Genomic DNA, 213,271 nt, shown 5'->3' on the forward strand with positions numbered 1-213,271 from the left:
ACAGGATTTCACGTGTCCCGCGCTACTCAGGATACCTCTAAGTCCAACGAAGATTTTCGGATACACAGCTGTCATGTTCTATGGCCGGCCTTTCCAGACCGTTCTCCTAATCTTGTCTTCCTATATCGAGGTCCTACAACCCCAGTTTTGCCGAAACAAAGCTGGTTTGGGCTAGTCCCCGTTCGCTCGCCACTACTAAGGGAATCACTTTTGTTTTCTTCTCCTATGGGTACTTAGATGTTTCAGTTCCCCACGTTCGCTCACTGCTCTGCAGTGTGACATATCTTCAATATGCCGGGTTGCCCCATTCGGAAATCTACGGATCAATTTGTATGTGCCAATCCCCGTAGCTTATCGCAGCTTATCACGTCCTTCGTCGCCTCCGAGAGCCAAGGCATCCACCGTCTGCCCTTATCTGTTTTTGCGCCTAACGTACTTCTAACATTGCTATCAGAAAGCACGCAGGTTGTATACTAACTTATTATATATGCTCTACGTTGTTTTCTCGTTTGTTTTTATCAAGTATGTCAATGATCGCTAAGAGGGCCGCTGGTGTTAACCTTGTGACACCTCTGTAAGTCAATCATAAGTAAGTCACCTTACTTATATCGTCTTCGCTAACGTCTGCCTTCCCTCTCCTCAGCTACCCTCGCTCGGGTCAGCCTTCATTCGAGGCGGTTCGTTTCTCGTTTGCGGTTGCAAAGATAGAGCAAAAACTAAATACAAACCAAATCCTACCGCAAAATATTTCTCAATACCGCCCGTTGAGTTGCATTCATTTCCCCATAAACAAGAGAGTTACAAGGGGTGAAAAAAATTTCAGATTCAGGGATGCAGTGGGAGACACATCGGGGAAAGAGCACAGGGAGTCGCTGGGATGAAGGAGTGGTTAAGCGGGATGGACACACGGACTACCCTACTTTCCCTGAATACATATAGGACAGGGGGCTATCAACCTATATTGGTCAGCGGGTGAACCTATATAGGTCGGCGTTTCGGCCTATATAGGTTGCTTTCGTGACCTATATAGCTTCACCCACCGACCAATATAGCTTCGCACCACCCGACTAAAGGTAGCCTTCCCGCTATCCCTCCAAAGAGGGAAAAGCAACCAGTACTGGTCACCATTCCAACCACTACTGGTTACCATAAGTGACCAGTACTACTTCGCGCCGTGACCAGTACTGGTCCGACAGCCGACCAGTACTGGTCGATTTCACCACCCAATAAATGCGCCGTCCGCCTATCACCTGTGCAAGGATAGGCGGGCGGGAAAAGAGCGACACCCCAGCTCGAAGGTCGGGCTGGGGTGTCGTCGTGGAGTAGCGCTTTATAAGCTCGCGCGAGTATGCCTACTTGAGAGCATAGGGATTATCCGTACTCGTAGGCCAGTTGATATTCTGATAGAAGTACGTGGCATCGATCTTGTTGCCAGGAGCACAAAGCTCTAACGTCTGAATCGAGACAGGATAGAGGTAGTGAGCCTGGTAGAAGGTATAGCCATCGAACATATCATTGTTATTAGCCTTCGAGATGATCTGGTAGGGGCGGTGATATGTACTGAGACTTTTGGCAGAGATGTTAGCCTTTGAAGTCCCATCCGAGATAATTCTCGTCTGAGTAGGATCAGGTACCAGCTCTTCCGTCTCTCTACCATCGGGGCCTGTGACCTTCACCGTCTTGGTACCCCAGAAGTAGCTATACTCATGAATCTTCGCCCAGAAGTTCACGCCCTCGATCACATAGTTCTTGACCTGGTCCATAGCGCACCAGCGAACAAGGTCATCGTGACGCATACCTTCACCAGCGAATTCACAGCGGCGCTCACGACGGATGCTATAGAGCGTAGGATCAATGGCCTGACCCTGAGAGAAGGCCCCCCAGTCATAGGAAGCTCTATTAACGTTGGCCTCCACTGACATATCTGTAGCATTGATCGTCGCATCGATCGTCCCAGTGATGCCAGCACGTTGGCGAAGCTGATCCCAATACTTACGAGCATCTGCATCCAGAGTTCTATTGAGCTCATAGGAAGCTTCGATGTAGTTTAGATAAGCTTCAGATGCTCTAAGGATGGGCACACCGGAGACATCGTTCATCTCTGAGCCCTGACGCATCGAGGGGTCATAGTTGTAATACTTACGCTGAGCATACCCTGTGACATCTCTGACCTCAGGCTTGTCGATCATATTCGGACACTCATACTTTTTGACGACCTTCTTAGCATTGTCGTAGCTACGAGCATCAGACTCTGCAAAGAGGAAGAGCTGGAGACGCTCATCACGATCCTTCTTCACATTATCGATCGTCACATCATTATAGGTAGCGGTGTTACGCTTGTAGTAAGGCAGACCATCCTTCATGAGGAAGGACTCTACGAGACCACGCGTCCAGCCAGAGTTCGTGCCTGTGACCAACTGATGGGAGACGAGGTGAAGGATTCTCTTATCCTTGCTGTACTGTCTCCACAGCAGAATCTCAGAGAAGCCATCAAGGCTTCTGGAGGCAAACATCTCATAGTAGGAATTCCAGCCACTAAAGGTAGGAAGGTCTGGATTGGTCTTGTGCGAGTTGGGGGTGAGGGATACTGCGTCAGCAACGACCTTCGCAGAAGCCATAGCCTGCTCGAGGAAGAACTTCACCTCAGCATCCTGATCGAAGACCTTACCCTTATTCCACTCCTTGTCTTTCCCTGGCCAAGTGGCATCACCTGGTACACGTCCAGTGCCTCGGTGGTGCTTCTCGAAGGTCCCTTCGTAGAGGGCCACACGGCTCTTGAGCAGCTGAGCAGCATTCTTCGTCAGACGCTGATTAGCGGGGAAGGCTGGTCTCAGATACTTGATAGCGGAGTCCAGCTCGCTGATGATAAAGCGAGCGACCTCATTACGTGGGCGTCGCTGAGAAGCCTTCTGCAAGGTCTCCAGCTCCGTCGGGAGAGTCTGGGTGATGATGGGGAAGTCACCATAGACCTTGAGTGCCTCGAAGTAAAGCAGCGCACGAATGGCATAGGCCTCCCCGATATAGTGATTGATATCAGTGGGGTCACCAACGATCTTACCGGCGTAGAACTTCGGCAGGACCTGCTCCATGTACCAGTTCACATTACGGATAGAGGCGATCGAGGGCTGACCAGTGCTCTCTACCTTCCACGTAGTATTGCTGAACATCGAACGGTTAGGATTGGTCGTAGCCTGATTATCCGTACCATCATCATAGGTAGCGATCCCTGCGTGATAGCCACCGTTCCCATGTCCTGGGAAGAGGGAAGCATAGTAGTTGATCGGGAAGGTACCAAGCTGCTCAGCAGTCCCATAGTATGAATCTGGGCCTACCTGATCAAGAGGCTCCCTATCAAGAAGATTACAGGAAGAGAGAGCCAGGAGGCCAGAGGATAGGAGGAGCGCCTTCCTCCAATAGCTATGTTGTCTCATAATACTTGTTCTGTTAGATGCCGATTAGATATTGACATTGAGCCCACAGGAGATCACGCGCTGCAGCGGATAGATCTTACCTGGTCCCCAGTCACCACCAGTAGCTTCGGGGTCGAAGATCTTGGGCAGTTTGGTGAAGGTCACGAGGTTGTCAGCCGAGGTGTAGACACGTAGGCGACTGACCCCGATCTTCTTCGTGAGAGAAGCAGGGAGGGTATAGCCCAGCTGGATATTCTTGATACGGAGATACGCCGCATTGACGACATAGCGGGACTGCGTCTGCATATTCTTGCTGCCCTTCTCGAAGAGGGGACGAGGATAGCGAGCATTCAGGTTAGCCCCATTGGGGTCACCCTCAGGTCGGAAGAAGTCCCAGTGCTCCTTGAAGCCTACAGACTGCCACTGCCCATGGCTCGTAGCACCGACAGAATAGGGCGAGTTGTCAAACCAGTCACGACGTCCAACCCCCTGAAGGAAGAAGCTAAAGTCAAGCCCCTGCCACGTAAGGTCAGCATTGAAACCAACCTTAAAGCGAGGAGCATTGTAGCCGAGGCGGCGAAGGTCTCCATGGTCGGACAAGGTGTTAGCCCCACCATTGACGGTATCATCACCATTAAGATCCTTATACATGATGTCCCCGGCCTGCCAGTTATCACCCCATGAAGGACGGTTAGTCTTCAGGTGCTCATTCATCTCATCGTTCGTCTTAGCGATACCAGCCGTAGTATAGCCCCAGATCTCACCCATGCGACGTCCTGCGTACCAAGTGGAGAGGGATCCCGTAGGGTTGTAGTACTGCGTGACCGTCTGGATGTCATCCGAGAGGATAAAGCGCAGCCCGTAGTTCACCTTGCCTACATAGTCACGCCACTTGAGCTCAGCTTCCCAGCCCTTAGAGACGAGGGTCGCATTATTCTCACTAGGTTGACCAGTACCGAGGGTGAAGGGCAGTGGTGAAGGAGGACCAACCATATCGCGAGTCGTACGGTTGAAGTACTCCAGAGTACCCTGCAGTCTGTTGTTCAGAGCCGCAAAGTCCAGACCGACGTTCCAGGACTCAATGCGCTCCCAAGTGAGAGCACTTGATACAATACCAGGGGCATTAGATGTATTCAGGCGTTCGCCACCGATGAGCCAAGCTGAGTTAGCTGTCCCGACAGGCTGAGAGAGGAACCAAGGATAGAGTGCTTGCACCTCGGTATTCCCCAATGTACCCCATGACCCGCGGAGCTTAAGCATTGAGAAGGTCTTCTTGAGAGGGGAGAAGAACTGCTCATTGGCAATATTCCAACCAGCAGAGAAGGAGGGGAAGGTAGCCCAGCGCTTATTGCCAATGAAGCGGGAGGAGCCATTGGAGCGGAGAGAGACCTCAAGGAGGTAACGCTCGTCATAAGCATAGTTCAGACGAGCGAAGCTCCCCATCGTAGCCCAATGGTTATAGCCTGAGTAGAGAGAAGGCTTGTCATTGGTAGCCGTATTGACCGTGGGGACAAGGTTCGAGATAAGATCCTTCTTGCTACCACCAAGATCATGGTAGTTATTGACTTCAAGGTCGAGACCAGCGATGAGCTTGACGTCATGCTTCTCTGCGAAGAGACGGCTATACTCGGCATAGTAGCGCCCGTTGAAGTAATTATTTCGCCAGGTGCTCTCACCGACACTCGTCTGGCCGTCGTCGCCACCCTCACGAGAGGTCAAGCGAGCAAGGCCATCCTTATCATGGCTATAGATAGCCAGGACATCCCAGTGATTGAAGTTGTAGGTAGTATTATAGTTATTCTCAGCACGGAGGAGAAGCCCAGGCAGGGGGCGTGCTTCCAGCGTCAGCTGCTGATTGACACGGTCACGTTGGTTGCGGTCGACACCACCATCTTGCATCTGGATCGTCTCATTACCAGGGATGAGATACCCGTGGACGTCACGCACAGGGTTAGTCGGCCAGCGGCGAGCAATATTATGGAAGAAGAGGCCCGTCATATAGCTTGGGCGGGAGTATTCTTCACGTGACCAGCGGTTGGTATAGGAGACGGTCAGCCATGGAGTGATGTCCGTGCTGAGCTTCGCAGTGAGGTTGTAGCGCTTGAAGGCATCATGTCCGTAGCGAATCAAGCCCTGCTGATCGAGTAGCGCACCACTGACGTAGTAGTTCGTCTTACCACTTCCACCAGATATGGAGAGGTTATGCTCTTGAGAAGGAGCATTCTTACGGTACATTTCCGCGAACCAATCGGTATTTGCCCATGAGTCCGTATAGAGATTCCAAGCTCTATCTCGCTCATTCCAGGAGGTTCCCGAGCGTAGGTCTTCTGAGATCGTACCTTGCTTGTAGGCTACGATACGCTTCATGATCTCATCGGTGAAGACCGTCCCATTCCCAGCGTTTGTACCAGCGGCATTGAAGTACTTAGCGAACTGCTCTGAGTCCATCATCTCAGGGACCTGTGTCGCAGTAGCAAAGCGGACATTGCCCGTATAGGAAACTCGGGCCCGGCCTTCACGACCGTTCTTGGTCTTGATGAGGATTACCCCGAAGGCAGCGCGAGATCCATAGATCGAGCTCGCAGAAGCATCCTTCAGCACCGATATGCTCTCGATATCATTAGCCGACAGAGAGTTCATATCTCCCTCTGAGCCGTCGATCAGGACCAGTGGGCTTGAGTTTGACCCCGTCCCGATCGTACCCGTACCACGGATATTGAGGGCCAGGGAGCTATTGAGGGCTCCCCCAGAGTTCCCCACCGAGAGGTTCAGACCAGGGATCATCCCCTGAAGAGCCTGCCCGACATTTTGCACGGGGCGAGCAGCCAGGGACTTCGAGTCGATAGAGGAGACAGCCCCTGTGAGGTTGACCTTCTTCTGAGTACCGTAGCCGACGACAACGACCTCCTGAGCCACCTGTGCGTCATCTTCGAGGACGACGTCGATGGTCGTACGCCCCGAGACAGGCACCTCCTGCTTCTTCATCCCGATGTAGGAGAAGACCAGGGTAGCATTCCGTGAGACATTCTGGAGCGTATAGTCCCCGGTAGGGGTAGTAGTGGTCCCTGCTGTTGTCCCCTTGACTCGAATAGAGACCCCTGCTAAGGGCTCCTTCTGGGTATCCCTGACGACCCCCTTGATGGTGATCGTCCCCTGTGCCCAGGTGACAAGCGGACTACTTAGGAGCATCGCCAGGATCAGCAGTACGATCCTCGCGGTAAAGTACTTGGAGAAATACTTCATCTTCGTAAGTTAGTGTTAGTGATACGTGTATGGATTGATTTGATTATGCATGATCTTAAGAGGAGCGGGAGAATGGGATCGTCAAGCGGCTCGGTCTTTCACGATCCGCTCCATGATAAGTGAGCTCATTGAGAGGGCTATTCATAGTAATGTAGGATACCGAGACCACATAGCACCTATCGGCCCGATAGGTGGTAGCGGGGAGGGGCGTCACCCCGTCCTCGTTGCGAGGTAGGCGACTCGGTCAAGATCTCTGATACTGATTTAATATAAAGTCTCATGTTCATGATCGGAATAGAAACTCTCTCACTCCTTCGGGGGCAAAGTTATGGATGAAAAGCGAGAAAACAAGCATTTATCAATGCTTACACTTAATAAATTTATTAAGTAATTCAACGCACTGAATACCACCACACTACGAGATCAAGATCTGTAACATATAGACTACCGTATTCCGCCCCAAAGCACTTCAAACTACATTTCCCCACACGTTCCCCTCGGATTGAGTATCTGACCCTACCCCCCAAAAGCTGGGTTAGCTGTATCCATTACCAGGGAGGGGGAAGCAAACCTATATAGGTCAGCGGGTGAACCTATATAGGTCGGTGCTTCGACCTATATAGATTGCATTCGTGACCTATATAGCTTCACCCGCCGACCAATATAGCTTCACACCACCCGAGTAAAGGTAGCCTTCCGCCTATCTCGCTAAAGAGAAAAAAGCAACCAATACTGGTCACCACTCCAACCACTACTGGTTGCTATTAGTGACCAGTACTACTTCGCCGCGTGACCAGTACTGGTCCGACCGCCGACCAGTACTGATCGTTTTCACCACCCCATAAAAGCGCCGTCCGCCTACCCCACAGAGGGGATAGGCGGACGGCGTGTTTGCTACCTTATATATAAGGAGGAGATTAGGAGGCGGAGCGCTCCAGCTCCTTGAGGTTCTCCAGCTTCTTACGCTGCATGAATTCGTAGATACCTTCGAGGTGCTCGGTGACCTTACCACCCCCGAACTCATAGACCTTACTCACGAGGCCGTCAAGGAAGTCACGGTCGTGGGAGACGAGGATGAGCGTGCCATCATAGTTGAGGAGGGCTTGCTTGAGGACTTCCTTCGTCTTCATATCGAGGTGGTTCGTCGGTTCGTCGAGGATCAGCAGGTTGTAGGGCTCGAGGAGGAGCTTGAGGAGTGCCAAGCGCGTACGCTCACCACCGCTGAGGACCTTGACCTTCTTCGTCGAAGCTTCGCCGCCAAACATAAAGGCACCGAGGAGGTCCTTGATCTTCGTGCGAATCTCGCCCTCGGCTACATCGTCGATAGTCTGGAAGACGGTGCGCGTCTCATCCTCGATGGCTGCCTGATTCTGGGCGAAGTAGCCGATCTGCACGTTATGGCCGAGCGTGAGGACACCTTCGTGCTCCAGCTCCTTCATAATGCAGCGCACGAGGGTACTCTTCCCTTCCCCGTTCTTCCCGACGAAGGCAATCTTGTCGCCACGCTCGATCATCAGGTTGACATCCGAGAAGATACGCTTGTCGCCAAAGGTCTTGCCCACACCCTCCATCTGCACGGGATAGTTGCCTGAGCGTGGGGCGGGTGGGAAGCGGAGGCGGATAGCGGAGGTATCGATCTCATCGACCTCGACCAGCTCGAGCTTCTCGAGCATACGCACACGGCTCTGCACCTGGTTGGTCTTGGAGTACGTGCCCTTGAAGCGCTCGATGAAGTCGGTCGTCTCGGCGATGAACTTCTGCTGCTCCTCGTAGGCCTTCATCTGCTGCTCGCGGCGCTCAGCACGCAGACGCTGGTACTCGGAGTAGTTCACCTTATAGTCGTAGAGGCGGCCCATCGTGATCTCGAGGGTACGCGTGGTGATGTGGTCGACGAAGGCGCGGTCGTGGCTGATGACGACGACCGTCTGACCCGTCTCGATGAGGAAGTCTTCGAGCCACTGGATCGACTCGATGTCGAGGTGGTTCGTCGGCTCGTCGAGGAGGAGGACATCGGGCTTCTGCAGGAGGAGCTTCGCCAGCTCGATACGCATACGCCAGCCCCCACTGAACTCGCTCGTCTGGCGCGTGAAGTCGCTTCGCTTGAAGCCAAGACCGAGGAGCGTCAGCTCGATAGCCTTGTCGTAGTTGATCTCTTCAATAGCGTAGTACTTCTCACCCAGTGCAGACACCTCCTCGATGATCGCCATATACTCAGGGCTATCGTAGTCGGTGCGGGTATTGAGGGCCTCGTTGAGCTCCTCCATACGGGCTGCCATCTGGTGGATGTTGCTGAAGGCTTGCTCAGCTTCCTCGAAGACGGTGCGCCCGTCTTCGGTGAGGAGGTGCTGGGGAAGGTAAGCTACCTGCACACCCGAGGGGACGTTGACCTTACCGCGGGTCGCCTCGCGCGTACCGCTGAGGATCTTTAGCAGGGTGCTCTTACCAGCACCATTCTTCCCCATGAGGGCGATGCGGTCCTTGGGGTTGATGACGAAGGAAATATCTGAAAAGAGGGGTGCCCCACCGATCTCGACAGTGAGGGCATCGACTGAAATCATACGCTTTGCTTAGAGAATAGAAGGAGGAAAGGGGATGAGAGAGTAAAAGATCCCCCTATGTCAGGTGTACGGACACCCAGCATAGGGGGACGGGGCGGACAGGCTACTGCCCTATCTGAAGGAGGGTGAAGCCGGCCTCGACGGGGTCGGTATCGAAGACGTTGCGCCCGTCGATGAGTAGCGGAGTCTTCACCGAGCGGTGAAGGACTTCCCAGGCGGGCATGCGAAACGCCTTCCATTCGGTGACGTGGAAGATCGCATCGACATCGAGCGCGGAGTCGTAGACATCACGTGCGTAGCGGACGCGGTCACCGAGATGACGGCGGGCCTCAAGCATGGCGATCGGGTCATAGACGGCGACCTCACAGCCAGCCTCGAGGAGGGAGTTGATGAGGACAAGCGAAGGCGCCTCGCGCATATCGTCCGTCTCAGGCTTGAAGGCCAAGCCCCAGACAGCGACACGACGACCCTTCAGATCACCACCGAAGTAGCGGGAGAACTTCTCGAAGAGCACGTGCTTCTGCGCCTCGTTCACGGCCTCGACAGCTTCGAGGACACGCATAGGACGGCCATATTCCTTCGCCGTGCGGATGAAGGCTTGCACATCCTTGGGGAAGCAAGAGCCACCATAGCCACAGCCCGAGTAGAGGAACTTGCTCCCGATGCGGGCGTCACTACCGATGCCCTGACGCACCATGGAAACATTGGCTCCGACGGCTTCGCAGAGGTTCGCCACCTCATTCATGAAGCTGATGCGCGTAGCGAGCATGGCGTTGGCCGCGTACTTCGTGATCTCTGCCGAAGCGATATCCATGAAGAGGACGCGGAAGTTATTGAGGAGGATGGGCTTGTAGAGGCGCGTCATCAGCTCACGGGCACGGTCGCTATCGACACCGACGACGACACGGTCGGGGCGCATGAAGTCCTCGATAGCGTTGCCCTCCTTAAGGAACTCGGGGTTCGAAGCGACGTCGAAGGGAATGGACACGCCACGCTCACGCTGTGCCGCCTCGATCGTCTCACGGACCTTGAGGTAGGTACCTACGGGCACGGTACTCTTGGTGACGACGAGACAATAGTCCGTCATCGCCTCACCGATAGCACGAGCTACGGAGAGGACGTGGCGCAGGTCGGCCGAGCCATCTTCGTCTGGGGGCGTACCGACAGCACTGAAGATAATCTCGACATGGGGCAGGACTTCGGCGATAGAGGTAGAGAAGTGCAGACGTCCAGCCTCCACTCCACGGCGTACGAGGGCGTCCAGACCCGGCTCATAGATGGGTATCTCCCCATCACGCAGGCGCTGGATCTTCGCCTCATCGACATCTACACAGTAGACTTCTACACCGAGGTCAGCGAAGCAAGCTGCGCTGACCAGTCCGACATAGCCTATCCCTACGATAGCAATGGGCATAATGCTACTCCTTATTATATATGTATCGGTGTTACTTCGCGGGGGCTGCTTCACGCAGCTCACGGGCGATGCGCTCCATCTCTTCGGCAGGAAGCTGGAGCTTCTTCTTCAAGTCGATATCCCCCTCAGCATTGATGGGCACAAGGTGGATGTGCGCATGGTTGACCTCAAGTCCGAGGACGAGGACAGCGACCTTGCGGCACTTCGTCACCGTCTGGATCTGACGGGCGACCTGCTTAGCGAAGACCATCATGCGCCCGAGCAGATCATCCTCGATATCGAAGATGTAGTCGACCTCCTGGCGAGGCACGACGAGCGTGTGACCGGGCTGTACGGGATTGATGTCGAGGAAGGCGTAGAACTCGGCGTCCTCGGCGACTCGATACGAAGGGATCTCCCCCTCAATGATGCGTGTGAAGAGCGTAGCCATGGAGTAAAACGAGATTAGATCGAGATATTGAGGATCTCGAAGTTCAGGAGGCCACCAGGCGTCTGGACCTCGACGACATCACCGACCTTGCGGCCCATAAGGCCCTTGGCAATGGGGGTGTTGACGGAGATCTTCTTCTCCTTAAGGTTCGCCTCGGTGTCAGAGACCAGCGTATAGGTCAGCTCAGCACCCGTCTTGGTATTGCGGATGGTGACCTTGCTCAGGATCTGGATGCTATCGGTAGAGATCTTCGACTCGTCGATGATACGAGCGTTAGCGACCTGTGCCTTGAGCTGAGCGATCTTCCCTTCGAGGAGGCCCTGAGCTTCCTTGGCAGCGTCGTACTCGGCGTTTTCCGAGAGGTCCCCCTTATCACGTGCCTCGGCGATCTGACGAGAGATCTCGGGGCGGTGAACTGATTCGAGTTCGTTGATCTCAGCTATGAGCTTGTCATAGCCGGCTTGTGTCATATAGTTATATGCCATAGTCGTAGTTGGGGAGTCATAGACTCCAGCCTAATTTTTGCGCGGTCTTGACCGCAAGTAAAAACAATAGTGAACCCTACTCCAGCCGATCGCTGTCGTAGGGTTCCTTCGCAAAGGTACGATTATTTATCCAAGGCAGGGTACCAGCTTAATTTATTTGCTTCCCCCACCCTATCAAAACCTTACGCCTCCTGACTACCCGATTCCCAAGCACAGCAGGCGGGAAGGCATCGGCGTCTATCCTGCAGATAGCGGCAGTCGCCACCGCGCCTGTATAGAGTGACTTAGCCGACTATCCGCATACGATCCACCACGGAGCAAGACCACCCTGCAGGTCCCCTTCATCTGAACCTAACAGCGGTCTACGGGCGGACCACTATGAAAACGCCCCACTCGCCCACAGTCGTACATCAGCGAGCTGGCTACTCCTCGTCTTCGGCGAAGGGCAGCCACTGCTGCACCCACATCCCCGGGCGAAGCTCCTCGGGCGGATGCGAGAGGGAGAGCCCCAAGAGGCGAATGGGACGGTCTGCATAATCAAGCGCGCGAAGAAGCTCCAAGCCACGCTGCAGAAGTAGGTCAGGCGAAGAGAAGGCTTCGGAGAAGGAAGCCGAGCGGGAGAGAACGGAGAAGTCGGCGAACTTCACCCGCAGTGTGAGCGTGCGCCCCGAGAACTGACGGCGCTGCAGACGCCCGTCCAGCTCCTCGACCACCTCACGAAGGTGAGCTTCGACAACGAGGGGCTCAGCACTATTCTCCTCGAAGGTGCGCTCACAGCCGAGGCTCTTACGTACCCATTCGTAGATGACGGGGCGCTCATCCACTCCACGAGCGAAGTCATAGAAGACACGCCCCGCCTTACCAAAGTGGCGGGTCAGCTGCTCGAGGCTTCGCTCTCGGAGGTCAGCCCCCGTGCGGATACCCAGGAGATGCATACGCTCTGCCGTAGCACGCCCCACACCCCAGAAGGCTTCGACGGGAAGGTCGGCGATGAAGTCCATCGCTTGCGACGGATGGATCGTGCAGAGCCCGTCGGGCTTGCGCGCGTCGGAAGCAATCTTCGCGAGGAACTTATTATACGACACACCCGCCGAAGCCGTCAGCCCCAGCTCCTCGCGGATGCGGCGACGGATCTCACGGGCTATCTCTACGGCCATAGGCTCCCCGACCTTGTTCTCCGTCACATCGAGGAACGCCTCATCGAGGGAAATCGGCTCGATGATATCGGTGTAGTCGTGGAAGATGCCGTGAATGGCCCGCGATACCTCACGGTAGCGATCGAAGTTCACCGGCACAAAGATGAGCTGCGGGCAGAGCTTACGTGCCTTCGCCCCAGGCATCGCTGAGCGTACACCGAAGTGCCGAGCTTCGTAGCTCGCAGCACAGACCACCCCACGCGACTCCGCTCCACCCACGGCAATAGGCAGCCCCCGAAGCTCGGGATGGTCGTGCTGCTCTACCGAGGCGTAGAAGGCATCCATGTCGATGTGTATGATCTTGCGCATGGCGAAGGAGAGGAATGGGCAGGCGGCTTAGGGAGAAGCTATCACTTCTTGGGGCGCTGAGGCATCGGGCGCGTATAGGCCCAAGCCCAAGCGATGAGAGGGAGCTGAAGTGGCAGACGCACCAAGGCGAAGGTCAGACGGGGATCCGCCGTGGCCTTCATATTGAGGTAGGTCTGGATATTTGCAGGGAAGACCGCGATAAGCAAGAGGACAATACCCCACGCAGCCCACACACGCAGACGAGTCTTCGGGCGAAGGACAAGAGCCACTCCCAGCACGATCTCGATGACCCCACTCAGGGCAACGAGCGCTTCGTGAGCGGGGAGGTAGGGTGGCATCGTGCGCAGGTACATCTCGGCATTCACGAAGTGATTGATCCCAGCAGCGATATAGAGGAGGGCACAGAGGTAGAGCCCGACGAAGTAAAGGCGATAGCGAAGCATCGGAACGTATAGGAGAAAAGGTGATAAAAAGCACTGACCCCCTAGCGCAGGTGCGTTAGGGGGCCAGGCAGACCTGCCCTAAGCGGGCAAGCGTAGTACTTGAGATTATTCCGCTTTTAGCGTCACACGCTTGAAGGCAGTCACCGTGAGGCTCTTGCTCTGAGCCTGGAGGTACTGAGCGATGGTCAACTTGTTGTCCTTGACGAAGAGCTGATCAAGGAGGGTATTTTCCTTGTAGTACTTCTTCAGGGCACCCTGTGCGATGTGGTCGACGAGGTTCTCGGGCTTACCAGCTTCGCGAGCCTTTTCGCGAGCGAGGTTGAGCTCACGCTCCTTGACATCAGCGGGGACGTCTTCTTCGGTGATGCCGACGGGAGCCATAGCAGCGATCTGCATAGCTACGTCGCGAGCGACCTGAGCGTCAGCAGCTTCGTTGAAGGCTACGATCGTAGCGAGCATGTTCCCTGGGTGGATGTAAGAGGTCGTGAAAGCACCCTGGACGAACTCGTATACACCGAGCTCCATCTTTTCACCAGAGACACCGCTGCGCTCGGTGATGTGGTCCTGTACGCTACGGCCGTCAGCCATAGGAGCAGCGAGGATTTCTTCCTTAGAAGCACCCTTCTTAGCCTTAGCTACTTCGAGGATAGAGGAGACGAGCTTGATGAAGTCTTCGTTCTTAGCGACGAAGTCCGTTTCGCACTTGACGCCTACCATGACAGCATAGTCGCCTTCGTGAGCAGCGAGGATGCAGCCTTCTTCGGCTTCGTGGTCGCCACGCTTAGCAGCGATAGCCTGGCCACGCTTACGGATGAGTTCGATAGCCTTCTCGAGGTCGCCAGCAGCTTCTTCGATAGCCTTCTTAACATCGGAGAGACCAGCACCGGTGAGGGCGCGGAGCTTCTTGATGTCTTCCAACAATTTACTCATGATGGTATCTTGTATTGAGTTAGAGTTCTTGTGATTGGCAGATAAGGCCCGAGGACGAGCGGCTTAGACGGCTCATCCTCGGACTTATCTTACTGTATATCGCTCCCGTCAGGGAGTCGACAGGGTCGTCTCAGACGGAGAGCTTAAGCTTCTTCGGAGGTAGCCTCAGCCTTGCGGCGGGTACGGCTACCCTTCTGTACGAGCTTAGCGCCACCTTCGCCTTCGCCCTTTTCCTGGCCCTTACCTTCGGCCTTGCGTTCCTGCAGACCTTCGGAGATAGCGCCACAGATAGCCGAGACGATGACTTCTACGGCAGCCGTAGAGTCGTCGTTAGCAGGGATGACGTAGTCGACATTAGAGGGATCGCTATTGGTGTCCACAATAGCGAAGACGGGGATACCGAGGCGCTTAGCTTCAGCTACTGCGATGTGCTCCTTCATTACGTCTACGACGAAGAGGGCGTTAGGCAGCTTGTTCATATCAGCGATAGAGCCGAGCGTAAGCTCGAGCTTAGCACGCTGACGAGATATCTGGAGCTTCTCGCGCTTGGAGAGGTTATCAAACGTACCATCAGCAGTCATCTTATCGATCTCGGTCATCTTCTTGACGGCCTTGCGGATCGTAGCGAAGTTGGTAAGCATACCACCGGGCCAGCGCTCTGTGACATAAGGCATACCTACAGCCTTAGCTAGCTCAGCGACAGCGCCCTTGAGCTGCTTCTTCGTAGCTACGAAGAGGATCTTCTTGCCAGCCTTTGCCAGGCCCTTGGCGACTTCTGCTGCTTCGTCGACCTTAACAACAGTCTTGTGAAGGTCGATGATGTGGATGTCGTTACGCTCCATGAAGATGTATGGAGCCATAGCTGCATTCCACTTACGGGTGAGGTGACCGAAATGGGCACCTGCTTCTATGAGTTGGTCAAATGAAACTCTTGACATGATTTCGTTTACGTTCTATAAAGTGTAACAGAATTACTTTCAACTGCTTGGTAGGACGGAAGTCTTACTCAGGGAGAAGACTCCCATAGCTCTAAGCAATTTAGATACTAAACGCGAAATAACATCCCTCAGGCCACAAGCCTGAGATGAGGGATATTAACGCTTGCTGAACTGGAAGCGCTTGCGTGCCTTGGGGCGACCTGGCTTCTTACGCTCGACGACACGAGAGTCGCGAGTAAGGAAGCCTTCTGCGCGCAGGGCTGGCTTGTCTTCTTCGTTGATCTTGACGAGAGCACGAGCGATCGCAAGACGAGCTGCTTCGCTCTGTCCCTTGAAGCCCCCACCCTTGAGGTTGATCTTGATGTCATACTTCTCTACGGCATCCAGAGTAGCCAGGGGCTGGCGTACGATGTACTGGAGGATCGAAGAGGGGAAGTATGCAGCGATATCACGCTTGTTGATCGTGATCTTCCCGCTACCTGCTGCTACATATACGCGGGCTACTGCGGCCTTACGACGGCCAATGGCATTGATGAATTCCATACGTCCTGGTATATATTACTTGAGCTTGGAGAGATCGACGAGACGAGGCTGCTGTGCTTCGTGCTTGTGCTCTGCGCCGTCATAGACGTAGAGGTTAGCCAGGATAGCAGCACCGAGACGGTTCTTGGGGAGCATACCCTTGACGACCTTGCGGAAGAGGCGATCAGAACCCTTAGCCTGCAGGAAGCGGGGGCTGAACTGACGCTGCCCACCGGGGTAGCCAGAGAACTTAAGATAGACGCGGTCATCCCACTTCTTACCAGTGAGGACTACCTTGTCGGCGTTGATTACGATCACGTTGTCCCCGCAGTCTACGTGGGGCGTGAAGTTGGGCTTGTACTTACCGCGAAGGAGCTTAGCGATCTTGGAGCATACACGACCCAAGCTCTCTCCTGCTGCGTCCACGACGACCCACTCCTTGGTGACGGTCGCCTTGTTGGCAGAGACGGTCTTGAAACTTAAAGTGTCCATTCCTTCTGTCTTGTTGTTAATGATTCGACGAATAGCGATTCTACTTATAGCGACAGGTCTTCTCGTGGCCTTACCCTATAACTATGGGACACAGGCAAAGCGCACACTACTCTCCCAGTACTGGGCGATAAGACTCTGTCGATCCTCATAGACTCGCTGGGTACTATTTGATAAACAGCGCACAAAGATACAAAAAAACAAGAGACGCCGTGCACCCCTCCCATCACCTCGCTCAAACAGTGTTCGGGCACCTCTGTAGAAGCAGCGGTACAACCCGCACTCCCTCGGAGCACCACCCTCTAACGGGCGGAACAAGCTCATCGAAGAAAGAAGAAGATACCAAAACGTGCAAGCCGTGCAAAGCTGTAGTGGTCGGTGGTATGAACCACTATTGCTCCGTGCATAAAGCAATAGTGGTTTGAGGTACGAACAACTATTGGTTTGGAGTACGAACCAGTAGTGGTTTGCACACGAAGCAATATTACTTCGAAAGCCTCGCACTATGAAAGCTCACCATACTCTATCAATATAAGAGAGACGCACCCTTCTGTAGGCAGGATACCTGAGTGTCTGTAGCTACGCACTCAAATAGGCACAAAGCACAAGAGCCTCGCCCCCCTTCTCGGCATACCCGCCCGAGCTAAAATGGCGACACCCACGGAAACAGAATAGCTCTCCTCCCCGACCGTGCGGAGTAACCTATATAGGTAGAAAAACGAACCAGTACTGGTCACTCTTCCGACCAGTACTGGTTGACAATAGATACCTATACTGCTTCGCGCTGCGACCAGTACTGGTCGGAAGAGTGACCAATACTGGTTCAAATCGCCCCTCCGAGAGCCACCCTCTATCACCCTATAAATAAACCCCATACGCACCGCCGAAAATGGGGCTACTTTCCCCCGAAAAAGAAGCCCCCATCAGCGCTCGCAGGAGTATGGCTCTTTCGAATGAGAGAGAAGTCAGCGATAATAGTGCGTCCAGCAAAATCGAAAATTTCGATTTTACTACCCGACCTTAGTCCGACAGGCTCCACAGCTGTACAAACAACACTAAGCCCCTATCTACTCTGCATAGCAGAAGCACTGAGCAATCGGCTTCATTGAAACACATTCCCTCTTTGATAAGTCTCCTCATCACAATCAGCTGTTGCAAAATATGCAACAACTGACCACGGTGCAAAGACTTCTTCGTAGGGGGAAATTCACACATTCGATAAGAGGCCGGCTTATTCCTTTGGATAAATAGAACCACTCGGTAGAGAAGTAGCCTATAACCATTACCAAGGAGAGGGAACAATGTACTCCTCCCCGAACACCACTATTCCTACAAACACCCCGTCAGTATAGGCACAAAAAAGCCCCGCCCGCAGGAGCAGTGCTCTTGCGGGCGGGGCAGATATGTTATAGGGAGGAGGGCTTAGCCAGCGATGCTGACGTCACCTTCGAGGTCGAGACCAGAGGAGGCAGCGAGTGCCTGTTCGTGTTCGCTCACGGGCATGACCACAAGGCGCTTGTACTCACGCAGACCCGTACCGGCGGGGATGAGGTGACCACAGATGACGTTCTCCTTGAGGCCTTCGAGCGTATCGACCTTACCGTTGATAGCAGCATCGTTGAGGACCTTCGTCGTTTCCTGGAAGGAAGCAGCCGACATGAAGCTCTTCGTCTGCAGAGCAGCGCGGGTGATCCCCTGAAGGATCTGGCGAGCCGTCGCGGGCTTAGCTTCGCGGACCTCTACGGTACGCAGGTCACGGCGCTTCAGCTGGCTATTCTCATCACGCAGCTTGCGGAGCGTGACGATCTGACCTGGGCTGAGGGTCTCGGAGTCGCCAGCGTCGACGACGACGACCTTACCCCAGAGGCGGTCGTTCTCATCCATGACCTCAAGCTTATCGACAACCTGCTGCTCGAGGAAGAGCGTATCCCCTGGATCGAGGATCTCTACCTTGCGCATCATCTGGCGGACGATGACCTCGAAGTGCTTGTCGTTGATCTTCACACCCTGCAGGCGGTAGACGTCCTGGACTTCGTTGACGATGTATTCCTGGACAGCCGTGGGACCCTTGATCTCAAGGATATCGGTAGGCGTGATAGCACCATCAGAGAGAGGCATACCAGCGTAGACCGAGTCACCTTCCTGCACGAGGATCTGCTTAGAGGTAGGTACGAGGTACTTACGCTCAGCGCCGAGCTTGGTGGTGACGATGACCTCACGGTTACCGCGCTTGAGGCTCTTACCGAAGGAGACGACACCATCGACTTCTGCTACGACAGCAGGGTTGGATGGGTTACGTGCTTCGAAGAGCTCCGTGACACGAGGCAGACCACCGGTGATGTCACCAGCCTTGCTCATCGAGCGAGGGATCTTAGCGAGCGTCTCCCCGACGTGGATCTCGGAGTGGTTCTCCTGGACGACGTGGGCACCTACAGGGAGGTTGTAGCTCTTGAGGAGGTTGCCGTTGGCATCCTCGATATGGATACCAGGTACGACGTTACGGTCCTTTGATTCGGTGATGATCATTTCCTTCAGACCCGAAGCTTCGTCAGACTCGACTCGGTAGGTAGAGCCTTCGATGAGGTTATCGAAGACGACCTTACCCGAGACTTCGGAGATGATGAGGGCGTTGAAGGGGTCGAATTCGAAGAGCGTCTGCCCCTTCTTGACCTCTTCACCTTCAGCGAAGAAGAGCTTAGCACCGTAAGGCACCTTGATGGAGCGGAGGACGATCTTCGTATTCTTATCGGAGATCTTCAGCTCGGTCATACGGCTGACGACGATGTTGACGGGCTTGCCACCATCTTCGGAAGCCACTTCGGCGACACGCAGGTCATCGAAGGTGACGATACCATCGTACTTAGCAGCGACACTATTGCGCGTAGCGACGTTCGAAGCTACCCCCCCGACGTGGAAGGTACGGAGTGTCAGCTGTGTACCAGGCTCACCGATAGACTGAGCAGCGATGACCCCGACGACCTCACCCTTCTGGACGAGGATGTTCGTAGCGAGGTTACGGCCGTAGCACTTAGCGCAAACCCCCTTCTTAGATTCACAGGTGAGTACCGAGCGGATCTCGACCTGCTCGATGGGCGATGCCTGGATGCGCTCAGCAGCAGCTTCGCGGATCTCTTCGCCAGCGTGGACGATGACTTCACCCGTAGAAGGATGGATCACATCGTGCACAGAGACACGACCGAGGATGCGCTCATAGAGGGTAGCTACTACTTCGTCGTCGTTGTCTTCCTTCGTGAGCTCAGTAGCCACGAGACCACGGAGCGTACCACAGTCTTCTTCGGTGACGATGACATCCTGCGAGACGTCTACGAGACGACGCGTGAGGTAACCAGCGTCAGCCGTCTTCAGAGCCGTATCGGCAAGACCCTTACGAGCACCGTGGGTAGAGATGAAGTACTCGAGCACGGAGAGACCCTCCTTGAAGTTCGAGAGAATTGGGTTCTCAATGATCTGTCCACCCTCGCTACCGCTCTTCTGAGGCTTAGCCATCAGACCACGGATACCAGAGAGCTGACGGATCTGCTCCTTCGAGCCACGAGCACCAGAGTCCATCATCATGAAGACGGAGTTGAAGCCCTGGTTGTCTTCGCTCAGGTGCTTCATCAGGATACCCGTGAGCTGGCTATTGACGTGCGTCCACGTGTCGATGATCTGATTGTAGCGCTCGTTGTTCGTAATGAACCCGCCGCTATAGTTCATCATGATCTCTTCGACAGCTTCGTAACCCTCAGCGATGAGCTTAGCCTTCTCTTCGGGGATGATGACGTCACCGAGGTTGAAGGAGAGGCCACCCTTGAAGGCCATGTAGTACCCGAGGTTCTTGATATCATCGAGGAACTGTGCCGTGATAGCCACACCGCAGACCTTGATCACGCGGCCGATGATGTCACGCAGGCTCTTCTTACCGAGGACTTCGTTGACGTAGCCCACTTCCTTAGGTACGTACTCGTTGACGAGCAGACGACCCATAGAGGTGTCGACCATATGACGGATGGGTTCGCCATCCTTGACGTCGTCGACGTAGACCTTGATAGGAGCGTGGAGGTCGATCTTACCTTCGTTATAAGCGATGGTAGCTTCCTCGACACCGTAGAAGGTGTAGCCGTCACCCTTAGCACCTGGACGGAGCTTGGTGATGTAGTACAGACCGAGCACCATGTCCTGCGAAGGAACGGTGATAGGCGCACCATTGGCGGGGTTGAGAATATTGTGCGAAGCGAGCATGAGCATCTGCGCTTCGAGAATAGCTTCGTTGCCGAGAGGGAGGTGGACAGCCATCTGGTCACCGTCGAAGTCCGCGTTGAAGGCGGTACAGGACAGCGGATGGAGCTGAATAGCCTTACCCTCGATCATCTTAGGCTGGAAGGCCTGGATACCGAGACGGTGAAGTGTAGGAGCACGGTTCAGGAGGACGGGATGACCCTTCATGACGTGCTCGAGGATATCCCATACGACAGGATCCTTGCGGTCTACAATCTTCTTAGCGCTCTTAACCGTCTTGACGATACCGCGCTCGATGAGCTTGCGGATGACGAAGGGCTTGTAGAGCTCAGCGGCCATGTACTTAGGCAGACCGCACTCGTGCATCTTCAGCTCAGGGCCGACGACGATGACCGAACGGGCAGAGTAGTCGACACGCTTACCGAGGAGGTTCTGGCGGAAGCGACCCTGCTTACCCTTGAGGCTATCGGAGAGGGACTTGAGAGGACGGTTGTTGTCGGAGCGTACAGCGCTTGACTTACGCGAGTTATCGAAGAGAGAGTCGACAGCCTCCTGGAGCATGCGCTTTTCGTTGCGCAGGATGACTTCAGGAGCCTTGATCTCGATCATACGCTTCAGACGATTGTTACGGATGATCACACGACGATAGAGGTCGTTGAGATCAGACGTAGCGAAGCGTCCTCCATCGAGGGGTACGAGCGGACGGAGATCGGGTGGGATGACGGGCAGCACCTTCATAATCATCCACTCGGGGCGGTTGACATTCTTGGAGGCACGGAAGCTCTCTACGACCTGAAGGCGCTTGAGGGCTTCGTTCTTACGCTGCTGTGAGCCGTCGGTGCTGGCACGGTGGCGCAGCTCGTAGGACAGGGCATCGAGGTCGAGGCGAGCGAGCATATCGTAGATCGCCTCAGCACCCGTCTTACAGATGAACTTATCAGGATCGGAGTCTTCGAGCTGTGCATTACCTGGATATTCCTGATCGAGGTAATCAAGGTAGTCGAGGTACTGCTCTTCGGTGAAGACGGGATTGGGATCCTTATCGAGCGACTTAGCGGCGGTCTCCTTCGTCAGGTCATCATTGATGCGAGACTGGAGCACACCACCCTGGATGAGGACGTAGCGCTCGTAGTAGATGATAGACTCGAGCTTCTTGGTAGAGAGACCAAGGAGGTAGCCCATCTTGTTGGGGAGTGAGCGGAAGTACCAGACGTGTGCGATGGGCACCTCAAGCTTGATATGCCCCATACGCTCACGGCGTACCTTCTTCTCCGTGACCTCGACACCGCATCGATCACAGACGATACCGCGATAGCGGATACGCTTGTACTTACCACAGTGGCACTCGAAGTCCTTGACGGGACCGAAGATGCGCTCGCAGAAGAGCCCATCACGCTCGGGCTTGTAGGTACGGTAGTTGACGGTCTCGGGCTTCAGCACTTCACCGCTGGAGTTCTCTAAGATCTCCTCGGGGGAGGCTAGAGAAATCCGGATCTGTGAGAAGTTGCTCTTTATCTTATTGTCTTTCTTGAAAGCCATAATAGAAAGGGAAATAATGCGGATCTTATTCGAGGGAGAAGCTTAGACCTAAGCCCTTAAGCTCGTTGAGCAGTACGTTGAGCGACTCAGGGATACCAGGCGTAGGCATGGGATCACCCTTGACGATCGCTTCGTAGGCCTTAGAGCGCCCGTGGACGTCGTCAGACTTGATGGTGAGGATCTCCTGGAGGATGTGCGAAGCACCGAAGGCTTCGAGAGCCCAGACTTCCATCTCCCCGAAGCGCTGACCACCGTGCTGAGCCTTACCACCGAGTGGCTGCTGCGTGATGAGTGAGTAAGGACCGATGGAACGAGCGTGCATCTTGTCATCGACCATGTGACCGAGCTTGAGGAAGTAGGTCACACCGACCGTAGCGGGCTGGTCGAACTGCTCACCCGTGCCCCCGTCGAAGAGGTAGGTCTTACCATTGCGGGGAAGCCCAGCCTTATCCGTCCAAGCGTGCATATCATCAAGCGAAGCACCGTCGAAGATAGGCGTAGCGAACTTGCAGTCAAGACGACGGCCAGCCCAAGCAAGGACAGCCTCGAAGATCTGACCAAGGTTCATTCGCGAAGGCACACCGAGGGGGTTCAGACAGAGGTCGACAGGCGTACCATCTGCGAGGAAGGGCATATCCTCCTGGCGGACGACCTTAGAGACGATACCCTTGTTACCGTGACGACCTGCCATCTTATCACCGACCTGGATCTTACGCTTCTTAGCGATGTAGACCTTAGCCATCTGGATGATACCGGAGGGCAGTTCATCACCCATAGTCTCGTCGAGCTTCTTACGGCGGAGATCCGACTCGTATTCCTTAGACTTCTTGAGATAGTTGGAGATCACCTCCGTGATGAGCTTATCCGTGTGCTCGTTGCCCGTCCACCCCGAGAAGATGATCTCGTTGTAGTTCAGAGCCTCGAGTTCAGTGCGAGTGAACTTAGCACCCTTGCGAATCTTCTCAACACCGAGGAAGTCCTTCACGCTGTTCTTACAGGTCTTGCCTGAGGTCAGCTTGAAGAGCTTGTCGATGAAGAGCTCACGGAGCTCAGCCTGCTTGCGCTCTGCCTTCTCTTCGAGGGCGAGGACAGCATCCTTCAGCTCGGAGCGATTCTTCTTAGCAGCCTTAGAGTAGAGCTTCGTATCGACGATGACACCACGCAGTGAGGGCGTAGCCTTGAGTGAAGCATCCTTCACGTCACCAGCCTTATCGCCGAAGATAGCACGGAGGAGCTTTTCTTCTGGCGTGGGATCCGACTCACCCTTAGGCGTGATCTTACCGATCAGGATATCACCTGGCTCGACGCGAGCCCCGACACGGATGATACCGTTCTCATCGAGGTTCTTCGTAGCGTCGTCGCTGACGTTGGGGATATCGCTGGTAAGTTCTTCGAGACCGCGCTTCGTCTCACGTACCTCGAGCGTATACTCGTCGACGTGGACAGAGGTGAAGAAGTCTTCGCGGACAAGGCGTTCGTTCAGCACGATAGCATCCTCATAGTTGTAACCCTTCCAAGGCATGTAAGCGACCTGGACGTTACGACCGAGAGCGAGTTCACCGGCCTGGGTAGAGTACCCTTCGGTGAGGACATCACCAGCCTCGACACGCTGCCCCTTGAAGCAGATAGGACGAAGGTCAATCGTGGTGCTCTGGTTCGTCTTGCGGAACTTAGGCAGGCTGTAGGTCGTGATAGGATCTTCGAAGCTTACGAAGAGCTCGTCATCCGTACGGTCGTAGCGGATCTTGATAGAGGTAGCGTCGACGAAGACTACTTCACCAGCGCGCTCTGCTACGATCTGCGTACGAGAGTCACGTACCAGCTGAGCCTCGATGCCCGTACCGACGATAGGAGCTTCGGGACGGAGGAGAGGTACAGCCTGACGCATCATGTTCGATCCCATGAGCGCACGGTTAGCATCGTCGTGCTCCAGGAAGGGGATGAGCGAAGCAGCGATAGAGGCGATCTGCGTAGGCGCAACGTCCATCAGCTGAACTTCAGCGGGCGTCACGACAGGGAAGTCAGCCTCCTTACGTGCCTTAATAGCGTCGCGGAGGAAGTTACCTTCATCATCCAGAGGAGCATTCCCCTGAGCTACGATGAGGTCTTCTTCTTCCTCAGCGGTATAGTACTTCAGAGCTTCATCAGAGAAGTCAACCTTCCCGTTCTCGACGCTACGGTAAGGCGTCGTGATGAAGCCGAGGTCATTGATCTTCGCATAGACACAAAGCGAAGAGATCAGACCGATGTTTGGCCCTTCAGGCGTCTCAATAGGACAGAGACGGCCGTAGTGGGTATAGTGTACGTCACGGACTTCGAAGCCGGCACGCTCACGAGAGAGACCGCCAGGACCGAGAGCCGAGAGACGGCGCTTGTGCGTGATTTCGGCCAGAGGGTTCGTCTGGTCCATAAACTGCGACAGCGCGTTCGTACCGAAGAATGAGTTGACGACCGAGGAGAGCGCCTTAGCGTTGATCAGATCCGTGGGCACGAAGACTTCGTTGTCACGGACGTTCATACGCTCACGGACGGTACGGGCCATACGAGCCAGACCGACACCGAACTGATTGTAGAGCTGCTCACCGACGGTACGTACACGACGATTCGAGAGGTGGTCGATATCGTCGACGACCTCCTTAGAGTTGACAAGCCCGATGAGGTACTTGATGATGGCCACGATATCCTCGTTGGTCAGTACGCGTACCTCGGGATCGATGTCGAGACCGAGCTTCTTATTGATACGATAGCGCCCTACTTCACCGAGGTCATAGCGCTTGTCGGAGAAGAAGAGGTTAGAGAGGACTTCACGAGCGTTGGCCTCATCGGCAGGGTCTGCATTACGCAGCTGACGATAGATATAGTAGAGGGCATCGTGCTCGGAGTTACAGGGGTCCTTCTGCAGGGTGTTGAAGATCAGCGTGAAGTCAAGAGAATCCTCGGTCTTCTCCTTGTGGAGGAGGATCGTCTTATTGCTCGACTCGAGGATCAGGTCGATGTTGTCTTCAGTGATCTCTGCCTCACGCTCTACGAGGACGGTGATACGCTCCATGGAGACGACTTCACCCGTATCCTCATCGCTGAGGTCATCGATATAAGTCTTGGTGACGCGACCAGCAAGGCGGCGACCGATGTGCTTCTCAAGGTTAGCGCGCGTGACCTTCACCTCTTCGGAGAGATCGAAGAGATCGAGGATCTGCTTATCTGACTCAAAGCCAATGGCACGCAACAGGGTCGTCACAGGGAGCTTCTTCTTACGGTCGATGTAGGCATACATGACATTGTTGATGTCCGTAGCGAACTCGATCCAAGAGCCCTTGAAAGGAATGATACGTGCCGAGTAGAGCTGCGAGCCGTTGGTGTGCGTGCTCGTGCCAAAGAACACCCCGGGAGAACGGTGGAGCTGCGAGACGACGACGCGCTCAGCTCCATTGATGACAAACGTACCCGACTCCGTCATGTAAGGGATGTAGCCCAAGAAGACATCCTGCACTACAGTGCTGAAGTCCTCGTGGTCGGGGTCGGTACAAGACAGCTTCAGCTTCGCCTTGAGGGGGACGCTATAGGTCAGACCTCGGCTCAGGCATTCCTCGATAGTGTACTTAGGAGGATCGACATAGTAATCGAGAAATTCGAGAACAAAGTTATTACGCGTATCAGCGATAGGGAAGTTCTCATTGAAGACTCGATATAGGCCCTCAGACTTACGGCTCTCCGTAGCGGTATCGAGCTGGAAGAAGTCGCGGAAGGACTTCAGCTGCACCTCTAAAAAGTCTGGGAAGACGAGAGGGTTCTTTATCGAAGCAAAGTTGATTCTCCCTGATTTTGGATTGGAAGCCATCTATTGATTCTTTGAGTGAAAAGGGGGTTCGGGAATGTTTAGACACGAAATGGTTAAGACCCCCCTCGTCGGGGGATCTTAACCATAATCACCTGATTAGAGGTGCTATAGGTGGGCTTACTTAAGTTCTACTTCAGCACCAGCTTCTTCAAGAGCCTTCTTGAGAGCTTCTGCAGTAGCCTTGTCTACGCCTTCCTTAACAGGAGCGGGAGCAGCGTCTACGATGTCCTTAGCTTCCTTGAGCCCGAGGCCGCAGTGTTCCTTGACAGCCTTTACTACCTGGAGCTTAGCAGCGCCAGCGCTCTTGAGGATAACGTCGAAGGAGCTCTTTTCTTCTTCCTGAGCGCCTTCAGCGGGGCCAGCTACGACAACAGCTGCAGCTGCTGGTTCGATTCCGTACTCGTCCTTAAGGATAGCTGCGAGTTCGCTTACTTCCTTTACCGTCAGGTTTACAAGCTGTTCGGCAATTGCTTTGATATCTGCCATGTCGATTAGTTATTTCGTTGTTGTTGTTTTTGTTTGTGGGATAGTTAGGACTCCTCTTATTCAGCAGCAGCTTCGGTAGCTTCACCTTCGCCCTTGTTTTCAAGAGCAGAGATGACGTTGCGAATGGGAGACTGGAGGAGAGCGACGACGTCTGCGATAAGCTCTTCCTTGCTCTTGATAGCGACAAGTTCAGCGAGCTGGTCAGCGCCGTAGAAGCCCGTCTCAGCATAAGCAGCCTTGAGGCGGAGCTTGGACTCTTCCTTCTTGTCCTTAGCGAAGTCCTTGATGATCTTAGCGGGGGCGTTAGCTACCGTGGTGAACATGATAGCGGTGTTCCCCTTGAGGGCTGAGTAGATTGCAGCGAAGTCTGTTTCGGACTCGGAGAGAGCGCGACGAAGCAGGGTGTTCTTAGCGACTACGAGACGGATACCCCCCTTGTTACAAGCACGACGGAGCTGGGCGGTCTTAGCGGCGTCCAGGCCTTCGATGTTGGTCAGGTAGAAGTGTGGGTACTCGTTGAGGTAGCCCTTGAGCTGCTCTACGACGGTGCCTTTATTTTCCTTTCTCATGATTTCTTCCTCTGTTATTATTCTTCTACTGACTTAGGATCGATCTTGATACTTGGGCTCATCGTGCTGGAGAGGTAGATGCTCTTGACATACGTACCCTTAGCAGCAGATGGCTTGAGGCGGAGGAGCGTCGTGATGATCTCGTTAGCGTTGTCGTAGATCTGATCAGCCGAGAAGGAGACCTTACCGATAGAGGTATGGACGATCCCCGTCTTGTCGACCTTGAAGTCAATCTTACCAGACTTCACTTCCTTGACAGCAGCAGCGATATCGTTGGTTACCGTACCGCTCTTAGGGTTTGGCATGAGTCCACGAGGACCGAGTACACGACCCAGAGCCCCGATCTTACCCATGATAGCAGGCATGGTGATGATGACGTCGATATCAGTCCAGCCACCGCGGATCTTCTCGATGTACTCATCGAGGCCGACATAGTCAGCACCAGCAGCCTGGGCTTCAGCTTCCTTATCAGGAGTACAGAGCGCAAGCACACGTACCTGCTTCCCCGTACCGTGGGGGAGCGTGACGACGCCACGAACCATCTGATTTGCCTTGCGAGGATCGACGCCGAGGCGGACATCCACATCAACAGAAGCATCGAACTTGGTATCGGTGATTTCCTTTACCAGCGCAGAAGCTTCGCGGAGTGAATAGATCTTCCCGGGCTCGATCTTGCTAAAAGCGATCTTTTGCTTTTTCGTAAGTTTACTCATCTTTCTATTGATTAGTTACCGGGAAATTCGCCCTTTACAGTGATACCCATACTGCGGGCCGTACCAGCGACGATCTTCATCGCAGCTTCGACGGTGAAGCAGTTCAGGTCGACAATCTTATCCTGTGCAATCGCGCGGACCTGTTCCCACGTCAGTTCAGCTACCTTATTACGGTTAGGCTGTGCAGAGCCACTCTTGAGCTTTGCTACTTCCTTGAGCTGTACAGCGACGGGAGGGGTCTTGACGATGAAATCAAAAGACTTGTCAGCATAGTAAGTGATCACTACGGGGAGGATCTTACCAGCCTGGTCTTGAGTTCTGGCATTGAATTGCTTGCAAAACTCCATTATATTGATCCCCTTGGCACCAAGAGCAGGTCCCACGGGAGGTGAGGGGTTTGCAGCCCCACCTTTAATTTGCAATTTTAGTTGTCCAGCAACTTCCTTAGCCATTGTCTTGAATCTTAAGTGTTACACACTAGAACGTGAGAAGGAGCACCTGCGTAACCAGCTTACTCCTTGACCACTTGCGAATAATTGAGCTCCAGCGGAGTCTTACGTCCAAACATCTTCACCATCACGCGAAGCTTCTGCTTCTCGGGGGTTACCTCTTCGACGGTAGCCTCGTAGTTAGCGAAAGCACCATCGATGATACGTACCACGTCGCCCACGTAGAGCTCGAGGTCGTACACCCCTTCGGAGTCAGCCATCTGGTCTGCACGACCGAGGATGCGCTCCACTTCGCTTCTCTTGAGCGGCTCTGGTTCTCCACCCTTATTCGCTCCGAGGAAGCCGATGACGTTAGGCATATTGCGCAGGGTGTGGGCTACATCGCCGAGCAATGCGGCCTCCACGAGCACATAGCCTGGGAGGTAAGGACGCTCCTTGATGACCTTCTTACCAGCACGCTGGGTCACGATCTTCTCTGTGGGGATGACCACCTGGGAGACATACTGACCAAGATTAGTATTCTTCATCTCAGCCTCCAGCTGCTCACGCACCTTGGCCTCCTTGCCGCTGACGGCTCGGAGCACATAGAATCTCTTTTCTGCTACTTCAGTCATGATGGGGAAGGGTCTCAGCGAAGCTTAGGCTCCGATACGGCTATACACAAAACCAAGGATGGTCTCGAAAGTCTTGTCCATCCCTAAAACGACCAGAGCGATGATGAGGGAAGCAACCATCACCACCACGGCACTATTGGTGAGCTCTGAACTTGACGGCCAGGACACCTTCTGTGTAAGCTCGACATACGAGGCGCTGAACGCGCCCCCTATCTTCTTAATGAAACTCATTATCGTTTTCTATTTAGCACGGGTTGAGAGACTCGAACTCCCGACACCTGGTTTTGGAGACCAGTGCTCTACCAACTGAGCTAAACCCGTAGAAGAAGGGACAGACGGGACGAGGCGCCTCGTCTGTCCCTTACTTTGAGGACTATCTGATGATTAGTCGAGGATTTCGGTGATCTGACCCGAACCTACCGTACGGCCACCTTCACGGATAGCGAAGCGAAGACCTACGTTGCAAGCTACTGGGTAGATGAGTTCGACGTTGATCTCAACGTTGTCACCAGGCATCACCATTTCTACACCTTCGGGGAGAGTGATCTCACCAGTTACGTCGAGCGTACGGATGTAGAACTGAGGACGATACTTGTTGTGGAATGGCGTGTGGCGACCACCTTCTTCCTTCTTCAGGACGTAGACAGAAGCCTTGAAGCGAGAGTGGGGCTTTACCTGACCAGGCTTAGCGATGACCATACCACGCTTGATTTCGTTCTTGTCGATACCACGGAGGAGGAGACCGACATTGTCACCAGCCTGACCTTCGTCGAGGATCTTGCGGAACATTTCAACACCCGTAACAACGGACTTGAGACCTTCTGCACCGAGACCGATGATCTGAACTTCATCACCCGTGTGGATGACACCCGTTTCGATACGACCCGTAGCTACCGTACCACGACCGGTGATCGAGAATACGTCTTCGACAGGCATAAGGAAGGGCTTATCGATGTCACGAGGAGGCAGGGGGATCCAGGTGTCGACAGCGTCCATGAGTTCCATGATCTTGTCTTCCCAAACAGGCTCACCATTGAGACCACCGAGGGCAGAACCACGGATAACAGGCGTGTTGTCGCCGTCAAATTCGTAGCTGGAGAGAAGCTCGCGCATGTCCATTTCTACGAGTTCGAGCATTTCTTCGTCGTCAACCATGTCACACTTGTTCATGAAGATGACGAGACGAGGAACGTTTACCTGACGAGCCAGAAGTACGTGCTCACGCGTCTGGGGCATAGGACCATCCGTAGCAGCAACTACGATGATAGCACCGTCCATCTGAGCAGCACCCGTGACCATGTTCTTCACATAGTCAGCGTGACCTGGGCAGTCAACGTGAGCGTAGTGACGGTTAGCCGTCTCGTACTCAACGTGTGAGGTGTTGATCGTGATACCACGTTCCTTTTCTTCAGGAGCATTGTCGATGGAGTCGAAAGAACGGAGTTCAGAGAGCCCCTTCTTAGCAAGCACCGTCGTGATTGCTGCGGTAAGGGTCGTCTTACCGTGGTCGACGTGACCGATCGTACCAATGTTTACGTGTGGTTTCGATCTGTTAAATGTTTCTTTAGCCATAACTAAAATTATCTATTCTTAAGAAATACTTCGTTGTATTCTAAGTGCGTATCACTACGTCGACTCCAACGAGAGCCGATGCCGGGACTTGAACCCGGGACCTCTTCCTTACCAAGGAAGTGCTCTACCGCTGAGCTACATTGGCTTGTTATCTACGAGTGCGAAGAAGACGCCTCTTCTCCTCATTCAGCAGGGCTTATGAGATAAGTATCCCCGCTAATTCGGTTGCAAATATACGCACTTTCTTGAATATACCAAAACACGCCCGGCGATGTGATCGATTTTCGCACCCCATCAAGCCACCCTACACAAGTCCCCCTCCTCTATATAATATTCTATATAATATAATGAACGCGCGCGTATAAAAGGAGGAAGAGACGACTCAGCAGGCAGAAAACCCTATCCGCTACCTACCTATAGAGAAGGGCTATCGGCAGGCAGAAAAACGAACCAGTACTGGTCAACGATCGGACCAGTACTACTCACAAAGCGAACCAGTACTAGTCACATAGAGCAACCTATACTGGTCAACTCAGCGACCAGTACTGGTCGCATCACCCCGCACACAAGAGTCACTCTTCTCCCCGTAGCATACGACACTCTGCCGACTGGCTATTAGCGGGGAAATAGCGCCTTTTCCCTAACTTTGCCAGCGACAGTACAGAAAGAAAAATCCCGCATACAATGATAGCTTACCTTCGCGGAGCCTACACGGAGCTTACCCCCACCGCCGTCCTCGTCGAGTGCGCAGGCGTGGGCTACTCCGTGGCCATCTCCTTGACCACCTATACCGCCCTCTCAGGACAGAAGGAGGGCAAGATCCTCATCACCGAGATCATCCGCGAGGATGCTCACCTACTCTACGGCTTCGCCACAGCGGCTGAGCAAGATCTCTTCCGCCACCTGATGACCGTCTCGGGTGTCGGGCCGAATACCGCCCGCATCATCCTCAGCTCTTACCCCCCGCACGAGCTGACGAGCATCATCACTCTCGGGCAGATCGAGCCTCTCAAGGCGATCAAGGGGATTGGCCTAAAGACCGCACAGCGTATCCTCGTTGACCTGCGCGGCAAGCTCCCCGCTCTCGAGGGAGATGCCAGCCCCGCGACGACTATCCCCACGACGACCTCCCGCGGCAAGAAGGTACAGCCACTCGACACCACCACTCCGCAGGAAGCCGTCAGTGCCCTGAAGATGCTGGGCTATCCCGAAGCCTCCGCACAGAAGGTCGTACGCGAGCTCATCGCCTCTGACCCGACCATCAGCGTCGAGGAGCTCATCAAGCAGAGCCTCAAGCTCCTCTAAGGCACGTGTGTACGTGGCGGGTAACAAGGCACATCCGACGCCTGCTGGGAAGCCTCCTTCTCGGCACGGCCATCCCCCTTGTCCTCGCCGCCCAACTCCCCATACTCCCCACCACAGCTGACAGCATCTCCCCGAGAGGGGCGATGTCTGCCCTCGCTGCACCCCTTCTCGAGACGCGCTTCGTCTATGAGCCGAAGAGTGAGCGCTACCTGCTGACGACCTTCCTCGACGGCAAGCCCTTCGGCACTCCCCTCCCCTATACCTTCGCCGAATACCTCCGCTACCAGAGCCTCCGTAGTCAAGGGCTCCACTGGGACAGCCTCAACGCTCCGACGCGCAGTAGCACCCAGCGAATGAGCAAGCCCGTACGCCGTGGGGTCATCGACCGCATCTTCGGCCCTGGCGGCCTGCGTCTCAAGCTCCAGGGACACGCCGACCTCTCGGCTGGGGGGAAGACCGTTCGCTCCGACAACCCCGCCCTACCACAGGGCGCGCGCAAGCAGACCTACTTCGACTTCGAGGAGAAGATCCAGGCTGGTGTGCAGGCTTCGCTCGGGACAAAGTTCCAGACGGGGCTGAACTACAACACCGCCTCCTCCTTTGACTTCGACACGAAGAAGCTCCGCTTAGCCTTCGAGGGTGAGGAGGATGACATCATCAAGCTCATCGAGGTGGGGAGCGTCTCGATGAGCCCTCGCAATAGCCTCATCAGCGGCGGAGGTGCCCTCTTCGGCCTGCACACCAAGCTCCAGATGGGACGTCTCGAGGCCGACCTCCTCCTGAGCCAGCAGCGCACCGAGAGCCGTCGCGCCTCCAGCCGTGGGGGCGAGCAGACCGAGCGCTTCGAGCTCTCCGCCTCGAGCTACGACGCCCTGCGCCACTTCTTCCTCGGGGACTTCTTCCGCACTCGGTACGACGGCGCTCTCAAGAGCCTACCCTACGTACGCTCCTCGATACAGATCACCCGCATCGAGGTATGGGTGACGAACCGCCGTGGGCGCTTCGACGATGCCCGTGACGTCGCAGGCTTCGCTGACCTCGGTGAGCCCCAACGCCTGCACAACAGCTTCATCCAGCTCACCAGCCCCTCAAGCCCCGTCCCCACCAACGGTGCGAATAGCCTCTACTCCACCCTTACCGCTTCCCCCTCTCTTCGCCAGCTCAGCGCCCTCAGCTCGGGACTACCCGCCCTACGCCCCGCCCTCGACTACGAGCGCATCGAGAGCGCACGCCGCCTTGCCCCGAGCGAATACACCCTACACAACACCCTCGGCTACCTCAGCCTCACGACGCCACTTGCCGCCGATGAGGCGCTCGCCGTAGCCTATGAGTTCACCTACGAGGGGAAGGTCTACCGCGTGGGGGAGTTCGCAGCCGACCAATCCGAAGGCACCTCCTCCCTACTCTTCGTCAAGCTCCTCAAGGGCACGGACTTCTCGCCAAAGGCTCCGACGTGGCCGCTGATGATGCGCAATGCCTACCGCCTTGGCGCAGGTATCACCGCTCTGCAGCGTGCGGGCTTCCAGCTCGACGTCGTCTACCGCGATGATGCCACAGGGCGCGCCCTGCCCTACCTGCCTGATGGCCCGCTGAAGGGCAAGCAGCTCCTCAGCGTCCTCGGACTGGATCGCCTTGACGCCCAGCAGGAGGCACGCAGTGACGGGCACTTCGACTTCGTGGAGGGCTATACCATACGCTCCAGCGAAGGGCTGGTCTTCTTCCCCACGACAGAGCCCTTCGGCTCGACACTCACGACGGCTCTCGGCGCAGGGAGCTGGAGTGACCGCTATGCCTTCCCCGAGCTCTACACGATGACCGCCGTCGAGGCCGCCCAGCGCTCGGAGAAGAACAAGTACTATCTGCGGGGTGAATACCGTGCCACCTCAGCGGGGGAGATCTCCCTCGGCACGGTGAACGTCGCCCCTGGCTCGGTGCGTGTGACAGCTGCTGGCGCGCTCCTCACCGAGGGTCCGGACTACACCGTCGACTACACCGCAGGGCGCGTGAAGATCCTCAACCGCCAGCTCATCGACGCCAAGACGCCCATCGAAGTGAGTCTCCAAGGCGGTGATGCCCTCAGCCAGCAGCGCAAGACCCTCATCGGCCTCGACCTCAACTACCGCTTCTCTAAGGACCTCCGCCTCGGCGCCACCCTGATGCACCTCTCGGAGATGCCCCTGACGGCGAAGGCAGCACTCGGGCAAGAGAGTATGCGCAATACGATGTGGGGCGCGAGCCTCTTCTACCAGACGAAGTCACCCCAGCTCACACGCCTACTGAATCACCTTCCCTTCGTCGACCTCACAAAGCCCGCCTCCTTCTCCCTCTCGGCGGAGGTGGCGCAGCTCCTCCCAGGGCACTACAAGAGTAAGTACAGCGACGGCAGCAGCTACCTCGATGACTTCGACGCAGCACATACGGCCATCTACCTGATGAGCCCACAGGCCTGGCGCTTGTCCTCCACACCTGCGACGCTCGTCCCTGCAGGAATAGGCGCGAGTGACTACCTGCGCTACGGAGAGCGTAGAGCACGACTCGCGTGGTTCACCATCGACCCGCTCTTCACCCGTGAGCGCAGTGCCTACACCCCCGCCTATATACGTAGCGACCTCAGCCTCGTGAGCCGACATCTGGTACGCGATATCCCGACGGCAGAGCTTTACCCAAATCGTGAGGTGAATGCCAGCCTACCAAGCTACATCCCCACCTTCTCACTCAGCTTCTACCCCGAAGAGCTCGGCCCGTACAACCTCAATGCCGCAAGCCTCACAGCCGACGGGAAGATCAGTGATGCCCGTGGGAGCTGGGCGGGCATCATGCGCAAGATCGACCAGACGGACTTCGAGGCGGCGAACGTCGAGTACGTGGAGTTCTGGCTCATGGATCCTTATGCCGACGAGGGTACACCTCCTGCTGGGAGCGGTGGCGACCTGTACATCAACCTCGGAGATATCTCGGAGGACATCCTGCATGACGAGCGCCGCTTCTATGAGAGCGGCCTGCCGCTCACTCCTCAGCCAGGGGCTACGGTCTCCACACCTTGGGGGATCGTGCCGACACGTCCGAGTGCAGGCTATGCCTTCGACAATGCGGCGGGGGCACGCGAGAAGCAGGATGTCGGGCTGAATGGCCTGTCGTCCGCCGAAGAGCGCCAGCATCCGAGCTATGCCTCCTTCCTCAGCGCCCTACGCTCCCGCCTCTCCAGCACGACCCTCCAGCGCTGGCAAGACGACCCACAGAGCCCGCTTCACGACCCTGCAGGCGATGACTTCCACCACTACCGCGGGGCAGACTACGACTCCGAGCGCCTGCCGATCCTCGAGCGCTATAAGTACTTCAACGGCACGGAGGGCAATTCGTCGGAGCGTCTTGGGGGTGATGGCTACAGCACCGCCGCTACCGTGAGCCCCGACACCGAGGATGTCAACGGCGACTACAGCATGAATGAGCTCGACCGCTACTATGAGTGGAAGATCTCACTGCGCCCCGAGGATCTCGTCGCGGGCCGTGGGTTCATCACCAGCAGCCGCAGGGTCGAGGCCCAGCTCCGTGATGGGAGGACTTCTCCCGTGACGTGGTATCAATTCAAGGTACCCCTCTCTGCCTTCACCAGCCGTATCGGTGGCATCAGCGATCTGAGGAGTGTGCGCTTCATGCGACTCTACCTCACGGGCTTCGACCACGAGACCCAGCTACGCTTTGCCTCGCTACGCTTGGTGCGAGGTGACTGGCGCACCTATGAGGGGAGCCTTGATGAGGGACAGCCCGCACCCAGTGCCTCCACTCGCTTCTCCGTCACGTCGGTCAACATCGAGGAGCACTCCGACCGCACCCCCGTCAGCTATACACTCCCCCCAGGCGTCTCTCGCTCGCTCGATGCCCAGCGTGGGCAGAGCCTCCAGCAGAATGAGCAAGCCCTCTCCCTGCGCCTCGAGGATCTCCCCGCAGGCGAGAGCCGTGGCGTCTACCGCCGTGTGCAGTACGACCTGCGTCGCTATCGCCGTCTGCAGCTCTTCGCCCATGCCGAGGCGCTCCTCGGTGACCTCACGGGGCTGGAAGATGGGGATATGACGCTCTTCGTGCGCCTCGGCTCGGACTACACTCAGCACTACTACGAGTACAGCCTACCGCTCACGCTCACTCCCGCAGGACGCTACAGCAGCCTCAGCCCCAGTAACCGCCGTCGTGTATGGCCTGAGGAGAATAGCATCGACCTCAGCTTAGAAGACCTCGTCGCCCTCAAGCGGAGCCGTAATGCTTCGCTCTCCGCAGGGCTCGGTGGCGCCTCACTCTACCGCCCCTTCTCACGCCCCGACGCCAAGCACCCCACCCATACGCTCACCGTCCTCGGCAATCCCTCCCTCTCCAGCGTGCAGGCGCTGGTCATCGGCGTGCGCAATAGCGCGGGCCTCACGCGCAGTGTCGAGGTCTGGGTCAATGAGCTTCGTGCCAGCGACTACCACGAGGAAGCAGGCTGGGCAGGACAGCTACACAGCACGCTCCAGCTGGCAGAGCTGGGCGAAGCCAGCCTGAGAGCCCAATACGTCTCGGCAGGCTTCGGCGCTATCGACGCCCCGCTGATGAGCCGCACGCTTGAGAGCCGTCGTGCTATCCAGTTCGCCTCCACGCTTGAGCTCGGCCAGCTCCTCCCTCCCGAGGCGAAGGTGACCCTCCCCATCTACTACACGGTGAGCGACGAAGTGCTGACCCCGCAGTACAATCCGCTTGATGAAGACGTGAAGCTCACCGACGCCCTCAGCGACCTCACCACGGAGCGCGAGCGCAAGGAGCTACGTGCTCGCAGCCTCACGCACCGCCGCAGCCAAGGCCTTGCCCTCTCGAAGGTCGCCGTCGGCATCCGCTCCGAGGAGCCTATGCCCTACGACCCTGCGAACTTCTCCTTCAGCTACGGGCACAACACCACCTCCGAGGAGACCCCCGACATCGAGTATAGCCGTCACCTTGACTGGCACGCCGCCCTGCGCTATGACTATACACCTACCTTCCGCCCACTAAGGCCCTTTGCGAAGGCTTCGGGCTCCAGCCCATGGGCGAACTTCCTCCGTCAGTACACCTTCACTCCGTGGCCCAGCCGTCTCGTCCTCGAGACCTCGATGGTGCGACGCTACGATGAAGAGCAGCTCCGTAGCCTCGGCGATGAGCTGAGCGGCACGCGTCTCCCCGCGACCTTCGCCCAGCAGTTCATCTGGAATCGCCGTCTGCAGCTCAACTGGAATCCCATCCGCTCGCTCCAGCTGGCCTTCAACTCCGGCACCGACGCACGCATCGAAGAGCCCCACGTGCAGGTCAATCGCCAGCTCCAGCCCGATGCGTGGCGCGCGTGGCGTGACTCCGTCGGGCAGAGTATCCGTGAGGGGGGCACACCCGTCCACTACGCTCAGCAGGCAAGTCTCAGCTACCAGCTCCCCACTGCCGACATCGCGCCCCTCTCCTTCATCCGCTCACAGCTCTCTTATAGTAGCGCCTATTCGTGGGACCGTGGGGCGGTACTCCCCGACCCGACCATCCGCCTGGCGCATACCCTCACGGTGCAGGGCGCACTCGAGTCCACTACGCAGCTCCAGCTCCGCCAGCTCTATCAGCATATCCCCGCACTCGCTCGGCTGGAGCGCCGCTTCGGCACGGCTGGTATGACCACCAGCGAAGGACGCGGGAAGAAGGGCAAGGGCGTGAGCGACGGGAACGAGCTCATTGACCGCCTCCTCTACGCCCTCCTCATGGTGAAGGACGTATCGCTGACCTACCGCTCTACACGCAGTACGCTCCTCCCTGGCTTCCTCCCCATCATCCAGGCTATCGGGGGACAAGGCTCTTCGGGCGGTGCGCTCTCCCCTGGTGTGGGCTTTGCCTTCGGGCTTAGTGATGTGGACTTCATCGATCGCCTTGCCGAGCGGGGCGACCTCCTCATCTCTACGGAGCACCTCACCCCAGGGGTCTTCACCCACACCCGCACGGTGGACCTGCGTGCTACGCTCCAGCCCCTACGCCACCTCACCATCACGCTCTCAGGCAATCACACCCGCACCGACCGCACCGAGGTACAATATATGTATGCCGGTAGCCCCCGACTCTACGGCGGGGACTTCACGATGACGACCATCGGCCTCAAGGGCTTCTTCGCACCCCTCCGCTCCGAGGAGGGTTACCTCTCCGAGACCTTCGCCGAGATGCTCCGCCTAAGAGAGCCCATCGCTCGCAGACAGGAGGAGGCAGGTAGCCTCGCCACAGGGCTCACCATCGACCGCAATGCTTCTGCCGTCCTTATCCCCGCCTTCCGTGCAGCCTATATGCACGGCTCGGGAAAGGGGCGCAAGGGGCTGAGTGCCCTGCCCGACCTCCTCGGTATGCTCCCGAACTGGTCGGTAAGCTACACAGGGCTCTCCGAGCTACCCTTCCTCAAGCGCCACTTCCGTAGCGTGACCCTACGCCACACCTACCGCGCCACCTACACCGTCGGGGGCTTCTCGTCACTGGCGGGCTGGCAGGGAAGCGATCCCGACGCCATCGGCCTCCTAAGCGAGACGACAGCGGTCGGAGGAGGAGCGATGAGCAGCGCACGCCTTAGCTACGCCTATGACATCCCGTCGGTAGCACTGCAGGAGAACTTCTTCCCCCTCATCGGGCTTGACCTGACGTGGCTCAATGGTCTCGGGACGAGTGCGCAGTGGCGCCAAAGCCGTGGTGCCGTCCTGCACCTCGGAGCACGTAGCCTCATCGAAGCCCTCTCACGTGAGCTAAGCCTTGGCCTCACCTACAAGATCGACAACCTCACGAGCCTCATCAGCCCCACCACCGCGCGCCGCAAGAAGCGCCGTGCGAGCAAGGAGCCTGCGACGACCTCTGCCCACGGGCTTACCCTCCGAGGCGAATATGCACACCGCCGCACGCTCACCCTCCTGCGTCGTCTCGAAGAGGGCTACACCCAAGCTACCGCAGGGATCATCGACCAACGCCTACGCCTCAGTGCCGAATATGAGCTGAGCCGACAGCTCGGTCTCGAGGCCTACTACGAGTACAGCCGCAATGTACCACTCGTCAGCGCCTACTCCTTCCCCATCTCCACCAGCAGCTACGGCCTCTCACTGCGTATCACGCTCGACAACTAACCGCCCCCCTCACGGCTCGACATACCAAGCCCGCACGAAGCATGCTCCTCGGCATCTTCGTGCGGGCTTTTCGTATCGACGGAGCCCCCTACTCCAGACAAGGCTACACGTACCTCTACGGGGGAGGGATTGCAACCTATATAGGTCGACGAGTCAACCAATATTAGGTTGTTGCCCCGCGTAGGGATAAAAGTTGTGGATGAGTGGCAGATAAGTTTGGGCTACGTACGTGGATCTAATATCTACGTACGTGGATATTTGGATTTACGTGCCTGGTCTTTAAGACTACGTACATAGATAGGGGAAAACCACTACGTGAAGGCGCTTTTTTCTTCACGAGAAGGATACTTTTCCTTCCGCTGAATAAGAGGAATACTCGCGATAAGGCGAAGGGCTTGTGTATCTCTTCGGAGAGGTATATCGTGGAGCTGGGCAGGCGATACCTTAGCACTCTACTATGGAGAGAGTTTGCGCAATCAATGATTGGGGCACTCTATATAGCGGAGAGATTAGCTACTTTTGTGAGCGTAATCACACGCCTCCTTGAGAAAATCATGATCTCTGACACAACTCCGCTCAGCCCCCTGCGTAAGGGGATCGCTGGCGCCCAGTACCTATTCGTTGCCTTCGGAGCCACGGTCCTCGTACCTATCCTCGTCGGGCTCGACCCGTCGACCGCCCTCTTCTCAGCTGGTATCGGCACCCTCCTCTTCCACCTCGTGACCAAGGGCAAGGTACCCATCTTCCTCGGCAGTAGCTTCGCCTTCATCGCACCGATCATCAAAGCCACAGAGCTCTACGGACTCAGCGGCGCACTCTTCGGCTGTATCGGGGTGAGTGCCGTGTACTTCGTGATGTCGCTCCTGATCCGTCTCTTCGGCCTGCGCTTCATCTCCCGCCTCTTCCCTCCGGTCGTCATCGGCCCTATCATCATGCTCATCGGGCTCTCCCTCTCGGACTCCGCCGTGAAGATGGCGGCGACGAACTGGCCTCTGGCGGTCATCTCGCTCGCTACGGCGATTATCGTCACGCTCTACGGTCGAGGGATCACGAAGCTCATCCCCATCTTCCTCGGTATCGTCGTGGGCTATATCGCTGACCTCATCTTCTTCGAGGTCGATCTAAGACCCATCGCCGAGGCCTCTTGGCTCAGCCTACCCAAGATCACGCTCCCCGAGAACTTCTCCTTTGCCCCCATCCTCTTTATGATCCCCGTGGCCATCGCTCCCGTCATCGAGCATATCGGTGACGTGTATGTGGTGAATAATGTCGCGGGGAAGAACTTCGTCAAGGACCCCGGCCTGCACCGCACGATGCTCGGTGATGGTATTGCCTGCCTCTTCGCCTCACTCGTCGGGGGGCCTCCTGTGACGACCTACTCTGAGGTCACGGGCGCTATGTCACTGACGAAGGTCACCGACCCGCTGGTCTTCCGTATCGCAGCCGTCACGGGTGTGCTCTTCTCCCTCATCGGGAAGGTCAGCGCCCTCCTGCGCAGCATCGACCAGGCTATCCTCGGTGGGATCATGCTCCTGCTCTTCGGCACGATCGCTGGCGCAGGGATCTCAAGCCTCCTGCATAGCCGTGTGAACCTCGCCTCGTCGCGCAACGTGGTCATCATCTCCGTCACCCTCACTACGGGTATCGGGGGTGCCGCACTCTCCTTCGGCAACTTCTCCCTCTCGGGTATCGGGCTCTCGGCTGTCATCGCCGTAGTACTGAACCTACTCCTCCCCGAGCGCAAGGAGGATCGCGAGGAGCCTACTACGAAGCACTAACTTAACTCTCACAATAATCCATCTATGCGACAGCTTTATCGTATCGCGCTTGTACTCCTCCTGACTACCCTCGGAGCGCAAGCACAAAACATTCAGCTCCACTACGACTTCGGGCGCCAGCTCTACAGCAAGGACCAGCCCGATCGTCCCAAGCTCACCACGACCGTGGAGCTCTTCCGCCCCGATAGCTGGGGGAATACCTTCTTCTTCGTCGATATGAACTATCAGCGCGAGGGCATCACCTCGGCCTACTGGGAGATCTCTCGTGAGTTCAGCCTCGGCAAGCTCCCTCTGGCCCTGCATATCGAGTACGACGGCGGGCTGAGCAATCAGTTCTCCTACAAGAATGCCTACCTCGCAGGTCTGACCTACGCGTGGAACCAAGCGGACTATCAGGCAGGCTTCACCTTCACGCCGATGTATAAGTATCTGGCACGTCAGGATAGACCCCACTCCTTCCAGCTGACGGGCACATGGTACCTGCACATGGCAGGTGGTAAGCTCTCCTTCCTGGGCTTCGCTGATCTCTGGGGCGACCGTCATCTCGTCACGGGCAAGAACAATATCATCTTCATCACCGAGCCGCAGCTTTGGGTGAACCTGAATAAGTTCGAGGGTATCAACCCCAAGTTCAACCTCAGCATCGGTACCGAATGGGAGATCAGCAGCAACTTCGCTGTACTGGACAAGACCGTCGTGAACCCCACGCTGGCCATCAAGTGGACCTTCTAAGCCCCCGCACACTCTAATGCAAGCACTCTATCGTCTTGTGGGCTTTGACCCCACGAAGTACAAGCTCCGCACAGAGCTTCTGGCAGGCCTGACGACCTTCCTCACGATGAGCTATATCCTCGCGGTCAACCCCGACATCCTCAGCACTGCAGGTATGGACAAGGGCGCCGTCTTCACCGCTACCGCCCTAGCATCGGCCATCGGTACGCTCCTCATCGCCTTCTTAGCTAAGCTGCCCTTCGCCCAGGCTCCCAGCATGGGTATCAATGCCTTCTTCGCCTTCACCCTCGTTATGGGCATGGGCTACAGCTGGCAGGCAGGTCTGGCAGCCGTCTTCGTCGAAGGGATCATCTTCATCCTGCTCACCGCCTTCAACATCCGCGAGCAGATCGTACGCTGTATCCCGAAGAACCTCCGCTTCGCTATCTCGGCAGGCATTGGCTTCTTCATCGCCTTCATTGGGCTAAAGAACGCTGGGGTCATCGTGGCCAACGAAGCGACCTTCGTAGGCCTCGGCCCCTTCACCCCTACGGCTATCCTCGCCGTCATCGGTATCATCCTCAGCGGTGTCCTGATGACACTCCGTGTGCGTGGTGCGCTTTTCTACAGCATCGTCCTCTGCACGATCATCGGTATCCCCCTTGGCGTGACACAGATCCCCGATAGCTTCATCCCCGTCTCCCTACCCCGCTCGCTGGCTCCTACGTTCCTGCAGTTCGACTTCAAGGCACTGCTCAACATGGATATGGCGCTCACGATCTTCGCTCTGGTCTTTATGGATATCTTCAACACCGTGGGTACGCTCATCGGTGCTGCCGCTAAGACTGAGATGATGGACAGTGAAGGCAACGTGAAGAATATCAAGCAAGCGATGATGGCTGACGCTCTGGCCACCTCCTTCGGTGCCGTCTGCGGTACGTCGACCGTGACGACCTTCGTAGAGAGCGGTGCAGGTATCGCCGAGGGCGGCCGCACGGGTATGACTGCACTATCTACGGCTGTGCTCTTCATCCTCGCACTCTTCCTCTCGCCGCTCTTCCTGCTCATCCCCTCCGCAGCGACGACGGGTGCTCTTGTGCTCGTAGGTGTACTGATGCTGAGCTCTATCCAGGATATCGACCTTATGGATATCTCCGAGGCACTGCCCAGCTTCATCACCGTACTGACGATGGTGCTGACCTACAATATCGCCGAAGGGATGGCCCTCGGGCTCATCTCCTACACGCTGGTCAAGCTCCTCAGCGGCCAGTGGCGCCAGGTCTCCATCACCCTCTACATCGTCTCAGCACTCCTTATCCTGCGCTACATCCTCGCTATATAATAGTAGAGCGCACTCCGAGTGCCCACAACGAAGAAGACCCCTCCCTCACGACTGCAACCGTCGTGAGGGAGGGGTCTCCGTATTATCTTCTGCGAGGACACAAGCCCCCTTTTACAAAAGCGTTGTATCTTTGCGTTATTAAATAAATCATTGTTCGTAGAGCCTATACGGCTCCTCCCAAGCATATGCCGCTCGCTGAGATCCACGCTATACGCTACATCCGCGCCTCAATACTTACGCTCCTCCTCTGTCTCGCTCTTGCTCCCCTCGGGATGCAAGCCCAGCGCCTCTTCACTGTCGTCATCGATGCCGGTCACGGGGGGAAGGACTCTGGTACCGTAGGGAATGGTGGCAAGGAGAAGGATATCACCCTCGCAGTAGCCAAGCTAGTCGGGGCGAAGATCCACGCAGCGCACCCCGAGGTCCGTGTACTCTACACGCGTAGCACGGACGTCTTCGTCGGTCTGCAGGCCCGTGCAGACTTTGCCAATAAGAACAAGGCCTCCCTCATGCTCAGCATCCACGTCAACAGCGCACCGTCGAAGGACGTCCACGGTACGGAGACCTATGTACTGGGGATCGCGAAGTTCGCCAACAACCTCAGCGTGGCGATGCGTGAGAACAAGGCGATGCTCCTCGAGAGCAACTATAAGACGACTTACAAGGGCTTTGACCCGACGTCGACGGAGAGCTATATCATGTTTGACCTCATGCAAGATGCCTACTTCAACAAGAGCATCGAGCTGGCAAACAAGATCCAGCGCCAGTACCGCTCCGCTGGACGCTACAGCCGTGGCGTACGTCAGGACATCCTCTGGGTACTGAGCCAGTCGGCTATGCCCAGCATCCTCACCGAGATCGGCTTCCTCTCGAATGCCAACGAAGCTTCCTTCATGCTCAGCGCAGCAGGCCAGCAGTCCCTTGCCTCGGCCATCGCGGCGGGCTTCAGCTCTTACTACCGTAGCTATCGCGGCAAGAGCACGAAGACCCAGGACAGCAAGGAGGCCGATAGCACCGAGACGAAGAAGGAAGAGACCGCTACTGTTAGCGACGAGACCGCTGACGAGCCTACCGCAGACAAGGACAACAGTCCCCGCGCAGAGGTCGAGCGTGCGATGAACAAGAGTCGTGAGCGTAGCAAGGACAAGGAGAAGACCAAGAAGGAGAGTGAAGCGAAGAGCTCCGACTCGGGGATCACGTACCGCGTCCAGTTCCTCTCCAGCCCCGATAAGATCGACACGAAGGATGCGCGCTTCCGCAATCTCCCCACCGCAGTAGAGCGAGTGAAGGTCGGGCGCGCGTACATCTATCTACTCGCACCCACGAGCTCGAAGGCCGAAGCGCAGAAGCAGCTTCGTGCCCTCCCCCGCACTTACCGCGATGCCTACATCGCACGCTACCAAGGCAAGACGCGCCTCTAAGCCCCCCTATCAAAGAGCATATATAGAAATAAGATACATATGAAGATAAAGAAAGAGGTACAGATCGGCCTGCTGGCCATCATCGCCGTTGCCCTCGGCTACATCGGGGTCAACTTCCTCAAGGGTATCGAAGTCTTTAAGAAGACCTCGATCTATTATGCCCACTTCGACAACCTCAGCGGCATCTCTGCAGCAGCTCCTGTCGAAGCCAGTGGCTTCAAGGTGGGCAACGTCCGCTCGGTAGCCTTCGACTATGCCCGTGGCTATGGCGCTACGCTCGAGCTGGCGCTCGATGACGATATGCGCATCCCCGTAGGGAGTCAGCTGAAGATCAAGTCGAATCCTCTTGGGAGTGCCGAGCTCGTGCTCATCATCAATCCCCAGAGCCAGACCTACCTCAGCGAGGGGGATACCATCGCCAGCCAAGATGCAGGCGACGGGCTCCTATCCTCCGTCTCTGAGAAGATCCTCCCTGCTATCGCAGGGATGATGCCCACGATCACCAACACGCTGGAGCGCCTGAATGCCCTGCTCAACGACAAGAGCATCGACAGCATGCTCTACGGGCTGAGTGCCTCTACACAGCAGCTGCACGGTATGATGGCTGGGCTGAACCGCACGAGCCGCAGCCTTGGCCCCGTCCTCGACAATGTCGGGCACATGAGCTCCAACCTTGCGAACTTCTCCGGTCAGCTCTCCTCGATGCGCCTTGACTCCCTGATGCTCAGCCTTCAGGAGACGACGGCTCAGCTTCAGCTGGTATCCCAGCAGCTCCGTGGCAAGGACAATACCGCAGGTCTTCTCCTCAACGACCCCTCGCTCTACAACCGCCTCGACAGCCTCGTAGGCAGTGCAGACCGTCTTATGCGTGACCTGCAGGAGAACCCCAAGCGCTACGTGCACTTCTCCATCTTCTAAGCCCACACGACCGACACGATTACCATGGAGCGTCTACTCATCACCGGAGCCTCTGGCTTCATCGGCAGCCATCTCGTCCGCCAAGCTCTCGAAGCGGGCTACGAGGTATGGGCCGCTGTACGCAAGGACAGTGACAAGACCCGCCTTGAGAAGCAAGGGGTCAAGCTGCTTGAAGTCGACTACTATGATGAGGATCAGCTCTTCACTGCTCTCGACTCGGTCCGTCCCTTAGAGGAAGGCGCTCCCCAGTGGGACTACATCATCCACAATGCGGGCATCACGAAGACCGCCCGCCTCGAGGAGTTCGCAGAGGTCAACGCCGAGCATACGCGCCGACTGCTCCACGCACTCAGCCGTCTCTCGGAGCCCCCCAAGCGCTTCGTCCTGATGAGTAGCCTCAGTAGCTACGGCAATGTAGCTGGCCCCGATGAAGCGCTGCATGCCGAGCTTCCTCAGAAGCCCAACACCCGCTACGGCCGTAGTAAGTGCCTCGCAGAGCACTACACCGAGCAGTCGGGTATCCCCTTCACGATCCTCCTCCCCACAGGCGTCTATGGCCCAGGAGACAAGGATTACCTCATCGCACTACAGAGCATCGCCCGTGGCATCAATGCGATGTCAGGCCTGCGCAAGCAATATCTGACCTTCGTCTATGGCGGGGATGTTGCCCGAGCTGCCCTCTTTGTACTACGCGATGAGCGTGCCCGCGGTCAGCGCTATATCGTAGCCGACGGCGACACCTATACCGACCGAGAGTTCGGTCATCTGGCTCAGCGTCTGCTGGGTCGCAAGCACGTATTCCATATACGTATCCCCCTGCCACTGGTGCGCCTCACCTGCCTCTTCGGCTCGCTCCGAGCAGCTATCACGGGGCAGACGACGCCACTCAATCGGGACAAGTACCCGATCCTCGCACAGCGCAACTGGCGCTGTGATCCCTCACCGCTCTTCGCTCTGGGCTTCACCCCAAGCAAGAACCTTGAGGAAGGGCTTCGCGAGACCATCGCCGACGGGCGCTCCCGCGGTCTCCTCCCATAGTCATCGCCCCCGCATAGCCTGCTCCACTCAAGAGCTGGCAAACATTACTCACTTTTTAATTGTGGGAATGGGGGCTTTTGTGTATCTTTGCGCAGATTTTTACGCATAGTTTAAGAGTCACCCATGCATACCGACCAGTACAAGATCAATCTACGGAGTCTCCCGGAAGGCGATCACGAGTACACCTGGCTCCTCGAGGACGGCTACTTCGAGCGCCTATCGGAGGGTAGCGTACACGGCGGTGAGGTCGATGTCGACCTACGCCTGCGCCGTACGGGAGACGTCTTTAGCTTGGACCTCTACTATGAGGGCTATGTGGTGGTCGACTGTGATCGCTGCCTTGACCCGGTAGATATAGATGTAGAGTCCGAGCGCGAGCTTATAGTCAAGTTCGGCAATGAAGCCCTTGAGGAGAAGGACGAGATCCTCGTCGTCTCTGAGCAAGATGGGGTGCTCGACCTGGAGTGGATCCTCTATGAGGATATCATCCTGAGCCTTCCCCTACAGCGAATGCATCTCGAGGGCGAGTGCAACGAGGAGATGATGTCGGCCTATGCCCGCGTCTCTACCGATGAAGTGCGCGACGAAGCCGAAGGCCCCGCCCCCACCCTCGATGATGAGGGGATCGACGAGCGCTGGGCTGCACTCAAGGCTCTCAAGCGAGATTAGTAATTAAAACAAAATAAGATTTATGGCACATCCTAAAAGAAGACAGTCCAAGACGCGTACCGCTAAGCGCCGTACTCATGATAAGGCAGCTATGCCTACGCTCGCAAAGTGCGCTAACTGCGGTGCATGGCACATCTACCACACGGTATGTGGTGAGTGCGGTTACTACCGCGGTAAGCTTGCCATCGAGCAGGCTTAATAGCCCCACTTAGCCAACACAAAGAAAAGCCCCAAGGTATCCCCTTTGGGGCTTTTTTTGTAACTTCGTGAGCGACAAGCTAAGGCGATTGAAATTAATCTACATCAGTATATCCAACTAACCTATGAGTATCATCAACGCAGCCATCACGGCTGTCGGAGGGTATCTCCCTGAAGATAAGATAACCAATGCCGACCTCGAGAAGATGGTCGATACCAACGACGAGTGGATCATGACCCGTGTCGGGATCCGCGAGCGTCGCATCCTCAAGGACCCCACGAAGGGTGCTTCCTTCCTCGGCATCGAAGCCGTCAAGGATCTCTTCTCCCGCAACAACATTGACCCCGCCACCATCGACGGGATTATCTTGGCTACGAATACGGCTGACTACCACTTCCCCACGACGGCATCTATCGTAGCCTTCGAGACGGGCTGTATCAACGCCTTTACCTTCGACATGCAGGCTGCTTGTCCCAGCTTCATCTATGCTCTCGAAGCTGGAGCTAACTACATCCGCTCAGGCCGCTACAAGCGCATCATCGTGCTTGCCGCTGAGAAGATGACCGCCATCACCGACTACACCGACCGCGCTACGTGCCCGCTCTTCGGCGACGGCGCTGCGTGCGTACTCCTCGAGCCTACTGAGGAGAACGAAGGTGTACTCGACTCTTACTTCCGCACGGATGGTACGGGTCGCACCAACCTCATCATGAAGTCTGGTGGCTCGGCCAGCCCCACCTCCCACGAGACGGTCGATCGCCGTGAGCACTACGTCTATCAGGAGGGTGCTGCGGTCTTCAAGCAGGCTGTCAAGGGTATGTCCTCCAGCTGCCGCACCATCATGGAGCGCAACGGACTCAGCTATGACGACATCGCTTGGGTCGTCCCCCACCAGGCAAACCTCCGTATCATCGACGCTGTAGCGCGTGAGATGCAGGTACCTCTGGATCGCGTGATGGTCAACATTGAGTACCGAGGCAACACCAGCTCGGCTACGATCCCCCTCTGCCTCTGGGAGTTCGAGAAGCAGCTCAAGAAGGGTGACAACCTCATCCTCACGTCCTTCGGCGCAGGCTTCACCTGGGGTGCAGTCTACGTCAAGTGGGCTTACGATCCCAAGAACTAATCTCCCCATACGACAGACCTTGCCTGCCACTCTTCCCTTCGCTGGGAGAGGACGGGCAAGGTCTTTCATTCCTACCCCTCCATACTCCGGACGATGGAAGACAAGCAAGAAGTCACGCACCGCTCAGGCTTCGTCAATATCGTGGGCAACCCCAACGTGGGGAAGTCCACCCTGATGAACCTCCTGGTCGGCGAGCGCGTATCGATCATCACCTCCAAGGCCCAGACGACGCGTCACCGCATTATGGGCATCGTCAATACTCCCGAGCTGCAGATCGTCTACAGTGATACCCCTGGAGTACTGCGCCCGAACTACAAGCTCCAGGAGAGCATGCTCGAGTTCTCCGAGTCGGCTCTCGGTGATGCTGACGTCCTACTCTACGTCACCGACACGGTCGAGACGGCCGATAAGAATGAGTTCTTCCTCGAGCGCGTCCGTGGGGTCAAGTGCCCCGTACTCCTCCTTATTAATAAGGTAGACCTCACGACCCAGGACAAGCTCGTCGAGCTCGTGGAGCGCTGGCACAAGGAGCTTCCTCAGGCGGAGATCATCCCCATCTCTGCGCTCAACAACTTCAATGTCCAGCCCTTGAAGAAGCGCATCGAGAGCCTCATCCCCCCCTCTCCTCCCTACTTCGAGAAGGACGCACTGACCGACCGTCCCGCGCGCTTCTTCGTCACCGAGATCATCCGTGAGAAGGTCCTCCTCTACTATAAGAAGGAGATCCCCTACTCCGTCGAAGTCGTCGTCGAATCCTTCAAGGAAGAGGACGAGCGCATCCACATCCAGGCCCTGATCGTCGTCGAGCGCGACAGCCAGAAGGGCATCATCATCGGCCACCGCGGTGTCGCCATCAAGAAGGTCGGCACGATGGCACGTCGCGACATGGAGCGATTCTTCGAGAAGAAGATCTTCCTCGAGCTCTTTGTCAAGGTAGAGAAGGACTGGCGCAACCGCGACAAGATCCTCCGCGCCTACGGCTACCGCCTCGACTAAGAGCGGTAAGCCTCACCCACCAATCACAGCATCAGATATGAGTCATTTAGTAGCAATAGTAGGGCGCCCCAACGTAGGGAAGTCCACCCTCTTCAACCGCTTGACGCAGACCCGTGGGGCCATCGTCAGCGAAGAGGCAGGTACGACCCGTGACCGCCAGTACGGCAAGGTATCATGGCTCGACCGCGAGTTCTCCATCGTCGACACCGGCGGTTGGGTAGTAGGTAGCGAAGATATCTTCGAAGGCGAGATCAACAAGCAGGTAGAGATCGCTATGGAGGAAGCCGATGTCATCCTCTTCGTCGTCGACGTTGAGAGCGGCATCACCGACCTCGATGATGAGGTCGCTGCCAAGCTCCGCCGCACGAAGAAGCCCGTCCTCCTCGTGGCGAACAAGGCAGACAACTTCGCCCAGCACTACGAGGCAGCTGAGTTCTACAGCTTCGGGCTCGGTGACCCTATGCCTATCTCTGCTGTCAGCGGTAGCGGTACGGGTGACCTCCTCGATGCCATCACGAAGAACCTCCCCGAAGGCGAATACGTCGACGAGACTCTCGATGCTCCACGTATCGCTATCGTCGGCCGACCCAACGCGGGTAAGTCTTCGCTCGTCAATGCCTTCATCGGTGAGGAGCGCAACATCGTCACCAACGTAGCAGGTACCACGCGTGACTCGATCTACACGCACTACACGAAGTTCGGCATGAACTTCTACCTCGTCGATACGGCTGGTATCCGCAAGCGTGGCAAGGTCAACGAAGACCTCGAGTACTACTCGGTCATTCGCTCCATCCGCGCTATTGAGAACTCCGACGTCTGTATCCTTATGCTCGACGCCACCCGCGGTATCGAGAGCCAGGACCTCAACATCTTCTCGCTCATCCAGAAGAATAGCAAGGGGCTCATCGTCTGCGTGAATAAGTGGGACCTCGTTGAGGACAAGAGCAATGCCGTCATCAAGACCTTTGAGAACGCTATCCGCGAGCGTCTGGCTCCCTTCACCGACTTCCCCATCATCTTCATATCGGCCCTGACGAAGCAGCGTATCTTCAAGGTCCTCGAGGAAGTCCAGCAGGTCTACGAGCGTCGCAGCAAGCGCATCCCCACCTCGAAGCTCAACGAAGTCATGCTTCCCATCATCGAAGCCACGCCTCCTCCTGCCACCAAGGGCAAGTACATCAAGATCAAGTACGTCATGCAACTCCCCACCGCGGTGCCCAGCTTCGCCTTCTTCGCGAACCTTCCCCAGTGGGTCAAGGAGCCTTATCGCCGCTTCCTCGAGAATCAGATCCGTGCGCACTGGGACTTCTCCGGTACGCCCATCAACATCTTCATTCGCGAGAAGTAGCCTCCCTTCTCCCCCGCCCAACGAAGCGCCCCAGCCGGTAGTCCAACTACCGGCTGGGGCGCTTACTTTCCCCCTCCTTCCGCACCTCGCTCCGCGAAGCACTATACGAGGGTGATACGAACCACTACTGGTCACCGCTCCGACCACTACTGGTCCGTGAGCGAACCACTACTGGTTCATAGTGCCAACCACTACTGGTTCGCTCACGGACCAGTAGTGGTTCACCTGCCGACCAATATAGGTTCATATCCCCACCCTGTAGAAGCCCGCTCTTCCCTACAAGAAGAGCAGTCCGTCAGAGAGGCAAAAGGCATGGGCAATCCCCATAACTATCCGAGCCTCATCGGGAGGTACTTCGGGCGACTTTTGCCCATGTGAATAAATGCCTTAACTTTGCCTCCGCATGTGGCGACGGAGCCTTAACCAAACTCCCCACCATGTGTACCGACCAGAACCCATAGGCCTCAGCGACCACGAGGAAAGCACATCCCCCACGCCTGCTCCGACCTTACGTTCACCTTATTTACCTCTACATGGCAAGCTATGTCCAGAAGAATTCTACTGCTTTGCCTCTCCCTCTTGTTCCTCTGTGCGCTTGGGGCAGCCCCCGAAGCGCGCGCACAAGTCGGACGGCATCTACTCATCTTGGTGCGTGACGCCAAGACGCAGCACCCTATTCCCTCCGTATCCCTCCACCTCAAGCGAGGGCCTTCGACCAGCACGGATGCCGAAGGGCGCTGCCAGCTCTCACTCCCTACGAGCACAGGAAGCACCATCGTCCTCAGCCTCGCTAAGCCAGGCTATCAGACGATACGTGAGCACAGCTATTCCCTTCCCACCGAAGGCAAGCCCCTCATCATCGACCTCGAGCCGCGCAGTGAGCGCCATCTGGAGGGTGTGACCGTCACGGGTGCGGGGCGAGAAAGTTCACTTACCCAGCAGAGCACGGTCTTACGCACTGCCCACCTGCAGGCGCAGAGTGAGAAGTCCATCGCGCGTCTGCTGGAAGCCCTGCCTGGTGTCAGCTCTATCAAGAGCGGTGCGACGATCTCCAAGCCCATGATCCAGGGGATGCATAGTAGCCGTATCCTCCTCATCAGCAATGGTGTCCGCCTCGAGAGCCAGAGCTGGGGTGCCGACCACGCTCCCGAAGTAGACCACACGGGTGCAGGTCAAGTCGAGGTCATCAAGGGCGCCGAAGCCGTACGCTATGGCGCAGGAGCCCTCGGCGGTGTCGTCCTCATCAACCCCTCCCCCCTCCCCACAGCCGACGAATTCTCCTACCGAGGTCATGCCAACCTCGGCTACACGACCAACGGTCGAGGTGTAGACGCTTCGGGCAGTCTCGAGGGTGGACAGTATGGCTTCGGCCTGCGTATGCAGGGCTCTTATCGCCGGGCAGGCGACTACGGCACCGCAGACTATCTACTGAATAATACGGGGCTGGAGGAATGGAGCGCCTCGCTCTTCACCGGCTACACCAAGGACCGCCTGCGTGCTACGCTCTATGGGAGTCTGTACTCGACAGAGAGCGGGGTCTTCATCGGTTCGCACATCGGCGACCTCTTCGAGCTACAGCAGGTCTTCGCTGCTGGACGCCCCAACCCCATCAACATCACGCCCTTCTCCTACCATATCAAGGCACCTCGTCAACGCGCTCGTCACCTGCTCATCAAGGGCGACGTCACCTACCAGCTCGACGACAATCAGGAGCTGCGCCTCTGGGCAGCCTACCAAGACAACCACCGCCGTGAGTACGAGAATCGCAAGATCGATGTCTGGACACAGACCCCCGTCATGGACCTCATCCTCTCGACCTACACGACCGACCTACGCTACCGCCTACGCTGGGCACGTCCCGACTGGGAGACGCAAGTAGGGCTCTCGCACCTCTTCCAGCGCAATACGAACCAGCCAGGTACGGCAGCGACACCCTTCATCCCGAACTTCGCCACACTCAACCTCGCAGCCTACGTCGTGCAGAAGGCCCGCTTCGATGCCCTCCTTCTCGAGGCTGGTCTGCGCTATGACCACCGCATCACCGATGCAGCTGGCCGTGACTGGCGCCGTCTACGCTATGGCGAGAAGAATACCTACACGAATATGACGGGGAGCCTCGGGGCGCACTACCGCTTCAGCGAAGGCCTTGCTGCCCGTGCCAGCCTCGGCCTGGCTTGGCGCGCTCCCGACGTCAACGAGCTCTACAGCAATGGCCTGCACCACGGTGGCTCATGGAGCCTCGGCGACCGCACCCTCCGCAGCGAGCACGGCTACAAGGCCATCCTCTCCCTCGACTACCGCAAGGATTGGCTGACTATCGAGCCCAGCATCTTCTACCAGCACATCGACAACTATATCTACGACGCTCCGAATAAGAACAAGGGTGAGAACGGGATTCACGTCCACTGGAGCGGTGTCTACCCCATCTTCGCCTTCGAGCAAGACGACTGCCGCTTCTGGGGTGGCGACATCACACTGACGGCACGCCCCACCGAGGAGCTGACCTTCACCGCTAAGGGCGAGTGGATCCGTGGGCGCAATGTCTCCCATGACACTTGGCTTCCCTTTATGCCTGCCGACCGCTATACTCTCGGGGCGCAGTGGACGAGAAGCTGGGGCAGCACAGGCCGCTGGCAGAGTCGCATCAGCGCCGAAGGCATCAGCGTAGCTAAGCAGACGCGCTTCGACCCCGAGCATGAGCTGGTATCCGATATGCCCGCAGGCTACTTCCTCTTAGGCCTGCAGGGTGAGCTTCGCTATACCCTCGATGCACGCCGCTCTCTGCGCTTCTTGCTCTCCTCGGAGAACACGCTCAACGCCCTCTACAAGGAGGCCTCCGACCGCTTCCGCTACTATGCCCATGCGCCTGGACGCAGTGTGACCCTCCGTACTATCCTGTACTTCTAATTCCCCAAGTGACGACCATGACCACCCTCCTTATGACCCTACGCCGTCAGCGTCTCACCTCGATGCTCGCCCTCCTTCTGAGCGTCTTCGCTCTCTTCCTCCCCTCCTGTCAAGTCAAGGCCGTGGAGCCCACGGTCGAGGATATGATCAAGGGACACGAAGAATGGGCACGCGCACTCATCGTCCTGCGCCTCGGGCGTATGCACCCCTCGGGCAACTATGTCGAGGCCTATGACCAGCGACACAATGATATCCTCCCCGTCTACCAGACCATCGACCTGCGCCGCTCCTCGGGGCAGACGGGTAGTATTACCTTCTACGGCGACCGCCAGTCCTTCGACGTCATCAAGGGAAAGGACCTCTACTATACGCTGGAGATGCGCTACTACAACGATAAACGTGAGCTGATGAACTACCAGTTCATCGGCTTCTTCCCTGACGACGAAGAGGGGAGCATGCTGCCTATCCACCAGCACTTCTTCCAGATCATGAATGTCGACCGCATCGGGCGCTTCAGCTACCCGACGCATCTCGACGGCAAGCCCTACGAGGAGTTCACCTACATCCTCGATGATGCGGGCCACAAGCAGCCTGAGACCGCACCGAACTACCGCGAGAGCGACCCCTACAAGCGCTTTCGCCCGAATGACCTCAAGCGTCTCTCGCCCGACGTCTTCCACTTCACCTACCGCGACACCGACCCCATTGAGCTGACCCTCGGAGAGGAGTACACCGATCCCGAGAGCAAGCAGCAGCGTACCGTAGGCTTCCTACGTCAGCGCCGCTCACTTGACCCCACGGCACCGCTCGACAGGACGGGGCTGAAGGGATGGTTCCAGTTCCTGCGCTCCGACATCGCCTTCCAGATGCAGCTGACCCTCGTGCATATCACCGTCGGCAGTAAGTATATCGGGCCTGCACCTGACCATCTCTTGGAGTTCAATGAGCGCCACGACGCTTGGACAGTCACGGACATCAATCTCAAGCTCCCCTTCCGCGTCATCGCCGACGCCGATGGCTCGCCCGACAAGTGCGCTGCCGATATCGCCAGAGAGACGGGCGGCTCAGCCACCGCTATCCGCCAAGCACTCTTCGATGGCGGTATGCAGCTTGACCCTAAGGCGCGCATGTAGCACCGACTATTTATCACCTAATCATCAATACATCAGACTATGCGTACGTATCGTAGCCAGGCAGCAGCCTGGATGCTTGCCCTCGGCCTCTCCGCAGGGCTCGTGGCTTGCGGCTCTAAGGGCGACACGCCCCAGCCTACACCCAAGCCAACACCTACCCCCACACCGACTCCTCAGCCTAAGCCTTCACCCTCGCCACGCACCTTCGAGTGGGCGACCTGTGATGTCCTCATCAAGGAAGGTCACGACCACGGTCACGGCAATATGCACGGCAACAATGTCCGCCGTGGCCTCTTCTACCCACAGGAGCAGCGCTTCACCCTCCGCAATGACGGCAGCGGTAAGGTCACGCTGACGTGGGAAGACAAGCTCAAGGATATGCCCTACTTCCAGGCCCATCAGGGCGGGGCGCTCTTCGGCATGCTCTTCACCTTCAAGGACGCTAAGGGCAACCGCGTGAACGACGTGCTCACCGAGCTCAGCGACCACTACCAGATCTTCTTCACTATCGCAGAGAAGGACGCTACGGGCACTATCCACGAAGTCAAGGATCTGCGTACGGATAAGCCCATCGCGTGGGACCACTACACCAAGGCCAAGCCCAGCATCCCCACCACGACGCTGGAGCAGCGCACCAAGGCCATCTTCGAGTACGTCTACCGTGACACCAAGGATCCCTACTATGAGATGAAGGGCGACGGCGATGCTAAGGACCACCTCCTGCGCATCCCTGGCACGCAGAACCTCAACAAGATCGGGATGAAGGGGCACTTCAAGTTCCTCGACCGCGACTGGGACTGGGATGAAAAGGGTTCACCCAGCCAGCTGGCCTCCTTCTACCTCAAGATCAGCCTCAAGCAAAGCACGGGGCCGAAGTTCTTCAAGCACGATCAGCACGGTCTCATCAGCTCCGAGTCCTACCAGCCTGAGCCCAGCATCCAGTGGACGACCGTCTTCGAAGTCCTCCTGCCTGTACGCGTCATCGCCAACAAGCGTGACCTGCTGAAGTACCCCGCCCGCTACTGGAGCGATATGGCTCGCGCCTTCAAGAAGACTCCCGAGGAGATGAAGGAGAATGACGAGACCTCCGAGCCTGGCAATGACGACAGCTCCTTCCATATGTAATCCATAACCATAATCCTTATAATCAACCCTCAGCAGTATGAAGAATATCAGCAGCACTGCACGCGCTCTCGCCCTTCTCTTCGTGGGAGCCTCCCTCTTCGCCTCTTGTGCCAAGAAGTCCGACGAACCTAAGCCCACTCCTCCCGACAAGAAGGAAGATGTCAAGCCTACCCCCAAGCCCAAGGAAGGTGAGCTCCCCGAAATCACGAAGGTCGTCCTCCGCTTCGGCGAATCGCACCTCCACTCTAAGAAGGGTGTCCACTACATCCCCAACAACGCCAAGCTGAACTTCTCGCTCCTCTCCCAAGAGCAGATTATGACCTTCGTCAAGCAGGGCGATAGCTGGCAGCTCGAGAAGGGAAGCCCTGAGCGCTTCATCGGCACCGAGATGATGCAATATGGCAACGTGACCTCCGCAGCCCCCGACTACGCTCTCTGGGTGCGCTACTATGACGCATCGGGCAAGCTGGTCAATGGCGCCTACGCTGACCCCAAGGTCCGTAGCCAGTATCAGCTCTTCATCTATCCCAGCGATGTCAAGGCATTCGACGGAGATGAGCCTATTGACTTCACGCTCGACAAGACCCCTGAGCTGATGCACTACGAGTACTGCGACAGCGACCCCTGGGATAAGAGCGTACAGAAGAGCCGCAAGCAAGACCCCGAAGACAAGCAGGCTAAGTTCCTCCCCGACACCGAGCCTATCGGTATGAAGGGCTACCTGCAGTTCAAGAAGATCTCGAAGTTCAACCTGCACTTTGTCTTCTACCACGCTCCCAAGGGTAAGCTTGTGGACGACCAGCCCGCCCCCTTCTATGCGCCCAACAAGAACTTCACCAGCGAAGGTGGTAAGAAGCTCTTTGAAGCCAGCGTACCCTTCTTCGTATGTGGCACGCGCGAATTCACCGACGAGCTAAAGTCGGCCTCCGACAAGCCCCTGCCCCTCGACCAGCTCCGTAGCGAGTACCTGAAGATGGCTAACCACCTGATGGAAGCCCTCGACACGAAGGAATGGCTCAAGGTCGCAGCTGACTTCATCAGCCTCTACAACGGTACGGGCGCAGAGTCCGGCGGCGAAGAATACTAAGCCTCCGCTCCCTACGATTCTATATACCGTGAGCCCCACACCTCCCCGACTATCGGGGGCGTGTGGGGCTCACTGCATCTGTGGAGCCTGTTGCCGCAAATCCTGCCCGCTATTTAGAGCGCCAAGGCATCACGCACCCAGCTCCCCGATAGGCCTCTCCGAAGAGACACGCACGCCCTTCGCCTTATCGCGAGTATTCCTCTTGTCCAGCGGAGGGAAAAGCATCGTTCTCGTGAAGAAAAAAGCACCTTCACGTAGTGGTTTTCTTCTGTCTATGTACGTGGTCTTAAAGACCAGGCACGTAAATCCAAATATCCACGTACGTAGATATTAGAGCCACGTACGTAGTCCAAACTTATCTGCCACTCGTCCACAACTTTTATCCCTATGCGGAGCAATAATCTAATAGAGGTCACTTCACAAAGCTATATAGCTTCACACCGAAAGCTATATAGCCTCCTTCGCTATTCTATATAGCTCTATCCACACACCCATATACCTAAGGTACTTCAGCAAGGTGCAGGGCAGGAGATTTTAGTGCGGGAGGCGCAGGCAGACAAAGCGGGAGTTTGTGTATTCGCCAAAGTATTAGTAATTTTGCGCACTGATTAGAGTGTATGTAGCACTCTCCCTGCAATAGAAAGTATAACAACAAAATAGATAAGTAAGACATTATGATCGTAGTTCCAGTAAAAGAGGGCGAAAACATCGAGAAGGCTCTGAGAAGATTCAAGAGAAAGTTTGAGAAGACCGGTGCTGTGCGCGCACTTCGTGCCCGTCAGGCCTTCATCAAGCCCTCTGTAGCTCGACGCAAGAAGATGGAGAAGGCCATCTACGTCAAGCAGCTCCAGCAGGCCGAAGAGCAGTAGTAGAGACTCCGTCTCCCTCCCTTCGCTGACAGTGCTCGCACGAGCGAAGGCGATCATCCCGCCCTCGATTACGAGGCTACTCCATACCCCATCTCGCACCGCTCTTAGCGGGCGTCAAGAGGTATCCCAATGATTTACGCACCGCTGATATCCCACTCTGAGGGTATCAGCGGTGTCGCTTTATCCCCCTATGCTATGGGGCGCACGACCCCACGTATATCCTATATCCCAATAGAGCCACCTCAATGAGCCTTCACGAAACCCTCCAGCATCGTCGCGCCATACGCTACTACGACCCAGAGAAGCCTCTGGACAGCGCCCGCGTCGAGGAATGCCTACACCAGGCAACCCTCGCCCCGACGAGCTCGAATATGCAGCTCTATCGCTGCTACCATATCACCGACCCTGCCGTCATCGCTGCGCTCACCCCAGCTTGTCTCGGGCAGAGCACCATCAGCACGGCAAAGGAAATCGTCGTCTTCGCCATCACCCCCTCCCGCTGGCGTGAGCGTGTGGATTACCTCTTCCCCCGCATCGTGGAGGATATCCACAAGCACCAGCCCGAGGAGAAGTGGGCAAAGTACGAAGCCCTGCAGCGTGAATATATGACCAAGGTGATCCCCTTCCTCTACAGCCGTGGGTGCAAGGTCTGGGGCTGGGCACGCCATCTCGTGATGAACGCCATCGCACTCTTCCGCCCCATAATGCGTCAGGGTACCGAGGGCGATATGAAGACCGTCCTGCATAAGAGCTGTGCCCTCGTCGCGCAGACCTTTATGCTCGCTATGAGCGAAGCGGGCTACGACACCTGCCCCGTCGAGGGCTTCGATACCCTCCGTGTGCGCAAGGCGCTTAGCCTACCCTCCTCCATCGAACCTTCGCTCATCGTCTCCTGCGGTATCCGTGATGAGAAGCGCCCCTTGGGCGACCGCATCCGCGTACCCTTCGAGAGCGTCTACGAGCGTATCGGGAAGTAAGACCGCCCCGCCCATACGTGCGCCCCATCCCTCCCCATAGTGGAGAGATGGGGCGCACGCTGTGTATAAGTAGTGGATAAGGCGGGGAAAACCCACCATCACATACCGATTACCCGTGGGTAAATGCGTATCTTTACACCATATTATATAGCTATAGCCTCCTCTATGACAAGACGATTACGTGCCCTCTTGGGCCTTGGCATCGGCCTTCTTACGACCCTTACGCTGCCCGCACAGCACAAGCAGATCGTTCGCCCTCAGTATCCACGCCTCTCGCAGCGTGTGAATACCCTCATCGGTACCGACTGGGTGGGCAATGTCTATCCTGGTGCCTCGGCACCCTTCGGTATGGTGCAGCTCAGCCCCGACAACGGGCGTGCGGGCTGGGACTATATCGCTGGCTACTTCTACCCCGACAGCACGATCGCAGGCTTCAGCCACACGCACCTGAGTGGCACGGGAGCAGGCGACCTCTATGATATCTCCTTCCTCCCCGTCACCCTTCCCGCGCTGGACGACCGTCTCACGCACAAGCCTGCAGCAGGTAAGACGGGAGAGGAGCAAGCACCTATCGGCATCCACGCACGCTTCTCGCACGCTACCGAGGTGGCGAAGGCCGGCTACTATGCCGTGACACTCGAGCCCTATAAGATCCGTGTCGAGCTGACCGCCACCGACCGCGTGGGGGTACAGCGCTACACCTTTCAGAAGGATGCTGACTCGGTCTGCATCATCCTCAATCTGGACAAGGCAATGAACTGGGACCGCACCGTCAATAGCGACGCACGCGCCATCTCGCCCACACAGATCACGGGCTTCCGCTACTCCGACGGCTGGGCTTGCAATCAGAAAGTCTACTTCACCACGAAGCTCTCTCGCCCTGCTGCCCGCATCGAGCGCACAGCTACCCCATACATCCTCAGTAAGGGGCAGGTAGGTAAGTCCGTCGGCTATGGCGTCATCCTCCGCCTCTACTACAATAAGGTACGCGCTGGCGAAAGCATCACGCTCTGCACCGCGCTCTCTGGTGTAAGCGAAGCGGGCGCGCTGAAGAATCTGCAGGCCGAAGCCCCTCATACCGACTTCAACCGCTACCGCCAGGCTGCTACCCAGCGCTGGGACAAGCGTCTTGCACAGATCCGTCTCTCATCCGACACACCCGATAGCCTGCAGACGACCTTCTACACGGCACTCTATCGCGCGCAGATCTGCCCCACGCTCTATAGCGACGTCGACGGCCGCTACCTCGGTGCCGATCGTGAGATCCATCAGCGTGCAGGTAGCACCTACAGCACCTTCTCACTGTGGGATACCTACCGTGCAGCCCACCCACTCTACTCCATCCTTCAGCCCAACCTCCAGCGTGACTTCGTGCAGTCACTCATCGACTTCGGCGAGCAGAACGAAGGACACCTCCCCGTGTGGAATATGTTTGCCTCCGAGACCGATATGATGATCGGCTACCACTCCGTACCCGTCATCGTCGAGGCCGTCCTACGCGGGATCTACGTCCCCAAGGACAAGGAAAAGCTCCTCCGCCTCCTCCGCACGACGGCCGAGCGCAAGGGCTACCGCGGCCTGGACGACTACCGCAAGATGGGCTACATCGGGAGCGACCGCGAGGACGAGAGCGTCTCGAAGACCCTCGAGTATGCCTACGACGATGATGCTATCGCACGCTATGCCGCCTGGATGGGCGACCACGAAGTGGAGAAGATCTACCGCGAGCGTGCCCGCTCCTACCGCCACCTCTGGGACGAGAAGACGGGCTTCTTCCGCCTCCGCAAGAGCAATGGCGAGCTGGATAGCGTCTTCGATCCCTTCGCCTACACCAAGTCCTTCACCGAGAGCAATGCTTACCACTACCTCTTCAGCGTACAGCACGATATCGATGGACTGACGAAGCTCATGCAGGGTAAGCTCGGTGAGCGCCTCGACGAATTCTTCTCTTCCGAGACCCCCAGCCACATCGAGCTACCTATCTTCTCTACGGGGATGATCGGTCAGTATGCTCACGGCAACGAGCCAGGGCACCACGTCATCTTCCTCTACAACGCGGCCCGTCAGCCTTGGAAGACTACGGACCTCACACACCGCGTACTCAAGCAGCTCTACACCGACAAGCCCGCTGGGCTCTGTGGCAACGAAGACTGCGGTCAGATGTCCGCCTGGTACGTCTTCGCCTCGCTCGGCTTCTATCCCGTCGATCCCTTGAGCGGGCGCTACGAACTCGTCACGCCCCTCTTCCGTGAGAGTACGATCAGCCTGCCCAACGGCCGTACGCTCCGCCTCTCCGCTCCCGAGCTGAGCGAGAAGAAGCGCTACATCAAGCGCGTCACCATCAACGGCCGTGAGCTCCGCAAGTCCTACATCACCTACGACGACGTGATGCAGGGCGGCGAGATCCGCTTTACCCTCACCGATGAGCCGGGTAGCGTCTGGTATGAATAATTCGGATACGAAGCGAAGCCATCTCGGGGCGCTCATCGCTGCCCTCAGCCTCTTCACACGCCTCCCCTTCTGGCGCCTACGGGAGCTTACCACGGCTGACTATGAGGATGCCCTCAGCTGGTGGCCCGTGGCGGGACTCGTGACGGCGACGACCCTCTCGGGGAGCTTCTACCTCTACTCACTGATACTCCCCTCGGTGGGAGCAGCGCTGGCCTTAGCCCTCGGCACGCGCCTACTCCTGACGGGCGCCTTCCACGAAGACGGCCTCGGAGACTTCTTCGACGGCTTCGGCGGCGGAAGGGAGCGCAGTCAGATCCTCGCTATCATGAAGGATAGCCATGTGGGGAGCTATGCCGTCCTCGGGCTCATCCTCTACTACCTCACCTACTGGGCGCTGGGCACGTCACTCCCCGCCGGCTGGCTCCCTGCCGTGCTCTTCGCCTCGGACATCACGGGGAAGGTCACCTCGCTCCTGCAGGTACAGTTCCTCCCCTATGCTCGTCGTGAAGAGGATAGTAAGATCGGGGTCACCTACCGCAAGGCACGCCCCTTGGCGATCTACGCAGCGCTGGCGATCTTCCTCACAGCGCAGTGGTGGGCACTGCGCCCTATCGAGGCCACACCCATCGGTGGGAGCGAACTGACGCACTTCGTACCGCTCTCCATCTTCCTCCCTATCCTCGTCGGTGGCGGACTCATCGCCTACCTGCGTAAGCGTATCGACGGCTACACGGGCGACACCTGCGGAGCGCTATGCGTCCTCTCAGAGCTGGCGACGCTCACGGGCTTCGCCATCCTCTACCGCCTCGGCTTAGGCGTCTAAGCCACGATCCCACCTACTACCATGCGCCTGCACTTCATCCGCCACACCCGCCCCGACATCGCACGCGGTGTCTGCTATGGGCAGAGTGATATCCCGCTGGCGGCATCCTTCGCTGAGGAGGCGGAGGACGTCAGAGCACGGCTCACTGAGCGGCTCGAAGGGCGCACACCTACCCGCATCTATAGCAGTCCCCTCTCCCGCTGTCGGCGCCTCAGTGAGGCGCTGGGCTACGAAGCCCCCATCCTCGACGCACGGCTCTTAGAGCTGAACTTCGGGGAGTGGGAGCTGCAGCGCTTCGACGAGATCACCGACCCACGCCTCCAGCTCTGGTACGACGACTACCTCCACGTGGCACCCACGGGGGGCGAGTCCTTCACAGAGCAGGCAGCACGCGTAGCGGACTTCATCGAAGAGCTACGAGATGAACTCGCACAAAACGAGGACTCCTCCGCATGTGAAGTCTTAGTCTTCACACACGGAGGAGTCCTCCTATCTGCTGGGCTTTGGGCTGGCTGGTATCCTCTCGAGGAGGCCTTCAGCCACCAAAGTCCCTATGGTGCGATCTGTACGCTCGAGCTCTGAGCCTTAGTCTTCGCTGAGGAAGGCACTCACGATCGAGTAGAACTCCCCGTAGCAGCGCTCCAGATCATCGTTGGTCAGCACACGGTCGAAGAGCGGTGCATACGTCAGCTCGTGAGCGGCCTTCGCCACACGCTCCTCGATGACCTCGGGGCTATCCGTTGAGCGCCCGACGAGACGACGACGGAGCTCCTCGATCGAGGGTGGCTCGATGAAGATGCTCAGGGCTTCGTGCCCATATCCCTTCTTGATATTCAGTCCGCCGACGCAGTCGACGTCGAAGATCACACGGTCACCCGCAGCGATACGGCGGTCGACCTCGGAGCGGAGCGTACCGTAGTAGCGTCCAGGGTAGACCTCTTCATGCTCGAGGAAGTCGCCACGCTCGATGCCGGCCTTAAACTCCTCGGGAGAGAAGAAGTAATACTCCACGCCATGCTGCTCCTGCCCACGGGGTGGGCGGCTCGTAGCCGAGACGGAGAAGCCGAGATGCAGCTCGGGATGCTCAGCGAGTAGACGATTGATGAGCGTACTCTTCCCCGTACCCGAGGGGGCGGAGATGATGATTAGCTTTCCCATAGATTACAATAGAAGCGAGAGGCCGGGGACGGGGAATTAATCCTCGTCCTCGTCTTCGTCCTTAGCGGCCTTCTTCTTGCGCTTGTCCTTGGGCTTGCCTTCGTTGCGCAGGGCTTCCTTGACCTTCTCCGTCAGCTCATCGAGGAGCTCGGGGTTGTCGGCGAGCGTCTGCTTAGCGTTCTCCTTACCCTGACCGAGCTTCGTAGCTCCGTAGCTGTACCACGAGCCACTCTTCTTGATGAAGTCTTCGCTCTCAGCGATGTCGATGATCTCACCGAGGCGGGAGATACCCTGACCGTAGAGGATCTCGAAGTTTGCGACGCGGAAGGGAGGTGCTACCTTGTTCTTGACGACCTTCACGCGGGTATTGTTCCCGATGACCTCATCGCCGTCCTTGAGCTGGCCGATACGACGGATGTCCAGACGCACGGAGGCGTAGAACTTCAGGGCGTTACCACCCGTAGTCGTTTCGGAGGGGCCGTAGGAGTTCCCACCGATCTTCTCACGGAGCTGGTTGATGAAGATACAGGCGGTATTGGACTTGCTGATAGCCCCCGTGATCTTACGTAGAGCCTGCGACATGAGGCGGGCCTGCAGACCTACCTTCGTCTCACCCATATCGCCCTCGATCTCCTGCTTAGGCACCAGGGCTGCGACGGAGTCGATGATGACCAGGTCGACGGCACCAGAGCGGATGACCTGCTCGGCGATATCGAGCGCCTGCTCCCCGTTGTCGGGCTGAGAGATATAGAGGCTGTCCATGTCGACACCCAGCGCTTCGGCATAGGAGGGGTCGAAGGCGTGCTCGGCGTCGATGATGATCGCCTTACCGCCCTGCTTCTGCACCTCTGCGATAGCGTGGATAGCCAGCGTCGTCTTACCCGAAGACTCGGGGCCGTAGATCTCGATGATACGACCGCGGGGATAGCCGCCTACGCCGAGAGCGTGGTCGAGGTTGATCGAGCCAGTAGGGATGACATTGACATCGGTCGTGGGGCGGGCAGCCATGTTCATGACCGCACCCTTGCCGTAGGTCTTCTCGATCTTACCGAGGACGGTCTCGAGGGTCTTCAGCTTGGCCTCATCCTGGGCCTGCTTCTCTTTATCCTTAGCGCTCTTGGAGAGCTTTACTTCTTCACTCATGTGGAGGTTGTCTATTTATATGTAGGCTCGGGGAGAGCCCGTGATTAATCTTCGTGGAGGATCTGCTGGGCATGGTCCTTCGTATTGACGGCCTTGCCACGGATGATGCGCTCGATACGGCCATCGGTGCCGATGACGAAGGTCGTGCGCTCAGTACCCATGTACTTGCGGCCGTACATGCTCTTCTCGATCCAAGTGCCGAAGAGCTCATTGAGGCGCACATCGGTGTCGGCGATCAGGCGGAAGGGCAGCTCGTGCTTCGTGCGGAAGCCCACGTGGCTCTTCGCCGAGTCACGGCTCACCCCGATGATCTCGTAGCCAGCGGCGCGGAGCTCGCTGTAGCCGTCACGCAGGCTACATGCCTGCGCCGTGCAACCCGAGGTATTGTCCTTGGGGTAGAAGTAGAGGACGATCTTACGCCCAGGGTAGTCCGAGAGGCGTACCTCCTGCCCTGCTTCGTCCAAGCCCAAGAGGTCGGGGACAAGATCCCCCAATGTCAGTGCCATAAGCAGTGTATCTAATAAAGTATCTAAGTATCGTTTGCGGGAAATGGGAGGCTTCGCAAGGCGAGCAATCTCCCTAATACAAAAATACGCATTTGCCCTGAAAGGGCAGGCATCAGAAGCACATCGCCGGGAGTCACTTTGAGGGGAGAGGCGCCGCAGCCCCCTATGGGGTCGTGATGTAAGCCTAAATGAGCCTGTTGCCGCGAGTCCTGCCTGCTATTTATTGTGCTAAGGCATCGCACCCCCAGCCCCACGATATCCCTCTCCAAAGTGACCGAGCAAACCCTCTGCCTCTGCACGCGTATTCCTCTTATCCAGCAGAAGGGAAAGTGCTATCTCCATGAAGAAAAAAGTACCTTCCCGTAGTGGTATTCTTCTATCTATGCACGTAGTCTTAAAGACCAGGCACGTAAATCCCAATATCCACGTACGTAGATATTAGAGCCACGTACGTAGCCCAAACTTATCTGCCACTCCTCCACAACTTTTATCCATACGCGGAGCAGTAATCCAACCACAAGAATATTAGATTATCTTTGCAACGTTAAATATCTAAAACATATACATGCGTATGAAGAAATTCTCTACTCTCTTGCTGAGCCTCGCCCTGGGAAGCACCCTCGCGGCTCAAACCCCTAAGTTCACTCCCGAGCATGGCGCTCTGCTCGACGGGAAGACCATCGTCAAGGCTAACATCACCAGCCCCATCTTCAAGAACTACAGCTTCGCTGCTGAGCGCATCCTCACGAAGGGTCTCAGCCTCCAGCTCGGCATCGCTACGATGCCCAAGGGTGCCCTGCCCTTCTCCTCGTCGTTCGAGAATCATATCGGTCACGATGTCTCTATGAGCAGCGTAAAGCTCCAGTCCTTCTACGTCACGCCTGAGCTGCGCTGGTACACGGGCGGTGGCTACGGTCACGGCTTCTACCTGATGGCTTACTACCGCTATCAGAACTATAAGCTCTCTGGCTACACGCTCAATATGGACGTACGCGAAGGTGCTTCTTCGACTGACAAGCCCGTTGCTCTTGACCTCACGGGCGACTTCAAGACGAATAGCTTCGGCTTCGGTCTCGGTGCTCAGTGGCTCTTCGGTCGCAATAAGAACATCGTCCTCGACTGGAACATCCTCGGCGTACACGCTGGTAAGGGTAAGCTGACCCTCGCGGGCGACTACTCTGCTACGAACCTCACCGACAAGGAAATCGCAGACCTACAGAAGCAGATCAGCGAGAACGTCAGCGACCTGCCCACCATCAAGCTCGTCGGTGAGGATGTCAACGTAGATAAGGCCTCTAAGAAGGTCTCTATCGACAACGTCTCCACCCCCTGGGCTTGGCTTCGTGCCTCCGTCTCTCTCGGCTTCCGCTTCTAAGCCCCCGAGGAGATAACTCCTATTAAATAGCGATCCCCCGCAGTGACATCCGTGTCGCTGCGGGGGATCGCTTTTATATGGCCTACGAAGGAGCTACTGCTTCTTCTGCTTCGACTTGATCTGTAGGATCCAGCGTGTGAGGAGACTTGCCGAGGCCTCGATATAGGGATCGACCTCTGCCCCGCGAGCGATCTCATCCTTGAGGACGACATCAGGCGTGATGCCCTGCTCAATATCAGCACCGTCGGCATCGTAGGTGCGGGACGAAGAGAAGCGCACCGCCCAGCCATTAGGTAGCTCGGAGGACATCGGCAGGCCACCACCACCGCCCGTCTTCACCCCGACGATCTTGACCTGTGGGAGGCCCTTCATACGGAGCGTGAAGTCATTGGCGGCGCTGTACACCCCTTGGTTGACGAGGACGACGACGGGCTTGAGCCAGATCGTACCCACCTGCAGGGTATCGAGGTAGAAGGGAGTGCGACGGGAGAAAGCATCGTGCGCAGGGCCCGTCTTGTGCGAGATATAGCCGACGAGCTTGCGCTCACGGATGAAGTGCTGCGCCAGCATATCGGAGGTAGTGACTTGACCGCCCCCATTATTGCGCAGGTCGAGGATGAGGCCGTTGCACGCCTTGAGGCGGTTGAGCACGGCATTCACATTGCTACTTGAGATCGCCGAGGAGAACGATGCCACACGGACGTAGCCGATGGGCTCAGCACGGCGCACGCCCTTCGGATAATCCAGCGACTTGTAGGCCAGCCCACCAGCGATATGGTAGTCATCGCCGAGGTAGCTCTCGACAAGCGTCTCGTCATAGGAGCGAGGGCCTTCGCTCCGCCACTGCCAGTAGCGCCCGTAGTCGAAGGTGGAGATCAGATTGACGTGCCCATCACGTAGCTCAGCAAGAAGCTGGCTCATCACGAGGAAGAGCGAGTCGGTCGTCATCGTGGGGCGCAGGTCACGGCGGTGCTTATGGTAGAGGTCACGCCAAGTAGTGCCTTGAGGGAGCTTGAGGTCGAAGTAGCAATAGCCACGGTCGAGGATCTCCCAGAGGCGGTCATAGTTGGCATACGGATCAGCCGTGTACTCGCGCTCGGTGGTACAGCATGCGAGCGAGAGGAGGAGGCCAAGCGCGGCGAGGAGCTTAGTGAGGTGCTTCATATCAGAAGGGCACAAGGGTCGAGTGATCATCGGCAGCACGACGCCCCTCGAGCGGAAGGATCTTCGTCGTCACCCCGATGAGGAGGCTGTGCTGATGGCGGTAGGCGGAGAGGTGATTCAGCTCCGTGCGACGGTAGTCCCAGCGGTAGCCTACAGAGAGCGTGAAGTAGTCGAGCACAGGGACATCTACGCTGGTGAGGACGAAGCCCGTGGGAGCCTTCAGCGGGTGCGTCAGGTAGATACGGCGCGAGGGCTGGCCGAAGTAATAGAGCTCGTAGAGCGTCTCACCAAACTCCTGCGAGAAAGCGAACCCCAAGAGATCGGTATGAGCGTAAGCCTTGAGAAGGAGCGGGAGGCGTGCGGGGCCGAAGCGAAGCGAGTAGAGTGCTGAGGGGCCTACCGAGAGCGCCATATCCAGCGTACCAGGATTGTTCCCATTGCGGGAGCTATACATACCACCAGCAAGACCGACGACACTACCACCGATAGCGAGACGCCCCCAGCTGCCGGCGCTGATGTGGCGCAGACGCCCCCAGTCATAGCGAGCGGTGAGGCTATAGATGGAGCCATTGCCAGCGGGGTTCTTCGTCGAGGCCAGGTCGACATTCAAGAGCGTATGACGCAGCCAGCGTGGGTCGGTCGTGCGGGGCGTGTAGCCGAAGAGGCTTCCTCGTGCGACACGCTGCTCTGGCAGGGAGCGGTAGCCCAGGCGGGTATGCTCCGAGGTGTAGCTGTAGACTTCCCCGCCGTAGTTAAGCGGTGTGAGGTAGGTATGCCCGAGACGCATCCCCCCGATGCCGAAGTACTGGCTGCGGTAGGTGATGTTGCTCTGGCGGGTCTGTGGCTCTGGTATCGTGAAGAGGCTACGCGCCTCTGAGCCTGCCCCGAGGCTATCCGCTGCACTCTGGGCTCTCAGCGGAGCCGAGAGGAGCGCCAGTGCGAGGGCCATGAGGGGCAGAGCAAGGGGCTTATTCATGATGGGAAGGGGGCTTATTCGTTCGAGCTATCCTCGGTCTGTCCCGCGAAGAGGTCGGCTTCTTCTTCCTCAGTCTCCGCCATAGACTCGTCGTGCTCCGACTCGAAGACGGGGGATTCCTTCAGCGGAGGAAGCTCCTCGACTTGGTCGATGAGGTACGGAGCGATACGCTTACCACGGGCGCGGATACTCTTGACGAGAGCAAATTCCTCGACATCGATCTCGGTCGTACGCAGCTCGCCACCCTTCTCCTGACGCCCGATGAGGAGGCGTGGGTAGTAGGTATCGGTCAGGAGCAGCAGCTCGTTCTTGGGATTCTCCCCGAGGATATTCTCACGCTTCTGATCTTCCTCGATGCTGAAGCGCTTGATGTAATGGTACTTCTGATCGGCATCGTAGTAGACGGCCGTCCAGATCTTGCGGGGCTCATTCTTCTCGATACGCAGGAGGTTCTCCTCGATATGGATAGAGTCGCTGAAGTCGGAGGTATAGCATTCGCCCGACTTGAGGACGACGAGGATGCGGTCACGGGCGTGGAAGGAGCCGAGGTACTGGCCCTGCTCGTTGTAGTTCAGGCGCAGGACATCGCGGTCGAACCATACGTCACGACCACCGAGCGTCGAGAAGCCCTTGCTCAGAAGCGATACCGAGTGCACCTCTGCCTTCGTCACTAAGAGCCCGACGGAGCTACGCGACTTGATGGGGATATCGGAGAAGTCCTTCTCGAACTGGAAGAGGCGCTGGCGGGCATTGCGGATCTTGAGCTTGACAGCGACCTTCTCCGCCTCGCCATTGCCGTTAGCAGAGAAGTAGAGCACGCGTGAGCCTTCCTTGCCACGCGTCAGGTCGTAGACGCGGTCACGGATGACCGAGAGCACGTTGAAGCGCTTAGCGTAGACTGAGCCCACCTTGCCATCGCGGTAGATGACGTTGTAGATCGTGCGCTCGTCATTGCGCTGATAGCGGTTGATATAGATGACCTCCTCGTTGCCGTAGAACTTCTTATCCTCGACCTTGCCGACGAAGTACTTGCCGGAGCGGAAGAAGATGATGACCTCGTCGAGGCTCGAGCAGTTGCACACGAACTCAGCGTCCTTCAGAGCTGTACCGAAGAAGCCCTCCTCGCGGTTGATGTAGAGCTTGGCATCGAGCTCGGCCACCTTCGTGACCTCGATGGTGCCGAAGTTCGTGATCTTCGTGCGGCGTGGGAAGGCAGCCCCGTAGCGCTGGATGAGGTGCTGGTACCAGCGGATGGTATAGTCGGTGAGGTGCGCGATGTCGTGACGGAGCTGAGCCATATCCTGCTCGATCTGCAGGAGTGCAGCCTCGTGCTTGGGGAGATTGAAGCGCAGGATACGTGCCATACGTAGCTCCAGCAGGCGGCGCAGGTCATCCGTCGTCACGGGACGGAGGAAGCGATCGGCGAAGGGCTCGATGCGCTTAGCGATATGTGCGAGAGCCGTGGCTTCGTCGGCAGCTTCTTCGAAGGCCTTATCCTTATAGATGCGCTCCTCGATGAAGATACGCTCAAGCGAAGCACCGAGGTACTGCTCTTCCTTCTCCGAGAGGAGGATCTTCAGCTCTTCGCCGAAGAGGAACTTCGTGCGCTCTACGCTGTAGCGCAGGAGCTCGCTGACGGTCGTGAAGAGAGGCTTCTCCTCGTAGATGACGCAGCAGTTGGGCGAGATGCTGACCTCGCAGTCAGTGAAGGCATAGAGGGCGTCGATAGCCTTGTCTGACGACACACCAGCGGCGAGCGTCAGGCGGATATCCGTCGTGGCAGCCGTCATATCGTCGACACGGCGGATGCGGATCTTCCCCTTCTCTACGGCCTTGAGAATGGACTCGATGAGCGTCGTCGTGGTCTTCCCAGCAGGGAGCTCGGAGATGCTCAGCGTCTTGGAGTCGATCTTATCGATCTTCGCACGGGACTTGAGGCTACCGCCACGCTCGCCGTCATTGTAGCGGGAGACATCGATAAGCCCCCCTGTGGGGAAGTCAGGATAGAGCGTGAACTCCTCGCCGCGCAGGTAGGCACAAGCGGCCTCTGCCAGCTCGACGAAGTTGTGCGAAAGGATCTTGGAGGACAGGCCGACAGCGATACCCTCAGCACCCTGCGCCAAGAGCAGTGGGAACTTCACGGGCAGTGCTACGGGCTCATCGGTCGTGCCGTCGTAGGTCTTCTTCCACGGGGTGACGCGGTCGCTGTAGACAGCTTCGTGGGCGAAAGCCGAGAGCTTCGCCTCGATATATCGGCCTGCAGCAGCGGGGTCACCGGTGAGGATATTCCCCCAGTTCCCCTGCGTATCGATGAGGAAGCCCTTCTGTCCGAGCTGGACGAGGGCATCATTGATCGAGGCGTCACCGTGGGGGTGGTACTTCATCGTCTCCCCGACGATGTTAGCTACCTTGATGAGCTTGCCGCTATCCATCCGCTTGAGGTTGTAGAGGATACGGCGCTGCACGGGCTTGAGCCCGTCATCGATATGGGGTACAGCACGCTCAAGGATGACGTAGGAGGCGTAGTCAAGGAACCATGTCTGGTACATCTTCGACAGGTTGCTCAGCTCCGGGCGGTAAGGTAAGCCCTCTGCCGGCTGGTAGGCGGGGGGCTCTTCGTCCTCGATAATCGTCTCGGGCGTCACCTCGGGGATCTTCTCCTCTTCGTCGTCGTGCTCTATATTCATATGCTGTCTATATCAGTATTATACGCTGGCAAAGATACGGAATTACCCGCTTCTTTCCTTGGAAAGCGCCCGCATAGATCCGTCTCCTATCCAGATCTCACCCACCCAGCGAAAAGCCATCGCCCCCGCCTCTTCGTTGGAGAGAGGCGAGGGCGGTGTGCTATGAGAGAGGTGGAGCGGGCTACCAGCTATTAGCTGAGGAGTAGCCGTGCTTGTCCCACTTGACATCGTGCAGGAGCGAGCTCTTCACGCCGATAGAGATGCTGTAGCTGCGGTAGGGACCGAAGGGGATCGCGTTGGCTGTGAGGCTCCAGCAGTGGAGATCACGGCTAATCCCGATGGTCATATTCGCAATGCGCTTGGCGATGAAGTCGTAGCTGGCGTTGACGTTGAAGGACCAATTCTTCGTAGGCTGGATGCTACCCGAGAACATCAAGCTGTGCATCAGCCCGTAGTTGTACTCATCGCGGCGGGGGTCGAAGGTCGTGCGCTGGAGGTTCACCCCATAGCTAAGCGAGAGGCTCCAGGGGATGCTGACCTTGAGGTAACCATCTTCGTCGTACTCGCCTTCGCTGTCGTTAGTGTCGAAGAGGCTCTTATTCTTCTGCCCCTTGGCAGCCATATCTGCCAGCGACGTATCACGCCCATCGGCAGGAGCACCAGCGAGGTTGGGATCTTCGCCCTCAGGCTTGTCCTTATCCTTGGGCTTCTTATCCTTCTTCCCCGAGAAGAACTCACGCAGCTTGCGGAAGGTATCGTTGCTCAGCGTGTAGCTGAAGGAGGTACCCGTACCACGAAGGCTACCGAAGCCCTTACCGTTGAAGATACGGAGCTTATTCACGCGGTACTCGCTGACACGCCCCGTCGCAGCGTCCGTAGTGTGCCCGTACATATAGGGGTCGAAGGCACCACTGAGAGAGAGCTGGAGTGAGGGCGAGAAGCGCAGCGTGATGCTGGCATTGATGTCGGCGAGCTGGAAGGAGTCAGCAGCGAGGTTGTAGCTCGAGCTCAGCGAGAGGTTGTCGATGAGGCTGATCTTCTTCGTGGTCTCGGTGCTGTCGGTCTTCGCACGCACCTTCATCTCGAGGTTGTTGTCGATACCGAAGTTAATCGCTGCGGTCTTCCCACGCCCAGGCATACCGAAGATATGACCATCGCCGAAGCGAGCATATTCCTCCGAGTGGGCGACACCCGCATTGTCGATGTACTGCAGGCGGTCGTAGTAGCCCCACATCTTGTCGCCGAAGTCAGGCGTATAGCTGATACCGACACGTGGCGTGATGCGGTGACGGATCATCTGCACCTTATCGCCGAAGATCTTCCACGGCTGGAAGAAGCCGTAGAGCGTGGTATTCAGGCTCGCCGACGTGGAGAAGTCGTACACGCGGTTGAAGCCATAGATACGGCGGAACTCCGTGCGGTCGGTCGTCGCATTATACTCCTTGACCGACTTATAGGTGTACCAGCGCTCGTTGTAGTTCGCACTCAGCGTGAGGTCGATGTAGTTGAAGAGCTTGTACGACGCCGAGATGGGTATGTTGTGGGAGAAGCCATTGTTCCAGTCCTTGATGATGTTGGCCTGGAAGAGGCGGTTCTCCTTCGTGGAGATGCTATTGCGGAACTGCCCCGAGTAGCTGATGCTGATCTTCTCGTACCAGCGCTCTGCCCCGACACGCTTCTTGCGCTTGAAGGGGTAGATACGATTCATGCTGATAGCGATATTTGGCAGGCTCATCGTGACCATCGAGTCGGCAGAGGTCTGCGTCGCTTCGATGGAGGCGGAGATGCGGAAGGGCGTACCAGGGAAGTTGCGGCTATAGTTGACCGAGGAGTTCTTCGTATTCTGCGCCGCGATGCTGGGGTTGTAGAGCGTGGCGAGCGAGTTGTGGTTGAAGGAGCTCGTCGAGTAGTTCACGCTCGCCGAGAAGGTCTCGTTGGGGTTGGCCTTAGAGTCCTGCGTATGCGTCCAGTTGATGCGGAAGTCACGGCTCTCGGAGAAGTCCCCGACGACGTCACGCTCCCCCGTCTTGGTCGTGAGGTAGCTGAGGTTGACACTCCCTCCGAAGCGGTAGCGCTTGCGGTAGTTCGAGCGGGCATTGACGCCCCATGAGCCGAGGCTATACCAGTCCCCCGTGAGGGCCAGGTCAACGTAGTCGTTGAAGGCGAAGTAATACCCCCCTTCGCGCAGGTAGAAGCCACGCTGCGTCTCTTCCCCGTACTTCGGCATAATGATCCCCGAGGAATAGCTCTTATTGAATGGGAAGAAGCCGAAGGGCAGACCGATAGGCATCGGCACGTCAGCGATGACGAGGTACGAAGGCCCGGCGACGACATTCTTCTGCGGGCGAGCCTTCCCCTTGGTCAGCATGAAGTAGAAGTGCGGATGCTCGTGGTTGTCACAGGTGCTATAGCGCCCGTTCTCCATGTAGAGGCAGTTGTTGCTGACCATCTTCGTGCGCTCGGCCGTGATATAGCCTTCGCCCTGCTGGGTGACAGCGCCCGTGATGAAGCCCTTACTCGTCTTGAAGTTGTAGTTCAGGCTCTTCGCCTCATAGCTCTCCCCGCCATCGCGGAACTTCGGGTAGGCCGTGGCCTTCCCCGTGCTATCGAGGATATAGTGTGCGTAGACGAGGTTGCTGTCAAGGTTGAGACGCATGAAGTTCGCATCCATCCCCTTGTCCTTGTAGTCCACGGTACTGGGCCCGAAGAGGTAGGTCAAGCTCTGCCCGATGAGGACCATCGAGTCCTGTGCCTTGTAGGCGATGATATCATCGAAGCTCTCGCGCTGGCGACGACGGCGCTCACGGCGCTCGGCTTCCTCGGCCGTCAGGCTGAGGGTATCAAGGCGAAGCGAGCTAAGACTGTCGAGGCTATCGGGACGTGTAGCGAGCGTGTCGGCCTTCTTCTGCAGGCTATCAAGACGCACACCACCAGCGCCCTTGAGGCTATCTGATAGGGAAGAGTCGGGGAGGAAGGAGCTGAGCTGCGTGAGCGTGCTCGTCGTGTCGGTAGACGAAGACGCACGCCCCCCTGCCAAGGTCTTCTGCTGTACCTTGGCCTCACGCTTGGGAGCCTTATGTCGCGTACCGCAGGCAGCGAGGATGACGAGGGCTACGACCCCCAACGCTACCTTCTGTCCGAATTCTGTCTGTCTACGCATCTATGAGATAACGCCCGAGTGACATAGGGCCAGTATCTCTGCTCGCCCATTTGCCACGCTCGGTACGCCTGCAAAGATAGCTAAGAATTAGATAAGGGGCCGCCGCACTCGTATCGTCTCTATCCACCCGCGCTCTCACCCCCCGAGAAAGGCCACTCAAGGAGCACCTTCGCGGGGAGTGTAGCACCTCACTCGCGAGGACGAGAGGTAGCAACCGATATTGGTCACTGAGCTGACCCATATAGGTCATCGTCACGACCTATATTGCTTCACGCAGCGACCTATATAGGTCAGCTCAGTGACCAATATAGGTTCGTAGCTCCCCTCCCAAGAGGCTCAAAGTGAAGAGCAAAAAAGAGCCCCTTCCTCCTGCCCGAAAAGGGACAGAGAGAAGGGGCACGAAGAGCGCACCGAGGCGCTCCGTAGGGGGCGAACTACCGGCCGAGGGCGAGAGCTATCTGCTGAGCAGCATTCTCCCCATCGATAGCCGCCGAGACGATACCGCCAGCGAAGCCAGCGCCTTCGCCCGCAGGATAGAGGCCTGCTACGACGGGGTGCGCATAGGTCATGCGGTCACGGGGGATACGCACGGGCGATGAGGTACGTGACTCCACGCCGATGAGCTGAGCTTCGCCCGTGAGAAAGCCCCGCGTCGTGCGGTCGAAGGCACGGAAGCCAGCCGACAGACGGCGTGTGATGAAGTCGGGCATCCACTCGTGCAGGTCGCTCGAGGTAAGCCCCATCGTATAGGACGACGAGGGTAGCGTGGACGAATGGCGGCGTGCGACGAAGTCCGTCATACGCTGAGCTGGTGCACGGAGCGATCGGTTAGCCGCCAGATAGCTCTTGCGCTCAAAGACTTCGCACCACTGCATCAAGGCAAGGGGCGAAGTGGGATCCTCAACCCGAATGCCCGTAGCAGGGATATCCTCGGGGTGAAGCTCTACGACAAGGCCAGAGTTCGCCCAGCGTGAGCCGCGGTTAGCAGGCGACATCCCGTTGACGACAGTCTCCTCTGGTCCCGTAGAGGCAGGAACGACGAAGCCCCCAGGACACATGCAGAAGCTATACACTCCCCTACCCTCGGCCTGTGCCTTGTAGACATATTCGGCAGCCGGGAGGTACTTCCCTCTCCCCTCGGGGCTGTGGTAGCGGATCTCATCGATGAGCGACTGCGGGTGCTCAAGACGCACCCCGACAGCGATAGGCTTGGCCTCGATAAGGATCTCCGCACGATGCAGGTAGCGATAGACGTCGCGTGCCGAGTGCCCCGTAGCCAGCAGCACAGGGCCGTGGAAGGTACGATCCCCCGAGCAGACGACACCACGCACCTCACCACGCTCGAGGATCAGCTCCTCCATACGGCACGCGAAGTGCACCTCACCACCCGAGGCGATGATCTGCTCGCGCATACGACGGATGATGATAGGGAGCTTGTCCGTACCGATATGTGGGTGGGCATCGATGAGGATCTTCGGGTCGGCACCGAAGCGACAGAAGACACGGAGGATCTTCTCCACGCTCCCACGCTTCTTGCTACGCGTATAGAGCTTGCCGTCCGAGAAGGCACCCGCACCGCCTTCGCCAAAGCTATAGTTCGACTCGGGATCGACGATGCCCGACTTCTCCAGCTGGACGAGGTCACGACGGCGCTGCATGACATCCTGCCCACGCTCTACGACGATGGGGCGCACGCCCAGCTCGATGAGCCTGAGCGCAGCGAAGAGCCCGCAAGGTCCAGCACCGACGACGACCGCTGAGGGTGCCGACGAGACATCGGGATAGACGAGGTCGGAGAAGTCATCCACGGCAGGCTGCTCGCCATCGAGATAGACTTCGACAGAGAGGTTGACGAGGATACGGCGCTGACGAGCATCGATATTGCGACGGCGCACCACGACCGAGGTGATGGACTCCAGAGGCAGGGCGAGCTCACGCGCCACGACCTCGCGCAGCGTAGCATCTGACGATGCCTGATAGGGACTCAGCGTAAGAGAGAGGGTGGTCACAGGAAGACGGGATAAAGAGAGGTACGGCAAAAAAGAAACCTCTAAGGGTGCGCCCCCATAGCACAGGTGGCGATGGGGACCTACCCTTAGAGGTGGTAGTGATGCGCCCTTGGATTAGGCAGCCTTCTGACGGCGCTTGTAGAGGTAGTAGCCGACACCACCGACGACGAGGACGCCGAGGATGATGAGGCCGATCGTCGTGCTATAGCGCTGGATGGTCTCGGCGAAGAGCTCGGGCGGTACGGTCTTACCGATGAAGTAGCCGAGGAGTGCCAGGACGACGTTCCATGCTCCCGCACCGATCGTGGTGTAGAGGAGGAAGCGACTGAGAGGCATACCTGCCAGCCCCGCAGGGATGGAGATAAGCTGACGGATCCCTGGGACAAGACGCCCGATGAGCGTGGAGCTGATGCCGTTCTTCACGAAGTAAGCTTCGGCCTTCTCGATCTTCTCCTGACTCAGCAGGCAGAGGCGACCGATACGAGAGTTGGCGAACTTATACACGATCGGGCGGCCGAGATAGCGCGCCAGATAGTAGTTGATCAGCGCACCTATATCCGAGCCGAGCGTGGCGAAGAGCACGACGAGGAAGATATTCATCTCGCCCGTAGCGGCCTTGTAGGCAGCAGGGGGTACGACGACCTCTGAAGGGAAGGGAATGAATGACGATTCGATCGCCATGAGCACCGTCACCCAGAAGTAGTTCAGGTGATGGAGGATATCTTGGATGAAGCCTAAGGACTCGATCATATCTGTGGGAGGGGACTACTTATTGACCTTCTTCCACGTATCCTTGAGCGATACCGTGCGGTTGAAGACGAGGTGATCAGGGCGACTATCGGGGTCTACGCAGAAGTAACCGACACGTTGGAACTGATAGTACTCGCCACACTTAGCCTGAGCGAGGAAGGGCTCGACACGTGCTTCGCGCACGATGGTGAGGGACTCGGGATTGAGGAGCTCGGCGAGTTCCTTATCCTTAGCAGCCTCAGAGGGGTTCTCATCGAGGAAGAGACGGTCGTAGAGACGCACTTCGGCAGGGACGCTATCCGTGGCAGATACCCAGTGGATCGTACCCTTGACCTTGCGGTTGCTCTCGGGGCGACCGCTGAGCGTCTCGGGGTCGTACTCAGCGTAGACCTCGATGACCTTGCCGTTCTCATCCTTCTTACAGCCCGTGCAGCGCACGATATAGGCGCTCTTGAGACGCACCTCCTGACCAGGGGTCATGCGGAAGTACTTCTTCGGAGCATCCTCCATGAAGTCCTCGCGCTCGATGAAGAGCTCACGCGAGAAGCGGATCGTATGGCTGTCGGAGTTGGGATCTTCGGGGTTGTTGAGGAAGCTCATATCCTCCGTCTGCCCCTCGGGGTAGTTCGTGATAATGAGGCGCACGGGGTCGAGGACGGCCGAGCCACGCAGAGCATGGCGGTTCAGATCCTCACGGACAGCGTGCTCGAGAAGAGCCATATCGATGATACCATCGTACTTCGTGTAGCCGATCTTATCGATGAAGCTACGGATGGACTCGGGCGTATAGCCACGACGACGTAGCCCACAGATCGTAGGCATACGAGGGTCATCCCAGCCTGCTACGTGGCCCTCCTGCACGAGCTGGAGGAGCTTACGCTTGCTCATCATCGTGTAGGTGAGGTTCAGACGGTTGAACTCAATCTGTCGTGGACGGTAGCCCTCGGGGTGATTGGGCTCGACCTTCTTCAGAAGGTCTACGAAGTAATCGTATAGCGGACGGTGCACCTCGAACTCCAGCGTACAGATCGAGTGCGTCACCCCTTCGAAGAAGTCGCTCTGCCCATGGGCAAAGTCATACATAGGGTAGACGCCCCACTTCGTACCCGTACGGTGGTGAGACACCTTGATGATGCGGTAGATGATGGGGTCGCGGAAGTGCATGTTCGACGAAGCCATATCGATCTTCGCACGCAGGATCATCGCGCCTTCGGGGAACTCCCCAGCGTTCATGCGGCGGAAGAGATCGAGGCTCTCCTCGATGGGACGATCGCGATAGGGGCTGGCGACACCAGGGGTGGTAGGTGTACCCTTCTGCGCTGCGATCTCTTCGGCAGTCTGCTCATCGACATAGGCGTGGCCTGCGCGGATCAGCTCTTCGGCGAACTGGTACAGACGCTCGAAGTAGTCCGAAGCATAGTAGATATTGCCCCAGTGGAAGCCGAGCCAATCGATATCCTCACGGATAGCATCGACGTACTCGACGTCTTCCTTCGTGGGATTCGTATCGTCGAAGCGGAGGTTACACACCCCGCCGTACTTCTGTGCGATGCCGAAGTCCATGCAGATGGCCTTGGCGTGCCCGATGTGGAGATAGCCGTTGGGCTCTGGTGGGAAGCGCGTCTGGATGCGTCCATCATTCTTCCCGGCACGAAGGTCGCCCTCGACGATCTGCTCGACGAAGTTCAGGCTCTTCTTCTCTTCCCCACTCTCTGCTGGGGCTACGCTGTTAGGCATATCTGACATAATGCTGTGTATACTTATAAGAGTATCCGTATCTATTATCCTTTATTATAGGGCACAAAGATACCTAAATATCACGGGAGCGCTATTTAGCGCTGACGGCGTGCGCTGAGGAGGCTGTTGGTGACGACGCTGAGGCTACTGAGCATCATCAGCCCACCGGCGAGCATCGGATTGAGCAGGTAGCCCGTGAAGGGATAGAGCACACCAGCCGCCACGGGGATGGCGATGAGGTTGTAGATGCACGCCCAGAAGAGGTTCTGATGAATGGTCCTGAGGGTCGTGCGTGCCAGATGGAAGAAGCGCTCCAAGGCCTGGAGGTCGGAGCTACGAAGCGTCACCATCGCAGTCTCCATCGCCAGATCACTCCCACTGCCCATCGCTATCGAGAGGTCGGCACGAGCCAAGGCCGCAGCATCATTGATGCCGTCGCCGACCATCGCCACACGACGCCCTTCCTTCTGCAGACCTTCGACGAAGGCCGCTTTCTCCTCGGGGCGCACGCTATCTACGACACGGCTTACCCCGACAGCTTCGCCGACAGCACGGGCAGCACTCGGCCCGTCACCCGTGAGCATGATGACCTCCAGCCCACGAGCGCGCAGTGATGCGATAGCTTCGGCCGAGGTGGCACGTATCGTATCGGCGATAAGAATGACGGCCAGCACCTCCCCACTACGGGCAAAGAGGCTACACGTAGCACCCGAGCGCTCACCGTCCTCCAAGGCCTTCAAGGCTTCGGCACTGAGTGCCCCCGAGACCTCTTCCACGAAGGCACGCTGACCGACACGATAGGTCACCCCATCGACGACACCTTCCAGCCCACGCCCCGCCTCTTCGCGGAAGCTCGTGGGCTCGGCTACTCCCTGCGTAGATACACCAAGGGAGCGAACGATCGCCCCAGCCAAGGGGTGTGATGAGCGCTCTTCGAGGGCGGCCAAGATGGTGGCGTAGGAGGCATTCTCTTCGGCGAAGCACCAGCGAATGGCCTTCACTTCGGGACGCCCCTCTGTGATCGTCCCCGTCTTATCCAAGACCAAGGTATCGACATGGCCTGCAGCCTCCAGCGCCTCGGCATTGCGCACCAAGAGCCCTTCTTCGGCGCCACGGCCGATACCCACCATGATAGCGGTAGGGGTAGCCAGCCCCAGAGCACAGGGACAAGCGATGATAAGCACCGTGACGGCGGCGACAAAGCCGTGCTCCCAGCCGTCTACAGGACTAAGGAAGCCCCATACGACGAAGGTCAAGACGGCGATGAGGACGATCACAGGCACGAAGACTCGAGCCATTCGATCCACGACCTGCTGAATCGGTGCGCGTGACGACTGTGCCTCCTCCACAAGACGGATGATGCGGGAGAGTACCGTCGCACGACCTACCTCACGGGCACGGTAGACGAGCGTCCCCGAGCCATTGAGCGTACCGGCATAGACTTCGGAGCCAGCGACCTTCGCCACGGGAATGGGTTCACCACTGATGAGCTGCTCGTCAGCATAGGATTCACCCGAGATGACCTCGCCATCGACGGCGAAGAGTTCGTGCGGCAGGGCGCGTAGCTCCATACCGGGCTCTACCTCACTGACAGGCAGCGTGATGACTTCGCCCGAGGGGAGGAGCTGCTGCACGGTCTTCGGCTGACCGCCCATGAGGCGACGCAGAGCCGACGACGTGCGACGCTGTGCTCGTGCCTCGAGCACCTTGCCCAGGAGCACGAAGGCGATCGTCGTTGAGGCGGCTTCGAAATAAAGGTGGTGCAGGTGGTGCGCTTCTGGCGCGATGAAGAGGTATTCGCCCAGATGATAGAGGCTGTAGAGGAAGGCTACCGAGGTCGAGAGCATCACCAGCAGATCCATGCCCGCCGCCCCAGCACGTAGCTGACGCCAGCCACGCACGAAGAAGCCCGAGCCTGCCCAGATGAGGGTCACGGCAGTGAGGACAGCGGAGATGAGCGACTTCGGGAGCGTCATCGGTGGCCACATCATCAGCACCATCACGATGAGCGAGAGGACGACTGCCACCAGCGTTTTGCGCTGTAGGGCTCGCTCTTCCCGCTGACGAAGTGCCTCCAGCTCGCCCACCTCGGGCTCATCGATACGCAGATCATAGCCCATGGCAGCCACAGCTGCACGGAGCATCTCGGGGGTACACTGCGTCTCATCATAGACGACGAAGGCCGTGGCGGAGGCGAGGTTGACGGTGGCAGACTGCACGCCAGGCGTACTCTCCAGGGCCTTCGTCGAATGAGCGGCGCAGGCTGCGCAGTTAAGTCCCAGGAGGGGGAAAGATCTCTTGACCATATGGAATGAATATAACTATTAGTACGGGCAAGGGGTACGCCTGCCGTCTGCAGATGTACCCCTCACCGATGATCGATGCGGTATGGATAAAACAACTCGTACCGCCTATTCGTTCGGTCAAGCCGAAGCTGGCAGCCTTGTTTTGCTATGCTTTGGGCGCGTCGATGCGGAGCGTGTAGCCAGCGGCCTCTACCGCAGCACGCAGGGCCTCGGGCGTGCAGTGCTCAGCATCATAGGTGACACTTGCCTCGCCAGCCTCCAGCAAGACAGTGACGGAGCTAACGCCCGCCACAGTCTGGAGGGCTTCGGTAGCACGCGCTACGCAGTGCCCGCAGCTCAGCCCCTCGATAGGATAGACGGCAGTCGTCAGAGCGGCAGTCGGAGTGGGCTTCGCTTCGCCTACACGGGCTACGACCTGCTGGAGGTAAGTGGCTTGTGCAGGGTGCTCGGCGACGGTACGCCCGCCAGGGGCTTCATTGACGTACTTCCCTGGGATGGGCACCTTGGTCTTCGCCCCCATGCGATACCATTCATACTCCACATCCACGTGACCGAGGTCAATGGCCTGCAGACCTGCTTCAGAGAGGTCATAGGCGAGGACGGTCGCTGTCTGCCCAAGCGCGATGAGGACGAGGCGTCCCTCTCCATGCTCCTTCGCCAGACGAAGGATCTCGGGATAGCTACCCCAAGCATCCGTCGCAGGACAGAGGACACGCTTCACGCTACGTGCGCCATCGAAGAGGTCATTGCCGACACCGAGGCGCGACTTCTCACCCTCGACGAAGAGCAGGTCACGATCCTTCCAGATCGCCTTCATACGCTCGATGTACGCAGGATAGTCGCGGATATCGTAGCGCCCCATGTAGAAGCGGGTGAAGTTCGTATCATAGAAGTCGTGTTCGTGAGCGAGCTTCTCCAGTGCAGGAAGGCGCATCAGAGCCTCACGCTCGAAGAAGATGCGGTTGTACCCGCGGTGGGGGGAGGAGTCCTTGAAGGCGTAGGGCACGCAGTTCAGATGGCGCTCCGACGAGGGCACCTGCCACACCTCATAGAGGCGCTTACCGAGGGAGGCATCGTAGTGCTGGAAGGTATCCACCTCTTCGGCCGACGAAGGGCGCTCGAGTTCGTCGAGGTAGCGCTGCATGATCTGCAGCTCCCCATCGCCAAAGCGGCTCACCGAAGCACCCGTACGGAGGATCTCATCGAGGGTCTCCCACGAATCATGCACACGCAGGGCACGACGGCGATCGGCCGTAGCTCGATACTGCTGGCTATACTTACGCCCCTTCAGAAGCATCCAAAGCTGGACGCGCAGGGAGTCTTTGATCTGCTGCCAAGTCATATATTTCTTGTGGAAAGCTTATTGGTCTATAGGACAAAGATAGCGATATCTAAGGGGAAGCCCACGGAGGCGTGAGGACAGCTCCCTACGATTTACAAGAACGGACCTATATTGGTCGGCGGGTAAACCTATATAGGTCACGATGCGAAGCTATATTGGTCAAGACGACGGCCTATATAGCTTTGGACTGATTCCTATATAGCTTTGTAAAGTGACCTTATATTAGGTCGTTGCTCCGCGTAGGGGGAAAAGTTGTGGACGAGTGGAAGATAAGTTTGGACTACATACGTGGATCTAATATCTATGTACGTGGATCTTTGGATTTGCGTGCCTGGTCTTTAAGACTACGTACATAGACAGAGGAAAACCACTACGTGAAGGCGCTTTTTCTTCACGAGAATGATGCTTTTCCCTTCGCTGGATAAGAAGAATACTCGCAATAAGGCGAAGGGCTTGTGTGTCTCTTCGGAGAGGTATATCGGGGAGCTGGGCGTGCGATGCCTTAGCACTTTAATAGAGGGCAGGACTCGCGGCAACAGTCTCCTATAGGTTCACCCGCCGACCAATATAGGCTCATATCACCCTCTCATAAGAGGGCAAATCTTCCCCTTCAAGGATGGGCTATAAACGCATTCGGCTCCTCCACCTCTGATTGGGTGAAGGAGCCGAATGACTCGTATGGGGAGGAGGGACGTAGCCCTAAGGACTATTCCTCTTCGTTGGTGCGGGGCACGGAGGGCGTAGCGGGCTTCGTTGCGGACTCCTGGGCTTCACGCTGACGGGCAACAGCCTCTTCGTAGCTCATAGGACGAGCAGGACGCTCGGCAGGCTGGACTGCGGGGCGCTCGGGCTGAGCCACAGGGCGCTGCTCCTGCACGACGGGAGCAGAAGTAGTCGCTGGTGCAGGCGTGGGCTTTGGAGCTGAAGCAGGGGTAGCTGCAGGGGCTTCGGCAGGACGAGCTACGGGCGTCGCCTCCTGCTGAGGGCGCTGCTGGCGCTCCTGCTGACGGGGACGGCGGTCCTCACGCTGCTGACCTTCGGCGGGCTGCTGCTGGCTACGCTCGGGGCGATCATTGCGTTCTGTACGCTCTGCACGGGGCTGTCGCTCAGCGGGTGCTTCGGCAGGCGTCGTAGCTGCAGGCGCTACCTCAGAGGCAGACTGCTGAGTAGCTTCGCTATTGCGCTCGGGACGCTCCTGACGCTCGGGACGCTGACGGCGGTTGTTGCCGTTGTTATTGCCTCCGTTGCCGTTATTGTTATGGCCACCATTACCATTGTTGTTACCGCCGTTGTTGCCATTGCCACGACCTTCGCGAGCAGGGCGCTCGGACTGGTCGTTGTTACGCTCTTGGCGATTCTGCTCACGGCGTTCGCCGCGTTCCTGGCGGTCATTACGTTCTTGACGCTCACCACGCTCTTGACGCTGCTCACCGCGGTCATTGCGTTCGCCACGCTCCTGACGGGGCTGACGACCACCACCCTGCTGACCTTGGTTGGGCTGCTTCTCCTGAGGCTGAGCAGGAGCTGCGGGCTGGGAAGAAGCTTCCTTGCCCTCCTTATTGTCGCGGTTCTTCTTGCGCTTGCTGCGAGACTTCTCACGCTGGAGGGTCTCATCATCGGGGCGCTGACGAAGTGAGCCACTGCGCTCACGACGGATGGACTGGAGGCTCAGGTTGAGGGCCTTCACCGAGATCTGGATCTCCCAGATGCAGATGCAGAGCGAGAGCGCCAGAAGGACCATACCGACGCCGAAGACGACGCCACCAGCGACGTTCCACTCCAGGTAGTAGAGGAACATAGCCACGAGCGAGACCAGCAGGCTCGACGCACCGAGCACCTGCATCCAGCGGATGAGGTCGAGACGGCGGTAGAGGTTCTCGATCTGCTTGAGGGAGGTAGGCTCACCTTCGGGGTTATTCTCGTAGCGCTCCTTGAGGCTGCGCACCGTGGAGGCATAGGAGAGGAAGCGATTGGTATAAGCCAGGAGGATGAGAGAGATCGCCGAGAAAAGGAGCGGCGGTGTAGAGAGATTGAACTCAGTAGTCATAGGATATGATGTGAGTGATGGGGATGTAAAAGGGAGGGATTGGGGGGGATTAGAAACGCGGAGGAAGGAGGGCCGCAAGACGACGATGGAGGATCGAAGCTAAGAGATGCTTAGCCACGGTGAAGTCCACCTCGTGACCCACTTCGCCAGCGATAGAGGCGACCTTGCCTTCCTTGAAGCCACAGGGATTGATGAGCTGGAAGGGAGCGAGGTCGGTGTTGACATTGAGGGCGAAGCCGTGCATCGTGACGTAGCGGCTGCTCTTCACACCGATAGCACAGATCTTACGCTCGCGCTGGGGATCGCCGACATCGAGCCACACGCCCGTAGCGCCGCCCTTCAGCCCCGACTCGATCTTGAAGAAGGCGAGAAGCTCGATGACCGACTGCTCCAGCAGCTCGATATAAGCCTTCAGCCCGAGACCGAAGCGCTCCAGATCGAGGATGGGATAGCCGGTGATCTGCCCAGGGCCGTGGTAGGTGACATCCCCCCCGCGCTCGACGGAGAAGAAGTCGTAGCCATTCTCACGGAGGAAGTCCTCGCTCATCAGCATATTCGTCGCATCGGCATGGAGGCCCATGGTGAAGACGGGATTGTGCTCACAGAAGAGGAGGAAGGACTCCGTGGGGCGGTGCTCGTGCTTAGCCTTCAGCTGGGCTTCGAAGAGCTCCTTCTGCAGTGCCCACGCATCGGCATAGGCGATACGGCCCATATCGCGATAGCTATAGGGCTCTACATACGCTGGGAGAGGAAGGATACGGGGTCCCGCTTCGTCGACCACGATATACTCTTGGTCGTAAGCTGGCTGCAGATCTTCGGGGAGCATAGCCTCCAGCTGGACATGCGAAGGGGCATGGTGCGAGAGGTGCGTGAGAAGGGTCAGCTTGGGACGCACGGCAAGCTCTGGTAGCAGACGCTCGACATCCTCCACCGACTGGTGGCTGGGGTGCGGACGCTGATAGCGCAGGGCATTGATGATGAGGAGCTGTGAGCCGCTGACCTTAGCCCATTCGCTGGGCTCGATGGTCTTCATATCGGTGATGTAGCTCACCTCGCCGATACGATAGCCTACGATAGGTAGCGAGCCATGCGCCAGAGAGATGGGCGTGACACGCTCACCGAAGAGCTTGAAGGAGGCATCACTTCCCTCCTCTATCGGGCAGAGGGTGAAACGAGGCGTCCCTGGGTAGGGATGGTCACTGAAGACGTAGTGCATACGAGCACGCACCGAGTCGAGGACGCGCTGCTGCCCGTAGATGGGGATATCCTGACGCCACGCGATGGTACGCACATCGTCCAGACCGAACGTGTGGTCGTAGTGCTCGTGAGTCAAGAGGATAGCATCGACACGATCGATACCGAGACGTGTGGCTTGGTAGTGGAAGTCAGGGCCACAATCAATGAGGATACGCTTCCCACCCTCGGTGATGATGAGGGCAGAGGTGCGCAGACGACGGTCACGAGCATCCGAGCTATGGCACACAGGGCAGCCACAGCCTACCTCGGGGATACCAGTGCTGGTGCCCGTACCGAGAAGAATTACCTTCATGTAAGTAGGAGGGAGAGCTACCACGGCAAAGAGATACCGTCTCTATCGAGTGAGAGAGGGTGCGTGGTAGAGCGAGTAGTTAGGTGAATAAGCAGCGAGGTGAAGGGTGGCTATCTAAGAGATGTACCTCACCTCAGGGGTGATCTGTAGACCAAAGCGCTCTGCGACCTGCTCCTGCACATACTCAGCCAAGCGAGCGATATCCTGCCCCGTAGCTTCGCCATCAGCATTGACGAGGACGAGTGCCTGACGCTCATAGACGGCGGCATGTCCGAGACGATAGCCCTTGAGACCACAGCGGTCGATGAGCCAGCCTGCGGGGACCTTCACCTGTCCGCCGGGGAGATCGTAGTGCGGTGCTTCGGGATAAGCCTCACGAAGACGCTCAAAAGCCTCAGCCGAGATGATGGGGTTCATAAAGAAGCTACCAGCGTTGCCCAAGACCTTCGGATCGGGGAGCTTCTCTTGGCGGATGCGGATGACCTCATCACGTACATCGCGGGCAGTAGGCGTCGCCGTGCGAGCCTCCACGCGCTGACGGAGGTCAGCATAGTCGAGCTTCAGATGGGGGTGCTTGGAGAGGCGTAGGAGGACGTGCGTGACGATGTAGTCAGCCGCCTCGGGCTCCTTAAAGAAGCTATGGCGATAGCTGTAGTTGCACTCCTCGACAGCGAAGTGACGCACCTCGCCCGTACGACGATGCACCGTGTGCACCTCGCGGATGACCTCGCAGATCTCAGCGCCATAGGCTCCGATATTCTGCACAGCGGCAGCACCGACTTCGCCTGGGATAAGGGAGAGGTTCTCGACGCCGTAGAGCTCAGCTTCGGCCATCTGGGCTACGAAGTCATCCCACTTGACGCCTGAGCCGACGAGGAGGTCGACCGTATCGGCCGTCTCAGCGAGACGCTCAATGCTTTGGATCACCGAGTGTAGTACGATCCCATGAAAATTGGTGAGGAAGAGCAGGTTGCTTCCCTCACCAATAGTGATACAGCGACACTCTTGGAAGTACTCGTCACGGCTCAATAGCTGGAGATCCTCGATGCTGGCGAAGGGGATGAACCAGTCAGCCTGGGCATCGATACCGAAGGTATTGTGCTCACGTAGCGAGTAGCTCTGTAGTATCTCCATATAGATATAGGTAGCCCCGCCCCAGGGATTGGGGCGGGGGCTATAAAGTCTGATTAGTTATCGTTTTCCAGGAGCCATGCATCCTTGAAGTCAGGAGCAAAGCGAGCCTTGATAGCGTCACGGCTTGCAGCAGCTTCTTCGCGCGTATCGAAGCTGGCTACGATGACACGCAGCATACCTACGTCGTTGGTAGCGAGGACGGCACTGTAGCCAGCCTGGACCATACGATCCTTGAGGTTGCGAGCATTCGTAGGATTCTGGAAGCTACCTACGACTACGCTATAGCGCTTCAGACGGGTAGCATCTTCGCCCTGGTAAGTAGTGACACGCTCCTTGCGTACGGTCACGGGGACAGCAGGAGTAGCTGCAGGGGCTTCATACTGTACGGCTGGCGTGGTGCTCTGAGTAGCGACCTCACGCTGCTTAGCCTGCTCGTAGGCCTTACGATAAGCGCTCTTCTTCGCACCGCAGGAGCTCAGCGAAGCAACTGCCACAAGTGCCAGAGAGGCCAAGATGATCTTCTTCATAATTCTCATTCTATGATTATGGACGTGATACAATGTATTGTAGACCAATGGCTACAAAGATAACAAATTGTCAGGACTGGGTAGCGGGGCGACGCAGCACATAGTGGCGCACCAGCCCCCATACGTAGAGGTAGTCTTCACGGGCAAAGAGGTAGACCAAGAGGAGATAGGTCAGCCCTAATACTGTACTCCCAATAGATAAACGCCAAAAGTCGGCAAGTGATGATAATGCATAGGTATCTAATCCCCAAAGAAGGCCTCCGGCAGCCGCACTCATCAGCGCGAAGGGGAAGAGCTCGCCCAGCTGCTGACCGAGGGGATAGTCAATGAATCGCCCCGAGTAATGGCTATTGATGAAGAGGAAGATCACCTGTGTAATCGCCGTACTCCATAGTAGCCCGAAGATACCGAACTGCAAGCCGATGAAGGCTGCAGCGACCCCGATGATACGCCGGATAATCTCCAGACGGAGGTGCAGATCACTGCGGCCCTTGGCCTCAAGGAGATTGATATTATAGGAGTTGATGGGGAAGAGGATCCCGCAGATACAGAGGATCTGGAAGTAAGGTGCAGCCGCCATCCACTTATCCCCGTAGAGGAAGTGATAGAGGGGATTAGCCAGCACGACCAGCGCCATCATCAGCGGGCAAGAGAGCTGGAATAGGAGGCGCATCACACGACGATAGCCCGCACGAAGGCGCTCCTTATCATTCTGGAAGCGCACGAAGACGGGGAAAGTCACCTTGTTGATGGGGTCAGCGATGACCGAGACAGGGACGATATATAGGGCGTTAGCATTGCCATAGAGCCCGAGGGTCGACAGCGAGAAGTAGCGCCCGATGAGGATCGTCATCAGGTTGTTGTACAGCGTGGTGATCATCCCAGCGCCGACCATACGCGAGCCGTAACCAAAGTGAAGCTTGAGCTTCTCCATGCTGAAGATCAGCTTAGGCCGCCAAGGGGACGAGCACCAGTAGCCGATGAGGCGCACGATCGAGTTGGCAAGTCCCATACCTACCAGTGCCCAGTAGCCATAGCCGAAGTAAGCCATCACGATACCCGTCAGCCCAGACAGCACGCCCGTAGCGAGCTGAATAAGCATGTCCTTGCGGAACTCCATCTGCCTCCAGACCAAGATCGCCTGGATACTGCACAGCGAGTTGATGACCACGCTCAGCGAGATCACACGCAGGACGGAGACCAGTATAGGATTGCGGAAGTAGTCCGCGATCCATGGTGCTGCGATGAAGAGGATGAGGTAGAGCAGGCCACTCATCCCGATGTTGTAGTAGAAGATCGTCGAGAGGTCAGCATCATCGACACGCTCCGAGCGCGTCAGTGAGCTCCCGAAGCCGATGTCAGCGAGCTGGGAGGAGATAGCGAGGAAGATCCCCAGTACGGCGAGCGTACCGAAGTCCTCCGGCACGAGAAGGCGAGCCAGAGCGAGGTTCACCACGAAGGTGGTCACACGCCCGACGATCTGCTGGATTGTTGACCAGCCGAAGCCTGAGACAGACTTCGCCTTGAGCTCTGCGACATCGTCCGTGAGTTGGCCTATAGCCTCCGGATCGGGAGTAGGTATATTCTCTTCCATCTATATGATAGGATACTATTCTTTGGAATGGGTGGAGTCGGGGTCTTCGGAGAGGAGGGTCACTCCGTAGAGTTGCTCCAGACGGGAGCGGAGCTCGGCGGCACACCCCTGGCGCTGCTCAAGCTCAAGGAAGCAGGACTCTCTGAAGTCCTGCACGAGGACGCGAGCCTCGGCCTCCTTGACGATGCGCATCACGGGTCCCATCAGCTCATAGCTGAAGGTCAGGCGAATGCGGTCTGTAAGGATGCACTCACGGCGGGGTGCATCGGTAAGAGCTGCAAGGGCTGCTTCGCGATACGCTTCGATGAGGCCACTCGTACCAAGCTTCACGCCACCGAAGTAGCGCACGACGAGGACGATGACCTCCGTCAGCCCCAGCGAGACGAGGATACCATGAATGGGCTTGCCAGCCGTCCCCGAGGGCTCTCCATCATCATTCGCACGATAAGGTTCGCCCGTAGGACCCAAACGATAAGCCCAGCACACGTGGCGGGCATCGTAGTAGCGGGTACGCACTTCGCGCACACGCTCCAGTGCCTCCTCCTCGGTCGTCACGGGATAGGCGTAGGCGAGGAACTTACTTCTCTTCTCAGAGAACTCTCCTTCGCTGGGCTCGGCGAGCGTCCAATAGCTGTCGCTGATCTCTGTCGTCGGGCTCACTTAGGCAAAGAGGTGGGAGGCGTAGATATCGAGGGCCTTGCGCGTAGCATCGAGGCGCTCGGAGAGCTCAGGGCTCGCAGCTACCAAGGGTAGGCGCAGGCTATTGCTGTCGATGAGACGCATGAGATAGAGCAGGGCCTTGATCCCGACGGGATTGCCCTCCTGGAAGAGCTGGGTATTGATGGCGCGCATCTCCGTCTGGATCATGTCGGCCTCATTGATATGCCCCTCCATCGCAAGGTGCGTCAGGTGGGAGAAGAGACGGGGATAGGCATTCCCTACTACGGAAATCACGCCTACAGCACCATTCTGGATGAAGGGCACGGTGAGCGCATCATCGCCCGAGAGGACGACGAAGTCCTCGGGCAGCTCGCACGCGGTGATCTGTGCCGCCTGCTGGGGATAGCCCGAAGCCTCCTTGATCCCGATGATATTATCGAAGTCTCGCGCCAAGCGCACGGCGGTATCGGGCGCCATATTCACCCCGACACGCCCCGGCACGTTGTAGAGCACCAGCGGAAGCGGGCTCGCCTCGGCCAGGTGGGCGAAGTGGCGATACATCCCCTCCTGCGAAGGCTTGTTGTAGTAGGGCACGACAGAGAGGACACCCGAGAGACCGCGGGGATCAAGCTCACGAAGGCGCTCTGCCGTCTCGCGGGTATTGTTACCCCCAAGGCCTATCATCAGCGGGCAGCGTCCTGCGACCTGCTCGATGATGTGGTCGGTGACTCGCTGGCGCTCCTCGCGCGTGAGGCAGGGCGACTCGCCCGTCGTCCCGTGGATGACGATGAAGTCCGTAGCCCCATCACGGAGCAGATGTTCGAGGAGGCGCTCCAGGCTCTTATAGTCGACCTCTTGCGATTCGGTGAAGGGTGTGACCAGCGCCACACCCATCCCACGGAAGGGATGCTTACTCATAGCTTATCATTCTATGATCAATACGTTGGGAGGGGAATCCCCTCACACAAAGTTAAGTATTTTACCTATCTACTCATAAGCATCAGTCCCCACACCCTAAGGAAGGGTGCGGGGACTGAGATCTTATACCTTATATATAAGGGGTATTATTTGAGAGGGCTTACAGACCCTACTAGGACTAATAACCCTTGTTACCCTGGTATGTCGTAGAGTAAGTACGCAGGGGCTGATAGGTGAGGTTACGGAAGACACCACGCTTGTCGTCAGGAGGCGTCAGCGTCGTATTACGCCAGAGAGCGAGGATACCACCGTTGTAGCCATTGTAGCCGTAGAAGCGGTTGACGCGAGAGAGGCTGGTGACGTTGTTGAAGACGTTGTTACCGTAGTCTACGACAGCCTGGCGATTGTTACCGAGGTTCATCACAGCTTTTTCCCACTCACCATCGATTGCCCCCCAGTGGAGGAGCTGGATACCTTGGTTCGTAGCGTGACTAACCACAGTGGCATAGGGCTGCAGGACCAGAGACTCCGAGATATTGTTCATCGTCTTGGCATTGAGCAGAACACGAGTGACGAGGTCACGCGTAGCCTCAGCGTTGGCGAAGAAACTACCCCCCTCCTGGATGTAGGTAAAGGGACGGGCTGCACCACGAGTCACGAGCAGAGGCGTCGTCATCACATTGCCATAGAAGTACTTCCCGAGGTAGATAGACTCCATGACGAGAGGACCTACGTAGATGTTACCATCACCGCCCTTGTTAGCGCGGGTAAGGTAGCGCATGACCGTCTGGTACTTGCTACGGGGCTGAGCACCGGTAGTAGCATTGCGAGGAGCGATATAGAGCTGACGATAAGCCTGGCCAATCTTACCCTCTTGTCTAGGCTGATCCTTCTGGACATAGTCAGCACCGATGAATTCCGCGTTCGTGAAGTCTGACGTATCGTCATTCGTAGCCTTATAGGGAAGTACTTCCTTATAGATGTGGGCGCGATAGTCGACACCCGAAGTACCCTTATCAAACGCATCACTGAAGTCCTTGAAGCGATGGCTACTTGCATCTTCGCTGAACTCAATAGGATTGAGGAGGCTGGTCAGGTTGAGCCAAGCCTTATCCATCACGAACATCTTACCCTCAGGGGTCGTCACATTGCCATTGAGCACTTCTGCTGCCTCGGCAGAGGATGCCAGAGGTACAGTGGTCATACCATTGTATACAGTGGGGTTATTCGTAGGACCATTGATATCATAGTGCTTCCACGTGCCATCCTTATAGAGATACCCCTTATCGAGATAGCCGAGAGCCTGACGAGGCTGCGTGTAGAATTCGCAGTTCAGCGTGTAAGCCTTACCATCGGCAGGAGCAAAGTTAGCACCACCGATAGGTGCGACGCTATAGTTAGGACGAGCGATGACCTGACCACCAGCCTGAGCATTCTGAGCGTAGATATGGATCAGACCCGTAGCAGCATTAAGAAGCAGACCATTGTCATCGAGTCTATTAGCCGATGCTGGAGCTACGGGGAGAGCATCCCCCTTATACCCCCAGAAGACCACAGCCTTATCAGAGCGAGCACCACCACGAGCGACAGTGAAACCAGCCGAAGCAAAGTCCTTATAGAAGTAGGTATAAGCCTTAGCCCTATTACCCGTAGCCGTGCTGTACTCACTGGTGTACTTGGTAGCCTCCGTCGTCAGCTCCGTAGCAGCGTTCTTCGAGCCCTTGAGCTTGAGGAGAGCAGGCTTCGACTCGTTGTTGGGACCGAAGTAGTTGTTCGTAACCGCGGTGATACCATCGAAGGTAACATCCTGGTCCATGTTGTTACGGAAGGTCACCAGGAGGAGCGAGCCCTGAGGCTTCAGCTGGCTGGTGCTAACACCGACGGGAAGAAGCTTACCGCTATTGATCTTCACCTGAATGGGCGAAGAAGCGTAGAGAATAGGGAGGTTGACAGGAGTAGCAGTAGCCGAAGTAAGGCTGATTTCCTCCATCACAGGATCCACCGTGAAGCTTTCCGTCGTAGCGTCATAGCCCGTACCACCGGTGTAGACCGTGACCGTACCATTAGCGGAAGCCAGAGCAGTAGCTAAAGCTGAGGGCAAAGCAACATCCGTATTGTGGCGGTAGCGACCGAGGGGAGCTTCGTAGGTCATCGTAGAGGCTACGTTAGCGACCAGAGAGCCACACTCGATATGCAGGACGACGTCGATCGTGGGATTAGCCTCGATGAACTTAGCGCGCAGAGCAGAGAGGACCTTCTGCTTCGTAGCCGTCACATTGAGATCATCGTCGAGCTCGGCATTAGCACCATCCTTCACAGTGACAGGGCTCTGGGGGCTATTGAATGCACGGGCGCTCTTAGCGGTCTGAGGATCGACGAATTCACTTACCTCAGCATCGAGCTGGAGAGGTACATTGACGCGGGGGCCATTATCGACTGCCTCCGTATTGATTTTTCCCGACTGGGGTTCGTCCTTGGCGCAAGAGCCGAGAAGGAAGAGACCACAGAGAAGAGAAGTAACAGTGAGTAGATTAAACTTCATTTGGTCTGGGTTAAGAGGGTTTTAATTCAAAAATACAATGAAGAGAGGCGCCTTACTAGAGAGCTTCGCCTTCTTCGAAGTCACCAAAGTCTGCATCACCAGAGAACTGGACACAGATATCCATAGGAGCTGCAGAGAGCTTGAAAGGATCAGCCACAGGGGCTTCGTAGGGGAGTTTGTTTACGTTCATATGATCTAATTTAGTTGAGCTAAAATTTGGTGTCCGGAGCCTCCTCGTCTGCGCTCGGCAAGCCTATAGAGTAGACCACTTGCCAGGAGGGCAGAGACTTTATACAGCATACATGGCCGAGGAAGCATCCTGAAATTCGATACAAAGATAGTAAAAAATCCTAAATCATAATACCTACACAAATAAATTCGTTGTAGGCGCCCTACAGAGCTATTTCCCCACGTGAAGAGGATTCAAACGCCTAATAACCAGCACCAACCAGCCCACTGAGAGGGCATCGCAATGACTCTTGCCACTCCGCGACTCACGCCACGGAGCCTATGTACAATTTCACACAGACAAATCCCCCTTATTAGCTACCCGATTCACCCCTTTATGGAGAGGAAAAGTAACCTATATTGGTTCGCGCCGTGACCTATATTGGTCACCGAGGCAACCTATATTGGTCCATTCTGCGACCTATATTGGTCCACGTGGCGACCAATATAGCTCCGACCAGCGACCAATATAGATCGCAATACCGTCCTCCAAAGATCCTCCTATCGCCCTCACGGAGAGCTCGATGCGAAGGGCACAAAAAAACAGGCAAATAGTACGCACATCGGGAACCCCGTCGAGGCGAGCTTAGCCCCCAGCATAGCGCAAGGGAATCCAGCGTAGAATCGTTATATTTGTAACAACGAGGGGAAGCTGACGCCCAGCCTCCCCGACTATCAAGCAAATACCTATGGAACGGATCATCCCCCATGTCACCAACGAGACGGCTCGCCTCCGAGCTGTCGTCCTCGGGCTCCCCGACAGTCTGGGCCCCATCCCCACCCTCCAAGAGACCTATGATGCCAAGAGCTATGAAGCCGTAAGCCGAGGGATCTTCCCCAGCGAAGCTGATGTGCGTCACGAGATGCAGTGCGTCCTCGACGTCCTCAATCGCTACGGTGTCCGCACGCTGCGCCCCGACCCACTCACCGACTACAATCAGGTCTTCGCCCGTGACGTAGCCTTCACCATCGACGACACCCTCTTCATCTCCAATCTCATACCCGACCGCGAGCGGGAGACGGAAGCCTTCGCCAGCTCGATCTTCCCCCTCATCGATCCCGCACATATCGAGTCCCTCCCCGAGGCCGTCCACACCGAGGGTGGCGACGTGCTCCTCTATGACGATATCCTCTTCGTCGGGGCGTACTTCGGCGACGACTACTCCAGCTTCAAGACCGCCCGGACGAACCGCTACGCTATCGACTTCTTCCGCGAGCGCTTCCCTCACAAGCGTGTCGTACCCATCGAGCTACGTAAGCACGACCGCGAGCCCGCTAAGTCCGTCCTCCACCTCGACTGCGCCTTCCAGCCCGTGAGCCGTGGCCGCGCACTCATCTATCGTGAGGGCTTCCTCCATGAGCGCGATGTCGCCCTCGTTGAGGAGATCTTCGGCCGTGACAACCTCTTCGGCGTCACCCCCGAAGAAGCCTACTACATGAGCACGAACGTCGTCTCCCTCTCACCCGACGCCCTCATCAGCGACCGCCACTTCACCCGCCTCAATGCCCACCTGCGTGAGGCGTGGGGTATGACCGTCGAAGAGGTGCCCTATCAGGAGATCTCGAAGATGGGTGGCCTCCTGCGCTGCTCGACGATGCCGCTCATCCGCGACTAAGCATCCGTAGCACCGACGCTACCCCACCCCTACATACAGACAAAACGACCGCCGCCCCGGCACTCCTCCGTCAAGAGGAGCACCGGGGCGGCGGCGCTTTTAGCTTAGAGCTATGCGGGTGGACTTAGTTCTTCTTGTACTTAGACCAGTCGACATTACGCATATCACCCGAGGCTGCGATCTCCTGATGGAACGCAAAGCAAGCATCGAGACACTGAGGCGTCTGACCCTTCACACCGAGGTTGAGGTAGTCACGCAGCAGCTGCTTGTAGTCGGGGTGTACGCACTTCTCGATGATCTCCTCAGCACGCTGGCGGGGGCTCTTACTACGGAGGTCAGCGATACCGTACTCGGTGATGATGATCTTCACAGAGTGCTCGCTGTGGTCGAGGTGCGAGACCATAGGCACGAAGGCAGAGATCTTGCCGTCCTTAGCGGTAGAAGGCGTGGTGAAGATCGAGAGATAGCCATTGCGAGCGAAGTCGCCTGAGCCACCGAGACCATTCATCATACGCGTACCGTTGACGTGCGTCGAGTTGATGTTACCGAAGATATCAGCTTCGAGAGCGGTATTGATGGTGATGACACCGAGACGGCGGACGATCTCAGGATTGTTAGAGTATTCCTGAGGACGCAGCAGGAGCTTGTCCTTGAAGAAGTCGAGGTTGCCGTAGATCTCCTGGATGACGGGGCGTGTCACAGAGAGCGAGCAGCCGCTGGCGAACTTCACGCGACCCTTCTTCATCAGCTCGATGACAGCATCCTGGATGACTTCGGTGTAGACCTCGAAGGCAGGGATCTGCTTGTTGTCACAGAGAGCGCCGAGGACAGCGTTAGCCACGTTACCTACACCACTCTGCAGGGGGAGGAATTCCTTAGGCAGACGGCCAGCCTCCATCTCAGAGACGAGGAACTTAGCCACGTTGTCACCGATAGCCTTCGTGACATCATCGAGGGGAGCAAAGGCGCCCTCGTCGTTGGGCTCGCTCGTACGGACGACACCGACGATCTTAGCAGGGTCGACCTTCACGAAGGGCTGGCCCACGCGATCGCTGGGGCTATATACGGGCATATCACGGCGATGAGGAGGATCGAGAGGCTCAGCGATGTCATGGATACCACGGATTTCCTTGGGGTGCTTGTCGTTCAGCTCGACGATGATCTTGTCCGCCAGGCGGCAGATCGTGGGGAGGATACCGACACCAGAGGTGGGGACAATCTCACCGTCTTCGGTGACGTCAGCAGCTTCGACGATAGCGACGTCGATCTTACCGAGGAAGCCATAGCGGAGCTCCTGAGCGAGCATCGATAGGTGCATATCGAAGTAGGGGTGCTCACCGGCGTTGATGCCGTTGCGCATATCCTTGTTCGACTGGTAGGGCGTGCGGAACTTAACTGCACCTGCGCGAGCCAGTGCGCCGTCGAGACGGTCGCCCGTGCTGGCACCAGTGAACATACCTACCTTGAATGGGCGGCCTGCAGCGTGCTCTTCTTCGGCACGCTTAGCGATAGCTCCAGGTACGACCTTGGGGCAACCTGCGGGGGTAAAGCCGCTGAAACCAATGTTGTCGCCGTCCTTTACGAGTGCGGCTGCTTCGTCAGCTGTGATGAACTTCAAAGCCATGATTCTTCGATTATAGTGTGTTATTTAGTGACTTATCTAAAGCGAAGCGACGGGCACACGAGCGGGCGCGGCCGCGGGCTTCCTGCCCGAGGTCCCTCCGTAGTGACCCATCCTAAGGGCAAATTTAGGAATTAATTAGCTATTTCTCGTGCCCCAAGTGCTTCCTGTATAGGTCGGGTCTCAGGCGCTTCGTACGCTCGAGGGCGCACTCCATCTTCCACGCTTCGATACGGGCGGCGTGCCCACTGAGGAGCACATCGGGTACCTTCCATCCCTTGTAGTCGGCGGGGCGGGTGTAGATAGGTGGCGCGAGGAGGTCGTCCTGGAAGGTATCAGAGAGCGCACTCTCTGCGTCACCGATGACGCCAGGCAGTAGGCGTACCACGGCATCCACCATGATAGCAGCTGGTAGCTCACCGCCCGTGAGGACGTAGTCCCCGACGGAGATCTCACGCGTGATGAGGTGCTCACGGATGCGCTGGTCGATCCCCTTGTAGTGGCCGCAGAGGATGATGAGGTTCTCCTGCAGGCTCATCTGGTTCGCAATGCCCTGATCGAAGGTCTCCCCATCGGGCGAAGTATAGATCACCTCATCGTAGTGGCGCTGGCTCTTGAGGTCGGCGATAGCGCGGTCGATCGGCTCGATCTGCAGGATCATCCCTGCCTCACCCCCGAAGGGATAGTCATCGACACGGCGCCACTTATTCGTAGCGTAGTCACGGATATTGTGGACATGAAGCTCGAGGAAGCCCTGCTGCTGGGCACGGCCGACGATGGAGTGCTGGAGCGGGCTCTCGAGGAGCTCGGGCACGACGGTGAGGATATCTATTCGCACGTAGAGATATACTTATTTGATCGGGTTAGGCGGAGGGAAGGGGGATTAGTTCTTAGGCGCGGGATCAGCGAAGTACGTGTAGCTGATATTCGCCGTGTAGGTGGTCTTCATCTTAGCGACCCCCTTCTCGACGGTGACCTCCATCTTCGTGGGGAAGCCCTCGGTATTGGTCTGGGTGTACTTCACCTCGTAGTAGTAGCGGTCGATGAGCTTGAGCAGGGGGAGCTTGTGCTCCTTGTCGGCATCATACTCAGCCTGCGTACGGGGGCCGTGGGTCTCGCGAAGCTCGCGGACGATGTCGCCCGTATCGCCATAGGTGTAGGTCGAGACGGTAGCGCCATTGGGCTTCTTGAGATCCTGCTTATCTACGCCCACCGAGGTGTCAAAGGTGTGGATCTCTTCGAAGAGCTTACGTCCGTAGTAGTCTACACGCATACGCGCCTGCTCGTGGTAGAGCGCACCCGTACCGCCGACAGCCTTAGGGTCGGTGACGAGGGTGAAGGTGCGGGACTCGATGATGGGGTCCATGTAGGTGTAGTTCGTGCGCAGGACGGTCTCCTTGGGATTAGCCCCTCCAGCAGAATAGTCGTAGACGGTGCGGACGACACGGCTCAGGCGCGAGCCCTCGAGCTCATGCGTCACGTCGGCGACGAGACGCCCTTGGGAGTCATATTCCTTGTAGTTGCTGACGTAGCTGGCCTGCGGGGAGAAGGGGCGGTAGGTGTACTTCGTCTCGGTGCGCTCCTTCGTGCCAGTGGCGGTGAGCTTCTCGACGACCTCGCTGACGCGGTAGCCCTGCTCGTCGTAGGTATTCGTCGTCGTCTCGATGGGCTGCAGACTGCCCCCCGAAGCGGGGATGCCATAGACGACCTTCGTCAGAAGGCCACCCGTACGGCGGTAGACCTCTTCGGTGCGCTCCTCTTCGGTGCCTGCTGCAGAGAGGCGGGTGATGACGCGCTTCTCTACCTTACCCGTGAGGGTGGAGAGGGGCTTGATTGATGGGAATTCGGGGGTGTTCTTTCCCTTACCAAGGCAACTGGGCAGCATCAGAAGAGCTGCTGCCGACAGGGCGGTAAGGCGGCTGATGATTCTATTCATATCGGTCACATCATTAGATGGGGGTGCGGTGCTCTCGGGAGAGAGGCTGCGCCCCTACATATATAATAGGTACTACAAAGCTAAGACAAAATGCACATATCGTGCTGTCACGCCCTCTGTGCGCAAAGCTCCCGAGTCACGGCTACTCGATGCAGGCAAAAGCGCCGCCTCACGATATGCGGGGAGACTTCGCGATAGCGAGCGAGGGGATAGCGAGCAGGCTTCGCTATCCCCTCGGCTCTATTTAGATGGAGTGTAAGGGCGGTATTCGTATTGAAGGGGTCGCGGGTGGAGAGCGTAGCACGTAGGTTGCCCATGCGCTTGCTCACCGAAGCATCGACTCACCACTGCCGCTGGATACGATAGGGCTCATAGAGCACTCCACTATAATAGGTCACACCGAGGTCGATCGTCCAATATGAGGGAGCACATTGCTGACACGCATACTCCTTAACGCATTGAGTATGGCAAGTATGGTAACACCTACATCGGCAAACACGGCAGCCCACATGTTGACAACGCCCAACGCTCCCAACAGCAACATCAGGAGTTTGATGCCGATGGCGAATACGATATTCTGTTTCACTATGCTTAACGTCTTGCGCGCTATCATCATCCCTTCGACGATATTCATGGGATTATCATTCATCAATACGATGTCGGCCGCTTCAATAGCGGCGTCACTACCGACAGCCCCCATGGCAATGCCTATGTCAGCAAGTTTGATGACCGGAGCATCGTTGATGCCGTCGCCGACAAAAGCGATGGGAGACCGAGCATGTTCTTTGCGCAGTGCCTCGACAAACCTCACCTTGTCTATCGGCAGCAGTTCGGCATGGAACTCATCTATGCTCACTTTTCCGGCAATATCTTTAGCCACATCACTGCGGTCGCCCGTAAGCATGATTGTTTTTCCAACTCCGGAGGCTTTCAGCCTGGCGATGGTCTCGGCGGATTGCGGCTTTAGGTTATCGGAAACGACGATATGTCCCATATAAACGCTGTCTACGGCAACATGGACAATGGTACCTATCTTTTTGCTTGACTGGGGAGACACACCAGCACGCGACATAAGTTTTTCGTTTCCGGCATAAACCTTACGATTGTCGATGATTGCCATGACACCTTCGCCTGCAATGTTCTCATAACCGGTCACTCTTGTTTTGTCCAATGGCAAATTGCAGGCATCCCGTATCGATGCCGACAAGGGATGGTCAGAAAAACTTTCCGCCAATGCAGCCAATTCTATAAGCTCATGCTCCGACATCATTTGGGAATATACGGCAGTGACCGAGAAATTGCCTTCTGTCAGAGTCCCAGTCTTGTCGAACACGACTGTTTTTATATGCGCCATCATTTCCAGATAGTTGGAGCTTTTTACGAGAATGCCCTTTCTTGATGCTCCACCTATTCCGCCAAAGAACGTCAGCGGGACAGACACGACCAGTGCGCAGGGGCAGGAAATCACCAGGAAAATCAGAGAGCGGTTTAACCAGACAAGCCATTCGCCGCCCACAATCAGCGGCGGAACCAAGGCGAGCAATGCAGCCACAGCCACGACAGCAGGTGTATAATAGCGTGCGAAACGGGTTATGAACTTTTCACTCTTCGCCTTGCCTGTATCCGCATTTTCTACCAAATCGAGGATTTTCGCAACAGTCGATTCTCCAAATGTCGCCGACGTACGGATATGCAGAACACCTGTGAGATTCAGGCTTCCGCTGATAACGGTATCGCCTTCGGAAACCTCACGCGGAAGGCTTTCACCTGTCAACGCCGCCGTGTCGAGAGTCGTACTTCCGGAGATTATCTTTCCGTCCAATGGTATTTTCTCTCCCGGTTTCACTACGATGATACTACCGACCGGGACATCCGATGGAGACACCCGTGTTAGACTTCCCTCTTTCTCAATATTAGCATAATCCGGACGGATATCCATCAATGCCGCAATCGAAGCCCGGCTTCGTTCCACCGCTATATCGGAGAAAAGTTCCCCAATCTGATAGAACATCATCACTGCCACTGCTTCGGGGTATTCTCCGATGACAAATGCTCCGACGGTCGCAATAGTCATAAGGAAACTCTCGCCCAAAAACTGCCCTTTGCACAAATTACGCAAGGCGGCATAAACGATGTCCGCACCGATTATGACATAGGCGATGGCACATAATCCGATGTGAATCTCTTCCGGAATAGCCGGAATATATGTCGCCATTAGCAAAACGATGCTCGTAATGATGCGTATCACTTTGATTTTTTGTTCTTTTTCCATAACCAATCATTTAATCCGCTGCAAAAGTACGGAATAAAAACTGCTACCAAGTTGCAAAGTCAGTCGTGTCGCTTATTTCAGCAATCAGGGCAAAGACCTTCTAATAATAATCGGCACTATACAACTCAATTCCTTTCGGATAATGCACCATCGGAATATAGGTATGGTCGAGACAGTATGTTTTATGGCAACTCTAACAGTAGAAATGATAATGTATTTTCCACTACGAAGCGCAACACTTTGGTTGCAAATTCAGGTAGAAAACCTCGTGTGGAGTGTGGGCAGCGTGTGGATTTAGTTGATAGAGAGGACGCGTCCTCCCGCGTGAAGAGCTTACGCTATGTAAAGGAACGGATAATCTACCATATACAATAAGACCCTCGCAAGAGTCTGTGCGACAGCCCTCTACAAGGTCAGTTTTTCGACCAGTACTGGTCGGTAAAGTGACCAGTACTACTTCACGTCGCGACCAGTACTGCTTACCAGGGATGACCAGTACTGGTCCGATCGCTGACCAGTACTGGTCGCATTTGCCCCCCTGCGGCACACAGCGAAGAGATAGCCCCTAAGAAGGCGCCTTTAATTCGGAGCAATCCCCCTTACTACAACGACTAATCCCCCCAAGCCGAGAGGGCTCAGTCTCCCCCCCTCACGGAGGAGGGAGAAATGCCCCACCGTACCTCTTCGAGAGGGCATCTCGTGGGCGAGCCACCGCACCCTAATAAGCGAACCACTATTGGTCTGTGCTCGGACGACTATTGGTATGGGGGTCAAACCACTATTGGTTTCGGGTGCAAACCACTATTAGTTTGCATACGAAACCAATAGTGCTTCGAGAGCAAACAACTACTGCTTCACCTCTACCCGCCCTATTGCTTCACCCTCGAGAGCAACCTATATTGGTCGACGGGCTGACCTATATAGGTTCGCGTCGTGACCAATATAGGTACATACCATCGACCTATATAGGTCAGCCCGCCGACCAATATAGGTTCACACCACCCCCTCACGGAGGAAGGGCAAACGGCCTTATACGACACGGCAGTTTGCCCTCCGCAAGAGACACAAAGAGACCACCTGCAGAGGGCACGACAGACAGCGCTTCGACACCCACCGAAGTGGGCTGAAAGGGGCTTCTTTTCTATAATATTTTAGGATGTCAAGCTATATAGGTTAGTTCCGTAGAACTCCTTACCTTTGATGTGCAAGTACAGCTCACAAACTACATTAAAGCAACCAACATGAAGACAACTCCATTCACCGAGATCCACAAGGCCTTAGGTGCCAAGATGCATGAGTTCGCAGGCTATGATATGCCCATCGAGTATCCTACGGGGATCATCGAGGAGCACATGACCGTCGTCAAGGGTGTCGGCGTATTCGACGTCTCACACATGGGGGAATTCTGGGTCAAGGGCCCCAATGCCCTCCAGTTCATCCAAGATATCACCACCAACGACGCCTCTAAGCTCAAGGTCGGAGACATCCAGTACACCTGCTTCCCCAACGAACAGGGGGGTATCGTCGACGACCTCCTCGTCTACCACTACGAAGATGAGAAGTACCTCCTCGTCGTCAATGCCGCTAATATCGAGAAGGACTGGGCTTGGTGTCAGTCGCACAACGCCGCTGGCGCTATCCTCGAGAACAGCTGCGACAACGTCGGTCAGCTCGCCATCCAGGGCCCTCTGGCACAGCAGGTCCTGCAGCGCCTGACGGATGTAGACCTCTCTACCATCCCCTACTACACCTTCAAGGTCGGCACCTTCGCGGGCTGCCCTGAGGTCATCCTCTCCAACACGGGCTACACCGGTGCTGGTGGCTTCGAGATCTACTTCTATCCCCAGTATGGTGAGAAGATCTGGAACGCTATCTTCGAAGCAGGTAAGCCCGAAGGCATCCGCCCCATCGGCCTCGGCGCTCGCGACACGCTCCGTCTCGAAGTCGGCTTCTGCCTCTACGGCAACGATATCTGCGACACCACCTCTCCCCTCGAAGCTGGTCTCGGCTGGATCACGAAGCTCATCCCCGAGAAGAACTTCCCCAGCAAGGCATTCTTCGAGCAGCAGAAGGCCGAGGGTATCAAGCGCAAGCTCGTCGCCTTCAAGCTCTCTGACAAGGGCGTACCCCGCTCACACTATGAGATCGCTGACGCAGACGGCAACATCATCGGCGAAGTAACCTCCGGCACCATGTCCCCCACCCTCAAGACGGGTATCGGTATGGGCTATGTGAAGAAGGAATTCTCCGCTATCGGCACGCCTATCTACATCGTAGTACGTGGCCGTAAGCTCGCTGCCGAAGTCGTCAAGCCCCCCATGCGCCTCGTCGACTAAGCTTGCCCTTCTCTTAGCCTGCACGGGATGCGGGCTACACGAAAAAGCCCCAGACGGCTCATCGCACCTCCGAGCGAGGTGGGAGAGCCGTCTGGGGCTTGTCTTTTGTCTGTAGGGGCTATCCCTTAGTGCTTGGGCTTCTCGCTCCGCCCGTCGGCATTCTTCTGCACGAAGTAGAGGATGCCGAGGAGGTTGATGACGCCGAGGCCTGCTGCCATACCGACGATCATACGCTGTGCCTCATTAAGGAAGAAGAGCGAGACGACCGCTGCGACGATGACGAGGATGATAAGCCCGATGATAATCTTCTTGATCAGCTGCATAGTGTGTCTATTAATTGTTGCACGGGCAAAGCTACGACAATTCTCCCGCACTGCCGCCCTTGCCCCGCGATAAAAAGGCTTCGCCCCCCGCTCACCCAAAGAGGCGAGCGGAGGGCGAAGTATCGAGAATTAAAAGAAGCGTCTACGATTAGTAGCGGCTGGCTACGACGTCCCAGTCGACGATCGCCCAGAGATCCTTGACGTGGTCAGCACGACGATTCTGGTAGCTCAGGTAGTAAGCGTGCTCCCATACGTCGACACCGAAGAGGGGACGGAGGCCCTGGACGACAGGGTTGCTACCGTTAGGCTCCTTCGTGATGACGAGTTCGCCGTCAGCCTTAGCAGCGAGCCAAGCCCAGCCCGAGCCGAAGAGCGTGGTGCAAGCCGTGAGGAATTCCTGCTGGAAAGCCTCGAAGCTACCCCACTTAGCTACGATAGCGTCGAGGAGCTTACCCGTAGGCTGGCCACCCTTGTTGGGGCCGAACTGCGTGAAGTAGAGGTTGTGATTCAGGAGCTGACCTGCGTTGTTGAAGATAGCGCCTTCACTCTTGCGAACGAGTTCTTCAAGAGGGAGCTCAGCATATTCCGTGCCTTCGATGAGGCTGTTCAGCGTATTGACATAGCCAGCGAGGTGCTTACCGTGATGGAAAGAGAGGGTCTCAGCGCTGATAGCAGGCTCGAGGGCATTGGGAGCGTAAGGGAGTTGGATGAGTTCGTACTTCATCTGTGCAATTGTTTATTGGGTGTGATTAAATCGGACAAATGAGGGAGGGCATTCGCCCTGTCCTATACTGAACTAACCCAATTAAGTCCATTATTGTTTGCTCCGGGCCAGCGCACTATTGTAGTAGCGGGGGTCGCCCGTCACCTCTTTGCCCACCCAGGGCGGTAGGTCGAAGGTCTCATCCTCGCTCTTCAGCTCCAGCTCCGCCAGACAGAATCCCTCGAGATGACCTGCGAAGAGGTCGACCTCCCACGTATGCCCGTGGTAGGGGACGAGGTAGCGCGTCTTCTTCAGACGGTGCCCTCCGCACAGCTCGAGAAGTGCCTCGGCATCCGCCAGAGGTATCTCATATTCGTACTCATCACGCACCAGCCCCTTGGCATCGGAGGGCGTCTTCAGCGTGAGGAAGCCCTGATCGCCACGGCGACGCACGCGCACCGTGGGGCATGTCGAGTGGAGGTAGCCCTGATCAATATGCAGAGCATCGGTAGCCTCGGCGAGGAAAGCCAGCGAGGTCACGAGGAACTTACGTTCGATCTCTTTCATAGCCGCCTCTTAGCCGATAGTCACTTGCGTAGCGCCGTAGCCGTACTCCTGGAAGGACGCATCCTGGAAGCGGCACGTGGGGTACTTGCGTCGTAGCTCACGCTCGATAGAGGCTCTGAGGACACCATCCCCCTTCCCATGGATGAAGACGATCTTACGGCCCCGCTCCCGTATATGCTCCTGCATCGTGCGGTGGAAGTAGTCACGCTGATAGTCATGGATATCTGCGCTCGACATACCTGCCGTCGTCTCGAGGATCTCCGAAGCATGGAGGTCGACGACGAGGGGCTCATCACGGCGAGGGGCAGAGGGCGCAGCCTTTTGAGCAGGCTTCTTGTCCTCCTTCTTCGTCTGCAGGGCAGAGACCAAAGCAGATGCGTCCACCTCGGGCTGGGCCTGCTCCGCGCCACGCTCTACGATGGTGAGCATCAGCGCGTCGTCGGTGAAGTAGTCGTTGGGACGGAAGGAATGGAGCTTGAAGAACTTCGTCACGTCGAGCTTGAGGCGCACCGAGAGCGGGTTCTGTAGCTTCGTGATCCCCCCATCGTGGAAGGGAAGTAGCTGTACGGCGAGCTGCTCAAGGTCATTGAGATCAGCCGGGGCGAACTCCTCTAAGAAGGCATCGCCGTGAGGCTCGATCGTACCCGTAGAGCGCACCTTATAGCCCGTACCGACGGCACTCAGATAGACGTAGTAGAGGGTGAAGCCGCTGTAGTTGACGAGGTAGGCTTCGTAGTTCGTCAGCCCGAGCTTAGCGCGATCTTGCGGGAGGAAAGCCAGCTGTACGGTCAGCTCATCCTCACCAGCACGTAGGGGACGAGCAGGGCGAGGTGCAGGAGCTGCGGGACGACGCACCTCGCTGGGAGCGGGAGCAGCAGGCTCCGTACGCCCCTGACGGAGCTTCTCCTGAATGATCTTCGGAGGGCGAATCTCAGGGATGAAGGTGTCGCCCGCTTCGACGACGACGCAGTCCTTGAGCGGAGTGGGGATCTCGAAGCCATCGGCATCTTCGACCCAAGCCGTATCAGCGGTGATGCGAGCCACACGCCCGCCCCCGACCGTATTGAGGAAGCGCACTTGGCTCCCTACCTGTACATTGTTAGGGTTATGCATAGTGGAGAGGAATAGTAGAAATGACAGAGCGCCTTAGCCTACCCGGCGAAAGAGCTCAAAGAACCCCAGCGCATAGAGATACTGGCTGAGGAGCAGGACGAGAAGGATAGAGCGCAGGACAAGTGCCATACGCTGCGGGAGCATACCCATCCCTCGCGCGATGAGGAAGGCGATGGGTAGCAGGGTGAGCTGGAGGAGTGCAGCCGATTCGCCAGCCACGAAGGGCACAGCGAGAAGGAGGACGAGAGGATAGAGCTGCATCGTCGAGAAGAGGTCACGGTGCCGCACACTCTCCCGATAGTAGCGACGACGATAGAGCAGGTAGCCGACGAAGAAGGTGACAAGCACTACGGCGTACGAGGCGAGCGGCACGGCCTCAAAGCTCTTCAGCTCCTGGGGCATCGAGAGCGGGAAGGCTCTCAGCGCAAAAGCCCCATAGGCCTGCAGCGCCCCATTCCCCATCAAGAGGAGGACGGGCACAAAGAGCCACAGCGGGAGGATCACCCCGATGAGGAGCGCAATGATGGGTCGCCAAGCGATGGAGCGCAGATGGTATTGGCCCCAGATAATGACGGGGACCAGTAGGAGGTAGACGGGAGAGACCAGCGAGAGGACACCCACGAGAAGCCCAATGAAGAGGCTGACGCGTGGCTGGTGCGTATCCTGATACGTGCCGAAGCTCAGGAGCAGGATGAGGAGCTGGAAGATAAGTGCCCCCGCCGAGAGGATGCCCATAGAGGGCGTCGTCGTGAAGAGCGCCACCATGAAGAGCACCAGCAGTGGACGCTCCACACGCTCGATGAGCAGGAAGTATTCCCCGATATAGATAGCGAAGGCAGAGAAGCCCGCCAGTACCAAGAGCCCAGCCAGACGATAGGTCCATGCCGTCGCCACGGGAAGTAGCGGCGCGAGGACACCCGCCCCTTCGCTTACCTCACCCGTAGCAGGTGGGAGGAGGTACACAAGGAGGAAGGTGAGGAGCCATAGGGTGAACTCCAGCCAATTGGTACGCTGTCGCGAAGAGGTGAAGCGAGACATATCGAGGGTATAGCTGGTGGGAGGGCGGGGAAGCCCTCACGAGGAGAGGGAAAAGAAATGCCTACGAGAAGGCGCTACCCGTTAGTAGTCATCCTTCTCATAGGCATCTTTATCTGTGGGAGCTACGAAAGCTTCAGGAGGTCTTGACCGATATCGCGACGGAGCGTCTTACCGGTGTACTGCACGCGATCAGCGAGCTTGTAGCAGCGCTCCAGCGCTTCGGCGAGGGTTGAGCCCAAGCAGCTGGCGGTGAGGACACGCCCACCCGAGGTCACGAGATGACCCGAGTCATCGCGCGAGGTACCGGCATGGAAGAGCAGCGAGTCGAAGGTCGGTGCGTGGGGATAACTGATGGGGATCCCCTTAGCGTAGCTCTCGGGATAGCCCTCGGAGACGAGGACGACGGTAGCAGCATACTGAGAGGACTCCTCGAGATGGTAGTCGCCGAGATGGCCACGAGCCATACGCTCCAAGAGATCAACGAAGTCGGAGTCAATACGCAGCATCACCGACTCGGTCTCGGGGTCGCCCATACGGCAGTTGTACTCGATGACGTAGGGGTCGCCACCGACATTCATCAGCCCAGCGAAGATGAAGCCACGGTAGTCGATACCTTCGGCACGCAGCCCTTCGATAGTGGGGCGGATGACACGCTCCTCGACACGCTGCATAAAGGCTTCGTCTGCGAAGACCACGGGAGAGACAGAGCCCATACCGCCGGTATTCAAGCCCGTATCGCCCTCGCCAATACGCTTGTAGTCCTTAGCAACAGGGAGCACGCGCCAGTCACTGCCGTCCGTAGCGATGAAGACCGAGCACTCGATACCATGGAGATACTCCTCGATGACGACACGCGTGCTGGCAGATCCAAAGCGTCCCGAGAGGAGCCCACGCAGCTCACGCTCAGCTTCCTCGAGGCTCTCGCTGATGATGACGCCCTTACCAGCCGCCAGACCGTCAGCCTTCAGCACGTAGGGAGGCTGGAGGGTCTTGAGGTAGTCGATGGCCTCACTAAGAGTAGACTTATCAAAGGTACGGTAGGCCGCTGTGGGGATACCGTAGCGCTGCATGAACGCCTTGCTAAAGTCCTTACTTCCCTCGAGCTGAGCTCCCTTGGCATCGGGCCCCACAATAAGGAGGTCCGTCAGACCCGCTTCGCCATGCAGATAATCGACGATCCCCTCTACTAAGGGGACCTCGGGCCCTACGACGAGGAGCTCAATATGCTCCCGACGGATAAGGGCCGCGATGGCAGCGAAGTCCGTCACCCCGATACGCGGCATACACGTACCGTAGAGTGACATGCCCGGATTGCCCGGCGCGATGAAGAGCTGCGAGAGACGGGGACTGCGAGCGATGCGCCATGCCAGGGCATGCTCACGCCCCCCCGAGCCCAATAGAAGAATGTTCATACAACTGATAAGATAATAAGTAGGATGATGGCGAGTGGGCGACTACAAGTGGTCCATGAAGTAGCGCGCCATCGTATAATTGAGGTGGACACGATCGACCCCGAGGACGTTATGCTTATGTTCGGGGTAAATCATGTAGTCTGGATACGTCCCAGCCTTGACACAGGCATCGACGAAGAGCTGCGTGTGCTGCCAGACGACCGTGGGGTCAATGGTACCATGGATGAGGAGCAGGCGGCCCTTGAGGTTGCCCGCACGCAGGGAGAGGTTCGTCTCCTTGTAGCCCTCGGGGTTGTCCTGCGGGCTATCCATATAGCGCTCCCCGTACATGATCTCGTAGCGAGCCCAGTCGGTGACGGCACCACCAGCAGAGCCTACCTTGAAGACATCGGGGTAGGTCAGCATGAGGTTTGTCGTCATGAAGCCACCATAGCTCCAGCCAGCGACCCCGATGCGGCCGGCATCGACGTAGGGCAGGCTCTTGAGGAAGTCTACGCCCTTCATCTGGTCGGCCATCTCATTCTTTCCGAGGTGGCGGTGGATGACCTGCTCAAAGGCTGCCCCGCGGTGGGCTGAACCTCGACCGTCAACGGTGAAGATGACGAAGCCCTTGGTAGCCATATAGAGGTCCCAGCCGAGGCAACCTGCGTGGAAGCGGTTCTGCACGAGCTGAGCGTGAGGGCCATTGTAGACGTAGACGATCGTGGGATACTTCTTCGCAGGGTCGAAGTTCGTAGGCTTGAGGAGGCGGTAGTGGAGGTCCGTCACGCCGTCAGCAGCCTTGATCGTGCCGAAGGTGATCTCAGGATTGATGAAGCCAGCTTCGGGATCCTTCGACTGGTAGAGGGTAGCGATAGGCTTGCCCGTAGCGACCGAGAGGAGGCGGTTCTCCGTGGGGTTCTTCAGCGACTCATACGTGTCGAGGAGGTACTTCCCGTCAGGGGAGAGCTGCCCGACGTGCCAGCCAGCCTGTGGGGTGAGGATGCGCGTCTTGCGACCGTCGATGCTGACCGAAGCGATGACACGGTCAATGGGGCTCAGCTGCGTGGAGCTGTAGACGATGGTCTTACCGCCGTCAGCGAAGCCGAGGAAGTCTGTGATCTCCCACTCGCCACGGGTGATCTGCCCGAGGAGCTTCCCATCGACATTGTAGCGATAGAGGTGCGTGTAGCCGTCACGGCGTGTCTGCCAGACGAACTCCTTATCACGCCCAGGGATGAAGCGCATAGGCCACTGGGGCTCGATGTACTTATCGTTGTGCTCCGAGAAGAGGGTCTTGATGTAGTCGCCCGTAGCAGGGTCGTAGGCCTTGAGGTCCATGTGATTCTGCTCACGGTTGACCTCTGCGATGTAGACCGTCTTGCTGTCGGGAGCCCAAGAGATATTCGTCAGGTACTTCTCCTTAGGCTCACCCGTCTTGATGTAGGTGGTCTTCCCCGAAGCCACGTCATAGATCCCGAGGGTCACGTGGTGGCTGGGCATACCGGCCATGGGATAGTAGAGCTTCTCCTCGGTAGCCTTGCGGGTATTGGTATGTACGAGGGGATAGGCAGAGACCATGCTCTGGTCCATACGATAGAAGGCCAGACGGCTCCCGTCGGGGCTCCAGAAGAGCCCGCCATGGATCCCGAACTCATTCTGATGCACGCTCTGCCCGTAGACGAGGGTGGGCGTGCCATCGGTCGTCAGCTGCTTCGACGAGCCATCGGGGAGGAGGAGGAAGAGGTTGTTGTCTCGTACAGCCACAGCGTGCTTAGCACGAGGAGCCAGAGCGAAGGCCTGCTCAGCACGGCCAGCGCGCTCGAAGGCTGCGAGCTGCTTCTTCGTCTGTGGATCGATGAGGTAATGCTTCTTGCCGAAGGGGATGAGGAGCCCCTCATCTACGACGGAGAAGGGCGTGAAGTACTTTGCCCCCGCGCCCTTTGTCGCCTCGCCGATGATCGCGAGGAACTCATCCTGACTCAGCAGGGTCTTCTCTGGGTGAGCGGCTGTCGGCGTGCCGATCACGAGGCGCGTGCTATCGATGTACACGTAGTCGCTACCGAGCCAGCGAAGGGAGCGGAGCGAGGTACGACGGAGCGCCTTGGGCGAGCCGAGCGTATATTCTTCGAGGGTGGGGCTACGGTGCTGCTCCTGCGCGGGAAGCTCAGTCACCGCAAGGGTGGTGGTCGCCATAGCAAGTAAAGCTAACGTACGGATGTTCATCATTGCTTAGTTATAGTGTGAGTAGTAGTCGATCGTATCTACAAAGATAGTCAATGTCCCGGCTTCTCTGGGGCACTAAAGCTGATACGAAGCGGAGCATTTGCGGGTCTCTTCGACACGGCATGCCACGAGCGTAATCCCCGTACCCTCGAGCTGCTGAGGCCCGACGACGGAGACCAGGTGCATGGCGATCTGCTCTGCTGTGGGATTGAAGGGGACGACGCACAGATCCTCGGGCACTAGACGGCGTAGCTCGGGGAGCAGCGGGTCTTCAGCCCAGAGCACCATCTTGTGGTCCCAGTGCTCCTCAAGCCACTGGCACAGACGCTCCTTGATCTCGGAGAAGTCAATGACGCGCCCTACCCCATCCAGCTCGGGAGCCGTGCAGACGAAGTGGATGCGATAGTTGTGCCCGTGCAGATGACGGCACTTGCTCTCGTGCCCGACGACACGGTGGCCCATACTGATATCGTGGTAGCGCTCTACTGTGATCATATCTATCCTATTAGCTATACAAAGATACGGCATCTTGCCCATAGCCTAAAGGGCGAAGACCACCCAGAGGCAGGGCACCTCGACCCCTATAATGGCGCACGGGCACGACATCTCCGAGGGAGACATCGTGCCCGTGGCTAATCAGTAGGTCGGACCTATGCTTACTTAGCCATAGAGTCAACAGCAGCCTTAGCTGCAGAAGCAGCTGAGTCGATAGCTGCGCCAGCAACGCCAGCAGCGCTGTCAACCGTAGAAACTACGCTTTCAACCATCGTAGCGCTGTCCTTAGCCGTAGAGTCCTGAGCGTTCTGCTCGTTGTTACCTGCACATGAAGCAAAAGCAGCTGCTACAGCTACAAATGCGAATGCGAAAAACTTCTTCATCTTTCTTTCTTACGTTAATTAGTTATTGATTTCGAATTCGTAATGAATAACACTGCAAATATACGGCAACAATCCGTTTCGGCAATAAACCTAGACGTTAAGCTACCGTGATCGCAGGGGATTTCTTCCGTTATCCACCCGCAGACAAGCGTCGTTGAGGGCCTTTTTCTCATTAGGCAACCTCCTGTGCGCCTTCGCAGTATTATACAGACAAGGGGCTGGAAGCACCCTCAGAGCTGCGTGGAGTATAGCGGACTCGAACCGCTCACCTCGACACTGCCAGTGTCGCGCTCTAGCCAGATGAGCTAATACCCCATATATATAAGTGTGACGAGATCCGCTTGATCTCCATTGTCGGTGCAAAGGTAGTAAATATTTTATTTCAAAGTATCTTTGCCTCAATAAGAGAGCGAAAAAAATCTCGTACTCACCACCCTCTTTTCCCACGACGATCCCGATGATCCTATACAATACGACCTTCGTCCTTACCCCTCAGACTCAGCAGGCTTTCCTCGCATTCATGCGTGAGGTTTACCTCCCTGCACTCCATGCTGATAGCCTCGTGCAGCACCCCCGCCTGCACCGCATCGTACCCCACGAAGAGCACCCCGAGGCACTCTCCTATGCCCTGCACTTCTACGCCGAGGGCGAGGTGCACCTACAGGACATCCTCTCAAACACGGGGCTCCACCTGGCCGATCTCCTCACCAAGCAGTTCGGCGAAGCGGTCTTAGGCTTCAGCACGATCATGCATGTGGTCGACTAATCACCTGCCAGCGAACTATACCATAATATAAGGAGCAGCTATGTCAGAGCGCATCATCATGGGTATCGACCCTGGGACCATCGTCATGGGCTACGGCCTCATCGAGGTCCGTGGGCAGGAGGCACGTCTCTTGGCTCTCGGGGTCATCAGCCTCAGCAAGTACGAGGACCATTACCTCCGCCTCAAGCGCATCTTCGAGCGGGTGCAGGGCCTCATCGATGAATTCCACCCTGACGAGCTGGCTATCGAAGCCCCCTTCTTCGGGAAGAACGTCCAGAGTATGCTCAAGCTCGGCCGCGCCCAAGGTGTGGCGATGGCAGCAGCCCTCACGCGCGACATCCCCATCACCGAATACGTCCCTATGCGTATCAAGCAGGCCATCACAGGGAACGGCGCTGCCTCCAAGGAGCAAGTCGCAGGCATGGTACAGCGCTACCTAAAGATCCCGCAGGATCAGATGCCCCGCGAACTTGACGCCACCGACGGCCTCGCAGCCGCCCTCTGCCACCACTTCCTCACCTCCTCTCCCCTACGCTCCGCCTCAGCGGGCGCCACGAAGAACTGGGCAGACTTCGTCAAGCAGAACCCTTCCCGCATCAAGGGGCTGAAGAAATAGCCCCGCATCCCCATCCTCTCTCCCGAGAACACCACCAGCTCTGCGCCCAATCTACCCGCGCAAAGCATCACGCACAATCCCCTCATATACATACGCTTCACACCGCACTCTGAGAAGGGGGTGGTGCGACCAGTACTGGTCGATGAGCTGACCAGTACTGGTCACCTATAGTAACCAGTACTGCTTCGCGCGCTGACCAATACTGGTTCGACGCGTGACCAGTACTGGTCCGATCATCGACCAATATAGGTTTGCACGCTGACCAATATAGATTCACTCACCGACCAATATAGGTCCGACGAGAGACTAATACGGGTTACCTTTCCCTCAGTGCAAAGACGTATATCTCCTTCACGTAGAGCACCGAAAGCAAGGGGCATTTTAGCCCAGCAAATCACGAGCAAGAAGGGGGGGGGACTCCGTGGAGCTCCCATCCCCTCACAATAGAAAAGCCCAACTCCATCCATTCGATGAAGCTGGGACACCCTTCACTAAATATTTTAGTATCTTCCGAGCAAAATATCGCCCTATCTCGCTGATGCAAAGCGTAAAAAAGGATGGAGATACCCCATCCTTTTTACTATTCAACCCACCTTTTTCTGGTTATCCGTGAGGACACTTGTAAAGGGAGATTAAAGTTTTTCGGCGGCGCGAAATTGCTTGCTTTTACGCAAGAAACTTCACACCTTTGTTATACCAATTCGAAGCAATCTTATCGTGCCTCAAATCTAACGGTCACCTCACCGGACCAGCGCCTGACAAATACACATGGATTGTACGGCCTCAGCTCTTCCTCCTTCCGAGCTGAGGCCGCTTTCTATCTATAACGTCCCGACACCGCACATAGTTCATCACCACGATCCATAGCAAAGCCCCGCACCATAACTGATCTATGGTGCGGGGCTTAGTCCTTAGTGGGTAGATAGAGGGGAGCGACTACAGATGCGCCTCATGCGAACGGGTGACGACAGGCCTCACATGCACGACGGAGCGCAGGTCACGCTCCTCGGTCAGCGGGCGCTGATCCTTCGACAGATCAGGGGGCAGTGCAGAGCCTGGGCGCAGGATGCGCGTCAGGTGGATGCGGTACTCATTGCCACGCACCAGCCCGTAGCGCCCATGCGCTGTCTTCTCGGGAGCTTCGCTATCATCGAAGTGGCGGATGGGGATCGTATAGTAGCAGTAGCCACGATGGTGGAAGCTGATACCATGCGACTCGAAGGGTGCAGACAGCGAGCCCTCCGTCAGCGCAGCCTCTTGGACAGCCTGCTGGAGACGTGCATTATCCGCCTTCCCCGTCTTGATGATTTGGCGTAGCTCATGCTCAGCATAGTACAAGCCATCGAAGCTGAACCAGCCTTCATCGCCCTGCAGGCTAAGCCCCACAGGGATATAGGGGAAGCGCAGGATGACCGTGGGGACGCCACCAACGAGGTAAGCCGTAGGAGGCACGGTCGTCTCGCGGATGTAATAAGGCTGGCTCTTACGTGCCGCATCGAAGGCAGCTTCATTCGCGAGGAAGGCAGCACGTGGGAGCACTACCGATGTCTTCCCGAGGATCATGTCCTGAGTATAGTGAGCGAGGTACTCGCCGAAGTTCGTCGGAGCTGCAGTCGACCACTTCTCATAGAGGTAGCTCGAGGGATAGCGGTCTGCAGCAGGCGAACCATCGCCAGCCGTCTCCTTGGCACCCGAGCGTAGAAGTCCCAGCGGACGGAGTGGTGCCGTATAGCGCGTGACACCCGTCACCAGATAGTCTGCAGGAGCACTCCCCCGTGTGACACCCGAGGGGAGCTCGGGTTCACCATAGACGAAGACGCGTGCGAGAGCTGGCTCCAGAGTCACCTGCAGCTGAGGGGTCGAAGCACCGAAGGCGGAGGCAGGCACCGAGATCGCCCCCTGCTCATTGAGCTGGGAGACGGTGAGCTTAGAGCCCGAAGCAGTAGAGAGCCCATCTACGAACAAGGTCATATAGCCCGAGACGGCGCTCAGCGGACGGCCGATAGCTATCTGCTCCAGCAGCGGGCGGGTGGCATTCGCCACGACGACGAGCTTATAAGCCCCCTCGGGCAGGGAGAGATTGATGTCCTTCAGCTGGTCTGCCGAGGTAACCTTGACCTCACGAAGCTGGGTGGAGAGCTGAGTCGCCTCCGAATAGAAGGCAAAGTGAAGCGTGGAGATCTGGAGCATCGGATCCTCTTCGTCGAGTCCGCGCAGGGCAATGCTCCGTGGGGCACGCACCGAGAGGTGCAGGGTAGACGAGCCTTCTTTAGGCTGGGGCTTAGGCAGAGGCAAGCCATTATCTCGGGCACTACAGCCAGCGAGAAGCAGAAGGGAGAGGGACAAGGAAAGGGCGCGCCGCATAGGCGCACCAAGGGGTAATGTGTAGCTCATGATGGATGCGCTTTGGTGGTAAAAGAAGGGAAAAAGCAACAGCCCCCGAAGAACTCCCAGGAGGGACGACTTCGGGGGCTGGAGCGAAAGGGAGGGGCAGTCTCTTAGACGAGCTCGTGGATGATGAGACCTGAGCGGAGCTTAGGCTCGAACCACGTCGTCTTAGGAGGCATGATATTGCCCGAGTCAGCGATATCGATCAGCTGCTTCATAGAGACAGGGTAGAGTGCAAGAGCAAACTTCATCTCACCGCTATCGACGCGCTTCTTCAGCTCGCCAAGGCCACGGATACCGCCGACGAAGTCGATACGCTTGTCAGAGCGGAGGTCCTTGATGCCGAGGATCTCATCGAGGATGAGGTTAGAAGAGATCGTCACGTCAAGCACGCCGATGGGGTCGTTGTCATCGTACGTACCGGGCTTAGCCGTGAGTGAATACCAGTGATCCCCGAGGTAGAGGGAGAAGTTGTGCAGCCCCTTAGGCGTATAGATCTCCGTACCCTTGTCCTCGACGATGAAGTTCTTCTCCAGCTTCTGGAGGAGTTCTTCCTTCGTCAGGCCATTGAGATCCTTGACTACGCGGTTGTAGTCGATGATCGTCAGCTGGTCATCGGGGAAGCACACAGCCATGAAGTAGTTGTACTCTTCGTTCCCCGTGTGGTTGGGGTTCTGCTTACGCTTCTCATCACCTACGAGGGCAGCAGCCGCAGAGCGGTGGTGGCCGTCAGCGATGTAGAGAGCGGGCATCTCTGCGAAGAGCTCCGTGATGCGCTGGATGTCGGCAGCATCATCGATGATCCAGAACTCGTGACCGAAGCCATCGAGAGGAGCGATGAAGCTATAGACGGGCTTCTCCTTGGTGTACTTAGCGACGATCTTATTGATCTCATCCTTCGCGGGGTAGGCGAAGAAGACGGGCTCGATGTTAGCGTTGTTCACGCGGACATGCTTCATGCGGTCTTCTTCCTTATCGCGGCGGGTAAGCTCGTGCTTCTTGATGACACCGTTCATATAGTCTTCTACAGCGGCGCAGACGACGAGACCGTACTGCGTCTTGCCATTCATCGTCTGGGCATAGACGTAGTAGTTCTCCTTAGCGTCCTGTACGAGCCAGCCCTTCTCACGGAAGAGGCGGAAGTTCTCAGCAGCCTTCTGGTAGACCTTCTCTTCGTGCTCATCGGTGCCCACAGGGAAGTCAATCTCGGGGCGGATGATATGATAGAGAGACATCTCATTGCCTTCAGCCTCAGCACGGGCTTCTTCGCTGTTGAGTACGTCGTATGGACGAGAAGCTACACGCTCTACAAGGTCCTGGGGAGGACGGATACCACGGAAAGGTTTGATGATAGCCATGGAGGTAAGTCTTATTATCTAAGGTGGGAAGATAGTGACGTAAGGTAGTCGGACTACTTATTCAGGCGGAAGCGTTCGTTGCCTTCCTTGATGAAGCCGACGATCTGACGAGCAGCAGCCAGACCAGCGTTGGTGTTGGCTTCAGACGTCTGAGCACCCATCTTCTTGGGGGTCGAGAAGTAGCGTTCGCCAGCAGCAGCTTCGAATTCTTCGTGAGCGCCTGGACGGATATCTGCGAAGTAGCGGAGGTCTTCGCGTTCCTTGAGGAGGGCGATGAGCTCGGGTTCGTTGATGACTTCCTTACGAGCGGTATTCACGAGGATACCCTTCTTAGGCAGGAGGCTCACGAGTTCGCGGCCGATAGAGCCCTTAGTCTCAGGTGTAGCGGGGATGTGGAGGGAGACGATGTCGCAGGTAGAGAAGAGCTCCTTCTGGCTGGCGACAGCGTGTACACCTTCCTTCTCGATGACTTCAGCAGGCGTGAAGGGGTCGTAAGCATAGATATCCATGCCGAAGCCCTTAGCGATGCGAGCTACGTTGCGGCCCGTGTTACCATAAGCCAGGAGGCCAAGCTTCTTGTCCTTAAGTTCGGTACCAGAGGTGCCGTTGAAGCGGTTGCGTACGCAGAAGAGGAGCATAGCGAAGACGAGCTCAGCTACAGCGTTAGCATTCTGCCCAGGAGTGTTCATCACGCATACGCCGTGAGCGGTAGCGGACTCGAGGTCTACGTTGTCGTAGCCGGCACCAGCGCGGACGACGATCTTGAGCTGCTTAGCAGCGTCGAAGACCTCGGCATCTATGATGTCGCTACGGATGATGATGGCGTCGACATCGGCGACAGCTGCGAGGAGCTCGGCCTTAGTCGTGTACTTTTCGAGGAGGACTACTTCGAAGCCAGCTTCGGTGAGGATTTGTTTGATACCAGCTACTGCGGGAGCAGCGAAGGGTTTTTCGGTGGCAATAAGAACCTTTGACATGATGTATAGATGTGTATTTGAAGCGTGCGAGATGGGATAGAGATAAGCGACGGCACAGACCACTCTTCGCCCACAGCGATGAGGGTCGGGGTGGTCTGTGCCGTTACGTTTATCTTCTTAAAGCGAGGGAAGCTTAGTGCTTACGCTCGAATTCCTTCATCAGGTCGACGAGGAACTGGACGCTGCTCTTAGGCAGAGCGTTGTAGAGAGAAGCACGGAAGCCACCTACAGAGCGGTGGCCCTTGAAGCTGTATGCACCGCGAGATACTGCGAAGTCGTAGAATTCCTGTTCGAGCTCCTTGTACTCGTCGTTGAGGACGAAGCATACGTTCATGATCGAGCGGTCTTCGGTATTGACGGTACCGCGGAAGAGGCGGTTGCGGTCGATTTCATCGTAGAGCAGAGCTGACTTTTCGAGGTTCATCTGCTCGAGGACCTTGACACCACCGAGCTCCTTGTACCACTTCATCGTCTGCAGAGCTACGTAGACGGGGAAGACAGGAGGCGTGTTGTACATAGAGTCCTTGAAGTGCGTGTCGTACTTCAGCATCGTGGGGATGATGCGATTGTCTTCGATGTGACCTACAGCGTCGCGACGTACGATGACGAAGGTAACACCAGCAGGAGCGATGTTCTTCTGAGCACCACCATAGATGAGGTCGTACTTAGATACATCGACAGGACGCGTGAAGATGTCAGAAGACATATCCCCTACGAGACGGACCTTGACATCGGGATCGTAGCGGAGCTCCGTACCATAGACCGTGTTATTGCTCGTGATGTGGAGGTAGTCCACGTCATCGGGTACCTCATTCTTTTCCCATGGCTTGGGGTACCAGATGTAGTTGTCATCCTTAGAGGAGAAGGTGACAACTTCCCCAAAGGCCTTAGCTTCCTTAGCAGCCTTATTTGCCCACGTACCTGAATCGACGTAGGCAGCCTTCTTCTTGAGGAGGTTCATAGGAACCTGTGCAAACTGCAGGCTGGCACCACCACCGAGGAAGAGCACTTCGTACCCCTCGGGTACATCGAGCAGTTCCTTCATGAGGTTACGTGCTTCCTCCATCGTTGCGGAGAATTCCTTAGCACGGTGAGAAACTTCGAGGATAGAGAGGCCAGTGCCCTGGTAGTTAAGGACTGCACAAGCAGCATCTCTGATTACACTCTCGTCGAGGATCGATGGCCCAGCCGAGAAATTGTGCTTCTTCATAAGAGCAGATATTTGTGGATGAATATTTATAGGTGCGTCTATACGCGAGCAGCTGGCGACCTGCACGCTGCGATCATCGCCTCTGCTCGTAGCAAAGTTATCAATAAAAAGATGAATAACAAGCCCTTTGCTTAGCTTTTATTTACCCCCTCGGAAGCACCCCAGATAAAGCATTAGAAGATAGCTTAATAAAATACTTAATGATGCGCACTCGCACTCTCCTTCCCCGCCACTTCGGTGTGTGATATTGACAGGATAAGCACCACCCTATCCCCCATATCGCACTCCCAAGTCAAGACAAACGACAGAGAATACCTACCTCTCGGCGGCTCACTTTCGCTCGAAGCGAAGTCGGCTGATCGCATCAACCGCCCCCTTCTTCGCGCCCTTAGTTCGGTCCTTCGAGCCACTTGAGACTGTTGCCGCGAGTCCTGCCCTCTATTTGGGGTGCTAAGGTCTCGCACGCCCAGCTCCCCGATACACCTCTCCGAAGCGATACGCAAGCTCTTCGCTTTATCGCGCGTATTCCTCTTATCCAGCGGGGGGAAAAGTGCTGTTCCCGTGAAGGAAAAAGCGCCTTCACGTAGTGGTTTTCCTCTGCCTATGCACGTAGTCTTAAAGACCAGGTACGTAAATCCAAATATCCACGTACGTAGATTTATCGGCCACGTACGTAGCCCAAACTTATTTGCCACGCGTCCGCAACTTTTATCCCTACGCGGACCAACAACCTAATATATAGGTCACTTCACAAAGCTGTATAGCTTTCTTCGCCATCCTATATAGCTCTACCCACGCACCCGACAGGCATAAATAAAAGCACCCAACAGATAGACTGCATCGTGTCTATCTGCTGGGTGCTTTTTAGCCCTCCTATGGATATGCGAGGTGAAGGGCTTAGCCTAAGACAAATGTCCAGTCGCGATCGGTCGACTCCTCGGGCGTAAAGACGAAGCCCTCGGGAGTGAGCATACGTAGGGCTTCCTCATCCTCGAGACGCTGACGAATGACTTCGCCCGCCATCGCCCCACGCGCCATCTTCGTGTAGACGACGATTTGCTTGAGGCGTCCCGTAGGCTGGCGCACGAGGAAGGTCGGCGTGATGACACGCACGGCACGCTCGACCTCCGCCCAGTGGAAGAGCCCGCGCATCTCGTCACTCGCCAGAAAGAGGAGCGTACCGCCAGCACGCTTCACCTCCTCAATGAGGCAGGGCGTCAGGCGGTCACGCCAGTAGTCGAAGAGTCGCCCATCGAAGAGATCGGGTAGCTGTACCGCACCCTCCATACGGTCGTAGCGAATAGCCGTCTCGGGCGAGAGCAGCCCGTAGACGAAGGAGGTAATGCGCAGATGCTCGGCAGCATAAGCCCAGTCCTCCGCTGTGAACGTAGAGGGCGAGAGCTTACGGAAGACCATCCCCGTGTAGCTCAGCGCTGCGGGCATCTCGGTGACCTCGGGATCGAAGAAGGTGCGCAGACGGGCATAGACCTCGTCACGGAGCTTGGGGCTGAGCTGGAGCATCGAGGCAAGCTCCTCACGGCTGAGGCGAAGGACAGAGGCCATGATCGTGCGCGCCTCCTCGAGGAAGCGGGGCGAGGTCATCGTGAGACCACGAGGCACCTTAGCCTTTGTCGCGAAGGTCTTGGCGGGGGAGATAAGTAGGAACATACGCAGGACAAGCGGAGGGATAAGAGAGAACGATATTAGAGGCTACCTCGGCACACGAGCACGTAGCACCTCACGCTTCCCTGGAGGGCCAGGGAGGCGCTCAACGAGGAAGCCCGCACGCTGGAGACGACGGCGCACCTCGCCCTTGGCGCAGTAGGTAGTGAGGACGGCTTCGGGGAGGGCGACAGCGAAGAGGCGAGCGAAGAGCTCCTCTGCCCATAGCTCCGGCTGGCTCTCGGGGGAGAAGGCATCGTAATAGATGACCGACAGCCCCTCGGGGAAGGTGCATTCGGTGAGGTCGCCGTGGAGCTTCTCGATGGTGAAGAAGGGACTAAGCGCCACCGCCTCGCCCCACGGAGCGGTATGGAGTGCACGCAGGGCTTCGGCCGGATCCAGTGGCCCCGTCACACCCTCATAGTGGAGGGCTTCGTAGACCTCGGGGCCGACGGGATATTTCTCGATGGAATAGTAATGTACGGGCCTGCGCTCTGCCTCGGCTCGCTGCCAAGTGAGGAGTGCATTGAGTCCCGTGCCGAAGCCGACCTCGAAGAGTCTGAGGGGCTCCGTCGCACCTCGCTCCGCACGGAGACGCTCCTCGAGCGCCATACCTATATATATATGTAGGCTCTCCTGCACGGCGCCATGCGTCGAGTGATAGTGTTCGCCAAAGGTCGGGGCAAAGAGCGTGATGCTCCCGTCCTCGGTCGTCTCGACAAGGGGCGTAGCATCGTGGCTCATCGGCTGAGTGTGGGGAGCAAAGGCGCAGCGAGCTGCCAGAGGGCGATACCTGCTGCGACGCTGACATTCAGGGAGTGCTTCGTGCCGTGCTGGGGGATCTCCAGCGAGGTCGTGACCTCGGCCATCACCTCATCACGCACACCGCGCACCTCATTACCTAAGACAAGGGCATAGCGCATCCCAGGCTGAGGGACGAAGGTCTCCAGCGACACGCTGTCGTGAGCCTGCTCCAGCGCCAGGACTTCGTAGCCTGCCGCACGAAGCTCGCGGACGGCCTCGACGCTGTCGGCGGCATAAATCCACTCGACCGAATCCTCAGCACCGAGGGCAGTCTTGTGAATATCAGGATGGGGAGGACGAGCCGTGATCCCGCAGAGGACGAGCCCCTCCAGACGGAAGGCATCAGCGGTGCGGAAGACTGACCCGACATTATTCATACTCCGCACATCATCAAGGACGACGACGATGGGGAGCTTCGTTTCACGACGGAAGGCCTCTGTCGTGAGGCGCTCCATCTCCGTGATCTTTAGCTTCTTCATTGCCTGCAAAAGTAGTGAACTCCCACGTATCCCCTACTTCTATCTCCTGATTATGGCCGACTACTTGAGCGTGATCTCATAGCCTTCCGCGAGCTTCTGCAAGGCCGTAGCAGGCAAGATATTCATCAGAGAGCGGCTGCACCTATCATAGTAGAAGCGAGCTCGCCCTCTCTGAGAGCCATCTGTCGAAGGATAGACAACCAAGAGCCCAGAGAGCTCATGGGGAGAAGTGTCGTCATCCCGATTGGGCCACGAGAAGGTCACGCACACGGAGAGCATCTTCTCACGAGGGTCATAAGCGATCGACTCCTCCTCCAGAGTACATGACTCTTCAGAGCTATTCTGTAAAGAGATGAGCTTCGCCAGCTCTTTACTCATCTTCTGAGCACTACGATGCGCCAGCTCCACTCTCCCCTTCGTCGCCTTTGGTGTAGGTCTATGAGGCATCACGACACGCCGAGACGCCAACAGCTCGAGCCACCTATCGAGGCGATCCCTTACGGCCTTCTGATGACGATAATCCGTCTTGAGAATTTCCTTGATTACGGGCAGTAGATTTCCCTTCGGGAGAAGCGTCAGATACTCCTTGAGGACGCGCCAAGTATGCTCACTCCGGAAGCGATCAAGGTTATCATCACTCCTAAATATGAATAGCGTGGAGCCATTGTTGTAGAGATCGAGCACCCCGCTGACACCAAGCCACTCGTCCCCACGCTTGAAGTACGAGCCAGCAAGATAGCGGCTATCTGGATACGCCTGGATATAGCGCTCGAGTCCGGCGATATAGCTTGCCTCTGTCGGGTACGACTTGCTCGGAGAAATTCTCAGAGCATAAGGCCCATCCATCACCCAATCCACCCGCTCCAATTCGATGAAGTCAGAGAGTTCCTTCGAGATATAGGGATAGAAGGGCTTGTAGAGCTGCTCGGAGGCATATACCTTCACCTCATGCTCCCTCACTTCTGGGGCGATACATTCATAGGCAAGCCCCACGTCCGCATACGGGATACGCTTCTGGGCGAGCTGATGCTCCTCTTCGGAGACCTGCCTACCCTCATACAGCTCCTCTTCGATCGCAGTGGCTATCTTACTCAGGCTATAGCGACACGCGGTGATCCCCTTATGCATCTCATAGACGAGCCGATCCGCCAGCACAGGCGATGCTCCCTTGACACGACGGAGGGTATTCTCCTGGAGGGTCTTGACCTCTACGAGTAGCTCGTCACGCTCTCGTCCAAGAGAATCGAGGGTATGCACTCGCTCACGCTCGGCCTCTGCTCCCCAGCAAAGTGTCAAGAGCATCACTGCCACTAACCAATACTTTCTCATTGTCTTATCCGCTTCGTTCATATCGCATACTGTCAGCACGGGGCGAAGCATCAAGTCAAAGATACAAACACTCACCCATCCCCCCTCCCACAAGACTACGACGAAGCACCATACAGCCGGGAGGGCGTGCATAGTGCTTCGTCGTAGTCTTGTGGGAGGGGAAGGGCGGATTTATTCCAGGCCGTCGCAGGAGAGATGCATCAGAGAGCGGCTGCAGCTATCATAGTAGAAGCGAGCTCGCCCACTCTGAGAGCCATCTGTCGAAGGATAGACAACCAAGAGCCCAGAGAGCTCATGGGGAGAAGTGTCGTCGTCCCGATTGGGCCACGAGAAGGTCACGCGCACCGAGAGCATCTTCTCACGAGAGTCATAAGCGAGCGACTTCTCCTCTAGGGTAAATGGCTCTTCAGAGCGCCCCTGGGGAGAAATAAGCTTAGTCAGCTCTTCGTAGATCCTTTGGGCAGTACGACGCACCAGCTCTTCTTGGGGCTTCGTCATCTCTGGAGCTACACTGCGTGGCATCGCGACGCGACGTGACTCCAATAACTCAGCCCAGGGCCCGGTGAGCGAAGCGAGACGCTCATTGACCTCCTTATAAGGGTGACCTATCTTGCGGATCTCCTTGATGACTGGGACCAGATTTCCCGCAGGCATTAGCTTCAGATACTCCTCCATAGCCCGCCAAGTGTACTCCCCGACAGGACGATCAAAGTTTTCACCCATCCCAAAGAAAAAGAGTTGCGAACCGTAATTGTAGCGATCGACAATCCCCTCGGTGACTCCGCCCTCGGCTCCACCACGGCTGAAGTCCTCAGTAAGCAGATAGCGGCTCTTGGGATAAGTCTGGATATAGCGCTCCAGTCCGACGATATAGCTCGCCTCTGTGGGATATAGCTTACTCGGGATAATCCCCGAGACATAGGTATCTCTGATATTCCAAGCTACCCGTGCCAAGCCGATAAAGTCGATTAATTCTTTAGAGATATAGGGATAGAAGGGCTCGTAGAAGGTCTCTGACACATACACTCTCACCTGATGAGGACTGGCCTGGCTCGAAGCACAGTCGTAGGTAAGCCCAAGCGCTTCGTATGGCTTACGCAATTGATCCAAACGATGTGCCTTCTCAGAGACCTTTCGGTCGCCATAGATGAAGTGCTCGATAGATGTCGCTGGATACCACAGATCATAAGCGCGACCCTCCACTACATAAAACATCTCATAGACCAGCCGATCCGCCAGCGCAGGAGACGCCTCCTTGATACGACGGAGGGTATTCTCCCGCAGTGTCTTGATCTCCGAAAAGAGGTGATCACGCTCTCGCCCAAGAGAATCAAGGGTATGCACTCGCTCACGCTCGGCCTCTGCTCCCCAGCAAAGAGCCAAGAGCATCACTGCCACTAACCAATACTTTCTCATTGTCTTATCCGCTTCGCTCATATCGCATACTGTCAGCACGGGGCGAAGCATCGAGTCAAAGATACAAACACTCACCCATCCACCCCTACTCCGATACGACGAAGCCCCCTGCTACTCGGTCGGTAGCAGGGGGCTTCGTTCGATATAATTACGTAGGGGGGGCTTATTCGTCCAGCTCTTCGGCTCCACTCTTGAGCTCTCGGACGAAGGCGGGATCCGTCATCAGCGGAGCCAGTGCCGCCTCGGTCTCCGCCTTGTAGACGAGGAAGCTCTGGAGCTTCACAGCGCGCAGGAGGGCAGCCTTCGCCTCTTCGTGACGTGAGAGACGGGTCAGACAGATCGCCTTGAGGTACTCGACCTTGCCGTTGGCACCGAGCTGATTGAGCACCATCAGGGCGCGCTCATCTTCCTCCATACCAGCCAGCGCCAGAGCGCCATTGTAGTCGGGGTACTTACGGAGGTACTCGAGGGCACCACGGTAGTCACGGGCAGCCATACGCTCCAGACCGAGCTTGTACTCAGCAGCCGCCTCGGGCTTCTCGTTGAGGCGATCGATGAGGGTAGCGTCCACGAGGTCATTGATACCCGAGATGACGAAGGTCAGGGTATCGACACCGCGCTGCATCCACGTGCTCTGGTCGATAGCCGAGATACGCGAGTCGACGATGACCTTCATACGCTTCTTCATCTGTGGGGTCACCTCGAGGTCACGGCTATAGAGATAGACGAAGTCCTTGTCAGGGGTGACACCAGCTTCATACTGCGTCTCCTCAATGAGGGGGAAGTGGACGATGTGGCGACGGTAGGTATCGGCGTTCGTGCGGCGACTCTCGTTGTGAGCGATAGCACGGAAGTTGTACGTATGCTGGGCTACCTCGAGGGAGTCCTTCTCGGTGAAGGACTTATTCTCGATGGAGTCCATCGTCCAGCCACGCTCGAAGAGCATACGGAACCTCCCAGGGACGTTCGTGCTGTCGAGCTGACGCTCGCCACGTGCCAGATAAGCGGCACGGCGCTCGGGGCTATAGAGCATATCGAAGCCCTTACGCTGCCCGACGCTGTCACGGCCGGAGAGTTCGTCACGGTAGGCAGCCCCGAGCATATCGAGAGCCTTCGCGTGGTACTTGGTGTCATAAGCCCCTGCACGAGCGGCATTCGCATTGAGGTAGCGCTCCTCCATGATACGGCGCCAGCGCTCATAAGCCAGCTGCAGGGAGAACTGACGGCGGTAAGCCGAATAGTAGTCCTGCTGCAGACGTCCCATGAATGAGCGATGGGCCTTGCGATTGAAGAAGACGCTATCGTACTTCGAGGGATCGACGATGCTCTCTTGGAAGGCCTGCAGAGCCTTCTGCTCCTTGTCCTGAGCCGCCTTAAATTCACGGCCCTTCAGCACGACAGGGGGCAGCGTCATCGTCGTGTCCTCGGTGAGGAGGCGTGGAGAGAGGACGACCTGATAGCGCTCGTCCATCAGCGCACGGGGCACGGTGACGAGGAAGGTGAGGTTGATACGGCCCTTACGCAGGGTGGAGATCTTCACGCGGGGGCGCTCAGCGGTGACGGTCACAGCCTCGATGACCTGCGTCTTGATGCCGTCTTCCTTGGGCTTCTCATCGCCCTTGGTGGCACGGCGTATCGTGTCGGCCTTCTGCGAATAGGTGACGATCTCGGAGAGCATACCTGTGCGGCCTGCCTTCTCCTCCTTATCGGTAGGTAGGTAGGCATGGGGGCGTGCCGAGGTGAAGTAAACTTTCTTCGTCAGCGGCTGAGCACACGAGCCGAGGACGAGCCCCGCCAAGAGGACGGAGGCAAGGGTATATATTTTCGTTCGATTCATCTATCTGGAGATTGCGTTAGAAGACATAGGCCAGGCTCAGGCCGATACGTGAGGGCAGGACCATGACGCGGCTCTTATCTGCCGTACGCACCTGCTTAGCGCTGTAGCGCTCATCGTAGCGGGTCCATACACCTGCCAGACCAAGCTCAGCCTCGAGGTTCCAGTGGGGAGCCAGCTCATAGCTGTAGCCGATAGAGCCCCCAGCCCCGACGAGGAAGCCCTCAGAGTACGTCCTGGAGAGACTGCCCCCACCAAAGCGGTAGACCATCCCGAGAGCATGCCCCGAGACGAAGAAGCCACGGTTGTAGACGCCCTTCGTCCAATAGCGCAGGGCTGGGCTGAAGGCCGCCATCTCGGCGTGCTCTACCGAGCCCCACTTCAGGCGCTCGCTGAAGCCGACATTACCCAGATGACCGTAGAGGGTATTGATAAGCCCGACGGGCATGGGGAGCTTAAAGAGGCCTGGGCGAGCCGAGAAGGAGAGCTGGAGCGAAGTGCGATCACCGAGCGCTACCGACGGCTCCACACTGATGGTCCCCGTGAGTAGAGCGGGGAGGTTGGCGCTCACGGCGAAGCGCTGTGCATGTAATCCCTCAGTCGCGCCCACGAAGGCGAGGACGAGTAGGAGGGCTATTCGTCTGATCATTTGCTGAACGTTCTGATAAAATTTCATTGGGAGTGAGCTACTTCCAAGAGGGTGGATAGCTCAGGAGTCATACCAAATTGGGTGCAAAGATACGCAATATCATTTTTTCACACATTCACACTTCATTCCGAATTATCACAGTTCCCTGTCACTACACCCAAAGAGGGGTGGAGTAAACGGACGAATTTGGCACAAATCGAATGAGAAGAATGGGGGAAGAAGAGGCGCACCGAGCAGGTGCGAAGCACTATGCGGATGCGTCACCGCCCCATAGTACTCTGACGCTGAACCCATAAAGGTCCAGGGCACAAGCCAATAGATGAACGGACGACCGGCCCCGATTGGTACACTCCCCACCCCACACGGATTACCCCACACGAAGCAGACGAGCAAAAATAAAAAGCACCCGAGGCAAGCCACCCACCAGCACGAATCAATAAAATAGCTGGCGAATAAAAAGAGTGTGGGGCAGTATCCAAGCGCTTGGATACTGCCCCACACTTGGGGAGATCGATGAGTGGGGCATCCCCTACTTCACCGAATGAGTTGCTCTAAAAGCGAATCCCATAGGTCATCTCCAAGCTCACAGGGATCGCACTATCCGACGTGGTTGTTCGCCAGTAGTGCCCACCACTGCTGTAGGCGACCTTGGTGCGATAGAACTCCAGGCCAGCGGAGAGTCCGATGTAAGAGTTTTCATTCACACCAAAGACCCAGCCGAAGCGTGGGCTAAAGCCCAGCGTGTACAGTGGGCGATCATACCCCTTGGGATAGGACGGCCCGAAGATCGTCGCACGATCCCAAGCGCCATTCAGGCGGACGCCTAAGTAGCCGCCCGTGTGGTAGAGATCACTCGCGGACTCTCCAGAGAAGTGCCAGCGGGGCTCCAGACTTGCGAAGGGAGTAAACCCACCGAAGCTGAAGCGCTTGCCATTTACATCCTTCTTGCCACTAAAACCAGCCTCGAGGACCAGCCCCGCCTTAGCCGTGACAGAGAAATGTCGACCAAGAGTCAGATCATAGACTGCCGCATTATGCGAACCCAATTCGATACCCAAGGAGCGCTGACGCACCTGAGCTGTTGCCGTGCCCACTCCTGCGAGGAGCACCAAAGATAGAAGTATCTGCTTCTTCATTTGCTATTTATATAAGGTATAAGTCACCATATGAGTAGAGAGCGCAGTCGTCAGCATCCAGATTTTTTATGGGTAGGTACACGACATTACCAGAGCTGAAGCGGGCATTCCCTCCGCTGGAGGGGTAGCCGTCCCTGCGCCCACAAAGATATACAACTAATCCTATTAAAAAGGGAGGGGGGGCAGCTTCCCGCCACCGAAGCCCGTACAACTCCCCACAAACGTCAGCCGAAGAGCACCGCCTCACACAGAGGAGTAACAACCGATTGCATACCAAGATAGCCCCCCTCAAGAGGACTTACAAAAAACCTCTCGCAAGGGGAGCTAAAACGAACCAGTACTGGTCACCGATCGGAGCAGTACTGGTCGCGCCTTCGACCAGTACTGGTTACTACCACGGACCAGTACTGGTCACATCGGCGACCAGTACTGGTTGATTTTCTCCTCCCGCATAGAATACCGCAAGTACAGCTAATCCCGATGCAGTTATTCGCCCTTGAGCTCTGGTGAATTCCAACTGTGTATGATGCGTCAGCCCTGAGGTAAGGATAGCGACCTATATTGGTCAGCGGGCGAACCTATATAGGTCGTCATCGTGACCTATATTGGTCGGTGCGTCAACCTATATAGGTCAGCTCAGCGACCAATATAGGTTCATACCACCCCTCTATATAGGCTCAAGGGTGGGCTACCTACAAAGCCTACTCCAAAGGGAGGCGAGAAAGCCTGTGGGAGGGAATAGGGCGGGATGCAGTACCTTTGCAGGAAAAGACAGAAGCAATATATGAATCAACTTGATCTCTTCCTGGGGGCAGTCGTCCTGCTCTTCGCCCTCGGGGGACTCTTCGGTGGCGCTGTACGCCGCGTCATCCAGATAGCTGCACTCATCATCGCCTTCCGCGAGGCATGGCGCTTGGCCCCCTGGGTCGAGAGCGTGCTGGGCGGAGGTGACGGGCAGAGCATCGGTGGCTGGGGCTTCATCGTCCCGCTCATCGCCTTCGCCCTTATATATATCGGTATACGCCTCGTGGGGAACTGGTTCAGCTCGCTCACGAAGGGCACGTTCCTCTCCGTCATTGACCGCATCGTCGGCCTCGTGCTGGGCCTCCTCGTCGGGGTCTACCTCATGGGCTACGCCTGCCTGCTCTTCGAGGGCATCTTCCCCACGGAGAGCTACAACGCCAGCAGCTCCACGCCCCCGACGACACGCCAGTCCTCCTATCTCTATCCCCGTCTCATACAGTCGGTAGAGGATATTCGCCATGCTAAGGCGCTCCTCTTAGGAGACGGCGACAGCAAGACCACCGACACCGAAGCTCCCACCGAAGCAGCCCCCACAAGCAAATGATAGACACCCTCGCCATCATCCATCGCTACTACCCCGAGGGTAGCGACATCGAGCGCGTACTGCGCCAGCACGCCGAGGACGTCACTGGCCTGGCCCTCGAGCTCGTCGATGCACACCCCGAGATGGGGCTCGACCGCGAGTTCGTCGCAGAGGCGGCGATGCTCCACGACATCGGGATCTATCAGACCAGTGCACCCGAGATCTTCTGCACGGGCAAAGCTCCCTACATCCTGCACGGCTACCTCGGTGCCGAGCTACTGCGCTCACTCGGCCTGCCCCGTCACGCTTGGGTCGCTGAGCGCCATACGGGTAGCGGACTTACTCCCGAGGAGATCGCGGCACGTGCCATCCCCCTCCCTCCTGGCATCTACACGCCACAGTGCCCCGAGGAGGAGCTGATCTGCTATGCGGATAAGTTCTACTCCAAGACCAAGCTCGGGCAGCGCAAGGCACTGGAGCGCGTACGTAGTGGATTCAGCAAGCACGGGGAGGCCGCTCTGGCACGCTTCGATGCCCTGCACCAGAAGTACGGCCTTTAGCCTGAGGCATCTCCCCATATTTTCCTATTTTTGTACTCAAGCAAAAACAATCTCTAATCAATCATTTTATATGGCTACTACAGCAGACTTCCGTAATGGTATGTGCCTCGACATCGACGGGCAGTACTACTTCATCGTCGAATTCCTCCACGTAAAGCCCGGTAAGGGTCCCGCTTTCGTTCGCTCCAAGCTCAAGAACGTCGCTACGGGTCGCGTGCTCGATAAGACATGGAATAGCGGGGTGAAGGTCGAAGAAGTACGCATCGAGCGTCGTCCCTATCAGTACCTCTACAAGGACGAGATGGGCCTGAACTTCATGCACCCTGAGACCTTCGAGCAGATCTCCATCCCCGAAGCTGTCATCGATGGCGTCCAGTTCCTCAAGGAAGGCGATACCGTCGAAGCAATGGTGCATGCAGCCTCCGAGACGGTGCTGACGTGTGAGCTCCCCGCTCACGTCGACCTGCGCGTCACCTACACCGAGCCCGGTCTCAAGGGTGACACCGCTACCAACACCCTCAAGCCCGCTACCGTCGAGACGGGTGCAGAGGTACGCGTACCCCTCTTCATCAACGAAGGCGAACTCATCACCATCGACACGCGTGATGGCTCGTACGTAGGTCGTGTGAAGGAAGCCTAAGCGCACCCCTTCGCCCTTACAGCAATAAAGATCCCGCCCCGACTTCTCCCATCAAGAGAAGTCGGGGCGGGATCTTTTGTATCCTTATATATGCTGGCGCCTTAGTCGAGGAGCGAGGTGAGGTGCTCTGCGTAGGCGTCCCAGTCGGTGATCGTGTGGCGTGCTACCCCACTCTCGATAGCGGCGCGAGCCACAGCCGTAGAGACCTCGACGATGAGACGGCGGTCGACGGGCTTCGGGATGAAGTAGTCTGGACCGAAGGTGAGGCCCGTCGTCCCGTAGGCTTCATTCACATAGTCGGGCACGGGCTGCTTAGCCAGCGCAGCGATAGCGCGCGTAGCGGCCAGCTCCATAGCGCCGTTGATAGCCGTAGCGTGCGTGTCGAGTGCCCCACGGAAGATGTAGGGGAAGGCCAGCACATTGTTGATCTGATTGGGGTAGTCGGTGCGCCCCGTGCTCATCAGCACCTCGGGGTTAGCAGCCTTTGCCTCCTCGTAGGAGATCTCAGGCGTGGGGTTAGCCAGCGCGAAGATAATAGGGCGTGCAGCCATCGAGCGTACCATCTCCTGTGAGACCATACCACCCTTGGAGAGCCCGACGAGTACGTCAGCCCCGCGCATCGCATCGGCGAGCGTACGGAGCTCGGTGCGCGTGGTGGCGAACTCACGCTTCATATCATTGAGGTCGGTGCGGTCGATCGTGATGACACCCTTCGAGTCGGTCATCACGATGTTCTCGTGCTTGGCACCCAGATCGCAGTAGAGCTTAGCGCAAGCGATGGCGGCAGCACCAGCACCGCTGACGACGATACGCACGTCTTCGATGGGCTTGCCGACGAGCTCCAGCGCATTCAGTAGGCCTGCACCCGAGATGATAGCCGTACCATGCTGGTCGTCGTGCATCACGGGGATAGAGAGCTCAGCCTTCAGACGGCGCTCGATCTCAAAGCACTCAGGCGCCTTGATATCCTCGAGGTTGATGGCGCCGAAGGTGGGGGCGATAGCCTTGACCGCAGCGATGAACGCCTCGGGCTCGGTGGCATCGACCTCGATATCGAAGGCGTCTACACCCGAATAAATCTTGAAGAGCAGCGCCTTACCCTCCATAACGGGCTTGCTGGCATCGGCACCGATATTGCCCAGTCCGAGGACGGCAGTCCCGTTGGAGATGACGCCGACGAGGTTGCCCTTCGCCGTATAGCGGTAGGCAGCGCTGGGGTCTTCGGCGATAGCCAAGCAAGGCTCAGCTACCCCAGGGGAGTAAGCCAGAGAGAGGTCATAGGCCGAGCTGTGCGGCTTGGTAGGGACGATAGCGATCTTGCCGGGGCGTCCCTCTTCGTGGTAGCGTAGCGCGGCTTCTTTCGTAATCTCGGTGGGCATATATTCGGATGGATAAGAATTATTAGACTTGTGAAACTACAACAAGCTAAGTGGGAGAATGTTCCGCATTCATTAGCTCGACAAAGATACGGATAGAAAATCACGCAGGCTACTGGTGACAAGCGACGAGAGAGCTGAAAGTCTCCCCGCTACTCGCCCCAGGCACTTGACACAAGGAGCAGGCCAAATGCAAGAAGCCCTACCTGAGAGGTGATGACCTCATCAGGTAGGGCTTCTGTTTATGCGCTTAAGTAGTTACGCTGGAGAGCGCCTTACTTTACCTTAGCGACGATAGCCTTGAAGGCTTCGGGATGGTTGACAGCGAGGTCAGCGAGGACCTTGCGGTTGATCTCGATACCCTGAGCGTGGAGAGCACCCATCAGGCGAGAGTAAGAGAGACCCTCGAGACGAGCAGCAGCGTTGATACGCTGGATCCACAGAGCACGGAAGTTACGCTTCTTGTTCTTACGATCGCGGAAGGCGTAGGTCAGACCCTTTTCCCAAGTGTTCTTGGCTACGGTCCAGACGTTCTTGCGAGCACCATAGTACCCACGCGTGAGCTTAAGGATGCGCTTGCGCTTAGCGCGAGAAGCTACATGATTGACTGATCTTGGCATGATGTTTCTTCTTTGTGATTGGTAGCGATCTGCCTCTCTCCCGAGAGAGCGGAGAGCAGATACTTGATTGGCTTACCTCTCTGTTACTGAAATAATCGTTGTGCTAACTTGCCGTTTAGCGGAGGCGGAGAAGTTCCTTGACTTCGCGTACGTCTACCTTGTCCACAGTGGTGAAGTAGGTGAGGTTACGCTTCTGCTTCTTCGTCTTCTTCGTGAGGATGTGACTCTTGAAGGCATGTTTGCGCTTGATCTTACCAGAGCCAGTGAGCGCGAAACGCTTCTTAGCGCTGGAGTTTGTCTTCAGCTTAGGCATTTTCTTTCTTGTTTATATAGTTATTTCATTGACCCAGCTCCACTGACGCAGCCTATGCGCGAGGTGCTGGGATGGGGGATACGTTGATTAGTCTTCGTCGGAGGCATCTTCCGAAGCCTCTTCCTTAGCGCCCTTCTTAGGGGCAGGAGCAGCCTTCTTGGGGGCAAGCATGATGGTCATACGCTTCCCTTCGAGGACGGGCATACTCTCTACACGACCGTAGTCCTCGAGGTCATTAGCGAAGCGCAGGAGGAGCACTTCACCCTGATCCTTGAAGAGGATGGATCGACCACGGAAGAAGACGTAAGCCTTGACCTTCGAGCCTTCGCTGAGGAAGCCCTTAGCGTGCTTGAGCTTGAAGTTGTAGTCGTGGTCATCGGTCTGAGGTCCGAAGCGGATCTCCTTGACGACGACCTTGACGCTCTTAGCCTTCTGTTCCTTCTGCTTCTTCTTAAGCTGGAAGATGAACTTCTGGTAGTCGACGACGCGACATACTGGAGGATTGACATTGGGAGAGATCTCCACGAGGTCAAGCTCTTGGTCGTTAGCGATACGGAGAGCTTGCTGTATCGTATATACTCCCTGCTCTACATTGTCCCCGACGAGGCGCACTTCCTTTACGCGGATAGCCTCGTTGATGCGGTACTGGAACTTTTGTTTGTTGTCTACTGCCATTCAGTATGTGTTGATTGTATGCTTAGCGAGTGAGGTGGACTACTTAGCTTCGGCCTGCCAGGCGTTGAGCTGACGGTGTACCTCCTCGGCAATTTGCTCGGCAAAGGTAGCAATTTTCACTGAACCCTTATCACCCTCACCTTGCACGCGTACAGATACTTCGCCTTCCTGGGCTTCCTTTTCCCCGACGATAAGCATGTAGGGGATACGCTTGAGCTCATTGTCACGGATCTTACGGCCGATCTTCTCGTTGCGGTCGTCGACCTGCGTACGGATATCCTGTGCGTTGAGCGTGGCGGCTACCTCGTGAGCATAGTCGTTGAACTTCTCACTGATAGGCAGCACGACGACCTGGTCAGGCGTGAGCCAGAGGGGGAAGTGCCCTGCGGTGTGCTCGATGAGGACAGCGACGAAGCGCTCCATAGAGCCGAAGGGTGCACGGTGGATCATCACTGGGCGGTGCTTCTTGTTGTCGGCACCCGTGTACTCGAGGTCGAAGCGCTCAGGCAGGTTGTAGTCTACCTGGATCGTACCGAGCTGCCAGCGACGGCCGAGGGCGTCCTTGACCATGAAGTCCAGCTTAGGCCCGTAGAAGGCTGCTTCACCGTACTCGATCTTAGCGGGAAGACCCTTCTCAGCGCAAGCCTCGATGATAGCCTGCTCGGCGCGCTCCCAGTTCTCTTCACTACCGATGTACTTCTCGCGGTTCACCTGATCGCGCAGGGAGATCTGAGCCTCGAAGTTCTCGAAGTTCAGCGCCTTGAAGATGATGAAGATGATATCCATCACCTTGCAGAACTCCTCCTTGATCTGGTCGGGGCGGCAGAAGAGGTGTGCGTCGTCCTGCGTGAAGCCACGTACACGTGTCAGCCCGTGGAGCTCACCGCTCTGCTCGTAGCGATAGACCGTACCGAACTCCGCGAGACGCTGGGGAAGGTCACGATAGGAGTGAGGGCCGAGAGCCTTGAAGATCTCACAATGGTGAGGGCAGTTCATAGGCTTGAGCATGAACTCTTCACCCTCCTGAGGCGTAGTGATGGGGCGGAAGGAGTCCGCACCGTACTTAGCCCAGTGACCGGAGGTTACGTAGAGCTGCTTTGAGCCGATATGTGGGGAGATGACCTGCTGATAGCCGAACTGCTTCTGGATCTGCTTGAGGAAGTCCTCCAGACGCAGGCGGAGCTGCGTACCGCGAGGCAGCCACAGGGGCAGCCCTGAGCCGACGTTCTGCGAGAAGGCGAAGAGGCCGAGCTCCTTACCGATCTTACGGTGGTCGCGCTTCTTGGCTTCCTCCAGCATCGTCAGGTACTCATCAAGCATCTTCTTCTTGGGGAAGGTGATCCCGTAGAGACGCGTGAGCTGCTTGCGCTTCTCGTCACCGCGCCAGTAGGCACCAGCTACACTCAGCAGCTTGATCGCCTTGATATAGCCCGTATTAGGCACGTGAGGGCCACGGCACAGGTCCGTGAAGTCGCCCTGCGAATAAGTCGTGATCGACCCGTCGGGGAGGTCTGCGATGAGCTCCAGCTTGTACTCGTCACCCTTCTCTTCGAAGAACTTCGTCACCTCAGCCTTCGTGATATCGCGACGGATGATAGGCTCCTTGCGGGCAGCGAACTCCGCCATCTTAGCCTCTATGGCTGCGAGGTCGGCGTCGCGAAGCTGCACGCCTTCGCCCAGGTCAATATCGTAGTAGAAGCCATTCTCAATGGCAGGACCGATACCGAACTTCACACCAGGATAGAGCGCCTGAAGGGCCTCGGCCATGAGGTGCGCACTGGAGTGCCAGTAGGCGTACTTCCCTTCGGGATCTTCCCACTTATAGAGCTTCAGCTCGGTGTCCTCCTTGAGGGGACGCATAAGGTCCCAGATCTGGCCATTGATACCAGCGGCCAGCACATCCTGCTGCAGGCGGGGGCTGATGCTGCCAGCTATATCCCACGAGGTCGTACCCACAGGGTACTCACGCTGACTGCCGTCAGGGAACGTGACTTTTATCATTGAGCTCATTCTTATACAGATTGATTACTTAGTTTGTCGTGCAAAGGTACGATAAATACGATAAATAAAGGGACTTATCCACGAGGAGCGCAAGGCACGTCGCCTGTGCCCTCCGCACTCCGCCGACAAAAAGAAAGCGGGTATCGCTTCGAGAGAAGCAATACCCGCTTAGCTGGTGACCCCGGTGAGGCTCGAACTCACGACCCAGTGATTAAGAGTCACTTGCTCTACCAACTGAGCTACAGAGTCATTCCGATCTCGGCCGTTTTTCCTCGCCTTGGTGAGCGACGACTTTTGATTTCGGCTACAAAGGTAAGGCAAACTTTTTATTTGTGCAAATACCCCACCCCATACGCTTGCGACAAAGAGCCTCATAATACGAGGGGACTCCCCCGCCTTAGGCTGAGCTAAGGCGGGGGAGCCCGTGAGAGGAGCGGCTAAGCGCTGAAGGCGGAGGCTAGATACCTACATGACCACCCGAAGCACCGGGATCGCCTGCGCCAGGAGTCCCCTCGGCAGGGTGGCCGCCTTCCTTCGGCTGCGCGCCCTTATCCTTCTTCCCCTTGGCCTTCTTCTCCAGCGCGATGCGCTCCAGGGCGACGTCATCCAGACGGAAGAATTGGCGGTTAGGACGAAGGCGGACACGCACTCCCTTGATATGCGTCATCGCACTGAACTCCTCACCCTTGGCTACGGCCTTACTGTGAAGCGTGGGTGAGAGACTCCCCAGACGCCCGAAGTTCACGGACTCCCCGCCTGCGACGAGACTGCGCGCCGTGTCAGCTGCGAGGTTGAGGATAGCAGCGACCTCCATATAGTTGAAGGTCGTGTGCCCTGCCACCATATCGCAGAAGCGCATGAAGGAGACGTGCCCTCGAGCGCGGGCGGTAGCGACGGTGACGGTCTTGCCGGCGAACTTGCCGATCTTCATCTCGACATCACGGAGCATGTAGCCGAGAGCTTGCTTTGTGGTTCCCATAATGGATACGAATAAAAGTGAATAAAACTTACTTGTGCCCTCCTATCTCTTGGAGGACACTGCAAAGGTAGAGCGTCCAGCTACGGCGGAGCAGCCATCTTCGTCCACTTTCGTTCACTTGCCTCGCTCTTGGCTTCACTTCGCTCCTTATACCCGCACTTCTCGCTCCTCACAGTGAAGGAAGGCAAAGTCTCTGCTTCCGTCAAGGTCTCAGAGAAAAGGACAACCAAGGAAGCGAGTGCAGGAGGTGTGAAAAAGCGACCAGTACTGGTCGCTGAGTGAAGCAGTACTGGTGACCTATAGCGACCACTACTGGTCGGAGACGTGAGCAGTACTGGTCAGAGCGCAAACCAGTACTGGTCACTTTTCACCCCTCGCAAACCCGCGTACAGAAAGGCCCTACGAGGGAACATTTCCCCTTCGGGAGACGGGGCGCAAAAGAAATTTGGCGGGGAGAATAAACCTTCGCGGGGAGAGGACTCTATTATAGCGAAGCAAAGCTCCTATATATAATAGGCACGCGCGAGGGAGAGGGCAAGCGCCCCGTCCCCCAGCCCATCCGAAGCGAGGCACATAGCCCAGGGAAAAGTCAGACGGCTGACACTGCGAGCTGAGATTTGGAGTACCTTTGTGCAGAATTCTACCCGCCCCACTTGCTCCGCACCTCCTGCGGTGACGAAGTGGCGGGAAGTCCCCTTCTACAGCCCCCACCTGCGGGGCACTCTTCATCAAAAGACAAACCAACAATACAACCCCACAAGAATTATGACGCATCAACGCCTTACCGTCTCGTGCCTTAGCCTCCTGCTCCTCACCGCAGGGATCACGCTCCTGCCCGCCTGCTCCAGCCAGCAGGCCCAGCAGGGACAAGCCCAAGGCCCTCAAGAACTCCCCGTACGCACCCTCTCCGCAGGCGACTTCTCCGCCTACAATAGCTATCCCGCCGTCATCCGAGGCGAGGACGATGCGGAGATTCGCCCCAAGGTATCGGGCTTCATCACCAAGGTCTACGTCACCGAAGGTCAGAGAGTGAAGGCAGGTCAGCCCCTCTTCCACCTCGACGATGTCACCTATCGCGCTGCCGTCTCGCAGGCTACCGCCAGCCTCTCCGCCGCACAGGCTTCGCTCGCCACGGCACAGCTCAACCAGCGCAATAGCCAGGACCTCTTAGCCAAGAACATCATCAGCCAGAGCAACTACGAAGAGGTCTCCAACGCACTGAAGAGCGCTGAGGCCAATGTCGCCGTCGCCAAGGCTGCCCTCGTCTCAGCACGCGAGAACCTCTCCTACTGCACCGTCACCAGCCCCGTCTCGGGCGTCGTCGGCTCCATCAACTACCGCGTGGGGAATCTCGTCAGCCCTCAGAGTGCTTCGCCCCTGACGCAGGTATCGAATACGCGCAAGGCCTACGTCTACTTCTCCGTCTCCGAGCGTGAGATGCAGACCCTCGCAGGGGATGGCACGACAGCCAAGAGCCTTCCCAAGGTGCGCCTGCGCCTCTCCGACGGCAGCGAATACCCCGAAGAGGGGACGATCCAGGGTGTCAGCGGCGTCGTCGACAAGACCACGGGCGCTATCACGCTGCGTGTCGACTTCCCCAACGCTGAGGGCAAGCTCCGTAGCGGCTCGGTAGGTACGGTCCTCGTCCCCACCCAGACGGCAGGGGCTATCCTCGTACCCCAGAGCGCGACGGTCGAGCTGCTCCACAAGAAGTTCGTCTACACCGTCGACAAGGACGGCAAGCTGACCTTCACCGAGATCACCGTCAGCCCCGTCGATGATGGGCAGAGCTACACCGTCACCAGCGGCCTCAAGGCTGGCGACCGCATCCTCGTCGCCGGCACCACGGGCGTCAAGGAGGGCGAGGTCATCAAGCCCCTCACCGAAGAAGCCTATGCCAAGCAGCAGGAGGCTATACGCCAGCAGATGATGGGCAAGGGCGGTGCTGCTGAGAAGCACTAAGCCCCCACCGCCTTAACCGGAAGCATATAGAGCAATGAATTTCGATAGATTTATTACCCGCCCCGTGCTCTCGACGGTGATCTCCATCATCATCGTCATCCTCGGGGTCATCGGGCTCATACAGCTGCCTATCGAGCAGTACCCCAACCTCGCACCGCCCACCGTACAGGTCTCCACAGCCTACGCAGGTGCGGACGCCCAGACGGTGCTCAACTCCGTCATCATCCCCCTCGAAGAGCAGATCAACGGGGTCGAAGGCATGACCTACATGACCTCTACCGCCACGAACTCGGGCGGCGCCTCCATCACCGTCTACTTCAAGGAAGGTACCGACCCCGACATGGCAGCGGTGAACGTGCAGAACCGCGTACAGCAGGCTCAGGCCCTCCTCCCCGCTGACGTCGTGCGCGTCGGGGTGACGACGCAGAAGCGCCAGTCAAGCATGCTCCTCGTCTACTCGCTGACGAGCGAAGACGGGCGCTACGATGCGCAGTTCCTCGCGAACTACGCCGACATCAACATCCTGCCCGCGCTGAAGCGTGTGCCTGGTGTCGGCTCGGCAAATACCTTCAGCCAAGGCACCTACGCCATGCGCCTCTGGCTCGACCCCGACAAGATGCGCGCCTATTCCCTCGTCCCCAGCGACGTCTCAGGCGTCCTCTCGGCACAGAACTTCGAGGCTGCCCCAGGGAGCCTCGGCGAATCAGGTGACCGCACCTATGAGTATTCGCTCCGCTACAAGGGCCGTCTGAAGAGCATCCCCGAGTACGAGAACATCATCATCAAGTCCGACGACGCGGGCAACATCATCCGCCTCAAGGATGTGGCGAAAATCGAGCTGGGCTCCCTCAGCTACAGCATCAACTCCCTCTCCGATGGCAACCCCGCTGTCACGGGGATGGTCTCGCAGATCGCAGGCTCCAACGCTAACGACATCGTCACCGCCATCAAGGCCGAGATCCAGGAGCTGGAGAAGGACTTCCCTCCCGGCATGAAGATGACCTACGTCCTCGACGTCACGGACTTCCTCTACGCCTCCATCTGGCATGTCATCCAGACGCTCCTCGAGGCCTTCCTACTCGTCTTCATCGTCGTATATATCTTCCTGCAGGACTTCCGAAGCACGCTCATCCCCGCCATCGCGGTACCCGTGTCGCTCGTCGGTACGTTCTTCTTCCTGCAGATCTTCGGCTTCTCGCTGAACCTCCTCACGCTCTCGGCACTGGTGCTCGCCATCGCTATCGTCGTGGATGACGCCATCGTCGTCGTCGAGGCCGTACACGCCAAGCTGGACGAGGGCTACGACTCCGCCCGCACAGCCAGCATGGACGCCATGCATGAGATCTCGGGCGCTATCATCTCCATCACGCTCGTCATGGCTGCGGTCTTCGTGCCCGTGTCGTTCATCTCGGGGATCAGCGGTACGTTCTACCGTGAGTTCGGGGTCACGATGGCCGTCTCTATCATCATCTCTGCCGTCAACGCTCTGACGCTTAGCCCCACGCTCTGCGCCCTCCTGCTCAAGCCCCACAAGGGTCACGAGGGGAAGAAGCTCAGCTTCATCGACCGCTTCCATCTGGCCTTCAACGCTGTGTATGAGAATCGCGTCCTGCGCCCCTACCGCAAGGGGGTCGAGTTCTTCGTGCGCCATCGCGTCACCTCGGGCATCATCGTGCTGGTAAGTATCGTCATCATGGTCGTCCTGATGAAGTTCACCAGTAGCGAGCTCGTGCCCCAGGAAGATACGGGTACGGTGATGGTCACCGTCGCCACACCTCCAGGTACCAGCCGCGAGAAGACGGAGAAGGTGCTCAAGGACGTCGCCGACGTCGCGAAGGCACAGGACGGCGTGGAGCAGGTCATGAGCATCTCGGGCTTCAGCCTCATAGGTGGCTCGGGCTCGAACTATGCCTCGATGTTCGTCCGCATGAAGCCCTTCGGTGAGCGTAAGACGACGACGAGTGAGATCGCAGGCAAGCTCTTCGCCTATGGCGCTACCATCAAGGATGCCTCCGTGCTGGCGATGACCCCACCGATGGTCCCGGGCTATGGTATGGCCTCGGGCGTGTCGCTGACGATGCTCGACAAGACGGGTGGCGAGCTGGATAAGTTCTTCGCCGAGACGCAGAAGTTCCTCGCCGCACTCAATGCACGCCCCGAGGTAGCCTATGCGATGACGCAGTACAACCCCAGCTTCCCCCAGTACGTCATCGACGTCGACGTAGCCGCCACGATGCGTGCCGGCACGACACCGCAGACCGTCCTCTCCACCCTGCAGGGTTACTTCGGGGGGATGTACGTGGCGAACTTCAACAGCTACGGTAAGCTCTACCGCGTACTCCTGCAGTCCGCCCCCGAGCAGCGCCTCGACATCAACGCCCTGAGCAATATCTATGTGCGTACCGGCACGGGTGAGATGGCGCCTATCACCTCCTTCATCACCACGGAGAAGGTCTACGCCCCTGCGAGCGTGAACCGCTTCAACCTCTACACCTCTATCGACGTGATGGCCTCCCCCGCCCCAGGCTATGCCACAGGGGACGTGCTGAAGGCCGTCTCCGAGGTCGCCAGCTCGACGCTCTCGGCAGGCTACGGCTACGACTACTCGGGTCTGACGCGTGAGGAGCAGGGCTCGTCGGATACGACAGCGCTCATCTTCGGCCTCTGTCTGCTCTTCGTCTACCTCATCCTGAGTGCACAGTACGAGAGCTACCTCCTGCCCTTCTCGGTCATCCTCTCCATCCCCTTCGGGCTAGCGGGTGCCTTCATCTTCTCGAATATCTTCGGGCACACGAACAATATCTACATGCAGATCGCTCTGATTATGCTCATCGGTCTCTTGGCGAAGAACGCCATCCTCATCGTAGAATTTGCTCTGGACCGCCGCCGCACAGGTATGGCGATCACGTGGAGTGCGATCCTTGGGGCGGTGGCTCGTCTGCGCCCGATCTTGATGACCTCGCTTGCGATGATCGTGGGGCTCCTCCCGCTGATGTTCGCCAGTGGTGTCGGGGCTAACGGGAACTCCACGCTCGGTGCCAGCACCGTCGGTGGGATGCTCATCGGGATGATCCTGCAGATCTTCATCGTCCCCGCCCTCTTCGTCGTCTTCCAGAGCCTGCAGGAGCGCTTCAAGCCCCTACGCTTCGACGACATCATCACCTCGAAGCCCTCGGGTGAGATCCTTCAGTTCTCCAACACCTCCAAGACCGAATCACAAGATGACGCTCAAGCATAGCCTTCCCCTCCTCGCCCTCAGCCTCACACTCACAGGCTGTGGCGTCTACAAGAAGTATCAGCGTCCCACGGTAGACACCTCCGTCTACCGTGGCGACAAGATCGACACGCTGAGCCAAGACACCACGTCCTTCGGGCAGACGCCCTGGCGTGCACTCTTCACCGATGCGCCCCTGCAGGCGCTCATCGAGAAGGCCCTCCAGCAGAATATCGACCTGCTCTCGGCGAACCTCTCCACCCAGCAGGCAGAGGCCCAGCTCAAGGCTGCCCGCCTCTCCTTCTTCCCCTCGCTGACGCTCGCTCCTTCGCTCTCGGCGGGTAAGACCGAGGGTGTACCCGCCACCTACAGCTACACGCTACCTGTGCAGGCCAGCTGGCAGGTGGATCTCTTCGGCTCACTGCTGAATGCCTCCCGCTCGACACAGGCCCAGCTCCTCCGTGCTCAGGCCTACCAGCAGCTCGTCCGTGGCCGTGTCATTGCGAGCGTGGCCAACAGCTACTACACGCTGCTGATGCTCGACCGCCAGCTCCAGCTCTCCCGCTCGGCAGCCGAGCTCGCTGCCCACACCCTTGAGGTGATGCAGGCGCAGAAGGACTTCGGCCGTGCTATGGAGTCCTCCGTGCAGTCCGCCCGTGCCAACCTCCATCAGGTAGAGGCCTCCATCCCCGAGATCGAGCGCCAGATCACCACGACGGAGAATGCGCTGGCCCTCCTCCTCGGCGAGTCGCCTCGTACCTATAGCCGCTCCACGCTCGAGGCCCAGCAGCTCCCCAGCACCTTCGCCGTCGGCGTACCCGCTCAGCTACTCTCGGCACGCCCCGACGTGCGCGTAGCGGAGATGGCTCTGGCCAGCTGCTACTATCAGACGAATGGTGCACGTGCCGCCTTCTACCCCTCGCTCAACATCTCGGGGAGCGCAGGCTGGACGGGCGCTCTTGGGCAGGCCGTATCGAACCCGATGAAGTTCATCGCCTCGGCTCTTGCCTCACTGGCACAGCCCATCTTCGCCAATGGTAAGCTCATCGCAGGCCTTCGCGTAGCTGAGGCTGAGGAAGAGAAGGCACGCCTGGCGTTCCAGCAAAGCCTCTACAATGCCGGAGCCGAAGTAAGCAATGCTCTCGCCCTCTATGAGGCCTCCGAGGCGAAGATCAAGGCCGAGACCCTACAGATCGAGAGCCTCGAGAAGAATGTCGAGATCGTTGAGGCCCTCTTCAAGACGGGGAAGACCTCCTCTTATCTCGAGGTCATCACCGCCCAGCAGGCACTCCTGCAGGCCCAGCTCTCGCAGATTCAAGACCGCTTCAGCAAGATGCAGGCCGTCGTCAACCTCTATAATGCCCTCGGCGGAGGTGCCCAGTAATCCCTATCGCTATGATCAGTCCACAAGCCTTCATCGCACCTGGCGCCAAGATCGGTGCCCGTGTGACGATCTATCCCTTCGCCTATATCGAGGATGACGTCGTCATCGGTGACGACTGCACCATCTACCCGCACGTCAGCCTGATGAACGGCACGCGCATCGGTAGTGGCAACACCATCTATCAGAATGCCGTGCTCGGTGCCTCGCCCCAGGACTTCTCCTACAAGGGCGAGAAGTCCACGCTCATCGTCGGCGACAACAACGTGATCCGTGAGAACGTGGTCATCAGCCGCGCCTCCCGCACCGACGTCTCCACTGTCATCGGCAGTGGGAACATCCTTATGGAAGGCACCCACATCTCGCACAACTGTCAGGTGGGCAATCAGAATGTCTTCGGCTATGCAGTCAAGATCGCCTGCGACTGCACCATCGGCAGCCGCTCAATCTTCAGCAGCGGCGTCACGGCCAAGCCCCGCTGTCGCATCGGTGATCTGGCGTTCATCCTCACGGGCTGCCGCTTCGGCGAAGACGTACCGCCCTTCATCACCGTCAAGGATAACCCTGCCGTCTACGCTGGGATCCATGCGGGTATGCTCTCCAAGGCAGGTATCGACGAGCGCACACAGCGCCATCTCGCTATGGCTTACCGCTTGGTCTTCAATGGTAAGATCAGCTTCTACGACGCCATCCTGCAGATCGAAGAGCAGGTACCTGACGGCCCCGAAATCCAGCAGGTCATCGCCTTCCTCCGCTCTTCCGAGAGCCTCATCATGAAGTAAGGTCCCGTTGCTCCCCACCCGTGGGTCAGGCTGAGACATACCCTACCCCCATATAGTCCGAGGCCCTGCCGTGCGATGCACGACAGGGCCTCGGACTATCTATATGTAGCCGCTTGCAGAGACGGAGGACGGAGGACGGAGGTCAGATGCTCAAAGGCAGAGATCCAAGAGAGGTCACACGCTTCCGCCTATACCGATCGCCGAAGCGAAGGACATGCACTATATATGACGGACTGCTGACACCTCACGACGATAGGCAGATGAACCAATATTGGTCGGCGGGCTGACCTATATTGGTCCACGCGACGATCTATAGAGGTCTATGAAGCGACCTATATAGGTTCGCCCAGCGACCAATATAGCTTCGCACTATCCTCCTCTATAGACACAGGCCAATACCCTTTCGGAGAAACAAAGAAGCCTCCCCGCAGAAGAAGCGCAGGGAGGCCTATAATGCGATCGCCCGTCCTCAGGAGCCGTAGGCTCAGGAGGGCGGGCGATACTACACCAATCTAACCTATTCAATCCAGGAGGTGAATCCTGAAGAGAGCGATGGTAGTCGGCTCTGCAGGACTTCTCCTGCGAAGGGGAGAAGCCGCTACAGGAGGCCGAAGAGAGGGATTCGTCTCGGGGCTTAGTCCTTGAACTTAGCAGCGAGGAACTCGCGGTTCAGACGAGCGATATTGGAGATCGAGATATTCTTGGGGCATTCGACTTCGCAAGCACGAGTGTTCGTACAGTTACCGAAGCCCAGCTCATCCATCTTAGCGACCATAGCCTTAGCACGGCGGGCAGCTTCGACACGACCCTGTGGGAGGAGAGCCAGCTGGCTGACCTTAGCAGAGACGAAGAGCATAGCCGAGCCGTTCTTACAAGCTGCAGCGCAGGCACCGCAACCGATACAAGCAGCAGCGTCCATAGCCATGTCGGCGTTAGCCTTAGGGATGGGGATAGCGTTAGCATCGGGTACACCACCGGTATTGACCGACACGAAGCCACCAGCCTGGATGATCTTGTCGTAGGCCGAGCGGTCTACCATAAGGTCACGGATGATGGGGAAGCCAGCCGAGCGCCAAGGCTCGATGGTGATCGTATCGCCATCGTTGAAGCGACGCATGTGCAGCTGACAGGTCGTGATGCTATCATCGGGCCCGTGGGGGTGCCCATTGATGTAGAGCGAGCACATACCGCAGATACCTTCGCGGCAGTCGTGGTCGAAGACAACGGGCTCCTTGCCTTCGCGTACGAGCTGCTCGTTGAGGATATCGAGCATCTCCAGGAAGGAGCTACCCTGAGAGATATTCTGCAGGTCGTAGGTTTCGAACGCACCCTTTACCTCGGGGCCACGCTGACGCCAGACCTTAACCTTGATATTTATATTCTTGTCCATTGTGGATGTTGGCTTGGGGTTAGTTCTTATAGTTACGCTGCTGACGTACGACGAACTCGTAGTCCAGAGGTTCCTTCAGAAGGACGGGATCCTGATCTTCGCCCTGGTACTCCCAGCAGGAGACGTAAGCGAACTGATCATCGTGGCGCAGGGCTTCACCTTCGGGCGTCTGGTGCTCGAGGCGGAAGTGGCCACCGCAGCTCTCTTCACGGTCGTGAGCGTCACGAGCCATGAGTTCGCCGATCTCGATGAAGTCAGCCAGACGAAGAGCCTTCTCGAGCTCCACGTTGAGGTCGTCAGCCTTACCAGGGATACGGACGTCGCTCCAGAACTCCTTCTTCAGAGCCTTGAGCTCGACGATAGCCTTCTCGAGGCCTTCGCGCTCGCGACCCATACCTACGAAGTCCCACATGATGTGACCAAGCTTCTTGTGGAGGCTGTCGACGGACTGCTTACCCTTGATGCTCATCAGGCGAGCGATACGATCCTGGATACCCTTTTCTGCTTCGTCGAACTCAGGACGATCCGTGCTGAAGCGGGGGACCTGAATCTGGTCAGCCAGATAGTTCTGGATCGTGTAGGGCAGTACGAAGTAACCGTCAGCGAGCCCCTGCATCAGAGCCGATGCACCGAGGCGGTTAGCACCGTGGTCGGAGAAGTTAGCTTCACCGATGGCGAAGAGGCCAGGGACAGAGGTCATAAGCTCGTAGTCCACCCAGATACCACCCATCGTGTAGTGGATAGCGGGATAGATCATCATCGGCGTCTCGTAGGGATTGTCGTTGGTGATCTTTTCGTACATCTGGAAGAGGTTACCATAGCGAGCTTCTACGACGTCCTTGCCAAGACGCTTGATAGCGCTGGAGAAGTCGAGGAAGACAGCCAGCCCCGTGTTGTTGACACCGTAGCCAGCGTCGCAGCGTTCCTTAGCAGCACGGCTGGCGACGTCACGAGGCACGAGGTTACCGAAGGCGGGGTAGCGGCGCTCGAGGTAGTAGTCACGATCCTCTTCCTTGATATCGGTAGGACGAAGCGTACCAGCCTGGAGCTTCTTAGCGTCTTCGATATTCTTGGGCACCCAGATACGACCGTCGTTACGGAGCGACTCAGACATCAGCGTGAGCTTAGACTGGAATTCGCCGTGGACGGGGATACACGTGGGGTGGATCTGTGCCATACAGGGGTTAGCGAAGTAAGCACCCTTCTTGTAGCACTGCCAAGCAGCTGAGCCGTTAGAGGCCATAGCGTTCGTGGAGAGGAAGAAGGCGTTACCATAGCCACCGGTACCGATGACGACAGCGTGAGCGGCGAAGCGCTCGATCTTACCCGTGACGAGGTTACGGGCGATGATACCACGAGCACGGCCGTCGATGATGACGACGTCGAGCATCTCGTGGCGGGTGTACATCTTCACCGTGCCCTTACCGACCTGGCGGCTCAGTGCAGAGTAAGCACCGAGGAGGAGCTGCTGCCCCGTCTGACCACGAGCATAGAATGTACGAGAGACCTGTGCACCCCCGAAGGAACGGTTGTCGAGAAGGCCGCCGTATTCGCGAGCGAAAGGCACACCCTGAGCGACGCACTGGTCGATGATGCTATTAGCCACTTCGGCCAGACGATAGACATTTGCTTCGCGAGCACGGTAGTCACCACCCTTGATCGTATCGTAGAAGAGGCGGTAGACGGAGTCACCATCGTTCTGGTAGTTCTTAGCGGCATTGATCCCCCCCTGAGCAGCGATCGAGTGTGCACGACGGGGAGAGTCCTGGATACAGAAGTTCAAGACGTTGAAGCCCATCTCAGCGAGCGAGGCAGCAGCGGAGGCGCCAGCCAAGCCCGTACCGACGACGATGATGTCGAGGCGGCGCTTGTTTGCAGGGTTGACGAGCTTCTGATGGTCCTTATAGGAGGTCCACTTCTCGGCCAATGGGCCGGCGGGGATCTTCGAATCTATCTTAGACATAATCTTAGAGGTATGGATAGCTTACTTGTGGGATGAACTGTGGTTAGCAATACCACAAGGAGCCCCCGCAGAGGGCTTGGATGAAATAATAGATCACGACGACAGCGAAGCCGAGGACGATGATCGTCGTATAGATGTTGGAGATGCAACGCAGACGCTCGAACCAGACACGGTTGTTGAAGCCGATGGTGTGCAGTGAGCTCCAGAACCCGTGTGACAGGTGGAACCACAGTGAGCCCAGCCAGATGAGGTAGAGGACTACGAAGATGGGATTAGAGAAGGTGTAGCGGATCAGGCCAGCGCCGTCCGTAGGACCAGTGACGCCATCGATACCGAGGTCATGCTGACCGATGATCTCTGCGAGCTGCATCTTAGCCCAGAAGTTGAAGAGGTGCAGGAAGATCCCGAGGACGATGATGACACCGAGAGCCATCATGTTCTGCGACGCCCACTCGACACCCTTAGGCTTGTCGACGACATCATAGCGGTCGTTACCGCGAGCCTTGCGATTCTGAAGCGTCAGGATGAAGGCATAGACGATGTGGACGATGAAGAGGACTGCCAGCCCCATCGAAGCGACCAGGGCATACCAGTTAGCCCCGAGGAACTCACACACGGCGTTGTAGGCTTCTTCAGAGAAGAGCGCCACAAGGTTCATCGACATGTGGAAGGTCAGGAACAGGATAAGCGCGAGGCCTGAGATGCTCATGACCAGCTTACGCCCGATCGAAGATTTAATTAACCACGACATAAAGTTGCTATTTAATTGATTCTATTTTATTGCCTTCTTGTGGAGATATATTGCTATCGTGCAAGACATTAGGGTGCCCCATAGCTGTGTCGGGACGCACCTCCTCATGCAATGCACGCTACAAAGATAGCTTAATTAGGTATATGCCGTACTAACATTAGCGAAAAAAAGGCATAATCCTACCACTGCATATACCTTACAATAGGTAAATGCACCACAAAACTGGCGCACCACAGCGCGGCTACCTACCTATATATAGCTAACCACATCGCTGTATCAGTGAGAAGAGAAGAGGGGGGGGGGGGGAAGTAAAAACGAGACTACCTCAAGCGCGCACCAAGACGCGGAGATAGCGAGCAATGAGATAGGCGCCGAATATAGTGGCAGTATAAACCACTACAAGGTAAAGTAGTAGCGACTGAATATAGATGACTGGGCTCCTAAAGAAGCTCACGAAGGACATGTGCAGAAGGTAGGTCTCAAGCGATATACCACCGAGCCACATCAGAGCACTCCCAACGGGGCCGTGCGCACGTCGCATAAAGAGATCTGTCGCCCCCAAAGCCTTGCTAAGAGCTGTGAGCATCACAGGAAGGGCGAAGTAAGCGAGGTGACTAGTGAGTATCAGCACCACGAGTTGGTTGGGGAAGGTCTGCACACTCCATATATATACACCTCCCAAGAGAAGCGTAAAGGCCAGGCAAATAAGACGACACACCTTCATTCGCTTATATATACTACGCTCATAGATAGCATAGGCCACGCCCACAGAGAAGCAAAGAGGATAGCGAAGCCAATAGTATCCGAAGCCGACTTGCCATGCCACCAGCATAAGGAGAAGGGTAAGTCCCACGAGCACAAGCACAGCTCGTCCCCAGCGGCGCACATAGCGGAAGGAGAAATAGAAGAAGACATAGAGCACCATCAGCTCCAGGAGATACCATGCCACAAACAAGGGGCCTGGGATACCTACCTTCCAAATAAGAAAATTAACCTTGAGCTGTGCCAGCGCTTGAGGTATATGGTCAAAGCCAAAGCCAATAAAGAGGAAGAGGACAGCCAGTGGGTAGAAGAAGAGGAATGGCTTAATGAGTCCCCAGAGTCTTCGGGGGAGCCAGCCCACCCAGAGGGCCGCTGGAGACGTAGTAGGTGTACGAAGGGTACGCAGACGCAACTGGGTCATCAGCCCATAGCCCGAGAGGAAGAAGAAGAAGACCAGCGCAAGTGGGGTAAGGAGATTACACACACGTAGCCACAGGAGCGTCTCATCAGGCTGGCACAGCGAGCTGATATGCGTCCCTACAATAAACAAGGAGAGCGCCCCCTTTAGGGCTACCGAAAATTCCTTGGGCAAAGTCGAATCTACCACGGCGATGATTACTTATTAGACATCTGCTATAGTGCAAAGATATAGCATCTTGCGGCATCACAACGAATAAGCCTCAGGCAGGAGTCCTGACCCGCGAGTTTCCCCACCGTCCTGGACGCCACCTGAGGCATATCCACTAAATCATTACGGCAAAAGTACCACTGCCCACTTTATTCAAAAGAGCGGACATCCTCTTTGGGGAATAAATTCCAAGCATGGAGACCCATACTTGTAGCTTTCCTCGAAGCATTTTGAATGAGCGTTGCAGGTCTTCTGACTCGTGCACCTTGTCTCCCAGCCACCCTTCCCAGAGACACAGAACCTCCAGTGGTCAGGGCTTCGACATAGCCCTCGGCAGGGAGCAGTATGATGCACATACAGCAGCGGGACTGTTCGAGATTCTCACTCGATTCCCTTTTAAGCCCGACACACAGCACACAGATCTTCGCGTGTCAGGCACAACGCCTTTACAAAGATACGATATTATCTCTGATCACCATCCACCTGCGCATTCAGATTGCGCTGTGGCTGTTTGTCGCTGGTCAGCAGTTCACGCTTGCCCTCTGGACGGTAGCAGCGAGTAAGCAATGTGAAGCGATCGGGTATATATACCGTGACCGCTTCGCCAGCATTACGTAGGACCACGAGGCCCATGTGCCGGATGAGCTTTTCTTCCATACGAGCATCTGGACAGCCCATGCGTGTGGACATGGTCTTGCCATCACTCTTGAAGATGTAGGGAAGGTTAAGCCCTTCGGCTTCCATGTCAAGCTCGAACTTTCCGCTCAGTACATGGATATTGCAGTCGACCTTCTTCCGTATGCACGGGATCAGCTCGATATAGTAGTCTGGGCTATTGCCCTTATGACGCTCGGGAGCAGTGATGACGTAGGCCGTATAGCCACGCTTACGGGGGAGCTTACGGGCTACGGAGTCTGGGCTGACCTTCGTCGCCTTGCCCATAGCGCGCCAGATACGGTAGACGACGCGCACACTATCATTGGTCGTGATGGCCAGCTCCTTATTGCCTCGGAAGGGAAGAAGGAGGGGCTCACCATAGAGGAAGGGCTTAGGATCCAGACCCTCGATAGGCTTGTCGAAGGCTGAGATAATCCCCTCGCCATGCTGATAGCGGTAGGAGGAGAAGACATCCACCTGAGTACTGGGTACGAAGCGCCCATCGATGCTGGTGTGCGTCGGGTTGGTATTGGGAAGAGCCGGTACGATCTCCACGCGGTAGTCCTCGAGGGGGCTGGCATGTGGGAGCGTCAGGCGGTAAGTATGCGGGGGGAGCGGGACCTTAGAGTAGTCTTCGGTATAGCTGACGACTCCCTCGCGAGCCTGATCACCTTCCTCACCATTCTGCCCATCGTGGGCAGCTCGGCAGCTGGGGCTAAGCAGGACAAGAGCAATAAAAGCTAAGAGGGAGGTTAGGTGGGCGCTTGAAGTAGTCATACATCGTCGATAGATGAGCTATCTACTAAGATCAACGGGTATCCCCCCGAATTTATTTCGATAGGATACCCGTAATAATCTTTTTTGGTCCGAGTGGTGCTGTCTCTAAGCCTGAGGATGGAGCGGAATGTCCAGGGCCTTGAAGACCTTGACGAGCGCTTTGATAGCGCGGTCAAGCTGCTCATAGGTATGGGTAGCCATGAGCGAGAAGCGGATCAGCGTATCGCCAGGAGCGACAGCTGGAGCCACGACGGGATTGACGAAGACACCTTCCTCGAAGAGCATAGCCGTCACGCGGAAGGTCTTCTCATTATCACGGATAAAGAGGGGGATGATAGGCGTCGAGGTATTACCGATCTCGAAGCCCAGCTTGCGGAAGCGATCCAGGCAGTAAGCCGTCTTCTCACGAAGCGACTCCACACGCTCGGGCTCACGAAGCATGATCTCCAGAGCCTTAGAGGCAGCAGCCGTCGAGGCTGGAGTACAGCTGGCGCTGAAGATATAGGAGCGAGCGTGGTGGCGGAGATAGTTAATGAGCACCTTGCTACCAGCGATGAAGCCACCGAGAGAGGCGAAGCTCTTACTGAAGGTACCCATAAGGAGGTCGACCTGATCGGTCAGACCGAAGTGGTTACACGTACCGCGACCGTGGTCACCGAGTACGCCGAAGCCGTGAGCTTCGTCGACCATCACCGAGGCGTTGTACTTCTTCGCCAGACGTACGATCTCGGGGAGGTTACACAGGTCACCCTCCATGCTGAAGACACCGTCGACGACGACAAGCTTGATGCGATCGGGATCGCACTGCTTGAGGCGACGCTCGAGAGCTTCCATATCATTGTGCTTGTAGCGGAGGCTCTTAGCGGGAGAGAGGCGGATACCCTCGATGATCGAAGCGTGATCGAGTGCATCCCAGATGATATAGTCTTCACGGCCGAGGAGGCAGGAGATGACCCCGAGGTTGACCTGGAAGCCCGTGGAGAAGATGATGGCATCTTCCTTGCCGACGAAGGCAGCCAGCTGCTTTTCCAGCTCGAGGTGCGTATCGAGGGTACCGTTGAGGAAGCGGCTCCCTGCACATCCCGTACCATACTTCTCCGTAGCGGCGATAGCAGCTGCCTTGATCTCGGGATGGTTCGTCAGTCCGAGGTACGAGTTCGACCCGAACATGAGGACCTTACGGCCATCGATGACGACCTCGGTATCCTGGTCGCTTTCTATCTTTCGGAAGTAGGGATAAATCCCTGCAGCCTGAGCCTTCTGGGGCTCGGTAAAGGATGCTAATTTCTGCTCAAGTAAGTTCATCTTATATCTGTCAAGCATCCACCCATAGTGCTAAACGGGCACCTCACGGGCGCTCTCATCGTGGAGCGCGCGATGGGCGGACTGGGTCGGGGAGCTGCGATCGCAAGGAGCGCCACAGCCCGGACACCTATAGTAATAGAGCTCTTATTAGAGGTGGAGGAAAGGCCCCCACACGAGCGTTATAAATACGGGCAAAAGTACACAATTTCCCCTAATTCGTGCAACGCACATTCACCTAAGCCACTTTTCCAGTGCAAATGCGGGACAAACAGCGCCCTCCAAACGGTATGAAAAGCCATAACCTCTCCCCTACTTCCGCAGCCGAAATCACGATGCCTTGGCAGCACTGCTTAGGGCACTATCACACAAGCCAATCGCCACGCTCACTGCCCCTGCCCACCGAGGAGGAAAAATGAAGTAGTACTGGTCACTGCATCGACCAGTACTGGTAGACATTAGTGACCAGTACTGCTCCGCGGTGTGACCAGTACTGGTCCGATCGCTGACCAGTACTGGTTACTTTCACCCCCTTCACGAGCCCACTCTACACGCGCTTCGGCAGAGTGTTCTTTGCCCACCACTTGGGATGTGCGCCATAGACACATTCGCTTCCTTTACGCCTTCCCTCTATTTATCGTATCTTTGAGCATATACATGGTCTCGAACCACATACACAATCATCACTATAAGCAATGGATATAAAGAAACCCCTTCTCTGTGGGCTTCTCCTCGGTGCGGCGGCACTCTCCGCCTCTGCACAGGAACGCCCACTCTGGCTGCGCTATCCAGCTATCTCCCCTGATGGCAAGACGATCGCCTTCGCGTACCAAGGCGATATCTACACCGTACCCACCGTGGGTGGTGAAGCCCGTCGCCTGACCTCGACCGAAGCCTACGAGTGCTATCCCGTCTGGTCACCCGATGGCAAGCAGATCGCCTACACCTCCGACCGCAACTCCTCTGGCGTCAACATCTACATCATGCCAGCGGGTGGCGGTAAGGCTCGTCAGCTGACGACCCACTCGGGGCGTGAGATCCCCCAGGCCTTCACTCCCGACGGCCGCTATCTCATCTTCAAGGCACACATCCAGGATCCTGCCAGCTCCGCCCTCTTCCCCAACTCCCTGCTCACCGAGCTCTACCGCGTGCCCGTCACCGGCGGTCGCCCCGAGCAGATCCTCGCTACTCCCGCCGAAGCTGTGAATGTCAGCCGTGATGGCCGACGCATCCTCTATCAGGAGATCAAGAGCTTCGAGAACGAGTGGCGTAAGCACCACACCTCCTCTGCCTCACGCGACCTCCTCGAGTACGACTTCGACAAGAAGACCTACCGCTTCGTTGCCCGCCACGATGGCGAAGACCGCGATCCCGTCTACTCCCCCACGGGTAAGTCCTTCTACTTCCTCAGCGAGCGTAATGGCGGCTCGATGAACGTCTACGAAGGCAACCTCGCTGGCCCCGCTACCGAAGCCAAGGCACTCACCCAGCTCAAGGGCGACCCCGTGCGTTTCCTCTCCAGCTCAGCCGACGGCCTGCTCTGCTTCGGCTATGCCGGTGAGATCTACACCCTCGTCCCTGGCCGCAGTGAGCAGCGTGTGCCCATCCGCATCTCCAAGGACCAGGCTTCCGACGAAGAGCTACACCTCGCGATGAGCCGTAGCCTCGGCTCTGCCGCAGTCTCTCCCGATGGCAAGCAGATCGCCTTCCTCTCGCGTGGTGATGTCTTCGTCACCGCTACCGACTACACCACGACCCGTCAGATTACGAAGGGCTCACAGGCCGAGCGTGGTGTCAGCTTCGGCGCGGACAACAAGTCCATCGTCTACGCCAGCACCAAGGACGGCTCATGGGATCTCTACATCGCTAAGGTCGAGCGTGGCGAAGATCAGAACTTCCCCAACGCCATGGCTATCAGTGACGAGAAGCTCATCCCCTCGCTCAAGGGCGAGAAGATGTATCCCTCCTTCTCTCCCGATGGCAATGAGGTAGCCTTCCTCTACCAGCGTGAGAAGCTCATGGTCTACAACCTGAAGACCCGTCAGACTCGTCAGATCACCGACGGCAAGCAGACGCTTGACCCCGACTTCGTATGGTCACCCAACGGGAAGTGGATCGCCTTCTCCTACGTCTCCCGCGGCCGTGGCCCCTACACCGACGTAGGTATCGTCAGCGCTCAGGGTGACCAGCCCATCCAGAACCTCACGAACAGCGGTTACTTCAGCAGCAATCCTCGCTGGTCTACCGATGGGAATATCCTCCTCTACGCTACCGATAAGTATGGTATGCGCAACCACGCTTCGTGGGGCTCCATGAACGATATCATGGCGGTCTTCCTCAATCGTGCTGCTTACGAGAAGTTCCGCATGAACGACGAAGACCTCGCCCTCCTCGAGGAAGCCGAGAAACAAGCCAAGGCCGACACCACGAAGACGAAGAAGGCTCAGCCCACCAAGAGTACCAACGGCGTCATCGAATGGGACAACCTCGACCTGCGCACCGTACGCATCACCCCCGCCTCTTCGCGCCTCGGCGACTACATCCTCTCGCCTGACAACAAGAAGCTCTTCTACTTCTCCGCTACCGAAGCTGGGCAAGACCTCTGGGTCTACGATATGCGCAAGGGCACGACGCAGCTGCAGAAGAAGATGAACCTCTCCTCTCCCTTCTTCGCTTCGGACAAGAAGGGCACGAAGTTCTTCATCCTCGGTGCTTCGCCCATGACGCTCGATCCTAAGACGGATGCCACGAAGGCCATCACGATGGCTGGCCACCGCCGCATCGACCGCATCCGCGAGCGTGAGGTCATGTACGAAGAAGTCGTCCGCGAAGAAGAAGCACGCTTCTACCGCAAGGATATGCACGGCGTGAACTGGAAGAAGCTCACCGACCACTACCGCACCTTCCTCCCCTACATCGACAACAACCAGGACTTCGCCGAGATGCTGAGCGAGCTCCTCGGCGAGCTGAACGTATCCCACACGGGCTCGGGCGCTCGCGCCTCATCGTCGGCCTTCCCCACAGCTGAGCTCGGCCTCTTCGTCTCGCCTGTAGCAGGCTCTGGCGCCCTGCACGTCGACGAAGTCGTGGCAGGTGGTCCCTTCGACAACTCCCGCACGAAGCTGCAGAAGGGCAGCCTCATCACCGCTATCGATGGCGAGACGCTCGAGGCAGGCAAGGACTACTTCCCTCTGCTGAACGATAAGGTAGGCAAGCGCCTCCTCGTCTCCTTCCGCACTGCATCGGGCGAGCAGGTCGACGAAGTCATCCGCCCCATCTCCTCCTCTGCCCTCAATGATCTCCTCTACAAGCGCTGGGTCAAGCAGCGCGCCGAAGAGGTAGAGCGTGTATCGAAGGGTACACTCGGCTACGTCCACATCCCCTCGATGGGTGACCCCAGCTTCCGCACGGTCTACTCCGACGTCATGGGCAAGTACTATCAGAAGAAGGGTATCGTCATCGACATCCGCTACAACGGCGGTGGTCGTCTCCATGAGGATATCGAAGCCTTCTTCACGGGTAAGCACTACGCTGACCAGGTCGTCCGTGACCGCCAGTACTCGGAGATGTCCTCCCGTCGCTGGAATCGCCCCTCCGTCCTCGTCACCTGCGAAGCTGACTACAGCAATGCCCACGGTACGCCTTGGGTCTATCAGCACCTCAAGGTCGGTAAGGTCGTCGGTATGCCCGTAGCTGGTACGATGACCAGCGTGAACTGGGTGACGCTCCTCGACCCCAGCGTCTACTTCGGTATCCCTGCCGTAGGCTTCCGTCTCTTCGATGGTCGCTATCTGGAGAACACCCAGATGGAGCCCGACGTCGTCGTGCCTCTTGATCCCACGAAGGTGCTGCAGGGCGTCGACACACAGATCGAGAAGGCCGTCGAGGTCCTCCGCGCTGAGACGAAGTAATCCCCCGCACTTCACTAATCGTATTTATATAAGCGTAGCCCCTGCATCCCGAGTGATGCAGGGGCTACGTGCGTAATGGCGTATCTTTGCGCCCGATGAAGAAGACCCATCCCACCCCATCCACCCAAGGCATCGACCTTCGTGATGTGCAGCGCCGCCTCGGTAGCTGGTACGACGAATATGCCCGTGCCCTCCCCTGGCGCGAAGATGTATCAGCCTACCACGTCATGCTCTCCGAGATCATCCTCCAGCAGACGCGCGTGGATCAAGGGATGGCTTATTATCATCGCTTCACCGAGCGCTTCCCCACCGTACAAGACTTAGCTGCTGCGAGCGAAGACGAGGTACTCCTCCTCTGGCAGGGCCTCGGCTACTACTCCCGTGGACGCAATCTCCTGCGTACCGCACAGATCATCGTCTCGGACTTCGGCGGAGAGATCCCCCACACCCCCGAGGGGCTGAGCCGCTTGCCAGGTGTCGGGCCTTATACGCGCGGTGCGATCCTCTCCTTCGCCTACAACCTCCCTTACCCCACTGTGGACGGCAATGTCTACCGCGTGCTGAGTCGCCTCTTCGGCTCTACCGAGCCCATCGATACGACACGTGGCGCACGCTCCTACTGGGATCTGGCGGAGGCCCTCCTCGACAAGGCGCATCCCAGTCGCCACAACCAAGCCGTCATCGAGCTGGGTGCCCTCTGCTGTACGCCCCGCCGCCCGCACTGCGACGCGTGCCCCATCGCCATGCACTGCCTTGCGCATCGTGCCGGCATCGAGGAGCAGCTCCCCATCAAGCAGGGCAAGACGAAGGTCCTCCCCCGCCACATGGACTACTTCCTCATCCGCCTTCCCCACGCATCGGGGGGCGAAGGCCTACTCATTCGCCGTCGTGGTGCTGGCGATATCTGGCAGGGGCTGTATGAATTCCCCCTCATCGAGACGGGAGAGACGGGTGTCACCGTCGAAGAGCTGACGAAGCTCCCCGCCTTCGGTGACCTCATCGCCGCACTCAGGCGCCCGACCTTCCACCCCACCCCCATCGCACAGTGCTCGCACAAGCTCTCCCACCGAGCTATCTATGCCCGCCTCTTCCTCATCGAAGCCGAGGGCCTCAGTGCGACTCTTCCCTACCAGCACATCCCGAGCACAGAGCGCAGTAGCTACGCCTTCCCCGTACTCATTGAGCGCCTCTTAGAGCAAGTGCCCTAGCGGAGGGCGTACGACGCAACTATAGTCCTACCTAAATCAACCGATATTGGTCAGCGGGCGAAGCTATATTGGTCGCTGCGACGACCAATATGAGTACGTAGGCAGAGCTATATAGGATGGTGAAGAAAGCTATATAGCTTTGTGAAGTGACCTCTATTAGGTTGTTGCTCTACGTAGGGATAAAAGTTGCGGACGAGTGGTAGATAAGTTTGGGCTACGTACGTGGATCTAATATCTACGTACATGGATATTTGGACTGACGTGCCTGGTCTTTAAGACTACGTACATAGATAGAAGAAAACCACTACGTGAAGGCGCTTTTTTCTTCGCGAGAATGATACTTTTCCCTCCGCTGAATAAGAGGAATACTCACGATAAGGCAAAGGGCTTGCGTCTCACTTCGGAGAGGCGTATCGGGGAGCTGGACGTGCGATGCCTTAGCAGAACAAATAGAGGACAGGACTCTGCCGCAACAGTCCCCGATATAGGTTGACTCGATGACCAATATAGGTCACTACCTCCCCCTAATATTGTGGGTCAGACGCCCCCCGCGAATTATGGTTGGATAAAATTCCCTATCTTTGTGGCTCAAATTGCAGAACATAGCAAAGTATAAGCAACTAATATATTAGACAAACGAGATGAAAAGAACGTTCCAACCATCGAACCGCAAGAGAAAGAACAAGCACGGTTTCCGTGCACGTATGGCTACGGCTAACGGTCGTCGCGTACTGGCTGCTCGCCGTGCCAAGGGCCGTGCGAAGCTGAGTGTCTCTGACGAGTACTAGGCCAAGCCTCTTGCATTTAGGTCACTGACCTACCCCTTAGAGGGCTCCCGTAGTGCGCACTACGGGAGCCCTTTTTCTTTGCCTTGATACGATGAACGCACCGAGGAACACGCACACATCCAAGCGAAGTGTGCATATTTCTCTATCTTTGTCCTGTCTCCCGTGAGGCAAGCGCCCCACTACGGGGCGACAAATCATCCTATATAGCAATGAAGAAAACGCTACTCCTGGGCCTCATCGCCCTCACCGCCGCCCCCGCAGTACACGCTGGGGGTCTGCTGAACAATACCAGCCTCCACGCCCTCTACCTGCGTAGCCTCGCTCGTAATGCCTCGCTCGCTATCGACGCGACCTACTACAATCCCGCAGGTCTTGTCTTCACGCCCGACGGCTGGCGCTTCTCGGTCAACAGCCAGACCGTACTCCAGCGCCGTGACATCGACGCTACCTTCGCCCCATTCGCTTACTCTACGGCAGGCACTACTACCAAGCGCTTCGAGGGGAAGGCCACTGCGCCCATCGTCCCCACGCTCATGGCTTCGTATAAGAAGGGTGACTGGGCATTCTCAGCTGTCGCAGGCATCTTCGGCGGTGGTGGTAAGGCCAGCTTCACGAGCGGGCTCCCTCAGTTCGAGGCGAACGTAGCACTCGTCCCCACGATCACACAGGCCATCGCTCAGAAGGCTACCGCTATGATCGCAGCGCTCCCTGCTGGAGCACTCCCCCCAGCAGCTCAGGCTGGCTTTGCCAAGCTCATCGACCCAATCAAGGCTGCCAACAAGTACTCCGTAGACAGCAAGCTCGAGGGGCTCCAGTACGTCTTCGGCCTGCAGGCTGGTGCAAGCTACAAGATCAACCAGCATCTGAGTGCCTACCTCGGTGCGCGTCTTAGCTATGCCTACAACACCTACACGGGCTACATCCGCAACATCCAGGTCAGCGGTGCTGACGGTGCTATGCACCACGCTCCTACCTACTTCGGCGCTATCGCCGTAGGAGCTAAGGCTGCCGAGCCTATCGTCAACAACCTGCCCGACGCCCTCAAGCAGCAGGTACAGCCTGTCCTCGCCGTCCCTGGCCTTCTGGCAAAGAACACCCTCGACAAGCGCATCGAGGTCAAGCAGACGGGTATCGGTCTGGCGCCTATCGTCGGGCTGAACTTCAACTACGAAGGGCTGAACGTAGGGGCACGCTATGAGTTCCGCACCGCTATCCGCGTGAAGAACACGACTGAGGCCAATGACTCGGGTATGGAGCAGTTCGCCGACGGTGCTAAGGTCGCCAACGACCTGCCCGCTGTACTCGGTGTAGGGGCTTCGTACCGTATCCTCCCCACGGTCACGGCTGCAGTCAGCTACAATCACTTCTTCGAGAAGTCTGCGAATATGGCTGGCGACAAGCAGAAGACCCTCAAGGGCAACACGAACGAATACCTCTTCGGCCTCGAGTGGAACGCCCTCGACTGGCTCGACGTCAGCGGCGGTGTGCAGATCACACGCAAGGGGGTGAGCGATGCTTATCAGAGCAACATCCACTTCGACATGAGCTCCACGTCCTACGGCCTCGGCGTCGGCCTGCACCTCACGAAGGAAGCCCAGCTGAACCTCGCCTATATGATCTCCAGCTACGGCGATCACAAGAAGGCTGTCAGCACCTACGCGGCTCAGCCCGCCCTTGGCATCGCCCTCCCTGGTAGCGAGGTCTATTCGCGCAAGAATCAGATCTTCTCCATCGGTCTCGACTACACGCTCTAAGGCCGAGCAAGTCCCGCTAAACGACCGAGCCCCGACCTCCCACATGGGAGATCGGGGCTCGATCATTTGGTAGCTACCGTAGCCTAACGGCTGTGCTCACAGCACCAGTCGTAGGCATTGCGGAAGGCCTTCATCCATGGAGTCACCTCGTGCTCACGGCGGTCAGCCTCGGGGTAGTAAGCGCACTGCCAGGGGAAGATCGCACGCTCGGGGTGAGGCATGAGAGCCAGATGACGGCCATCAGCGCTGCAAAGCCCTGCGATAGCGTCGGGTGAGCCGTTGGGGTTCGCGGGGTACGCATCATAGGCATAGCGTGCGATGACGTGGTAGCGGTCGCTGTCGTAGGGGAGGTCGAACTTCCCTTCGCCGTGAGCTACCCACACACCGAGTGACGCACCAGCCAGATCACGAAGCATCACCGAGTGGTTCTCGGGGATCGTGAGGCTGACGAACGAACTCTCGAACTTGTGCGAGTCGTTGTGCGCCATCTTATGCTTCAGCTCGTGCTCAGGATAGAGGAGCTCCAGCTCGGCCATCAGCTGACAGCCATTACAGATACCGAGGCTCAGCGTGTCGGGGCGTGCGTAGAAGCGGTCGAGCGTAGCCTTCGCCTGCTCGTTGAAGAGGATACCTGCTGCCCAGCCCTTAGCCGAGCCGAGTACGTCAGAGTTCGAGAAGCCACCGCAGAAGACGATGAGCTGTACATCATCGAGCGTCTCACGACCCGAGATAAGGTCGGTCAGATGCACGTCCTTGACGTCGAAGCCAGCGAGATAGAGGGCGTAGGCCATCTCACGCTCACCATTCGTCCCCTTATCTCGGAGGATGGCGGCACGGACAGGCGCCTTCGCTGTGCGGTCGGGATCGAGACCGAGGTCAGCGAGCTTACCCGTGAAGCCCTTAGGAGCCGTGAGGCGGAGGGGCTGATTCTTATAGCCTTCGTAGCGAGCCTTAGCCAGCTCTTCGCCGCTCTGATACTTGTCCATCAGATAAGAGGAGCGGTACCAGAGGTCGCGCTTGGCATCGATGTCGAGCGTGAGCGTGGACTTCTTGCCGTAGCTGACAGAGAGCGTGCGACCGTCGGCCGTAGGCGTGGCGATGCGAGCGAAGCCGATGCTGGCATCACGCAGTACCTCTTCGAGGACTTCGGGATGCGAGGTCTGCACGAGCACACCGGGGTTCTCGGCAAAGAGGAGCTTGACGATATCGGCCTCAGGGAAGGCCGCGAGGTCGACCGACAGCCCGCCCTTCGTAGAGGGGAAGCACATCTCCAGCAGTGCCGTGATGAGACCACCGCCCGAGATATCGTGACCAGCCGTCAGCACACCGCGCTGGATGAGCTCCTGCACAGCGGTGAAGGCTTCGCGGAAGTACTCAGGCTCCTCGATGCGGGGCGTCTCATCACCGAGCTGACCGAGGGCCTGTGCGAAGGCTGAGCCACCGAGCGCCAGCGGAGAGAAGCTGAAGTCGATATGATAGACAGGGTATGCGGGATTCGCGACGAGTACAGGTGAGAGGATCTTCTTCACGTCAGAGAACTCACCGATAGCGCTGATGATGACGGTACCTGGGCTCAGGACCTTCTCGCCGTTGGGGTACTTCTGCGTCATGGAGAGCGAGTCCTTACCCGTGGGGATATTGATGCCGAGCGAGATCGCAAGGTCCGAAGCAGCCTCTACGGCGTCATAGAGACGAGCATCTTCGCCCTCATTGCGGCAGGGCCACATCCAGTTGGCACTGAGGGAAACGCCCTCGAGGCCATAGGTAAGGGGCGCAAAGACAATGTTCGTCAGTGCCTCAGCGATGGCAAGCTGGCTACCAGCGACGGGGTCTACCAGTGCTGCTACGGGAGCGTGACCGATAGAGGTAGCGATACCAGCACGACCGCGGAAGTCGACAGCCATAGCACCGCAGTCGCTCAAGGGCAGCTGGATCTCACCCTGACACTGCTGGCGAGCCACACGGCCCGTGACGGAGCGGTCGACCTTGTTCGTCAGCCAGTCCTTACAAGCGACACCCTCCTGCTGCAGCACCTCATCGAGGTAGTGCTCGACGTGAGCAGCGTCATAGCTGAGGGCGGGATAAGTCTTATCGATATGCTTGTCGACCATGTAGGTCTTGGGCGCCGAGCCGAACATATCCGACAGCGCCAGGTCAATGGGCTTGTCACCTCCTGCCTCTTCGAAGGTCAGGTGCATATCGTCCGTGGTGCGACCGACGACGTACATCGGAGCGCGCTCACGCTCGGCGATACGGGCGATGCGCTCTACGGCGTCACCCTTGACCAGAAGGCCCATACGCTCCTGGCTCTCGTTGCCGATGATTTCCTTCGACGAAAGGGTCTCATCACCGATGGGGAAGGCGCTGAGGTCAAAGTGTCCGCCCGTCGTCTCGACGAGCTCGGAGAGGCAGTTCAGATGCCCCCCTGCCCCGTGGTCGTGGATGGAGATGATGGGATTGTCTTCACTCTCCGAGAGCGTGCGGATGACGTTCTCGACGCGCTTCTGCATCTCGGGGTTGGAGCGCTGTACGGCATTGAGCTCGATAGCACCGGCATACTGCCCCGTGTTCACAGAGCTGACGGCACCACCGCCCATACCGATACGGTAGTTGTCACCACCTAGCAGGACGACCTCTTCGCCAGGCTCGGGAGTGCCCTTCTGTGCATCGCTGCGGCGGGCGTAGCCGACACCACCAGCGAGCATGATGACCTTGTCGAAGCCGTAGGTAGGTTCGTCGGCCTTGCCTTCGTGCTCGAAGGTCAGCACCGAGCCACAGATGAGCGGCTGACCGAACTTATTCCCGAAGTCGCTCGCACCATTGGATGCCTTCGTGAGGATCTGACGGGGCGTCTGGTAGAGCCAAGGGCGGGCAGCGCTGTGCTGCTCCCAAGGGCGATCGGCAGCCGTGCGGGGGTAGCTCGTCATGTAGACGGCCGTCCCTGCCAGAGGTACGCTGGCACGACCACCAGCCATACGGTCACGGATCTCACCACCGGTACCGGTAGCAGCGCCGTTGAAGGGCTCGACGGTCGTGGGGAAGTTGTGCGTCTCAGCCTTGAGGCTCAGCACGCTGTCGATGGACTTACGGACGAAGAAGTCGGGCTTATCCCCCGTGGCGGGAGCGAACTGCTCAAGGTCGCTGGGGCCATCGATGAAGGCCACGTTGTCCTTATAAGCCGAGACTAAGTGATTGGGGTTAGCGGCGCTCGTATCCTTGATCATCGAGAAGAGGCTACGCTCTTCTTCCTCCCCGTCGAGGACGAAGGTACCACCGAAGATCTTGTGACGGCAGTGCTCGCTATTGACCTGCGAGAAGCCGAAGAGCTCGCTGTCGGTGAGCGGACGCCCGAGACGCTCGCTGAGCCCCTCGAGGTAGGAGATCTCCTCATCGCTGAGAGCCAGACCGTGAGCGTCATTGTAGGCGCGCACGTCCGTGATATGCTCGATAGGCGCTGCCGTGATGTGCGTGTCGAAGACCGTAGCATCGATCCCCTCATAGAGGGCCTGCAGCATGGGGTCGAAGGACGCATCGGGGCCCGAGACCTCGCTGAACTCCTCGATACGCGTGACCGTGGGGATGTTCATATTGCGCACGATCTCCACCGCATTGGTGCTCCAGGGCGTGACGAGCTCACGGCGCGTCCCGACGAAGAAGCCCTTGAGGGCGGGGGTATCAAGCAAAGTAGCCCCACCAAAGAGCCAGGTGAGGCGATCGAGGGCTTCGGCAGCCAAGGGCGCCGTGCTCTCCACGACATAAAGCACGGGGGAGCTGTGCTTCCTAAAGAGAGTAATCATTCGGAGACTATAAATATTGTCGTAAGAGGGATGTGATCCTGAGGAGATCGAAGCAGAGGGGCGGGGCGCTGAGGCCTCTTCCCTATGAGCAAAGATACGGAAAAAGGCAAGGCCTCACTGCCCAGAGCCAGGGGCTCTAAGCGGTGAGGCCTTGTAGTGTGTCGGCGAGCATAGCTTACGACGGTGCGGTAGGCTTTAGCTCGGGATGCGGAGGGTACGCCCTGTGGAGAGCTTGGCGCGGGCGGAGATGCCGTTGGTGCGGCAGAGCTTGCTTACCGAGACGCCATACTGAGCTGCGATAGCGCGGACGGTCTCGCCCTTCTTGATGCGGTGCGTCTTGAACTGCTCTTCGTTCGACTCGCCACTCTTCTTAGGCTTGGCAGCTGCCTTAGCTACTGCGAAAGAGCGGGGCGTGCGATAGGCACCCTTGACGAAGGCGAAGACGTCATAGCGTGGGACACCTGCCTGGAAGTCGAAGAGGTCCGATGGATCAATGGGGATACCCATGAAGCGTGCTTCGAAGTGGAGGTGGGGTCCAGTAGAGCGGCCCGTGCTACCGCCGAGACCGATGGGGTCACCAGCGCGGACGACCGTCCCTTCGCGGACGATGGAGCGACTCATGTGGCCGTAGACCGTCTCCAGACCATTGGGGTGGCGGATGACGACGTAGTTGCCGTAGCCTCCACCTTCGTAGGACTTGATACGCACCTTCCCAGAGAAGGCTGCACGTACCGTGTCCCCGTGGCTCAGCTTGAGGTCCGTCCCGTAGTGCATACGCCCGAAGCTATGGCGATAGCCGTAGTTCGAGGTGATTTGTCGGGTGGCGATGGGCATCACGAACTCCTGCAGGTCGATGTCTTGGCGGTCGGGGATGTTGACCGACATACCTGCGAAGGGGTTTACGTGACTTCCCCAGGACTCTTCGCCATAGAGCTCAGAGGCCGGTGCCTCGAGATCTTCGTTTTGCTTCTTAGCTTTCAGATCAGCCTCGCGACGCTGCTTCTCCTTGGAGAGACGATTCTTGATCTCGAGTCGGTCGGCCAGGAGCAGGTGTTCACCAGTGGTGCTTGCCTGCTGACCGGCTGTCGTGCGTGTCTCCTTCTTTGGTGTCTGAGCCTTCCCTGAGGGGGGCGTTGCCGCCCAGGCAGGGAGTGTCGTGGCAGCCAGACACAGAGATGCGCATAACAGTCGCATTCTTTTTCTTGTCATACCAGCTTTTGATACTACATTAATGATAATACCTGGCGGGAGCGCGCCTCCCGTCGGTGTGCACGGATGCAAAAGCATATACCATGCGACAAATGCAAAGATAACCAAATAGTTACAAACGCCAACACTGCACAAGCGCGCAGTATATGTGCAGTCCCCGACCTACTTTCTGCCCTTCCGAGCCTCAGGTGTTGGGTGCATTCACCTTAATAACGTGGGGCTTTTTACTCAAGGTATATCCCTCGTCACTCGCACCACCTCCGACAGCTCACGGGACCGCTTCGTGAGGGAGTTTGCAGATTTACTTCCCCTTGCGGTCGGTCTGCTCGATGGTCTCGTTGCCCTGTCGGGTACGGAAGCGCTTCCCGAAGCTATAGGTCAGCCCCAGACGCACGCCGCTACTATGATTATTCGTCACCCAGCGGGTCTGCGTGACATCACGGAAGAAGTAGCGGGTATCGGTGCGCATCGTCCCCCAGGGATTGAGGAGGGAGAGTGTGAGGGAGAGGCGGTCGTCGAGGAAGCTCTTATTCACCTCGAAGTATACGTAGGGCAGGTGGTCACGCTGGTAGGAGAAGGTCAGCTCCCTACCCGACCACTGCGCATAGATGGTGTACGTCCAGTCTCGGCTCGTCGTGTAGCTGAGGTTGAGCGTACCCCGATAGAAGAGCCCACTCCCGCCAGCGCTCAGGGCGGTGAGGCGATGCTCGGGCGCTATCTCCTTCGTGACATAGCCGAGGGCCGTCCCGAGGTTCAGATTCATCTTATGCTCGAAGAAGGAGCTATTCACACCCAGCGAGAGGGCGTAGGCGGTGCTCCGCCCTACGTTCGCCCAAGTCTCCAGCTGAGGATCAGCAAGCGCATGGATACGCCCGATAGCGTCCAGCGTCCGAGTGTAGGTGAAGGCCGTCGAGAGGAAGGTCTGCTTGAGCTGACGCTGGTAGCGGAGTGCGAGCGTATGGGTGCGTTCATTGGCGATGCTCGCATTCCCCTCGGTGTATTCGGTGTCGGAGGTATAGTAGCGTGTGGGGTCTACGATCTCCCCCGTGGGGCGGGAGACGCTGAGGTCATAGCTCAGCTCGACGGCATCACGCGCTCCACTATAATAGAGGCTGGCGTAGGGAAGGACGTACCAAGCACGACGCGTCAGTGTGGAGAGGCGCTGCTCATCGTACTGCATATCCAGCAGGAAGTCCCCACCCCACTGCCCGTCCCAGCTGACCTCATCGCCCAGCTTGAGGGCATGGATCAGGCTCTTATAGCGCTGGGGGCTATAGCTCGAGCGGGTCTCACGGTGCGTCAGGGCGTAGCTGGTATTCAGCTTATGCCGACCCGCACGCCCCTCGAGCTTCGTCTGATAGGTCAGGTCGCCCGTGAGGCTCCGATAGGTATTCTCCGCCTCGTGCGTAGCTGTCTGGAGGCTCAGCTCTTGGCGGTCCCACTCACTCGCTAGATGCCCACGCAGTCGCAGGAAGCTCTCGCCCCACTTATAGCGGCTCGCCAGATGCCCCTGCAAGACCTGCATATAGCCCGTCTCATCCAGCCGCTGGGAGGGAAGGGCATCTTGGGTGGACTCGCTGAAGCCACTATGGCCATTGCGCGAATACATCGCGACGAACGTATTATCCCAGTGCTTGCTGGGGAAGAAGTCAAAGCGCAGAAGCGAGCTTGCCTGCTTGGTCTTAGTCGTCGTCTGATGATGCCAGCCGTGTGCCACCCCCGCACTCTTGCGGTCGAGCTGTGAGGAGATCTCCTGCCGACTCCATAGCGCCGAGGGGACGAAGGTCAGCACGGTCGTCGGGGTCTGTAGGGTAAGGTTGGCACTCGCCGAGTAGCGGGCGGGCTGACTTAACCCGAGGTCAATGCGGCCCTTGAACTCCCGCGTGAGACTGCGTAGCCTACGTATATTGATGCGGTCGCCATCGACACCACCTCGCAGGACCTCGATGCGCCAGATCGACTGCGCAGGGAGGCTTGCCAGCTCTTCGGGGCTGGCGGGTGCTCCGTCTATCAGCACCTGAGCGACCTGCTCACTACCCAAGATACTGTAGCCCGCACTCCCCATGAGAAGGCCAGGCACATAGCGTAGCGCACGGTCGGCGGAGGCACCCTTCGGCACACCCTTCGCCTCGAGCTCAAAGATCTGCTTGTGGATATTGCCCGTATTGATCTTGCGATAGCCGATGACGTTGACGCCCTCGAGCTCGTTGTCGGGGGTCGCGATACTATCTGTCGTGGGCTGCTGAGCCGCTCCACTCAGGCGAATACCAAAGAGGAGGGCAACAATAAGGAAGCGCGTAGCCTCTGGGATGTGCTTCTTCATAAGGCCCTTGATTCGGGAAGATGGTTATTATGCGTGCGCCCCCTCATAAGGGGCGTGTGTGTACTGCAAATTTAGAAAAAGAAGGGGATAAGCAGAGTCCCTTCTGCATCAGCTACTTTGCGCGGAGCGGATACTAACCAATAGTGGTGGGTGGTGTGAAACACTATTGGTCTGCGGTCGAACCAATAGTGGTCCGTGAGCAAAACTATATTGGTCGGCGCGCGAACCTATATTGGTCGCAGCACCGACCTATATAGGATGGCGCAGCAAGCTATATAGCATTGTGAAGTGACCTATATTGGGTTGTTGCTCCGCGTAGGGATAAAAGTTGTGGACGAGTGGCAGATAAGTTTGGACTACGTACGTGGACGATAAATCTACGTACGTGGATATTTGGATTTACGTGCCTGGTCTTTAAGACTACGTGCATAGACAAAGGAAAACCACTACGTGAAGGCGCTTTTTCCTTCACGAGAAGGACACTTTTCCCTCCGCTGGATAAGAGGAATACGTGCGATAAGGAAAAGGGCTTGCGTATCACGTCGGAGAGGCATATCGGGGAGCTGGGCGTGCGATGCCTTAGCACAATAAATAGCGGGCAGGACTCTGCCACAACAGTCTCCTATAGGTTCGCACCACCCCATAAGAGAGGTACACAGCTTGCACACGGGCACAAAAAAAAGTTGGCACCCGCAGATGGGTGCCAACTTCTCTATGATAATAAGGAGGGAGCGAGGCGGGCGCTATCGCTTGTGACGCTCGAAGAAGCGGCGGGCGAAGTCCTTGCAGACCATCGGCAGGCGTACGAGCTTGTCAGCGGGAAGCGTGGAGCGACAGCGCAGGTAATAGGTGCGCTCCAGCTCGGCTTCGCGGACGTGGAAGTCCAGCATCTGCTCAAGGTGGGTATTCAGCTCGGCTTCGGTCAGCGTCTTGTCGCCCTGACGTACACGGCGGCCGAGGGTTTCGGTCGAGCGCCATAGAGCGAAGCGCTTATCGTCAAGTTCGTTTAGCACGGGCATCAGTGCATCAACTTCGCCAGCGGTGAGGGAGAGCTCACGCATCAGGAAGGCACGCTTCTCAGCACGCACCTTCTCGCGCATATCCTTATGATGGTCGGCGCCCTTCTTCTTGGCTTGTGCGGACAGTCCACCCGTCAGGAGGAGGATGGAGCAAAGGATATAAAGGATTCGCTTCATTGTCTTCGTAGGGGTTAGCGGGTGGTAGTAAAGGAGGTATTCGTCATCGTCCCGAGGTCGGAGAGGAGCAAATTGTAATAGGAGTCATATCCTGCTACGGCCGTCATGCGCTCACCGTAGTCGGCGTAGTAGTTGGCATACTCGTCTTCGCTACTGAACTCAGTCTGGGCCGTAGCGACGGACTTATCCTCGGCAGTCTTCGGTGCGAAGGCACGGAAGATGAGGTTCATCGCGACGAACATCGCCGCCAGATAAGCGATGGGGCGCAGGCGCGTCCATAGGCTGATGCGGGGAGCTTCGGCGACTTCCTCGGGGGTCTCCTCGGGGATCTTCGCCATGATACGCTCCTCGAGGCTATCGAAGTAGCCCTCGGGGATGCTATAGTGCCCACGACTCTCGGCGGGAGTAGGTAGGTTAGTTTGCTTATTCATCTCTAAATATATGCGCCCTTATCGGGGCTTCACTCTGTGTGACAACTGGTAGGGGAAAAGGTTTATTCGCTGCGCTGAAGTTCTTCGGTTACCTTCTTCATCGCGTGGTGGTAGGAGGCCTTGAGTGCGCCCTCAGACGTGCCGGTAAGTGCGGCCATCTGTTCGTAGGGCATCTCATCGTAGTAGCGGAGGCGGAAGACCAACTGCTGCTTGGCAGGTAGGCTCAATATAGCCTTCTGCAGGCGCACCTCTGCCTCATCGGCATCGAAGTACTCGTCGGCCGTGAGGCGATCCAGCAGATAGAGTGAGTCACCCTCCTCTGAGGGGGAGATGACGTTCTCCTCTTCGTGGCGACGCTTCTTGAGGAAGTTCAGGGCCTCATAGAGGGCGATTCGGTAGAGCCACGTGGAGACCTTCGCCTCGCCACGGAAGCCTTCGATAGCCTCCCAGGCCTTGATGAAGACGTTCTGCACGAGGTCATCGGTGTCGTCGTGGTTGTAGACCATACGGCGTATCTGCCAGTAGATCTGCTGCGAGTAGAGGCGCACGACCGTGGTGAAGGCGCTTCGCCGGCGCTCTGGGTCAGCCAGCGCACGCTGGAGCTCCTCTTCAGTGACAAGTGGTTGGGGCATCGTCAAGATTTCTTTGACTTCAGGGTAGCAGGGGCTTTCTTGGCTTGCGTCGGGCTATCGGAAGTACGGCTGGGCTGGATCGCGTAGACGAGCTCGCCGTCCTTCCCGAGGCTGACGACGAAGGTCTCACCCGTATGGAGCTTCTCCTCGAGGATGTGCTCGACGCAGGGATCCTCCACGAGCTGCTGCAGACGACGGCGCACGAGGCGGGCTCCGAGAGCGCGATGCGCCTCATCGATACCGACGAAGCGCTTAGCTTCCTCAGTGAGCGTCAGGCCATAGCCCGAGGCTGCGAGGCGCTCTACGATAGGCTTCAGCTCCAGCGAGACGATCTGCAGGAGCGACTCATCTGAGAGGCTCTCAAAGGCGACCGTACCGTCCAGACGCCCCAAGAACTCGGGGCTGAAGGTGCGCTCCAGTGCCTTGCGGACAATGCCTTCGCTACGCTCCTGCCCATTGCTGAGGCCAGAGAAGCCGACGGAGCGGGCAAAGTCCTTCGCTTCGCGCGAACCGACATTGCTCGTCATAATGATGATCGTATTGCGGAAGTCCGCCGTACGCCCCTCCGAGTCTGTCAGACGGCCATCGTCGAGGACCTGCAGGAGGAGATTATAGATATCGGGATGGGCCTTCTCGATCTCGTCGAGGAGGACCAAGCGATGGGGGCGGGTACGCACGGGCTCCGTGAGTTCGCCACCATTGCCGTAGCCGATGTAGCCAGGAGGAGGGCCGATGAGTCGGGAGACGCTATGACGCTCGGCGAACTCACTCATATCGATACGCACCAGCGCCTCTTCACTGCCGAAGACCTCCCTCGCCAGCGCCTTTGCCAGATAGGTCTTCCCTACGCCCGTCGGGCCAAGGAAGAGGAAGGAAGCTATGGGATGCTGTCCGTCACGCAGCCCGAGACGGGCACGCTGCACGGCACGGCTGACGACTGCCACGGCATTATCCTGCCCGACGATACGGCTGCGGAGCTTCGCGGGGAGCTCACGTAGGCGCTGGAGCTCGGTCTTGTCCTCGATCTGCTCCACGGGGATATTGAGGCGACGAGCCAGACCCTGCAAGAGGTCGTCACGGCTGACAGTCCCCTTGCTTCGCGTGCCGCTTGTCGTGCCATAGAAGTGGCGATGCAGGCGACGGCGGGTCTCGCTGGCAGCAGCATCGAGGATCTCACCGAGGGCGTAGAGCGCAGGCTCCTGCGGGAAGTAGCGCTGAGCGAGTGCCAGCAGCTCCTCGTAGGGCGTCTGATAGCTCACCGAGTGGTAATCCGCGAGGAAGGCACGACGACGCTCGAAGGCCTTACGGAGTGCCTCGCCCTCGAGGGGCTTGATGATGTACTTCGCCGTACTGAGCGAAGCGGCTTCGCTGCGCTCGACAGACTGGCTGTAGGTAGCGGGAGTAGCGTGGGCAATGCACTGCATACGGCGCCGTGCAAGTCCTACAAAGAGAGCTTCCAAGACTTCGCCACCCGTACGACCGAGGGGCTTCAGGAGGCTGAGGTCACCGATATAGAGGAGCACAGAGGGATCGGCCTTGAGTCGCTCAAAGAGTGACTGCAGGTACTGCTCTGCCCCACCCATCATCTGGCTTGCAGAGGCTAAGCGCAGCGGGTCAAGCTCCAGCACCGACTGGTAGCGGAAGCCCTGTGGCGTAGCACTCAGCTTATCGGCTACACTCGCACTACCGCCCTTAGCATCCAGCTCAGCACGGCGATCCATGTGACGAACAAGCGCCTTGATGATAGGCTCGGGGCTGTCGTGGAGCTCATGCACCAAGACGACCGAGGGATAGCTCTCACGTGAGAGTATCTGTATGAGGTCACGCGCTTCATCATCATAGGGCATCGGCTCCACCTTCCCCTCATGGGTTGTGGGGGAGGTGCTCGTCACACGGCGACCGAAGTCAGCGTAGGGGAAGCTCCCATCCTTCGGGGCTTCTTCGCCCTCGGGGAGCTTACCGAGCATGCGGTCGACCTGCGTGCTGATGCTCTCAGCGAGTGCCTGCAGGAGTTCGTCGCTGGGTGGCAGTTCGCCATCGCCACCGAGCCCAGGCCCCTTCATCTGCGCCAGATCTATGCGAATGGGGATACGGCGGACGCGGTCTTGGGACAAGACGATCGCCTGGGCCTGCGCTGAAGGTTTATCCGAGGCAGGCTGGCTTGGCTTGGGCTCCGCGAGCTTTGGAGCGCTCTCCTCAGCGGTAGTCTTACTGCCCTCAAGGAGCATAGCGACACGATGGAGCTGGGGGTCGGTATGCTCGTTGATGCGGTGGGCTACGAGGTAATGCGTGAGGAGCGTCGGGGGCGAACAGAAGTATAGGCTATAGAGGAGGTGCAGCGCACTGATGGCCTGCGCCCCGAGGAGCGTGGAGATCTGCGCCGCACGCGCCAGCGTGCTATGCGCTTCGATGCTGTAGAAGACGTGTGCGGGGTCTTCCTTATCGTCCGGCTGGATATGCTCGTCCACCTCGCGCAGCACCTCCTTCACGGAGATATTACGATCCATCAGGAAGCGGATAGCGGCGCTGGTGCCTTCGCTGAGCACGCCCCACAGGAGGAGGTCATTCGTGATCTCGCCACAGCGCAGCTCCTTGGCGTGCTCGGCAGCGAGCTCGAGGGCCGCACGGAAGGTATCGGTATAGTTGTACTTGACAGGATTACGCTTCATCTCTGTGTCCGCTTAGGATTTGACTTGGATAGCATGCAGCTTGGCGTAGTGTCCGCCGAGTGCGAGGAGCTCGTCGTGCGTACCCTGCTCGACGATACGTCCGTCATCGACGACGCAGATGACGTCGGCATGGATGATCGTCGAGAGGCGGTGGGCGATGACGATGGTCGTACGGCCCTCCATGAGGTGATCCAAGGCACTCTGCACAAGGCGCTCGCTCTTGGTATCGAGGGCCGAAGTGGCTTCGTCGAGGATGAGGATCGGGGGATTCTTATAGACGGCACGGGCGATAGAGAGGCGCTGACGCTGACCACCGGAGAGCTTACCCCCACGGTCACCGATATTGGTATCATAGCCTGCAGGCATCTCATTGATGAACTCATCGGCGTGCGCGACTTCGGCAGCCTGACGCACCTTCTCGAGGGTAGCACCCTCGACACCGAAGGCGATATTCTCAAAGACTGAAGCATTGAAGAGGATGGGTTCCTGATTGACGTTCCCCATGAGGCGGCGCAGATCAGCTACCGCGACCTCACGAATATCTGTGCCATCGATGGTGATGCGCCCCTCGACGACGTCGTAGAAGCGTGGGATGAGGTCCACGAGCGTACTCTTCCCCGAGCCCGAATGCCCGACGAGCGCGACGGTCTGCCCCTTGCGGATCGTGAGATCTACGTCACGTAGTACCCACTCCTCTGCGTAGCGGAAGGAGACCTTCTCGAGACGGATCGCCTCGTTGAAGACGACGGGCTTAGGCTCGGCAGGGTCTGTGATCGTGCTCTCGGCCTGGAGGATGCGGTCAACACGCTCCATCGAGCCCATACCACGGCGTATAGCATAGGCACCCTTGCTGAGGTCCTTCAGCGGGTTGATGAGGCTGTAGAAGATGACGAGATAGTAGATAAAGGTCGAGGCATCGATGCTGCTATCTCGATTGAGGATGAGCGAGCCGCCATACCACAGCACGATAGCGATGGTCGCTGTACCGAGCAGCTCACTCACGGGGTGCGCGAGGAGCTGACGGCGATTCACACCGATGACCGTCTGGCGGTACTCCTCGTTGGAGTCACGGAAGCGCTTGTCGACGAACTCCTCCGCGGTGAAGGCCTTGACGATACGCAGCCCGCCGAGTGTCTCCTCGACCTGACTGATGAGCTGCCCCCACTGGTTCTGCGCCTCGAGGCTAGTGCGCTTGAGCGACTTCCCTACGCGTCCCATGACGAAGCCCGCGATGGGCAGGACGAGGAAGACGAAGAGGGTGAGCTGCCAACTGATGACGAGCATCGAGCCGAGGTACACGAAGATGAGGATAGGGTTCTTCAGAAGGAGATCGAGCGAACTCATCACGGAGTTCTCCACCTCCCCGACGTCCCCCGTGATACGGGCCAGCACGTCACCCTTGCGCTCTTCGCTGAAGAAGCCCAGCGGCAGGGCAAGGATCTTTGCATTGAGCTGATTGCGCAGGTCACGGACGACCCCCGTACGGATAGGCACGAGGAAGAAGCCCCCGAGGTAGGTAGCACCGACCTTCAGGAGCGTCATCAGCACCAGATAGATACCGAGGATGATGAGCGTGTAAGAGGCTCCCTCGGTCTCGATAAGCTGAGAGACGAAGTAGCCGAAGTTATTCGTCACCACCTCCTTCATCTGCGACCAACCCGCTTGGGTGGTGAGGTCAAGCGAGCTGAAGGGGATATAAGTCGTCACCCGCTCCTCGATCTGGAAGAGGATATTGAGGATGGGCATCACGAGGGCGAAGGCCACCAGATTGAGCAAAGCGCTCAGGATGTTGAAGAGCACCGCAAGGCTCAAGTACCCCTTATAATAAGGAGCGATGAAGCGGCGGATCAACATGAATATATCTTTCATCTATGCATCTTAGGGCTCGCATACCGCCCTTTCCCCGAGGGCAAAGCGGCGACACGGAGGCTACTTATCCTAATCTAATATTACCCCCAAAGATACGACAATGCCACGGCTTACTCCTTGGCTACTGTTCTGCTATGACTAAACACCCTGCAAGCAAATACCCCTACGCCTGCGCTTAGATACACTTCACCCTCCTATAGCAGGCAAAGCCATAGGAGGGTGAGGGACTTAAAGACTACGAGATAGCTATACTCAGATCGATCTCATCGCTCCCCCTATCTCCATAGGGAACACCTCGTGACCAAAATTCGATCTGTCCCTTAATACTACATGGCTGACCATATAAAGGATCCGTTCGATCATCTACTGGCATGAATTTACCCAATGTAAAGGTATCATCACCTGTTTCTCGTTCAATAGCGAACTCTATGATGTGTCTCCCCGAACCAGGAAGAAATTTTTTTCCCACACAATCCTCTGTAACAGTACCACCACGTACAAGTTGCCGAATATACTCAAATCCCCCACTGGGTTCAATTATGATCGGTTGACCTATCTGAGAAATAATCAAACGTCCCATATAGGTAGTTGCATATCGTATCCACCATCTAACGATAAATCCAACCTGTTTTTGAGCAGTAACCTTAATATATAGGCGCTTACTATTGGCATCCACCCCTATTACTCCACGGCACTTACGATTTGAGGTTTTCCCAAAGGCATTATTTGCCCGGAAGCCATGAGAATGGATAGGATACAGTGAAACCTCTTTGTAACTCCCAGATGCACCTATCGCCTCGTCGTAATTATCAGAAAGCCCAAGAGTACAAATTGAGTCTCCTATCAAATAATGACCCGATTTATTCGCAATCATAGATTCAGACAGCGATCGAGCTCGACATACTGGATATGGATCGTATGCACCATCAACCGTAGAGACCCGATAAAGAGCATATAATTGCGACTTTATCTTTATTGTTTGGTACTCATCCCCTTCCAAAAACAAAACTGAGTCACGCATAATTCCATCTGATATAGATCGCTCAACGGCTCTATAAGAAGAGAAAAAACTATGCTTCTGTACAAAGCTATCTGTTTCAGGAACATGCTGAAGGTAGTGCTGGAGAGACATCACATTCTTAAATTTCAGAGTCTGTTCACCCTCAAATTCCACCATTTGGGGGGCAGACACATAAGATTCTCCCTCATTTATCGATTCTTGTTTTAATGGATGCTCCAGGTCTGGAGCATCGGAAGAACAAGAGAATAAGAATGGCACTACCATACAGAGTAGTGTAAAAACACTATAATAAATTCTCATACTCGCTATTGTTTAGAGTTACAATCCAAGTAGCTATTGTGCTACGCCCCTTGACTTACGGACAAAGAGATTTGCCAAGGAATACTGATTTAACTCCGCAGTTGGAATAGCTGGATTCAGCCCCCAGAAGCGCAAATTCTCTGTATCTTCCGCCTTAGTTCGTAACGCAAAGTCTCGGCACAGATACTTCGAGGACTTAAGACTTTGGAAAGTCCATAGCCCAGATTCATTCAGCTGGGCATACCATCTATGCATCGAGCGACCAGTTTCATCAAAAGTACGATAGGCATTTGGACCTATAAAGATATACACTTGACCGCTTTCATATCTTGGCATTATTACATCCAGATATTCAGAGTGATAATCGACTATACCATAAGTATCTGGATCTGAAAATACATACATCGTGCCTCCTACACCCTGAGGACGAATCAAATCCAGAATCCCAGAGAAGTATTTCACCTTCAATGGGAGATCAGATATCAAAGAAGGAATAAGGGGATTATCACCCTTGAGAGCAAAGAAAGAAGAACGAGCATTCATTCGTATCTGCTCCGCAAAAGACTTGTGATCTATAGGAGCTATTTCTTTAGAGCCATCAAAGAGAATGGTTGGCAACAGTAAGGATTGTGGTGGAATATAGTCGCTTCCCGACTGTATGTATGTAACTCCAATCTTACTCTGACTATTAGTAAGTTTTCGTTGAACCTCATGACTCAACGTCCCTTTATCTGACCAAAGGGCAGCATGAATCTTTGCAACATCTCCCTCTGTAAAACTATTCTTGCTGGCAGAAATAGCCAAGTCCTGAAATGCCCCTGTCGTATATGAGGTCACTAAATGAGTTCCATATTTCTCGACTAACTCTGCAGCTGTAAGTTTCTTGAGATCTCGCACAAAACGCTTATGCAAGTAAAACTCAAAATCAGACACATCCCGAATATCATAACTTTCCGAGAGATATTTATAGCCCAGAATACTTCTGTAGATATAGCTCGCAGTTTCACTTGAAGTATATCTTTTGTTTGTATATCCCAAAGTCACAGGTTTATATTCAGCACCAACGGAAATCGTCAACGAATCACTGTAGGAGCGACTGTTCAGAATCGAGTAGGTTCGAATATACGGATCCTTAGGGTTCTCATCTCGTTCTATTTGCTCTGGAGCATAAGCCTCAGGATCAACAGGACGACCAAATGGAGACCAAGGATTATCCGCCGTCAAACGAGCCTTATCCAAGATATCCCATTCCGCAAAGCCATCCCGATCATTATTGGTATGCTTTATTAGATTAAAGCTTCTACCTAAGAAACGATCTGGAGCAAGCTCTCGCTCTGAAAGACCTCGGAGATAAGAGAACTTAGGATAGTCGTCTTGACCTGAGCTACTCTCTCTACTCTCTGGAGTTTTACTCTCTGGAGCATCACCATCCTTACAAGCCCCGAAGCTAAGCACAAGCAAGGCGATAAGGGAAACACATGGAAGCGTTCTTCTTACTTTCATTTTAGATTAGACTAAGACATAAAACCTATGTATGTGGCAGACCCTATCGTAGAGAAGGCACATCACATTGCAAATATATGGATATGTTCTGATATACCAAAAGGCAAGAGGAGAACACCTGAGTAGAAAGCGACGGGGCCACTACCGAAGGATATCGGCAGTGGCCCCGTAAAGAGGTATTCAGCGAAGCGCCGAATTACTTAGCGTTCTTAGCGAGGATCTCCTTGACCGTGTCGATCTCGAGCGAGTGAGCAGCACCCGACTGACCGATCGTACCGCTCATATAAGCAGCCTGCGTGTCTTCGCTGATGAGGCCTGACTCGATGAAGCTCTTGATACCTGCAGCCAGACGTGAGCCTGGGCAAGCAGCGTCTTCAGCGTAGTGAGCCGTCACACCGTAGCTGAGAGCCAGCTGACGAGCCAGAGTAGGATCGTAGCAGACAGCGCAGACGGGGACCGTAGCACGGAAAGAAGAGAGGTAGCGAGCCGTACGACCGGTGAAGCTATCGGTGATGATAGCCTGCGTGTCGATCTGCTCGACGCTACGTACAGCCTGCTTAGAGAGGAAGGCCGTCGTGGTGCTCACTTCCTTAGAGTAAGGCACTTCGTCGTTGTATTCGCGCTCAAGCGTCGTCTCAGCCTCACGGATGATGCTTGCCATCGTCTGGACAGCCTCGAGGGGGTACTTACCATTAGCCGTCTCACCAGAGAGCATGACAGCGTCGGTGCGGTAGTAGACAGCGTTAGCGATGTCGCTGACCTCTGCACGCGTAGGCAGGGGGTTGTCGATCATCGTGTGGAGCATCTGCGTAGCGACGATGACGGGCTTCTTAGCAGCGATACACTTCTTGATGATCATACGCTGGATGGAGGGGACCTTCTCAGCGGGGACTTCGATAGCGAGGTCACCACGAGCGATCATGATACCATAGCAAGAGTCGATGATCTCGTCGATGTTGTCGACACCTTCCTGGTTCTCGATCTTAGCGATGATCTTGATGTCGCTCTTGTGCTCGTCGAGGATCGTCTGGATCTCCTCGATGTCCTTCTTGTTACGGACGAAAGAGTGAGCGATGAACTCGATCTTCTGGGGGATAGAGTGCAGGATGTTGCCACGGTCCTTCTCGGTGAGTGAAGGCAGGTCGATGCGTACGCCAGGGACGTTGACGCTCTTGCGGCTACCGAGCTTACCGTTGTTCTGACAGACCGTGAAGAGCTTGTCGCCTTCCTTCTTCTCTACGTCAAAGGCAAGAGCACCGTCGTCGAGGAGGATGCGAGCACCTACGGGTACGTCGTGGACGAAGTTCACGTAGTTCACGTTGATGACTTCATTGTTGGTCTTGGCTTCGGGGTTAGCCTGGAAGATGACCTTGTCACCAGCGTGGAATTCGCGCTTGACTTCTGAGTCACCTTCGAGGACCGTCGTGCGGACTTCGGGGCCCTTCGTGTCCAGGAGGACAGCGACGCTGGGCGATACAGCACGCGTATTGTTGATGACCTGGGTGATACCCTCCTTCGTCATGTGGGCGGTGTTCATACGTACGACGTTCACGCCAGCTTCGACGAGCGGACGGATGAATTCTACGTCGCAGCGCAGATCCGAGATAGTAGCTACAATCTTAGTTTTCTTCATAATGCTTAATTGGGGTAATTTATTCGTGGGTCGGTAGAGGTAAGCCCCCACACACGGCTTCGATGGCTAAGCGGTATCCATCGAGACCGAAGCCCGTGATCGTCCCTCGGCAGGCCTCTGCGATGAGGGAGCGCTGGCGGATAGGCTCACGCTTATAGATATTGGATATATGGACTTCGATAGTGGGGGGAGTGATAGCCCGGAGGGCATCGGCCAAGGCCAAGGAGGTATGGGTATAGGCACCGGCATTGAGGATGATGGCGTCAGCGCCGGCATCGTGCAGCTCATAGAGCCTGTCAAGGAGCGCCCCCTCATGGTTCGACTGGAAATAGGTCAGACGAAGCTGGTGATCATAGCGCTGGTGCAGCTGCTCCAGGCAAGTGTCCATCGACATCGTGCCGTAGATGCTGGGCTCACGCTGGCCGATCCGAGCAAGGTTCGGCCCGTTAATGATCTCTATCCACATTCGTTATTTCGGGGGTATTCCTATTGTCTTCTTACCTTTGCAAAGATAAATTAAAATTCTCACTTTTTGAATGCTCCCTGACGATATACGCACGCAGTTCCTCTCGCACCTACGCTTCGAGCTCGGCCTCTCAGAGAATACGTGTGAGGCTTACCTCAGCGACGTCGATAAGCTCCTCAGCTACATGGACGTCGAAGGGCTCAGCATCGAAGCCATCGACTATCCACGACTGCAGCACTTCATCGCCACACTCCACGATCTGGGCATCGGCCCGACGTCGATCTCGCGCATTATCTCGGGTATCCGCTCCTTCGGACGCTATCTCCTCCTCGAGGGCTATGTAGATAGCGACCCCACAGCGCTCCTCGAGGTGCCACGCAAGGGACGCTATCTCCCGACCGTGCTGACGACCGCCGAGGTCGACCGCATCATCGAGGCCGCAGGGAGTAAGGGCGGTGTCGAGGGCCAGCGCAATCGTGCCATCATCGAGGTGCTCTTCAGCTGCGGCCTGCGTGTGAGCGAGCTGTGTCACCTGACCTTCCCCGACCTCTTCCTCGATGAGGGCTATCTGCGCGTACAGGGCAAGGGGAGCAAGCAGCGCCTCGTCCCGCTGAGTGACTCCGCCATCGCCGAGGTCACCCGCTACCTCCGTGATCCCGACCGTGCCACCCCGAAGCGCGGACAAGAAGACTACGTCTTCCTCAGCCGTCGTGGGCAAGCCATCTCCCGCATCACCGTCTTCGTCATGGTGCGCGAAGCCGCCGAGATGGCGGGCGTGGAGAAGAAGATCAGCCCCCACACCTTCCGTCACAGCTTCGCCACTGCGCTCCTCGAGGGCGGCGCGAACCTCCAAGCTATTCAGCTCCTCCTCGGTCACGAGGATGTAGCGACAACGGAGATCTACACCCACATCGACCGCACCAAGCTCCGCGAGCAGGTCGAGCGCTATCACCCCCGCAATCGCAGAGCGAGGTTGTAGCGTACCACCTCACCCCGACATACGAATAGCCACGAGGCTGGAGAGCTGATACTCTCCAGCCTCGTGGCGTGTATATCATTGGGTGAAGGCTATTCCCTCACGATCGTGACGTATAGATACTTGATGAGGTCCTTCACGCGGAAGTGCCCTACCCGCTCGGCTCCCCAAGTAAAGTAGGTGAACGATACACGCTCCCCGTCGTCTGACCATACCGCCGTCCCGGGCTTGATGACGATCCAATGAAGGCGAGCGATGCGGTTGCCCTTGGAGTCCGCCTTGATCAGCTTCGAGTCAATGAGCAGAAACGATCGGGTAGGCTTCCTCAGCGCTTCGATGATCGCTCTTCTGTGCGCTCTCTCAGAGCCCCAGCCCACGAAGCTCAACCTCTGTACAAAGCGCTCATTCGGGTAGATGCTCCTCAGCCAATACAGCATATCTTTCGGCGGGCTAAACAGCGCTAACGGCCCAGCCTTACCATCCACCCCGAAGAGCATATTCCGCCCCTCTCGCATCGCGCCTAAGAACATCCAGTCGATGCCCGAGATCCCTTCACGGGAACTCCCTCGCAGTCCCTTGCTTGCCTGCAGATAGAGGTCACCGACAGCACATATCCCCGTCTCGTAGAGGGCGAGCATAGCGGATATATAAGCCACAGGATCCGTGAGCATCAGATCGTAGGCAATAGCCGCAGGGCCGCAAAGCTCAGTAATCCCTTGATTGGGGAGGGGATAGGACAAGGTCGTCCCAGCGTATGGGTAGGACCGCAAGCGATCCGCCTCCTCTCGGGACATTTCTTGCCGACAGAAGCGTGCCTGCATCTCCAGCGCCACCTGCTCACGGTTATAGCACTCCCAGACGCGCGGGGAGGGCTCTGGGCTCTCAGCCAAGTATGTCAGGACCTTCCTCCCTACCGCAAGGGCATCAAGGGGCTCTGGAGATGGATCTGTCGGCTTCATTGTGTTCATAGGACGCTCATCATACGACCTTGTATCATCGCCCAGGTGCGGTAGGCGCCCCAGGCAAATAAATATCGACCGCAAACATAGCTATATTATCCGTACTGCTATAAGCCTCTCGAGCAAAGCAGGCAGTAGCCAGCCGTCTCCTAATGCCTTACGCACTTCGCCCCACATTGTAGCGACACAATGTGGGGCGAAGCTGTTTCTTTGGGGTGGCTATTTAGCCCTTCTGATACTCCGTCCATTCTTTGCCCAGGCGCCGAAGGAAACGCTGGGTCAGGAGCGCGGCCTTGGGGATGCCTATGACAAGGACTATCAGAACGAGAAGGCTTTGCAGTGGATTCATCGACGCCACATCCTGGGCATCTGCAAAGAAGAGTAGCCAGGCGAGGGTCGTATAGGCGACCATTAGGAGGATTCTACTCATCGCTTACCATCGTGCTAAAGGGTTAGTAATCGGTTTACTCTCCAAAGGAACACCTTTTTTTCGCATTTCGCAAAGGCCTCCATTTCCTACGGCGACGCTGTCCGCTCCTGCGGTCACTCGACTACAAACAAGCACAGGACATCTTGCCATCCAGCCGAAGAAAAGGCGTCCACCACTATGCCTAATCCTCCGTCCACGTACGTGGTCATAAAGTCTACGCACGCAAATCCTATGATCCACGTACGTAGACCTAACGACCACGTACGTAGACAAGGGTTTCTCTGTAGTGGTATGCAGTTTTCCACGAGGTGCGTGGGAAGTTTTCCTTCGCGCATTGGGAGAAATCCGAATAGTCAAGCAAAGCCGCTTGCACTACGGGAGTAAAGCGACATCGCCCCCACAGATTCGGCGGAATCTGTGGGGGCGATGCTTGATTCTTTGCTTCGGGGAGAAGCTGGAGGCGCTTACTCGGCTTCGGGCGTATAGCCTTCGGCAGGGCGCACGGGCTTCCCGATGAGGGTCGCTGCCGTGGCGGACTCGATGCGTACGTCCACGTATTGACCGACGCGGTAGCCTTGCTTGTCGAAGACGACGACCTTATTCTGCTGGCTACGCCCGAAGAGTTGTTCGCGGGAGCGCTTGCTGAAGCCCTCGATGAGGACCTCGAAGGTCTTCCCCACGTCACGCAGGTTGCTCTCGAGCGAGAGCTGGGTCTGCAGCTCGATCATCTCGTTGAGGCGGCGGATCTTCTCTTCCTCGGGGATATTATCGATGAGGTACTTGGCGGCATACGTCCCGGGGCGCTCGGAGTACTTGAAGAGGAAGGCATTGTCATAGCCGACCTCACGCATGAGGCTCAGCGTATCCTGGAAGTCCTCCTCGCTCTCGTCGTGGAAGCCGCAGAAGATATCCGACGTGATGGCACAGTCAGGCATAGCACGGCGGATAGCCGCGACACGCTCGAGGTACCACTCACGGGTGTAGTTGCGCTTCATGAGCTTGAGGATGCGGTCGTTGCCCGACTGCGCAGGCAGGTGGATATGCTTGCAGATATTCGGGTACTTCGCCATCACAGCGATGGCCTTGTCGTCCATATCCTTGGGGTGAGGCGAGGTGAAGCGGATACGGATCGTGGGTACGGCGAGGGCAACCTGCTCGAGGAGGTCACCGAAGTCGTACGTGCGATCCCCGTCCACAAAGCGGTAGGAATTCACATTCTGCCCGAGCAGCGTGATCTCACGATAGCCCTTGGCCTCGAGGTCCTTCACCTCACGGATGATGCTCTCCAGCTCACGGCTACGCTCACGGCCACGGGTGTAGGGCACGATGCAGTAGGAGCAGAAGTTATTGCACCCACGCATGATGGAGACGAAGCCCGAGAGGTTGAGCCCGCCGATCTTCAGCGGAAGGACATCCTTGTAGGTCTCAGTGGTGGAGAGCTGTACGTTGATCGCCTTCTCCCCGCGCTCGACAGCGCCGACGAGATTCGGCAGGTCGAGGTAGCTATCGGGGCCGACGACGAGGTCGACGTGGTGCTTCTCGATCAGCTCCCCCTTGGCACGCTCCGCCATACAGCCGAGGACGCCGATGATGATACGACGGCGCTTCTTGCGGCGGATGGAGTGATAGTAAGCGATGCGGTTGAGGACTTTCTGCTCGGCATTGTCGCGCACAGAGCAGGTATTGAGGAAGATAGCATCGGCCAACTCAGGGTCTTCGGTCAGGTGAAAGCCGTCCATCTGCATGATGGATGCGACGACTTCGCTGTCGGCGACATTCATCTGGCAGCCATAGGTCTCTATATAGACGCGGCGGGCGGTGGCGGTCGAAGGCTGAGCGCTCTGGGCGGGCTCGATCTTGGTCATGAACTATATGAATTGCTTAAGTGACGGTGGGAGGTGCGTAGACCTTCTTAAGAAGGGGTCTCTCCCGCAGTTGGAGATAATATATTTATCTGTATATTTGCAATGAAAATGTAAGATTTTTCATAGTTAAGGTTTTGGTTAATAGGTTGGAGCTGGCTGGGAAGTCAGCTCCGCTTTTTTTACCCTTACCAAGACCTTCTACGATCTTCATCCCATGCTATATATCAAGGGGCATCGCCGATACGCAGGAAGTGATAGCCCTCACTCTGGAGCCAGCGCACAGCTTCGGGCATCGCTACGCGCATATTCTTCTCTGCCTTGAGCGAGTCGTGGAAGACGATGATCGAGCCGTTGCGCGCATAGCGCTTCACGTAGCCGACGATGGTCTCCGGGCTGAGCTCGGCATTGTAGTCGCGCGTCACGACATCCCACATCACGATCTCGAAGCTATGACTAAGCTCTCGATTCTGCGAGAAGCGCAGATGCCCGTGCGGTGGACGGAAGTAACGTGAGTGGATGAGCTCATGCGCTTCGTAGACGTCGCGCATGTACTCCTTCGTCGAGTGGAAGATACCCTGGATATGATGGTAGGTGTGATTGCCTACCGTGTGACCACGGCGACGTATCTCCTCGAAGAGCTCGGGGTAGCGTCGCACATTGTCCGCCACGCAGAAGAACGTGGCCTTGATCCCCAACTCATCGAGCTGATCCAATACCCAAGGCGTGACCTCGGGTATCGGACCATCATCGAAGGTAAGGTAGATACTCTTGCCCTTGAGCGCGGGGATACGCCAGCGCGCTCCAGGCACGAGCATGCGGTACCACATAGGGACCCGACAGAGGATGCGCTCGATCATCGGCGGGAGAGCGGACTACTGAGCTACGCCCAGACGGCGGAGCAGCGCTGCGATCTCCTGCTCATAGCGGGAGAGCGCCTGCGAGTTGTAGTCCTTAGCGAAGTCGAGAGCGTAAGAGATAGCCGTATAAGCCTCCTGCAGCTCACCGTGGCGTGAGACTTCCTCGAGCTTCTCAGCAGGGAGCTGTACCGCCCAGGTCAGCGTGCTCAGCGCACGGCGGGCGATAGCCTGCAGCACGTGGTCAGCCTCAGCACGCATGTCAGCACGATAGAGGGCATCAGCGAAGTAGAGTGCGCTCGTCTCATAGGGGACGTTCTCCTCGAGGATGACGGAGAGACACTTCTTCAGTATGGCCTGTGCCTTCTGCTTATCGCCACGCTCGAGATAGCCATTAGCCAGAGGCGTGAAGATCTGATTGCGCAGGGTCGATACGATGCCACGGGCGTTCTCATCGAAGTACGTACCAGGGCGATCAGCACCGCACCAGCGGAACTTCGTCATCACCGTCTCGTACATACGATCCAGATTGCCGATGCCGTAGTCGATAGCACGGCCCGTGCTGTCGACACGTGGAGCGAGCGGGAGGAGCTGCGAAGCCATACCCGTCTGCACCATGCTGGCGGTCATTCCATTGAAGGCATTGCGGGGCGAGGTGATCGCCCAGTAGATAGGACGCTCCCACTTGTTGCCCGCGATGAGGTCGAGGACGCTGAGGCCACCGATATCGAGGAACTGACGGCCGTGCAGGCTCAGTGAGAAGTCGGGAGTGATATGCCCCGTGAGTGCGGGGAAGCTCTTCGCGATGCGCTGAGCGACAGCAGCCGAGTCGACGGCGACGTAGAGGTCGGGCGAGGGCAGCATAGCAGGCGAGCCAGGGCCATGACCCTGCAGTGCCTTATAAGCCTCCTCGACGCTCAGGCGCTCACCGCCATTGGGGCTGACGAGAGCGTAGTTGTTGTAGTAATAATAGGACTTGGGCAGGAGACCGATGGGCAGAGGCTTGCCTTCGTAGGCCTGCTTCTTCATCTGGTCGATGTACCAGTCACCCGAGAGATAGGAGAGGTTGACGGTGCGGACGTCCGTGCGGATGCCCTCGACTTCCTGTGCGTACCAGAGGGGGAAGGTATCGTTGTCACCGTAGCAGAAGAGGATGGCATTCGGCTCACAGCTCTCGAGGTAGTTGCGGCCCATGTCGCTGGCGACGGTACGACCCGAGCGGTCGTGGTCGTCCCAGTTCTGCCCTGCCATCTGTATGGGTATGAGCAGGAGCACCAGCGAAGCGACACCTGCAGCAGCCGTAGAGATGGTGACAGGCGCGTCCTCATCACTGGTCTTCTTCGCAGGCTGCTTGGAGAGATAGCGGCTGGCGGTCGTAGCGATAGCAGCCACACCGAAGCCCACCCAGATAGCGAAGGCGTAGAACGATCCCACATAAGCGTAGTCACGCTCACGAGGCTGACCAGGATACTGGTTGAGGTAAAGCACGATGGCGATACCCGTCATGAAGAAGAGCATGAAGGTCACCCAGAAGCTCTCCACACCACGACGCCCGCGACCGATCTGGAAGAAGAGACCGATGAGCCCGAGGATCAGCGGGAGGGCGTAGTAGACATTGTGCCCCTTATTGGCGGTCATATCCTCGGGGTGCGTATCGCTATCCCCGTAGAAGAAGCTATCGACGAAGGGAATACCCGTAGCAGCGCCACCACGCAGGAGGCCGCCGTCACCCTGAAGGTCATTCTGGCGTCCGGCGAAGTTCCACATGAAGTAGCGCCAGTACATGTAGGTCAGCTGGTAGTTAAAGAAGTAGGTGAGGTTGTCCCCGAAGGTAGGCTGCGACATATCATCGGCAGCACGCCCCATCCACGTATTGTACATCTGCGCATGACCACGGTCATAGACACGGGGGAAGAGCATCATGCTCGAGCCCTCATAGACGGGCTCATCCTTGGGCGCACGTGCTACATAGCGATCGGGGTCAGAAGGCTGAGCCTTATCGACACGCCCATAGGTAGGCTCACCTTCGTCAAACTCAGGACGGCCGTCGGCGCCGTACTTATAGGGCGATGCGAAGGTAGGGCCGTAGAAGAGCGGTGCCGAGCCGTACTGCTCACGCGCCAGATAGTAGCGGAGCGAGAAGGCATCAGCAGGCGCATTCTCATTCATCGGAGGGTCAGCCACCGCACGCACGAGGATCACCCCGTAGGAGGAGAAGCCCATAGCGATAGCCACGAGCGACATCTGTACCGTCTGGACGGCACGTGCGCGAAGACCCTTATATAGGTAGAAGAAGGCAATGATACCTGCCGCCAGTGCGAGGGCGACGAGACCATTCCCGATGAGGGGAAGCCCCATCAAGATCAGCGACAGAGCGATAGAGATACGGAAGCGATGTGAGCCGAGGAGCTTGGGATCCTGCACCGCACGGTCGGCTTCGTAGACGCCCCAGATAAGGACGGCGACGAGTACCGCGAGGTAGATATACAGCCCTTGGTTGTAGCTGAGACCGCAGGTATTGACGAAGAACATATCCCACTTCCCTGCGAGCTTAGGCACACCCTGCACGACCCCGTACATCATCAGCCCGACGAGGGCGAAGGAGCCGAGGAGCGCCAGAGCGCTACCCTTGAGCGTGGGTGTCGTGGCACGGCGGTAGTAGTAGACCAGCGCCATGGCGGGCAGACAGAGCAGGTTCAGCAGGTGCACCCCGATACTGAGGCCCATCAGATAGGCGATCAGCACCAGCCAGCGGTCCGAGCGCTCGTACTCGCTGCGCTCCTCCCACTTAAAGATCAGCCAGAAGACCACCGCGGTGAAGAGCGAGCTGAAGGCATACACCTCCGCCTCGACAGCGCTGAACCAGAAGGAGTCGGAGAACGTGTACACCAAGCTACCCACCAGACCAGAGCCGAGGATAGCGATAGCCTGCCCCATCGTCATCACCTCACCAGCGGGCTCAAAGCCCTGCTTGCCGAGATGCGCGCGAGGCGTCAGCACACGGCGCACCATGTGGGTGATCGTCCAGAAGAGGAAGAGGATCGTGAGGCCACTCAGCACGGCACTCGTGGCATTGGTCATCAGTGCCGCACGCTCAGGGCTACCACCCAGATGCGAGATCACATTATAGACCAGCATGTAGAAGGGCGCGCCAGGAGGGTGCCCGATCTCGAGCTTGTAGTCACAAGCGATGAACTCCGCACAGTCCCACAGGCTCGCTGAGGGGCCGATCGTGAGCAGATAGGTGAGCGTAGCGACTGCGAAGATCGCCCAGCCCAGGAGGTTATTTGCTCGGTTAAATTGCTTCCAATTCATGTATATCTCTATTAGATGTGCGACCCGCCACGAAGGGTCAGGACACACTACAATGCCTACAAAGATAGCTATATAGGCTGATACCTGCCGTGCCGCAGCACGGCCCTATACAGCAAGAGCGGGTACTACTGAGATGTAGTACCCGCTCTCTTGGTGACCCCGGTGAGGCTCGAACTCACGACCCAGTGATTAAGAGTCACTTGCTCTACCAACTGAGCTACAGAGTCATTTTCCCTTGTTCGGCTCACCACCTTGGTGCGTGGGAGCGTTTTCAGAACGGGTGCAAAGGTAGTGCAAACATTTGAATTACACAAGACACCACCCGCAAACTCATCAAAAAACTCCCGATAGACCTCTCCAAAGTGACACGCAAGCCCTGCACCTTATCGCAGGTATTCCTCTTATTCAACGGAAGGAAAAGTTTCCTTCTCGTGAAGAAAAAAGCGTCTTCACGTAGTAGTTTTTCTCTGTCTACGCACGTAGTCTTAAAGACCAGGTACGTAAATCCAAAGATCCACGTACGTAGATATTAGAGCCACGTACGTAGTCCAAACTTTTCTGCCACTCGTCCATAACTTTTGTCCCTACGCGGAGCAACAACCTAATAGAGGTCACTTCGCAAAGCTATATAGTTTTCTTCGCCATCCTATATAGATTGGTGATGCGATCAATATAGGTTCACACGACCCTCCCCCGCACATCGCACAGCCCCTTCCCCGATGAAGGAGAAAAAGCAAGCCCCACGGCAGGTCACTTAAGTGACGAGCCGTGGGGCGGGTACTTGTATATGGGGCGTAGGCTTACTCGCGCCAGTAGCGACGCTGGATGCGCGTCGAGAGGGTCGTGAGAATCTCGTAGGGAATCGTGTCACAGGCTTCGGCAAGCACCGTGATGGGGCGCTCTTCGCCACCGAAGATAAGGACTTCGTCCCCCACCCGCGCCTCGGGCACGTCGGTGATATCGATCATACAGGCATCCATACAGACATTGCCGATAGTCGGGCACAGGCGGCCGTGCAGGAGCACCGAATAGGCACCGCGACTCAGACGGCGTGAGAAGCCGTCGGCATAACCGATAGGGATGACCGCGATGCGTGAGGGGCGGGAGGTGATGCCACGACAGCCGTAGCCGATAGCTTCGCCTGCGGGGAGCTCACGGATCTGCAGGAGGACGGTCGTCAGGCGAGCGATAGGCTCTACCCCAGGGCGCCCCGTAGCACTCACCCCATAGAGGCCGATGCCGAGGCGTGCCATATCGAGAGCGTATTCGGGGAAGCGCTCGATACCTGCCGTATTCAGCAGGTGACGCTTCGGCTGATAGCCGAGGGCAGCCGTAAGGGCTTCGGTAGCGGCGATGAAGGTCTTCGCCTGACGCTCGGTGAAGTCACGCTTGTCGGGCTCGTCGGCTGCGGCCAGGTGCGAGAAGACCGAGCTGACACGCAGCTCGGGATGCTCACGGAGATAAGCCCCTACGGCAGGGAGGTCAGCAGGCGCAAAGCCCAAGCGGTGCATACCGCTATCGACCTTGAGATGGATAGGGAAGGCGGTGATGCCTGCGATGCGCGCACGTTCGCACAGCCCCTCGAGGAGCTCCATACTATAGACCTCGGGCTCGAGGCGGTGCGAGAAGAGGGTATCTGCCACCGACAGCTCGGGGTTCATAATCATAATGTGGGTGCGGATGCCCTTGTCACGCAGCTCACGTCCTTCGTCCGCCACAGCTACGGCGAGGTAGTCGACACGGTGCTCCTGGAGTGTGCGCGCCAGCTCGAAGGCACCCGTCCCGTAGCCATCGGCCTTGATCATACAGATGAGCGGATGCTCGGGCGGCAGGAGCGAGCGGTAGTGATTGAGGTTGTGCACGACAGCGCTGAGATCGATATCCAGCACCGTCTGATGCTCACGGGAGGAGAGACGGCGGTAGACTTGGTCGAGAGCAAAGCGACGTGCGCCCTTGATGAGGATGCAGGAGTCGTGCAGACGCGACAGGAGGGGCGAAGCTAAAAGCTCGCTCGTCGTCGCAAAGAAGTGCGTATGCGCAGCGTCAAAGAGCCCCGCCGAAGCCGTGAGATGCTCCCCGACAGCGAAGACTTCGTCCACGCCATAGCTCTGGATGAGGCCTGCGACCTCGGCATAGAGGTCGGCATCACTACGTCCGCTCCCCTCGATATCGGAGAGCAGGAGCACGGGGCGAGCGCCCGTAGCCGAAGCCCGACGACGTAGGAAGTCCAGCGCGATGGAGAGTGACTGCAGGTCACAGCTGTAGGCATCATCGATGAGGGTATTGCCCTGCAGGCCGTCCTTGACCTCCAGACGCATCGAGATGCTGGTGAGGGCACGCCACGCTTCGGGCACAGCAAGGAGCTGGGGAGCCAGAGCCGCCACGAGGGTCAGACAGCAGGCAATATCCTCGAGGTAGGCCGCATCGGTGAAGGGAACGGTCAGCGGATATTCTTCGCCAGCCACCACGCAGACGAGCGCTGTCGTGGTACTCGTCGTCTCGGTCGTGCGGACGTAGACCGTGGCGGCAGGATCCTGATGACTCCAGGTGTAGTGGGACTTCGTGGGGAAGCGCTCACGCATTGCCTCAGCGACCAAGGGCGTGTCGAGGCTATAAAAGAGCGAGGTGGAGCGCTTGAAGAGACGGAGCTTCTCATCGAGCTTCTCCTCCAGCGAGGCGAAGCCCTCCTGATGTGCGCTACCGAGCGAGGTGAAGACACCGAGCTGAGGCGCGATGACTTCCTCCAGCGCCGCCATCTCACCAGGGCGGGAGATCCCCGCTTCGATGAGGGCGACTTCGTCCGTAGCGGTGATGCTCAGCACAGAGAGCGGTACGCCGATCTGCGAATTGTAGCTGCGGGGTGAGCGCATCGTATGGAAGCAGGGCGAGAGGAGCTGATAGAGCAGTTCCTTGACGACGGTCTTCCCGTTGCTCCCCGTGATACCGATGGTATGGAGCAGGGGGAAGCGCTCGCGGTGCGTGCGTGCCAGCGCCTGCAGTGCCGTGATCGAGGAGGTGACGACATACCAGTTGCACCCGCTGTACTTCGCCTCCGTCTCGCTCGAGAGTTGCTCGACGACGAAGCTCCTTACCCCACGCTCATAGAGCGACTCGATATAGCGGTGCCCGTCACCCGACTCCGTGCGGATGGCGAAGAAAAGCGTCTCCTCGGGCGTGAGGAGCGAGCGGCTATCGGTGAGTATATGGCTCACAGCTCGGTCGTGCGACAGATGCGGTGTGACCGCAAAGGCCATAGCGAGGGTGGCGGGAGAGAAGGATGGGGAAACTAATCTATCCATGAGGGTAAGTCGTGAAGCTGAGCGGAGGGGTACTGCGAGCGGAAGGCGGCGATGCGCTCACGGAGAGCGGCCAGACGCGCCGTATGCTCGGCTCCCTCAGCATGTAAAGGGCGGTGACGAAGTTCTTGATGCAGGCGGTGCGCTAAGGGCAAAGCCTTCTGCACCGCTTCGTCGAGTGCCCACGCGGTGAAGCGCTCGGCGACGATACGCTGTGCCAAGGGGGAAGGATGCACCATATCCTCGGCATAGAAGCGGTAGTCGCGGAGCTCGTCGAGTACCAATTCGTAAGAGGGGAAATAAAAGCAAGTCGCAGGGAACTGCTCCGTGAGTGCCTCGGAGAGAAGCAGGAGCGTCGCCTTGCTGAGGGCATTGCCGTGGGCACCGTCACGCAGATGACGCACGGGGCTCACCGTCTGAATGATCGTCAGCTCGGGGAAGCGCTCACGAAGACGCTCAATGAGTGGGCGCCAAATCTGAAGGAGCATCTCTAAGCTCACACGCTCACGGACGAACGTCCGCTCGGGGAGCTTGTGGCAGTTGCTCACTACCTGACCCGCTACTCCGCCATATTCGTCACCCGCAAGGCGGTAGACATAGGCCGTGCCGTAGGTGAGGAGTAGGGAGCGCAGCTGAGGTAGCGCCGTCTGCACCGCTTCGTACGAAGCATTCATCAGACGGAGGGCTTCCTCCGCCGCTCGGGCAGAGAAGCGCCCATGATGAAGGAAGGAGTGGTAGAGCCCGCCATGCTCGAAGAGGTCCGCTTCGGTGAAGGGTTCACCAAAGAAGAGGCGCTCGATGCCGGCTGCTATCGAGAGCGGATTGTACTGGATACCTAAGGGATTGACTTGGAGCTGCAGGCCTCCATCACGGAGGTAAGCGCCGATATGCTCACTGAAGCACGAGCCGAAGCTGAGGGCTTGCTGCCCGTAGCCCAAGCGTGGAGGCGAGGGCGGTAGCGTGACGGGAGTATGGAGCTGAGGCATAGGCAGAGCGAATATCTTGGGGGCGAAGGACTACCGATGAGGACGCCCCGACTTGCGCCCTGTGCGATGCCCCGCGAGCTGCGGGTAGAAAGCCGAGGGGATATGCTCTATCGTGTAGCTCCCATCAGCCTCTATATCGAGGGCGAGGATATCGTAGCGCACCTCCAGATCGAGGGCACGCTGACGGATGTAGGCATTGGCGGCGGAGATGAGGAAGGCTTGCTTCTCTCGGGTGACGGTCGTGCGAGCTTCGGCGAAGCTCCCGACTCCACGTGTCTTGACCTCGGCGATGACGAGCGTCTCACCCCACTGGGCGATGATATCGATCTCACGGTGCTGGTGGCGCCAGTTCCGCTCGAGGATGGAGTAGCCGTGGCGCTCCAGATAGCGGCAGGCTAACTCTTCACCAGTCGCACCCGTCTTGAGATGTTGGTCCATAGCAGATCGCTCTGTGCCTTGTCGGGGTCGAAGGTCTCGATATGGCGCACACGCTTGTCGGGGATGATCTCGTCGATAGCGATGAGGATACCCGTCTCCTCGACGTGGCCAAAGTCCTCGTTGATCGCCGTGCCGAAGACACGCATCTCGGGCGAGAGTGCCATGTAGGCATTGACCAGCGGAGGGATGTTCAGCCCGATCTCACGCACGGCCTTGTTCAGCGCGCGGTAGTTCTCCAGACGGTCATCCGAGGAGAAGAGCTCGCGGATCTCAGCCTCGTCGACGACGATGGGCAGCGGATCGGTGGGGCGAACTAAGTGATCGGGATCGGGGAAGTGCTTGTCGAGGAAGTAGAGGATGAGGTTGCGCGCATGGGGATCATAGTCCTCATACATCGTGACCTTGCCGTAGAAATACTTCATCGCAGGGTTGAGTACCGTCAGCGCACCGAGGCCATCCCAGAGGTTGTCCAGCGCGAAGAGGCTCTTAGCCCCCATACGCGTAGACTGGTAGGGCAGGGAGACGAAGGAGCGTCCCAGCTCGATCGTCACGGGGAGGTAGTCTGCGAGGAAGCGGGGGCTGAACTCAAAGAGCTCTGCCGTCGCCAGGCGTGGACGCCCCGTGGCTTCGTCCATCTGTACCTCGTCGCCGAACATAAAGCGGTAGCCACCGAGAATAGCTCCTTCGGCGGGGTCCCACACGATGAGCTGACGATAGCCGTCGTCGGCGAGGTCAAACTCATCGACGTCGCAGTCACGCCCCGTACCGCCGCCGTAGAAGCGGAAGGCCTCTTCTCGCAAGCGCCCGATCTCACGCATCGTCTCGGGAGCCGTGCTGGCATGGAAGACGTAGATCTCGTTCCCACCCTTATTCGTCGCGCGAAGGAGCTTGTCGGGGGTGAGTTCTTGGCGGATGAGATCCGCAGAGACAGGGGCGATGATCGGTGTGGTAAACATCAGCGCTTGGTCAGTGTAGCATCATACTCATCGCGGAGCTGGTAGCTCAGCGCACGGATACGCTGAGCCTCCTGCTGAGGCGTAAGGCCGCTGTCACGCAGACTCTGCCAAGAGATCGGCTCCCCGACGATGACCTTGAAGTGACTGCCGTGAGCACGGAAGAGCTCATCGGGAAGGAGGGCTTGCCCTGGGTCGAACTTCATCTTCAGCGCCTCCTTGATGTGCCAGATCCAGTAGAAGTGGCGGCTATTCTGCCCGACGTAGTGCAGCGGCACGATGTCGCGCTCGTTGGCGATGGCCTGCGAGACGAAGGTCTTATGCCAAGGGCGGTCCTGCAGCTTGCCGTCGAAGATACGCGAGCATGAGCCCGCGGGGAAGGTGCCGATAGGCACGTCGGAGCGCATCGCCTCCTGCAGCATCGTGATGGACTCACGACCCTGCGAGCCCTGGCGGTTATTCACCGGCAGGAAGACCGACTGGAGCGGGCGGAGGTAATACAAGAAGTCGGTGACCATGTAGCGCACGTCGCCGTAGCGCTTCCCCAGCATATAGGAGAGGGAGATGCCGTCCATACCACCCAGCGGATGGTTGCAAACGAAGATGCAGCGCCCCGACTCGGGCAGGCGCTCGGGGTGTACCCATTCGGTCGTGACAGCGAACTCCCCCATCAGGGCTTCGAGGAAGTCCATACCATCAAGGTGCCCATAGCGGTAGAGGATATCATTGATCTCCCGCTGATGGATGATGCGCTCGAGGAGGCGCAGGACGAATGGGGGGAGGCGCTTACCCGCCTTCTCCTCCAGTACCTTCCCGATATGGATAGCCAGGGGATGGTCCTGCGAGGAGTATTGGGGTTGCTCGGTCAGTGGTTGCATCGCGATAGGACTAGTTGCCAGAGAGCTGGCGGATGCTCTGCTCGATCGTGGCGATACGGCTCTCAGCGTCGGCCTTCTTCTTGCGCTCGAGGCTGATAACTGCCTCGGGAGCCTTGCTCACGAAGCTCTCATTGCTCAGCTTCTTCTCTACGCCAGCGAGGAACTTCTGCTGGTACTCGAGGTCGGCACGGAGCTTCTTCAGCTCTTCCTCCACATCGATGTAGGCAGCCATAGGCACGGCGAATTCGTCCGTCCCGATGACGAAGGTCACAGCACCCTCGCTACGCACGCCGCTGCGGTCGATAGCCGAGAGGCCTGCCATCTTGATGAGGACTTCATCAAGCTCGGTGGGGTAGCTGGGGCTTGCCTCGAGGCCAAGGGCTTCGCGGGGCGAGAGGTTCTTGCTGGTACGCAGGCTGCGTACGGTGGTGATGATCTCCTGAGCGGCAGCGAAGCGTGCGAGGAAGGCTTCATCGTAGGCCTCGGCAGGGCGCTGCTGAGCGTTCATGATGCTCTCACCATCGGCGCGCTCGGCGAGGTTCTGCCACAGCTCTTCGGTGATGAAGGGCATGAAGGGGTGGAGGATACGCAGGATCTCGTCGAAGAAGTCCAGCGCCTCACGGCAGGTCGTCTCGTCGATGGGCGAGCCGTAGGCAGGCTTGATGAGCTCGAGGTAAGAGGAGGAGAAGTCATCACGGATGAGCTTGTAGACGAGGGTCAGTGCTTCGCTGATACGATACTTAGCGAAGAGGTCGTCAAGCTCGGTAGCCGCCTTGCTGAGCACCTGACGCATCCAGTAGGAGGCCAGACGCGAGGCCTCGGGCTGAGGCGCAGCTGCAGCTTCGGCCGTCCAGCCCTTGACGAGGCGGAAGGCGTTCCAGATCTTATTACAGAAGTTACGACCCTGCTCGCAGAGTGATTCGTCGAAGAGGATATCGTTCCCAGCAGGGGCGCTCATGATGAGGCCCATACGCACGCCGTCAGCGCCATACTTGTCGATGAGCAGCAGGGGGTCAGGCGAGTTACCGAGGGTCTTGGACATCTTACGGCCCTGGTTGTCGCGGACGATACCGGTGAGGTAGACGTTCTCGAAGGGCTTCTTCCCCTGGAATTCGTAGCCTGCCATGATCATACGCGCTACCCAGAAGAAGAGGATATCTGGCCCGGTGACGAGGTCAGAGGTGGGGTAATAGTATTCGAGCTCCTTGTTGCCTTTGCTCAGTGCGGGAGCGAAGACGGTGATAGGCCAGAGCCAAGAGGAGAACCAGGTGTCGAGGCAGTCGCTCTCACGGCGCAGGTCAGCGGCGGTGAGATCAGCGTTCTTCTCCTGTGCCAGACGAAGCGCCTCCTCATCACTAGCAGCGACGACGAAGCTACCATCAGGCAGGTAGTAGGCTGGGATGCGGTGCCCCCACCAGAGCTGACGGCTGATGCACCAGTCCTTGATGTTCTCCATCCAGTGGCGGTAGGTATTCTTGAACTTCGCAGGGTGCAGACGGATCTCGTCGTTCATCACCGCATCGAGGGCGGGCTTAGCGAGGCCATCCATCTTGAGGAACCACTGCATCGAGAGCTTAGGCTCGATGGGTACGAAGGTACGCTCGGAGTGACCTACCTTATTCGTGTAGTCCTCGACCTTCTCCATCAGACCAGCAGCGATGAGGTCTGCCTCGATCTTCTTACGCACGTCGAAGCGGTCCATACCAGCGTAGGCACCGCCATGCTCGTTGAGCGTGCCGTCGTCGTGGAAGATATCGATCGTCTGGAGCTGGTGCTTCTCACCGAGCATATAGTCATTGACGTCGTGTGCAGGCGTGACCTTCAGACAGCCCGTACCGAACTCGATGTCGACGTACTCGTCCTCGATGACGGGGACTGCACGGCCGACGATAGGCACGATGAGCTTCTTGCCACGGAGGAAGCTGTAGCGCTCGTCATTGGGATTGATACATACGGCGGTGTCCCCCATGATGGTCTCGGGACGGGTCGTAGCGACGACGACATACTTGTCTGCCTCGCCCTCGACGAAGTAGCGCAGATAATAGAGCTTACCCTGCTGCTCCTGATAGATGACCTCCTCGTCGCTGAGGGCGGTCTGTGCCTTGGGGTCCCAGTTCACGACACGCACGCCGCGGTAGATGAGCCCCTTGCGGTAGAGGTCGACGAAGACGTCGATGACGCTCTGGCTACGCTCATCGTCCATGGTGAAGGCGGTACGCTCCCAGTCGCAGGAAGCACCGAGGCGCTTGAGCTGCTCGAGGATGATGCCCCCGTGCTCGCGCGTCCAGTCCCAAGCGTGCTCGAGGAAGGCTTCGCGCGTGAGGTCGTGCTTCTGGATGCCCTGAGCCGCCAGACGGCCGACGACCTTCGCTTCGGTAGCGATAGAGGCGTGGTCGGTACCAGGTACCCAGCAGGCGTTGAAGCCACGCTGACGCGCACGGCGCACGAGGATATCCTGGATACTATTATTGAGCATGTGCCCCATGTGCAGCACACCCGTGACGTTGGGGGGAGGGATGACGACGGTATAGGCAGGGCGATGATCGGGGGTCGAGTGGAAGAGCTTGTGCTGCATCCAGTACTCATACCATCTATTCTCCACAGCCTCGGGGCTGTACTTGGTTGCTAACTCCATAATAGTGGACTTCGTAATGTATCTATATAGTTTATTCTGTTGACTGCTTTGCACCCTGAGACGGACACCCTCTTGTGAAGGGAGCCACCTATGGGAGCTACAAATTTACATCAATCAGACGGATTGCAGGCGCACGAAGCCTCTACCGTGCCCCTCCGGGGCGCAGCACAGTGCGTAGAGAGCGTGACTTCGCTCGGAGGATGTGTAGGGGGAAGGGGGGTATTAGATGCTAAAGTAAAGGCAGGCGATGCCAAAAAGGCCCATGAATAAAAAGCTAACTCCTGCGACACCGAGGAGGATGATACCACGCTCCAAGCCACGACGATCCGCAAGGCGTACGCCCCACGTCAAAGCGATGAGATTCGGAACGAAGAAGGAGAGAATAAACAGCCAACGAGGATGTGAAGCAATGACATAGCATGCCGCCTGGACCCCAATGAATAGGAGCAGCGAAACGACAGATAGCCAAATGACCAGATCTCGGTGACGGTATCTCCGTGCGAGTGGGTGATTCATTGGTAGGGTGCAGTTGATGATATGTTTTGATTCGCGCGTAATTTGGCAGTACAAATATATGAAGATTTCAATATACACAGGCAAGGCACTCCACCCGACTTCTCGCCACGCCCGTTTTCCTGATATCAAATATCTTAACGCTCCTCCCTATCTACAGCAAGAGTATGCCGAAAGCCGGCACCAAGCTAAGGCTCGCAGTACCCTCATCCTCTCATAGTAGCACCTCATCCCGCCACAGCTATTTGTCTCATCCTGTAGAAGAGGAAGCCGCATTTCCGCGGAGAAAAACGCTGCTCCCCATAGTGCTTTTCTCTATCCACGCACGTAGTCTTAATGACCAGCTACGTAAATCCAAATATCCACGCACGTAGATTTTAGAGCCACGCACGTAGACGAAACTTATCTGGCACTGATCTGCAACTATTATTCGCGTACTTCGGTAGGCATTCCACTACTGCTCCCCGCTTTTTTCTCCGAGAGATGCGAGGCCCCTTCACTGCAAGGCGGACGAAGGGACAGCTACGCACACTGACGTCGATACAAGACGAAGGGGATGAGGCTGAGGAACAAATAAGTATCTTTGTGATGCGAAGTGCGAGACGCTCACCGCTGATGGTGCGCCTCCGCCTTCCACCTCAGGAAGCTATAGCTACGGCAATGAAACAACTCTACACACTCACCTCTCTCTGTCTCCTCTTTGTATGCCTCATCGGCTCTACCCTCTCCAGCTGTACCGGCCGTAGTGGTAGCGCACAGAGCGCCGACTCGACCCTCGCAGCAGGCGCACAGAGCCCCGAAGGCCCCTTGGGCTGGGACTCCATCGTGATCTCCACGACCTACTTCGACAATCAGGTAGCACGCAAGGGATCGTCCGTAGAGGTAGAGCTCTGGTTCCGCTACCCGACGAATGACTCCGCACTCCTCAAGGCTGTCAGCAGTGCGTTCTTCGGCGAAGCCTATGCCAACTGGAGCCCCAAGGAAGCCACAGAGCGCTATCTGCGCGAGGTGCGTAGCGAATACCTCTTCGGCGCTGACTCCCTTGGCTTCTCTCCCCAAGAGCTGGAGGACATGAAGAGCGAGATGACCCTCTCCAACTACATCACCTATCACGACGACCACATCATCACGATGCAGAAGGACGTGTACACCTACTCTGCTGGGGCTGCCCATGGTCTGCCTGCTACGGGGAACTATACCTTCGACCGCAAGAGCAAGGACGTCATCAGCGAAGGAGACCTCTTCATCGACGGCTATGGCCCCGAGCTGAATAAGATCCTTCAGCGCGCGCTCATCAAGGAGTTCGGTCGCAAGAGCGCGCAGGAGATGGAGAGCAAGGACGGTATCTACGTTGCCGACCTGACGAGCAACGATAACTTCCGCCTCGATGACAAGGGCATGACCTATACGTACAATCCCTACGAGATCGCTCCCTTCGCTATCGGGATCATCGAGGTCTTCATCCCCTACGAGGAGGTACGTCAGCTCCTCCGCCCACAGAGCATCATCTTCAACTATATCCAGCCCTAAGACCGCATGGCCGCTATCGACATCATCACCCGCTACTTCCCCCAGCTCACCCCCGAGCAGATCGAGTACTTCACCCAGCTCGATCCCCTCTACCGTGACTGGAATGCGAAGATCAACGTCATCTCCCGCAAGGATATCGATGCACTCTATGAGCACCATGTACTCCACTCGCTCGGCATCGCCCAGATGATCCGCTTCAAGCCCGGCACGCACATCCTCGACTTCGGTACGGGCGGTGGCTTCCCAGGCATCCCCTTGGCGATCCTCTTCCCCGAGTGCGAGTTCCTGCTGGTCGACAGCATCGGTAAGAAGGTCAAGGTCGCGGCAGCCGTCGCCGAAGCCCTCGGGCTGAAGAACGTACGTACGCTACACGGGCGTGGCGAGGACGTGAAGGAGCAGTTCGACTTCGTCGTCAGCCGCGCCGTCATGCGCCTTGATGAGCTGGTCGGCTTCACCCGCAAGCTCGTCCATCACGAGCAGCGCAACGGTATGCCCAACGGACTCATCTGCCTCAAAGGCGGTGAGCTACAGGCGGAGATCCGCCCCTACAAGCGCATCGTCGAGGTGCAGGACCTCTACCCCACCTTCTCGGAAGAGTACTTCAAGACGAAGAAGGTCGTCTACCTCCCCCTCTAAGCGACCTCATCAGACCAAATACAGCGCGCCCCTGCTACCAGTCGGTAGCAGGGGCGCGCTGTATATGTAGGTAGCTCTTGATTAGCCCTCAGTCTCAGGCACAGAGGGCTCTTCGTCCGTCGTCTCCTCAGGGATCTCGGGGAGAGGCTCCCCCTTGATAGCCACGTAGATCGTGCAGGTACCCGGGAAGATACTATGGTAGAAGGCCTCGCTGAAGCCGGCCTCCTGCAGGATAGCTACCATCTTCTCACGCTGGGGCATCGCAGCGATGGACTTCGGCAGGTACGTGTAGGCGTCCTTGTCATCAGAGAAGAAGCGCCCGATGAGTGGGATGATATTCCCTGCATAGAGCTTGTAGGCCATGCGGAGGACGGGATTCGTCGGCTCGGAGAGCTCGGCGATGACCAGCACACCCGAGGGGCGGATGATGCGATGTAGCTCACGTGCCGCTGCAGGGATGTCGGGGAAGTTGCGGATACCGAAGGAGATCGTCGCCGCATCGAAGGTATTCTCCTCGAAGCTCGTGGCGGTGCAGTCCTGACGGTTGAAGACGATGCGGTCGCTCAGGCCCAGCTGATGGACCTTCTCCGCACCGATGCGCATCATCTCCTCCGAGATATCGACGCCCGTGACCTTCTTGACGGAGGGCATCGTCTGCACGAGTGAGATAGCGACATCTCCCGTACCCGTAGCGACATCCAGCACGTGCTGTGGGGCATAGGGTGCGAGGAAGCTCAGGGCCTTGCGGCGCCAAGAGCGGTCCAGCCCGAGCGAGATGACGAGGTTCAGGCGGTCGTACTGCGGAGCAATGCGGTTGAACATCCGGCGGACCTGATCCACCTTCGACTCAGCACTGTCCTTATAGGGGGTAATCATTGTGGTAGAGATATGGGAAGGATGTGATAATGATGGTGATCACTTATGAGAGAAGTAGATCGAGTGGGCATCGGAGATACGCCCTGACGTGGGGCGCACGGCAGCGATATAAAGCCCAGGGACAAGCCCCGTGACGGACACCGTGGCACGGCCACCCGTCTGCGTGAGCTTCTGATGCATATGGAGCTGACCGGTGAGGTCATAGATACGCACTTCGCAGGGCGTGTGGCGTAGCTCTTCGCCCTCGAGGTGCAGGGCCCCACCGTGGTAGTAACCCGTGAGGCCTTGGGGTAGGTCGCTCTTCGCCTCGGGATTGACCAGCGTAGTCGTCTCGATGAGCAGGTCGATCCAGTACGCCCCACCAGGGAGCTCGGTGCTACGACGCCAGCCATCTGTCCAGTGGTGCGTCCACGCAGCCCACCCACGTAGGCGGTCAGCAGGGCCGTCATAGGCCAGGAGCGGTAGGCGCAGCTCACGGCTGTCGCTCGTCGTGCAGGAGAGGAGATAGCGCCCTTCGCTGAGGCTGAGCTTCAAGCCATCGGGTGCGGGGAAGAAGAACTCGATACTATCGGAGCGGAGCGTACGTGAGCCACGCTGCGCTGCCCCGAAGGCATCATAGCGTGCATACGTTCCGAGGGTCGAGGAGGCGAAGTCCACGACCTTACCGCCGAGGGCATAGTCATCGGTGAAGGGCTGGAGTGCTACACGAAGCTGTGGAAGGTCTGCGGAGGTGAGCTGATCATTACTCTTGAAGACGACGTACGCCCCGAGGATCGTAGCCCCCGATATCTGGGGAAGGCGCAGCTCATTGCCGATGGCGTCGACACCCGTACGGGGCGTGTGCGTCACGTTGGGCTTGACGACTTCGGCTGAGGTCGCTACGGGATCGGGGTAGATAGCGCTCAGGCGCTGCACGACCTTCGGCGCAATGGGGTCATAGCCATCGCAGGTCTTACGGCCAGAGTTCGTGGGATCGAGCCACGGACGGAGCGAACGGATCGTGCCCGCCCCAGGGGTATTGGACACCCACGAGCGCTTGAGCGCCCAGTAGCGGTCGTCATTGGGGCTATCGCAGGTCGAAGCTCCCCCCGTCAAGGCACCGACGATGAGGCCGTCCTTGTCGAAGAGTGCTGAGCCCGAAGAGCCCGCAGCCGTCGCACCGACAGCCCAAGCATTCACCTCCCAGTGCACGTCGCTCCACGAGATGAAGCGCACGGAGCCGTGCTTATCCTCATAGGAGAGGTCGTAGTCACTGGTACGCAGCTCGGTATCTTGCGTGAGGTTGTAGCGCTTGGTCGAGCCCCCAGGATGATGGATGCCGACGAAGGGACCTTGGGGCGACTCATTGATATTCCACCCAGCGAAGTAGGGCTGATAGGCCGCTGGGATCGGGCCGAGTGTGCCGTTAGCTCTGCGGGGAAGCCCCTTGATACGCAGCAGGCACATATCGGTATCCTCATTGTAGCCGACGAGGTTGGCTCCGCTCAAGCTCTGCTCCTCCGTGGGGCGCACGTTGCCCTCACGTAAGGGGCTTTGGAAGCCGAAGAAGAAGACCGTCGTCGAGGCATTGCGGTTCACAGCGCCGAGATCACCGAGGAGCTTGAAGAGGTTATTGAGGCAGTGTGCCGAGGTCAAGACGTAAGGTGTGCCGTCGGAGCGGGTGTTGTTGATGAGCGAACCCGTGCTGGCGCTGGTCCCACCGACGATGAGAAGGAGCGTGCTACGGCTCTGCTTCCACGCATCGGGATAGGCGATAGCGTTGGGCGCACAGCTCAGCGAAGCAAGCGAAGCACGGGGGTGGTCATAGAAAGGCTCCCCTGGTTGGGCGAAATTCTCCGCACGCCCAGCACTGCGGAAGTCGCGGAAGCCGTAGAAGAGCGCATCAAGTCGGAAGGGAAGCTTCAGCTGGTCAGCGCGCGTCCCCTCGGGATATTCGTATTCGAGCACCAGCGTCTCGGCATCGATGGGAGCGATCTGTAGGAGGCTATCCGTCTCGTTGTTCTGCTCGGTGAATGCCCCCTTAGCAGGACGCCCCTTAGCCGTCACGAAGAGCGCACCACCACGAGGCAGGGCATAGCGTGAGAGGCGCAGGCCGATGTTCTTCGCCTGAGGGGCTTGGACCTCAGCGCGCCACACATAGTTCCCCGCTCCATCTTGGTACATACGTCCCAGCGCCTCGGTAGCCTCAGCCACGGGGCGCTCGACAGCGAAGGTATAGGTGCGGAAGCCCTTATCCCCAGCCGTAGCCGATCGGAGCTCCTCAGCGGAGGGTGCTGCCACACGCAGGGCGTTTGTCGCCGAGCGCATCATCTGCCCAGAGCCCAGTGCTCCCACGACGGGCGAGAGGGGCATCTGCTCAGAGCGCGGAGTGCGTGCCGTGCGATACTGTCCCCACAGCGCCTCGGGAAGGAGGGCAAGGAGCATCAAGAGGGGAAGGCGTAGAGAGCGGAGAAGAGACATAGCTACAGGGAGATGTAGGGTGTGTGATCTGTGGCGGACTACTCGATGTGGGTGAAGCCGAGCTGCTCTAAGAGGGGCTTCTCCTCGGGGTAAGCACCTACGACGGTATAGGCAGAGGCTTCGCGGGGGAAGCGGTAGGCACGACGTACCTGCTCGAAGTCCTCGGGAGCGGACTTCAGCGTCCGGGTCGTGGCCTTGAGGTCACAAGTATGGAGCTGGGCACGCAGGATACGCTCTTCCTCGGGGAAGGCGCTGAGGTCGATGCGGGGAGCATCGGGCGTGTAGAGGACGCCTTCGTCCCACAGCCCTTCGGGGAGAGGCAGGTCGAGGGCACGGCATACGGCTTCGAGCGCCATCTGCGAGCCTCGCCACTTGCCGTCGGCCGTCCAGCCAGCGATATGTGGTGTGGCGATGAAGCTGCGCTTGAGGAGGGTCTTATTGATGACGGGCTCACCCTCCCAGCAGTCGATGATGAGGTCGGAGATCTGACGAAGCTCCAGCCCCTTCAGCAGCGCAGCGCTCGGGGAGACGGGGCCACGACAAGCATTGATAAGGAGCGGACGACGCGCACAGCCCTGGAGGAAGGCCTCATCGACCATCCCCTCGGTGGCGTACTGCCCCGAGCGCGTCAGCGGTACGTGAAGTGTGATGATATCGCTATCGTGCTGGATCGTCTCGAGTGAGACGAAGCCCTCTGCGCCCTCACGCTCAGCACGAGGTGGGTCACAGAGCAGTGGACGAAGGCCGAGGGCGCCGACACGCTTAGCCAAGCGTCCCCCGACATTCCCTACCCCGACGATACCGATAGTCTTCCCCTCCAGCGAGACACCTCGCTCCAGCGACCAGCGCACGAGCGATGAGAGGACATACTGTACGACCCCCCCGGCATTGCACCCTGGAGCACTCTCCCAGCGGATACCCGCGGCAGCGCAGTAGTCGGCATCGATATGATCAAAGCCCGCGGTAGCTGTGGCGACGATCTCGACACCGCTCCCCTCGAGGAGCTCGCGGCCGGCGTGCACCACACTGCGAATGAGCAGGGCACGGGCGCCACGGATCGTCTCGGGCGTGAAGTCACGGTTGGGCAGGCGGCGCACGTCAGCGACTTGCTCCACCAGCCCCTCCAGATATGGTAGGGAGGAGTCCAGCACAAATAGTGGCTTATCCATCACGATCTTCTTATCAAAAAGCTATCCCGACCGCCGCCCATACGAGGCAGTGGGGTCAGGATAGCAAGGTGTGTTCTTAGCTTGGGACTCGCGTCGAGCCTCAAGCTGAGGCCACAGATTTAGTTTGCATTCACCTCGACGGCGCCGTCTTCGGGCAGCTCGATCTTGCCGTACTCCTGCTCGAAGCCAGCCAGGTGCTGCTCCAGAAGGCGGACCAGACGCTTAGCGTTGTCGGGAGTGAGGATCTGACGGCTGTGGACGCGAGCCGACTGCTGACCAGGGAGCAGACGGACGAAGTCCAGGATGAATTCGCTCTGCGAGTGCAGGACTACTGCGAGGTTAGCGTACTGACCCTGACCGACTTCTTCGGGGAGCTCGATGTTGAACTGAGGAGTTTCCTGTTCTGCCATTGTTTCTACTTGTCTATATATAATGTACGAAGGGGAGTAGATCCGCTTCGTAGGCGGGCTACACCATGGTCAAAGATAGTGAAAACGCCCCGAATGCGTGCATAGCCACCGAGGGAGGGTGGATGGGAGGAAAGCCAGGGGTAAATGGGACCTCGCCGAGGGGGTGAGTTCGAGGGGCGGAGAGGCTACGCCAGTGCAGTTGCTCGAGAAAGCGGACGAGAGGCGTGGGGAGGGCGTAATCGCCCAATTCGCTCTGGTTCACCCATTGGTACTTGGTGCTCCCCACGGCGTCGGACTCGAGTTCGGCGGTGTAGATGGTAATGTGAAGTATTTGGTGGGAGAGCCGGTGCTCAAGGCTGAAAGTTGTAGGCGCAAGACGCCCCCCCCCGAGTAGGAGAGCTCGTCCTCTACCCAATGGGCTACCGCTTCGGGTGTTTGGGGGCTGTCACTCTCAAACAAAGGGAATTGATACAGTCCTCGCCAGATGTCGTTTCGTCCTCGCTTTTCTTGTAAGACTTGCTGATGGTAGGTGCTATAGATGTAGCTGAAGTAGCGATCTCTAAGGGTTAGCTTTCCCCCCCCCTTTATGGGGAGGAGACGAGCGAGAGGGAGCTCCGCTACACGGCACCACGATGAGGCAGGGCAGGCGGAGCATTGGGGCGATTGAGGGGTGCAGACCAAGGCGCCTATCTCTATAAGGGCTTGCCCCAATTGGCTTGGGGGAAGTTGGGTGGCGAGTAGTTCCTCCACCGCTTGGGTGCAGAGTCGCTTCCCGCCCAGGGTGTCTCTATGGGGAGTTCGCTTGCCAGTAGCCGGCTGATCACGCGCAGTACATTGCCATCCACGGCCGGGTAAGGGAGATCAAAGGCAAACGAGGCAATGGCTCCGGCGGTGTAGTCGCCCCCCCGGGGTAGAGCACGTATCGAGGCAAAATCTTTGGGGAATATCCCCTGATGCTTCGTGGCTATAACTTGTGTGCTGCACGATGGAGGTTGTGCGCTCGGCTGTAGTAGCCAAGTCCCTGCCATAGGCTGAGTACCTGATCTTCGGAGGCTTGTGCCAGGTCGGTAACGGAGGGGAAGGCTTCCACAAAGCGAAGAAAGTAGTCGAGCCCTTGGTTTACGCGCGTTTGTGCAGTATGACCTCCGAGAGCCAAATGTGGTAGGGGTTACGAGTGGTGCGCCATGGGAGCTCTCGGGCATTCTCTTCGAACCAATCGACGAGGGCTCGGGATAGCGGTTGGGGGTGGGTAAGGAGGGCTTCGCTCCTTTCGCCGCAAAGGTACAATCCGTGGGGCGAGGGGGAGCGGTCTCTTACTTCTTTTGTGAAACCTTAAAATTTCGCTGCCCCGAAGAACGCCTTTCCCTAATGTATGATGTAAGGCATGATAAACATGATAATGGGAATGATGAATACAAACAACAGTGTGCTCGTTGTAACAACATTGGTGGCGTATTGAGTGTCGCCATGTGAAGAGGCTGCCAAGACCGGAAGGATGGCCAAGGCCGGAGTTGCCGACTGGACAATCAATGTCTCTTTCAAACCTACGCTGAGCCCATGCCCTAAATACCCTCCTAACAGCAGGAGACCGATGATGGCCAGAGGAGAGAGAATAAATCTCCCAAGAAGAGCTACTATGGTGTCACGGTCGAAGCGGATCGATGACAACTTTGAATTGAATAGCATGATCCCTATATAAAGCAAGGCCAAGGGGGTGACAATGTTGCCCACGTAGGTGAAGGTCTGGTCTATAAAGGATGGAATAGGGATGCCGACTATTAGGAAGAGGATTGCTACGAAGAACCCAATCAATGGAGCAGGGAGAATCTGCTTTATGTTGAGGTGCTGCGTTTTGCTATTTGAGGTCTTTGTAGGGTCATCGGCCTTTATGAAGAAAATGCCTACAACCCAAGTCGACACCGTATTGGTAACATAGTAAACAAGAAAATAGGGCATGCTATTCTCTCCAAAGAGGGCAATGTTGAGAGGCAAGCCGATGAATATTGTATTTGCATTGGCAATGGTATTGATAAATGTACCCCGACGTCCGGGGCGCACTTTCAATACCTTTGCCAATACAATAGCCACGATGTATGCTATTGCCACCCCTCCCATTGGGTATATCAGACTGCTACCTAGAGATAGCAATTCGCTTCGTGAAAGATATTTCAATACGGAGGAGAATATGGAAGCGGGTAGGGCTATATCTGTGATAAGACAGGAGATGTTTTTAGGGAACTCTTCTCCAAACCATCTCCTTTGCTGCAGCACGTACCCCAAGGCGATAATCAGAATGATTACCAGTACACTTTGTATACTTTGGAATAACATACTCATGGCCTTTTTGAATTTGTATCCTATTCGTACTTTGGATACCACTTCGCAGCCTTAATAGCTTTGCGAGCATCTTCTATCTTTTCACGGGTAAGCCCTTGCTTTATGGCGGACTCTGCCACCACTATGGCGATGTGCTCAGAGAATTCTGTCAGCTTTTCGACGGGGGGGAGTACGGCCGCACCCGGCTTAGAAGTGTCAACAATTCCGCCAAGTGCGTGGGCTGCCTCAGAGAGCAGGGTTTGGGTTACCAATTTCGCAGTGGAAGCGATGATGCCGAGCCCAAGCCCCGGATACATCAAAGCATTGTTGGCCTGCCCGATGTTGTAGGTAATGCCGTTGTAGACAACCGGAGCGCTTGGGACGCCTGTTGCAATGAGCGCACGACCATCTGTCCAGTGGATAAGATCCTTTGCAGTGGCTTCTGCTAGCTCTGTTGGGTTAGATAGTGGGAATATTATCGGTCGTTTCACTACCGAAGCCATTTCCTTGACAACTTCCTCACTGAACATCCCCGGCGTGGTAGAGGTGCCGATCAGCACGCTTGGGTGCACGGCCTTCACGGCATGATAGAGGTCTGTGAGTGATGAGGCATTGTCAAACTCGGCACGTTGGCGCACGAAATGCTTCTGCCCTTCTGTTAGATCTTCGGTGTCTTCAAACAGAAGTCCTTGCTTGTCGACCAGGTAGATACGTGCTCGGGCTTCGGAGTCTGATAGTCCCTGCTGCTTGAATTCCTCTGAAATCTGGGTCGCAATACCAACTCCTGCCGTACCAGCACCAAAGACCATCACTCGCTGGTCGGTGAACTTTTCTTTAGAAATTTCTAATGCGCCAAGGATACCTGCCAATGCTACAATGCCCGTTCCTTGGACGTCATCGTTGAATGTGGTAATGCGGTTCCGGTATTTCTCTAGAATGGTGGCGGCATTAGACCTGCCGAAGTCTTCCCAATGCAAATATAGCCGTGGGAATAGGCGCTCGGCTGTAGATACGAACTTGTCTACGAAGTCATAATACGCCTCTCCACGTACACGAGGATGTCTATTGCCCAGATAGAGAGGATCTTCAATTAGTTGTTTGTTATTGGTCCCGACATCCAGCACCAAGGGTAGCACTTGATTCGGATTGATACCAGCAGCAGCCGTATAGACCATGAGTTTGCCAATGGAGATGGCGACTCCGCCAATTCCCCAGTCTCCTATACCTAAAATCTCTTCGGCATCGGTGACGACAATCAGACGAATATCGCGATCACCGGCTGCGTTCTTCAAAGCCTCTTCTATCTCATCCGGGTGGTCAATGGAGAGAAAAGCGGCGTCTTGAGGTTTCATAAACAACTCGTCGTATTGCCGAATTGCATCCGCAACCGTGGGATCATAGACGATAGGCATGAACTCCTCTACGTGTTGTGACATCAAAGCATAGAACAAGGTTCGGTTCGTATTGAAGAGCGTCATCAGATAAACTCGCTTTTCCAGATCGCTAACTTTCTTCTGAAACTCTTGGTAGGTCTGTGCTACCTGCTGTTCCAAGGTCTGGACGACAGTTGGTAGAACTCCCACGAGCTTGAGCGCCTTTCTTTCCTCCAGCGTAAACGCAGTCCCCTTATTGATAAAGGGGTTGTTTATAATTTCCTGTGCTGTCTTCATACTTGTTGTTATTTATTGGTTCGATAATCTTGAAGCCGATTTCGTTGCTTCATGCTCGGAAGGTAGTAATTTTTCTGGAATTGCCAATTGCTCCACACCTCGCGCGTCAGCCAAGAGAAGTCCACCCTCCCACCCTCCGATCCAGAGCGGGCTCTCGAGGAGGGCAAAATGAAGCAGTACTGGTCGTGAGAGTGAGCAGTACTGGTCACGCGCGCGACCAGTACTGGTTACTATCATCGACCAGTACTGGTTCGCAAACCATCCTGCGGAGCTTCCTCCCTTCCCCCTATAATAGAAGGTGCAGCGAGGCGCATCAGCAGAAGGGCCGAACCCACTAAAAACAGAAAGCGTGTGACCTGAGAGCCGAAGCTTTCAAAGTCACACGCCTAAAGTAGGCCCTCGGTGATCACACCTTACCACACTACGAACACCAAACGCAATCTTCCCGTAACCCAGAAGGTATGATTCCTAAGAGACCTGATGGCCGTCTCACGACGCCCATGACAATATTTCTATGTGCTGGGAGAGTCCCCCCTAAGGGTGTCCTCCCGTTTTTAGCGGGACAAAATTAAAAATTTTATTTGATTACCAACTATATCGTTCCATAGATATGCTGAATGGCAGTGCTCAGCTCGTCATAGAGGGCGGCGAGTTCTGCCTCACCACTCCCTATAAGAAACGCTTGATGTCGGCGAATCGTCTCCCTGTCACCGCGCTGTGCGGGCCCCGTCTGCGCCTCTACGGCAGGCAGATGATGCAGCTTCTCATTCATCTCATCCAGCAGAGGAAGGATGGCTTTTGGCGGGAGCCCCTGCGATGTGAGCAGGCTCTCAGCCCTACCGATGAGGTAGTTGGAGAAGTTGCACGCGATGACGGCGGCGATATGTAGCACCTGACGCTGCTCGCTCGTAGCCCAGGCGACGACGTCGCTCAGCTCACGGCCAAGCGCCTCCACAGCCGTCTTCGCTTCGGGGGTCGTCCCCTCGAGATAGAGGGGCACCTTGCGGAAGTCCAGCTCGCGCCCTTCGGAGAAAGTCTGCAGCGGATAGAGCACGGCAGCGTCCCGATGACAGTGCGAGAGCGCCTCCAGCGGCGTAGCTCCCGAGACGTGCACCCATAGGGCATCACGACCCACCTCGTGTGCAGAGAGGCTCTCAGCGACCTCGGCGATAGCCGTGTCGGGGACGGCGAAGAGGTAGCAGTCTGCCGTGCGATCGAGTTCGTCCACACGGCTCGCCACCTCTACATCGCCCCCGAGGCTCTCGGCAAGCCGTCGAGCCGAATGCCCTCCAGGGCTATAGATCTGTACGATCCTGCGCTCAGGGGCATAGGCCTTCAGCGCACGCGATAGGTGCGTCGCCACACGCCCTGCCCCCAGGAGGACAATACGCTCTGCCGTCATTAGGCCTCTTCCGTAGGCTCTTCGGCCATCTGATAGCGACCGATATGGATCTTCTCCCACTTCAGCGTCTCCGTGGGGCGGGGCGCAGCTTCGCCCGCCTTATGCCCGATGGCGAGGATACAAAGCACCTCAAGCTGATAGGGGATATCGAGGACATTGCGCACGTATTCGGCAGACTCCTGACCAGCGCCCGTATAGCATCCGTAGGCATCTGCCCAGCACGAACCGAGGCCAAGGGCCTCTGCCTGCAGCTGGATATAGCCCGCTGCCAGCGAAGCATCAGCGATCCAGCGCTCACACTCCATCGGCGAACCCAGCACGACGATGCCTAAGGGCACCTGCTGGAGGAAGAGCGCCCCGCTCTCGCGCATACGGCTGAGGCGGTCAAGCGTCTCACGATCTTCGACGAGGACGAACTGCGTCGTGTGCTTGTTCTTCGACGAAGGCGCACGCAGCCCAGCCTCAAGGAGGACCTGCACTTCGTCGCCCGTCAGCGGGGTGTCGACGAACTTACGGATGGAGCGGCGCGTATATATAGCGGGGAGGAGGGCGGGCTCATTGCTCTCGGCGAGGAGTTCCTCTCCGAGGCTCTTGATTTCGCTCAAGAGGTGCTCGCCTTCACGGAGCAAGGATTGGTCTTTGGTCATATCTATAATGTATTTACGGCATAAAGGTACGAAGACTTAGCTCAGCGAGCCGCTGGTCACCGTACCGAAGCTTCGTCGAGGAGCTCATCGAAGCGCGAACTCTTGAGGTATCCACGCTTGACCTTATTGTAGGCGATCTCATCCAAGAAGCCTTGTCGAACAAGGCCCTTCAAGTCAGACTTAGCTGTGGGCTGTGAGACTCCAAAGCGCTGCTCGACCTCACGCCCTGTGAGTACCAGAGACTCACTCTCTTGGTAGAGCCTAAGGATCTGCATCTGGCGCTCATTGAGCCCCCCGATGCGTAGGATCGGCGTAAGGCACTCCTGCTCCTTGAGCTTCTGCTCGGCATAGCGCTTGAAGCTTTCGATGGAGAGACGTAGTACCCTGAGATGATATTGTACAAAGTACCCCAGATCAAGATCATCCGTCTCCACCTTGAGGTAAGCCTCTTCATACTGACTCTTCCCCTTATAGATGACCTGCGAGATGGACAGGTACTCCAAGAGCGAGTAGCCAGAGCGAAGCATATACCAGTAGAAGAGCGCACGCGCCGTACGTCCATTCCCATCGACAAAGGGATGCATATAGCCGATGAGGAAGTGAATAATAATCCCTCTCAGAATGGGGTGAATGAAAGTCGGCTGCTCCCGATCATTGCAGAGTGAGAGGAAGAGCTGCATGAAGTCTGAGAGTTCGGTAGCGGGAGGAGGCGTGTGCACGACCTCGTGTGTCAGCTGATGCTCGACATACACTTCATCCTCTGCAGTACGGAATCTCCCTTCATCTGCAGCACGCTCCAGCGTACCCCGCACCATCGAGCGGTGGATCTGCAAGAGGAGCTCCTCCGTCATCTCAGCATCACGCTGCTCCTGCAGGAGTGCCATCGTGCGGTAGTTATTGAGGATCATCCGCTGAGAGCGGTCGCGCGGTGTGATGTTCTTACGTAGCATCTCCTTAGCCACCCTACGCGTCGTAGCTGCCCCCTCGATCTGGCTGGAGCGGATAGCCTCCTCCATCAGAGCGCTCATCAGATAGCGACGTTTGTGCGCTGGAGGAATTAGCTCCGCCACGAAGCGATCTGCTTGAAGCAATTGATCCAACTCATACAGCTGTCCCTGCATCTGAGGTGTCACAAAGAGACGAAGCCCGTAGCGTGGCGAAATAGCTATGCCCGCAGCCCTGCGCTGGGACTTGAGATATCCCCAAAGTAGACGCGGAGTCAAGGGCTCCTCAAGCGCCTTGTGGCGATATTTGATATCTGTCCAATAGGCATAGCGAGCATTGCACTCGCGAAGGAGAGCTTCCAGTTGGGCATCGGCAGGATGACGAAGGATATATTGCTTCTCCTTGGCTGTCAGAGCAGGAGGAGCCTCTATTTGTGCACTCATTTCGGGGTTATTTGCTTTATCACAAAGGTAGAAAAACTCCAAAACCTATATAAATTTTGAAGTTCTTACTACAAGTAGCGAACCACAGTAAAGCAAGAGAGTGGTATATAACGAAGCGAGGCGGTGACCAACTATCCGCCGGTCACCGCCTCGCAATCTATAAAGTAGGGAGCTGCTTACTCCTAAAGCTCGTACTTCTTCTTCAGCTCCTTTGCATACTTATCCATTTCGGGGAAGAGATATGACTCTGTAATTCCCATACGAGCTAATTCATCAAGTATATCTGGTTTCTTTTCCTTGGGGATAATAAACTTATACCTAATCCAATCTGAAGGAATCTCATGATCTACCCTCTTGGTCAAACGTCCCCCTCTACCTTCAGCTGAGGGAATAAGTCCGAGACCAAAGATAAAGAATGCCCCTGCCTGATTAATTATCCGAGGATTACCATACTTTGCCTTCACTAGAAATATGCTACTTAAGTCATTTGGCCTAATTAGCGGATCAAAGTAAGGTTTCTCTTCTTTAATTTGGCGAAGTAAAATCTGAATGCCAGCCCGCTTATTGAACTGTTCTAGCACCTTAGCTTTTACGACACCCTTGGTTTGCTCAGTATAAATATCGATCTCTCGGTCGCTACACTTAGCAAGATTAGCCAATACCGAAACAGTGTCACTATCATAGTGCTTTGTCCTATCCTCGGGAATAGAAAATAGATAAACGGCTCCATCCCTAGCCATAGCCTTAACACCCTCCTCTGCTCCGATACCCTCCCCAGACAAAGCTGTACGCAGGATCGCAAACTTAACTTGATCATTGAGTTGCTTATTTGCAAAAAGTGCATCTATCCCCTCCGCAGCAAAAGTAACCGAAGTAGCATTTCGACCTCCACCAGCTCCAACTCCTGCGCCAGCTAGTGCTCCCGTTACAGCTGCTATACGAGAAAAGACATCACTGTACTCGGAAGTAGGTCCGGGTGCAGACAGGACAACAATCAGAGCGGAAACCAAAGGGATCAGACTTCTAGAATAAACAGTCGTAGCAGCGGTAGCTGCTTCAGCAAGACTACCAACAACAACCTCAAGAATTTTCTGATCAGCCGAGATATCGGTAGAGCATGAAATGGCATCAGGGAGAATAGTCTTCATAATCGCCCCTTTAACAGGCTCAACATCAACACTGGGAATAGCCTCAATAATAGTCTGTGCAACCTCCGCAACTATAGTATCAGTAGGAACCTCCCCTTGAAGAACAGATAAAATAGTACAGGCTACTTTTTGAGCCTCCCTAAATAGTTTTTCACCCACAGTAGCACCATGCAATGCTCCAGCCAATGCGTCATCTTTTGTAGGCTGGCAGGCAAAATATAAGGCGACAAGTGGATTAGTCGATACATCTAAAAGTCGTGTCGGGAGCTCATAGTGCTGCATCTGCACAAGATAATCTAAGGCCGACTTACAGATAGAGAAGCTCTGTGGTGTATGTGCCACCATATCCCGAAATAATAGATGCTCTTTCCTGATCCCATTACTCTGATCCTCTTTCTCTTCCTTATTACTCTTCCTAAAAATTGAGGGCTGGAGCTTCCAACTTATATCAGCATGACCTCGATAGAAGATTTCAGAACCATTGCATTCTTCAAGAATTGGAGTAATCTTCTCGATAAAATCGGATACTGAGTGCACCTCATTATTTCCCCCCTTTTCCCTTCCTACAGAGTTAGGGTTTGGTGTAGGAGCTGTGTCATGGGGATGGTTATCTTGACTCATATAAATAAGGATTAAGTTGTGATGGTATTCCTTGGCTTTCAAGGTATCTACGCAAAGATAAAGGTTTTCACGGCACCAAGTAAGTATAAAACGAAGCGAGGCGGTGACCAGCTGGATAGCCAGTCACCGCCTCGCGATGGGTGAGAAGATCGATATGACAGCAGAAGTGAGTACGCACATTCAGAAAAATCACCTAACTCATCTCTTACGTACATACTACACTAACTATACTAAAGCC

The 213,271-nt window shown here is 57.1% G+C and carries 153 protein-coding genes, 5 tRNA genes, 1 rRNA gene, 3 pseudogenes and 1 riboswitch; of the genes and pseudogenes, 41 read left to right on the forward strand and 121 right to left on the reverse strand.

Annotation, left to right across the window (positions count from 1 at the left end):
• The 24 genes from IEX77_RS07205 to IEX77_RS07320 form a co-directional block, all read right to left on the reverse strand.
• Positions 1-425 (reverse strand): 23S ribosomal RNA (locus tag IEX77_RS07205); the annotation flags it as partial.
• A 927-nt stretch (positions 426-1,352) separates the two neighbouring features.
• On the reverse strand, positions 1,353-3,431 hold the full coding sequence (locus IEX77_RS07210; RefSeq protein WP_188808337.1) for a RagB/SusD family nutrient uptake outer membrane protein: 2,079 nt from the start codon (positions 3,429-3,431) through the stop codon (positions 1,353-1,355).
• A 24-nt stretch (positions 3,432-3,455) separates the two neighbouring features.
• Positions 3,456-6,653 carry a SusC/RagA family TonB-linked outer membrane protein gene (locus IEX77_RS07215; RefSeq protein ID WP_229770836.1) on the reverse strand — a complete coding sequence of 1,066 codons (3,198 nt, stop codon included), beginning with the start codon at positions 6,651-6,653 and terminating at the stop codon, positions 3,456-3,458.
• A gap of 917 nt (positions 6,654-7,570) precedes the next feature.
• Positions 7,571-9,211 (reverse strand): ABC-F family ATP-binding cassette domain-containing protein, encoded by a 1,641-nt coding sequence (locus IEX77_RS07220; protein WP_188808338.1) that lies wholly within the window; start codon positions 9,209-9,211, stop codon positions 7,571-7,573.
• Positions 9,212-9,314: 103 nt separating this feature from the next.
• Positions 9,315-10,625 (reverse strand): UDP-glucose dehydrogenase family protein, encoded by a 1,311-nt coding sequence (locus IEX77_RS07225; RefSeq protein ID WP_188808339.1) that lies wholly within the window; start codon positions 10,623-10,625, stop codon positions 9,315-9,317.
• Between the two features lie 31 nt (positions 10,626-10,656).
• Positions 10,657-11,055 carry an HIT family protein gene (locus IEX77_RS07230; RefSeq protein ID WP_188808340.1) on the reverse strand — a complete coding sequence of 133 codons (399 nt, stop codon included), beginning with the start codon at positions 11,053-11,055 and terminating at the stop codon, positions 10,657-10,659.
• A 14-nt stretch (positions 11,056-11,069) separates the two neighbouring features.
• Positions 11,070-11,540, reverse strand: a complete 471-nt coding sequence (gene greA, locus IEX77_RS07235) for a transcription elongation factor GreA (RefSeq protein ID WP_044115645.1) — start codon at positions 11,538-11,540, stop codon at positions 11,070-11,072.
• A gap of 422 nt (positions 11,541-11,962) precedes the next feature.
• The gene (dinB, locus tag IEX77_RS07240; RefSeq protein ID WP_188808341.1) at positions 11,963-13,045 is read right to left on the reverse strand and encodes a DNA polymerase IV; all 1,083 of its coding nucleotides are present in this window, start codon (positions 13,043-13,045) and stop codon (positions 11,963-11,965) included.
• Positions 13,046-13,086: 41 nt separating this feature from the next.
• Complete coding sequence (locus tag IEX77_RS07245; RefSeq protein ID WP_188808342.1) at positions 13,087-13,488, reverse strand: DoxX family protein; 402 nt, start codon at positions 13,486-13,488, stop codon at positions 13,087-13,089.
• Between the two features lie 105 nt (positions 13,489-13,593).
• Positions 13,594-14,418, reverse strand: a complete 825-nt coding sequence (gene tsf / locus IEX77_RS07250; protein ID WP_188808343.1) for a translation elongation factor Ts — start codon at positions 14,416-14,418, stop codon at positions 13,594-13,596.
• A gap of 143 nt (positions 14,419-14,561) precedes the next feature.
• A complete protein-coding gene (rpsB, locus tag IEX77_RS07255; RefSeq protein WP_188808344.1) occupies positions 14,562-15,356 on the reverse strand; it encodes a 30S ribosomal protein S2 in 795 nt (264 codons plus the stop codon).
• Between the two features lie 156 nt (positions 15,357-15,512).
• Positions 15,513-15,899, reverse strand: a complete 387-nt coding sequence (gene rpsI, locus IEX77_RS07260) for a 30S ribosomal protein S9 (protein ID WP_009432809.1) — start codon at positions 15,897-15,899, stop codon at positions 15,513-15,515.
• Positions 15,900-15,914: 15 nt separating this feature from the next.
• Positions 15,915-16,370, reverse strand: coding sequence for a 50S ribosomal protein L13 (rplM, locus tag IEX77_RS07265; protein WP_009432733.1), 456 nt, complete (start codon positions 16,368-16,370; stop codon positions 15,915-15,917).
• 1,419 nt (positions 16,371-17,789) lie between these two features.
• Positions 17,790-22,145 (reverse strand): DNA-directed RNA polymerase subunit beta', encoded by a 4,356-nt coding sequence (gene rpoC / locus IEX77_RS07270; RefSeq protein ID WP_188808345.1) that lies wholly within the window; start codon positions 22,143-22,145, stop codon positions 17,790-17,792.
• Positions 22,146-22,170: 25 nt separating this feature from the next.
• Positions 22,171-25,983, reverse strand: a complete 3,813-nt coding sequence (gene rpoB / locus IEX77_RS07275) for a DNA-directed RNA polymerase subunit beta (RefSeq protein WP_188808346.1) — start codon at positions 25,981-25,983, stop codon at positions 22,171-22,173.
• A gap of 117 nt (positions 25,984-26,100) precedes the next feature.
• A complete protein-coding gene (gene rplL / locus IEX77_RS07280) occupies positions 26,101-26,469 on the reverse strand; it encodes a 50S ribosomal protein L7/L12 (RefSeq protein WP_009432679.1) in 369 nt (122 codons plus the stop codon).
• Between the two features lie 56 nt (positions 26,470-26,525).
• Positions 26,526-27,038 (reverse strand): 50S ribosomal protein L10, encoded by a 513-nt coding sequence (gene rplJ / locus IEX77_RS07285; protein ID WP_009432754.1) that lies wholly within the window; start codon positions 27,036-27,038, stop codon positions 26,526-26,528.
• A 17-nt stretch (positions 27,039-27,055) separates the two neighbouring features.
• Positions 27,056-27,751 (reverse strand): 50S ribosomal protein L1, encoded by a 696-nt coding sequence (gene rplA / locus IEX77_RS07290; RefSeq protein WP_009432822.1) that lies wholly within the window; start codon positions 27,749-27,751, stop codon positions 27,056-27,058.
• Between the two features lie 11 nt (positions 27,752-27,762).
• Positions 27,763-28,203 carry a 50S ribosomal protein L11 gene (gene rplK / locus IEX77_RS07295; RefSeq protein ID WP_188808347.1) on the reverse strand — a complete coding sequence of 147 codons (441 nt, stop codon included), beginning with the start codon at positions 28,201-28,203 and terminating at the stop codon, positions 27,763-27,765.
• Positions 28,204-28,262: 59 nt separating this feature from the next.
• Entirely contained in the window at positions 28,263-28,814 is a 552-nt protein-coding gene (gene nusG / locus IEX77_RS07300; protein WP_044115652.1) for a transcription termination/antitermination protein NusG, read from the reverse strand.
• Between the two features lie 24 nt (positions 28,815-28,838).
• On the reverse strand, positions 28,839-29,045 hold the full coding sequence (secE, locus tag IEX77_RS07305; protein WP_082713131.1) for a preprotein translocase subunit SecE: 207 nt from the start codon (positions 29,043-29,045) through the stop codon (positions 28,839-28,841).
• A 17-nt stretch (positions 29,046-29,062) separates the two neighbouring features.
• Positions 29,063-29,135 (reverse strand) — tRNA-Trp (locus tag IEX77_RS07310).
• A 63-nt stretch (positions 29,136-29,198) separates the two neighbouring features.
• Positions 29,199-30,386 (reverse strand): elongation factor Tu, encoded by a 1,188-nt coding sequence (gene tuf / locus IEX77_RS07315; RefSeq protein WP_044115653.1) that lies wholly within the window; start codon positions 30,384-30,386, stop codon positions 29,199-29,201.
• A 73-nt stretch (positions 30,387-30,459) separates the two neighbouring features.
• Positions 30,460-30,531: transfer RNA gene (locus IEX77_RS07320), tRNA-Thr, on the reverse strand.
• Between the two features lie 539 nt (positions 30,532-31,070).
• Here IEX77_RS07320 and ruvA point away from each other — a divergent pair.
• From ruvA to cobC, 22 genes are all read left to right on the forward strand, one after another.
• A complete protein-coding gene (ruvA, locus tag IEX77_RS07325) occupies positions 31,071-31,691 on the forward strand; it encodes a Holliday junction branch migration protein RuvA (protein WP_188808348.1) in 621 nt (206 codons plus the stop codon).
• Positions 31,692-31,696: 5 nt separating this feature from the next.
• The gene (gene sov / locus IEX77_RS07330) at positions 31,697-38,818 is read left to right on the forward strand and encodes a T9SS outer membrane translocon Sov/SprA (RefSeq protein ID WP_188808349.1); all 7,122 of its coding nucleotides are present in this window, start codon (positions 31,697-31,699) and stop codon (positions 38,816-38,818) included.
• A gap of 554 nt (positions 38,819-39,372) precedes the next feature.
• The gene (locus IEX77_RS07335) at positions 39,373-40,596 is read left to right on the forward strand and encodes a uracil-xanthine permease family protein (RefSeq protein ID WP_188808458.1); all 1,224 of its coding nucleotides are present in this window, start codon (positions 39,373-39,375) and stop codon (positions 40,594-40,596) included.
• A gap of 24 nt (positions 40,597-40,620) precedes the next feature.
• Entirely contained in the window at positions 40,621-41,328 is a 708-nt protein-coding gene (locus IEX77_RS07340; RefSeq protein ID WP_188808350.1) for a nucleoside-specific channel-forming Tsx family protein, read from the forward strand.
• Positions 41,329-41,344: 16 nt separating this feature from the next.
• Positions 41,345-42,649, forward strand: coding sequence for an NCS2 family permease (locus IEX77_RS07345; RefSeq protein ID WP_188808351.1), 1,305 nt, complete (start codon positions 41,345-41,347; stop codon positions 42,647-42,649).
• Positions 42,650-42,834: 185 nt separating this feature from the next.
• On the forward strand, positions 42,835-44,070 hold the full coding sequence (locus tag IEX77_RS07350; protein WP_188808352.1) for an N-acetylmuramoyl-L-alanine amidase family protein: 1,236 nt from the start codon (positions 42,835-42,837) through the stop codon (positions 44,068-44,070).
• A gap of 39 nt (positions 44,071-44,109) precedes the next feature.
• Positions 44,110-44,988, forward strand: a complete 879-nt coding sequence (locus IEX77_RS07355) for an MlaD family protein (protein WP_188808353.1) — start codon at positions 44,110-44,112, stop codon at positions 44,986-44,988.
• Positions 44,989-45,012: 24 nt separating this feature from the next.
• Positions 45,013-46,026, forward strand: a complete 1,014-nt coding sequence (locus IEX77_RS07360; RefSeq protein ID WP_188808354.1) for an NAD-dependent epimerase/dehydratase family protein — start codon at positions 45,013-45,015, stop codon at positions 46,024-46,026.
• A gap of 123 nt (positions 46,027-46,149) precedes the next feature.
• A complete protein-coding gene (locus IEX77_RS07365; protein WP_188808355.1) occupies positions 46,150-46,695 on the forward strand; it encodes a YceD family protein in 546 nt (181 codons plus the stop codon).
• A 22-nt stretch (positions 46,696-46,717) separates the two neighbouring features.
• Positions 46,718-46,894: a 50S ribosomal protein L32 gene (gene rpmF, locus IEX77_RS07370; RefSeq protein ID WP_009432677.1), complete on the forward strand. Its 177-nt coding sequence runs from the start codon at positions 46,718-46,720 to the stop codon at positions 46,892-46,894.
• Positions 46,895-47,018: 124 nt separating this feature from the next.
• Positions 47,019-48,020 (forward strand): beta-ketoacyl-ACP synthase III, encoded by a 1,002-nt coding sequence (locus IEX77_RS07375; protein WP_188808356.1) that lies wholly within the window; start codon positions 47,019-47,021, stop codon positions 48,018-48,020.
• A gap of 93 nt (positions 48,021-48,113) precedes the next feature.
• Entirely contained in the window at positions 48,114-49,016 is a 903-nt protein-coding gene (gene era / locus IEX77_RS07380; RefSeq protein WP_044115665.1) for a GTPase Era, read from the forward strand.
• A 37-nt stretch (positions 49,017-49,053) separates the two neighbouring features.
• On the forward strand, positions 49,054-50,364 hold the full coding sequence (gene der, locus IEX77_RS07385) for a ribosome biogenesis GTPase Der (protein WP_009432761.1): 1,311 nt from the start codon (positions 49,054-49,056) through the stop codon (positions 50,362-50,364).
• Positions 50,365-50,907: 543 nt separating this feature from the next.
• Positions 50,908-53,271, forward strand: coding sequence for a TonB-dependent receptor (locus tag IEX77_RS07390; protein ID WP_188808357.1), 2,364 nt, complete (start codon positions 50,908-50,910; stop codon positions 53,269-53,271).
• Positions 53,272-53,288: 17 nt separating this feature from the next.
• On the forward strand, positions 53,289-54,404 hold the full coding sequence (locus tag IEX77_RS07395) for a hypothetical protein (RefSeq protein ID WP_188808358.1): 1,116 nt from the start codon (positions 53,289-53,291) through the stop codon (positions 54,402-54,404).
• A 39-nt stretch (positions 54,405-54,443) separates the two neighbouring features.
• Positions 54,444-55,529, forward strand: a complete 1,086-nt coding sequence (locus IEX77_RS07405; protein WP_229770837.1) for a hypothetical protein — start codon at positions 54,444-54,446, stop codon at positions 55,527-55,529.
• Between the two features lie 37 nt (positions 55,530-55,566).
• On the forward strand, positions 55,567-56,616 hold the full coding sequence (locus IEX77_RS07410; RefSeq protein ID WP_188808360.1) for a hypothetical protein: 1,050 nt from the start codon (positions 55,567-55,569) through the stop codon (positions 56,614-56,616).
• Between the two features lie 674 nt (positions 56,617-57,290).
• Positions 57,291-57,485, forward strand: a complete 195-nt coding sequence (gene rpsU, locus IEX77_RS07415) for a 30S ribosomal protein S21 (RefSeq protein WP_060935521.1) — start codon at positions 57,291-57,293, stop codon at positions 57,483-57,485.
• Between the two features lie 245 nt (positions 57,486-57,730).
• The gene (locus IEX77_RS07420; RefSeq protein WP_188808361.1) at positions 57,731-58,462 is read left to right on the forward strand and encodes a nitroreductase family protein; all 732 of its coding nucleotides are present in this window, start codon (positions 57,731-57,733) and stop codon (positions 58,460-58,462) included.
• Positions 58,463-58,627: 165 nt separating this feature from the next.
• Complete coding sequence (locus tag IEX77_RS07425; RefSeq protein ID WP_229770838.1) at positions 58,628-60,913, forward strand: GH92 family glycosyl hydrolase; 2,286 nt, start codon at positions 58,628-58,630, stop codon at positions 60,911-60,913.
• Positions 60,906-61,736, forward strand: coding sequence for an adenosylcobinamide-GDP ribazoletransferase (locus tag IEX77_RS07430; protein WP_188808362.1), 831 nt, complete (start codon positions 60,906-60,908; stop codon positions 61,734-61,736). Before IEX77_RS07425 ends, IEX77_RS07430 begins: the two co-directional genes overlap by 8 nt.
• A 21-nt stretch (positions 61,737-61,757) precedes the next feature.
• The gene (gene cobC, locus IEX77_RS07435) at positions 61,758-62,318 is read left to right on the forward strand and encodes an alpha-ribazole phosphatase family protein (protein WP_188808363.1); all 561 of its coding nucleotides are present in this window, start codon (positions 61,758-61,760) and stop codon (positions 62,316-62,318) included.
• Positions 62,319-62,321: 3 nt separating this feature from the next.
• On the opposite strand, the gene gmk is transcribed toward cobC, so the two are convergent.
• The 3 genes from gmk to IEX77_RS07450 are packed head-to-tail and all read right to left on the reverse strand — an operon-like array spanning position 62,322 to position 64,543.
• On the reverse strand, positions 62,322-62,894 hold the full coding sequence (gene gmk / locus IEX77_RS07440; RefSeq protein WP_044115669.1) for a guanylate kinase: 573 nt from the start codon (positions 62,892-62,894) through the stop codon (positions 62,322-62,324).
• A 36-nt stretch (positions 62,895-62,930) separates the two neighbouring features.
• Positions 62,931-64,037: a recombinase RecA gene (recA, locus tag IEX77_RS07445; protein ID WP_009432708.1), complete on the reverse strand. Its 1,107-nt coding sequence runs from the start codon at positions 64,035-64,037 to the stop codon at positions 62,931-62,933.
• Between the two features lie 44 nt (positions 64,038-64,081).
• Entirely contained in the window at positions 64,082-64,543 is a 462-nt protein-coding gene (locus IEX77_RS07450) for a peroxiredoxin (protein WP_044115670.1), read from the reverse strand.
• Between the two features lie 571 nt (positions 64,544-65,114).
• Here IEX77_RS07450 and IEX77_RS07455 point away from each other — a divergent pair.
• Entirely contained in the window at positions 65,115-65,918 is an 804-nt protein-coding gene (locus tag IEX77_RS07455) for a DUF3575 domain-containing protein (RefSeq protein ID WP_188808364.1), read from the forward strand.
• Positions 65,919-66,011: 93 nt separating this feature from the next.
• Here IEX77_RS07455 and IEX77_RS07460 read toward each other — a convergent pair whose 3' ends face one another.
• The 19 genes and pseudogenes from IEX77_RS07460 to IEX77_RS08500 form a co-directional block, all read right to left on the reverse strand.
• Positions 66,012-67,082 carry a S41 family peptidase gene (locus tag IEX77_RS07460; protein ID WP_188808365.1) on the reverse strand — a complete coding sequence of 357 codons (1,071 nt, stop codon included), beginning with the start codon at positions 67,080-67,082 and terminating at the stop codon, positions 66,012-66,014.
• A gap of 1 nt (position 67,083) precedes the next feature.
• A complete protein-coding gene (locus tag IEX77_RS08475; RefSeq protein WP_229770839.1) occupies positions 67,084-68,058 on the reverse strand; it encodes a DUF3316 domain-containing protein in 975 nt (324 codons plus the stop codon).
• A gap of 14 nt (positions 68,059-68,072) precedes the next feature.
• A complete protein-coding gene (locus IEX77_RS07475) occupies positions 68,073-70,745 on the reverse strand; it encodes a DNA gyrase/topoisomerase IV subunit A (RefSeq protein ID WP_188808368.1) in 2,673 nt (890 codons plus the stop codon).
• 181 nt (positions 70,746-70,926) lie between these two features.
• Positions 70,927-73,905, reverse strand: coding sequence for a putative LPS assembly protein LptD (locus IEX77_RS07480; protein WP_188808369.1), 2,979 nt, complete (start codon positions 73,903-73,905; stop codon positions 70,927-70,929).
• A 434-nt stretch (positions 73,906-74,339) separates the two neighbouring features.
• Positions 74,340-75,914: an NAD(P)/FAD-dependent oxidoreductase gene (locus IEX77_RS07485; RefSeq protein WP_188808370.1), complete on the reverse strand. Its 1,575-nt coding sequence runs from the start codon at positions 75,912-75,914 to the stop codon at positions 74,340-74,342.
• A 114-nt stretch (positions 75,915-76,028) separates the two neighbouring features.
• Positions 76,029-76,661 carry a DedA family protein gene (locus IEX77_RS07490; protein ID WP_188808460.1) on the reverse strand — a complete coding sequence of 211 codons (633 nt, stop codon included), beginning with the start codon at positions 76,659-76,661 and terminating at the stop codon, positions 76,029-76,031.
• A gap of 18 nt (positions 76,662-76,679) precedes the next feature.
• A complete protein-coding gene (locus tag IEX77_RS07495) occupies positions 76,680-78,410 on the reverse strand; it encodes a glutamine--tRNA ligase/YqeY domain fusion protein (protein WP_188808371.1) in 1,731 nt (576 codons plus the stop codon).
• Between the two features lie 86 nt (positions 78,411-78,496).
• Positions 78,497-80,707 carry a heavy metal translocating P-type ATPase gene (locus tag IEX77_RS07500; RefSeq protein ID WP_188808372.1) on the reverse strand — a complete coding sequence of 737 codons (2,211 nt, stop codon included), beginning with the start codon at positions 80,705-80,707 and terminating at the stop codon, positions 78,497-78,499.
• A 145-nt stretch (positions 80,708-80,852) separates the two neighbouring features.
• Positions 80,853-82,049 carry a GT-D fold domain-containing glycosyltransferase gene (locus tag IEX77_RS07505; protein WP_188808373.1) on the reverse strand — a complete coding sequence of 399 codons (1,197 nt, stop codon included), beginning with the start codon at positions 82,047-82,049 and terminating at the stop codon, positions 80,853-80,855.
• Positions 82,050-83,703: 1,654 nt separating this feature from the next.
• A pseudogene (locus tag IEX77_RS08480) lies at positions 83,704-84,096 on the reverse strand (DUF2721 domain-containing protein); the annotation flags it as partial.
• A 49-nt stretch (positions 84,097-84,145) separates the two neighbouring features.
• Positions 84,146-84,808, reverse strand: coding sequence for a lipoyl(octanoyl) transferase LipB (gene lipB, locus IEX77_RS08510; protein WP_373287908.1), 663 nt, complete (start codon positions 84,806-84,808; stop codon positions 84,146-84,148).
• A 165-nt stretch (positions 84,809-84,973) separates the two neighbouring features.
• A pseudogene (locus IEX77_RS08515) lies at positions 84,974-85,645 on the reverse strand (MBL fold metallo-hydrolase); the annotation flags it as partial.
• Between the two features lie 114 nt (positions 85,646-85,759).
• Entirely contained in the window at positions 85,760-86,779 is a 1,020-nt protein-coding gene (murB, locus tag IEX77_RS07520; protein ID WP_188808376.1) for a UDP-N-acetylmuramate dehydrogenase, read from the reverse strand.
• Between the two features lie 53 nt (positions 86,780-86,832).
• The gene (locus tag IEX77_RS07525; protein ID WP_060934774.1) at positions 86,833-87,306 is read right to left on the reverse strand and encodes an SPOR domain-containing protein; all 474 of its coding nucleotides are present in this window, start codon (positions 87,304-87,306) and stop codon (positions 86,833-86,835) included.
• Positions 87,307-87,376: 70 nt separating this feature from the next.
• Positions 87,377-88,900 carry a lipopolysaccharide biosynthesis protein gene (locus tag IEX77_RS07530; protein ID WP_188808377.1) on the reverse strand — a complete coding sequence of 508 codons (1,524 nt, stop codon included), beginning with the start codon at positions 88,898-88,900 and terminating at the stop codon, positions 87,377-87,379.
• A gap of 15 nt (positions 88,901-88,915) precedes the next feature.
• Positions 88,916-89,560, reverse strand: a complete 645-nt coding sequence (locus tag IEX77_RS07535) for an IMPACT family protein (RefSeq protein ID WP_188808378.1) — start codon at positions 89,558-89,560, stop codon at positions 88,916-88,918.
• Positions 89,561-90,478 (reverse strand): 4-hydroxy-tetrahydrodipicolinate synthase, encoded by a 918-nt coding sequence (gene dapA, locus IEX77_RS07540; protein WP_188808379.1) that lies wholly within the window; start codon positions 90,476-90,478, stop codon positions 89,561-89,563. It lies immediately after the preceding gene.
• Between the two features lie 178 nt (positions 90,479-90,656).
• On the reverse strand, positions 90,657-93,020 hold the full coding sequence (locus IEX77_RS07545; RefSeq protein ID WP_188808380.1) for a hypothetical protein: 2,364 nt from the start codon (positions 93,018-93,020) through the stop codon (positions 90,657-90,659).
• 55 nt (positions 93,021-93,075) lie between these two features.
• Positions 93,076-93,210, reverse strand: coding sequence for a hypothetical protein (locus tag IEX77_RS08500; RefSeq protein WP_262499343.1), 135 nt, complete (start codon positions 93,208-93,210; stop codon positions 93,076-93,078).
• A gap of 727 nt (positions 93,211-93,937) precedes the next feature.
• Here IEX77_RS08500 and IEX77_RS07550 point away from each other — a divergent pair.
• Positions 93,938-94,864, forward strand: coding sequence for a dimethylarginine dimethylaminohydrolase family protein (locus tag IEX77_RS07550; protein ID WP_188808381.1), 927 nt, complete (start codon positions 93,938-93,940; stop codon positions 94,862-94,864).
• Between the two features lie 124 nt (positions 94,865-94,988).
• On the opposite strand, the gene IEX77_RS07555 is transcribed toward IEX77_RS07550, so the two are convergent.
• The 4 genes from IEX77_RS07555 to IEX77_RS07570 all read right to left on the reverse strand — a co-directional run bounded on the left by IEX77_RS07555 (position 94,989) and on the right by IEX77_RS07570 (position 100,693).
• Positions 94,989-96,488: a butyryl-CoA:acetate CoA transferase gene (locus IEX77_RS07555; RefSeq protein WP_188808382.1), complete on the reverse strand. Its 1,500-nt coding sequence runs from the start codon at positions 96,486-96,488 to the stop codon at positions 94,989-94,991.
• A gap of 139 nt (positions 96,489-96,627) precedes the next feature.
• Positions 96,628-97,323 carry a tRNA (guanosine(37)-N1)-methyltransferase TrmD gene (gene trmD, locus IEX77_RS07560; protein WP_188808383.1) on the reverse strand — a complete coding sequence of 232 codons (696 nt, stop codon included), beginning with the start codon at positions 97,321-97,323 and terminating at the stop codon, positions 96,628-96,630.
• A gap of 45 nt (positions 97,324-97,368) precedes the next feature.
• Positions 97,369-98,421, reverse strand: a complete 1,053-nt coding sequence (locus tag IEX77_RS07565; protein WP_188808384.1) for a hypothetical protein — start codon at positions 98,419-98,421, stop codon at positions 97,369-97,371.
• A 394-nt stretch (positions 98,422-98,815) separates the two neighbouring features.
• The gene (locus IEX77_RS07570; RefSeq protein WP_188808385.1) at positions 98,816-100,693 is read right to left on the reverse strand and encodes a heavy metal translocating P-type ATPase; all 1,878 of its coding nucleotides are present in this window, start codon (positions 100,691-100,693) and stop codon (positions 98,816-98,818) included.
• A gap of 1,241 nt (positions 100,694-101,934) precedes the next feature.
• Between IEX77_RS07570 and gcvT the strand changes: the two genes are divergently transcribed.
• Positions 101,935-103,029 (forward strand): glycine cleavage system aminomethyltransferase GcvT, encoded by a 1,095-nt coding sequence (gene gcvT, locus IEX77_RS07575; RefSeq protein ID WP_009432771.1) that lies wholly within the window; start codon positions 101,935-101,937, stop codon positions 103,027-103,029.
• A 125-nt stretch (positions 103,030-103,154) separates the two neighbouring features.
• Here the strand turns inward: gcvT and IEX77_RS07580 are convergent, their stop codons facing one another.
• From IEX77_RS07580 to IEX77_RS07625, 10 genes are all read right to left on the reverse strand, one after another.
• Positions 103,155-103,352, reverse strand: coding sequence for a hypothetical protein (locus tag IEX77_RS07580; RefSeq protein WP_188808386.1), 198 nt, complete (start codon positions 103,350-103,352; stop codon positions 103,155-103,157).
• Positions 103,353-103,500: 148 nt separating this feature from the next.
• On the reverse strand, positions 103,501-104,076 hold the full coding sequence (locus IEX77_RS07585; RefSeq protein ID WP_188808387.1) for a superoxide dismutase: 576 nt from the start codon (positions 104,074-104,076) through the stop codon (positions 103,501-103,503).
• A 90-nt stretch (positions 104,077-104,166) separates the two neighbouring features.
• Positions 104,167-104,622 (reverse strand): CYTH domain-containing protein, encoded by a 456-nt coding sequence (locus IEX77_RS07590; RefSeq protein WP_188808388.1) that lies wholly within the window; start codon positions 104,620-104,622, stop codon positions 104,167-104,169.
• A gap of 9 nt (positions 104,623-104,631) precedes the next feature.
• The gene (locus IEX77_RS07595) at positions 104,632-105,735 is read right to left on the reverse strand and encodes a DUF2027 domain-containing protein (RefSeq protein ID WP_188808389.1); all 1,104 of its coding nucleotides are present in this window, start codon (positions 105,733-105,735) and stop codon (positions 104,632-104,634) included.
• A 33-nt stretch (positions 105,736-105,768) separates the two neighbouring features.
• Entirely contained in the window at positions 105,769-106,773 is a 1,005-nt protein-coding gene (locus IEX77_RS07600; protein WP_188808390.1) for a DUF6427 family protein, read from the reverse strand.
• Between the two features lie 122 nt (positions 106,774-106,895).
• Entirely contained in the window at positions 106,896-108,185 is a 1,290-nt protein-coding gene (gene purD, locus IEX77_RS07605; RefSeq protein WP_188808391.1) for a phosphoribosylamine--glycine ligase, read from the reverse strand.
• Positions 108,186-108,227: 42 nt separating this feature from the next.
• Positions 108,228-110,390 carry a S9 family peptidase gene (locus tag IEX77_RS07610; RefSeq protein WP_188808461.1) on the reverse strand — a complete coding sequence of 721 codons (2,163 nt, stop codon included), beginning with the start codon at positions 110,388-110,390 and terminating at the stop codon, positions 108,228-108,230.
• A gap of 75 nt (positions 110,391-110,465) precedes the next feature.
• Positions 110,466-110,885 (reverse strand): 6-pyruvoyl trahydropterin synthase family protein, encoded by a 420-nt coding sequence (locus tag IEX77_RS07615; protein ID WP_188808392.1) that lies wholly within the window; start codon positions 110,883-110,885, stop codon positions 110,466-110,468.
• Between the two features lie 161 nt (positions 110,886-111,046).
• On the reverse strand, positions 111,047-111,268 hold the full coding sequence (locus IEX77_RS07620) for a hypothetical protein (protein ID WP_188808393.1): 222 nt from the start codon (positions 111,266-111,268) through the stop codon (positions 111,047-111,049).
• A gap of 241 nt (positions 111,269-111,509) precedes the next feature.
• Positions 111,510-111,583, reverse strand: a tRNA-Ala gene (locus IEX77_RS07625).
• Between the two features lie 142 nt (positions 111,584-111,725).
• Here IEX77_RS07625 and IEX77_RS07630 point away from each other — a divergent pair.
• Both IEX77_RS07630 and ruvC read left to right on the forward strand, forming a co-directional pair.
• Positions 111,726-112,034, forward strand: coding sequence for a DUF4286 family protein (locus tag IEX77_RS07630; RefSeq protein ID WP_188808394.1), 309 nt, complete (start codon positions 111,726-111,728; stop codon positions 112,032-112,034).
• Positions 112,035-112,074: 40 nt separating this feature from the next.
• A complete protein-coding gene (gene ruvC / locus IEX77_RS07635; RefSeq protein ID WP_009432818.1) occupies positions 112,075-112,650 on the forward strand; it encodes a crossover junction endodeoxyribonuclease RuvC in 576 nt (191 codons plus the stop codon).
• A 936-nt stretch (positions 112,651-113,586) separates the two neighbouring features.
• On the opposite strand, the gene IEX77_RS07640 is transcribed toward ruvC, so the two are convergent.
• The 12 genes from IEX77_RS07640 to IEX77_RS07695 form a co-directional block, all read right to left on the reverse strand.
• Entirely contained in the window at positions 113,587-115,044 is a 1,458-nt protein-coding gene (locus IEX77_RS07640) for a fimbria major subunit (protein ID WP_188808395.1), read from the reverse strand.
• A gap of 104 nt (positions 115,045-115,148) precedes the next feature.
• Complete coding sequence (locus IEX77_RS07645; RefSeq protein ID WP_188808396.1) at positions 115,149-116,396, reverse strand: DUF1015 domain-containing protein; 1,248 nt, start codon at positions 116,394-116,396, stop codon at positions 115,149-115,151.
• A 53-nt stretch (positions 116,397-116,449) separates the two neighbouring features.
• Positions 116,450-117,373: an NAD(P)-dependent oxidoreductase gene (locus tag IEX77_RS07650; protein WP_188808397.1), complete on the reverse strand. Its 924-nt coding sequence runs from the start codon at positions 117,371-117,373 to the stop codon at positions 116,450-116,452.
• A gap of 133 nt (positions 117,374-117,506) precedes the next feature.
• Positions 117,507-118,583 (reverse strand): 3-phosphoserine/phosphohydroxythreonine transaminase, encoded by a 1,077-nt coding sequence (serC, locus tag IEX77_RS07655; protein WP_188808398.1) that lies wholly within the window; start codon positions 118,581-118,583, stop codon positions 117,507-117,509.
• Positions 118,584-119,480: 897 nt separating this feature from the next.
• Entirely contained in the window at positions 119,481-120,251 is a 771-nt protein-coding gene (locus IEX77_RS07660; protein WP_188808399.1) for a YaaA family protein, read from the reverse strand.
• Positions 120,252-120,293: 42 nt separating this feature from the next.
• Positions 120,294-120,989, reverse strand: a complete 696-nt coding sequence (gene mnmC2 / locus IEX77_RS07665) for a tRNA (5-methylaminomethyl-2-thiouridine)(34)-methyltransferase MnmC2 (protein WP_188808400.1) — start codon at positions 120,987-120,989, stop codon at positions 120,294-120,296.
• Complete coding sequence (locus IEX77_RS07670) at positions 120,986-121,528, reverse strand: RNA methyltransferase (RefSeq protein ID WP_188808401.1); 543 nt, start codon at positions 121,526-121,528, stop codon at positions 120,986-120,988. Before IEX77_RS07670 ends, mnmC2 begins: the two co-directional genes overlap by 4 nt.
• 60 nt (positions 121,529-121,588) lie before the next feature.
• Positions 121,589-122,857: a hypothetical protein gene (locus tag IEX77_RS07675; RefSeq protein WP_188808402.1), complete on the reverse strand. Its 1,269-nt coding sequence runs from the start codon at positions 122,855-122,857 to the stop codon at positions 121,589-121,591.
• Between the two features lie 171 nt (positions 122,858-123,028).
• Positions 123,029-124,273 (reverse strand): hypothetical protein, encoded by a 1,245-nt coding sequence (locus IEX77_RS07680; RefSeq protein ID WP_188808403.1) that lies wholly within the window; start codon positions 124,271-124,273, stop codon positions 123,029-123,031.
• 163 nt (positions 124,274-124,436) lie between these two features.
• Positions 124,437-126,110, reverse strand: a complete 1,674-nt coding sequence (locus IEX77_RS07685) for a hypothetical protein (RefSeq protein ID WP_188808404.1) — start codon at positions 126,108-126,110, stop codon at positions 124,437-124,439.
• Between the two features lie 16 nt (positions 126,111-126,126).
• Complete coding sequence (locus IEX77_RS07690; protein WP_188808405.1) at positions 126,127-126,756, reverse strand: DUF3575 domain-containing protein; 630 nt, start codon at positions 126,754-126,756, stop codon at positions 126,127-126,129.
• A gap of 551 nt (positions 126,757-127,307) precedes the next feature.
• Complete coding sequence (locus tag IEX77_RS07695; RefSeq protein ID WP_188808406.1) at positions 127,308-127,892, reverse strand: hypothetical protein; 585 nt, start codon at positions 127,890-127,892, stop codon at positions 127,308-127,310.
• A gap of 784 nt (positions 127,893-128,676) precedes the next feature.
• On the opposite strand from IEX77_RS07695, the gene IEX77_RS07700 reads away from it, so the two are divergent.
• From IEX77_RS07700 to efp, 3 genes are all read left to right on the forward strand, one after another.
• Positions 128,677-129,240, forward strand: a complete 564-nt coding sequence (locus tag IEX77_RS07700; RefSeq protein ID WP_188808407.1) for a CvpA family protein — start codon at positions 128,677-128,679, stop codon at positions 129,238-129,240.
• Positions 129,237-129,779 carry an HDIG domain-containing metalloprotein gene (locus IEX77_RS07705; protein WP_044115709.1) on the forward strand — a complete coding sequence of 181 codons (543 nt, stop codon included), beginning with the start codon at positions 129,237-129,239 and terminating at the stop codon, positions 129,777-129,779. The genes IEX77_RS07700 and IEX77_RS07705 overlap by 4 nt, the downstream gene beginning before the upstream one ends.
• A gap of 70 nt (positions 129,780-129,849) precedes the next feature.
• Positions 129,850-130,419, forward strand: a complete 570-nt coding sequence (gene efp / locus IEX77_RS07710) for an elongation factor P (RefSeq protein WP_188808408.1) — start codon at positions 129,850-129,852, stop codon at positions 130,417-130,419.
• Between the two features lie 107 nt (positions 130,420-130,526).
• Here the strand turns inward: efp and IEX77_RS07715 are convergent.
• From IEX77_RS07715 to IEX77_RS07745, 7 genes and pseudogenes are all read right to left on the reverse strand, one after another.
• Positions 130,527-131,798, reverse strand: a pseudogene (locus IEX77_RS07715) (malic enzyme-like NAD(P)-binding protein); the annotation flags it as partial.
• Positions 131,799-132,070: 272 nt separating this feature from the next.
• Positions 132,071-132,415: a 50S ribosomal protein L20 gene (gene rplT / locus IEX77_RS07720; protein WP_009432755.1), complete on the reverse strand. Its 345-nt coding sequence runs from the start codon at positions 132,413-132,415 to the stop codon at positions 132,071-132,073.
• A 115-nt stretch (positions 132,416-132,530) separates the two neighbouring features.
• Complete coding sequence (rpmI, locus tag IEX77_RS07725; RefSeq protein WP_009432744.1) at positions 132,531-132,728, reverse strand: 50S ribosomal protein L35; 198 nt, start codon at positions 132,726-132,728, stop codon at positions 132,531-132,533.
• Positions 132,729-132,815: 87 nt separating this feature from the next.
• Positions 132,816-133,403, reverse strand: a complete 588-nt coding sequence (gene infC / locus IEX77_RS07730; protein WP_188808410.1) for a translation initiation factor IF-3 — start codon at positions 133,401-133,403, stop codon at positions 132,816-132,818.
• 39 nt (positions 133,404-133,442) lie between these two features.
• Entirely contained in the window at positions 133,443-135,404 is a 1,962-nt protein-coding gene (gene thrS, locus IEX77_RS07735) for a threonine--tRNA ligase (protein WP_188808411.1), read from the reverse strand.
• 173 nt (positions 135,405-135,577) lie between these two features.
• Positions 135,578-135,653, reverse strand: a tRNA-Lys gene (locus IEX77_RS07740).
• Positions 135,654-135,861: 208 nt separating this feature from the next.
• Positions 135,862-136,383 carry an HU family DNA-binding protein gene (locus tag IEX77_RS07745; protein ID WP_188808412.1) on the reverse strand — a complete coding sequence of 174 codons (522 nt, stop codon included), beginning with the start codon at positions 136,381-136,383 and terminating at the stop codon, positions 135,862-135,864.
• A 765-nt stretch (positions 136,384-137,148) separates the two neighbouring features.
• Between IEX77_RS07745 and IEX77_RS07750 the strand changes: the two genes are divergently transcribed.
• The 4 genes from IEX77_RS07750 to lpxA are packed head-to-tail and all read left to right on the forward strand — an operon-like array spanning position 137,149 to position 143,722.
• Positions 137,149-138,345, forward strand: a complete 1,197-nt coding sequence (locus IEX77_RS07750; RefSeq protein WP_188808413.1) for an efflux RND transporter periplasmic adaptor subunit — start codon at positions 137,149-137,151, stop codon at positions 138,343-138,345.
• 34 nt (positions 138,346-138,379) lie between these two features.
• The gene (locus tag IEX77_RS07755; RefSeq protein WP_188808414.1) at positions 138,380-141,583 is read left to right on the forward strand and encodes an efflux RND transporter permease subunit; all 3,204 of its coding nucleotides are present in this window, start codon (positions 138,380-138,382) and stop codon (positions 141,581-141,583) included.
• Positions 141,567-142,943 carry an efflux transporter outer membrane subunit gene (locus IEX77_RS07760; protein WP_188808415.1) on the forward strand — a complete coding sequence of 459 codons (1,377 nt, stop codon included), beginning with the start codon at positions 141,567-141,569 and terminating at the stop codon, positions 142,941-142,943. The genes IEX77_RS07755 and IEX77_RS07760 overlap by 17 nt, the downstream gene beginning before the upstream one ends.
• Before the next feature lie 11 nt (positions 142,944-142,954).
• Entirely contained in the window at positions 142,955-143,722 is a 768-nt protein-coding gene (gene lpxA, locus IEX77_RS07765) for an acyl-ACP--UDP-N-acetylglucosamine O-acyltransferase (RefSeq protein ID WP_188808416.1), read from the forward strand.
• 634 nt (positions 143,723-144,356) lie between these two features.
• Here the strand turns inward: lpxA and IEX77_RS07770 are convergent.
• From IEX77_RS07770 to spt, 6 genes are all read right to left on the reverse strand, one after another.
• Complete coding sequence (locus IEX77_RS07770) at positions 144,357-145,112, reverse strand: succinate dehydrogenase/fumarate reductase iron-sulfur subunit (protein WP_009432722.1); 756 nt, start codon at positions 145,110-145,112, stop codon at positions 144,357-144,359.
• A gap of 19 nt (positions 145,113-145,131) precedes the next feature.
• Positions 145,132-147,075, reverse strand: a complete 1,944-nt coding sequence (locus IEX77_RS07775; protein WP_044123974.1) for a fumarate reductase/succinate dehydrogenase flavoprotein subunit — start codon at positions 147,073-147,075, stop codon at positions 145,132-145,134.
• A gap of 43 nt (positions 147,076-147,118) precedes the next feature.
• The gene (locus IEX77_RS07780; protein ID WP_044123973.1) at positions 147,119-147,826 is read right to left on the reverse strand and encodes a fumarate reductase; all 708 of its coding nucleotides are present in this window, start codon (positions 147,824-147,826) and stop codon (positions 147,119-147,121) included.
• A 325-nt stretch (positions 147,827-148,151) separates the two neighbouring features.
• Positions 148,152-149,180: an acyltransferase family protein gene (locus IEX77_RS07785; protein WP_188808417.1), complete on the reverse strand. Its 1,029-nt coding sequence runs from the start codon at positions 149,178-149,180 to the stop codon at positions 148,152-148,154.
• A gap of 261 nt (positions 149,181-149,441) precedes the next feature.
• Positions 149,442-149,674: riboswitch (cobalamin riboswitch) on the reverse strand.
• Positions 149,675-149,678: 4 nt separating this feature from the next.
• Positions 149,679-150,650 carry an ecotin family protein gene (locus tag IEX77_RS07790; RefSeq protein ID WP_188808418.1) on the reverse strand — a complete coding sequence of 324 codons (972 nt, stop codon included), beginning with the start codon at positions 150,648-150,650 and terminating at the stop codon, positions 149,679-149,681.
• A 105-nt stretch (positions 150,651-150,755) separates the two neighbouring features.
• Positions 150,756-151,955, reverse strand: coding sequence for a serine palmitoyltransferase (spt, locus tag IEX77_RS07795; protein ID WP_188808419.1), 1,200 nt, complete (start codon positions 151,953-151,955; stop codon positions 150,756-150,758).
• Positions 151,956-152,647: 692 nt separating this feature from the next.
• On the opposite strand from spt, the gene IEX77_RS07800 reads away from it, so the two are divergent.
• The 4 genes from IEX77_RS07800 (at position 152,648) to IEX77_RS07815 (ending at position 159,613) form a co-directional block, all read left to right on the forward strand.
• Positions 152,648-155,863: a S41 family peptidase gene (locus tag IEX77_RS07800; protein WP_188808420.1), complete on the forward strand. Its 3,216-nt coding sequence runs from the start codon at positions 152,648-152,650 to the stop codon at positions 155,861-155,863.
• 95 nt (positions 155,864-155,958) lie between these two features.
• On the forward strand, positions 155,959-157,071 hold the full coding sequence (gene mutY, locus IEX77_RS07805; RefSeq protein ID WP_229770840.1) for an A/G-specific adenine glycosylase: 1,113 nt from the start codon (positions 155,959-155,961) through the stop codon (positions 157,069-157,071).
• A gap of 641 nt (positions 157,072-157,712) precedes the next feature.
• Positions 157,713-157,859, forward strand: a complete 147-nt coding sequence (rpmH, locus tag IEX77_RS07810) for a 50S ribosomal protein L34 (protein WP_009432805.1) — start codon at positions 157,713-157,715, stop codon at positions 157,857-157,859.
• Between the two features lie 209 nt (positions 157,860-158,068).
• A complete protein-coding gene (locus IEX77_RS07815) occupies positions 158,069-159,613 on the forward strand; it encodes an OmpP1/FadL family transporter (protein WP_188808422.1) in 1,545 nt (514 codons plus the stop codon).
• A gap of 83 nt (positions 159,614-159,696) precedes the next feature.
• On the opposite strand, the gene purL is transcribed toward IEX77_RS07815, so the two are convergent.
• The 12 genes from purL to IEX77_RS07875 form a co-directional block, all read right to left on the reverse strand.
• A complete protein-coding gene (purL, locus tag IEX77_RS07820) occupies positions 159,697-163,410 on the reverse strand; it encodes a phosphoribosylformylglycinamidine synthase (protein ID WP_188808423.1) in 3,714 nt (1,237 codons plus the stop codon).
• Positions 163,411-163,605: 195 nt separating this feature from the next.
• Positions 163,606-164,619 carry a peptidoglycan DD-metalloendopeptidase family protein gene (locus IEX77_RS07825; RefSeq protein WP_229770841.1) on the reverse strand — a complete coding sequence of 338 codons (1,014 nt, stop codon included), beginning with the start codon at positions 164,617-164,619 and terminating at the stop codon, positions 163,606-163,608.
• A gap of 301 nt (positions 164,620-164,920) precedes the next feature.
• Complete coding sequence (locus IEX77_RS07830; protein ID WP_188808424.1) at positions 164,921-166,942, reverse strand: TonB-dependent receptor; 2,022 nt, start codon at positions 166,940-166,942, stop codon at positions 164,921-164,923.
• A 743-nt stretch (positions 166,943-167,685) separates the two neighbouring features.
• A complete protein-coding gene (locus IEX77_RS07835) occupies positions 167,686-168,138 on the reverse strand; it encodes a hypothetical protein (RefSeq protein WP_188808425.1) in 453 nt (150 codons plus the stop codon).
• Between the two features lie 14 nt (positions 168,139-168,152).
• Positions 168,153-168,569, reverse strand: a complete 417-nt coding sequence (locus tag IEX77_RS07840) for a hypothetical protein (RefSeq protein WP_188808426.1) — start codon at positions 168,567-168,569, stop codon at positions 168,153-168,155.
• Between the two features lie 62 nt (positions 168,570-168,631).
• Positions 168,632-169,201 (reverse strand): RNA polymerase sigma factor, encoded by a 570-nt coding sequence (locus IEX77_RS07845; RefSeq protein ID WP_188808427.1) that lies wholly within the window; start codon positions 169,199-169,201, stop codon positions 168,632-168,634.
• A gap of 2 nt (positions 169,202-169,203) precedes the next feature.
• A complete protein-coding gene (locus IEX77_RS07850; protein WP_188808428.1) occupies positions 169,204-171,870 on the reverse strand; it encodes an AAA family ATPase in 2,667 nt (888 codons plus the stop codon).
• A 12-nt stretch (positions 171,871-171,882) separates the two neighbouring features.
• The gene (locus tag IEX77_RS07855; RefSeq protein WP_188808429.1) at positions 171,883-173,739 is read right to left on the reverse strand and encodes an ABC transporter ATP-binding protein; all 1,857 of its coding nucleotides are present in this window, start codon (positions 173,737-173,739) and stop codon (positions 171,883-171,885) included.
• 235 nt (positions 173,740-173,974) lie between these two features.
• Positions 173,975-175,060, reverse strand: a complete 1,086-nt coding sequence (locus IEX77_RS07860) for a hypothetical protein (protein WP_188808430.1) — start codon at positions 175,058-175,060, stop codon at positions 173,975-173,977.
• A gap of 33 nt (positions 175,061-175,093) precedes the next feature.
• Entirely contained in the window at positions 175,094-176,563 is a 1,470-nt protein-coding gene (locus IEX77_RS07865; protein ID WP_188808431.1) for an MACPF domain-containing protein, read from the reverse strand.
• A gap of 196 nt (positions 176,564-176,759) precedes the next feature.
• On the reverse strand, positions 176,760-178,196 hold the full coding sequence (pyk, locus tag IEX77_RS07870) for a pyruvate kinase (protein WP_188808432.1): 1,437 nt from the start codon (positions 178,194-178,196) through the stop codon (positions 176,760-176,762).
• A 19-nt stretch (positions 178,197-178,215) separates the two neighbouring features.
• The gene (locus tag IEX77_RS07875; RefSeq protein WP_188808433.1) at positions 178,216-178,662 is read right to left on the reverse strand and encodes a type II 3-dehydroquinate dehydratase; all 447 of its coding nucleotides are present in this window, start codon (positions 178,660-178,662) and stop codon (positions 178,216-178,218) included.
• A 70-nt stretch (positions 178,663-178,732) separates the two neighbouring features.
• Between IEX77_RS07875 and IEX77_RS07880 the strand changes: the two genes are divergently transcribed.
• Positions 178,733-179,641, forward strand: a complete 909-nt coding sequence (locus IEX77_RS07880; protein ID WP_188808434.1) for a site-specific tyrosine recombinase — start codon at positions 178,733-178,735, stop codon at positions 179,639-179,641.
• Between the two features lie 89 nt (positions 179,642-179,730).
• Here the strand turns inward: IEX77_RS07880 and IEX77_RS07885 are convergent, their stop codons facing one another.
• From IEX77_RS07885 to IEX77_RS07940, 12 genes are all read right to left on the reverse strand, one after another.
• On the reverse strand, positions 179,731-180,606 hold the full coding sequence (locus tag IEX77_RS07885) for a hypothetical protein (RefSeq protein WP_188808435.1): 876 nt from the start codon (positions 180,604-180,606) through the stop codon (positions 179,731-179,733).
• Between the two features lie 214 nt (positions 180,607-180,820).
• Positions 180,821-181,027 carry a hypothetical protein gene (locus IEX77_RS07890; RefSeq protein WP_188808436.1) on the reverse strand — a complete coding sequence of 69 codons (207 nt, stop codon included), beginning with the start codon at positions 181,025-181,027 and terminating at the stop codon, positions 180,821-180,823.
• Between the two features lie 464 nt (positions 181,028-181,491).
• On the reverse strand, positions 181,492-182,892 hold the full coding sequence (gene miaB / locus IEX77_RS07895) for a tRNA (N6-isopentenyl adenosine(37)-C2)-methylthiotransferase MiaB (protein WP_188808437.1): 1,401 nt from the start codon (positions 182,890-182,892) through the stop codon (positions 181,492-181,494).
• Positions 182,893-183,116: 224 nt separating this feature from the next.
• Complete coding sequence (locus IEX77_RS07900) at positions 183,117-183,749, reverse strand: polysaccharide deacetylase family protein (RefSeq protein WP_188808438.1); 633 nt, start codon at positions 183,747-183,749, stop codon at positions 183,117-183,119.
• Positions 183,750-183,764: 15 nt separating this feature from the next.
• Positions 183,765-187,061, reverse strand: a complete 3,297-nt coding sequence (locus IEX77_RS07905; protein WP_188808439.1) for a glycosyltransferase family 117 protein — start codon at positions 187,059-187,061, stop codon at positions 183,765-183,767.
• 151 nt (positions 187,062-187,212) lie between these two features.
• Positions 187,213-187,288 (reverse strand) — tRNA-Lys (locus IEX77_RS07910).
• Positions 187,289-187,861: 573 nt separating this feature from the next.
• Positions 187,862-190,360 carry a bifunctional UDP-N-acetylmuramoyl-tripeptide:D-alanyl-D-alanine ligase/alanine racemase gene (locus IEX77_RS07915; RefSeq protein ID WP_188808440.1) on the reverse strand — a complete coding sequence of 833 codons (2,499 nt, stop codon included), beginning with the start codon at positions 190,358-190,360 and terminating at the stop codon, positions 187,862-187,864.
• The gene (locus IEX77_RS07920; RefSeq protein ID WP_188808441.1) at positions 190,348-191,343 is read right to left on the reverse strand and encodes a GSCFA domain-containing protein; all 996 of its coding nucleotides are present in this window, start codon (positions 191,341-191,343) and stop codon (positions 190,348-190,350) included. Before IEX77_RS07920 ends, IEX77_RS07915 begins: the two co-directional genes overlap by 13 nt.
• A gap of 30 nt (positions 191,344-191,373) precedes the next feature.
• Positions 191,374-191,781, reverse strand: coding sequence for a YraN family protein (locus IEX77_RS07925; protein WP_188808442.1), 408 nt, complete (start codon positions 191,779-191,781; stop codon positions 191,374-191,376).
• Positions 191,739-192,737 (reverse strand): glycine N(alpha)-acyltransferase GlsB, encoded by a 999-nt coding sequence (glsB, locus tag IEX77_RS07930; RefSeq protein ID WP_188808443.1) that lies wholly within the window; start codon positions 192,735-192,737, stop codon positions 191,739-191,741. The genes IEX77_RS07925 and glsB overlap by 43 nt, the downstream gene beginning before the upstream one ends.
• A complete protein-coding gene (gene glsA, locus IEX77_RS07935; RefSeq protein ID WP_188808444.1) occupies positions 192,737-193,612 on the reverse strand; it encodes a 1-acyl-sn-glycerol-3-phosphate acyltransferase in 876 nt (291 codons plus the stop codon). The genes glsB and glsA overlap by 1 nt, the downstream gene beginning before the upstream one ends.
• Before the next feature lie 10 nt (positions 193,613-193,622).
• Positions 193,623-196,247: a valine--tRNA ligase gene (locus IEX77_RS07940; protein ID WP_188808445.1), complete on the reverse strand. Its 2,625-nt coding sequence runs from the start codon at positions 196,245-196,247 to the stop codon at positions 193,623-193,625.
• Positions 196,248-197,420: 1,173 nt separating this feature from the next.
• On the opposite strand from IEX77_RS07940, the gene IEX77_RS07945 reads away from it, so the two are divergent.
• Positions 197,421-198,290 (forward strand): RsiV family protein, encoded by an 870-nt coding sequence (locus IEX77_RS07945; protein WP_188808446.1) that lies wholly within the window; start codon positions 197,421-197,423, stop codon positions 198,288-198,290.
• Positions 198,291-198,296: 6 nt separating this feature from the next.
• Positions 198,297-198,926, forward strand: coding sequence for a 16S rRNA (guanine(527)-N(7))-methyltransferase RsmG (gene rsmG, locus IEX77_RS07950; RefSeq protein WP_188808447.1), 630 nt, complete (start codon positions 198,297-198,299; stop codon positions 198,924-198,926).
• A gap of 81 nt (positions 198,927-199,007) precedes the next feature.
• Here the strand turns inward: rsmG and ubiE are convergent, their stop codons facing one another.
• The 12 genes from ubiE to IEX77_RS08010 form a co-directional block, all read right to left on the reverse strand.
• Positions 199,008-199,802: a bifunctional demethylmenaquinone methyltransferase/2-methoxy-6-polyprenyl-1,4-benzoquinol methylase UbiE gene (ubiE, locus tag IEX77_RS07955; RefSeq protein ID WP_188808448.1), complete on the reverse strand. Its 795-nt coding sequence runs from the start codon at positions 199,800-199,802 to the stop codon at positions 199,008-199,010.
• Between the two features lie 39 nt (positions 199,803-199,841).
• Positions 199,842-202,262 carry a trypsin-like peptidase domain-containing protein gene (locus IEX77_RS07960; RefSeq protein ID WP_188808449.1) on the reverse strand — a complete coding sequence of 807 codons (2,421 nt, stop codon included), beginning with the start codon at positions 202,260-202,262 and terminating at the stop codon, positions 199,842-199,844.
• 38 nt (positions 202,263-202,300) lie between these two features.
• Positions 202,301-203,431, reverse strand: a complete 1,131-nt coding sequence (locus IEX77_RS07965) for a 4-phosphoerythronate dehydrogenase (protein WP_188808450.1) — start codon at positions 203,429-203,431, stop codon at positions 202,301-202,303.
• 119 nt (positions 203,432-203,550) lie between these two features.
• A complete protein-coding gene (locus IEX77_RS07970) occupies positions 203,551-203,841 on the reverse strand; it encodes a DUF3467 domain-containing protein (RefSeq protein ID WP_044115752.1) in 291 nt (96 codons plus the stop codon).
• Between the two features lie 58 nt (positions 203,842-203,899).
• Positions 203,900-204,256 (reverse strand): NUDIX domain-containing protein, encoded by a 357-nt coding sequence (locus IEX77_RS08520; protein WP_188808451.1) that lies wholly within the window; start codon positions 204,254-204,256, stop codon positions 203,900-203,902.
• 549 nt (positions 204,257-204,805) lie between these two features.
• Positions 204,806-204,931 carry a hypothetical protein gene (locus IEX77_RS08525; RefSeq protein ID WP_289120127.1) on the reverse strand — a complete coding sequence of 42 codons (126 nt, stop codon included), beginning with the start codon at positions 204,929-204,931 and terminating at the stop codon, positions 204,806-204,808.
• Positions 204,932-205,206: 275 nt separating this feature from the next.
• A complete protein-coding gene (locus IEX77_RS07985) occupies positions 205,207-206,178 on the reverse strand; it encodes an AEC family transporter (RefSeq protein ID WP_229770842.1) in 972 nt (323 codons plus the stop codon).
• Positions 206,179-206,198: 20 nt separating this feature from the next.
• The gene (locus IEX77_RS07990) at positions 206,199-207,827 is read right to left on the reverse strand and encodes a malolactic enzyme (RefSeq protein ID WP_188808453.1); all 1,629 of its coding nucleotides are present in this window, start codon (positions 207,825-207,827) and stop codon (positions 206,199-206,201) included.
• Positions 207,828-208,419: 592 nt separating this feature from the next.
• Positions 208,420-209,229, reverse strand: coding sequence for a Rossmann-like and DUF2520 domain-containing protein (locus IEX77_RS07995; RefSeq protein WP_188808454.1), 810 nt, complete (start codon positions 209,227-209,229; stop codon positions 208,420-208,422).
• Entirely contained in the window at positions 209,229-209,876 is a 648-nt protein-coding gene (locus IEX77_RS08000; RefSeq protein ID WP_229770843.1) for a nitroreductase family protein, read from the reverse strand. The genes IEX77_RS07995 and IEX77_RS08000 overlap by 1 nt, the downstream gene beginning before the upstream one ends.
• Before the next feature lie 56 nt (positions 209,877-209,932).
• Positions 209,933-211,264 carry a Fic family protein gene (locus IEX77_RS08005; RefSeq protein WP_188808455.1) on the reverse strand — a complete coding sequence of 444 codons (1,332 nt, stop codon included), beginning with the start codon at positions 211,262-211,264 and terminating at the stop codon, positions 209,933-209,935.
• 182 nt (positions 211,265-211,446) lie between these two features.
• Positions 211,447-213,033, reverse strand: a complete 1,587-nt coding sequence (locus tag IEX77_RS08010; RefSeq protein WP_188808456.1) for an FRG domain-containing protein — start codon at positions 213,031-213,033, stop codon at positions 211,447-211,449.
• Between the last annotated feature and the right edge of the window lie 238 nt (positions 213,034-213,271).

It is taken from the genome of Porphyromonas pasteri (assembly GCF_014647755.1).
Taxonomy (GTDB): Bacteria; Bacteroidota; Bacteroidia; order Bacteroidales; family Porphyromonadaceae; genus Porphyromonas; species Porphyromonas pasteri.

Coding starts and splice junctions, on each gene's coding strand:
- IEX77_RS07210 (WP_188808337.1), bottom strand. CDS start 3,431: ATGAGACAACATAGCTATTGGAGGAAGGCGCTCCTCCTATCCTCTGGC.
- IEX77_RS07215 (WP_229770836.1), bottom strand. CDS start 6,653: ATGAAGTATTTCTCCAAGTACTTTACCGCGAGGATCGTACTGCTGATC.
- IEX77_RS07220 (WP_188808338.1), bottom strand. CDS start 9,211: ATGATTTCAGTCGATGCCCTCACTGTCGAGATCGGTGGGGCACCCCTC.
- IEX77_RS07225 (WP_188808339.1), bottom strand. CDS start 10,625: ATGCCCATTGCTATCGTAGGGATAGGCTATGTCGGACTGGTCAGCGCA.
- IEX77_RS07230 (WP_188808340.1), bottom strand. CDS start 11,055: ATGGCTACGCTCTTCACACGCATCATTGAGGGGGAGATCCCTTCGTAT.
- greA (WP_044115645.1), bottom strand. CDS start 11,540: ATGGCATATAACTATATGACACAAGCCGGCTATGACAAGCTCATAGCT.
- dinB (WP_188808341.1), bottom strand. CDS start 13,045: ATGCGCAAGATCATACACATCGACATGGATGCCTTCTACGCCTCGGTA.
- IEX77_RS07245 (WP_188808342.1), bottom strand. CDS start 13,488: ATGCTTCGCTATCGCCTTTACTTCGTCGGGCTCTACCTCTGTGCCCTC.
- tsf (WP_188808343.1), bottom strand. CDS start 14,418: ATGAGTAAATTGTTGGAAGACATCAAGAAGCTCCGCGCCCTCACCGGT.
- rpsB (WP_188808344.1), bottom strand. CDS start 15,356: ATGTCAAGAGTTTCATTTGACCAACTCATAGAAGCAGGTGCCCATTTC.
- rpsI (WP_009432809.1), bottom strand. CDS start 15,899: ATGGAATTCATCAATGCCATTGGCCGTCGTAAGGCCGCAGTAGCCCGC.
- rplM (WP_009432733.1), bottom strand. CDS start 16,370: ATGGACACTTTAAGTTTCAAGACCGTCTCTGCCAACAAGGCGACCGTC.
- rpoC (WP_188808345.1), bottom strand. CDS start 22,145: ATGGCTTTCAAGAAAGACAATAAGATAAAGAGCAACTTCTCACAGATC.
- rpoB (WP_188808346.1), bottom strand. CDS start 25,983: ATGGCTTCCAATCCAAAATCAGGGAGAATCAACTTTGCTTCGATAAAG.
- rplL (WP_009432679.1), bottom strand. CDS start 26,469: ATGGCAGATATCAAAGCAATTGCCGAACAGCTTGTAAACCTGACGGTA.
- rplJ (WP_009432754.1), bottom strand. CDS start 27,038: ATGAGAAAGGAAAATAAAGGCACCGTCGTAGAGCAGCTCAAGGGCTAC.
- rplA (WP_009432822.1), bottom strand. CDS start 27,751: ATGAGTAAACTTACGAAAAAGCAAAAGATCGCTTTTAGCAAGATCGAG.
- rplK (WP_188808347.1), bottom strand. CDS start 28,203: ATGGCTAAGGAAGTTGCTGGACAACTAAAATTGCAAATTAAAGGTGGG.
- nusG (WP_044115652.1), bottom strand. CDS start 28,814: ATGACTGAAGTAGCAGAAAAGAGATTCTATGTGCTCCGAGCCGTCAGC.
- secE (WP_082713131.1), bottom strand. CDS start 29,045: ATGAGTTTCATTAAGAAGATAGGGGGCGCGTTCAGCGCCTCGTATGTC.
- tuf (WP_044115653.1), bottom strand. CDS start 30,386: ATGGCTAAAGAAACATTTAACAGATCGAAACCACACGTAAACATTGGT.
- ruvA (WP_188808348.1), top strand. CDS start 31,071: ATGATAGCTTACCTTCGCGGAGCCTACACGGAGCTTACCCCCACCGCC.
- IEX77_RS07335 (WP_188808458.1), top strand. CDS start 39,373: ATGATCTCTGACACAACTCCGCTCAGCCCCCTGCGTAAGGGGATCGCT.
- IEX77_RS07340 (WP_188808350.1), top strand. CDS start 40,621: ATGCGACAGCTTTATCGTATCGCGCTTGTACTCCTCCTGACTACCCTC.
- IEX77_RS07345 (WP_188808351.1), top strand. CDS start 41,345: ATGCAAGCACTCTATCGTCTTGTGGGCTTTGACCCCACGAAGTACAAG.
- IEX77_RS07350 (WP_188808352.1), top strand. CDS start 42,835: ATGCCGCTCGCTGAGATCCACGCTATACGCTACATCCGCGCCTCAATA.
- IEX77_RS07355 (WP_188808353.1), top strand. CDS start 44,110: ATGAAGATAAAGAAAGAGGTACAGATCGGCCTGCTGGCCATCATCGCC.
- IEX77_RS07360 (WP_188808354.1), top strand. CDS start 45,013: ATGGAGCGTCTACTCATCACCGGAGCCTCTGGCTTCATCGGCAGCCAT.
- IEX77_RS07365 (WP_188808355.1), top strand. CDS start 46,150: ATGCATACCGACCAGTACAAGATCAATCTACGGAGTCTCCCGGAAGGC.
- rpmF (WP_009432677.1), top strand. CDS start 46,718: ATGGCACATCCTAAAAGAAGACAGTCCAAGACGCGTACCGCTAAGCGC.
- IEX77_RS07375 (WP_188808356.1), top strand. CDS start 47,019: ATGAGTATCATCAACGCAGCCATCACGGCTGTCGGAGGGTATCTCCCT.
- era (WP_044115665.1), top strand. CDS start 48,114: ATGGAAGACAAGCAAGAAGTCACGCACCGCTCAGGCTTCGTCAATATC.
- der (WP_009432761.1), top strand. CDS start 49,054: ATGAGTCATTTAGTAGCAATAGTAGGGCGCCCCAACGTAGGGAAGTCC.
- IEX77_RS07390 (WP_188808357.1), top strand. CDS start 50,908: ATGTCCAGAAGAATTCTACTGCTTTGCCTCTCCCTCTTGTTCCTCTGT.
- IEX77_RS07395 (WP_188808358.1), top strand. CDS start 53,289: ATGACCACCCTCCTTATGACCCTACGCCGTCAGCGTCTCACCTCGATG.
- IEX77_RS07405 (WP_229770837.1), top strand. CDS start 54,444: ATGCGTACGTATCGTAGCCAGGCAGCAGCCTGGATGCTTGCCCTCGGC.
- IEX77_RS07410 (WP_188808360.1), top strand. CDS start 55,567: ATGAAGAATATCAGCAGCACTGCACGCGCTCTCGCCCTTCTCTTCGTG.
- rpsU (WP_060935521.1), top strand. CDS start 57,291: ATGATCGTAGTTCCAGTAAAAGAGGGCGAAAACATCGAGAAGGCTCTG.
- IEX77_RS07420 (WP_188808361.1), top strand. CDS start 57,731: ATGAGCCTTCACGAAACCCTCCAGCATCGTCGCGCCATACGCTACTAC.
- IEX77_RS07425 (WP_229770838.1), top strand. CDS start 58,628: ATGACAAGACGATTACGTGCCCTCTTGGGCCTTGGCATCGGCCTTCTT.
- IEX77_RS07430 (WP_188808362.1), top strand. CDS start 60,906: ATGAATAATTCGGATACGAAGCGAAGCCATCTCGGGGCGCTCATCGCT.
- cobC (WP_188808363.1), top strand. CDS start 61,758: ATGCGCCTGCACTTCATCCGCCACACCCGCCCCGACATCGCACGCGGT.
- gmk (WP_044115669.1), bottom strand. CDS start 62,894: ATGGGAAAGCTAATCATCATCTCCGCCCCCTCGGGTACGGGGAAGAGT.
- recA (WP_009432708.1), bottom strand. CDS start 64,037: ATGAGTGAAGAAGTAAAGCTCTCCAAGAGCGCTAAGGATAAAGAGAAG.
- IEX77_RS07450 (WP_044115670.1), bottom strand. CDS start 64,543: ATGGCACTGACATTGGGGGATCTTGTCCCCGACCTCTTGGGCTTGGAC.
- IEX77_RS07455 (WP_188808364.1), top strand. CDS start 65,115: ATGAAGAAATTCTCTACTCTCTTGCTGAGCCTCGCCCTGGGAAGCACC.
- IEX77_RS07460 (WP_188808365.1), bottom strand. CDS start 67,082: ATGAAGCACCTCACTAAGCTCCTCGCCGCGCTTGGCCTCCTCCTCTCG.
- IEX77_RS08475 (WP_229770839.1), bottom strand. CDS start 68,058: ATGAATAAGCCCCTTGCTCTGCCCCTCATGGCCCTCGCACTGGCGCTC.
- IEX77_RS07475 (WP_188808368.1), bottom strand. CDS start 70,745: ATGAATATAGAGCACGACGACGAAGAGGAGAAGATCCCCGAGGTGACG.
- IEX77_RS07480 (WP_188808369.1), bottom strand. CDS start 73,905: ATGCGTAGACAGACAGAATTCGGACAGAAGGTAGCGTTGGGGGTCGTA.
- IEX77_RS07495 (WP_188808371.1), bottom strand. CDS start 78,410: ATGTCAGATATGCCTAACAGCGTAGCCCCAGCAGAGAGTGGGGAAGAG.
- IEX77_RS07500 (WP_188808372.1), bottom strand. CDS start 80,707: ATGGTCAAGAGATCTTTCCCCCTCCTGGGACTTAACTGCGCAGCCTGC.
- IEX77_RS07505 (WP_188808373.1), bottom strand. CDS start 82,049: ATGACTTGGCAGCAGATCAAAGACTCCCTGCGCGTCCAGCTTTGGATG.
- lipB (WP_373287908.1), bottom strand. CDS start 84,808: ATGGGCCGTATCGCCTATGCCGATGCGTGGGCACTGCAGAAGGAGCTC.
- murB (WP_188808376.1), bottom strand. CDS start 86,779: ATGGAGATACTACAGAGCTACTCGCTACGTGAGCACAATACCTTCGGT.
- IEX77_RS07525 (WP_060934774.1), bottom strand. CDS start 87,306: ATGAAGAAGATCATCTTGGCCTCTCTGGCACTTGTGGCAGTTGCTTCG.
- IEX77_RS07530 (WP_188808377.1), bottom strand. CDS start 88,900: ATGGAAGAGAATATACCTACTCCCGATCCGGAGGCTATAGGCCAACTC.
- dapA (WP_188808379.1), bottom strand. CDS start 90,478: ATGAGTAAGCATCCCTTCCGTGGGATGGGTGTGGCGCTGGTCACACCC.
- IEX77_RS07545 (WP_188808380.1), bottom strand. CDS start 93,020: ATGAAGTTTAATCTACTCACTGTTACTTCTCTTCTCTGTGGTCTCTTC.
- IEX77_RS08500 (WP_262499343.1), bottom strand. CDS start 93,210: ATGAACGTAAACAAACTCCCCTACGAAGCCCCTGTGGCTGATCCTTTC.
- IEX77_RS07550 (WP_188808381.1), top strand. CDS start 93,938: ATGGAACGGATCATCCCCCATGTCACCAACGAGACGGCTCGCCTCCGA.
- IEX77_RS07555 (WP_188808382.1), bottom strand. CDS start 96,488: ATGGCTTTGAAGTTCATCACAGCTGACGAAGCAGCCGCACTCGTAAAG.
- IEX77_RS07565 (WP_188808384.1), bottom strand. CDS start 98,421: ATGAATAGAATCATCAGCCGCCTTACCGCCCTGTCGGCAGCAGCTCTT.
- IEX77_RS07570 (WP_188808385.1), bottom strand. CDS start 100,693: ATGGAAAAAGAACAAAAAATCAAAGTGATACGCATCATTACGAGCATC.
- gcvT (WP_009432771.1), top strand. CDS start 101,935: ATGAAGACAACTCCATTCACCGAGATCCACAAGGCCTTAGGTGCCAAG.
- IEX77_RS07580 (WP_188808386.1), bottom strand. CDS start 103,352: ATGCAGCTGATCAAGAAGATTATCATCGGGCTTATCATCCTCGTCATC.
- IEX77_RS07585 (WP_188808387.1), bottom strand. CDS start 104,076: ATGAAGTACGAACTCATCCAACTCCCTTACGCTCCCAATGCCCTCGAG.
- IEX77_RS07590 (WP_188808388.1), bottom strand. CDS start 104,622: ATGAAAGAGATCGAACGTAAGTTCCTCGTGACCTCGCTGGCTTTCCTC.
- IEX77_RS07595 (WP_188808389.1), bottom strand. CDS start 105,735: ATGCATAACCCTAACAATGTACAGGTAGGGAGCCAAGTGCGCTTCCTC.
- IEX77_RS07600 (WP_188808390.1), bottom strand. CDS start 106,773: ATGTCTCGCTTCACCTCTTCGCGACAGCGTACCAATTGGCTGGAGTTC.
- purD (WP_188808391.1), bottom strand. CDS start 108,185: ATGAACATTCTTCTATTGGGCTCGGGGGGGCGTGAGCATGCCCTGGCA.
- IEX77_RS07610 (WP_188808461.1), bottom strand. CDS start 110,390: ATGAACATCCGTACGTTAGCTTTACTTGCTATGGCGACCACCACCCTT.
- IEX77_RS07615 (WP_188808392.1), bottom strand. CDS start 110,885: ATGATCACAGTAGAGCGCTACCACGATATCAGTATGGGCCACCGTGTC.
- IEX77_RS07620 (WP_188808393.1), bottom strand. CDS start 111,268: ATGAAGAAGTTTTTCGCATTCGCATTTGTAGCTGTAGCAGCTGCTTTT.
- IEX77_RS07630 (WP_188808394.1), top strand. CDS start 111,726: ATGATCCTATACAATACGACCTTCGTCCTTACCCCTCAGACTCAGCAG.
- ruvC (WP_009432818.1), top strand. CDS start 112,075: ATGTCAGAGCGCATCATCATGGGTATCGACCCTGGGACCATCGTCATG.
- IEX77_RS07640 (WP_188808395.1), bottom strand. CDS start 115,044: ATGAGCTACACATTACCCCTTGGTGCGCCTATGCGGCGCGCCCTTTCC.
- IEX77_RS07645 (WP_188808396.1), bottom strand. CDS start 116,396: ATGGCTATCATCAAACCTTTCCGTGGTATCCGTCCTCCCCAGGACCTT.
- IEX77_RS07650 (WP_188808397.1), bottom strand. CDS start 117,373: ATGTCAAAGGTTCTTATTGCCACCGAAAAACCCTTCGCTGCTCCCGCA.
- serC (WP_188808398.1), bottom strand. CDS start 118,583: ATGAAGAAGCACAATTTCTCGGCTGGGCCATCGATCCTCGACGAGAGT.
- IEX77_RS07660 (WP_188808399.1), bottom strand. CDS start 120,251: ATGTTCCTACTTATCTCCCCCGCCAAGACCTTCGCGACAAAGGCTAAG.
- mnmC2 (WP_188808400.1), bottom strand. CDS start 120,989: ATGAGCCACGATGCTACGCCCCTTGTCGAGACGACCGAGGACGGGAGC.
- IEX77_RS07670 (WP_188808401.1), bottom strand. CDS start 121,528: ATGAAGAAGCTAAAGATCACGGAGATGGAGCGCCTCACGACAGAGGCC.
- IEX77_RS07675 (WP_188808402.1), bottom strand. CDS start 122,857: ATGAGAAAGTATTGGTTAGTGGCAGTGATGCTCTTGACACTTTGCTGG.
- IEX77_RS07680 (WP_188808403.1), bottom strand. CDS start 124,273: ATGAGAAAGTATTGGTTAGTGGCAGTGATGCTCTTGGCTCTTTGCTGG.
- IEX77_RS07685 (WP_188808404.1), bottom strand. CDS start 126,110: ATGAATCGAACGAAAATATATACCCTTGCCTCCGTCCTCTTGGCGGGG.
- IEX77_RS07690 (WP_188808405.1), bottom strand. CDS start 126,756: ATGATCAGACGAATAGCCCTCCTACTCGTCCTCGCCTTCGTGGGCGCG.
- IEX77_RS07695 (WP_188808406.1), bottom strand. CDS start 127,892: ATGAAGAAGCAGATACTTCTATCTTTGGTGCTCCTCGCAGGAGTGGGC.
- IEX77_RS07700 (WP_188808407.1), top strand. CDS start 128,677: ATGAATCAACTTGATCTCTTCCTGGGGGCAGTCGTCCTGCTCTTCGCC.
- IEX77_RS07705 (WP_044115709.1), top strand. CDS start 129,237: ATGATAGACACCCTCGCCATCATCCATCGCTACTACCCCGAGGGTAGC.
- efp (WP_188808408.1), top strand. CDS start 129,850: ATGGCTACTACAGCAGACTTCCGTAATGGTATGTGCCTCGACATCGAC.
- rplT (WP_009432755.1), bottom strand. CDS start 132,415: ATGCCAAGATCAGTCAATCATGTAGCTTCTCGCGCTAAGCGCAAGCGC.
- rpmI (WP_009432744.1), bottom strand. CDS start 132,728: ATGCCTAAGCTGAAGACAAACTCCAGCGCTAAGAAGCGTTTCGCGCTC.
- infC (WP_188808410.1), bottom strand. CDS start 133,403: ATGGCAGTAGACAACAAACAAAAGTTCCAGTACCGCATCAACGAGGCT.
- thrS (WP_188808411.1), bottom strand. CDS start 135,404: ATGATAAAAGTCACGTTCCCTGACGGCAGTCAGCGTGAGTACCCTGTG.
- IEX77_RS07745 (WP_188808412.1), bottom strand. CDS start 136,383: ATGGGAACCACAAAGCAAGCTCTCGGCTACATGCTCCGTGATGTCGAG.
- IEX77_RS07750 (WP_188808413.1), top strand. CDS start 137,149: ATGACGCATCAACGCCTTACCGTCTCGTGCCTTAGCCTCCTGCTCCTC.
- IEX77_RS07755 (WP_188808414.1), top strand. CDS start 138,380: ATGAATTTCGATAGATTTATTACCCGCCCCGTGCTCTCGACGGTGATC.
- IEX77_RS07760 (WP_188808415.1), top strand. CDS start 141,567: ATGACGCTCAAGCATAGCCTTCCCCTCCTCGCCCTCAGCCTCACACTC.
- lpxA (WP_188808416.1), top strand. CDS start 142,955: ATGATCAGTCCACAAGCCTTCATCGCACCTGGCGCCAAGATCGGTGCC.
- IEX77_RS07770 (WP_009432722.1), bottom strand. CDS start 145,112: ATGGACAAGAATATAAATATCAAGGTTAAGGTCTGGCGTCAGCGTGGC.
- IEX77_RS07775 (WP_044123974.1), bottom strand. CDS start 147,075: ATGTCTAAGATAGATTCGAAGATCCCCGCCGGCCCATTGGCCGAGAAG.
- IEX77_RS07780 (WP_044123973.1), bottom strand. CDS start 147,826: ATGTCGTGGTTAATTAAATCTTCGATCGGGCGTAAGCTGGTCATGAGC.
- IEX77_RS07790 (WP_188808418.1), bottom strand. CDS start 150,650: ATGACTACTTCAAGCGCCCACCTAACCTCCCTCTTAGCTTTTATTGCT.
- spt (WP_188808419.1), bottom strand. CDS start 151,955: ATGAACTTACTTGAGCAGAAATTAGCATCCTTTACCGAGCCCCAGAAG.
- IEX77_RS07800 (WP_188808420.1), top strand. CDS start 152,648: ATGGATATAAAGAAACCCCTTCTCTGTGGGCTTCTCCTCGGTGCGGCG.
- mutY (WP_229770840.1), top strand. CDS start 155,959: ATGAAGAAGACCCATCCCACCCCATCCACCCAAGGCATCGACCTTCGT.
- rpmH (WP_009432805.1), top strand. CDS start 157,713: ATGAAAAGAACGTTCCAACCATCGAACCGCAAGAGAAAGAACAAGCAC.
- IEX77_RS07815 (WP_188808422.1), top strand. CDS start 158,069: ATGAAGAAAACGCTACTCCTGGGCCTCATCGCCCTCACCGCCGCCCCC.
- purL (WP_188808423.1), bottom strand. CDS start 163,410: ATGATTACTCTCTTTAGGAAGCACAGCTCCCCCGTGCTTTATGTCGTG.
- IEX77_RS07825 (WP_229770841.1), bottom strand. CDS start 164,619: ATGACAAGAAAAAGAATGCGACTGTTATGCGCATCTCTGTGTCTGGCT.
- IEX77_RS07830 (WP_188808424.1), bottom strand. CDS start 166,942: ATGAAGAAGCACATCCCAGAGGCTACGCGCTTCCTTATTGTTGCCCTC.
- IEX77_RS07835 (WP_188808425.1), bottom strand. CDS start 168,138: ATGAAGCGAATCCTTTATATCCTTTGCTCCATCCTCCTCCTGACGGGT.
- IEX77_RS07840 (WP_188808426.1), bottom strand. CDS start 168,569: ATGAATAAGCAAACTAACCTACCTACTCCCGCCGAGAGTCGTGGGCAC.
- IEX77_RS07845 (WP_188808427.1), bottom strand. CDS start 169,201: ATGCCCCAACCACTTGTCACTGAAGAGGAGCTCCAGCGTGCGCTGGCT.
- IEX77_RS07850 (WP_188808428.1), bottom strand. CDS start 171,870: ATGAAGCGTAATCCTGTCAAGTACAACTATACCGATACCTTCCGTGCG.
- IEX77_RS07855 (WP_188808429.1), bottom strand. CDS start 173,739: ATGAAAGATATATTCATGTTGATCCGCCGCTTCATCGCTCCTTATTAT.
- IEX77_RS07860 (WP_188808430.1), bottom strand. CDS start 175,060: ATGAGAATTTATTATAGTGTTTTTACACTACTCTGTATGGTAGTGCCA.
- IEX77_RS07865 (WP_188808431.1), bottom strand. CDS start 176,563: ATGAAAGTAAGAAGAACGCTTCCATGTGTTTCCCTTATCGCCTTGCTT.
- pyk (WP_188808432.1), bottom strand. CDS start 178,196: ATGAAGAAAACTAAGATTGTAGCTACTATCTCGGATCTGCGCTGCGAC.
- IEX77_RS07875 (WP_188808433.1), bottom strand. CDS start 178,662: ATGTGGATAGAGATCATTAACGGGCCGAACCTTGCTCGGATCGGCCAG.
- IEX77_RS07880 (WP_188808434.1), top strand. CDS start 178,733: ATGCTCCCTGACGATATACGCACGCAGTTCCTCTCGCACCTACGCTTC.
- IEX77_RS07885 (WP_188808435.1), bottom strand. CDS start 180,606: ATGAACACAATGAAGCCGACAGATCCATCTCCAGAGCCCCTTGATGCC.
- IEX77_RS07890 (WP_188808436.1), bottom strand. CDS start 181,027: ATGAGTAGAATCCTCCTAATGGTCGCCTATACGACCCTCGCCTGGCTA.
- miaB (WP_188808437.1), bottom strand. CDS start 182,892: ATGACCAAGATCGAGCCCGCCCAGAGCGCTCAGCCTTCGACCGCCACC.
- IEX77_RS07900 (WP_188808438.1), bottom strand. CDS start 183,749: ATGATCGAGCGCATCCTCTGTCGGGTCCCTATGTGGTACCGCATGCTC.
- IEX77_RS07905 (WP_188808439.1), bottom strand. CDS start 187,061: ATGAATTGGAAGCAATTTAACCGAGCAAATAACCTCCTGGGCTGGGCG.
- IEX77_RS07915 (WP_188808440.1), bottom strand. CDS start 190,360: ATGGATAGATTAGTTTCCCCATCCTTCTCTCCCGCCACCCTCGCTATG.
- IEX77_RS07920 (WP_188808441.1), bottom strand. CDS start 191,343: ATGCCTCAGCTCCATACTCCCGTCACGCTACCGCCCTCGCCTCCACGC.
- IEX77_RS07925 (WP_188808442.1), bottom strand. CDS start 191,781: ATGGACCAACATCTCAAGACGGGTGCGACTGGTGAAGAGTTAGCCTGC.
- glsB (WP_188808443.1), bottom strand. CDS start 192,737: ATGTTTACCACACCGATCATCGCCCCTGTCTCTGCGGATCTCATCCGC.
- glsA (WP_188808444.1), bottom strand. CDS start 193,612: ATGCAACCACTGACCGAGCAACCCCAATACTCCTCGCAGGACCATCCC.
- IEX77_RS07940 (WP_188808445.1), bottom strand. CDS start 196,247: ATGGAGTTAGCAACCAAGTACAGCCCCGAGGCTGTGGAGAATAGATGG.
- IEX77_RS07945 (WP_188808446.1), top strand. CDS start 197,421: ATGAAACAACTCTACACACTCACCTCTCTCTGTCTCCTCTTTGTATGC.
- rsmG (WP_188808447.1), top strand. CDS start 198,297: ATGGCCGCTATCGACATCATCACCCGCTACTTCCCCCAGCTCACCCCC.
- ubiE (WP_188808448.1), bottom strand. CDS start 199,802: ATGATTACCCCCTATAAGGACAGTGCTGAGTCGAAGGTGGATCAGGTC.
- IEX77_RS07960 (WP_188808449.1), bottom strand. CDS start 202,262: ATGTCTCTTCTCCGCTCTCTACGCCTTCCCCTCTTGATGCTCCTTGCC.
- IEX77_RS07965 (WP_188808450.1), bottom strand. CDS start 203,431: ATGGATAAGCCACTATTTGTGCTGGACTCCTCCCTACCATATCTGGAG.
- IEX77_RS07970 (WP_044115752.1), bottom strand. CDS start 203,841: ATGGCAGAACAGGAAACTCCTCAGTTCAACATCGAGCTCCCCGAAGAA.
- IEX77_RS07985 (WP_229770842.1), bottom strand. CDS start 206,178: ATGAGTATGTTATTCCAAAGTATACAAAGTGTACTGGTAATCATTCTG.
- IEX77_RS07990 (WP_188808453.1), bottom strand. CDS start 207,827: ATGAAGACAGCACAGGAAATTATAAACAACCCCTTTATCAATAAGGGG.
- IEX77_RS07995 (WP_188808454.1), bottom strand. CDS start 209,229: ATGACGGCAGAGCGTATTGTCCTCCTGGGGGCAGGGCGTGTGGCGACG.
- IEX77_RS08000 (WP_229770843.1), bottom strand. CDS start 209,876: ATGACCAAAGACCAATCCTTGCTCCGTGAAGGCGAGCACCTCTTGAGC.
- IEX77_RS08005 (WP_188808455.1), bottom strand. CDS start 211,264: ATGAGTGCACAAATAGAGGCTCCTCCTGCTCTGACAGCCAAGGAGAAG.
- IEX77_RS08010 (WP_188808456.1), bottom strand. CDS start 213,033: ATGAGTCAAGATAACCATCCCCATGACACAGCTCCTACACCAAACCCT.